169 protein-coding genes, 4 tRNA genes, 1 other RNA gene and 2 pseudogenes are annotated in these 181,679 nt (G+C 55.5%); 129 read left to right on the forward strand and 47 right to left on the reverse strand.

Translation table 11 applies throughout. The features are described from left to right. Nucleotides 1-298: 298 nt before the first annotated feature. Nucleotides 299-2,125, forward strand: a complete 1,827-nt coding sequence (locus ACWVX6_RS00005) for an N-acetylmuramoyl-L-alanine amidase (RefSeq protein WP_455152001.1) — start codon at nucleotides 299-301, stop codon at nucleotides 2,123-2,125. Nucleotides 2,126-2,223: 98 nt separating this feature from the next. Beyond that, nucleotides 2,224-2,628 carry a C-GCAxxG-C-C family protein gene (locus ACWVX6_RS00010; RefSeq protein WP_455152002.1) on the forward strand — a complete coding sequence of 135 codons (405 nt, stop codon included), beginning with the start codon at nucleotides 2,224-2,226 and terminating at the stop codon, nucleotides 2,626-2,628. Between the two features lie 162 nt (nucleotides 2,629-2,790). On the opposite strand, the gene ACWVX6_RS00015 is transcribed toward ACWVX6_RS00010, so the two are convergent. The 3 genes from ACWVX6_RS00015 to ACWVX6_RS00025 all read right to left on the reverse strand — a co-directional run bounded on the left by ACWVX6_RS00015 (nucleotide 2,791) and on the right by ACWVX6_RS00025 (nucleotide 4,390). Next, entirely contained in the window at nucleotides 2,791-3,357 is a 567-nt protein-coding gene (locus ACWVX6_RS00015; protein ID WP_455152003.1) for a chromate transporter, read from the reverse strand. Beyond that, complete coding sequence (locus ACWVX6_RS00020; RefSeq protein WP_455152004.1) at nucleotides 3,354-3,896, reverse strand: chromate transporter; 543 nt, start codon at nucleotides 3,894-3,896, stop codon at nucleotides 3,354-3,356. The genes ACWVX6_RS00015 and ACWVX6_RS00020 overlap by 4 nt, the downstream gene beginning before the upstream one ends. Before the next feature lie 125 nt (nucleotides 3,897-4,021). Next, nucleotides 4,022-4,390, reverse strand: coding sequence for a VOC family protein (locus tag ACWVX6_RS00025; protein ID WP_118478868.1), 369 nt, complete (start codon nucleotides 4,388-4,390; stop codon nucleotides 4,022-4,024). A gap of 168 nt (nucleotides 4,391-4,558) precedes the next feature. On the opposite strand from ACWVX6_RS00025, the gene ACWVX6_RS00030 reads away from it, so the two are divergent. The 10 genes from ACWVX6_RS00030 to ACWVX6_RS00075 all read left to right on the forward strand — a co-directional run bounded on the left by ACWVX6_RS00030 (nucleotide 4,559) and on the right by ACWVX6_RS00075 (nucleotide 14,480). Continuing rightward, nucleotides 4,559-6,559, forward strand: coding sequence for a DHH family phosphoesterase (locus tag ACWVX6_RS00030; RefSeq protein WP_455152005.1), 2,001 nt, complete (start codon nucleotides 4,559-4,561; stop codon nucleotides 6,557-6,559). Between the two features lie 64 nt (nucleotides 6,560-6,623). Next, nucleotides 6,624-7,070 carry a 50S ribosomal protein L9 gene (rplI, locus tag ACWVX6_RS00035; protein ID WP_110436125.1) on the forward strand — a complete coding sequence of 149 codons (447 nt, stop codon included), beginning with the start codon at nucleotides 6,624-6,626 and terminating at the stop codon, nucleotides 7,068-7,070. Between the two features lie 392 nt (nucleotides 7,071-7,462). Further along, the gene (dnaB, locus tag ACWVX6_RS00040; protein WP_188886039.1) at nucleotides 7,463-8,830 is read left to right on the forward strand and encodes a replicative DNA helicase; all 1,368 of its coding nucleotides are present in this window, start codon (nucleotides 7,463-7,465) and stop codon (nucleotides 8,828-8,830) included. Nucleotides 8,831-8,833: 3 nt separating this feature from the next. After that, entirely contained in the window at nucleotides 8,834-10,186 is a 1,353-nt protein-coding gene (gene tilS / locus ACWVX6_RS00045; RefSeq protein WP_455152006.1) for a tRNA lysidine(34) synthetase TilS, read from the forward strand. Further along, complete coding sequence (gene hpt / locus ACWVX6_RS00050; protein WP_243022094.1) at nucleotides 10,176-10,730, forward strand: hypoxanthine phosphoribosyltransferase; 555 nt, start codon at nucleotides 10,176-10,178, stop codon at nucleotides 10,728-10,730. Before tilS ends, hpt begins: the two co-directional genes overlap by 11 nt. A gap of 37 nt (nucleotides 10,731-10,767) precedes the next feature. Next, nucleotides 10,768-12,726 carry an ATP-dependent zinc metalloprotease FtsH gene (gene ftsH / locus ACWVX6_RS00055; RefSeq protein WP_118285015.1) on the forward strand — a complete coding sequence of 653 codons (1,959 nt, stop codon included), beginning with the start codon at nucleotides 10,768-10,770 and terminating at the stop codon, nucleotides 12,724-12,726. 151 nt (nucleotides 12,727-12,877) lie between these two features. Continuing rightward, entirely contained in the window at nucleotides 12,878-13,345 is a 468-nt protein-coding gene (locus tag ACWVX6_RS00060) for a hypothetical protein (RefSeq protein ID WP_455152007.1), read from the forward strand. Between the two features lie 11 nt (nucleotides 13,346-13,356). Next, nucleotides 13,357-13,812 (forward strand): hypothetical protein, encoded by a 456-nt coding sequence (locus ACWVX6_RS00065; RefSeq protein WP_455152008.1) that lies wholly within the window; start codon nucleotides 13,357-13,359, stop codon nucleotides 13,810-13,812. Between the two features lie 12 nt (nucleotides 13,813-13,824). Then, complete coding sequence (locus ACWVX6_RS00070) at nucleotides 13,825-14,277, forward strand: hypothetical protein (protein ID WP_455152009.1); 453 nt, start codon at nucleotides 13,825-13,827, stop codon at nucleotides 14,275-14,277. A 2-nt stretch (nucleotides 14,278-14,279) separates the two neighbouring features. Then, nucleotides 14,280-14,480 (forward strand): helix-turn-helix transcriptional regulator, encoded by a 201-nt coding sequence (locus tag ACWVX6_RS00075; RefSeq protein ID WP_117490013.1) that lies wholly within the window; start codon nucleotides 14,280-14,282, stop codon nucleotides 14,478-14,480. Nucleotides 14,481-14,664: 184 nt separating this feature from the next. On the opposite strand, the gene ACWVX6_RS00080 is transcribed toward ACWVX6_RS00075, so the two are convergent. Next, nucleotides 14,665-15,990: a sodium-dependent transporter gene (locus ACWVX6_RS00080; RefSeq protein ID WP_455152010.1), complete on the reverse strand. Its 1,326-nt coding sequence runs from the start codon at nucleotides 15,988-15,990 to the stop codon at nucleotides 14,665-14,667. 229 nt (nucleotides 15,991-16,219) lie between these two features. On the opposite strand from ACWVX6_RS00080, the gene ACWVX6_RS00085 reads away from it, so the two are divergent. The 5 genes from ACWVX6_RS00085 to ACWVX6_RS00105 all read left to right on the forward strand — a co-directional run bounded on the left by ACWVX6_RS00085 (nucleotide 16,220) and on the right by ACWVX6_RS00105 (nucleotide 21,491). After that, nucleotides 16,220-16,660, forward strand: a complete 441-nt coding sequence (locus ACWVX6_RS00085; RefSeq protein WP_117489913.1) for an ACT domain-containing protein — start codon at nucleotides 16,220-16,222, stop codon at nucleotides 16,658-16,660. Nucleotides 16,661-16,712: 52 nt separating this feature from the next. After that, nucleotides 16,713-17,924, forward strand: coding sequence for a homoserine dehydrogenase (locus ACWVX6_RS00090; protein ID WP_455152011.1), 1,212 nt, complete (start codon nucleotides 16,713-16,715; stop codon nucleotides 17,922-17,924). 14 nt (nucleotides 17,925-17,938) lie between these two features. Continuing rightward, nucleotides 17,939-18,829, forward strand: coding sequence for a homoserine kinase (gene thrB, locus ACWVX6_RS00095; protein WP_117751782.1), 891 nt, complete (start codon nucleotides 17,939-17,941; stop codon nucleotides 18,827-18,829). Nucleotides 18,830-18,883: 54 nt separating this feature from the next. Then, nucleotides 18,884-20,092, forward strand: a complete 1,209-nt coding sequence (locus ACWVX6_RS00100; protein WP_118478884.1) for an aspartate kinase — start codon at nucleotides 18,884-18,886, stop codon at nucleotides 20,090-20,092. A 337-nt stretch (nucleotides 20,093-20,429) separates the two neighbouring features. After that, on the forward strand, nucleotides 20,430-21,491 hold the full coding sequence (locus tag ACWVX6_RS00105; protein ID WP_455152012.1) for a helix-turn-helix domain-containing protein: 1,062 nt from the start codon (nucleotides 20,430-20,432) through the stop codon (nucleotides 21,489-21,491). 30 nt (nucleotides 21,492-21,521) lie between these two features. Here ACWVX6_RS00105 and ACWVX6_RS00110 read toward each other — a convergent pair whose 3' ends face one another. From ACWVX6_RS00110 to ACWVX6_RS00150, 9 genes are all read right to left on the reverse strand, one after another. After that, entirely contained in the window at nucleotides 21,522-22,172 is a 651-nt protein-coding gene (locus ACWVX6_RS00110) for a ComF family protein (RefSeq protein WP_455152013.1), read from the reverse strand. A 266-nt stretch (nucleotides 22,173-22,438) separates the two neighbouring features. Continuing rightward, nucleotides 22,439-23,614 (reverse strand): LL-diaminopimelate aminotransferase, encoded by a 1,176-nt coding sequence (locus tag ACWVX6_RS00115; RefSeq protein WP_417191192.1) that lies wholly within the window; start codon nucleotides 23,612-23,614, stop codon nucleotides 22,439-22,441. After that, entirely contained in the window at nucleotides 23,604-25,220 is a 1,617-nt protein-coding gene (locus tag ACWVX6_RS00120; RefSeq protein WP_455152014.1) for a CTP synthase, read from the reverse strand. The genes ACWVX6_RS00115 and ACWVX6_RS00120 overlap by 11 nt, the downstream gene beginning before the upstream one ends. Continuing rightward, nucleotides 25,217-26,062: a diaminopimelate epimerase gene (dapF, locus tag ACWVX6_RS00125; RefSeq protein WP_243105724.1), complete on the reverse strand. Its 846-nt coding sequence runs from the start codon at nucleotides 26,060-26,062 to the stop codon at nucleotides 25,217-25,219. The genes ACWVX6_RS00120 and dapF overlap by 4 nt, the downstream gene beginning before the upstream one ends. Before the next feature lie 175 nt (nucleotides 26,063-26,237). After that, complete coding sequence (locus tag ACWVX6_RS00130; RefSeq protein WP_118761291.1) at nucleotides 26,238-26,810, reverse strand: ANTAR domain-containing response regulator; 573 nt, start codon at nucleotides 26,808-26,810, stop codon at nucleotides 26,238-26,240. Nucleotides 26,811-26,847: 37 nt separating this feature from the next. Then, nucleotides 26,848-28,167 carry a glutamine synthetase family protein gene (locus tag ACWVX6_RS00135; protein ID WP_455152015.1) on the reverse strand — a complete coding sequence of 440 codons (1,320 nt, stop codon included), beginning with the start codon at nucleotides 28,165-28,167 and terminating at the stop codon, nucleotides 26,848-26,850. Between the two features lie 433 nt (nucleotides 28,168-28,600). Next, entirely contained in the window at nucleotides 28,601-29,329 is a 729-nt protein-coding gene (locus ACWVX6_RS00140; RefSeq protein ID WP_455152016.1) for a GltB/FmdC/FwdC-like GXGXG domain-containing protein, read from the reverse strand. Nucleotides 29,330-29,348: 19 nt separating this feature from the next. Then, nucleotides 29,349-30,854, reverse strand: coding sequence for a glutamate synthase-related protein (locus ACWVX6_RS00145; protein ID WP_110436144.1), 1,506 nt, complete (start codon nucleotides 30,852-30,854; stop codon nucleotides 29,349-29,351). Further along, complete coding sequence (locus ACWVX6_RS00150) at nucleotides 30,854-31,951, reverse strand: class II glutamine amidotransferase (protein WP_110436145.1); 1,098 nt, start codon at nucleotides 31,949-31,951, stop codon at nucleotides 30,854-30,856. Before ACWVX6_RS00150 ends, ACWVX6_RS00145 begins: the two co-directional genes overlap by 1 nt. 475 nt (nucleotides 31,952-32,426) lie before the next feature. Between ACWVX6_RS00150 and ACWVX6_RS00155 the strand changes: the two genes are divergently transcribed. Further along, nucleotides 32,427-34,505, forward strand: coding sequence for a glutamine synthetase III family protein (locus ACWVX6_RS00155; RefSeq protein ID WP_455152090.1), 2,079 nt, complete (start codon nucleotides 32,427-32,429; stop codon nucleotides 34,503-34,505). A gap of 124 nt (nucleotides 34,506-34,629) precedes the next feature. Beyond that, nucleotides 34,630-36,360, forward strand: coding sequence for an ammonium transporter (locus ACWVX6_RS00160; RefSeq protein ID WP_455152017.1), 1,731 nt, complete (start codon nucleotides 34,630-34,632; stop codon nucleotides 36,358-36,360). Between the two features lie 87 nt (nucleotides 36,361-36,447). Here the strand turns inward: ACWVX6_RS00160 and ACWVX6_RS00165 are convergent, their stop codons facing one another. Continuing rightward, nucleotides 36,448-37,416, reverse strand: a complete 969-nt coding sequence (locus tag ACWVX6_RS00165) for an RluA family pseudouridine synthase (protein WP_455152018.1) — start codon at nucleotides 37,414-37,416, stop codon at nucleotides 36,448-36,450. 175 nt (nucleotides 37,417-37,591) lie between these two features. Between ACWVX6_RS00165 and ACWVX6_RS00170 the strand changes: the two genes are divergently transcribed. From ACWVX6_RS00170 to ACWVX6_RS00200, 7 genes are all read left to right on the forward strand, one after another. Next, entirely contained in the window at nucleotides 37,592-38,101 is a 510-nt protein-coding gene (locus tag ACWVX6_RS00170; RefSeq protein WP_117751772.1) for a YceD family protein, read from the forward strand. Nucleotides 38,102-38,146: 45 nt separating this feature from the next. After that, nucleotides 38,147-38,332, forward strand: coding sequence for a 50S ribosomal protein L32 (gene rpmF / locus ACWVX6_RS00175; protein WP_110436149.1), 186 nt, complete (start codon nucleotides 38,147-38,149; stop codon nucleotides 38,330-38,332). Between the two features lie 318 nt (nucleotides 38,333-38,650). After that, nucleotides 38,651-39,979 (forward strand): ribosome biogenesis GTPase Der, encoded by a 1,329-nt coding sequence (gene der, locus ACWVX6_RS00180; protein WP_118284961.1) that lies wholly within the window; start codon nucleotides 38,651-38,653, stop codon nucleotides 39,977-39,979. 12 nt (nucleotides 39,980-39,991) lie between these two features. Continuing rightward, nucleotides 39,992-40,627, forward strand: coding sequence for a glycerol-3-phosphate 1-O-acyltransferase PlsY (gene plsY, locus ACWVX6_RS00185; protein WP_455152019.1), 636 nt, complete (start codon nucleotides 39,992-39,994; stop codon nucleotides 40,625-40,627). A gap of 1 nt (nucleotide 40,628) precedes the next feature. Then, nucleotides 40,629-41,642 carry an NAD(P)H-dependent glycerol-3-phosphate dehydrogenase gene (locus tag ACWVX6_RS00190; RefSeq protein ID WP_455152020.1) on the forward strand — a complete coding sequence of 338 codons (1,014 nt, stop codon included), beginning with the start codon at nucleotides 40,629-40,631 and terminating at the stop codon, nucleotides 41,640-41,642. A 170-nt stretch (nucleotides 41,643-41,812) separates the two neighbouring features. Then, a tRNA-Gly gene (locus ACWVX6_RS00195) sits at nucleotides 41,813-41,888 on the forward strand. Between the two features lie 24 nt (nucleotides 41,889-41,912). After that, nucleotides 41,913-41,988, forward strand: a tRNA-Gly gene (locus ACWVX6_RS00200). Nucleotides 41,989-42,347: 359 nt separating this feature from the next. Here the strand turns inward: ACWVX6_RS00200 and ACWVX6_RS00205 are convergent. From ACWVX6_RS00205 to infC, 4 genes are all read right to left on the reverse strand, one after another. After that, on the reverse strand, nucleotides 42,348-43,607 hold the full coding sequence (locus tag ACWVX6_RS00205; protein ID WP_455152021.1) for a hypothetical protein: 1,260 nt from the start codon (nucleotides 43,605-43,607) through the stop codon (nucleotides 42,348-42,350). 124 nt (nucleotides 43,608-43,731) lie between these two features. Beyond that, nucleotides 43,732-44,085, reverse strand: a complete 354-nt coding sequence (rplT, locus tag ACWVX6_RS00210; protein WP_110436155.1) for a 50S ribosomal protein L20 — start codon at nucleotides 44,083-44,085, stop codon at nucleotides 43,732-43,734. Nucleotides 44,086-44,123: 38 nt separating this feature from the next. Beyond that, a complete protein-coding gene (rpmI, locus tag ACWVX6_RS00215) occupies nucleotides 44,124-44,327 on the reverse strand; it encodes a 50S ribosomal protein L35 (RefSeq protein ID WP_054327617.1) in 204 nt (67 codons plus the stop codon). 46 nt (nucleotides 44,328-44,373) lie between these two features. Beyond that, nucleotides 44,374-44,883 (reverse strand): translation initiation factor IF-3, encoded by a 510-nt coding sequence (gene infC, locus ACWVX6_RS00220; protein WP_118360706.1) that lies wholly within the window; start codon nucleotides 44,881-44,883, stop codon nucleotides 44,374-44,376. Between the two features lie 395 nt (nucleotides 44,884-45,278). Between infC and ACWVX6_RS00225 the strand changes: the two genes are divergently transcribed. Continuing rightward, complete coding sequence (locus ACWVX6_RS00225; RefSeq protein WP_117492244.1) at nucleotides 45,279-45,551, forward strand: DUF1292 domain-containing protein; 273 nt, start codon at nucleotides 45,279-45,281, stop codon at nucleotides 45,549-45,551. Between the two features lie 74 nt (nucleotides 45,552-45,625). Next, a non-coding RNA gene (gene ssrS, locus ACWVX6_RS00230) (6S RNA) lies at nucleotides 45,626-45,820 on the forward strand. A gap of 162 nt (nucleotides 45,821-45,982) precedes the next feature. Here the strand turns inward: ssrS and ACWVX6_RS00235 are convergent. Together ACWVX6_RS00235 and ACWVX6_RS00240 are read right to left on the reverse strand one after the other, a co-directional pair. Next, entirely contained in the window at nucleotides 45,983-46,150 is a 168-nt protein-coding gene (locus ACWVX6_RS00235) for a hypothetical protein (RefSeq protein WP_188886020.1), read from the reverse strand. Between the two features lie 2 nt (nucleotides 46,151-46,152). Next, nucleotides 46,153-46,533 (reverse strand): YkvA family protein, encoded by a 381-nt coding sequence (locus tag ACWVX6_RS00240; RefSeq protein WP_118646454.1) that lies wholly within the window; start codon nucleotides 46,531-46,533, stop codon nucleotides 46,153-46,155. Between the two features lie 113 nt (nucleotides 46,534-46,646). Here ACWVX6_RS00240 and ACWVX6_RS00245 point away from each other — a divergent pair, with 113 nt between their 5' ends. Then, nucleotides 46,647-46,880 carry a helix-turn-helix domain-containing protein gene (locus tag ACWVX6_RS00245; protein ID WP_118284956.1) on the forward strand — a complete coding sequence of 78 codons (234 nt, stop codon included), beginning with the start codon at nucleotides 46,647-46,649 and terminating at the stop codon, nucleotides 46,878-46,880. Nucleotides 46,881-47,292: 412 nt separating this feature from the next. On the opposite strand, the gene ACWVX6_RS00250 is transcribed toward ACWVX6_RS00245, so the two are convergent. Continuing rightward, the gene (locus tag ACWVX6_RS00250; RefSeq protein ID WP_455152022.1) at nucleotides 47,293-48,525 is read right to left on the reverse strand and encodes an S-layer homology domain-containing protein; all 1,233 of its coding nucleotides are present in this window, start codon (nucleotides 48,523-48,525) and stop codon (nucleotides 47,293-47,295) included. A gap of 143 nt (nucleotides 48,526-48,668) precedes the next feature. Further along, nucleotides 48,669-50,192, reverse strand: coding sequence for a YifB family Mg chelatase-like AAA ATPase (locus ACWVX6_RS00255; RefSeq protein WP_455152023.1), 1,524 nt, complete (start codon nucleotides 50,190-50,192; stop codon nucleotides 48,669-48,671). A gap of 318 nt (nucleotides 50,193-50,510) precedes the next feature. On the opposite strand from ACWVX6_RS00255, the gene nifJ reads away from it, so the two are divergent. The 16 genes from nifJ to yfcE all read left to right on the forward strand — a co-directional run bounded on the left by nifJ (nucleotide 50,511) and on the right by yfcE (nucleotide 68,107). After that, nucleotides 50,511-54,071 (forward strand): pyruvate:ferredoxin (flavodoxin) oxidoreductase, encoded by a 3,561-nt coding sequence (nifJ, locus tag ACWVX6_RS00260; RefSeq protein ID WP_455152024.1) that lies wholly within the window; start codon nucleotides 50,511-50,513, stop codon nucleotides 54,069-54,071. Between the two features lie 388 nt (nucleotides 54,072-54,459). Then, nucleotides 54,460-55,290 carry a hypothetical protein gene (locus ACWVX6_RS00265; RefSeq protein ID WP_455152025.1) on the forward strand — a complete coding sequence of 277 codons (831 nt, stop codon included), beginning with the start codon at nucleotides 54,460-54,462 and terminating at the stop codon, nucleotides 55,288-55,290. A 12-nt stretch (nucleotides 55,291-55,302) separates the two neighbouring features. Continuing rightward, on the forward strand, nucleotides 55,303-56,139 hold the full coding sequence (locus ACWVX6_RS00270; protein WP_455152026.1) for a hypothetical protein: 837 nt from the start codon (nucleotides 55,303-55,305) through the stop codon (nucleotides 56,137-56,139). A 120-nt stretch (nucleotides 56,140-56,259) separates the two neighbouring features. Next, nucleotides 56,260-57,909 carry an S-layer homology domain-containing protein gene (locus ACWVX6_RS00275; RefSeq protein WP_455152027.1) on the forward strand — a complete coding sequence of 550 codons (1,650 nt, stop codon included), beginning with the start codon at nucleotides 56,260-56,262 and terminating at the stop codon, nucleotides 57,907-57,909. A gap of 116 nt (nucleotides 57,910-58,025) precedes the next feature. Continuing rightward, complete coding sequence (locus tag ACWVX6_RS00280; RefSeq protein WP_455152028.1) at nucleotides 58,026-59,063, forward strand: M42 family metallopeptidase; 1,038 nt, start codon at nucleotides 58,026-58,028, stop codon at nucleotides 59,061-59,063. Further along, nucleotides 59,060-60,082, forward strand: coding sequence for a M42 family metallopeptidase (locus ACWVX6_RS00285; protein WP_119189876.1), 1,023 nt, complete (start codon nucleotides 59,060-59,062; stop codon nucleotides 60,080-60,082). Before ACWVX6_RS00280 ends, ACWVX6_RS00285 begins: the two co-directional genes overlap by 4 nt. Next, nucleotides 60,079-61,083: a M42 family metallopeptidase gene (locus ACWVX6_RS00290; RefSeq protein ID WP_455152029.1), complete on the forward strand. Its 1,005-nt coding sequence runs from the start codon at nucleotides 60,079-60,081 to the stop codon at nucleotides 61,081-61,083. The genes ACWVX6_RS00285 and ACWVX6_RS00290 overlap by 4 nt, the downstream gene beginning before the upstream one ends. A 280-nt stretch (nucleotides 61,084-61,363) precedes the next feature. Continuing rightward, nucleotides 61,364-62,188 (forward strand): sigma-E processing peptidase SpoIIGA, encoded by an 825-nt coding sequence (locus ACWVX6_RS00295; RefSeq protein ID WP_455152030.1) that lies wholly within the window; start codon nucleotides 61,364-61,366, stop codon nucleotides 62,186-62,188. A 13-nt stretch (nucleotides 62,189-62,201) separates the two neighbouring features. Next, nucleotides 62,202-62,906: an RNA polymerase sporulation sigma factor SigE gene (gene sigE, locus ACWVX6_RS00300; protein ID WP_118360717.1), complete on the forward strand. Its 705-nt coding sequence runs from the start codon at nucleotides 62,202-62,204 to the stop codon at nucleotides 62,904-62,906. Between the two features lie 379 nt (nucleotides 62,907-63,285). Then, nucleotides 63,286-63,777 (forward strand): N-acetyltransferase family protein, encoded by a 492-nt coding sequence (locus tag ACWVX6_RS00305; protein ID WP_455152031.1) that lies wholly within the window; start codon nucleotides 63,286-63,288, stop codon nucleotides 63,775-63,777. Between the two features lie 18 nt (nucleotides 63,778-63,795). Then, nucleotides 63,796-65,082 carry an amidohydrolase gene (locus tag ACWVX6_RS00310; protein ID WP_455152032.1) on the forward strand — a complete coding sequence of 429 codons (1,287 nt, stop codon included), beginning with the start codon at nucleotides 63,796-63,798 and terminating at the stop codon, nucleotides 65,080-65,082. A gap of 12 nt (nucleotides 65,083-65,094) precedes the next feature. Continuing rightward, nucleotides 65,095-65,922: a purine-nucleoside phosphorylase gene (locus ACWVX6_RS00315; RefSeq protein ID WP_455152033.1), complete on the forward strand. Its 828-nt coding sequence runs from the start codon at nucleotides 65,095-65,097 to the stop codon at nucleotides 65,920-65,922. 240 nt (nucleotides 65,923-66,162) lie between these two features. Then, nucleotides 66,163-66,239: transfer RNA gene (locus tag ACWVX6_RS00320), tRNA-Pro, on the forward strand. Nucleotides 66,240-66,265: 26 nt separating this feature from the next. Continuing rightward, nucleotides 66,266-66,342, forward strand: a tRNA-Pro gene (locus ACWVX6_RS00325). A 95-nt stretch (nucleotides 66,343-66,437) separates the two neighbouring features. Then, complete coding sequence (mnmA, locus tag ACWVX6_RS00330) at nucleotides 66,438-67,547, forward strand: tRNA 2-thiouridine(34) synthase MnmA (protein ID WP_110436200.1); 1,110 nt, start codon at nucleotides 66,438-66,440, stop codon at nucleotides 67,545-67,547. Between the two features lie 8 nt (nucleotides 67,548-67,555). Then, a complete protein-coding gene (gene yfcE, locus ACWVX6_RS00335; protein WP_455152034.1) occupies nucleotides 67,556-68,107 on the forward strand; it encodes a phosphodiesterase in 552 nt (183 codons plus the stop codon). Between the two features lie 129 nt (nucleotides 68,108-68,236). On the opposite strand, the gene ACWVX6_RS00340 is transcribed toward yfcE, so the two are convergent. Then, complete coding sequence (locus ACWVX6_RS00340; RefSeq protein WP_455152035.1) at nucleotides 68,237-69,304, reverse strand: branched-chain amino acid aminotransferase; 1,068 nt, start codon at nucleotides 69,302-69,304, stop codon at nucleotides 68,237-68,239. 146 nt (nucleotides 69,305-69,450) lie between these two features. Here ACWVX6_RS00340 and ACWVX6_RS00345 point away from each other — a divergent pair, with 146 nt between their 5' ends. From ACWVX6_RS00345 to ptsP, 17 genes and pseudogenes are all read left to right on the forward strand, one after another. Beyond that, nucleotides 69,451-70,647 carry a hypothetical protein gene (locus tag ACWVX6_RS00345; protein ID WP_455152036.1) on the forward strand — a complete coding sequence of 399 codons (1,197 nt, stop codon included), beginning with the start codon at nucleotides 69,451-69,453 and terminating at the stop codon, nucleotides 70,645-70,647. 12 nt (nucleotides 70,648-70,659) lie between these two features. Continuing rightward, complete coding sequence (locus ACWVX6_RS00350; protein ID WP_118761314.1) at nucleotides 70,660-71,076, forward strand: hypothetical protein; 417 nt, start codon at nucleotides 70,660-70,662, stop codon at nucleotides 71,074-71,076. After that, nucleotides 71,064-71,741, forward strand: a pseudogene (locus ACWVX6_RS00355) (DNA/RNA non-specific endonuclease); the annotation flags it as partial. The gene ACWVX6_RS00350 and the pseudogene ACWVX6_RS00355, both read left to right, overlap by 13 nt. 437 nt (nucleotides 71,742-72,178) lie before the next feature. Continuing rightward, the gene (locus ACWVX6_RS00360) at nucleotides 72,179-73,123 is read left to right on the forward strand and encodes a substrate-binding domain-containing protein (protein WP_455152037.1); all 945 of its coding nucleotides are present in this window, start codon (nucleotides 72,179-72,181) and stop codon (nucleotides 73,121-73,123) included. 10 nt (nucleotides 73,124-73,133) lie between these two features. Beyond that, the gene (locus tag ACWVX6_RS00365; RefSeq protein WP_455152038.1) at nucleotides 73,134-74,426 is read left to right on the forward strand and encodes a sensor histidine kinase; all 1,293 of its coding nucleotides are present in this window, start codon (nucleotides 73,134-73,136) and stop codon (nucleotides 74,424-74,426) included. Beyond that, nucleotides 74,419-75,096 (forward strand): response regulator transcription factor, encoded by a 678-nt coding sequence (locus ACWVX6_RS00370; protein WP_118478944.1) that lies wholly within the window; start codon nucleotides 74,419-74,421, stop codon nucleotides 75,094-75,096. Before ACWVX6_RS00365 ends, ACWVX6_RS00370 begins: the two co-directional genes overlap by 8 nt. Continuing rightward, nucleotides 75,093-76,400 carry an extracellular solute-binding protein gene (locus tag ACWVX6_RS00375; RefSeq protein ID WP_455152039.1) on the forward strand — a complete coding sequence of 436 codons (1,308 nt, stop codon included), beginning with the start codon at nucleotides 75,093-75,095 and terminating at the stop codon, nucleotides 76,398-76,400. Before ACWVX6_RS00370 ends, ACWVX6_RS00375 begins: the two co-directional genes overlap by 4 nt. Before the next feature lie 201 nt (nucleotides 76,401-76,601). Next, complete coding sequence (locus tag ACWVX6_RS00380) at nucleotides 76,602-77,027, forward strand: PTS sugar transporter subunit IIA (protein WP_118284934.1); 426 nt, start codon at nucleotides 76,602-76,604, stop codon at nucleotides 77,025-77,027. Between the two features lie 38 nt (nucleotides 77,028-77,065). Then, on the forward strand, nucleotides 77,066-77,560 hold the full coding sequence (locus tag ACWVX6_RS00385; RefSeq protein ID WP_117489526.1) for a PTS system mannose/fructose/N-acetylgalactosamine-transporter subunit IIB: 495 nt from the start codon (nucleotides 77,066-77,068) through the stop codon (nucleotides 77,558-77,560). A 43-nt stretch (nucleotides 77,561-77,603) separates the two neighbouring features. Next, nucleotides 77,604-78,461 (forward strand): PTS mannose/fructose/sorbose/N-acetylgalactosamine transporter subunit IIC, encoded by an 858-nt coding sequence (locus ACWVX6_RS00390; RefSeq protein WP_118360730.1) that lies wholly within the window; start codon nucleotides 77,604-77,606, stop codon nucleotides 78,459-78,461. Nucleotides 78,462-78,463: 2 nt separating this feature from the next. After that, nucleotides 78,464-79,285 carry a PTS system mannose/fructose/sorbose family transporter subunit IID gene (locus ACWVX6_RS00395; RefSeq protein WP_117489529.1) on the forward strand — a complete coding sequence of 274 codons (822 nt, stop codon included), beginning with the start codon at nucleotides 78,464-78,466 and terminating at the stop codon, nucleotides 79,283-79,285. Nucleotides 79,286-79,377: 92 nt separating this feature from the next. Continuing rightward, nucleotides 79,378-79,650 (forward strand): hypothetical protein, encoded by a 273-nt coding sequence (locus tag ACWVX6_RS00400; RefSeq protein ID WP_117489531.1) that lies wholly within the window; start codon nucleotides 79,378-79,380, stop codon nucleotides 79,648-79,650. 13 nt (nucleotides 79,651-79,663) lie between these two features. Further along, a complete protein-coding gene (locus ACWVX6_RS00405; RefSeq protein WP_455152040.1) occupies nucleotides 79,664-81,283 on the forward strand; it encodes a Cof-type HAD-IIB family hydrolase in 1,620 nt (539 codons plus the stop codon). 19 nt (nucleotides 81,284-81,302) lie between these two features. Further along, nucleotides 81,303-81,470, forward strand: a complete 168-nt coding sequence (locus tag ACWVX6_RS00410) for a DNA-binding protein (RefSeq protein WP_118761322.1) — start codon at nucleotides 81,303-81,305, stop codon at nucleotides 81,468-81,470. Between the two features lie 20 nt (nucleotides 81,471-81,490). Further along, on the forward strand, nucleotides 81,491-82,138 hold the full coding sequence (locus ACWVX6_RS00415) for a PHP domain-containing protein (protein ID WP_118761323.1): 648 nt from the start codon (nucleotides 81,491-81,493) through the stop codon (nucleotides 82,136-82,138). After that, the gene (locus ACWVX6_RS00420; RefSeq protein WP_117489539.1) at nucleotides 82,125-82,382 is read left to right on the forward strand and encodes an HPr family phosphocarrier protein; all 258 of its coding nucleotides are present in this window, start codon (nucleotides 82,125-82,127) and stop codon (nucleotides 82,380-82,382) included. The genes ACWVX6_RS00415 and ACWVX6_RS00420 overlap by 14 nt, the downstream gene beginning before the upstream one ends. A gap of 12 nt (nucleotides 82,383-82,394) precedes the next feature. Next, nucleotides 82,395-84,044 carry a phosphoenolpyruvate--protein phosphotransferase gene (gene ptsP, locus ACWVX6_RS00425; RefSeq protein ID WP_455152041.1) on the forward strand — a complete coding sequence of 550 codons (1,650 nt, stop codon included), beginning with the start codon at nucleotides 82,395-82,397 and terminating at the stop codon, nucleotides 84,042-84,044. 52 nt (nucleotides 84,045-84,096) lie between these two features. Here ptsP and ACWVX6_RS00430 read toward each other — a convergent pair whose 3' ends face one another. Both ACWVX6_RS00430 and ACWVX6_RS00435 read right to left on the reverse strand, forming a co-directional pair. Next, complete coding sequence (locus ACWVX6_RS00430; RefSeq protein WP_455152042.1) at nucleotides 84,097-85,794, reverse strand: recombinase family protein; 1,698 nt, start codon at nucleotides 85,792-85,794, stop codon at nucleotides 84,097-84,099. A 12-nt stretch (nucleotides 85,795-85,806) separates the two neighbouring features. Beyond that, complete coding sequence (locus tag ACWVX6_RS00435) at nucleotides 85,807-85,956, reverse strand: hypothetical protein (RefSeq protein ID WP_158575075.1); 150 nt, start codon at nucleotides 85,954-85,956, stop codon at nucleotides 85,807-85,809. 282 nt (nucleotides 85,957-86,238) lie between these two features. On the opposite strand from ACWVX6_RS00435, the gene ACWVX6_RS00440 reads away from it, so the two are divergent. The 18 genes and pseudogenes from ACWVX6_RS00440 (at nucleotide 86,239) to ACWVX6_RS00525 (ending at nucleotide 98,362) form a co-directional block, all read left to right on the forward strand. Further along, on the forward strand, nucleotides 86,239-86,499 hold the full coding sequence (locus tag ACWVX6_RS00440; protein ID WP_147358651.1) for a hypothetical protein: 261 nt from the start codon (nucleotides 86,239-86,241) through the stop codon (nucleotides 86,497-86,499). Nucleotides 86,500-86,566: 67 nt separating this feature from the next. Then, nucleotides 86,567-87,112, forward strand: coding sequence for a sensor histidine kinase (locus ACWVX6_RS00445; protein WP_118761327.1), 546 nt, complete (start codon nucleotides 86,567-86,569; stop codon nucleotides 87,110-87,112). Then, nucleotides 86,998-87,702 carry an ATP-binding protein gene (locus ACWVX6_RS00450; protein WP_455152043.1) on the forward strand — a complete coding sequence of 235 codons (705 nt, stop codon included), beginning with the start codon at nucleotides 86,998-87,000 and terminating at the stop codon, nucleotides 87,700-87,702. The genes ACWVX6_RS00445 and ACWVX6_RS00450 overlap by 115 nt, the downstream gene beginning before the upstream one ends. Further along, nucleotides 87,647-88,075: a hypothetical protein gene (locus tag ACWVX6_RS00455; RefSeq protein WP_147358653.1), complete on the forward strand. Its 429-nt coding sequence runs from the start codon at nucleotides 87,647-87,649 to the stop codon at nucleotides 88,073-88,075. The genes ACWVX6_RS00450 and ACWVX6_RS00455 overlap by 56 nt, the downstream gene beginning before the upstream one ends. A gap of 4 nt (nucleotides 88,076-88,079) precedes the next feature. After that, the gene (locus tag ACWVX6_RS00460; RefSeq protein ID WP_455152044.1) at nucleotides 88,080-89,165 is read left to right on the forward strand and encodes a cytidylate kinase family protein; all 1,086 of its coding nucleotides are present in this window, start codon (nucleotides 88,080-88,082) and stop codon (nucleotides 89,163-89,165) included. A gap of 306 nt (nucleotides 89,166-89,471) precedes the next feature. Continuing rightward, on the forward strand, nucleotides 89,472-90,419 hold the full coding sequence (locus ACWVX6_RS00465) for a transporter substrate-binding protein (protein WP_455152045.1): 948 nt from the start codon (nucleotides 89,472-89,474) through the stop codon (nucleotides 90,417-90,419). Next, complete coding sequence (locus ACWVX6_RS00470; protein WP_243105729.1) at nucleotides 90,391-90,714, forward strand: ABC transporter permease subunit; 324 nt, start codon at nucleotides 90,391-90,393, stop codon at nucleotides 90,712-90,714. Before ACWVX6_RS00465 ends, ACWVX6_RS00470 begins: the two co-directional genes overlap by 29 nt. 14 nt (nucleotides 90,715-90,728) lie before the next feature. Further along, the gene (locus ACWVX6_RS00475; RefSeq protein WP_455152046.1) at nucleotides 90,729-91,568 is read left to right on the forward strand and encodes an ABC transporter permease subunit; all 840 of its coding nucleotides are present in this window, start codon (nucleotides 90,729-90,731) and stop codon (nucleotides 91,566-91,568) included. Beyond that, nucleotides 91,562-91,687 (forward strand): hypothetical protein, encoded by a 126-nt coding sequence (locus ACWVX6_RS00480; RefSeq protein WP_455152047.1) that lies wholly within the window; start codon nucleotides 91,562-91,564, stop codon nucleotides 91,685-91,687. The genes ACWVX6_RS00475 and ACWVX6_RS00480 overlap by 7 nt, the downstream gene beginning before the upstream one ends. A 3-nt stretch (nucleotides 91,688-91,690) precedes the next feature. Beyond that, nucleotides 91,691-92,392 carry an ATP-binding cassette domain-containing protein gene (locus ACWVX6_RS00485; protein WP_455152048.1) on the forward strand — a complete coding sequence of 234 codons (702 nt, stop codon included), beginning with the start codon at nucleotides 91,691-91,693 and terminating at the stop codon, nucleotides 92,390-92,392. A 19-nt stretch (nucleotides 92,393-92,411) separates the two neighbouring features. Then, nucleotides 92,412-93,104 carry an urea ABC transporter ATP-binding subunit UrtE gene (gene urtE / locus ACWVX6_RS00490; protein ID WP_455152049.1) on the forward strand — a complete coding sequence of 231 codons (693 nt, stop codon included), beginning with the start codon at nucleotides 92,412-92,414 and terminating at the stop codon, nucleotides 93,102-93,104. After that, complete coding sequence (locus ACWVX6_RS00495; RefSeq protein ID WP_455152050.1) at nucleotides 93,101-93,931, forward strand: response regulator; 831 nt, start codon at nucleotides 93,101-93,103, stop codon at nucleotides 93,929-93,931. Before urtE ends, ACWVX6_RS00495 begins: the two co-directional genes overlap by 4 nt. 15 nt (nucleotides 93,932-93,946) lie before the next feature. After that, nucleotides 93,947-94,114 (forward strand): PDGLE domain-containing protein, encoded by a 168-nt coding sequence (locus tag ACWVX6_RS00500; RefSeq protein WP_455152091.1) that lies wholly within the window; start codon nucleotides 93,947-93,949, stop codon nucleotides 94,112-94,114. Nucleotides 94,115-94,132: 18 nt separating this feature from the next. Continuing rightward, the gene (ureA, locus tag ACWVX6_RS00505) at nucleotides 94,133-94,828 is read left to right on the forward strand and encodes an urease subunit gamma (protein ID WP_455152051.1); all 696 of its coding nucleotides are present in this window, start codon (nucleotides 94,133-94,135) and stop codon (nucleotides 94,826-94,828) included. Then, a pseudogene (locus ACWVX6_RS00510) lies at nucleotides 94,825-96,409 on the forward strand (urease subunit alpha). Before ureA ends, ACWVX6_RS00510 begins: the two are co-directional and overlap by 4 nt. A gap of 15 nt (nucleotides 96,410-96,424) precedes the next feature. Next, the gene (locus tag ACWVX6_RS00515; protein ID WP_455152052.1) at nucleotides 96,425-96,919 is read left to right on the forward strand and encodes an urease accessory protein UreE; all 495 of its coding nucleotides are present in this window, start codon (nucleotides 96,425-96,427) and stop codon (nucleotides 96,917-96,919) included. Between the two features lie 80 nt (nucleotides 96,920-96,999). Next, the gene (gene ureG / locus ACWVX6_RS00520) at nucleotides 97,000-97,608 is read left to right on the forward strand and encodes an urease accessory protein UreG (RefSeq protein WP_455152053.1); all 609 of its coding nucleotides are present in this window, start codon (nucleotides 97,000-97,002) and stop codon (nucleotides 97,606-97,608) included. A gap of 139 nt (nucleotides 97,609-97,747) precedes the next feature. After that, nucleotides 97,748-98,362 (forward strand): urease accessory protein UreD, encoded by a 615-nt coding sequence (locus ACWVX6_RS00525; protein WP_455152054.1) that lies wholly within the window; start codon nucleotides 97,748-97,750, stop codon nucleotides 98,360-98,362. 106 nt (nucleotides 98,363-98,468) lie between these two features. Here ACWVX6_RS00525 and ACWVX6_RS00530 read toward each other — a convergent pair whose 3' ends face one another. The 4 genes from ACWVX6_RS00530 to ACWVX6_RS00545 form a co-directional block, all read right to left on the reverse strand. Continuing rightward, nucleotides 98,469-100,100 (reverse strand): solute:sodium symporter family transporter, encoded by a 1,632-nt coding sequence (locus ACWVX6_RS00530; protein WP_270579909.1) that lies wholly within the window; start codon nucleotides 100,098-100,100, stop codon nucleotides 98,469-98,471. A gap of 115 nt (nucleotides 100,101-100,215) precedes the next feature. Next, entirely contained in the window at nucleotides 100,216-101,229 is a 1,014-nt protein-coding gene (locus tag ACWVX6_RS00535; protein ID WP_118564438.1) for a sugar ABC transporter substrate-binding protein, read from the reverse strand. 96 nt (nucleotides 101,230-101,325) lie between these two features. Then, complete coding sequence (locus ACWVX6_RS00540) at nucleotides 101,326-102,504, reverse strand: Gfo/Idh/MocA family protein (RefSeq protein ID WP_455152055.1); 1,179 nt, start codon at nucleotides 102,502-102,504, stop codon at nucleotides 101,326-101,328. Between the two features lie 108 nt (nucleotides 102,505-102,612). After that, a complete protein-coding gene (locus ACWVX6_RS00545; RefSeq protein ID WP_455152056.1) occupies nucleotides 102,613-103,545 on the reverse strand; it encodes a sugar phosphate isomerase/epimerase family protein in 933 nt (310 codons plus the stop codon). A 223-nt stretch (nucleotides 103,546-103,768) separates the two neighbouring features. Between ACWVX6_RS00545 and ACWVX6_RS00550 the strand changes: the two genes are divergently transcribed. Continuing rightward, nucleotides 103,769-104,623 (forward strand): helix-turn-helix domain-containing protein, encoded by an 855-nt coding sequence (locus tag ACWVX6_RS00550; protein ID WP_455152057.1) that lies wholly within the window; start codon nucleotides 103,769-103,771, stop codon nucleotides 104,621-104,623. A gap of 203 nt (nucleotides 104,624-104,826) precedes the next feature. Here the strand turns inward: ACWVX6_RS00550 and ACWVX6_RS00555 are convergent, their stop codons facing one another. Genes ACWVX6_RS00555 through ACWVX6_RS00570 form a run of 4 tightly spaced genes read right to left on the reverse strand, consistent with a single transcriptional unit; the run spans nucleotide 104,827 to nucleotide 108,098 of the window. Continuing rightward, a complete protein-coding gene (locus ACWVX6_RS00555; protein ID WP_110436230.1) occupies nucleotides 104,827-105,519 on the reverse strand; it encodes a class II aldolase/adducin family protein in 693 nt (230 codons plus the stop codon). Between the two features lie 12 nt (nucleotides 105,520-105,531). After that, the gene (locus ACWVX6_RS00560; RefSeq protein WP_455152058.1) at nucleotides 105,532-106,191 is read right to left on the reverse strand and encodes an HAD family hydrolase; all 660 of its coding nucleotides are present in this window, start codon (nucleotides 106,189-106,191) and stop codon (nucleotides 105,532-105,534) included. Next, nucleotides 106,192-107,178 carry a transketolase family protein gene (locus tag ACWVX6_RS00565; protein ID WP_118479004.1) on the reverse strand — a complete coding sequence of 329 codons (987 nt, stop codon included), beginning with the start codon at nucleotides 107,176-107,178 and terminating at the stop codon, nucleotides 106,192-106,194. Nucleotides 107,179-107,195: 17 nt separating this feature from the next. After that, a complete protein-coding gene (locus tag ACWVX6_RS00570) occupies nucleotides 107,196-108,098 on the reverse strand; it encodes a 1-deoxy-D-xylulose-5-phosphate synthase N-terminal domain-containing protein (RefSeq protein ID WP_118284910.1) in 903 nt (300 codons plus the stop codon). Between the two features lie 308 nt (nucleotides 108,099-108,406). Here ACWVX6_RS00570 and ACWVX6_RS00575 point away from each other — a divergent pair, with 308 nt between their 5' ends. Continuing rightward, nucleotides 108,407-109,453, forward strand: coding sequence for a zinc-binding dehydrogenase (locus ACWVX6_RS00575; protein WP_455152059.1), 1,047 nt, complete (start codon nucleotides 108,407-108,409; stop codon nucleotides 109,451-109,453). 106 nt (nucleotides 109,454-109,559) lie between these two features. Here ACWVX6_RS00575 and ACWVX6_RS00580 read toward each other — a convergent pair whose 3' ends face one another. Further along, nucleotides 109,560-110,525 (reverse strand): sugar-binding transcriptional regulator, encoded by a 966-nt coding sequence (locus tag ACWVX6_RS00580; RefSeq protein ID WP_118479010.1) that lies wholly within the window; start codon nucleotides 110,523-110,525, stop codon nucleotides 109,560-109,562. A gap of 179 nt (nucleotides 110,526-110,704) precedes the next feature. On the opposite strand from ACWVX6_RS00580, the gene ACWVX6_RS00585 reads away from it, so the two are divergent. The 7 genes from ACWVX6_RS00585 (at nucleotide 110,705) to ACWVX6_RS00615 (ending at nucleotide 115,566) form a co-directional block, all read left to right on the forward strand. Then, complete coding sequence (locus ACWVX6_RS00585; protein ID WP_118479012.1) at nucleotides 110,705-110,965, forward strand: HPr family phosphocarrier protein; 261 nt, start codon at nucleotides 110,705-110,707, stop codon at nucleotides 110,963-110,965. 31 nt (nucleotides 110,966-110,996) lie between these two features. Beyond that, nucleotides 110,997-111,455, forward strand: coding sequence for a PTS sugar transporter subunit IIA (locus ACWVX6_RS00590; protein ID WP_118479014.1), 459 nt, complete (start codon nucleotides 110,997-110,999; stop codon nucleotides 111,453-111,455). Between the two features lie 57 nt (nucleotides 111,456-111,512). Continuing rightward, a complete protein-coding gene (locus ACWVX6_RS00595; RefSeq protein WP_199667385.1) occupies nucleotides 111,513-111,812 on the forward strand; it encodes a PTS sugar transporter subunit IIB in 300 nt (99 codons plus the stop codon). Nucleotides 111,813-111,891: 79 nt separating this feature from the next. After that, entirely contained in the window at nucleotides 111,892-113,304 is a 1,413-nt protein-coding gene (locus ACWVX6_RS00600) for a PTS galactitol transporter subunit IIC (RefSeq protein ID WP_118729053.1), read from the forward strand. 90 nt (nucleotides 113,305-113,394) lie between these two features. Beyond that, complete coding sequence (locus ACWVX6_RS00605) at nucleotides 113,395-114,480, forward strand: 2-hydroxyacid dehydrogenase (RefSeq protein ID WP_455152060.1); 1,086 nt, start codon at nucleotides 113,395-113,397, stop codon at nucleotides 114,478-114,480. Nucleotides 114,481-114,492: 12 nt separating this feature from the next. After that, nucleotides 114,493-115,137, forward strand: a complete 645-nt coding sequence (locus ACWVX6_RS00610; RefSeq protein WP_118284902.1) for an L-fuculose-phosphate aldolase — start codon at nucleotides 114,493-114,495, stop codon at nucleotides 115,135-115,137. A 21-nt stretch (nucleotides 115,138-115,158) separates the two neighbouring features. Beyond that, entirely contained in the window at nucleotides 115,159-115,566 is a 408-nt protein-coding gene (locus ACWVX6_RS00615; protein WP_455152061.1) for a hypothetical protein, read from the forward strand. A gap of 239 nt (nucleotides 115,567-115,805) precedes the next feature. Here ACWVX6_RS00615 and ACWVX6_RS00620 read toward each other — a convergent pair whose 3' ends face one another. The 3 genes from ACWVX6_RS00620 to iolG are packed head-to-tail and all read right to left on the reverse strand — an operon-like array spanning nucleotide 115,806 to nucleotide 119,109. Continuing rightward, entirely contained in the window at nucleotides 115,806-116,639 is an 834-nt protein-coding gene (locus ACWVX6_RS00620) for a sugar phosphate isomerase/epimerase family protein (RefSeq protein ID WP_455152062.1), read from the reverse strand. Nucleotides 116,640-116,652: 13 nt separating this feature from the next. Continuing rightward, nucleotides 116,653-118,035, reverse strand: a complete 1,383-nt coding sequence (locus ACWVX6_RS00625; protein ID WP_455152063.1) for an MFS transporter — start codon at nucleotides 118,033-118,035, stop codon at nucleotides 116,653-116,655. A gap of 54 nt (nucleotides 118,036-118,089) precedes the next feature. Continuing rightward, the gene (iolG, locus tag ACWVX6_RS00630) at nucleotides 118,090-119,109 is read right to left on the reverse strand and encodes an inositol 2-dehydrogenase (protein WP_118479024.1); all 1,020 of its coding nucleotides are present in this window, start codon (nucleotides 119,107-119,109) and stop codon (nucleotides 118,090-118,092) included. 317 nt (nucleotides 119,110-119,426) lie between these two features. Here iolG and ACWVX6_RS00635 point away from each other — a divergent pair, with 317 nt between their 5' ends. From ACWVX6_RS00635 to ACWVX6_RS00675, 9 genes are all read left to right on the forward strand, one after another. Continuing rightward, nucleotides 119,427-120,302 carry an AraC family transcriptional regulator gene (locus ACWVX6_RS00635; RefSeq protein ID WP_118729048.1) on the forward strand — a complete coding sequence of 292 codons (876 nt, stop codon included), beginning with the start codon at nucleotides 119,427-119,429 and terminating at the stop codon, nucleotides 120,300-120,302. 865 nt (nucleotides 120,303-121,167) lie between these two features. Further along, a complete protein-coding gene (gene iolD, locus ACWVX6_RS00640) occupies nucleotides 121,168-123,120 on the forward strand; it encodes a 3D-(3,5/4)-trihydroxycyclohexane-1,2-dione acylhydrolase (decyclizing) (protein WP_118360746.1) in 1,953 nt (650 codons plus the stop codon). Nucleotides 123,121-123,223: 103 nt separating this feature from the next. Further along, a complete protein-coding gene (locus tag ACWVX6_RS00645; protein WP_118761352.1) occupies nucleotides 123,224-124,015 on the forward strand; it encodes a 5-deoxy-glucuronate isomerase in 792 nt (263 codons plus the stop codon). Between the two features lie 14 nt (nucleotides 124,016-124,029). Then, nucleotides 124,030-125,151, forward strand: coding sequence for a 4-hydroxybutyrate dehydrogenase (locus ACWVX6_RS00650; RefSeq protein ID WP_118761353.1), 1,122 nt, complete (start codon nucleotides 124,030-124,032; stop codon nucleotides 125,149-125,151). A gap of 18 nt (nucleotides 125,152-125,169) precedes the next feature. Further along, nucleotides 125,170-126,477: an acetyl-CoA hydrolase/transferase family protein gene (locus ACWVX6_RS00655; protein WP_455152064.1), complete on the forward strand. Its 1,308-nt coding sequence runs from the start codon at nucleotides 125,170-125,172 to the stop codon at nucleotides 126,475-126,477. Between the two features lie 294 nt (nucleotides 126,478-126,771). Then, on the forward strand, nucleotides 126,772-128,217 hold the full coding sequence (locus ACWVX6_RS00660; protein ID WP_455152065.1) for a 4-hydroxyphenylacetate 3-hydroxylase family protein: 1,446 nt from the start codon (nucleotides 126,772-126,774) through the stop codon (nucleotides 128,215-128,217). 191 nt (nucleotides 128,218-128,408) lie between these two features. After that, the gene (locus ACWVX6_RS00665) at nucleotides 128,409-129,260 is read left to right on the forward strand and encodes a transketolase (protein ID WP_270418045.1); all 852 of its coding nucleotides are present in this window, start codon (nucleotides 128,409-128,411) and stop codon (nucleotides 129,258-129,260) included. Nucleotides 129,261-129,274: 14 nt separating this feature from the next. Next, a complete protein-coding gene (locus tag ACWVX6_RS00670; protein WP_455152066.1) occupies nucleotides 129,275-130,246 on the forward strand; it encodes a transketolase family protein in 972 nt (323 codons plus the stop codon). 297 nt (nucleotides 130,247-130,543) lie between these two features. Beyond that, nucleotides 130,544-133,681, forward strand: coding sequence for an S-layer homology domain-containing protein (locus ACWVX6_RS00675; RefSeq protein WP_455152067.1), 3,138 nt, complete (start codon nucleotides 130,544-130,546; stop codon nucleotides 133,679-133,681). A 501-nt stretch (nucleotides 133,682-134,182) separates the two neighbouring features. On the opposite strand, the gene ACWVX6_RS00680 is transcribed toward ACWVX6_RS00675, so the two are convergent. The 3 genes from ACWVX6_RS00680 to ACWVX6_RS00690 all read right to left on the reverse strand — a co-directional run bounded on the left by ACWVX6_RS00680 (nucleotide 134,183) and on the right by ACWVX6_RS00690 (nucleotide 137,044). Then, nucleotides 134,183-134,869 (reverse strand): PHP domain-containing protein, encoded by a 687-nt coding sequence (locus ACWVX6_RS00680; RefSeq protein WP_117751218.1) that lies wholly within the window; start codon nucleotides 134,867-134,869, stop codon nucleotides 134,183-134,185. Nucleotides 134,870-135,009: 140 nt separating this feature from the next. Further along, the gene (locus ACWVX6_RS00685) at nucleotides 135,010-136,032 is read right to left on the reverse strand and encodes a LacI family DNA-binding transcriptional regulator (RefSeq protein ID WP_455152068.1); all 1,023 of its coding nucleotides are present in this window, start codon (nucleotides 136,030-136,032) and stop codon (nucleotides 135,010-135,012) included. Between the two features lie 133 nt (nucleotides 136,033-136,165). After that, nucleotides 136,166-137,044, reverse strand: coding sequence for a PfkB family carbohydrate kinase (locus tag ACWVX6_RS00690; RefSeq protein WP_192924436.1), 879 nt, complete (start codon nucleotides 137,042-137,044; stop codon nucleotides 136,166-136,168). Between the two features lie 268 nt (nucleotides 137,045-137,312). Between ACWVX6_RS00690 and ACWVX6_RS00695 the strand changes: the two genes are divergently transcribed. The 11 genes from ACWVX6_RS00695 to ACWVX6_RS00745 all read left to right on the forward strand — a co-directional run bounded on the left by ACWVX6_RS00695 (nucleotide 137,313) and on the right by ACWVX6_RS00745 (nucleotide 149,400). Further along, on the forward strand, nucleotides 137,313-138,086 hold the full coding sequence (locus tag ACWVX6_RS00695) for an HAD family hydrolase (protein WP_117751213.1): 774 nt from the start codon (nucleotides 137,313-137,315) through the stop codon (nucleotides 138,084-138,086). 1 nt (nucleotide 138,087) lies between these two features. Continuing rightward, nucleotides 138,088-139,920 carry an ABC transporter permease gene (locus ACWVX6_RS00700; protein ID WP_118646560.1) on the forward strand — a complete coding sequence of 611 codons (1,833 nt, stop codon included), beginning with the start codon at nucleotides 138,088-138,090 and terminating at the stop codon, nucleotides 139,918-139,920. A 36-nt stretch (nucleotides 139,921-139,956) separates the two neighbouring features. Further along, nucleotides 139,957-141,084, forward strand: coding sequence for an ABC transporter ATP-binding protein (locus ACWVX6_RS00705; protein WP_270418042.1), 1,128 nt, complete (start codon nucleotides 139,957-139,959; stop codon nucleotides 141,082-141,084). A 65-nt stretch (nucleotides 141,085-141,149) separates the two neighbouring features. Further along, on the forward strand, nucleotides 141,150-142,385 hold the full coding sequence (locus ACWVX6_RS00710; protein WP_455152069.1) for an ABC transporter substrate-binding protein: 1,236 nt from the start codon (nucleotides 141,150-141,152) through the stop codon (nucleotides 142,383-142,385). Nucleotides 142,386-142,468: 83 nt separating this feature from the next. Next, nucleotides 142,469-142,906, forward strand: a complete 438-nt coding sequence (locus ACWVX6_RS00715) for a hypothetical protein (RefSeq protein WP_117489562.1) — start codon at nucleotides 142,469-142,471, stop codon at nucleotides 142,904-142,906. 11 nt (nucleotides 142,907-142,917) lie between these two features. Next, nucleotides 142,918-143,964, forward strand: a complete 1,047-nt coding sequence (locus ACWVX6_RS00720; RefSeq protein ID WP_455152070.1) for an endonuclease/exonuclease/phosphatase family protein — start codon at nucleotides 142,918-142,920, stop codon at nucleotides 143,962-143,964. A 2-nt stretch (nucleotides 143,965-143,966) separates the two neighbouring features. Continuing rightward, nucleotides 143,967-144,737: an HAD family hydrolase gene (locus ACWVX6_RS00725; RefSeq protein WP_158557264.1), complete on the forward strand. Its 771-nt coding sequence runs from the start codon at nucleotides 143,967-143,969 to the stop codon at nucleotides 144,735-144,737. Between the two features lie 98 nt (nucleotides 144,738-144,835). After that, nucleotides 144,836-145,537 (forward strand): MgtC/SapB family protein, encoded by a 702-nt coding sequence (locus ACWVX6_RS00730; protein WP_270579483.1) that lies wholly within the window; start codon nucleotides 144,836-144,838, stop codon nucleotides 145,535-145,537. 390 nt (nucleotides 145,538-145,927) lie between these two features. Further along, nucleotides 145,928-147,577, forward strand: coding sequence for a putative manganese-dependent inorganic diphosphatase (locus ACWVX6_RS00735; RefSeq protein ID WP_161274304.1), 1,650 nt, complete (start codon nucleotides 145,928-145,930; stop codon nucleotides 147,575-147,577). A 389-nt stretch (nucleotides 147,578-147,966) separates the two neighbouring features. Next, nucleotides 147,967-148,692: an MgtC/SapB family protein gene (locus ACWVX6_RS00740; RefSeq protein ID WP_455152071.1), complete on the forward strand. Its 726-nt coding sequence runs from the start codon at nucleotides 147,967-147,969 to the stop codon at nucleotides 148,690-148,692. A gap of 15 nt (nucleotides 148,693-148,707) precedes the next feature. Further along, a complete protein-coding gene (locus ACWVX6_RS00745) occupies nucleotides 148,708-149,400 on the forward strand; it encodes an MgtC/SapB family protein (protein ID WP_455152072.1) in 693 nt (230 codons plus the stop codon). A gap of 351 nt (nucleotides 149,401-149,751) precedes the next feature. On the opposite strand, the gene ACWVX6_RS00750 is transcribed toward ACWVX6_RS00745, so the two are convergent. Then, nucleotides 149,752-150,654 (reverse strand): helix-turn-helix domain-containing protein, encoded by a 903-nt coding sequence (locus ACWVX6_RS00750; protein ID WP_455152073.1) that lies wholly within the window; start codon nucleotides 150,652-150,654, stop codon nucleotides 149,752-149,754. A gap of 293 nt (nucleotides 150,655-150,947) precedes the next feature. Here ACWVX6_RS00750 and ACWVX6_RS00755 point away from each other — a divergent pair, with 293 nt between their 5' ends. The 4 genes from ACWVX6_RS00755 to ACWVX6_RS00770 all read left to right on the forward strand — a co-directional run bounded on the left by ACWVX6_RS00755 (nucleotide 150,948) and on the right by ACWVX6_RS00770 (nucleotide 156,254). Beyond that, nucleotides 150,948-152,126 carry a Gfo/Idh/MocA family protein gene (locus tag ACWVX6_RS00755; protein ID WP_117751205.1) on the forward strand — a complete coding sequence of 393 codons (1,179 nt, stop codon included), beginning with the start codon at nucleotides 150,948-150,950 and terminating at the stop codon, nucleotides 152,124-152,126. Between the two features lie 199 nt (nucleotides 152,127-152,325). Further along, nucleotides 152,326-153,264: a sugar phosphate isomerase/epimerase family protein gene (locus ACWVX6_RS00760; protein ID WP_455152074.1), complete on the forward strand. Its 939-nt coding sequence runs from the start codon at nucleotides 152,326-152,328 to the stop codon at nucleotides 153,262-153,264. A 186-nt stretch (nucleotides 153,265-153,450) separates the two neighbouring features. Beyond that, on the forward strand, nucleotides 153,451-154,446 hold the full coding sequence (locus tag ACWVX6_RS00765; protein WP_455152075.1) for a sugar ABC transporter substrate-binding protein: 996 nt from the start codon (nucleotides 153,451-153,453) through the stop codon (nucleotides 154,444-154,446). Between the two features lie 155 nt (nucleotides 154,447-154,601). Continuing rightward, the gene (locus ACWVX6_RS00770; RefSeq protein WP_118646578.1) at nucleotides 154,602-156,254 is read left to right on the forward strand and encodes a solute:sodium symporter family transporter; all 1,653 of its coding nucleotides are present in this window, start codon (nucleotides 154,602-154,604) and stop codon (nucleotides 156,252-156,254) included. Between the two features lie 285 nt (nucleotides 156,255-156,539). Here the strand turns inward: ACWVX6_RS00770 and ACWVX6_RS00775 are convergent, their stop codons facing one another. The 3 genes from ACWVX6_RS00775 to ACWVX6_RS00785 form a co-directional block, all read right to left on the reverse strand. Then, nucleotides 156,540-157,898 (reverse strand): diguanylate cyclase domain-containing protein, encoded by a 1,359-nt coding sequence (locus tag ACWVX6_RS00775; protein ID WP_455152076.1) that lies wholly within the window; start codon nucleotides 157,896-157,898, stop codon nucleotides 156,540-156,542. Nucleotides 157,899-158,129: 231 nt separating this feature from the next. Next, a complete protein-coding gene (locus ACWVX6_RS00780; protein WP_455152077.1) occupies nucleotides 158,130-159,722 on the reverse strand; it encodes a response regulator in 1,593 nt (530 codons plus the stop codon). Further along, nucleotides 159,716-161,416, reverse strand: coding sequence for a sensor histidine kinase (locus ACWVX6_RS00785; protein WP_455152078.1), 1,701 nt, complete (start codon nucleotides 161,414-161,416; stop codon nucleotides 159,716-159,718). The genes ACWVX6_RS00780 and ACWVX6_RS00785 overlap by 7 nt, the downstream gene beginning before the upstream one ends. 339 nt (nucleotides 161,417-161,755) lie before the next feature. Here ACWVX6_RS00785 and ACWVX6_RS00790 point away from each other — a divergent pair, with 339 nt between their 5' ends. The 9 genes from ACWVX6_RS00790 (at nucleotide 161,756) to ACWVX6_RS00830 (ending at nucleotide 171,222) form a co-directional block, all read left to right on the forward strand. After that, the gene (locus tag ACWVX6_RS00790) at nucleotides 161,756-163,075 is read left to right on the forward strand and encodes an ABC transporter substrate-binding protein (protein ID WP_455152079.1); all 1,320 of its coding nucleotides are present in this window, start codon (nucleotides 161,756-161,758) and stop codon (nucleotides 163,073-163,075) included. A gap of 70 nt (nucleotides 163,076-163,145) precedes the next feature. Beyond that, on the forward strand, nucleotides 163,146-164,018 hold the full coding sequence (locus ACWVX6_RS00795) for a carbohydrate ABC transporter permease (protein WP_455152080.1): 873 nt from the start codon (nucleotides 163,146-163,148) through the stop codon (nucleotides 164,016-164,018). Between the two features lie 15 nt (nucleotides 164,019-164,033). Next, nucleotides 164,034-164,885, forward strand: a complete 852-nt coding sequence (locus tag ACWVX6_RS00800; RefSeq protein WP_110436263.1) for a carbohydrate ABC transporter permease — start codon at nucleotides 164,034-164,036, stop codon at nucleotides 164,883-164,885. A 15-nt stretch (nucleotides 164,886-164,900) separates the two neighbouring features. Beyond that, entirely contained in the window at nucleotides 164,901-166,001 is a 1,101-nt protein-coding gene (locus tag ACWVX6_RS00805) for an ABC transporter ATP-binding protein (RefSeq protein ID WP_455152081.1), read from the forward strand. Between the two features lie 14 nt (nucleotides 166,002-166,015). Then, the gene (locus ACWVX6_RS00810; protein ID WP_158580264.1) at nucleotides 166,016-166,660 is read left to right on the forward strand and encodes a DUF624 domain-containing protein; all 645 of its coding nucleotides are present in this window, start codon (nucleotides 166,016-166,018) and stop codon (nucleotides 166,658-166,660) included. 16 nt (nucleotides 166,661-166,676) lie between these two features. Beyond that, complete coding sequence (locus ACWVX6_RS00815) at nucleotides 166,677-168,044, forward strand: family 4 glycosyl hydrolase (RefSeq protein ID WP_118761374.1); 1,368 nt, start codon at nucleotides 166,677-166,679, stop codon at nucleotides 168,042-168,044. 3 nt (nucleotides 168,045-168,047) lie between these two features. After that, nucleotides 168,048-168,959: a carbohydrate kinase family protein gene (locus ACWVX6_RS00820; RefSeq protein ID WP_455152082.1), complete on the forward strand. Its 912-nt coding sequence runs from the start codon at nucleotides 168,048-168,050 to the stop codon at nucleotides 168,957-168,959. A 21-nt stretch (nucleotides 168,960-168,980) separates the two neighbouring features. Then, a complete protein-coding gene (gene nagB, locus ACWVX6_RS00825; RefSeq protein ID WP_455152083.1) occupies nucleotides 168,981-169,718 on the forward strand; it encodes a glucosamine-6-phosphate deaminase in 738 nt (245 codons plus the stop codon). 151 nt (nucleotides 169,719-169,869) lie between these two features. Beyond that, the gene (locus ACWVX6_RS00830) at nucleotides 169,870-171,222 is read left to right on the forward strand and encodes an MATE family efflux transporter (RefSeq protein WP_455152084.1); all 1,353 of its coding nucleotides are present in this window, start codon (nucleotides 169,870-169,872) and stop codon (nucleotides 171,220-171,222) included. 105 nt (nucleotides 171,223-171,327) lie between these two features. Here the strand turns inward: ACWVX6_RS00830 and sigG are convergent, their stop codons facing one another. Beyond that, complete coding sequence (sigG, locus tag ACWVX6_RS00835) at nucleotides 171,328-172,194, reverse strand: RNA polymerase sporulation sigma factor SigG (RefSeq protein ID WP_118761376.1); 867 nt, start codon at nucleotides 172,192-172,194, stop codon at nucleotides 171,328-171,330. A gap of 271 nt (nucleotides 172,195-172,465) precedes the next feature. Between sigG and pta the strand changes: the two genes are divergently transcribed. The 3 genes from pta (at nucleotide 172,466) to ACWVX6_RS00850 (ending at nucleotide 174,386) form a co-directional block, all read left to right on the forward strand. Further along, entirely contained in the window at nucleotides 172,466-173,476 is a 1,011-nt protein-coding gene (gene pta, locus ACWVX6_RS00840; protein ID WP_117489604.1) for a phosphate acetyltransferase, read from the forward strand. A gap of 97 nt (nucleotides 173,477-173,573) precedes the next feature. After that, the gene (locus ACWVX6_RS00845; protein WP_455152085.1) at nucleotides 173,574-173,972 is read left to right on the forward strand and encodes a hypothetical protein; all 399 of its coding nucleotides are present in this window, start codon (nucleotides 173,574-173,576) and stop codon (nucleotides 173,970-173,972) included. Nucleotides 173,973-173,987: 15 nt separating this feature from the next. Further along, nucleotides 173,988-174,386, forward strand: coding sequence for a hypothetical protein (locus ACWVX6_RS00850; protein ID WP_455152086.1), 399 nt, complete (start codon nucleotides 173,988-173,990; stop codon nucleotides 174,384-174,386). Between the two features lie 182 nt (nucleotides 174,387-174,568). Here ACWVX6_RS00850 and ACWVX6_RS00855 read toward each other — a convergent pair whose 3' ends face one another. Beyond that, a complete protein-coding gene (locus tag ACWVX6_RS00855) occupies nucleotides 174,569-175,084 on the reverse strand; it encodes an SLOG family protein (protein ID WP_118729021.1) in 516 nt (171 codons plus the stop codon). A 136-nt stretch (nucleotides 175,085-175,220) separates the two neighbouring features. On the opposite strand from ACWVX6_RS00855, the gene ACWVX6_RS00860 reads away from it, so the two are divergent. The 3 genes from ACWVX6_RS00860 (at nucleotide 175,221) to ACWVX6_RS00870 (ending at nucleotide 178,768) form a co-directional block, all read left to right on the forward strand. Next, nucleotides 175,221-176,069: a YihY/virulence factor BrkB family protein gene (locus ACWVX6_RS00860; RefSeq protein WP_118284859.1), complete on the forward strand. Its 849-nt coding sequence runs from the start codon at nucleotides 175,221-175,223 to the stop codon at nucleotides 176,067-176,069. Nucleotides 176,070-176,287: 218 nt separating this feature from the next. Next, the gene (locus ACWVX6_RS00865) at nucleotides 176,288-176,914 is read left to right on the forward strand and encodes a flavodoxin family protein (protein WP_455152087.1); all 627 of its coding nucleotides are present in this window, start codon (nucleotides 176,288-176,290) and stop codon (nucleotides 176,912-176,914) included. 486 nt (nucleotides 176,915-177,400) lie between these two features. Then, on the forward strand, nucleotides 177,401-178,768 hold the full coding sequence (locus tag ACWVX6_RS00870) for a citrate/2-methylcitrate synthase (RefSeq protein WP_455152088.1): 1,368 nt from the start codon (nucleotides 177,401-177,403) through the stop codon (nucleotides 178,766-178,768). A 194-nt stretch (nucleotides 178,769-178,962) separates the two neighbouring features. Here the strand turns inward: ACWVX6_RS00870 and ACWVX6_RS00875 are convergent, their stop codons facing one another. Further along, a complete protein-coding gene (locus ACWVX6_RS00875) occupies nucleotides 178,963-179,892 on the reverse strand; it encodes a sugar phosphate isomerase/epimerase family protein (protein ID WP_455152089.1) in 930 nt (309 codons plus the stop codon). 416 nt (nucleotides 179,893-180,308) lie between these two features. Between ACWVX6_RS00875 and ACWVX6_RS00880 the strand changes: the two genes are divergently transcribed. Then, complete coding sequence (locus ACWVX6_RS00880; protein WP_270476960.1) at nucleotides 180,309-181,322, forward strand: sugar ABC transporter substrate-binding protein; 1,014 nt, start codon at nucleotides 180,309-180,311, stop codon at nucleotides 181,320-181,322. Nucleotides 181,323-181,679: the final 357 nt, after the last annotated feature.

Consider the following 181,679-nt stretch of genomic DNA (forward strand, 5'->3'; position numbering starts at 1 on the left):
AATTTTGTGTCCTGACTTTGTTGCAGTTTCACGGTAATACATCAAGTATTACCGCAAAACTGTGCCTCGTCAGTACGCAAAATTTACTCGCAAATCACTCTTGTTCAATTATGCGGTATTGCCTTAACGAAATATTGTACTTATATGGAATAATCGGGGCATTTGTAATATTACAATGCCCCGGTTTCGTCATATTTCGTTGAAATGTGCCCCGTTTTGTGGTAAAATACCATCAAGAATGCCCGCAGCGGGCATGCAGGAAAGCAACCCATCGGCGAAACAGCATGGAGGTTCAAGAATGCGTTTCAAACGAATGATCGCGGTATTTCTGAGTGCGGCGATATATATGACAGCGGGTGCGGCGGCCGCAGAATTGCCGCAGGATGCTGTGGAGGCAGAAACCACAGCCGTCACGACCGAGACTGCCGCTGAGCGGGATCTGACACAGGATCTGCCGCAGGCGAGAGCAGTCGTCAGCGCGGCAAAGACCACGCACGCGTTTCAGCTTAACGGCAAGGCGGTGACCAATCCGCAGGCGTACTTAATTAACAAGTATAATTATTTCAAGCTGCGCGATGTAGCGTATCTGCTGCGCAACAGCACCGCAGAGTTTGAGGTGGGCTGGGAGAAATCCACCAACGTCATCACCCTGACGACCGGCAAAAATTACACCGCGGTCGGCGGAGAGCTGAACACGAAGGCACTGTCCAGCGCGGCAGGCAAACCCACCACGGCTATCGTCAAGGTGAACGGCAAAAAGGTTTCGTTCGACGGTTACATCATCAACGGAAACAACTACTACAAGATAGCCGATATGGCGGCCGCACTCGGCTTTACGGCGGATTATGACGTACCCAGCCGTACGGTTACGCTCAAAACACCGACACCTGCACCGATTCCGGCTTCGTTCACGACCGGTGTGTACCGCGTCAATGTCAATTCGGCGCTGACCGTGCGCAGCGGTCCGGGCAAAACTTATTCCGAAGTCGGCGAGTACGCCAAGGATGCTCTGGTTATCGTGGACAAGCTGTCGAACGGCTGGGCGCACCTGCTGGACAGCGCAGGCGGCAGCGGCCGTTACTGCAGCGCGGACTATCTGGTGCGCGTAAGGGATTACAATGCGGCGGTCGATAAGCAGACCGAGCCGACTGTCTCCCAGCCGAGCACACCTTCGACGCCGAGCACACCTTCGACGCCGAGTACACCGGTGACTCCTGACGAGCCGACAACGCCGACTGAGCCGACAACGCCGGACACGCCCGCCGAGACATTTACAAGCGGCATGTACCGTGTAACCGTGGATTCCGAGCTGTCTGTTCGCTCGAGCCCGAGCACCTCCGGCACGCTGGTCGGCGTGCTGAAAAACGGCGCGGAAATCGCGGTTGACAGCATTAGCAACGGCTGGGCGCATATTATGGATAACTCTTCGGGCAGCGGCCGCTACTGCAGTGCGGCTTACCTGACGCGCGTGCGCGACTACGTCAGCGGCGACGAGGATAACGATCCGATACAGCCGCCGCGCACCTCGCATATTGACGGCGTGAAGACGGTCATTATCGACCCGGGTCACGGCGGCAGCGATGTCGGCGCGAACAACGGCGGTTCACTCGATGAGAAGCACGTCAACCTGTATGTGGCGCAGTACCTCAAGCAGTACCTTGAGGCAGCCGGTGCAAAGGTTATCATGGTGCGCGATACCCTTGAGGAAGGCAGCGAGCTGACGCTGCGCGGCGCTGTTATGAAACAGTATGCGTCCTCGGCGGACCTGTTCTTCAGTATCCACCACAATGCAGCCAACACCACTGCACGCGGCGCGGAGATCCTGGCGCAGATTGCGGACAAGAACGGCGGACCGACCAAAATTCTGGCGCAGGCGCTGCTCGACGAGTACGAAAAGCTGGGTGTTCCGATTCGCCAGATCGTGTTCCGCGAGGGCAGTCACGGCGATTATTATTACACCAACCGTGCAGCAGCGGCGCTGAATATTCCGGCGCTGACGAGTGAATTCTGTTTCATTGATAACGAGGAGGACCAGAAGTTCATCGACAGTGAGGAGGACTGGCAGAAGCAGGCGCGTGCACAGTGCAATGCGATCCTGTATTATTTCACACAGGTGCAGTATTAAGGCAATACCGCATAATTAAAGCGGCGGTGCCTTAAGTAAACTATAAGTTGACCGCGTCGTTTACGGCGCGGTTTGCTTTGAAAAAGGAGATATTTGTTATGACAGAACGGGCAAAACTGGCACAGGATTTTCACGATCAGGGCTACAACTGCGCACAGGCGGTGGTCTGCGCGTACTGCGATCTGGTTGGTCTGGATAAGGAGACCGCCTATAAAATGTCGGAAGGCTTCGGCTTCGGCATGGGCTGCATGGAGATGTGCGGCGCGCTGAGCGGTGCGTTCATGCTCGCGGGCATGAAGAACAGCGCAGGAGCGGATAAGCCGGGCACGACCAAGGGTCAGACCTATAAGGTCACGAAAATGCTCAAGGAGAAGTTCGAGCAGAAGAACGGCGCGTATCTGTGCCGCGACCTCAAGGGCGTAGCCGACGGCAATGTACGGCGCTCCTGCCCGGGCTGCATTGAGGATGCGTGTGAGCTGATCGAAGCGTATCTCGCAGAGTAAGCAGAATGGAGAATGGACGCAGCGGTTCAATCTTCCGTTTCGTTTTTCACATTTCACAATTACAAACAATAAAAAGGACGCACACTGTGCGTCCTTTTTGTATACGGTTATATCATCACGTTAATTTTCCATTCTCAATTACTGCAATCGTGAAATGTTGCCTTACAGATTAAACACAATGCCGCATACCGCGCCGATCAGGATAAACACGATCGGGTGCAGCTTTTTGAGCTTCCAGATACCGAGCGACAGCACGAGAAAAATAATTATCGCCGGAACATTGATGACCGAGCCGAGACTTGCGATGCCTGACCAGTTTTCCGTATGCAGCAGCGCTGCGACAAACACCTCGAGCATTGCACCGAAGATCAGACCCGCGGACGCCGGACGCAGGCCGTAAAAGCCGTTCTTGACCAGTGGAGAGTCGCGGAACTTATCCAGCGCGCGCGACACCAGAATGATGATGATGACCGACGGCAGCACAAGCGAGCAGGTCGCCATGAGGGCGCCGGGCACACCGGCAGCGTGGAAGCCTGCATAGGTCGCAGAGTTGACACCGAGCGGGCCGGGCGTGGACTCGGACACCGCAATCATGTCCATCAGATCATTCGGCGTGAACCACGGATACCGCAGCGCGATCTGCTTGAGGAACGGCAGGGTCGCCAGTCCGCCGCCGATGGCGAACAGACCGGTCTTGAAAAATTCGAGAAACAGCAGTAAAAAGGTCATGCGCGCTTCCTCCGGACCATACCGATGAGAATACCGGCAGCAGCAGCGATAACGACCATCACAACGGGCGAAACGCCGCAAAATGCGACTGCGATGAACGTAATGAGCAAAATCGCTGCCGTCGGTGCATCAACAACGCCCTTTTTCGCCATTTTCCATACGGATTGCAGCACGAGCGCGCAGACCGCGATGCGGATGCCCGCAAAGGCGTGCTGCACGACCGCAAGGTGCGCGAACTGCTGGATGAATGCGGCGATGATCGAAATGATAACGAGCGACGGCGCGATAACACCGGCGGTGGCCGCAATGCCGCCGAGCGTGCCCTGTGTCTTATAGCCGATGAATGTTGCGGTGTTTACTGCGATGACACCCGGGGTACACTGACCGATGGCGTAGTAGTCCATCAGCTCGTCCTCAGTCGCCCAGCGGCGGTTTTCGACGACTTCGCGCTGCAAAATGGGCAGCATGGCGTAGCCGCCGCCGAATGTGCAGCCGCCGATGCGCGCAAAGGTGAGGAACAAATCGAGGTAAGGATTCAAATAATACAGTCCTTTCGTCAGGAGATAACTTCAATAGTATACACCCGTTGTCGAAAAATGAACAGAATAATCCGGTTAAGAGAATGAAAAAAACGCTCAAAGCAGCAGCTCCAAGCGTTTTCTGTTTACTTTGCGGGAATGACCTCCAGCCAGTAGCCGTCCGGGTCGGAGATAAAATAGATGCCCATTGACGGATTTTCAAAGCAGATGCAGTCCATTTCCTTGTGTTTTGCGTGCGCGGCATCGAAATCATCCACGCGGAAGGCAAGGTGGAACTCGTTGTCACCGAGGTTGTACGGCTTGTCCCAGTCGCGCAGCCACGTCAGCTCGAGCAGATGCGGCGTTACGCCATCGGTCAGGTATACAATAATGAAGCTGCCGTCCGGTGCGTTGATGCGGCTGGATTCGGTCAGACCGAGAGCCTCCTTATAAAAAGAAAGCGAGCGGTCCAGATCGCGGACATTAAAATTGTTGTGTGCAAACGAAAATTGCATAATGATATCCTCCTGATTGCGAATCTACGGTTACTGTACCATGAAGCCGCAGAAATTGCAAGCGGACGGCGAAAAGATACAAAACCGGTTTGCATTTAGTGTTGAAATTTCTACAATGGCTTGCTATAATTAGGTTGAATATTTGCGTCCCAAAAAGGAGGCAGGGGTTTGAAAAAGAGATTACAGAATATGCTGGCTCCCAACAGCGTAATTTTTTATGTGCTGTTTTTCCTGTTTGCAGTCGTGGGACTTTATTTCTCCCGCGTGTACGGTGCGGCAGGTATTGTGGTGTGCATCATCCTGCGGATTGTTTCGCTGCGCATGAATGCGGCACGGCGGCGGCAGGTGCAGGAGCTGATGAACAACATCGAGGTAGACGGCGGAGAGATCCGTCCGGCGGTGACACGCTCGCCGCTGCCGACAGCTGTTGCGCTGGCTACCACGGGCGAGATCGTATGGGCGAATGACGCATTTGCGGAAATCAGCGGTCGGGGGACTGCGGTAAGCGGCGTTCGCATGGGCGAGATCGCACCGACGTTTGAGACCGGCTGGCTCATCAAGGGACAGACCGCGTTCCCGGGAGAGCTTGGCATTGGCAAGCGGCAGTACCATGTATTCGGCAGTATGGTGCAGAGCGGTGCGGGACAACTGATGATGCTGCATTTCATCGACTGCACCGAGTTTGTCCGTCTGCGGGATGCGGCTGAGACTACCCGTCCGGCTATCGCGGTTATCGCAATCGACAACTACGAGGAGCTGGTCAAGAACACCACCGACTCGGAAAAATCCAACATTCTGGCGGGCATTGACAAACGTCTGTTTGCCTGGGTGAAGGACTCGAGCGCCGTACTGCGCAAGTACGACCGCGACAAGTATATCTTCGTGATCGAAAACGCTGAGCTGGACAAGCTGGTTGCGCGCAAGTTCTCCGTTCTGCAGGAGGTGCGCGAAATTGAGAACCACGAGGGCGTTGTAGCTACCCTGTCCATCGGTATCGGCCGCGACGGTGAAACGCTTGCGGAAAGCTATCGGTTTGCCGGACTCGCTGTCGACATGGCGCTGTCCCGCGGCGGCGACCAGGCGGTTATCAAGAATAAATTTAACTTTGCCTTCTTCGGCGGATTGAGCGAGGAAGTCGAGAAGCGCACCAAGGTCAAGAGCCGCGTGGTTGCAAACGCACTCAGCCAGCTGATCCGCGACTCGTCTCAGGTGTTGGTCATGGGCCACAAGAACAGCGATATGGACGCCATCGGCGCTGCTGCCGGTATGGTCTGTGCCGCGCGCGTCAAGGGCAGACCGGTGCACATTGTTGTGGACCGTCAGCACACCATGGCAAATGACCTGATCGAACGGCTGGAAACCCAGTCTGAGTACAAGGGCGTGTTCATCAGCGCCGAGGATGCGATGATTGCGTGCGATTTCAACACGCTGCTCATCGTGGTGGACGTAAACCGTCCCGGCTATGTGGAGAGCGCGGCGCTGCTCGAATCCATCAACAAGATCGCAGTCATTGACCATCACCGCCGTGCGGCGGATTATATCGAGAACGCAGTCGTATCCCTGCACGAGCCGTATGCGTCGTCCGCATCCGAGCTGGTCAGCGAGCTGCTGCAGTATCTTGTGCCGACCAGCGGCATTCTCACCTGCGAGGCGGAAGCCATGCTGGCGGGTATTTATCTGGATACCAAGGGCTTTGCAACGCGTACCGGCGTCCGCACATTTGAGGCGGCAGCGTATCTGCGCCGCGCAGGTGCGGAGTCGAGCGATGTCAAGCGCCTGTTCCAGTCCAGCTTTGACCAGTATATGGAACGTCAGAAGCTGATCTCGTCCGCGCGCAACTGCGGTCAGGGCGTTATCTTCGCTATCACTGGCGAGGAGGTAGACCGTATTGCGGCCGCACAGGCAGCAGACGAGCTGCTGTCCATCATCGGCACACATGCAAGCGTTGTTGCGTTCCGCAGCGGCGATGATATGGCGGTTTCCGCTCGTGCGGCAGGCCACGTCAATGTGCAGCTGCTGATGGAACGACTCGGCGGCGGCGGCAACCATTCGGCGGCCGGTGCACAGCTGAAGAATACTACGCCGGAGGAGGCCGACAAGCTGATCACGGATGCCATTCGCGGCTACTTCGACGATCAGCGGACCGAAAAGCAGGACGACAATAAATAAAACCGAAAAGCAGGCGAAGCTGTTCGCCGCATTCGATATAGCAAACACAAAAGGAGTAATCACCATGAAAGTAATTCTTAAGGCCGACGTTAAGGGCAAGGGCAAAAAGGGCGAGCTGATCGAGGTCAGCGAGGGCTACGGCCGCAACTTCCTGATGCCGCGCGGTCTGGCAGAGCCGGCAACCGCGGATAACCTGAACGTTAAGAAGGCGCAGGATGAGGCACACGCACGCAAGATCGCACTCGAGCAGCAGGCAGCCCGCGAGGCAGCCGAGAAGCTCAAGGAGAGCCCGGTAAAGGTTCCGGCCAAGGGCGGCACGGGCGGCCGTCTGTTCGGCGCTGTTACCTCCAAGGAAATCGCTGAGGAGCTGAACAAGCAGTACGGTCTGAACGTACCGAAGCAGAAGATCGTGCTCGAGGAGCCGATCAAGACCTTCGGTGTACACCGTGTAAAGGCAAAGCTGTATCAGGATATCGCAGGCGAGATTCTGGTGCAGGTAGTCGAGGCGTAACCTGCACCTATAGGGGGTATCCAATACCCCCTATATACGCCGGTCGGTTCCGGAGAAACCGACCGGCGATACCCCCGGACGCGCTCCAAGAGCGCTGGGTCGGGGTGTAAAAAGTCACGCGCATGTCGCGACTTTTTACGGACACGGCAATGCCGTGTCCTATTTCATGCCGTGCGTGAAACGCACGGTCGCGGCCGCGGCCGCTATCCTTGCGCGACTTCTTGGTCGCGCTGCGGGCCAATGACTCGGTTTTCCGTTTGGAAAACCTGTCATGTGGTTGCGCTTTGCAAGCAAAGCGGGATTTGATTGACGCAGGCTATGCCTGCGTTGTCATTTTTCGTTCTTCATTCTCAATTCTCCATTTTAATTTTTTAGCGGAGGGAGGTAAGTAAGTGCCCGACGAACTTTTAATGCGGCAGGTGCCGCAGGATCTGACTGCGGAGCAGTCGCTTTTAGGCGCGATGCTGGTCGATCCGAACTGCATTCCCGAGGTCATCGAGCAGGTGCGCGCCGATGATTTTTACGCGGAAGAAAACAAGCGCATCTTCGAGACCATCTACTCGATGTTCAACGGTGCACAGCGCATTGACCCGGTAACCGTTCTGGATATGCTCACGCGCATGGGCTACTACGACGAGGCCGGCGGCCGCGCGTATCTCTTTCAGCTGATGGAGGTCACGCCGGGTGCGCGGAACGTCAACGAGTACGTCCGCATCGTGCGTGACAAGAGCCTGCTGCGCCAGTTGGCGGACGCGGGCAGCGAGATTCAGCAGAACGCCCTCGAAGCCCACGGTGAAGCCTCCGGCATTGCCGAGCTGGCGGAGCAGCGTATTTACAGCATCCGTCAGGGACGTGAAATTAAGGGTCTGTCACGGCTTTCTGAGGTTATCGCGGATCTGTATACCGAACTGGACGAGCGCGCCCGGTCGGACAGTGAAATTCCCGGCATGTCCACCGGATTCCATGCATTGGACACGGCGCTGACCGGTCTCAATAAATCCGACCTGATTCTCATTGCGGCACGACCCGGCATGGGCAAGACCGCGTTTGCGCTCAATGTGGCGCTCAATGCGGCTAAGGCAAGTGTCAAGAATAAGGAGCGCGGCGACAAAAAGGGCACCGGCGTGTGCGTGTTCCAGCTTGAGATGGGCAAGGAACAGCTGGCCAGCCGTTTCCTGTCGAGTGAGGCGCTCATTGAGTCGCAGAAGCTGAAAACCGGCAATCTGGACGGTGACGACTGGGTAAAGATCGCGCGTGCGTCCGGCGTACTGGCAGGACTGAATATCTATGTGGACGACAATCCGGCCATCACGGTTGCGGAGATCAAGGCGAAATGCCGCAGACTGGGTGACGAACTCGGTCTGATCGTCATCGACTATCTGCAGCTGATGCACGTCGGCGGCCGTCACATGGATAATCGTGTGCAGGAGGTCGCAGAGATTTCACGTTCGCTGAAAATTATGGCGAAGGAACTCAATGTTCCGGTCGTGTGTCTGTCGCAGCTGTCGCGTGCGTCCGAGCAGCGCTCGGATAAGCGACCGATGCTGTCCGACCTGCGAGAGTCCGGCGCGATCGAGCAGGATGCCGACATCGTTATGTTTATTTACCGCGATGATTACTACGATGACGAGAGCGAGAACAAAAATATCGCAGAGATCATCATTGCGAAGAACCGCCACGGTGCGACCGGCACCATTGAGCTGCAGTGGGTCGGTCAGTATACCACGTTCTCCAACCCGGACCGCATTCACGAGGAGTAAGCCATGCTGGATACGGTAAAACGAACGATTTCCGACTATACGATGCTCGAAACCGGCGAAAATGTGCTTGTCGCCCTGTCCGGCGGCGCAGATTCTGTAGCGCTTCTGCTGAGTCTGCGCGAGCTGGGGTATCCTGTGCGGGCGTTTCACCTCAACCACTGTCTGCGCGGTGCAGAGTCTGACCGGGACGAAGCCTTCTGCCGCAGGCTGTGTGACAGGCTCGGCGTGGAACTGGCGGTCGAGCGCGTGGACATAGCCGCTGCCGCAGGCGATTCCGCGGTGGAGGAGACTGCGCGGCGTATTCGCTATGCACGGCTGAAGCATGCCGCACACGGAGCCAAAATCGCGGTGGCGCACAATGCGGACGACAATCTGGAGACCATGCTGTTCCATTTGGTGCGCGGCACAGGTGCGAAAGGTCTCACGGGCATTCCGCCGGTGCGCGGACGCATCATTCGGCCTCTCATCGAGGTCGAACGGCGGGAAATCGAAGCCTTTCTGCGCGAGCGCGGACAGGATTTCGTCACGGACAGCACGAACGCGGATACAGTTTACACGCGCAACCGCCTCCGTCAAGAGGTCGTTCCCGTTCTGCGGGAATTGAATCCGCAGGCGGTGCAGGCGGCAGCACGGCTTTCGCGTCAGCTTCGGCAGGACGAGACTTGCCTACAGAGTTATGCACAGACCTGTGTACAGCTTTGTGCAGCCGGGAACGGCGCATGGAAGATTCAGCCTCTGCGGGAGGCCGCATCGGCGGTTCGCAGCCGAGCATTGCGTCTGCTGCTCGAAAACGCGGATATGCCGCTCAAAGACGTAACCGCAAAGCATATTTCAGCGCTCGAGCATTTGTTGGAAACCGCGTCTCCGTCTGCGGAAACCGATTTACCGAACGGCTGTTTCGCAAGACGTGAATATGACGTTCTGCGCATCATTCCCAAGGCGGAAACCGCAGTCGAGCGGCCGGAAATCCCGTTTACCGTACCATTCGCAGGGATGATCTGGAAGGACACGGTAAGGCTGACTGCAAAGAAATTAGAAAAATCCGAAGTTTTTTACAAAACATTCAATACTTTTTGTCTGGATTGTGGTACAATAGATTTTGAATCGCTGTGTGTTCGCACACGACGCACCGGAGACACTCTGCGGCTGACCGAAAACGGCGGCAGCAGATCGCTCAAAAAGCTGATGATCGACCGAAAGATTCCGCGCTATATGCGGAATGCGATGGCCGTTATCGCGGATAAAAACGGTGTGATCGCGGTGCAGGATATCGGTGCGGACTGCAGCAGAACAGCCAAAAATAACGCAAATACACTGCAGATTACAGTAAAGGGGTTATCAAAAAATGGCTTATAATATGCGAGATGACATCAAGGAAGTTTACTTTACCGAGGAGCAGCTTCACGAAAAGGTAGCAGAGCTGGGTGCGCGTATCACGGAGGATTACCGCGATAAGAACCCGCTGATCGTCAGTGTGCTCAAGGGCTCCTATGTGTTCATGGCCGACCTGACCCGTGCCATTGATACGCCGTGCAACGTGGATTTTATGGTCGTATCCAGCTACGGCAAGGGCACCAAGACCTCCGGCGAGGTGCAGATTATCAAGGATATCGCACAGCCGATCGACGGCCGCGACCTGCTGATCGTGGAGGATATTCTGGATTCCGGCGTAACGCTGCACTATCTCATGCAGATTCTGGCAGCACGCGGTGCGAACTCCATCCGCCTGTGCACGCTGCTCTCCAAGCCGGAGCGCCGCAAGATCAACGTCGATGTGGATTACCTCGGCTTTGAGATTCCGGACGAGTTCGTAGTCGGCTACGGTCTCGACTACGCGGAAAAGTATCGCAATCTGCCGTATATCGGTGTACTTAAGCCGTATGTTTACGGCGGCGAGTAATTTAGGGAAGAGGTGTTAAACCGATTTGAAAGGCAAAATGAAAGGCTTCGGCCTTTACCTGATCATACTGGTGTGCCTGTTGGCGGGCGTCAGCTATGTGGTCAGCCAGACACAGCAGACAGAAACGCTGTCCTATAATCAGATCTACAACTATTTTATGGATGGCGATGTTGACCAGTACGACGTGGACGACACCACGCTGACCATGCATCTGAAAAAGGAAAACCGGACGTACACCTACGATCTGGGTGACTACAGAAGCGTGTTCTATAACGATCTGGGCGAGACCATTCAGCAGCAGATGCGGGATGGCACGCTGACCAAGGTCGATTACCGCACGGCGACCATTCCGTGGTGGGCACAGTTCCTGCCGTATGTGATCCTGATCGTGCTGCTGATCGCGTTCTGGTACTTTATGATGAACAAGCAGTCCGGCGGCGGAGCAGGTCCGATGCAGTTTGGCAAGGCCCGTGCAAAGCTGGCGCAGGACGATAAGCGCAAGGTCACCTTCAATGATGTGGCAGGCGCGGACGAGGAAAAGGCCGAGCTGCAGGAAATCGTCGAGTTCCTCAAGAATCCGCAGAAGTTCGTGCAGATCGGCGCGCGTATTCCGAAGGGCGTGCTGCTGGTCGGTCCTCCGGGCACCGGTAAAACCCTGATCGCGCGTGCGGTTGCAGGCGAGGCGGGCGTACCGTTCCTGTCTATTTCGGGTTCGGACTTCGTTGAGCTGTACGTCGGTGTCGGCGCATCGCGTGTGCGCGACCTGTTCGAGCAGGCCAAGAAGAACGCGCCGGCTATCGTGTTCATCGACGAGATCGATGCAGTAGGCCGTCAGCGCGGCGCAGGTCTCGGCGGCGGCCATGACGAGCGCGAGCAGACCTTGAACCAACTGCTCGTTGAGATGGACGGCTTTGGTGCAAACGAGGGCGTTATCGTCATCGCAGCCACCAACCGCAAGGATATTCTGGATAACGCACTGCTGCGTCCGGGCCGTTTTGACCGTCAGGTCTATGTCGGCGCACCGGATGTCAAGGGTCGTGAGGCTGTCCTCAAGGTACATGCCCGCAACAAGCAGTTCGACCCGGATGTCAAGTTCTCTGAAATTGCCAAGACGACCGCCGGCTTCACCGGTGCAGACCTTGAAAACCTGCTCAATGAGGCAGCGCTGCTTGCGGCACGCCGCAACAAGAAGCTGATCTCGCAGGAGGAGATCGAGGAGTCGCTGCTCAAGGTCGTAATGGGCGTGGAGAAGAAGAGCCACATCATCAACGAGCACGACAAGCGCCTGACCGCGTACCACGAGGCCGGTCACGCGATCTGCTTCCACGTTCTGCCGACGCAGGATCCGGTACACCACGTTACCATTATCCCGCGTTCGTCCGGCGCAGGCGGCTTTACCATGCCGCTGCCGGAGGAGGATCAGGCATACCGCACCAAGAAGTATATGGAGGAGTATATCATCGTTTGTCTGGGCGGCCGCGTGGCCGAGCAGCTGACGATGGAGGATATCTCCACCGGTGCTTATGGCGATATCAAGCAGGCAACCCAGATGGCCCGCGCCATGGTCACCAGCTACGGCATGAGCGAGCGTATCGGCCCGATCGACTACGGCTCGGATAATGGCGAGGTGTTCCTCGGCCGCGATCTGGCAGCCGGCAAGGGCTATTCTGAGGTTAAGGCGGCGGAGATCGACGACGAGATTCACCGCATTATCGAGCACGCATATCACGCCTGTGAAAAGCTGCTGAGCGAGCACATGGACGAGATGAAGCGCGTTGCCGAGTATCTCATCCGCAACGAAACGATGGACGGCGAGACCTTTGTTAAGGTCTATAACGGCGAAATCGTTCCGGATAAGATCGTCGGTGAGGATCTGATGACCGAGCTGCAGCAGGAGCTGCACGCCAAGGTAAGCAAGCCTGCGGAATCCGCAGAGGAGCTTGCCAAGGTTGAAGAAGCCGAAAAGGATCTCGACCCGGATAAGCAGGATCAGTAAATATTCACAAAACCCCACAGGAAATTCTGTGGGGTTTTTCCTTGCCTGAAATGTCAAACATTCTTGACATTTTGCTGTCCGCCTGTTATCTTTAAGATGTAAAGAGAACTTTACATTTTAGCGAACGGCATCAAGGGTAGGAGGTGCTTTTATGCGGTGGAATTTGTACACATCAGCCGAGAAAATGCAGGTATTGTGGGTCTGCATCGGCTTGCCGGTGCTTCTGCTGGCGGCATGGCTGGTAAAAGACTGGATGGATGCCGGAAGATCGAAAAAGGCCCGCAGGACCGCCAAAGCACTCGGCAGCAAGACCGATGAGATGGAGCACGCCATCATCACACAGGCACAGGCGGTCGCATATCGGGTGACGCAGGCGGGAATCCTGGCGTGCCTGTATTATCGCCTGCTGATAAAAGGGCAGGCGGCAATGGAGTTGTGTGCGCTGCTGGTCGTGTCCGGCATGGTGGAGGCGGCTATTATGCTTGTGCAGACGTTCCGCAAAGCAAAGGACGACGAGGAGCATCCGCCGAGACTGACTTTCCTTATCGCAAAGCTGATGTTCTGTGCGGTGCTGATCGGATTGGCCATCGGAATGACGGTTCTAACGCAAAACTGGTAGGAGGTGCGCTTATGAGCTGGGATATGTACGATATGACACAGAAGGTGCAGGTTGTTATGGTTGCGATTGTGCTGCCGCTGGTCATTCTTGCAGCGAGCCTGTGGCACGACTGGGTAGAAGAAGGACAATCGCCGCGAGCGAGAAAAATCATGAAGGACTGGAAATGGAATATCGATGAGATGGCGCACGCCGTCAATGTGAAGGGTCGCTTGATTGGCTACCGTGTGCTGCAGGCCGGTGTTATCATTTATCTTGGTTACAGCCGCTTTTTCTGTGATTATCGCTCGATTGAACTCAGTGTCCTGGCAATCGTGTCCATTGTTGCTGAGGTGCTGTTTATTATCATCAAAACCATTCGCAATATGGCGGGCGATGAGGATAAAACGCAAATGTGGAAACAGATGGGACACAGTGTGTTCAATAATCTGATGTATCTGTGGATTGTGGTGAAGGTTTTCTGGATGTAGGGAGGTGCACCTATGTTTACAACCGAAACCGGTATAGGCGTGGTCGTAATGGTCGTTTTTGCGGTATTCTGGCTGGCTTTTATGCTCTGGGAGGACTGGGGACAGGCCGGAAAGACTGCTCGTGCACGCGCTTCCGCGAAGGCTAATGGCTGGGAGCAGGACGAAATGCAGAACACGATCACACGCAATGGTGCGATTATCGCCTACCGCTTGATGACGGTCGGGCTGTTTGTGGTGATGCTGGTGGATATCATTGCATTCGGTAAAAATGTGAGCGAGTTTGCGATTCTATGGTTCGTGTGCATGGTGTTCGAGGGTGTTTACAGAACAATCGCGACCTACCGTGCCGCAAAAGACGGCGAGGAAAATCCGCCGTCTAAAAGTGCGCTCGCCGGGGATATTGTAAAGCGTATTTTCATTCCGGTCGTGATATTCGCAGATTTGATATGGAAGTTCTGGCGCTGAAGATGAAGAACAACATTAAAGAACTCCGCAAGGCGCGCGGCCTGCGGCAGGAGGACATGGCAAAGCTGCTCGGGGTATCGCGGCAGACCATCGTGGCGATGGAGAACGATAAGTATGACCCGACCCTCGAGCTGGCGATTAAAACCGCGCGGCTTCTGGAACAGCCGGTGGAGAGTATATTCTTCCTCGATGAAGAATCGTAATTGAGAATTGAAAATGGAGAATGAAGTGCGATGGCATACCTCGATTCTGGGCGGCCAATGGCCGCCCCTGCGGGTACACGTTTGCAAATGGTTCGGAAAATGCAATCTTTACGTTCATTTTCCATTCTGCATTCCTGCATGAAAAAAGGACTTCCCGCAGGAAGTCCTTTTTTATAGCACGGATTTATCCAATACCGCCCGGGATAATAAAGCTGAAGAATACGACGAGTGCGGCAAGGAAGATATACACATATTTCGCAAGCGGCGCAAACGCGCGGCTGAGCGGCTTGCTGCGGCCGTTCATCAGCTCTTGCTCCATCTTGTCGATGCCGAGCACCCAGTACGCCATAACCGCACCGAGGATTGCACCGATCGGCACGACGTAAATGGTGATAACGTCCATCAGCGTACCCATGAGCGTATCGCGCTCGATAAACAGGCCAACCGCCAATGCGGCGCCGCACGACAGCAGGACAGCGGCCTTTCGGCTCAGCTTGAGGCGCGTCTGCGCGGCTTCAGAGACTGCTTCCAGCATGTTCGCCAGTGAGGTAATGCCCGCGAACAGCACGGAAATAAAGAAGAAGAACGCGAACAGACGGCCGAACGGCATCTGCTGGAATACACGCGGCAGGGTGATGAACAGCAGCTTGGGGCCGGAGGCCGGGTCCAGACCGAACGCGAACACGCTCGGCAGGATAGCGAAGCCAGCCAGCATAGCGGCGCAGGTGTCGAGCACAGCGGTCATGCACGACGAATGTACAACATCCTCATTTCTCGGCAGGTAAGAGCCGTAAATGATCATGCCCGAGCCGGTGATCGACAGCGAGAAGAACGCCTGACCCATCGCCATGATCCATGTGCGCGGGTTGAACAGGTATTCCCACTGCGGTACGAGCAGGTATTTGTAGCCTTCGATCGCATTCGGCAGGAAGGCTACGCGGACAGCAATAATGATGAACAGGATGAAGAATGCGGGCATCATCACCTTGTTGATCTTTTCAATGCCGCCGGACACGCCGAAGATCAGCACAGCCGCCGTCAGCAGGATAACCAGGGTGTGCCACGGCACACTGGAAAAATTCGTGCTGCTCATTTCCGTGAAGAACTGCTCCGGTTCGGTGCTCATCAGCGAGCCGGTCAGTGCACCGAACGCGCTCCGCAGCACCCAGCCGACGATGATGGCGTAGCCGATGGCGATACCGAGCGAGCCGAGCAGAGGAATCGTACCGAGGATGGCGCCGCCCTTTTTACCGCGGGACTTCATCGCAAATTCATACGAGCCGATCGGACCTGTGCCGGTCATACGGCCGAAGGCGAACTCGCCGGACAGGCCGACATAGCCGAACAGTGCGATAAACAGCAGGTAGGGGATTAAAAAAGCCGCGCCGCCGTATTGACCGGTGCGGTAAGGGAACATCCAGATGTTGCCCATGCCGACCGCAGAGCCGACCGCCGCCAGCACAAAGCCGATTTTTGAGGTAAAGGTTCCGTTTTCGTTTTTCTGATGCATAATAAAACTCTCCGATTGTTTACAGATGTAAACATAGTATAACACAAAATAAAGCAAAAAGCCACTTACACTTTTCACAGGAAAAGCGGGAGCTTTTGACAGAAGTAACAAAACACTCGTCGGAATTTAGGGAAATTTATCAGTTATTCTCTTGCGCTCGGTGGATGGATATGGTATGATAAATGAGCGTGAAAAAGACAAGTGTCTTTTTAGGGAGGACAGACATCGCATGATAAAACCAAAGTATTATCTCGTGGAGCGCACCCTGCTGCCGGAGGTATTTCAGCGCGTGATCGAAGCGAATGAAGCCATCGCTTCGGGCAAGGCGGCTACGGCAAGCGAAGCGGCAAAGATCGCCGGTCTGTCGCGCAGTGCGTATTACAAATATAAGGACGGCGTTCGCCCTTTCTTTGAGGCGACCACCGACCGTATCGTCACCTACCATTTCATGCTGCACGATCAGCCGGGTGTTCTGTCGAGCATCCTCGGACTGATGGCACGCTCGGGTGCAAACCTGCTGACGGTGAACCAGTCCATTCCGATGAGAGGAATGGCATCGGTCACCATTTCGGCCCGCACCGGTGAGATGAAATACTCATCCGAAGAGCTTGTGCACCGTGCAGAAGCAATGGAAGGCGTCAGCAAAGTGGAAATTCTGGCATCTGAATGACCGTCCGGCGGTATACAGAACGCTAATTTAACTGATGAAAGGAAATCAGCATATGATTAAAGTAGCAATCATGGGACACGGCACCGTCGGTTCGGGCGTATACGAGGTTTTCGACATGAACGCCGACAAGATCGCCAAGACCGTTGGCGAGCCGGTTGAGGTAAAGTATGTCCTCGACCTGCGCGACTTCTCCTCTCTGCCGTATGGCAATAAATTTGTAACCGATTTTTCTATCATCGAGAACGACCCCGAGGTAACAGTCGTTGCCGAGGTAATGGGCGGCGTGGGCGCTGCGTACCAGTTCACCAAGCGCTGCCTCGAGGCTGGCAAGAGCGTATGCACCTCCAACAAGGAACTGGTTGCTACCAAGGGTGAGGAGCTGCTCAAGATTGCCGAGGAGCACGGCGTAAACTACATGTTCGAGGCATCCGTCGGCGGCGGCATTCCGGTCATCCGTCCGATGCTGCAGTGCCTGGCTGCCAACGAGTTTAACGAAATCTGCGGCATTCTGAACGGCACGACCAACTACATTCTCACCCAGATGATCCACAACGGCGTTACCTTTGCGGATGCGCTCAAGCAGGCACAGCTCAACGGCTATGCCGAGAAGGACCCGACCGCTGATATCGAGGGTCACGACGCCTGCCGCAAGATCTGCATTCTGTCCGACCTTGCTTATGGCGATAAGTTCGATCCGGATCAGGTTTCCTGCGAGGGCATCACTAAGATCACCCTCGAGGACGTAGCAAACGCCGACAAGCTGGGCTGCGTTATCAAGCTGCTGGGCCGCTCGGTCCGCTGCGAGGACGGCACCGCTTACGCTTATGTTGCACCGCATCTCATCCACAAGGAAAGCCCGCTGGCCGCTGTTGAGGACGTATTCAACGCCATCATGATCGACGGCAATGCGACCGGTGAGGTTATGTTCTACGGCAAGGGCGCCGGCAAGCTGGCTACCGCTTCCGCTGTTGTTGCCGATATGCTGGACAGCATCGAGCACAAGGACAACCGCCGCCGTATCTTCTGGGGCGATGGCTCCAAGCACCTGCTCCGTCCGCTGGATACCCTGCAGAGTGCATGGTACGTTCGCTTCAAGGGTGCACAGAAGGATGTTGAGGAGCTGCTGCCGGTTGAGAGTCTGACCGAGCCTGCTGAGGGCGTATTCGTGGTGCAGACCCGCAAGCTGTCCACCGCAGAGATGAACGCCGCAGCCGAAAAGCTGAACGCACGCGGTGAAGTCCGCGCGGCAATGCGTATTCTGTAAAGGAGAGAAATACAATGGTTCGTGTAACCGTCCCTGCTACGAGCGCCAATATGGGCTCGGGCTATGACAGCATCGGCATTGCGCTCGAGCTGTACAACGTGATCGACCTCGCAGAGAACGATCATATTGATATTTCGGATAAAAACGGTCAGTATGTTCCGCAGGACGAGAGCAATCTGATCTATCAGTGTGCAAAGCGCGTTTACGACGAGTGCGGCAAGCCGCTTTCCGGCTTGACCATCGTTGAGGACTGCGCGATCCCGCAGACCCGCGGCCTTGGCTCGTCCTCGGCGTGCACGGTTGCGGGCATCATGGGTGCAAACATGCTGCTCGGTGAGCCGCTCGACCGCAACGCGGTCATTGATCTGGCGGCTACCATCGAGGGTCATCCGGATAACTCCACACCGGCGATCCTCGGCGGCTTCTGCGTGGCGCTGCTCGAAAACGGCCATGTGCATCACGTTCGTGTGCCGGTTCACGGCGCGATCGACTTCGTGGTATTCATTCCGGATTTCCAGCTGTCCACCGAAAAGGCGCGTGCGGCGCTGCCCAAGACCATCGACCATCACGATGCGGTTTACAATCTGGCGCGCGCAGCGCTGCTTGCGGGCAGCCTGACCACCGGCAAGCTGGAAAACCTTGACGCGGCAACCGGTGACTGTCTGCATCAGCCGTACCGTTTCGGTCTGATCGAAAACGGCGAGGACATCGTGCGTGAGGCCAAGAAGCTGGGCGCGCTCGGCGCGTTCATTTCCGGCGCAGGCCCGTCCATCGTGGCGATCGTCTACAAGGGCGACCGCGACTACATCACCCGTGCACAGGAGCTGTGCGAGAAGCTGTATCCGCACTGGAAGGCCGTACAGCTGCGCTGTGATGAGGTCGGTGCGACCGTAAAACGACTGTAATAGGGGACGGATGAGTGCTCTCGTCCGTGTATATAAGGAGGAAACATAGTTAGTATGAGTCTTATTGTGCAAAAGTTCGGCGGCACTTCGGTTGCCAACACCGAGCGACTGAAGAATGTTGCGGACATTGTTACCAAGACCGCACAGGCAGGCAATCAGGTTGTTGTAGTTGTATCCGCGCAGGGCGATACCACGGATGATCTGATCGTAAAGGCTGCCGAGCTGAACGACCGTCCTTCTAAGCGTGAGATGGACGTTCTGCTCAACACCGGCGAGATGATCTCCATGTCTCTGCTGGCGATGGCTATCCAGAAGCTGGGCTTTCCGGTTGTATCCCTGACCGGCTGGCAGATCGGTCTGGAGACCAACAGCAACTACTCGGATGCCCGCATCAAGCGCATCGCAGGCGAGCGCCTCAAGGCAGAGCTGGATAACGGCCGCATCGTTATTGTTGCAGGCTTCCAGGGCATCAACAAGATGGGCGACGTTACCACGCTCGGCCGCGGTGGCTCGGACACCACCGCAGTTGCCATTGCAGCAACGCTCGGCGCGGATCTCTGCCAGATCTACACCGACGTAGACGGCGTTTACACTGCCGATCCGCGCATCGTAAAGGATGCCAAGAAGCTGGACGCCATCACCTATGATGAGATGCTGGAGCTGGCATCTCTGGGTGCACAGGTGCTGCACAACCGTTCGGTTGAGATGGCAAAGAAGTACAATGTCGATCTTGAGGTCGTTTCGAGCTTTACCCGCAATCCGGGTACCAAAGTCAAGGAGGGTTCTAATATGGAAAAACTGCTGGTTTCGGGTGTTGCCCGTGATAATAACTGCGCGCGTGTAGCAATCATCAATCTGGACGATACGCCGGGCACTGCATTCAAGGTATTCTCGCTGATGGCGAAGCACAATGTCAACATCGACATCATCCTCCAGTCCGTCGGCCGCGATAACAAGAAGTCCATCTCGTTCACCATCCGTCAGGACGATGCAGAGCGCGTCGAGAAGATCCTGCGCGACGCGAAGGAGATGCTCGGCTACGAGGATATTTCCATCAACACCAAGGTCGCAAAGGTTTCCATTGTTGGTGCAGGCATGGCTTCCGCTACCGGCGTTGCTTCCAAGATGTTCGAGGCTCTGGCAAGCGCCGGCATCAACATCCGCATGATCTCCACCTCTGAGATCAAGATCTCCGTCCTCATCAACGAGGAGGACAGCGAGAAGGCTGTTAAGGCTATCCACGAGGAGTTCTTCAACGCCTAATTGGGGGCAATACCACACGATTGCATCGGCGGCGTTTGGCGGAAATTTTGTGCGCTGATTTTGTTGCGTTTCCTTGCAATACACAAAGTATTGCTGCGGAACCGCGCCGCATCAGCACGCAAAAGTTACTCGCCAACCGCTCATCGCTGAATTGTGTGGTAATGCCCATAAGTGTTTTCCCAGATAGCCTCAAAGTCCCGAAATGTGCATTTCGGGACTTTTTTGCAACCGGAAAGACGTCCGCAACCGTCGGTTGACAAAAAGAAACGATGGGTTGGTGGCGTTTTTGCGGCATTTCAGGCACACTGGAGACAGAAAAGAAAGGCAGGTGGCAGAAATGACAACAGGTGAGAAAATCGCGGCGCTGCGAAAAGAGCAGGGCATGAGCCAGGAGGCGCTCGGCGAAAAGCTGGGCCTGAGCCGTCAGGCGGTCAGCAAGTGGGAGGCCGATCAGGCGGTGCCCACGATGGATAATTTAATGGAACTGAGCAAGCTGTTCGGCGTTCCGGTGGATACGTTGTTGCGTCCGGATGCGGAGCTAATGCCAAAGGCAGAGGACTCGGATGAATCGTGGCCGGGTGCAGAGAACCAGCCGGTCAGGAACGAAAACCGCAAGTGGAAAATTGCGGCAATCGCAGCGGCAGGGCTGCTGTGCGTCAGCGTTGTGTGCAGCGCGGTCAGCCTGTGGCGCGTGCTCGCCATGCAGAAGCAGATCGACACGCTGCGGATGCAGAGCGGGCCGAGTACGATTTACTATCCGGATAATACGAGCGCTGAGAACAGCGATTTAGCCGACTGGTCGGAGAACGTGACCGTAGACCGGCAGAACACGGATAACCTTCTTGTGACGGTGAGCGCGGTTCCGCGCAGCATGATGGATGGCGAAACCGCAAAGTTCGTTGTCCGCAGCGGTGACCAGTCGTGGGAGTGCGACGCAGAAAACAAGAACGGTTACAGCGGCGAAATCAGCGTGCCGCTGGTGGATACGTTTTCTGTTTATTTGACGCTGACAAGTACGGACGGAGAAATCCGTAATATTATGGTTGCCTCTGAGTATGACCTGAAGCAGCGTTTTTCTCTCGAAGTGCGTGCGTGGTGGGAGAACGGTAGCTTTAGCTTTAATGGTAAGACCACATCAGCCAGCGGCAATGTGGCAACGTATATTTACTGCGGCGATGACAGTGTACCACTGGCCAGCGGTCGCATACTCCTGTATCAGAACGGAAAACAAATCAAAGAACAGAAGATAGAGAATATAGAAACAGGATTCGGTGGAGACGTTTATTATTATACACAGGTTGACTGGCGTGATCTGGAAGGCGGATTTGATCAGTACCAGCTGAAAGCCGAGATTACCGACAATTACGGCAGAGTGTACAGCAGTGAGTTTTTCCAATAACAAAAAAGACCGCGAAAGCGGTCTTTTTTGTTATTTCCTCGGTGTAAATGTCGCAGCGAGGACGTAAACACGGCTTGCGCCCATCTCCCGCAGAGCTTTGACGGCAGCCGCCGCCGTTGCGCCGGTGGTGATAATATCATCGACCAGCACAACGGATTTTCCGGTCAAATCTACGCTGCCCTTCGGCAGAACGGCATCTTTTGCGTTGCTCTGCCGCGCGGCGTAATCCTTCTGCGCGGACTGCTTGCCGACAAACCATCGCTTGCGCAAGGTGGCTTCGCATGGAAGAGAAAGCGGCTTTGCCGTCAGCTTTGCAAGCAGCTCCGCCTGATTGTACCCGCGCTTGCGGTAGTGCAGGAATCCAATCGGCATGTAGGTAATGAGTTTCGGCTGCCAGTCGTCCAACTGTGACGTGAGGGCCACGGACATTTGCGCCGCGAACCAGTCCGCACAGTAGGCGGCGCTGCTGAACTTGAACCGCTTCATGGCATTTTGCACGGTGCCGCGGTAATACAGAGGAGCGATCGTGCCGTCGGCTCCGGCAATGGAGATGACCTCATTGCAGCGGTATTCCCGCCGGACTGCAGCGGCACAGTCCGGACAAAGCTGCAGCGTGCGGCTGGTCGTCACCGGAAAATCTGCGCCGCATAAAACACACCTGTGACCATAAAGAATGCCCATCGAATCACCTCGTTATATACAAAAAAGCGACCGTTGCACGGTCGCTTTTTAATTCCTGCGCCGCAGCGCCATTTAATTAGCAAATGCTTTGCATTTGCGTAAAAAGTCGGGGCGTGTACCTGACTTTTTACACCCCGACTCAGTCGCCTTGGGCGCTATCCTTGTGCGACTTCTTGGTCGCACTGCGCGTGGCGTCATTCGGGTATCGAAAGGCGGTTTCTCCGGAACCGCCTTTCGTATATAGGGGACTTTTGAAGTCCCCTATATTACTTGAGCAGCTTTTTCAGACGCTCAGCAGCTTCCTTGGTGCGTGCCTGATCGCCGAATGCGGTCAGACGGAAGAAGCTGTCGCCGTTCTTGCCGAAGCCTGCACCCGGGGTGCCAACGACGTTGGCATTCTCAAGCAGGTAGTCGAAGAAGGTCCAGGAATCCATGCCGTTCGGGCACTTGAGCCACAGGTACGGGCTGCTCTTGCCGCCGGTGTACCAGATACCCAGCTCATCGAGGGTCGCAGCGAGAACCTTAGCGTTCTGCTTGTAGTAGCCGAGGGTCTCCTTGATCTGCTTCATGCCTTCCTCGGTGAAGCAGGCAGCAGCGCCCTTCTGTACGATATACGGAACGCCGTTGAACTTGGTGGTCTGACGGCGCAGCCACATCTTGTTCAGCTTGCCGTCCAGCAGAGCGGTCGGAACAACGGTCCAGCCGCAGCGGGTGCCGGTGAAGCCTGCCATCTTGGAGAAGGAGCAGAACTCGATTGCACAGGACTTAGCGCCTTCGATCTCGTAAATGGAGCGCGGCAGAGTCTCATCCTCGATGAAGCACTCGTAAGCTGCGTCATACAGGATAACGGCGTTCTGCTTGTTGGCGTAATCTACCCAAGCCTTCAGACCTGCACGGTCATAAGCAGCGCCGGTCGGGTTGTTCGGAGAGCAGATATAGATGATGTCGCACTGAACGGACTCATCCGGCAGCGGCAGGAAGCCGTTTGCCTCATTTGCGTCAGCGAATACGATCTTGCGGCCCGCCATAACGTTGGTATCAACGTAAACCGGGTAAACCGGGTCCGGAACCAGAACAGTGTTGTCGGTACCGAAAATGTCGAGGATGTTGCCGAGGTCGCTCTTTGCACCGTCCGAGATGAAGATCTCATTGGTGGCGAGCTCTACGCCGTGGGACTTGTAGTAGCCGACCAGTGCTTCGTGCAGGAAGCCGTAGCCCTGCTCATCGCCGTAGCCGTGGAAGGTCTCCTGCTTGGCCTGATCCTCAACAGCTGCGTGCAGCGCGTCGATAACAGCCGGTACCAGCGGACGGGTTACGTCGCCGATGCCCAGACGGATGATATCAGCCTCCGGATGTGCTTCGGAGTACTCACGCACCTTGCGTGCGATGGTGGAGAACAGATAGCTCTGCTCGAGATTGTCGTAGTTCTTGTTAGTCTGCATTGTTGTTCTGGCTCCTTTTCAGAGATGCCGCGACGAACGCCTTGAACAGGGGATGAGCGCGGTTGGGACGGGACTTGAACTCGGGGTGGAACTGTACGCCGATATAGAACGGATGGTTCGGGATTTCAACGGTCTCCACAAGCTCGCCGGTCGGCGAGGTGCCCGTGATCTGCATGCCCTTATTTTCAATCTCCTCGCGGAAATTGTTGTTGAACTCGTAACGGTGGCGGTGACGCTCGGAAATCATTTCCTCGCCGTACGCCAATGCCATGATAGTATTCGGACGGATCTTGCACGGATAAGCGCCCAGACGCATCGTGCCGCCCTTCTTGGAGATGCCCTGCTGGCTCTCCATCAGGTCGATGACCGGATGGGTGGAATCCGGGTCAAACTCGCTGGAGTTTGCATCCGCGTAGCCGAGCACGTTGCGTGCGTAGCTCATAACCGCGATCTGCATGCCGAGGCAGATGCCGAAGTAGGGGATACCCTGCGTGCGCGCATAGTTTGCTGCACAAATCATGCCTTCCACGCCGCGTGCGCCGAAGCCGCCCGGCAGGATGATGCCGTCAACCTCACCGAGCAGCTTGTCCACGGTGGAGTCGTTGATCTCCTCGGAGTCTACCCAGTCGATATCGACGAAGCAGCCGGTCTCGTAGCCGCCGTGCTGCAGCGCCTCTGCAACCGAAAGGTATGCGTCGTGCAGCTTGACGTACTTGCCGACCAGCGCGATCTTCACATGGTCCTTGCGGGCTGCGATGCGCTCGAGCATTTCCTGCCACTCGGTCATATCGCCCTTGCCTGCGCCGATGGACAGCTCACGGCAGACGATGTCGGACAGATGGCTCTCCTCGAGCATCATCGGTGCCTGATACAGAACCGGCAGGGTGCGGTTTTCGATTACGCAGTCCTCCGGTACGGTGCAGAACATGGAAATCTTGCGCTTGATATCGTCATCCATCGGCTGGTCAACGCGGGCTACGATGATGTCCGGAGAGATGCCCAGACCGCGCAGCTCCTTAACCGAGTGCTGGGTCGGCTTGGACTTCGGCTCATTGGAGCCGGAGATGAACGGAACCAGTGTTACATGGATGAACAGGCAGTTGCGGCGACCAACCTCAGCAGCAACCTGGCGGATCGCCTCGAGGAACGGCTGGGACTCAATATCGCCGGTGGTGCCGCCAATCTCGGTGATAACAACGTCAGCCGAGGTCTTTTTGCCTACCGAGTAGATGAAGGACTTGATCTCGTTGGTGATGTGCGGAATAACCTGCACGGTCTCGCCGAGGTACTCGCCGGCGCGCTCCTTGTTCAGAACATTCCAGTATACCTTGCCGGTGGTCAGGTTGGAGAACTTGTTCAGGTCCTCGTCGATGAAGCGCTCGTAGTGGCCGAGGTCGAGGTCGGTCTCTGCGCCGTCGTCGGTAACGTAAACCTCGCCGTGCTGGAACGGGCTCATCGTGCCCGGGTCTACGTTGATGTAGGGATCGAGCTTCTGCGCTGCAATTTTCAGGCCGCGGCTTTTCAGCAGACGGCCGAGAGATGCGGCAGTAATGCCCTTGCCCAGACCGGAAACTACGCCGCCGGTCACGAAGATGTACTTTGTCATATCTCAATTTCCCCCTTGAATACGGTCGTTGCCGCGCCCGTCATGAACACGGTTTCATCTGTATAGCGAATGGTGAGGTCGCCGCCGCGCAGGTGCACGACGATATCCTCGTTTTTGTTTGCAAAGCCGTTCAGACATGCTGCCACGCCGGTCGCACAGGAGCCGGTGCCGCACGCCCACGTTTCACCGGAGCCGCGCTCCCAGACGCGCATTTTCAGGCTGCCGTCCGGCAGGACGTTGACAAACTCGGTGTTGACACGCTCCGGAAACAGCGGATGATGCTCAAACTTGGGTCCGATGCGCGTAAGGTCGAGGTCGTCCACATCCTCCTTCTGGAAGATAACGCAGTGCGGGTTGCCCATGGAAACGCAGGTCATGTGGTAGACCTTTTCGTCCACAACGATGGGTGCGCTGATGACGTTCTCGCCGTCCATATTAACGGGAATCTCCCGCGGAGCAAGAATGGCTGCACCCATGTCCACGCGGGCGGACTGCATTTTGCCGTCCTTGACGGTCAGCTCAAGCGTTTTTACGCCGGAAAGCGTGTCGATGGTGATGGTGGTGCGGCCATCGGTCATGCCGTTGTCGTACAGGTACTTGCCCACGCAGCGGATGCCGTTGCCGCACATTTTTCCCTCCGAGCCGTCGGCGTTGAAGATACGCATCTGCGCATCCGCCTTGTCGGAAGGAGAAATAAGGATAATGCCGTCGCCGCCGATACCGAAGTGCGGTTCACTGAGCTTGATCGAAAGCGACTCGGGATCGGGCACAGTCTGGTCGAAGCAATTAAAATAGATATAATTGTTGCCACAGCCGTGCATCTTGGTGAAAGCCAGCTTCACACGGATTCCCTCCTTAGAAAATAACAAAATGGCATATAGGCAGGGAAAGACAGAGCTTCTCTGCTCATACACCATTTAGTATATCATAATCTGTCGGGAATTTCTCTATAAAATCGAAAAAACCGAAAAAATTTTCGCGTGAGATATGAGATGTTTTTAAGCGGTATCGCACAAATCACGGCGTTTTTCCACCGATGATGTCCTCGGCGATGTCTCGCTTGGAGCGGCGCTGGTTCATAGCCTGCTGCTCGATGTAGGAATGCGCCTCCGGCTCGGTCATGCCGCAGCACTCGATGAGCAGACACTTGGCGCGGTCCACCTGACGGATATCCTCAATGCGCTTTTGCAGACGGCGGTTTTCGCTCTGCAGGCCGGTCAGACGGCTGCGTGCGGCGCGCGTCATGCGGAGCGCCTGCATGAACAGCACGCGCGAGAGTGGCTTGGGTACGACGAACACGCCGTCGTCCTCGACCTTTTCGGCAACACTGTCCGCAATCTCGGCCTTAGCGAGCAGGATCACGCCGGAAAGCGTATCATTTGCAGCCTGCTGCGCCATATCATGCCCGAATTCATCGGGCAGCGGCGTGTTAACGAGGATTAGATCAAACGAGCCGTCTACCAGCATGCGCCGAGCCTCCGCACCGGAGGAAGCAGGTGCAAGCTGAGCCTGTACGCCGCAGGACGTTAAAAACTGAGAAAGCATGGTGCGGGATTTTTCGGTTGCAGAAACGAGAAGAATGCGTTCCATGCGGTGTGCTCCTCCTTTCAAACGATATTATGTGGGATTAGTAGCGTTCAAAATAGAGGGAGCGTTCGGCAGCCGTGCGGTCGTCGGCAAGTACGATGCGGTCGTGCTCGGCCTGCTTGGCGGCGAAAAAGGCCGTGCGTGCCTTTTCGGGCAGGTACTTGGTGATAAAGTCGCTGTCCTTGGCGATGCGGATCGCGTCGCACAGGGCGCCGGGCAGTGCTTCGTACCTGGCACGCACTTCATTGGAAGCGGTGAACAGGTTTTCGTCGCAGGCGGGCGGCAGGGGCAGTCCCTGCTCGATGCCGTCCAGACCGGCGTGGATGAGCAGCGCAAATACGATGTACGGGTTGATGCAGCCGTCGAACGCACGCAGCTTAAAGCGGTGCGCCGTGCTGTCCTCGGAGAGCGGCACGGTGATGAGCGGACGGCTGTTCTGATGCGACCAGGTGATGTACTTGGGCGCTTCAAACTCGCCCAGACGCTGGAACGAGTTGGTAAGCGGATTGCAGAAGATGGTCATCTCGGCAGCACGCTGCAGAATGCCCGCCACAAAGCTCTGGCCCTCGGCAGATTCTTCAAACGAGGGCTGGAACAGATTCTTGCCGTTTTTGTTTATCGAAACAGACAGATGCAGTCCACTGCCCGGCGCATGCGGGAGCGGCTTGGGCAGGAAGGACGCAAACAGGCCGCTTGAGGACGCCATGGACTTGACGACCCACTTGAAGGTGACGAAATTGTCGGCCGCTTCAAGGGCTTCGGCGTAGCGGAAGTCAACCTCGTTCTGGCCGGGACCCTGCTCGTGGTGCGAGGACTCCGGCTGGATGTTCATCTCCTCAAGCGTCAGACAGATCTGACGGCGCACGTTTTCCGCCTTGTCGAGCGGCGCTACGTCAAAATACTCGCCGTGATCGTGCGGAATGGTGGTTGGATGGCCGTTTTCATCCAGCTCGAACAGGTAAAACTCGCTTGCCGTGCCCATGGTCAGCGAGTAGCCTGCGCGGCGCGCACGGCGGTTGGCCTCACGCAGCAAATGACGGCCGTCGCCCTCGAACGGCGTGCCGTTCGGATAGCGAATGTCGCAGTAAAAGCGCACTACACGGCCCTGAGCCGGCCGCCACGGCAGAACGGAAAGCGTTGCCGGATCGGGAAACAGCAGCAGATCAGACGCTTCCACATTGAGAAAGCCGCGCAGCGCCGCCGCGTTGAAGTGGATGCCCTGCTCGAAGGCGCGTTCCAGCTCGGTCGGCATGATGGCGATGTTCTTCTGGTTGCCGAAAATATCGCAAAACGCAAGACGAATGAACTTTACGTCGTTCTCCTGAATAAATTGTACGACTTCGCTCATGGTGGTGTCCATAGGGCAAGCCTCCTTTTCATAATGTATCTTGAGGAATAAATTTTTTGCTAAAGAATGCGGAATGGGTGCCAAACCTTGGCTGGGGCACCAAAAGGATAGACACCAAGGTTTCTATCCTCTTGGGACTCCAGTTTCCTTTATTTCATAGTCTGGCGAAAATCAGAGAGCGGCGACCGCTCCGAAAAGGGGAACGGCAGAGGATTTTTTCTACCGCAGGGGAGCACAGTGTACTCCCCTGTCGAAACCCATACACAGTGTCAGATACCGTTCTGCTACACATACGGTTAAATCAACGCAGGTGCGACAGAACAGTGTCGCACAATTCGTTTGCGTGTTGTTACGGACGGCACCTGCGAGTTACACCTATCAGGTAACTCCCATCTCCTCATTTCCAACTCCTGCCTTGCAGGAGTTTTTCACTCTGAGAGCAAAATCAAGCCTCAAAGGTATAAAGCTGCTTATACCCTGCCTCCGGGTTCGGCGTGAGGACGAAATACTTCTGCGAAAGCAGATTCTCCGCGTCTGCGCCGAACAGCTGCGCGTATTCCTTAATATAAGGTGCAAATTCGGTCATATCGTCCTCGGAGACCTCGCTCACGAGGACCTGACGCGGCAGATCGGTCGGTGCTTTATCACATCTTAACACAATTTTGCCGCCGTGCATACCGGTTCCGCAGAAATTGTTGACCGGATACGCGCCGTTCTGACCGATGCCGAGCACAAGGATAAGTCCGCCGGCGAGATACTCGCCGAGAAACGAGCCCGCCTTGCCGCCGACTACCATAACAGGAAAGTGCTGCTGGTAGGCCTTCATGTGGATACCGGCGCGGTAGCCGCAGTCGCCCTTGATATAGATCTTGCCGCCGCGCATCGCGTAGCCGCAGGCATCGCCGACGCTGCCGTGCACAACGATCTCACCGGCGTTCATGGTGTCGCCGACGGCTTCCTGCGCATTGCCGAAGACCTCGATGGTGGAGCCGTTCAGATACTGGCCGAGACCGTTGCCTGCCGTGCCGTGCACGTTGATCTTGCGGTCGGTGGAGCCGCAGCCGATGTAGCGCTGGCCGATCACGTTCTCAACCGTGATCTCGCTGTCCTGCGCTGCGCGGATTTGCTCGTTTACTTGTTTATAATAGGTAAGTCCTGCCTGTACAGTTGTCATTTTCGCGCACCTCCTGTGCTTATTCGCCTGCGTGCTTGATGCCGAGGATGTTCAGCTCACGGTCGGTCAGACCGATGCCGCGCAGCATAAGACGGTTGCCGCGCAGTGCCTCGATGGAGTTGATGCCCATGCCGCCCATCATTTCCTTGAGCTCGTGATCCCATGCAGTGAGCAGGTTGATGAGACGTTGGGAGCCGATATCCGGATTCAGGCGCTTGACCAGCTCCGGACGCTGGGTTGCAATGCCCCAGTTGCACTTGCCGGTCTGGCAGGTGCGGCACAGGTGGCAGCCCATTGCCAGCAGAGCCGCGGTGCCGATGTAGCATGCGTCCGCGCCGAGCGCGATGGCCTTTAGCAGATCGGCGGAGTTGCGGATGGAGCCGCCGACAACGACCGAAACCTCATCACGGATGCCCTCATCGCGCAGGCGCTGATCGACAGCGGCGAGCGCCAGCTCAATCGGGATGCCAACGTTGTCGCGGATGCGGGTCGGAGCCGCGCCGGTGCCGCCGCGGTAGCCGTCGATACAGATGATGTCTGCACCCGAGCGGGCCACGCCGGAAGCGACTGCTGCTACATTATTTACGGCTGCAATCTTGACCATAACCGGCTTCTTATATTCGGTAGCCTCCTTCAGCGAGTAAACCAGCTGACGCAGATCCTCGATGGAGTAGATATCATGATGCGGCGCCGGAGAGATTGCGTCCGTGCCCTCCGGGATCATACGGGTCTTGGAGATATCCGGGCCGACCTTGAGTCCGGGCAGATGGCCGCCGATACCCGGCTTTGCGCCCTGACCCATCTTGATCTCGATGGCAGCACCGGCTTCAAGGTAATCCTTATGTACGCCGAAACGGCCGGATGCAACCTGCACGATGGTGTGCGGGCCGTACTGGTAGAAGTCCTGATGCAGACCGCCCTCACCGGTATTATAATAGGTGCCGAGCGCGCTTGCAGCGCGTGCGAGTGCGGCATGTGCGTTGTAGGAGATCGAGCCGTAGCTCATTGCGGAGAACATGATCGGCAGGTTGAGCTCCAGCTGCGGCGCCAGATTGGGAACCAGATTGCCGTTCTCGTCACGCTCAATCTTGCCCGGCTTTTTGCCGAGGAAGGTCTTGGTCTCCATCGGCTCGCGCAGCGGGTCGATGGACGGATTGGTAACCTGCGAAGCGTTGATGAGAATTTTATCCCAGTAGATGGGGTGCGGGTCCGGGTTGCCCATCGAGGACAGCAGCACGCCGCCCGAGCCTGCCTGACGGTAAACCTCGGAGATCGCCTTGCCGGTCCAGTTGGCGTTCTCACGGAACGTGTGGTCGGTCTTTACGATTTTAAGGGCACGGGTCGGGCACAGCGCTACGCAGCGGTGGCAGGCTACGCACTTGGACTCGTCCGCCTGCATGCGGTTGTTGTCGGCGTCCCAAAAGTGTACTTCGTTCGCGCACTGACGCTCGCAGGCGCGGCAGTTGATGCAGCGGTCGTTGTTGCGGACGACCTCATACTGCGGATATAAGAAATCGATAGCCATTACTGGTTCCCTCCGTTCTTCAGATTAACGATGACCGGCTCGCCGCCCTTGGGCGCCCACAGCTTATCCAGCTCAGGCTGGATGACGCGGATCGCGCATTCCTCGGAGGCGATGTATACGGTGTCGTCCTTTTCGCCGACAACCATGCTGCGCAGCTTGAGTCGGTCGTTGAGCGCCATCAGGCCGCCAGTGTAGCCGACCAGAATGGAGAACGGACCGGTAACCATCAGGGAAGCGAAGGCATTGCGCAGATAGGTGAGACGCTCGCGCTCCTTCGGCTCCTGCTTTTCAATAGTGGACCAGAACGGAGCCGCAATGACATTTGCAATCTCGCTGTACGTCAGGCCCAGCTTGCGGCCAAGGTAATCAATAATGTAGGTGATGACCTCGGTGTCGGTCAGCAGGTCGCAGGAGTAGCCGAACATCTCAATGAAGCGGCGGTTTGCATCATAAGAGGAAATCTCGCCGTTGTGAACGACCGTGGTGTCGAGCAGTGCAAACGGGTGCGCGCCGCCCCACCAGCCCGGTGTGTTGGTCGGATAACGGCCATGGCAGGTCCAGGAGTAGGCCTCGTAGTTTTCCAGCATGTAGTACTCGCCGACGTCCTCGGGGAAGCCGTTTGCCTTGAAAACGCCCATGTTCTTGCCGGAGGAGAAGATGTAAGCGCCGTTCAGCGTGTGATTGATGCGGATGACAAAGCGGGAGGTGAACTCACGCTCCTCGAGCTGGCTGGCTGCCAGCTTGGTCGGCAGGGGCGTAACGAAGTAGCGCCAGATCATCGGGGCATCCGTGATGCGCGGATGACGTCGGGTCGGGATCTTGGACAGGTTTACAATATCAAAGTGACGCTCGATCTCGCGCTCGCACTCTTCCTTAGCCGCCTGCGTATCATAGAATACATGGAACGCATAGTAATCGGCGTATTCGGGGTAGATGCCGTAGCCGGCGAAGCCGCCGCCCAGGCCGTTGGAACGATCGTGCATGGTGCGGATGGAGTCAATAATGCGGGTGCCGTTCTCACGGGTGCCGTCCTTATGGAAGATACCGGAGATCGCGCAGCCTGCGGGGATGCGGACTTGCCCTTCTTTTTGTAACATGGTGCTTCCTCCTTATATATTGCGCTGAAATTACGGATTCAGAGAAGCAGGCTTCGGCGGGTGCTTTCAGATGGAAGGCGATATGTACCGGCTGCTTAACAAAATAAAAAGGTGCTCGCCGCAGCAGAGGATCAAAAGCCTTAAATCCTCAGCTATGGCGAACACCTTTGTTCGCTTAATATTCTATAGCAGAAAACCGGGAATCGTCAAGCGCAAAGAACATAAAAAAGTGAATTTTCGCATTTTGCACAGGAAGTGACGGTGCGGACAAGTGAAAATTAAGTATGTTGTAGCAAATCTTCCGAAAATGAAAAAAACACCATAATCTCCCTTGACAAAGCAAGGCAGGACGGCTATAATGCAAAGTGTAAACAGCAAAGGCGCTGTGGGCACACGACCCGCAGCGCCTGATTTGTTTTATTCAGTTTGTTTGCTATTAAAATTAACATATGTAAGGAGCGAACCATTCATGAGCATTACGAATGTTCCCGAGCTGTTCGGCAGCATGGTGTTTAACGACACTGTGATGAAAGAACGTCTTCCCAAGGACGTTTACAAGAAGCTGAAGAAGACCATGCGCGAGGGCACCGCGATCGACGCCGATGTTGCTGCTGTTGTTGCAACGGCAATGAAGGACTGGGCGATCAGCAAGGGTGCAACCCATTACACGCACTGGTTCCAGCCGATGACCGGCATCACCGCCGAGAAGCACGACTCGTTCATCACGCCGACCGACGACGGTCATGTGATGATGGAGTTCTCCGGCAAGGAGCTGATCAAGGGCGAACCGGACGCATCGTCCTTCCCGTCCGGCGGTCTGCGCGCAACCTTCGAGGCACGCGGCTACACCGCATGGGACCCGACCAGCTACGCATTTGTAAAGGATGGTTCCCTTTACATTCCGACCGCATTCTGCTCCTACACCGGTCAGATCCTCGATAAGAAAACGCCGCTGCTGCGCTCGATGGACGCCATCAGCACACAGGCGTGCCGCATCCTCAAGCTGTTCGGCAAGGATGTAAAGCGCGTTACCACCACCGTAGGCCCGGAGCAGGAATATTTCCTGATCGACCGCGAGGACTACGCAAAGCGCAAGGACCTGATCTTTACCGGCCGCACCCTGTTCGGCGCAATGCCCCCGAAGGGTCAGGAGATGGACGATCACTACTTTGGCGCACTCCGTCCGCGTGTAGCTGCTTTCATGCAGGAGCTCGACGAGGAGCTGTGGAAGCTGGGCATCCTCTCCAAGACCAAGCACAACGAGGTTGCACCGTGCCAGCACGAGATGGCGCCGATTTTCTCCACCACCAACATCGCTACTGACCACAATCAGCTGACCATGGAGGTTATGCGTACGGTTGCACAGAAGCACGGCTTCACCTGCCTGCTGCATGAGAAGCCGTTTGAAGGCGTAAACGGCTCCGGCAAGCACAACAACTGGTCGATTTCCACCGATGCAGGCGAGAACCTGCTCGAGCCGGGCAAGAACCCGAGCGAAAACAGCCAGTTCATCCTGTTTCTGACCGCCGTTATCAAGGCGGTTGACGAATATCAGGATCTGCTCCGTATTTCGGTTGCTTCCGCAGGCAACGATCACCGTCTGGGCGCGAACGAGGCGCCTCCGGCGATCATCTCCATGTTCATCGGCGACGAGCTGCAGGCTATTCTGGATTCTATCGAGTCCGGCGAGGACTACACCGACGTTTACAAGACCAAGATGGATCTGGGCGCTGCGGTTCTGCCGGCTATCCCGAAGGACACCACCGACCGCAACCGTACCTCTCCGTTCGCCTTCACCGGCAACAAGTTCGAGTTCCGTTCGCTGGGCTCTGCGGTCAACATCGCGTGCGCAAACGTTATGCTGAACACCGCAGTCGCTGAGGAGCTCCGCCAGTTCGCTGACGAGCTGGAGGGCGCCGAGGACTTCGAGAAGGCGCTGATGGCACTCGTAAAGCGCGAGATCAAGGCGCACAAGCGCATCATCTTCAACGGCAACGGCTACGATGATTCCTGGGTAGAAGAGGCGGAGAAGCGCGGTCTGCTCAACTTCAAGAGTGCAGCGGACGCATTCCCGCATTACGTTGACCAGAAGAACCTCGACCTGTTCGCAAAGCACAACGTTTACACCGCCGAGGAGATCCATTCCCGTATGGAGACCCAGCTTGAGGAGTACAACAAGATCCTGCACATCGAGGCTATGACCATGAGCGATATGGTACGCGAGGAGATCACTCCGGCGTGCATCGCATTTGAGAACGAGCTGGCAGGCACCGTCAATGCCAAGAAGGCAGCAGGCGTTACCGGCGGCATGGAGGCCGGTCTGCTGGGCAAGGTTTCCGAGCTGACCGAGGAGCTGTACACCAAGAGCGCAGCACTCGACGAGGCTGTTGCAGCCGTTCCGACCGATGATAGCCAGAAGGCAGCACATTACTACCACGATGTTGTCATCTCCGCAATGGATGCGGTTCGCGTACCGGCTGATAAGCTGGAGGGTCTGGTAGGCAAGAAGTTCTGGCCGTTCCCGACCTACTCCGACATTCTGTTCTACGTTTAATAGAGCAGACATCAATTACATTCGTTAGAAAATATATTTCTATACACAATGGCGTGTATTTCCGCTGTTCCTTCGGGAATGGTGGAGATATACGCCATTTCTATTTCCAAGGGGGTCATTAAAAATGGATATCATGGAACTTGCTGCGTCGATGGACGTAGGCTGGACGCTTGTTGCGGCGGCGCTGGTATTCTTCATGCAGGCGGGCTTCGCAATGGTTGAGACCGGCTTCACCAGAGCAAAGAATGCCGGCAACATCATTATGAAGAACCTGATGGACTTCTCGCTCGGCACGCCGATCTTCTGGATCCTTGGCTTCGGCATCATGTTCGGTGCGGCAAGCCCGTTCTTCGGCGGCTTTGATTTCTTCGCGGACGGCGTTGTCGGTGAGGGCTACGACTGGACGACCCTGATCTTCCAGACCGTATTCTGTGCGACTGCCGCGACCATCGTTTCCGGTTCGATGGCAGAGCGCACCAAATTCTCTGCATACTGCATTTACTCGATGATTATTTCTGCGGTCATCTATCCGGTTTCCGGTCACTGGATCTGGGGCGGCGGCTGGCTCACAGAGCTTGGCTTTCACGACTTCGCAGGCTCCACGGCGGTACACATGGTCGGCGGCGTTGCAGCCCTTGTCGGTGCTGCAATCCTCGGTCCCCGTATCGGCAAGTACACCAAGGATGGCAAGGCTCGTGCAATTCCGGGTCACTCCCTGACGCTCGGCGCACTCGGCTGCTTCATCCTGTGGTTCTGCTGGTTTGGTTTCAACGGCGGCTCTACCGTTGCACTGTCGGGCGGCGGTGCTGAGGTTGCATCTCGTGTATTTGTAACCACCAACATGGCAGCTGCTGTTGCAACCGTTACCGTTATGTGCATCACCTGGATCCGCTACAAGAAGCCTGATGTTTCCATGACGCTGAACGGCTCTCTGGCAGGTCTGGTAGCTATCACCGCAGGCTGCGATGTGGTTACTCCGTTCGGTTCGGTTATCATCGGTATCTGCGCAGGCTTTGCCGTTGTATTCGGTATCGAATTTGTCGATCAGAAGCTCAAGGTCGATGATCCGGTTGGCGCTGTCGGCGTTCACTGCATCAACGGTGCACTGGGCACGATTCTTACCGGCCTGTTCGCTTACTATAATGGCACCGAAGTTGAGCCTCTCGGCGTATTCTACGGCGGCGGCTTCCACTTCTTCGGCATTCAGGTTCTCGGCGTAGTCGCAGTCATTGCATGGGTTGCGATCACCATGACCATCGTATTCAATGTTATCAAGCACACCATCGGCCTGCGCGTAAGCGAGGCTGAGGAGATCATGGGTCTGGATAAGCCTGAGCATGGCCTGTCCTCCGCATACGCAGATTTTATGCCGGTCGTTCCTACTGTTCTGGGCACCAAGGCTGGCGAAACTGCTGCAAAGATCAAGGATACCATTCCGGTAGCGGTCGAGAAGGCTGTTCCGGTGACCAAGGTGACGACCGAGGGCGCTTCGCACGAGCATAAGCTGAGCAAGATCGTTATTATCGCAAAGCAGTCCAAGTTTGAGGTGCTCAAGGAAGCACTGGCAGGCATCGGCGTATCCGGCATGACGGTAACAAATGTTGTCGGCTGCGGCGTACAGAAGGGCGCGCCGGAGTATTACCGCGGCGCTGAGGTTGACGTAACCCTGCTGCCCAAGATGAAGATGGAGGTTGTTGTATCCAAGGTTCCGGTTGAAACCGTTGTTGAAACGGTCAAGAAGGTTCTGTACACCGGTCATATCGGTGACGGCAAGATCTTCGTTTACGATGTGGAGAACGTCGTAAAGGTTCGCACCGGCGCAGAAGGCTTTGATGCCCTGCAGGACGATAACTAAATCGCATAAAGGAAAACGCTGAGCGGTGGCTCAGCGTTTTCTTTTGGCGGAATGAAACCGTTGTGTTCATTCTCCGTTTTCCATTACTCACGGCTTGAAATTCGGAAAATACTTCTTCACGAACGGAATATCTTTAATCTTAAAGGTTTTCCCGTTGAGGTACTGCAAGGCTCCCGCGTCCTGCGCGAATCGGAAGGTGAGAGAATAGGCATAGAGCGCCTGACCGGTCTCGCCGTAGGGACGGTTGAGTTCGTTCGTGCCGTATTTACCGTCACCGAGCAGCGGGCAGCCGATGGACGCCATATGGGCGCGGATCTGGTGCGTACGGCCGGTCAGCAGTTCACACTCCACGAGCGACAGTCTGCCGTGCGACGTGAGCGTGCGGTAGCGCGTGCGTGCGGTTTTGGCACCCGGCACGCGGGTCCTGTGCAGCGTGACCTGCTTGCGCTTTTCATCACGACGGAGATAGTTCTCGATCAGCCCCTCGGGCGGCTTGGGTCTGCCGTGCACGATGCACAGATACCGCTTTTCCATCTCGCGGTCTTTGATCTTATCATTTAATATGCGCAGCGCTTCAGCGGTCTTTGCCGCGATGACAATGCCGCCGGTGTTGCGGTCGATGCGGTTGCAGAGGGCTGGTACAAATGACGCGGCATCATCCGGATTCCACGCGCCGGACTGAAACAGGTACGCCTGAATGTGCGCGATGAGCGTATCTGTGTCGCCGTGCTCGTCTGCGTGAACGACCATGCCCGGCGCCTTATCCGCCAGCAGGATGTGCTCGTCCTCATACACAACGCGCACGCGCGGCTTGGCAATACGGCGGAAGGTTTCTTCCTCCTTGGGCGCGTCAAAGTATTCGTCGTTGAGGTAAAGCTGTACGGAATCGCCCTCAGTGAGCTTGTAGGCAGCTTCGGTGCGCTTGTTATTGACCTTAATGCGCTTTAACCGCAGGTATTTGTGCATCATGCCGCCGGATAAAAGCGGCACGGCTTTTTCTAAAAATTTATTCAGACGTTGTCCACTGTCGTTTTTTGTGATATAATATTCTCTCAAGGCAGGGTATCCTTTTCCGTTAATTTGCCCGTTTGGGTGAAACCAGTATACCGCATTTTCCGAAAAAAGAAAAGTGCGGGCGGACAGTTCGGAAAAATACCGTGTTTTGTAGATTTTTTGGTTGACAAAGACCGATTGTTTGTAGTATACTATCTTAGTACCATGTGAGGTTGACATGAAGATTGACTTAAAAAAGCTGAACGCGTCTGCACATGCGTCGATTCCGTTCGATGAAACGATCGACCTGACGGACGAAAAGCTCTATGGCGCGAAGCCGTTTCAAAGCCCTGTCCACATCAAAGGCGTGGTTTCCAATGAAAGCGGTGTTGTGAGACTGGCGGGTTCGATCGAAACGATCTACTCCACCGAATGCGCACGCTGCCTGAAACCGCTCGAGATTCCGCTCTCAGCCGAGGCTGACATGATGCTCTCGGATGACCCCGAGGCGGAGGAAGAGGACGATCTTTTTGTGCTGACCAGCGACAGCGTGGATCCTGCGGACGTATTGGTGCCGGCATTGATCCTGCAGGTACAGATGACCTATCTGTGCAAAGAGGACTGCAAAGGCCTCTGTCCGCACTGCGGCGCCGACCGCAATGTGACCGACTGCGATTGCGATAAAAAGCAGATCGATCCGCGATTTGCCGCGCTGCGCGCCCTGCTCGATTCCGACAAGGGCGAATGAGTTCGTATTGAAAAATAAGACGATAGAGTAGGAGGTGTATCCAACATGGCAGTACCTAAGGGTAAAATTTCTAAGGCACGCCGCGACAAGCGTCGTAACTCCCACTGGAAGCTCTCTCTGCCCGGCATGGCTAAGTGCCCGAAGTGCGGCGAGATGAAGCTGGCGCACAGAATGTGCAAGGCCTGCGGCTATTACAACGGTCGTGAGGTTAAGTCCGTTAAGGAAGCGTAAGCCTTAAAACAGAACAGGAAAAATGGAGAAGGCCGGATAGCTTTCTCCATTTTTTTTCAGGTTTCGATGAAAAGGCTCGCCTTTGCATCGAGAAGGGACGTACCGAGCACGGCTCGGATATGTCCCGGGCGCAAATCGGCGCGTCCTTGCGGCACACTGATTTGCTTTCTTGCATAAAAAGTCACATACATGCTGCGGCTTTTTATGGATTTGCGGAGCAAATTCGATTGAATGCGCGCTGACGCGCGACTTTTAACGAATTTCTTGCTTGTAATTTGTTTGCAAATGTCTTAAACTGACCTTAAAGGAGGGGAATTTATGGCAAAGCCTATTGTTGCGATCGTCGGTCGTCCGAATGTCGGCAAGTCGCAGCTGTTCAACCGCTTGGCGGGCAAGCGGCTTTCCATCGTTGAGGATACGCCGGGCGTTACCCGCGACCGTCTGTACGCTGACAGCGACTGGCGCGGTCGTGATTTCACTGTCATCGACACCGGCGGCATTGAGCCGTCGAACGATAACGAGATTCTGCAGTTCATGCGCTTTCAGGCAGAGACCGCGATCTCGCATGCGGATGTCATTATCCTGATCACCGATCTGCGCACCGGCATTACTGCCGCCGATCAGGACGTTGCGTCCATGCTGCTGCGCTCGGGCAAGCCGCTCGTGCTGGCTGTCAACAAGTGCGACAAGCCGGGTGATCCTCCGGCGGAGTTTTATGAGTTCTACAACCTCGGTTTGGGCGAGCCGTACGGTATTTCTGCGCTGCATGGCTATGGTGTCGGTGAGCTGCTGGATGCGGCTTACGAATACTTCCCGCCGGCAGACGAGGAAGAGGAGGACGCGGACCGCATTCGTGTGGCTCTCATCGGCAAGCCGAACGTCGGCAAGTCCAGTCTGCTCAACCGCGTGCTCGGCGAGGAACGTGTTATCGTTTCCAATATCGCCGGTACGACCCGCGACAGCGTAGACGCCGATGTGGACAACGCCCACGGCAAGTTTACGTTCATCGACACCGCCGGTATCCGTAAGAAGAGCAAGGTGGACGAGAAGATCGAGAAATTCTCGGTTATGCGTTCGCTGCTGGCGGTAGAGCGCGCCGATGTGTGCGTTATCATGATTGACGCGACCGAAGGCGTTACCGAGCAGGACACCAAGGTGGCCGGAGAGGCGCACAACGCCGGTAAGGCGTGCATCATCGTGGTCAACAAGTGGGATCTGGTCGAGAAGGACGGCTCCACCATGAAGGAGTACACGCTGCGTGTCCGTGAGGGTCTGGCATACATGCCGTATGCACCGGTGCTGTTCATTTCCGCGCAGACCGGTCAGCGTGTGGATAAGCTGTTCTCGCTCATCCATGAGGTATATGAGCAGAACCATATGCGCATTCCGACCGGCCGACTCAACGCCATTCTCGCAGAGGCAACCGCACGCGTGCAGCCGCCTACGGACAAGGGCCGCCGTCTGCGTATCTTCTACATGACGCAGGCATCCACCTGCCCGCCGACATTCGTCTGCTTCTGCAATGACGCGCGTCTGTTCCATTTCTCCTATCAGCGTTATCTGGAAAACCAGATCCGTGAGGTGTTCGGTCTGACCGGTACGCCGGTACGCATGGTCATCCGCGAGCGCAGCGACAAGTCGCAGTAAGGAGAGGGCAACATGACACTTACGCATTTTGCGATCATTGCCGTGTGCGCGTATCTGTTCGGCTCGCTCAGCTTTGCGATCATTGTCAGCAAGGTGACACTTGGCAAGGATATCCGCAACTACGGCAGCGGCAACGCCGGTCTGACGAACGCGTACCGCACGATGGGTGCGAAAAAGACGCTGTTCGTTCTGCTCGGTGACATTGCCAAGGGCGCTGCAGCGGTTTCGGTCGGCTGGGCGCTCGGCGGTCCGGTCGGCAAGCTGACAGCGGGTATTTTTGTTATCCTCGGCCACATGTTCCCGCTGTATTTCGGCTTTAAGGGCGGTAAAGGCGTACTGGTCGGCGCGGTTATGCTCGCGTTTTTTGACTGGCGCGTGTTCGCCATTGCATTCGCGCTGTTCGTTCTGTCGGTCGTGCTGACGAAGTGGATCTCGCTCGGTTCGATCCTCGGCGCGGTCAGCTTTCCGATCACGACATGGCTGTTCTATCGCGATCCGGTGCTGACGGCGATGGCGTTCGGCATGGCGGCGGCAGTCGTTTTTATGCATCGCTCGAATATTGGACGCATTCTGCGCGGCACGGAAAATAAATTCTCTTTTAAGAGCAAAAAGACGATCGAAGCATCGCCTGACGGAGAGGAGAAGTAACATGAAGGTTTTTGTACTGGGTACCGGTGGCTGGGGCATCGCACTGGCGATGCTGCTGCACCAGAACGGACATGAAGTAACCTCGTGGACCTATCTGCAGGAGGAGTGTGACCTGCTGCACCGCGAGCGCTGCAACGAGAAGCTGCTGCCGGGTGTTATCATTCCAGAGGGTATTGAGATTACGACCGACATGTCCGGCGCTGCCAAGGCGGATCTGGTCGTGCTGGCGGTGCCGTCCTTCGCGGTAGCGAGCACGGCGGAGCAGCTGGCGAAGATCGTGCCGCCGCATACCGTTATCGTCAACGTTGGCAAGGGTCTGGATTCCAAGCACGGCTACTGCCGGTTCTCCGAGACCATCTCGAACGCGATGAACGGCAGCAATCCGGTCGTTGCACTGACCGGTCCGACGCACGCCGAGGAGGTTGCACGCGGCATTCCGACGGCTATCGTAGCCGCTTCGGAGAGCCGTGCGGCGGCTGAACTGACGCAGGCGGCGTTCATGAACGACACCAACTTCCGCGTGTACACCTCGTCCGACATTATCGGCTGTGAGCTGGGCGGTGCGTTTAAGAATATTATCGCACTCGGCGCCGGTATTTCGGATGGTCTGGGTCTGGGCGACAACTCCAAGGCGGCGTTCATGACCCGCGGTCTGACCGAGATTGCGCGTCTGGGCGTCAAGCTGGGCGCCAAGCAGGAGACATTTGCAGGTCTGTCCGGTGTGGGCGATCTGATCGTAACCTGCTGCTCTATGCACTCGCGCAACCGCCGTGCCGGTATCCTGATCGGCAAGGGCGCAACGGCGCAGGAGGCGATGAAGGAGGTCGGCGCAACGGTCGAGGGCTATTACGCGACCGAGGCAGGCTATCACCTTGCACAGCAGCAGGGCGTGTCCATGCCGATCACCGAAGCGATGTATGCCGTGCTGTACGGCGGCATGCCTGCACAGGAGGCGATTCGGCATCTGCTCAATCGTCCGCGCCGCGGCGAGCACGAAGAGGTCTGGGTGCACTGAGAAGCTGAAAAGGAAAAGAGAAAGAGAAAACCGACGGTGTGTGCCGTCGGTTTTCTGTATTTCGGAAAAATTTGCGAAAAAAGAAAGAAAAGTGTTGACAGAGGGTACATTACCTGATATAATAAATCTTGCTTTGAGGCGGTAAGCCAAAAGCGAGATGAAAGGAATATGCGGCTGTAGCTCATCTGGTAGAGCGCCACCTTGCCAAGGTGGAGGTAGCGAGTTCGAGCCTCGTCAGCCGCTCCACCTTTTCTTCTCAAAATCACATATGCGGCTGTAGCTCATCTGGTAGAGCGCCACCTTGCCAAGGTGGAGGTAGCGAGTTCGAGCCTCGTCAGCCGCTCCAGTTAGTCCACTTGCGAAAGCAAGTGGATTTTTTTTTGCTTTTTCTGTTCGCTGAAGATTGAGGAATGGGCGCCAATCTTTGGCGGGAAGTCGCCGCACCCTGCGGCGGGGCAAGAGGGTAGACACCAAGGTTTCTACCCTCTTAACTCCCACTTCCTTTTGTTTGTTAGTCTGGCGCAGATCAGAGACCGGCGACCGCTTCGAAAAAGGGGAACAGCAGAGGATTTTTGTTACCGCAGGGGAGCACAGTGTGATCCCATTTCTTTACCTCTGCGCAGTGCCGGATTCCGTACTGCTACACATATCGGCTGCTCTGCGCAGGCGCGATATACACGTGCCGCGCAACTCGTTTCTCCATTTTCAATTCTCAATTTGCAGAATCTCCTCCGCAAACTGTCCCCGAACACCTTCTTTATCGGAGAGAAAATCATTCCACCGGAACAACCCTGTATGCGGATTCTCCGACAGCTTCCCATAAACCGAATAGGGCAGCAGCTGCGCCTGATACCTTGCACTCCAGCGCGGATACCGCTGCATAAAGCGTTCTGCAAGCCGATACGCCTGACAATCCTTATCCGCATCACGCGCGGGATTGAGCGCGCTGAGCTGTACGCCGCCGCCTCTGCAATCGGTTTTGCTAGGCGAGGGCGTAGAGTGCGCGATGACGATGCTGCCGTCTCGACAGGGACCGATGCACAGCCATACATGACCGTCCATGCTGAAGATATCGCCGGGACGGAACGAGGACGGCTCCTGCAGGCCGTTGCCGCAGTCCTGACGGGAAAGGGTACCCCAGGCTCTTTGGGCAAGCGTATGGGCAAACTCGGCGGCGGGCGTGACATAGCCGTCACAGTCGGAGACAGACGCACTCTCGGTATGCAGGGTATTGTACAGCGTCCAGCCGAGGTAGCCCGAGCAATCCAGACCGGAATAGCCGTACTGGTTCCAGCCGCCGGTCGGGTAGTAGCTGTGCGCGGGATTGCTGTCGTTGCGGTAAGTATAGCAGGCGTTCTGACAGTCGAAGAAGTCGATCCAGCTTTGCGGCAGGCCAATGTGCATGGCAGTATTGCCGGAGCCGGTATCCTGCCAGTTCCAGCCGCCGCCGTAGACGTACAGCGCGGTGCCGACGGGCATCAAGGCGGTTCGGAGCAGGTTCTGCAGCGTGCGCCGACCGGGAATGCCGTGAACCGGCGGATGGTACATCTGCGGAGCAGGCCGGATATACGCAGCACCGCCGAATACCTGTGCATAACTTCCGACGATCCGGCCGGTGAGAAAGCACGGCAGAATGACAGCGCCGCCGGCTCTTGTGCGGATTTCAAACACAGCGCGGCAGGGAAGGTGCATGCCGTCTACTGTGATGGAATTGCCGCTGACGGCATGGATTGCGCCTTGTGCGTCCGGACGGCTGAGAATGGCCTGTATTACCGTTCCCTGCCGGATGGTCAAATGATACGCCTGACCTTCTTGCAGGCGGTTCTGGATGGCGTATCGGCCTTTATCGCACACGGCATAGCAGCATACGCTGTCGTCCTGCCGAAACCGATGCGCAAACCGATCTTTATCCTCAGCACGGATGCAGCCGTAGCCCTGTACGCCTAAGTAAATGGATGGACCCATTTCATCACACTCCTTACCATCACAGTATAGGGCGGAGGAATGCGGAATATGAAAACAGCGTCCCAATCGGAACGCTGAATGCAAAAAACGAGCCTGTTTTCACAGACTCGTTTTTGTTATGCAATTAAAGTGCAGCCTTAGCCTTCTCAGCCAGTGCAGCGAATGCAGCCTGGTCGTTTACAGCCAGGTCAGCCAGCATCTTGCGGTTCAGGTCGATACCAGCCTTCTTCAGACCGTTCATGAAACGGCTGTAGTTGATATCGCAGGTCTTGCAAGCTGCAGAGATACGGGTGATCCACAGACGACGGAAGTCACGCTTCTTGTGCTTACGGCCGATGTAAGCGTACTTCAGGCTCTTCATTACGGCCTGGTTGGCTACACGGTAGTGGGTAGACTTGGAACCCCAGTAACCCTTAGCACGCTTCAGGATCTTCTTTCTTCTTTTACGGGTCATCATTGCGCCCTTAACTCTTGCCATTGTGTTTGCCTCCTATATGAAAGATGTTGTTTTCTAACTTACTTGTACGGCAGCAGACGCTTCAGCTGTGCTACGTTGGTAGAATCTGCGAAGCCTTCCTTGCGGAGGTGGCGCTTCAGCTTAGTGGTCTTGCCATGGCCGTTGAGCAGGTGGCGCTTGCCAACGTGACCGCGCTTGAACTTACCGTTCTTGGTAACGGAAAATCTCTTTTTTGCACCGCTGTGCGTTTTGATCTTAGGCATAAGGTTTTGCTCCTCTCTGAATTTGCGCTATATCTGCGCGTTGGTTTTACTTGTCCTTTGCGGGCGCCAGAAACATCAGCATCTGGCGGCCTTCGAGCTTGGGCTGCTTTTCTACCGTGCTGCACTCCGAGCACAGCTCCGCGAAGCGATGGAGCAGATCCTGACCAAGCGACGCGTGCGTGACCTCGCGGCCACGGAAGCGAACCGAAACCTTGACCTTGTTGCCGTCCTGCAGGAAGCGGCAAGCGTTCTTTACCTTGGTGTTCAGGTCGCCGATGTCGATATTAGGCGTCAGGCGAATCTCTTTGATCTCCACGACACGCTGATTCTTTCGCGCTTCCTTCTCGCGCTTTGCCTGCTCGAAGCGGAATTTACCGTAATCCATGATCTTGCAGACAGGCGGCTTAGCCTGCGGCGCGATTTTGACCAGATCCATGCCCTTTTCTACGGCGATATCCTGTGCCTGCTGAATAGGCAGAATGCCGAGCTGTTCGCCGTCGTCACCGATCAGACGAACTTCCTTGTCGCGGATCTCTTCATTGATTTGATGTTCCATGCTGCTGATTGGTAAGCACCTCCAAACGAAATCGGTTTAAGACAAAAAGAAAAAGGACTGATCGAATGACCGTCCTCCAGAATAAAATCGCAGAGCGCGCAAAGCGGCTTCTGTGCTTTATTGACCCGTTTGCTTCGCTGCGGGTGAGGACATGCCTTCTTCCTTGTTACCTCAACTACTATACCAGAATTAATTTGCAAAGTCAAGGCTTTATTTCATGTTTTTTAACTGGTATGATTATTACAGCAACAGACATACTATGATCGTGTAAAGTGTAGTGCTGAATGCACAACATAAGGCTTTACAAATACGTCATAATTTGTTATGCTTAATACAAGGGACAGGAAACACCTGATTGCTCCCCTTTACTATGAATTTAAGGAGGTGCCGGACCCATGAGCGAGGAATACGGCAATGATTTTGTAACCCTGATCGACGAGGACGGCAACGAGGTCGAGTTTGAGCATATCGACACCGTGGAATATAATGGCGTGACCTATCTGGCGTTTATCCCTGCAGAGATCTCCATCGAGGAGGATGCAGAGGTCGTTATCATGCAGATCGTTGAGGAGAACGGCGAAGAGCTGCTCGAGGCGGTCGAGGATGACGAGATCGCAGATGCAGTGTTCAACATCGTTATGGAACGCGCCGAGGCAGAGGAGGAGTAATTCTCCGGCCGATGGCATAAAATAAGAGTAAACAGCGCAGCTTCGTTATCGGAAGCAAAGCATTTTATTTCGGTAAGATCCTGCCCTGTTCGACAGCAGTCCTTTTTTAACCCACATTTTTAGTACGGGACTTCGGAAAGTTTTGATACTGAGCAGCAGGCCTCCCGGGTATACACGGAAGTTGGAAGCGCAGAGGTATCAAACAGAGGACCCACCTGCATGAGTCGTGCAGGTTACTAATTGGACTGCATCGGCAGGGTGGGGTTTTATTTTACCTATTTAATGTAATTAAAATTGATATTTTGGGTGGAGAGTTGAGAATGAAGAGATTGTGCAAGGTAGAAGTTAGGAGTGAGGAGGTAGGAGTGGGTTAAGAGGAAACGGCCGTAAATTGCATAATAAAAACCACCACGGAAACGTGGTGGTTTTTATTATTTCTTATTCTTTTTGGCATTTGCAAAATCTTTGCGCAGATTTCCTATTTTCTTATCCGCTCTTGCATCTTTGCCGTTTGGATTACGAATCGCTCCGGACGGTAAACCATGCTTCTTTTCAAACGCTCCTACTGTGCAATCACTTCTTGTTTTTCTTGTTGCCATAATTACATTCCTTTCCACTCTCTATAGGCTTGCAAATCATTATCCACTGCCTTAATCGCAATTCCAATAACTGCCGCATCGTCCAACAACCCAATCCCCGGAATACAATCTGGAATCAAATCAACCGGACTGAAAAAGTAAATCAATGCTGCAATAATGCCAATCACGCTTGCTAACGGAATTTCGGTATACTCTCCTTTAACATAATCGACAACGATCATGCACAACAGCGGAATATCTCCCAGCAACGAGCCTACAACTGGAATTGTATCCAGCTTTTTCAAGACTTTGCTGATGAATTCCAGTAGCTTATCTTCGTCGTGCAGCATTTCCTCTGCTTCAGATTTCTTACTCTCAAATGCAGCTTCAAAATCATACCACATACTTTTTCCTCCCGTCGTATATATTCCACCACTTTACATACACTATATCTCGAAACGAGATAGAAGTCAATATCCTGTTTCGAGATAAGTTAAGGTAAATGCGAGGTGGTCATATGGAGCACAACCGCATAAAAGAATTGCGCGAAGACAGGGATATCAAACAGCGTGAAATTGCCGCATATCTAAAGGTAGCGCAGAACACATACAGCAATTATGAAAACGGTGTGCGTGAATTTCCGTTGGAGATTCTGATTCTACTTTCTCGTTTCTATCAGGTCAATCTGGAATATTTGCTTGGATTGACCGATATACCGACACCGTTACCACCATCGAAACGACCAAAATAAAACACCCGAGGCATTAAAAATGCTTCGGGTGTTACGTTTTTGTCCGTGACGCGGGACTGGATGATTCCATTTTTATATGTTTCCTTTCAAAAAACAGGTATAAAAAAACCACGCGGCTGCTGTTTCTCTGCAAGCCCTGCGTGGAACCGATCAAAAAGTGCGGTTACTTTTCGCTCTGCGTCTTATGGTCATCACCAAAGATCAGATCGTCGATGTCCGGACGGTCGGGCTTCTGCGGAATAGAAAGTCTTCTCATGATGTCATGCCTCCTTACTAATGTACTCTATATATTATTATAGCATGTTATTCTAAAAATGCAAATAAAATTCCTGTAAAGTTACACAAATTTCACAAAAGATAAGGGGCGGCTAACGATAAGCCGTCCCTTCTTTTGCCATTTCGTATGTAGTGCTTAGCGGCCGAAGTAGCTGAAGTGCATGTAGTCGCGCTTGGTGCGCCAGCCGTTGCCGCCCCAGGTAAAGCCGTACTTGGTGAAGGCATTGTAAACATCGCCGCCCTCAGGGATGGAGTACGGATCAATATACGGCGTCCAGTGGGTGCCGCAGGTCGGAGACAGGGAACCGTCCGAGTTGATGGTAGCTTCCATGTTCTCGTCCGGGTTGATATCAACTGCGGTGCCCTGCGAGTGCTCGCCGGTGCGCCACGAGTAGCAGCCTACATCATAGATCGGGAACTTCTCGGAGCCGTTGAAGATCTCCTCAAAGATTGCCTGATAGATGGAAGCCAGCGAAGCGTTTACCTGCAGATAAGCCTTGGAGGCCACCTTGGTGCCGTCGGACTGCAGATGCCATACCGGAACCACGATCTCTACCATGTGAGCCTCAGCCTCAGCTGCGGACTGGTACTTGCCGTTGCCTGCGCCGTAAACGTAGGTCATCTTCTCAGCCTCGGTCTTCGGCAGACCAGTGATGGTGGTTGCGGCAGAGGTGGAAGAACCGGCGGTGGTCGGCAGGTTAGCGGAGCCATCAACCGCTGCAATCGGCGTCTTATCCGGCTTGAAGGCGGTGCAGAAGCGGTTTGCCATGATCAGCGCCTGCTCACGGGTGGTGGTGCCGGACGGAGCCAGAATGGTGGTGTCCGTGCTGGTATCGGTGATGCCGTTGATGACCGAATGATCGACCATGGTAACGACCGGCTGCATTGCGTAATCGCTGATCATGCTTACATCGGGGTAATCCTCGATGCAGGCATCACCTGCGATCTCGGTTGCTTCAATATCGGCAGCGGCGAGGATGTTGTCGAGTATGGTGCACATTTCCTCACGGCTGATCTTGGCATCCGGATCAAAGTTGCCGTTGGTGCGGCCGTTTACAATGCCGAGCAGGTAAGCTGCGGTGACATTGGGGTCCGAGCAGTCCTCGAACGGCTTTTTGCCCGAAACATAGACAGCCTTGCCGCTGACAGCCTTGTAGGCGTTCAGTGCAACGGCACAGAACTCTGCGCGGGTGATAGAGCCGGAAGCGGCACTGTTGGACAGGGACGAAGGTGCCAGACCGGCATTCTGCGCAGCGGCAACGCCTTCCTGCGCCCAGCTGGACACATCGGATAATGCTCCCGCGCTTGGCATGAGCATTGCGGCAGTCAGCGCAAGCATACCGGCACGGCGAGCGATAGGATGAGACATTGAATTTTTCCTCCTGACTGGTTGTTGGTTTGCCAATAAAACAAACCAGTATGTTAAAAAATAAAAACGAAATGGTCGAATTTAGACGAAATTACAGTAATTGTAAATTTATACACATAGTCCACAGACTTTTCCACAAGCTGTCAAGAACCCGCGGCTCTGTCGAGTGAACGGTACTGCAGAGCCTCGGCGAGATGCTCAGCTTCGATGACATTGCTGTCTGCCAGATCGGCGATCGTGCGGGCAACACGCAGTACGCGGTCATGCGCACGGGCGGTCAACCCCAGTCGCTGGAATGCGGCCGCAAACATACGAGACGCATCCGCGCTCAGCGGGCAGTGCTCGGCAAGCTGCGGCGGCGGAATCGCGGCGTTGCACACGTCGGCACCCTGTCGGGCATACTGCCGCTCGCGCGCGGCGAGCACACGGGCACGAATATCGGCGGAGTGTTCCTCGCTGGCCTGACCTCGTGCGGCAAGCGCGGCGTATTCAACCGGCTGCACAGCAACCTGCAGGTCGATTCGGTCGAGCAGCGGACCGGACAGACGGTGCAGATACTGCTGAACGGCGGCCTTGGTGCAGGTGCAGCGTTCCGTGCCGTACCAGCCGCATTTGCAGGGATTCATCGCGGCAATGAGCTGAAACCGTGCCGGATACGTCACCTGACCGGCGACGCGCGAGATGGTAACTCTGCCGTCCTCAAGCGGCTGGCGCAGGGTTTCGAGCACATCGCGGCGGAATTCCGGAAATTCATCCAGAAACAGCACACCGCGGTGCGCGAGCGTGATCTCGCCGGGGACGGGCAGCCGCCCTGCGGCACCCGAACCGCCTGCCATTGCGTTGGCCGAGGAATTATGATGCGGTGCACGGAACGGCCGTTCGGCACGTTCGACCGCCTCCTGTCCTCTGCCGATGGCGGACCAGACACGGATGACCTCCAGCCGTTCGCTGTCGGACAGCGGCGGCAGGATGGTGGAAAAGCGCTTTGCAGCCATGCTCTTGCCCGAACCGGGCGGTCCGGAAAGAAGCACGTTGTGTCCGCCTGCGGCCGCGATCTCGAGCGCGCGTTTGACCGCGTGCTGACCGAGAACATGTGCAAAATCCAGCGCATCGTCCTGCGGTTCGGGTCTGGGCGGAGGAGCACACGGCGTGAGCGGCTTTCTGCCGTTCAAATGTCCGAGCAGCTCATTTAATGTATGGATCGGAAACACCGTCACACCGGAAGCATAGGATGCTTCGGCGGCATTCATCGCGGGAACGAACACGGTTTTGAAACCGGCATCACGCGCGGCAAGCGCCATGGAAAGCGCACCGCAGACAGGCCGCAGCTCTCCGGTGAGGGAAAGCTCGCCGAAGAAGAGAGTGTTGTCGGGCGGTGCATCAATCTCGCCCGCTGCCGCCAGAATGGAAAGCAGAATGGGCAGATCGTAGGCTGTTCCTGCCTTTTTGGTGTCGGCAGGTGCGAGGTTGACGGTCAGTCGGGACACGGGCCAGTCAAAGGCACAGGCCTTTGCGGCGGCACGGACGCGCTCTCCGGCTTCGGATACCGCGCCGGTCGGCAGACCGACGACATCCAGCCGGGGAAGACCGCCGGAGAGGAAGCACTCGACGGTGACAATGTAGCCGTCAATGCCGCTCAGTCCTGCGGAGAATACGCGAGATACCATGCCGATCCCTCCGATACTTATGACATAACCATATAACTATACATCTAATACTATACTATGTGTCATCAGATTACGCAATAAAAAACACGGAAAAAACACAGAAACTCCATGATAAAAAGTTCGCATGCGTTTCGTAATACGAAACGGCTTATCAAAATTTGAAAAATAGTGCGGAAAATAGTACATTTACTGTTTACAACTTTGTGCGTGAGTGCTACAATGAAGGGGCAGGTAAGGCTTAGTTTAGGTTAAAATACACCAAAACGAGGGCTTTTAATTCCGATTGAGAATTATAATTTTTTATAGGAGGACATCAACATGGCAAGAAAGATGAAGTCCATGGACGGCAACACTGCGGCCGCGCACGTATCGTACGCGTTTACCGAAGTTGCGGGTATCTATCCGATCACCCCGTCCAGCCCCATGGCAGACAGCGTTGACCAGTGGGCTGCCGCAGGTCAGAAGAACATTTTCGGTACTACCGTTAAGGTAATCGAAATGCAGTCCGAGGCAGGTGCGGCGGGTACCGTACACGGCTCTCTGGCAGCAGGTGCGCTCACTACCACCTACACTGCTTCTCAGGGTCTTCTGCTGATGATCCCGAATATGTACAAGATCGCAGGCGAGCTGCTTCCGTGTGTATTCCACGTTTCCGCTCGTACCGTTGCATCTCATGCACTGAACATCTTCGGTGACCATTCTGACGTTATGGCTTGCCGCCAGACCGGTTTCGCTATGCTGGCTGAGACCAACCCGCAGGAGGTTATGGACCTTTCTGCAGTAGCACATCTGGCTACCATCAAGTCCCGTGTTCCGTTCATCAACTTCTTCGACGGTTTCCGTACCTCCCACGAGATCCAGAAGATCCAGGTTTGGGATTACGAGGATCTGAAGGAAATGTGCGACATGGATGCTGTTGAAGCATTCCGCAAGCGCGCACTGAACCCGGAGCACGCTATGATGCGCGGCTCTCACGAGAACGGCGACGTATTCTTCCAGCACCGCGAGGCTGCCAACAAGTTCTACGAAGCTGTTCCGGGCATCGTTGAGGAGTACATGGGCAAGGTAAATGCCAAGCTCGGCACCAACTACCAGCTGTTCAACTACTACGGCGCTGCTGACGCTGACCGCGTTATCATCGCTATGGGCTCCATCTGCGACGTTGCAGAGGAAGTTATCGATTACCTGAACGCACACGGCGAGAAGGTCGGCCTGGTTAAGGTTCGTCTGTACCGTCCGTTCCGTGCTGACAAGCTGATCGCAGCTATCCCGGAGACCGCTAAGAAGATCGCAGTCCTCGACCGCACCAAGGAGCCGGGCTCCCAGGGCGAGCCGCTTTACATGGACGTTGTTACCGCTCTGGCTGATGCAGGCATCACCGATAAGGTAGTAACCGGCGGCCGTTACGGTCTGGGTTCCAAGGATACGCCCCCGTCCTCCGTATTCGCTGTATACGAGGAGCTGGCTAAGGCAGAGCCGAAGAAGATGTTCACCCTGGGCATCAACGACGACGTTACCTACCTCTCCCTCGAGGAGAAGCCGGCACCGAACACCGCAGCAGAAGGCACGACCGAGTGCAAGTTCTGGGGTCTCGGCGGCGACGGTACCGTTGGTGCGAACAAGAACTCCATCAAGATCATCGGCGACCACACCGACAAGTTCGTACAGGCTTACTTCCAGTACGACTCCAAGAAGACCGGCGGCGTAACCGTTTCGCATCTGCGTTTTGGCGACAAGCCGATCCGTTCTCCTTACTACATCAACAAGGCTGACTTCGTAGCATGCCACAACCCGTCCTACATCACCAAGCACTTCCCGATCGTGCGTGACGTTAAGCCGGGCGGCGTATTCCTCATCAACTGCCAGTGGTCTCCGGAAGAGCTGAGCAAGCATCTGGCAGCTTCCGAGAAGCGCTACATTGCTAAGAACGACGTTCAGCTTTACACCATCAACGCGATCGACCTCGCTATCGAGATCGGCATGGGCAAGCGCACCAACACCATCCTGCAGTCTGCATTCTTCGCACTGGCTAAGGTAATGCCGAGCGAGCAGGCTATCCAGTTCATGAAGGACGCTGCTACCAAGTCCTACCTGAAGAAGGGCCAGGACATCGTTGATATGAACCACAAGGCTATCGACATCGGCGCTACCGCATACCAGAAGATCGACGTACCGGCTGACTGGGCTGACGCACAGGACGAGGCTGATACCCGCGATCTGCAGGGCCGTCCGGAAGTTGTCAAGATGGTCAAGGACGTTATGGAGCCGATCGGCCGCATGGACGGCGACTCCCTGCCGGTATCCGCATTCGCAGGCGAGCATGTTGACGGCTCCTTCGAGCACGGCGCAGCTGCTTACGAGAAGCGCGGCGTAGCAGTTACCGTTCCGCAGTGGAACGAGGCTACCTGTGTTCAGTGTAACCAGTGTGCTTACGTCTGCCCGCATGCTACCATTCGTCCGTTTGCACTGACCGAAGAAGAGGCTGCTGCTGCACCGGCTTCCACCAAGCTGGTTGACATCAAGGCAGGCAAGGGCAAGGGCGTTTACAAGTACACCATGGCTGTATCTCCGCTGGACTGCATGGGCTGCGGCGTATGTATCGGCGTCTGCCCGACCAAGTCCCTCAAGATGGTACCGCAGGCAGAGGAAGCTGCTCAGCAGGATGCATTCGATTACTGCGTAGCAAAGGTTTCCGAGAAGGCCGACATGATCTCCACGAACTCCGTAAAGGATTCGCAGTTCAAGAAGCCGCTGCTTGAGTTCTCTGGTTCCTGCGCAGGCTGTGCAGAGACCTCTTACGCCCGCCTGATCACTCAGGTTTGCGGCGATCGTATGTACATCTCCAACGCTACTGGCTGTTCGTCCATTTGGGGCGGCCCGGCTGCTACCTCCCCGTACACCGTTGATGCAAACGGCCACGGTCCGGCATGGGCTAACTCCCTGTTCGAGGATAACGCAGAGCACGGCCTTGGCATGTACTATGGTCAGGAAGCTCTCCGTGAGCGCCTGATCTCCAAGCTGGAAGTTATGGCTGGCTCTGAGAACGCTACCGACAGCTTCAAGAACGCTGTTAACAGCTTCATGGATACCAAGGACAACGGCGCTGCTAACGCTGAGCCGGCAAAGGCACTGGTTGCAGAGCTCGAAAAGGGCGCAGCAGCAGGCTGCCCGGACTGCAAGGATGTTCTGGCTCACAAGGAATACCTCGCTAAGAAGTCCGTTTGGATCTTCGGTGGCGACGGCTGGGCATATGACATCGGCTTCGGCGGTCTGGATCACGTTCTGGCATCCGGCAAGGACGTAAACGTTATGGTATTCGATACCGAGGTTTACTCCAACACCGGCGGACAGGCTTCCAAGGCTACCAACATCGGCGCTGTTGCACAGTTCGCAGCTTCCGGTAAGACCACCAAGAAGAAGAGCCTTGCTGAGATCGCTATGAGCTACGGCTACGTTTACGTTGCACAGGTAGCTATGGGCGCTAACCCGGCTCAGACCCTGAAGGCCATCGCTGAGGCTGAGGCTTATCCGGGCCCGTCTCTGGTAATCGGCTATGCTCCGTGTGAGATGCACTCCATCAAGGGCGGCATGACCAACTGCCAGGCTGAGATGAAGAAGGCTGTTGACTGCGGTTACTGGAACCTGTTCCGCTTCAACCCGCAGCTGGCTGACGAGGGCAAGAACCCGTTCATTCTGGAGTCCAAGGAGCCCAAGACCGAGGATTACCGCAAGTTCATGATGGGCGAGGCTCGTTACTCCGCACTGACCCGTTCGTTCCCGGATCGTGCAGAGGGCCTGTTCGAGCGTTCCGAGGTAGAGTCTACCAAGCGTTACGCTCACCTGAAGCGCCTGCAGGATCTGTACGCTCCCGAGGCGTAAGATCGCGCAAAACGCTTGCTGAAATAGCATAATAAATCCCGCAGAGGTTTTCTCTGCGGGATTTTTTTGCGTTTATTTCGTAACATACGCGAATTATATCCGATGTTAGACTTTACCATAGGGTGCGGCAAGGTGAATTGCCCGTCAGGGTAAGAGAAGGTGCCCTGGGTACGACCTCGGCGCACCGCCGGTAAATTCAGTTGCACACGCGCAATCGTAGGGGAGTGCTCCCGCACCACCGCCAACCGGGCGCAGACAAACGATTTTGCCGCTGCATGATACATTTCTGTTTCAAAATGTAAAGAGATATATCCTTTCGGAAAAATTTATGCTATACTGAAATCAATAAGACAGGCAGGACAATTGGATAGAGAAGGGCGGGATCATAATGAAAAAAGATCTGTTGAAACGTGTGGGAATGTTGACAGCGGCAACTGCTGCCTGTACAGCCGGTGTTTTTGGGGCGCTGGCGATGAATGGACTGCGTTACATGAGACCGACGGCGGACAACTGGTGGCTGCTGCCGTGGGTCGAACCGGCGGCAAGAATCGAACAGTCCGTCATGGATTTTCAGGATTCTTCTGCACCCAGCTATACCATTACCGGTTATGATGCACAGAATCGTGAGATTTGGTCGAGTACGACGTTCGGCAGGCTGACCTCGGTCGGCAGCAGCCGTTATGTGTACACCGGCAACACTGAAGCGCAGTATAATTGGGGAGAGGGTCGGCCAGCTGTGGTCTGGCAGTATGATGAACAGGGACGGCTCATTCGGGAGGAAATCCCGGGGGAGGCTGTAACGAACCTTTTTTATCACGGAAACGAGACAAAGCCTTATCTGGAGAAATCCTATAACGGTCAGAATGTTCAGCTTCTGCAGAAAACCACAGAAACAGACAGCAGTACCGGAAATACGATCACATTATGTATGTGGTATGAGGAGGACGGCACTTTTCAGATGAGGGTACGTTTTACCGAGGATGCGCACGGCAATACCATCAAGCGGGAGGTTACCGACGCGGACGGCGGGACAGAAACTTATGTCAACCGATGGATGTATGATGATGCCGCACGCACAGCCACCTGCGTGAATGGTGAATCGGGCATGACCGAGAAACATTGGTATGATGAGCAGGGACGCAGCATCAAGGACACATGGAGCAATGAAAACGGCAGACAATTTGAAACTACCACGACATACACAGATGTAACCCGCTGAGGAGGTGTTTGGGTGAAGCTGAACATTCTTAAACGAGCCGGAATGATAGCGGCGAGCACTGCGGTCTGCTGCGGTGCTGTTTTCGGCGGCTTATCGCTGAACGGACTGCGGTATGTCCGTCCGACAGCGGAAAACTGGACACTTCTGGCGTATATGCAGCCTGCTGCTCGGATTGAACAGCAAAAGACAACGCGCGTGATACCGGATGAGAAGGAATGGTCCTATCTCAGAATCACCGGCTACGATGCGCAGAACCGCGAGATCTGGTCGCTGAATTGCAAGCGTCCGTTCGGTGTGAGTTCCAGTGAACGAAAGGTTTACAGCGGCAGCAAAATGACATGGTATTCCACAACCTGCGGCGTAAAAACGGTTTCTTACACAGAGTATGACGAGCAGGGTCGTATCGTTCGCACGGAGGATGCGGACGGAATAGAGACTTACACTTATCGCGGAGACGAGAAAGAACCGTATCTGGAGCAGAGCTGCGACACAGCAGGCAACATGCAGTCACAGACAGTGTCGGAATACAATCCCAAAACCGGAGAAACGACCAGAACCAGCACGATTTTCGAGGGCGTGCTGACCGGCACATGGATCACGGTAAAGGATGCACGCGGTTCCATACTGCGCATGGAAAACAATGTGCATGATCCGAATTACGAAATGATGCAGGACAACGAGTGGACGTATGACGACGCCGAGCGCACCGCAGTCTGCGTCAGCGAGGATGGCGTAACCGAGAAAATATGGTATGACGAGCAGCAGCGCGTCCTGCGGGATGAATACTACACGCCGGACGGTATTCTGCAGACCTGCACCGTCAATGATTTTTTTGACATTACCCGATAAATCTGGGAACCTTTTGCAGACACCCAACGTCAAATACAATGTAGCGATCAGAAAACAGCGCGCGTAATATCCAAAACAAAGAAAAAACCACTGACCGCTGAATTAAAAGGAGGATTTTCTATGAAACGAACGATTGCAGCAATTTTGTCTGCGGCTATGCTGGTGACGGCGGCTGCGGCAGCGGAAGCGCCGAGCAGTTGGGCCAAGTCGGCGGTGGATACCGCGCGGAACGCGGGCATTGTGCCGGAGCAGGTCGATCAGGCGTACACGCAGAGCATCACCCGTGCGGATTTCTGCGCACTGGCGGCAGCGGTTTATCGCACCTGGGAAAAGAGCGGCAACGTAAAATCCGTCGAGAAAACCGCGGTCTCCTTCTCGGATACCAAGGACGAGGATGTGCTGCTCTGTGCGTCTCTGGGCGTGGTAAACGGTGTCGGCGGCGGAAAGTTTGCACCGCAGCAGAAGCTGACCCGTCAGCAGGCGGCAAGTATGCTGCACCGTCTGGGCAATCTGCGCAAGAATGCCAAGGACAGCGTGAAGGACCGTATGCCGCACGTTTTCGCGGACGGCGCGGACATTCAGGCGTGGGCACGCAGCGATGTGTACTGGGCGTACAACAGCGGCGTGATGAACGGCGTCAGCGGCAATCGTTTTGCACCGAATAACAGCTATACGCACGAGCAGTCCATCGCGACCATGCTGCGCCTGTATGATACCAAGTATGCTGTCAAGGACGACAGCACGAGCAGCACAGACAGCAAATATTATATCAATCGTGCGGTTGTCGGTCCGGGTGTTTCGCAGGTCTATCTGGAGGATGCAAAGGGCAATCGCCTGCTGACAGATTACAAGGATACCAAGGGTGAATTTTACGATATTGAGTTGTTCGGTGAGTGGGTCACGCTGCGAGAAACCGTGGCTTACAAGCATGATGTGCACAACATGAAGACCGGTGAAACACTGGAAAACTACGCTGTTAGCGGCACGGACGGCGAGCAGGCCGGCTGGCTGCGTCCGTCTCCGGAGAATGGCGGTGAGGTTTATGGAAAGGACCGCATTATCTATGCCGATGGCACAAGCAGCACGCAGACGTATGACGCGTTGACCGATTTCAAGGACGGCAAAGCAGTTGTCCGCGTGGACAGCAAGACCATTGCCGCAATTGACACCACTGGCAAGACCCTGTGGAGCATGAATTTTGCGTTTGACCACAGCAAGATGGCTGTTGAAATTCTGCTTGCTGGTGATGGCAAGGGTGACCGCTTTGTTGTTGTAAATCGGGACGGTTCCTCGTACACGATTATCGCAGGCGGCAAGCGCATCGCGTCCAGTTCTCGTGCGCTGCAGCTGAATCAGTACAGCGATACCTACATCGCCGCAGAATCGACCGGCTACTATGCGCTGTACAACTTTAAGGGCAAAAAGCTGACAAAGACCTATCAGAATGCGTTCGATGAGGTCGGTCAGAACATTTACAGCCATTGGATTAACGACAAGGAATACGAGTACATCCGCTGTGATGCGGACGGCACGAACAAGGTTCTGTTCCGCGTAAAGTGCCCGAACAGCCGTCCGGGCACACTGCCGACCGACGGTGCAGGCGTGTATGCGCTCCGCACGGATGAGCACACTATTACCTGCTTTGACCGCTTCGGCACGACGCTCGGCACCATCAAGAACGATGGTGCAATGACGCAGGAAATCACCTTTGAAAACGGCTGTGTCCGCGTAATGGATAAGCTGTACCTCCCGACCGGTGAGGAAATCTGATAAACACGAAAAAGGCACCGATTCGGTGCCTTTTTCATTTGCTGTGCCTTGTAACCGAGCAATGAAACGGTTATAATAGAACTTGTACGACAAAAGACGAAAAAGGAGGAATTTCCTTGCAGTTAGAACAAACGCTGCGGACGCTGTGCGCGCTGCCGGCGGTCAGCGGCTTTGAAATGCAGGCGGCAAAGGCCGTCGCGGAGCTGTTCCGCCCGTACTGCGACACCGTGGATACGGATAAGAACGGCAACGTGATCGGCAGCCTGTCCTGCGGTAAAGAGGGCGCGAAAACTGTCATGCTGGATGCACACCTCGACCAGATCGGCTTTCTCGTCACCGAGGTGCTGGACGGCGGCTTTCTGCGGTTCGCGCCGGTCGGCGGTGTGGACCCGCGCATGCTGCTCGGCGGCGAGGTGACCATTCTCGCGGACGAGCCGCTGTACGGCGTGGTATCCTGCATGCCGCCGCACCTGCTCAAAGCAGGTGAGCAGAACAAGGCCGTCCCCATCGACCAGATGGCAATCGACACCGGTCTGCTCGATGCCAAAAGCCGCATTCGCGTCGGCACGCCGATCGTGTTCGCGCAGCAGCCGATCAAGCTGGCGGGCGGTCAGCTTTGCAGCAAGTGCCTTGACGACCGAGCGGGCGTTGCCGCCATTCTGCTGGCGATGGAAAAGCTGCACGCGGCAAAGGACAAGCTGAAGTGCAATGTCGCAGTGCTCATCAGCACGCAGGAGGAGGTCACCGAGCTGGGTGCACAGACCGGCGCGTTTACGGTTCAGCCGGAGTACGCCATCGCGGTGGATGTGACCCACGGCAGAACGCCGGACGGTCCGTCGGACGGTGTGTTCGACCTCGGCAGCGGCGTGGCAGTCGGCATGGGACCGAACCTGCATCGCGGCTTTACCAAGGCGCTCATCAAGACCGCCAAGGCGAACGACATCGACTATACGCTTGAAATCATGGAGGGCAACACCGGCACGAATGCGTGGACGATGCAGATCGTCGGCCGCGGTATCGCAATGGGTCTGCTGTCCATTCCGGAAAAATACATGCATACGCCGGTCGAGGTTGTGAAGCTGTCTGATGTGCAGGCGGTTGCTGACCTGATGGCGGAATTTCTGCGCGGATTTGACGGGGAGGTGGGCGCATGATCGAACTGATGAAGCAGCTGTGCGCACTGCCGGGGCCGTCCGGCTGTGAGGATGCGGTGCGCGAGTTTGTGCTCGAGAAGGTAAAGCCGTTCGCAGACGAGATAAAGACCGATGCCATCGGCAACATTATGGTGTTCCGAAAGGGCAAAAAGGCGCTCGAGCGTCCGGTCGTTGTGTGCGCGCACATGGATGAGGTCGGCGTTATCATCAAGCAGATTACGGACGACGGCATGCTGAAGTTCGGCTTTGTCGGCGGCGTGGACCCGCGTGTTGTCATCGGCCGACCGGTTCGCTTCGGTGATGTGCAGGGCGTGATCGGCATCAAGGCAGTTCATTTGACAACTGCCGCAGAGCGCCGTACCATGCCCAAGACCAAGGATTTGTATATCGACATCGGTGCAGCGAGCAAAGCTGCCGCCGAGGACAAGGTTTCGCTTGGCGATTACGGCGTGTTCGACTCGGCGGTTGTCGAGTTCGGCGACGGTCTTATCAAGGCCAAGGCGATTGATGACCGCGTCGGCTGTGCTGCGCTCCTCAAGCTCATCGAGGACGAGCCGCCGATCGACACCTGGTTCTGCTTTACTGTGCAGGAGGAAGTCGGTCTGCGCGGTGCGGCAAGCATGGCGTATGCGCTCGATCCGGGATTTGCAATGGTGCTCGAGGGTACGACAGCTGCTGATCTCGCAGAGGTGGAAGGCGGCAAAGCCGTTTGCCGCGTACGCGGCGGTGTTGTTCTGCCGTTCATGGATGGCGCGACTATCTACGATGCGGAGCTGTTTGAACTTATGCGCAATGCCTGCGACAAGCGCGGCATCCGCTGGCAGACGAAAACGCGCGTAGCCGGCGGCACGGACGCAGGCCGTATCCACAAGAGCCGTGCAGGCGTGCGCGTGTGCGCGGCTGCGGCTCCGGTACGCTATATTCACTCGCCGTCCTCGGTGGCGGCAGTAGCTGACTGCGAAGCGGTGCTTTCCGCCGCACGCGCATTTCTGGAAGAACTCGGAGGGGACGACGAATGAGCAAGATTTTTGATTTATGGAACACGGTCGCGGGTGCATTCGGCCCTTCCGGCCGTGAGGATGCGGTTCGCGAAACCATCGCGGAGATTGCAGGCGCGTATATCGACGACGTGACGACGGACGCGCTCGGCAACCTTATCTGCCGCAAAAAAGGCGCAAAGAATGGCAAAAAGCTGTTGTTTGCCGCGCATATGGACTCTATCGGCGTGGTTGCCACCTATATTGAGGACAAGGGCTTTATCCGTTTTTCGCAGATCGGCGGCCTGTATGTCGGTGACCTGCTGAATATTCAGGTGAAGTTTGCCAACGGCACGCGCGGCGTGATCTCCTACGAGGAAAAGACGCCGCTTAAGGATTTGACGCTGGATAATCTGTTCATCGACATCGGCGCAAAGAACGCCGAGGAAGCGCGCAAGCTGGTGCAGATCGGTGATTTCGCTGTGTACGAAGCACCGCGGTTCGAGCAGAACGGCGTGCTGTGCGGCCCGTATCTGGACAACCGTATCGGCTGTGTGACGCTCCTGCTGATGATGGAGCAGTTGGCGGACAAGGAAATCGAGAACGACCTGTACTTCGTGTTTACGGCACAGGAGGAGGTTGGTCTGCGCGGCGCAGGCGCGGCAGCGTTCGCAGTTGAGCCGGATGCGGCTATCGCGGTGGATGTGACCGACACCGGCGACCTGCCGGAGATGAAGTCCGCGATGGCGGTCGAGCTGGGCAAGGGACCGGCAGTCAAGGTGATGGACCGTTCGGTTATCTGCACACCGGCGGTTGTAGATGCGCTCGAGCAGGCGGCGAAGGACTGCGGTGTATCCGCGCAGCGCGAAATCCTGCTGTGCGGCGGCACGGATACGTCGGCGCTGCAGAAGGCGCGCGCAGGCGTGCAGGCAGGCGCGGTCTCCATCCCGACTCGCTATATCCATTCTCCGAGCGAGCTGTGTGCGGTTTCCGATGTAGAGGACGCGGCAAAGCTGCTGACACAGTATGCACTCCAAAAATAATCGATAGAGTTACTGGGAATGTTGTAAAAACGACAGGTGACAAGCTGCCGATTTTGCAGTATGATAAAGACACAGCAAGGGGGCTGATACCGATAAAAGGTGCAGGACTCTTGCTGTTTTTTATACCCTTTCTCATTTCGACCACATCTTACTTACACACTACTCTTTGCCTGAAGCCGTTCTACCTTATGGTAGAGCGACTTCGGGCATTTTACGCTCTTTATTCGGCAAAACGCGCACGTTGTCCGTGCTATACTGAATCTTGTTCGGGAGGTGCGGTATGGTCGTCTATCTGGATGTGCTGTTTGCCGTCAACGCGCTGATGGATGGTGCAACACTGCTTGCGGCGGCTCGCTTAGGCGGCGTGCAGGTGCGGAAAATGCGGCTGTTTTTCTCAGCAGCACTCGGCGGCGGCTATGCCGTGCTGGGTGCGGTCTGGCCGGTGCTGACGCTTGCGCCGCTGCGCCTGCTTGCAGGACTGGGCCTGTGCATAGTCGCTTTCGGCAGAGAGCGGCACCTTGCGCGGCTGTGTGCACTGTACGGCGTAGTCGCGGCCTCGTTCGCCGGACTGGCGGCGGCGCTGAGTGCCGCAAGCGGCAGGAGGCTGCTGCTCTCGTGCGGGTACTACTTTGCGGTGCCGATACAGGTGCTCGTGCTGGCGGCAGCTGTCGGCTACGCGGCAAGCGGGATACTCCTGCGCGGAGACGCGAAGCACGGCGCGCTGCACCGCGAAACGGAAACGCTGACCATCTGGTTCGGCAATCGGCAGACCGCCGTGCGCGTGCTGCACGACACGGGCAACGACCTGACCGAACCGGTATCCGGAAAGCCGGTCGTGGTGCTCGAGCGCAAGGCCGCCGAGTGCCTGCTGGACACGAAACTGCCGTTCGGCAGTGCGTCCGCGCAGCTGACGGCTCTGCCGGAAAATCTGGCTGCACGCTGCGGTCTGCTGCCGTTTCACGCGGTCGGCACGGATGGCGGTCTGCTGCTGTATTTCCGGCCGGACAGCGTGCTGAGAGCGGACGGCACGGCACTCGACTGTGTGTGTGCAGTCAGCGCGGTCTCCATCGGACAGGGCGCGTACGAGGGACTTATCGGGGTGTGAAAGGGAGAGTAAAATGAAGCTTCTGCAGTGGTTAAAGACGATTTTACGGCGGTTTCGAGCGCAAGGTGTACATTATATCGGCGGCAGCGATGTTCTGCCGCCGCCGTTGTCTCCGGAGGAGGAGGCCGCTGCCGTGGAGGCGAACAGCGGGGGCGATGTTGCGGCGCGCAACTGTCTTATCGAGCACAATCTGCGGCTGGTGGTGTTCCTGGCGCGCAAGTTTGAGTCGAGCGGTGTGGGAACAGAAGATTTAATTTCTATTGGAACGATCGGACTCATCAAGGCGGTGAGCACCTACCGGAGCGACAAAAACGTCAAGCTGGCGACATATGCATCGCGGTGTATCGAAAACGAGATCCTCATGCATCTGCGCAAGATTGCCGGACGGCGGAGCGAGGTTTCCATCGACGAGCCGCTGTCCTCGGACTGGGATGGCAACGAGCTGCTGCTGAGTGATATTCTCGGCACCGAGCCGGACAGCGTCATGCGGCCGCTCGAGGACGATGTGGACAAAATGCTGCTGCATCGTGCACTGGGGCATCTGCCGCCGAGAGAGCGGCAGATCATCTCGCTGCGGTTCGGCATCGGCACGCCGAAGGCGCTGACGCAGAAGGAGGTCGCGGATTTGCTGGGTATCTCGCAAAGCTACATTTCAAGGCTGGAAAAGCGGATTATCGCGCGAATGCGAAAAGATATTTTGAAGTATTCGGCGTTTTAAGGCAATACCGCATAATTTCCGCAAAGCACCGCCGCTTTAATTGTGCGGTGTTGCCTTAAGAAAGAGTGAGGAGTGAAAAGTTGAGAGGGGAGAGAACGCAATGGGATATCGTTCGGCAAGTCGCAGATAATTCACAAATGCTGTGCAGAATATTCTCCAGTCCAACGAGTTGCGCGACACTGTCATGCATGCCGCGCTTGCGGAGAGTAACCCGCATGTGTAGCAGTAAGGTATCTGACGTTGCGTAGAGGTAGAGAAATGGGTGCACACTGTGCGCCCGCGCGGCGTCAGCGCGTTTCCTCGGTTTGCAGCCGATGCAACAGTTTTCTTTTCTCCTGCACTATGCTATAATAAGAGAAAACCCAAGGGATGAGATACCATGCAGATCGAAATTCGGCAGTACGAGCAGCGTGATGCGGCACAGGCAGCAGAAATTTGGAGCGAGGTCGTTGAGGACGGTAAAGCCTTTCCGCAGATGGAAAAGCTGGACGAGGTGACCGGTCATGCCTTTTTCACTGAGCAGACCTATACCGGCGTGGCGTACAATACGGAAACCGGTGAGTTGGTCGGTCTGTATATTCTGCACCCGAACAATGTGGGCCGCTGCGGTCATATCTGCAACGCCAGCTACGCCGTCAAAAAGACCGTGCGCGGACAGCATATCGGTGAAAAACTCGTTATACACTGCATGAAACAGGGGAAAACATGCGGATTCCGCGTGCTGCAGTTCAACGCCGTCGTCAAGAGCAACACGGGTGCGCTTGCGCTGTACAAAAGGCTGGGATTCACACAGCTTGGTGTGATTCCGGGCGGATTTTTGAACAAGGACGGCGAATATGAGGATATTATCCCGCATTACCATGTTCTGTAAAGAGAAAAGGAGAAAACAATGCTTTTTTGCAACATTGATCTGTTGGATGAGAATTTTGCGCTCAAACGCGGGCAGTACGTTGGCGTGAAGGACGGCAAGATCGCCTATATTGGTGACACCGAGCCGCAGGAGGACTACGGCGAACGCTACGATGGCAGACACCGTCTGCTGATGAGCGGCTTCTACAACGTCCACAGCCACGCGCCGATGACGCTGCTGCGCGGCTACGCGGAGAATCTGCCGCTGCAGCGCTGGCTGGGCGAGAAGGTATTTCCGTTTGAGGACAAGATCGATGACGAAGCGGCGTACTACGGCACGCAGCTTTCCATCGCGGAAATGCTGGCGAGCGGTACGGTTTCGTTCTCGGATATGTATTTCTTCTTTGACGGCATGATGCCCGCGATTCGCGAGAGCGGCATCAAGTGCAACCTCAGCCGCGGTCTGACCGTATTTGACGACAGCGACTACGAGAGCCTTGCCGCCTACAAGGACAATCTGCGCCTGCTGAACGAGTGGAACGGCGAGCTGGACGGCCGTCTGATCGGTGATCTGTGTATCCACGGCGAGTATACCTCGACACCCAAGGTGGTCGAGGCGGTAGCCGCTCACGCGAAGGACGCGGGTGCGCGTATCCACATCCACCTGTCCGAGACGCAGACCGAGCACGAGGAGTGCAAGCAGCGTCATGGCCTGACGCCGGCAGCGTACATGGAGGCGCACGGCATTTTCGATTCCCCGACCACGGCGGCGCACTGTGTCTGGCTGGAGGACAAGGATTTCGATATTCTCAAGAAGCACAATGTTTCAGTCGCCTGCTGTCCGGCGAGTAATCTCAAGCTGGCATCCGGCTACGCGAACATCCCGAAAATGCTGAAGAAGGGCATCAATATCGCGCTCGGCACAGACGGCGCAGCCTCCAACAACAACCTGAATATTCTGCAGGATATTTACCTGTTCGGCGTGGTATACAAGGGTTTCTATCACGATTCTACGCTGCTGACGCCTGCACAGGTGCTGCACACGGCAACGCGCGCCGGTGCGCTTTCGCAGGGACGCACGGACTGCGGCAAGCTGGCGGTTGGATATAAGGCTGACCTGTGCGTCATCGACACCGATACACCGCAGTTTACACCGATGACCGACGCCGCCTGCAACGTGGTCTATGCGGCTCAGGGCGCGGACGTTCGCCTGACCATGGTGGACGGCGAGGTGCTGTACCGCGATGGTGAATTCAAGACCATCGACATTGAAAAGGTAAAGGTGGAAACGCAGAAGCGCACGGATGCTATCCTGCGCCGGCTGTAAGGAGGGAGACCTATGCTGACAAAAGCAAATGTAGCGGAATCTGCAGCATATCTTAAGGAAAAGCTGCCGTTTGTGCCCGAAATCGCACTGGTGCTCGGCTCGGGCATCGGTCCGCTGGCTGATGAGGTGGAGAACCCGACGTATGTACCTTACGGCGAGATTCCGCACTTCAAGGTCTCCACCGCACCTGACCACGCAGGACGCATGGTATGCGGCACGCTGGCCGGACGCCGTGTTATCTGCATGCAGGGCCGTCTGCACGGTTACGAGGGCTACGCGCCGGACGAGGTGGCCTATCCTGTTTATGTGCTGAAAGAGTTGGGGGTGAAGGCGCTTGTCGTGACGAATGCCTCCGGCGGCATCAACACCGGCTATCATGCGGGCGATTTTATGCTGATCACCGACCACATCAACATGACCGGCAAAAGTCCGCTGACCGGCAAAAACGATCTTGAACTCGGTACTCGTTTTCCGGATATGACGTTCGCCTACAGCCATGAGCTCGGTGAAAAAGCCCTGCAGGCCGCTGCGGACTGCGGTCTTAAGCTGCATCAGGGTGTATACTGCGGCGTAAACGGCCCGCAGTTTGAGACACCGGCGGAGATCCGCATGTTCCGCACGCTCGGTGCGGATGCGGTCGGCATGTCCACCGTGTTCGAGGTCATTGCGGCCGCGCACTGCGGTCTGCCGCTCGTCGGTATTGCCATGATCACCAATATGGCGGCGGGCGTGCTTATGCAGCCGCTCTCGGGCGCTGAGGTCAATGAGACTGCCGAGCGCCGCGGCGCAGAGCTGCGCCGTCTGGTGGCAAGACTCCTTGAGATAATACCGCACAATTAAAGCTGCGGCGCTTTGCGGAAATTTTGAGTCCTGATGTCGTTGCGATTTCTTGCAATATGATAGTATTGCTGCAAAACCGCGCCTGATCAGCATGCAAAATTTACCCACAAATCGCTCTTGTTCAATTATGCGGCATTACCTCAAAAAAATTAACGAATATTTTTAGAAAAGTGTTGACAGAAAGCGATTTCTGCGATATACTAATAAAGCTGTCACGGGAAAACGTTGGCAGCTTGATTTCGAGGTGTGGCTCAGCTTGGTAGAGCGCTTCGTTCGGGACGAAGAGGCCGCAGGTTCAAATCCTGTCACCTCGACCACTTTTTCAAATCAAATAACAACATTTCGAGGTGTGGCTCAGCTTGGTAGAGCGCTTCGTTCGGGACGAAGAGGCCGCAGGTTCAAATCCTGTCACCTCGACCACAAAAACTCTGAAAACCACATGGTTTTCGGAGTTTTTTGCTATCTGATGAAAATTTTACTTACCACTTAATATATCGAAAGAGAGGACGGCATTGATGCAGAACGCAGAACAGAAGACCGCACTCATTGCGATGAGCGGCGGCGTAGACAGCTCGATCGCGGCTTACCTGATGCGGCAGGCGGACTTCCGCTGCATGGGCACGACCATGCGGCTGTACCGCAACGAGGATCTCGGCGCATGTAATTTCCGCACCTGCTGTTCGGAAAAGGATATCGAGGACGCAAGTGAGGTTGCGTTTCAACTGGATATTCCGTATGAGGTACTGGATTTTACACTGGATTTTCAGGAGAAGATCATCGGCAAGTTTGTCCGCACCTATGAGGCAGGCGGCACGCCCAATCCCTGCATTGACTGCAACCGCTTTATGAAGTTCGACAAGCTGCTGGATTTTGCCGAGCAGCACGGCCTGTATTACGTTGTCACGGGTCACTATGCCCGTATTGAGCAGGACGAACAGACCGGTCGCTGGCTGCTCAAAAAGGGCGTGGACGCGGGCAAGGACCAAAGCTATGTGCTGTACACAATGACGCAGCGGCAGCTGGCGCACACCAAATTTCCTCTGGGCGACCGCAACAAGCCGGAGATCCGCGAGCTGGCGGAGCAGCTCAGCTTCTGCAACGCACGCAAGCACGACAGCCAGGATATTTGCTTTGTGCCGGACGGCGATTATGTCAAGTTCATGGAGCAGTACACGGGCAAGCACTATCCGGCAGGCGATTTCCTCGATTTAGACGGCAAGCCGGTGGGAAAGCACAAGGGTGCTGTCCGCTATACCGTCGGTCAGAGACGCGGCCTCGGTCTTGCGATGGGTGAGCCGGTGTACGTCTGCGGCAAGGATATGGAGAAGAACACGGTTTCGGTCGGACCGGAGGCGGCGTTGTTCTCGGACACTGTGATCGTAGATGACATGAACTGGATTTCGATTCCGGAGCTGACCGAGCCAATCCACATCAAGGCGAAGATTCGCTACCGCCATGCGGAGCAGCCGGTGACGGTTTCTCCGATGGAGGACGGCCGTGTCAAGCTGGTGTTTGATGAGCCGCAAAGAGCCGCAGCGATCGGTCAGGCGGCGGTGCTGTATGACGGCGATGTAGTTGTCGGCGGCGGCACCATCGTGGACGTGCCAAAGCAGGCAGGCAAGTGAGGCGCGGCATGAAATTTCTCATTGCATCCGATATTCACGGCTCGGCGTACTACTGCGAACAGCTGCTGCAGTCGTTCGAGCGTGAGCAGGCTGCGCGTCTGCTGCTGCTCGGCGATATTCTTTACCACGGTCCGAGAAACGATCTGCCGCGCGATTACGCGCCCAAGAAGGTGATTGCCATGCTGAACGGCATGGCAGATACAATCCTCTGCGTACGCGGCAACTGCGACACCGAGGTGGACCAGATGGTGCTCGAATTTCCTATCCTCGCGGACTATGCCGTCCTGCCGATAGGAGAGCGGCTGGTGTATGTCACGCACGGACATCAATTCAACACGAAAACACCGCCTCCGTTGCGTAAGGGCGATGTGCTGCTGCACGGACATACGCATATCCCGGCATGGGAGCCGTTTGGCAGGGAAAACCTGTATCTGAACCCGGGTTCAGTGTCCATCCCGAAAAATGATACTGCACATGGCTATATGACACTCGAAAACGGCGTTTTTACATGGAAAACGCTGAGCGGCGAACCATATCATGAATGGAAAATGGAGAATTGAGAATGGAAAATGAAACGCAGGATGGTGTATCCCGCAGGGATAATTCTCCATCCTCCATTTTCAATTCTCAATTACTGCAATAAAAAAACCGAGGCTTTACGCCTCGGTTTTTTGCTTACGCGGGATAACTCAGTCTACCTTTACAGTCCAGCCCAGTTCATCCGGCAGCTTGCCCCACTGGATGCCGGTCAAGGTGTTGTACAGCTTGTGGGTAACTTCACCGATCTCACCGTTGTTGATGTGAGCAACATCGCCCTCGTAGCGCAGCTCGCCAACCGGAGAGATAACTGCAGCGGTACCGGTGCCGAATACCTCTTCCAGCTTGCCGTCGTGGGAAGCCCTCATAACGTCAGCGATCGGCAGGCGCTCCTCGGATACCGGAATGCCCCAGTGCTTGAGCAGCTCGATGCAGCTCATACGGGTAACGCCCGGCAGAACGGTGCCAACAGTCGGAGCAGTGTAAACGGTGCCGTCGATCTTGAAGAAGCAGTTCATGGAGCCGACTTCCTCAACGTACTTGTGCTCAACGCCGTCCAGCCACAGGGTCTGCTCGTAGCCCAGCTCGTGTGCCTTTACCTGAGAGATCAGGGATGCAGCGTAGTTGCCGCCGCACTTGGTGAAGCCGGTGCCGCCCGGGCAGGCACGGGTATACTCATCCTCGACGAAGATCTTAACCGGGTTGATGCCGGTGGAGTAGTACGCGCCGACCGGAGAGCATACGATGATGAACTTGTGGGTGCGGGAGGTGCGAACGCCCAGATGCGGCTCGGTAGCGATAACGAACGGGCGGATGTACAGGCTGGTGCCCTCAGCGTGCGGAACCCAGTCCTGATCGAACGAAACGATGGCCTTGACAGCCTGAACGAAATCCTCTACCGGCAGGCTCGGCAGGCACATACGATGGTTGGTGTTGATCATGCGCTGTGCATTCTTGTCCGGGCGGAACAGCTGAATGGAGCCGTCCGGGGTGCGGTAAGCCTTCAGACCCTCAAAGGACTCCATTGCATAATGGAAAACCATCGCTGCCGGATCAAGCTCAAGCGGCTGATACGGTACGATGCGGGCATCGTGCCAGCCCTGTTCCTCATCGTGATCAATGATCAGCATGTGATCGGTATAATGAACACCAAAGCCGAGGCTGCTTTCGTCCGGCTTTGCTTTAGGAGTAGTGGTGCGCTGTGTTGTGATCTGCAGCATGGTTGATTCACTCTTTCTTTATAAGAATTTGTACTCCTTTATTATAGCACTCGATTCTCACAACGCAAGGTGTTTTTCGGCAGAAAGGGTGACAAACCCGCTGCGCTTTGGTATAATATGTTCGTACGAATTGCTGAAAGGAGTGAGTGCGTATCAAAAAAATCATCAGCTGTGTGCTGTGTGCCGCGCTGCTGCTGACGTTTCTGCCTGCACCGGCGCATGCGGTGACGCTGACAGCGATAAATGACTCCATCCTGCCGCTCGACGAGAGCACCATGCCTGCACGTCTCGGCGGCGAAACCTATGTGCCGTACAGTGTGTTTACCACGCTCGGTGTGTCGGCCTCGGAGAATGACGGCGTGCTCGATCTTTCCGCAAACGGCGAAACGCTCAGCTTTTCGACTGCGGAAGGCTATGTGTACGATCAGAATCTGAACAGCTATTCCACACCCGCGTATGAGATGAACGGAACGGTTTATGTGCCGGTCAAGCTGTGCTGTGCGAAGTTCGGCTTTACCTATTCTTCACTGACCCTGCAGGGGGAAAATGTGCTGCGTGTCGCGGACGGCTCGGCACAGAGCGATTCGGCGTTTATTGCGGCGCATACCAAGGTGATTGAGAACACGATCGACAACTACAAGGACAGTACCTCCGGGTCGGACCGCAGCAATAACACGAATACCAATCCCGCACCGGCAAAGCCGGTGGACAATGATACCATCGAAATACCAAAGGTAGAGGAAAAGCCGGCGAAGAAGCCGGTCCGCGTGTATCTTGCCTATTACGGCGCGCCGAACGAAAACACGGCGGCTGTTCTGGACAATCTGCATGATGCAGGCAGGCAGGCGGCGTTTTTCCTGCCGACGGATACCTCCGAATGGGACGATGATCTGGTTCGCCGAATCGCAGCGGAAGGACATACGGCAGCCTTTCTGCTGCAGGCGGACAGCAAAACCACAGGAGCAGACATGCTGGCCGATCTTGCCGCTGCGAACGAACGCCTGACACTGCTGACCGGTGTTGCAGCCCGCATAGCCGCCAACCAGAGCGGCAGCGACGCACTAACCGAAGCACAGCGCAGCGTGCTCATCGGTGCAGGCTACCGCCTGTGGGATGCCGGTCTGGACAGCGGCGATGCCGAGAAAAATGCGGCGGAAGCGTATACGCAGACCGTACAGTATTTCGCCTCCACGTCCGGCGTGGTAGTCGTGCGGCTGCATCACAGCAAGGCAACCCCGAGACTGACCGAAGCACTGTGCTCGTATATCGGACGGCAGGGTATTTCGGCGGGACGCATTACATACAGCGTTACGCCGGTCAACAGTGCATCCGATACCCGATGAAGGGAGGACTCTATGAAGCTGATCTTATGTGTGGATGATAAAGGCGGCCTGGCCTTTAACCATCGCCGCCAGAGCCGCGATCGTGTGCTGAATGAGCACATTCTTATGCACTGCGGTATGCACAGGCTGTGGATAAGTCCGTACACCGCAAAGCTGTTCGGAGCGGATACGGCAGTACGGCTTTGCATCGCTGAGGATTGCCTCGAGCGGGCGGCAGAGGACGATTACTGCTTCGCTGAGGTGCACGATCCTGCACCCTACTTAAACAGGGTGCAGCAGGTGATATTATATCACTGGAATCGTGTCTATCCCGCCGACCGGTATTTCACCCTGCCGGAAACCGGATGGACGAAGCAAAGCGAGACCGAATTTGCCGGTTCCTCGCATGAGAAAATAACAGAGGAAGTATTTGTTAAATGCGAAAATTGACCCGCGCGTTTGCGCCGATTGTATTCGTGCTCAGCCTGCTGCTTTCCGGCTGTGCACTGCCCATGCCGTCGAGCAGTATGGTTTCGATGGACGATCTGCCCGCCTACTCGGATTCTGCTTATGTCGAGATCGACGGCAACCAGCCATTCTTCACCGACGCAGACAAACAGGAGACCGGATCGTTTGAGGAATATTCGGATTTGGATTATCTCGGACGGTGCGGCACGGCATACGCCAATGTCGGACAGGATCTGATGCCCGCAGATGGAGAAAAACGCGGTTCGATCGGTCAGGTCAAGCCAACCGGATGGCATACCGTCAAGTATGACTGTGTGGACGGCAAATACCTGTATAACCGCTGTCACCTGATCGGCTGGCAGCTTACCGCCGAGAATGCCAACAAGCAGAATCTGATCACCGGCACGCGATACCTCAATATTGAGGGTATGCTGCCGTTTGAGAATATGGTCGCTGACTATGTGAAGGAAACCGGCAACCATGTGCTCTATCGGGTCACGCCGGTGTTTGAGGGCAGCAATCTTGTTGCCTCGGGCGTGCAGATGGAGGCGTGGTCGGTCGAGGACGACGGCGAAGGCATTTGCTTCAACGTGTACTGCTATAACGTCCAGCCGGGCGTGGAAATTGATTATGCCACCGGCGAAAGTCAGGCAGCGTAAAGAAAAACAGCAAGTTCAGTCGGACTTGCTGTTTTTTCTTTCATTGAGAATGGAGAATTGAAAATTGAGAATTTCGGTAACGCGCAAAGCGCGTTTATTCAATAACCGGCCTTCGGGCGGTTTCCTTCATTCTCCATCCGCAATTTGTTAAATTTGCTTGCGGATATGCTCCAGTGCGCCCTTTTCCAATCGGGATACCTGCGCCTGTGAGATGTGTATCTCGTCAAACGAAAGGATGTGATTTTCAGGATGATTTCTGCGCTTATCGTACGGTAAAAGTACGGATTTGTCAAGATGGGCCGGGAAAATCAAGCGACTGACCAATAGAGCAGCAAAGCCGCAAGAAACCCATCACATCCGTCTTTTTCACCGGAAAAATTTATGCTATAATGGTATCAACTACTAAGGGGAAAGGCGGGATACCGTTGCGCACAAGACCAATCCTTGCGGCAGCGGCGCTGCTGCTGGCGGCCGGACTTGCCGCCGTGACGCATCAGGCCGTATCGCAGGCGGACGAGCCGCTCCGCATTGGCACAACGTACATGACGATGAACAACCCGTTTTACAGCGTCATTGACGAGGAACTGCGGTTGGTGATCGAAAGCCGCGGCGATATTCTGCTGACACGTGATCCGGCGCTCGATCAGGAGCGGCAGAACGAGGAGATACGCGATCTGCTGCACGAAAATATCGACCTGCTGGTGCTCAATCCGGTGGACTATCGTGAGATCGAGCCGGCACTGCGGGAGGCACAGAAGGCGGGCGTACCGGTCGTGGTTATCGACTCGCAGGTCAGCAACCCGGATTTGGTAGCGTGCACGATCGCGTCCGACAACTACGGTGCGGGTGTGCTCTGTGCGGAGCACCTGATGAACACGCGTGATTCCGCGAAGGTCGTGCTGCTTGAGCACGCATCTACCAAGTCCGGCCGAGACCGTATCCAGGGCTTTTGCGATACGCTGGCATCCGACGTCAACTATCAAATCATTGGTCGCGCGGACAGCGCCGGTCAGCTTGAAGTCGCCATGCCGGAGATGGACAAGCTGCTTGAACAGGGCATTGTGCCGGACGCCGTGATGTCACTTAACGACCCGAGCGCACTTGGTGCGATGGCGGCTCTGCAGGAGCATGGCATGCTGCAGGATACGGCGGTTTACGGCGTGGATGGTGCTCCCGAAGCGAAAAGCATGATCAGCGAGGGCGCTATGACGGCGACAGCGGCCCAGTCACCCATTCGGCTGGGGCAGATTACCGCGCAGACGGTCTACGCCATCTTAAACGGCGAGGACTACGAAAAGGAAATTACAGTTCCGGTAGCACTGGTGACCAGGGACAACGTAAACAGCTACGACATGGACGGCTGGCAGTAGGGGGGACGGTATGGCACAGAGTTTGCAGTTTTTCCGCCGGATTATGCTGCTGCTGAATATCACCGTGTGCGTATTCCTCGCATGGGTGTTCGGCATGACGCCGGTGCTGGCGGCGCGGCAGTCGGACGGTGTGGCGTTCACGCAGAATTTAAGCGCGCTGCCGGCCAAGCCGTGGACGCTGACCGTAGCGATTCTCAGCATGGCGGCGCTCATTGTGGTTGGTGTACTGCGCAGACGCAGCTATCATTTCGTCGGCTGGACCGAGCCGTTATTCGCGCTGTGCGTGATTTTTGCGCTGCATCTGGACTACAACGGCCTGCTGCTGTATGTGGTTGTGGATTTGATCGACGGCCTGCACGGCAGAACGCGCCGCCGGTTTCTCGGCGTCATGACGGCGCTGTTCCTGCTGACCGGTTTGGGTGCCTTGCAGGGAGCGCTGCACACGGTTCCGTTTTCGGAATATCTGCTGTATTTTGACATGCACACGCGGCAGCTTTTGCAGAGCACGGTGGATTTGCTGGGCGCACTGCACCTTATCCTGTTCGTGGTGTACATGGTGGTGCTCATCGGGCAGAGGACCGAGGAAAATTCGGCAATACGCCGTCTCAACGGCGAACTGGAACAGGCGAACGATCGGCTTTCGGTTATGAACGAGCAGCTCAAGGCTTACGCCGCCGAGAGTGAACGCATGGCCGAAACGCGCGAGCGCAACCGCCTTGCCCGCGAGATTCACGACACGCTCGGCCACGCACTGACCGGCATTACCGCCGGTGCGGACGCATGTCTGCAAATGCTGGAAATCTCGCCCGAGATGGCGAAAAAGCAGATGGAACGCATTGCGGCTACCGCTCGTGAGGGCATGAATGAGGTGCGCCGTTCGGTGCGGGCACTGCGGCCGGATGCACTTGAGCGCATGCAGTTAACAGATGCGATAGCGAAGCTGTGCACCGAAATGCAGGCGACTTCGCAGGCGGAGATTATGCTCGATCTGCAGGCTGAGGATCTGCGGCTGTCGCCGGACGAGGAGGACGCGGTGTACCGCATCGTGCAGGAGAGCATCACGAATGCTATCCGGCACGGACACGCAACCGCGGTGCGTGTGCGCATTGCAGCGGAGGAGCGTCGGCTTGGCATAACGGTAGCGGACAACGGCTGCGGCTGCACGAAAATTGAGCCGGGATTTGGTCTGCGGCACATGCGCGAGCGGCTTAAGCTGTTAAATGGCACGTTAAAGGTGAAGAGTGAAAACGGATTTGAACTGCACGCGGAAATTCCGTTAAGATGGGGTGATGTATATGATTAAAGTGCTGCTGGCAGACGATCAGGAGCTGATTCGGGAAAGTTTAGGCTTTGTTTTGAACGCACAGAGCGATATTACCATTGTCGGCATGGCGAAAAACGGCCGTGAGGCCATCGAACTGGTGCGCAGCGAAAGGCCGGATGTTGTGCTGATGGACATCCGCATGCCCGAGGTGGACGGCGTAGAGTGTACGCGGCTGATCAAGTCGGCGTACCCGAATATCAAGGTCATCGTGCTGACCACGTTCGACGATGACGAGTATGTGTTCAACGCTCTGCGGTTCGGCGCGTCCGGATATCTGCTCAAGGGTGTGTCTGTTGCGGATTTGACCAATGCGGTGCGCGAAGTCGTGCGCGGCGGCTCCATTATCGCGCCGGATGTGGCAAGCAAAGCCTTGCAGATGTTCGCGCGGATGGCCAAGGGCAACCTCACCATCGGTGTGGACGAAAAGCAGACTGAGGATTTGCAGGATAACGAATGGCGCATCATCCGTGAGGTCGGTGCCGGACTGTCTAACAAGGAAATCGCGGCTGCGCTCTGCCTGTCCGAAGGCACGGTGCGCAACTACCTGAGCAGCATTCTCAGCAAGCTGGATCTGCGCGACCGCACGCAGCTTGCCATCTGGGCGGTGCAGACCGGCGTAGCAGGCCGTCCGTTTGGAGGTCCGCAATGAAGGGGCTGGCGAAGCGTCTGACAGCGATCATCGTGCTGACAGCGGTGTGCCTGACGATGGTCGTTTACAGCCGCACACGTCCAGTCGAACTGCGACTCGGCTTTATGGCGGGCAGCTACTGGGATGCGCCAAACGGCAACTGCTACGCCGTCATCGACGCGGCGATCGAGCGGTTCGAGCGGGAGCACCCGAATGTGCACGTCACCTACACAAGCGGCATCCTCAAACGGGATTACTCGGAGTGGCTTATCGACCAGTACCTGCTCGGCAGTGAGCCGGATGTGTTCCTCGTGCTGCCGGAGGATTTCGGTGAGCTGTGCGAACTCGGTGCACTCGCGCCGCTGGACGGCTATCTTGCGCAGGATGAGGCGGTGTCCGACACGGATTTCTATCCGGCGGCGCTGCAGAGCGGCGCGGAGAACGGCGTGCAGTATGCGCTGCCGTATGAGTGCGTACCGACGCTGATGTGCGTCAACAAGACGCTGCTCGAAAGCGAAGGCATTGCTGTGCCGTCCGGTGACTGGACGTGGGAGGATTTTTACAACATCTGCACCAAGGTCACGCACGATACGGATAGTGACGGCGAAATCGATCAGTTTGGCTGCTATGGATATACCTGGCAGGATGCGCTGATCGCGAACGGCACATCACTGTTCACTGAGGGCGGCAGCAGCTGTCTGATCTCTCTGCCGAGAGCCGTGCAGGCGGTGGCGTTTGCACAGCGGCTGGACAAGCTCACGGCAGAGACCGCGCCTTCTGCGCGGGACTTTGACGAGGGCAGGGTGGCGTTCCGGCCGTTCCTGTTCTCGGATTACCGGACGTATCAGCCGTATCCGTGGCGCATCAAGCGCTACTCGGATTTCTCGTGGGACTGTATTCCGATGCCGCACGGTCCGGCGGGCAGCAACAGCTCGGAGCTGAGCACCGTGCTGGCCGGTATCAGCAGCCGCTCGGCACATACAACGCTTGCGTGGCAGTTTCTGCACGAGCTGACCGCCAATGCGGACAATCAGTCCATGCTGTTTACGGATTCGCACAGCGTGTCCGCGTTGCGGAGCGTGACTGACTCGGAAAAAACCCGTCAAATTCTCCGGCAGGACACACCAGGCGAAAGCCGGTCCGGCGTGGAAATGCTGTCGGATGTCATGGAGCAGGCGGTGGCGGCGCCGCGGTTCCGCAATTACGATCAGGCGCTGCTGTTGACCGAAGGATTGGTACAGACCGCGATGGAGGATGAGCATAATTTGTCACTCCAGCTGCAAAGAGTACAGCACGAAGTGCAGGAATATTTACAGAAAAACTGACGATATCGAACGCGATACGCGCTCTGTTTGTGCAACACGCACAGACAGAGCGCATTTTATTTGCATATTTTGATAATCAGCATGACATTTGTCATAGAAAAACAGGACGATTATCACACGAGGGTCATGACAAAATACAGATTTCACGCTCCTCCAAATCCGGTATACTATGCTCAACAAACAGGAAAGAGGGAACGGAAAATGAGATACCTGATTTTAGTCAGCCACGGAACCTTTGCACCGGGCCTGCACAACGCGCTCGGCATGATGGCGGGCAGCGACCGCGAGGACATCCGCTCGACCAGCCTGCTCGACGGCATGGACGTTGACACCTTCCGTGTCAACTTCGCAGAGCTGGTTAAGGACATTACCGCAGAGGACGAGATCATCCTCACGGCGGACATCATTGGCGGCTCGCCGCTGACAACTGCACTCGATGTGCTCACCGAAAAGGGTCTGCTGGGCAAAACGCTTGCCATCGGCGGCATGAATCTGCCGCTCGTGCTGACGGCCGCCTTCGCGGATGCGGAGACACCGCTCGATGAGCTGGAACAGGAACTGACCGGCGAGGCCAAGGACCAGATCAAGCGGTTTGATCTCGGCGGCGATGAAGACGACGATATTTAATAAAAATATGAGAGAGCAGTATTAAGGAGGAAAAAGTTATGTCAATCTCTTTTATTCGTGTTGACGACCGTATGATCCACGGCCAGACCTGCACGCGCTGGGCGCTCGAGTATCCGTGCGACGGCCTCATTGCCGTAAACGACAAGGCGGCTACCACGCCGGTGCTCAAGGCGGCGTACAAGAACGCCAGCGACAAAAAGACCTTCGTGTGGACGCTCGACGAGTGGCGCGCCAAGTGCGGCAAGGTGCTTGCCAGCAAGGATCGCTACTTCCTCATCACCAAGGACCCGATCACGATGAAGAGCATCCTCGTGGATGACGGCTTTGATCCCGGTGAGGTAAAGACGGTTATCATCGGACCGTGCAACGACCGTCCGGGCGCGACCAAGCTGGGCAACAATCAGGCGATCACCCAGCCGGAGGCGGACGCACTCGAGGCCATTATGCAGAAGGGCTACGAAGTAGAGTTCGCGCTCATCAAGGAGGCCGCCATCGGCAACTGGAAGAAGTTCCGCGGTCAGTTCGGCTACTAAATTCTATTTCACAAAATAAGTTAAAAGAAAAGAGGGAGAACTTATGCAAGTTCAAGTTTGGCAGGCTGCATTGTTCGGATTGCTCGCATGTCTGGCATCCATGCCCGGTCTGGGCGGTACGGTGCTCGGCAACTACACGTTGGGCCGTCCGCTGGTAGCGGGTCTGATCGTCGGCCTCATCATGGGTGACGTACAGACGGGCATTTATCTCGGCGCGGCCATTCAGGTCGTATACATCGCACTGGTAACGCCGGGCGGCACGGTTTCCGCTGACGTTCGCGCGATCTCTTACATCGGCATTCCGCTTTCCATGGTTGCCGTGCATTCCATGGGTCTCAATCCCGCATCCGCTGAGGGACAGGCAATGGCGGTAACGCTCGGTTCGGCTGTCGGCACCATCGGCACCGTGCTGTTTTACGGAACAGCTACCGTAAACCTCGTTTGGCAGCATATGGGCTGGCGTGCTCTGGAAAAGGGCGATCTGCGCAAGCTGTATGTGGTCGATATGGGTCTCCCATGGATTTCCCACATCCTGTGCTCGTTTATTCCGACGTTTATCATCACCAAGGTCGGCACCAGCATGGTAGATCTGATGAAGGCCTATCTGCCGATGGACGGCGTAGCGATGAAAACGCTGTTTACGGTCGGTTCGCTTCTCCCGGCAGTCGGCATCGCTATCCTGCTCAAGCAGGTCGCGACCAAGCCGGTTGATATTCTGGTATTCGTATTCGGCTTCACGCTGGCCGCGTGCATGGGCCTTAACCTGATCGCGGCATCTATCGTCGGCGGTTTCTTTGCGGTCATCAACTACCGCATCAAGATCCTTGCTTTGCAGAAAGCCGCTCCCGCAGCTGCATCTGCTGCCGCAGCGGAATTTGACGACGATGAGGAGGAGATTTGATCATGGCAGAAAAGAAACTTTCCAAGAAAGCGCTGAACAAATCGTTCCGCAACTGGTTTTACGGCCATCTGACCTGCTTTTCGCAGGAGCATATGCAGACCTTCGGCTACCTGTGCGCCATGCTGCCGCTGGTAGAGGAGCTGTACGACACTAAGGAGGAGCAGACCGAAGCTCTCAAGACTTATTCCGCATTCTTCAACACCGAGCCGCAGCTGGGCACCGTCATCGTCGGCATGACCGCCGGTCTGGAAGAAGCCAAGGCCAACGGCGAGGACATCGACGGTGAGATGATCAACGGCATTCGCGCCGGTCTGATGGGACCGGTGGCCGGTATCGGTGACAGCCTGCTGGTTGGCACGCTGATTCCGATTCTGCTGGGCGTTGCGCTCGGTTTATCCTCTGGCGGTTCTCCGCTCGGCGCGATCTTCTACATCATCGCGTACAATGTCATTCTGACGCTCGGCATGCGCCTGCTGTATTTCAAGGGCTATGAGCTTGGCGGCAAGGCGGTTGAAATGATCGTCGGTGAAAAGGCGAACGCCATCCGCGAGAGCATCATCATGCTCGGCACGGTCGTTATCGGCGCAGTCGCCGCAAGCTGGATCTCGATTACAACGCCGCTTGTCCTGCCCGGTGACATTTCTCTCCAAAAGGATGTGCTGGATACCATATTCCCCAAGATGCTGCCGCTGGCTACCGTTATGCTCTGTTACTGGCTGATGAGTAAGAAGAAAATGGCACCGACGACCGTTATGCTCGTGCTGGTCGGCATTGCGCTGGTCGGCGTGCTGGTTGGATTCTTTGATCCGCAGCTTGCATACTAAAATCGTTTCACTCAGACTATATCACACTTTCACCTCTCTGGCCGCTGAACGAAATCGTTCAGCGGCCGCCGTACAGGAAAGGAGTTTTCTCAATGAACAAGACCGCATTACTGCACGAGGCCAAACAGCAGCAGCAGGCCCTTCGGCAGCTTTCCCTCTGGAAGCGAATCGCTATGCTGCTCTCCTCCTGCGCGGCGGTGCTGGCATGGTGGGGCATCGCGGGCAGCGGATTGCGCTTTGCGGGCGGCGTATGCGGCGTGATTATCGCGCTGGTGTGCGCGGTCTGCGCGGCTGTGATCGGACTGGGCATCCGCAACGGAAACCGCAATGTCGCCAATATTTTGTCGGCGGCAGAGCAGTCATAAAGGAAGAAATGCAATGAATCAACAACAATATCGGTTGCTGTGCATAGATATTGACGGCACGCTTCTGAATTCCGCGCACAAGCTGCCGCTCGCCAACCGCGAGGCTGTGAAGTCTGCGGCGAAGAACGGCGTGACCATCTGCCTGATGAGCGCACGACCGCCGCGGGCGGTGTTCCCGATTCGGGATGCGCTCGGCGTGGATGGACCGCTAGTGTGCTGCGGCGGAGGACTTATTCTCTCGGGCGAAAACCGGCTGGCGGACAGCCGCCTGACCCGCGCATGTGCGCAGGCTGTCCTGCAGGAAACGCAGGCGCGAGGTATCCACTTGAGCGTTTACCGCGACCTCGAATGGCTCATTGCCGCCGAGGATGAGTGGAGCCGTGCCGAGGCGCAGATAACCGGCGTACAGCCGACCGTCGCGCCGTTGGAGACTTTGTTTGCAGACTGGGGCGACGCAGGCGCGCACAAACTGCTCTGCATGGGCGAGAAATCGCAGATTGACGAAATGATTCCGGTACTGGAGGCAAAGCACCTGCCGATGACGCTTGTGCGCTCCAAGGACGAATATCTGGAGGTCATACCGGTAGGCGCGGGCAAGGACACGGCCATGCATGTGCTGTGTGATTCGCTGTACATCTCGCCCGACGAGGTGATCGCGCTCGGCGATCACGACATTGACGCGCCGCTGCTCCGCGCTGCCGGACTGGGCATTGCAGTGGGCAACGCTTCTCCGATTGCACGGGCAGCCGCCGACGAAGTGACCGCTTCGTGCGACGAGGACGGCGTGGCGTGCGCCATTTATCGCCATATCGGGGGAGGTACAGGCATGAAATACCGTTTGCTCGCGCTCGATCTGGACGGCACACTGCTGAACTCCCGCAAGGAGGTAACGCCCGAGGTCAAACAGGCGCTCCGGTGGGTCAAGGAACGCGGCGTACACGTTGTGCTCTCGACCGGACGCATTGTCGGCGAAGCGGCGGAGTTCGCCCGTGAGCTGCCCTGCGAGGATTTGATGGTCACGGCGGGCGGCACGGCGATTGCCACTGCATCGGATGAGCGCATTCTGCAAAGTTGGGACATGCCGTGCGAAATCGGCGCAAAGGTGGTCGAGACGGTGCAGAGCCGGCCGGTGCGCGTGATGATCTATGTTGGCAGCAAAATCTATATCAATGAATATTCCAACCGCGATTTTGTCGCAAATTACCGCGTAGAGGGCTTTCATGCGAACAAAATCGTCGTGGAGGATATCGCCGGTGAGATTCGGAAAAACCATCTGAACGTCACCAAGGTGTACGCCCTCGGCGAACGCGAGGTGCTCGAGCAGGCGCTTGCGGAGATTCGGCCGCTGCCGGGTCTAACGATCACAAGCTCCGGCTCGGACAACTTTGAGATTCTGCCGGCCGGTGCGGACAAGGGACGCGCGCTCACCCGCTTAGGCGAGATGCTCGGCATCACGCCGGATGAAATGGTTGCCATCGGTGACAGCGACAATGACGCGGAAATGCTTCGCGCAGTCGGGATGCCGGTGGCGATGGGCAACGCGGATGCGGCGCTCAAGGATCTGGCAAAATACATCACCGCAGACTGCGACCATGACGGCGTAGCACAGGCGGTCTATCACCTATTCAAATAACACAAGAGGAGGAAGAGACATGCCGTTTATGACCATTCCGGAAGCTGCGGTTTTATGGCACATTTCCGCCGCCGAACTGCGGCAGTTTTGCGAAAACCATGCGATTCTTGGCGCGATACGCGTGCATCAGCGCTGGTTTATCCCGGAGGACGCGGCCTGTCCTTCCGAAATCCTTCCCGTATCCTGAACCTTGTCGGAGGTCTTTCCATGGCACAAACCGATCTGCAAATCCACAGCAGCCTGACTGCAGGCGGTGAGCTTTCGCCGCGTGCACTGGCCGAACGCTGCTGTGAGGAACGGCTGACGCTGGCGGCTTTGACCGACCGGCGGGCAGTCAGCGGTGTGCCGGAATGCATCTGGCGCGGCGCACAGCTCGGTGTGCGCATTGTGCCCGGCATTGAACTCGACTGCCGCTGGCGGGAACGGGATTTTCTCACGCTCGGCATCGGCATTGACATCACCTGTCCGGCGCTGCTCGAGATTGAGCGGACGCGGAACGATTCGGTGCAGTCGTTTGCAGCCGAGCAGGCGATTCACACGATTCACGAAGCAGGCGGACTGGCCGTGCTCGTGCCGCCGAATGAGATGGACGACACCTTTCCGGTGGCGGCATTCGACGGCATTGCAGCATACGGCAGTCACAGCCAAGCAGATACCGCGCGGTATCACACACTGGCACGCAGACACGGTTTGATCGTCACCGGCGGCAGCGGATTTCTCAGCGAGGACAAGCCGCCGTATCGACCGGGTACAGTGGACTTTTATGGACACGAACCGCAGGTTGCAGCGGCATTTCTCGCCGCAATCCACCATTTGAATGAAGAAAAAAGGAGTTTTCATCATGACAGCATTTGAGTACACCATTACGGATTCCATTGGCATTCATGCACGTCCGGCAGGCATGCTGGCGAAGGAGGCCGCGAAATTTAAAAGCAAGGTTTTCCTGCATTTCGGTGATAAAAAAGCGGATGCACGCCGCCTGATCGCCATCATGGGCATGGGCATCAAGCACGGCAACACCGTTCGCGTGGAAGTGGAAGGCGAGGACGAAGCGGAAGCGGCAGCGCAGATCGAGGCATTTTTCAAGGCGAACCTGTAAGGAGTGAGCGAGATGGAGCAGATTTTCGGCAAAGGCGTATCCAAAGGCGTAGCGGCAGGCCCGATCAGCTTTTACCGCAGAGCAAGCGGCGTCATTCCGCGCCATGAGGCGAGCGACACTGCGGCAGAGCTGGAGCGATTCCGCGCAGCGCGGGAAACGGCGAAGGAGCAGCTCGCAAAGCTGTATGACAAGGCACTTGCTGAGGCCGGTGAGGACGCGGCAATGCTGTTCGAGGCGCACCAGATGATGCTGGACGATCTGGATTTCGTGGAGAGCATCGAGGGTATGATTGAGAACGACCGTGTAAACGCCGAGGCCGCCGTCAGCGACACCGGTGTACAGTTCGCGGAAATGTTTGCTGCGATGGACGACAGCTACATGCAGGCGCGTGCAGCGGATATCCGCGATATTTCCGCGCGGGTGATCGGTATTCTGACCGGCAAAGGCGAAAGCGGCATCGTGTCCGATGTGCCGTGTATCGTGGCGGCAGATGATCTTGCGCCGAGCGAGACCGTGCAGCTGGATAAGGCTCTTATTCTGGGCTTCATCACGGCAGGCGGCTCGGCGAACTCACACACGGCGATTCTGGCCCGCACGATGGGCATTCCGGCCATTATCGGTGCAGGAGATGCGCTGCAGCCGGAAATGGAGGGCAAGTACGCCATCATTGACGGCCAGACCGGCGAGGCGGTTATCGAGCCGGATGACGCCGAGCGCGAGCGTCTGCTCAAAAAACAGGCCAAGGAGAAGGCGCTGAAAGAACTGCTCGATCGACTCAAGGGCAAGCCGAATGTGACCAAGGACGGCCGGAATGTGATGGTCTACTGCAATATCGGCTCTCCGGCAGATATTGATGCGGTTCTGCAGAATGACGGCGGCGGCATCGGCCTGTTCCGCTCGGAATTTCTGTACCTGCAGGGCAGCGACTATCCGACCGAGGACGAGCAGTTTGAGGCTTATAAGACGGTCGCGGAGCGCATGGGCGGCAGGCGCGTTATCATTCGAACGCTGGACATCGGCGCGGACAAGCAGGCGGACTATTTCCACCTCGATAAAGAAGAAAACCCTGCAATGGGCCTGCGTGCCATCCGCATCTGCCTGACCCGTCCGGAGGTGTTCCGCACACAGCTGCGGGCGCTGTACCGCGCATCGGCATACGGCAAAATCGCTATCATGTTCCCGATGATCACCTCGGTCTGGGAGGTACAGGAGATCAAGCGCATCTGCCGCAACATTCGTGCGGAACTCGCGGAGGAAGGTGTGCCGATGGCGGACAAGGTGGAACTCGGCATTATGATCGAGACGCCGGCCGCCGTCATGATGAGCGCAGAGCTGGCGCGTGAGGTGGACTTTTTCTCGGTCGGTACGAACGATCTGACGCAGTACACGTTGGCGGTTGACCGACAGGGTGTGGGTCTCGACCGGTTTTTTGATGCCCATCATCCGGCGGTGCTCCGCATGATCCGCATGGCAGCTGAGAACGCGCACAAGGCCGGAATCTGGATCGGCATTTGCGGCGAACTCGGCGCAGACGCGGAACTGACCGAAACCTTCCTGTCGATGGGTATCGACGAGCTTTCGGTTTCGCCGTCGGCGGTGCTGCCGCTGCGGTCGGCGATTCGCTCGATTGATACGACAACACTGGCTCCGCTGGAATTGTAAAAAAGGATAAAAGCAGTGATATGCTTCCAAATTGGAAAGGTATCACTGCTTTTTATTCCAAATGCCAGCGCACGAGATACGTCACCGTGTACTCACCCTGATAACCGGAACGTGCTCGCTGAAAGCGCATTTGCAGCTGCGCGTTAGAGGTTTGCGTCTCAGATACGATCGGCTCTGCACCGGTGGTGAGGAAAATATCGAGTGAGATACGGGTTTTGCTCTCGTCCGAGTCCACGACGATATGGTCAACGAGCGCCTTGGACATCTCACGCGAGAACCCGCAGCTCATCTGCCACCGTTCCTCGATGGTGCGGCGCAGGTTTTCCACCCGCCGGATACGTTCTTCCAGTGTCTTATCTGCGTTCTGTAGTTCTGTTCGCTGCTGCTCGAGGGCGGCAAGCTGTTCGTTGCAGGTCTCGTTGCGCTGCTTGAACTCGTCGTTGGAGAGCGCACCCGCAAGCACCAGATCGAGCAGCTTGTCCTTGCGGCGGGTGACCGTTTCGATTTCCCGCTCGACTTGAGCAAGCGCAGGTGCGTTGTCCTGCCGGGCGGCAAAGGCGCGGAGATTGTCGATGTACTCCTGCACGGCGGCTGAGCGCTCGTCCGTCACCTGCTCGAACACGCGCTCCAAAATGCGGTCCAGCTCGTGGCTGTAAACCGTCGGGGAATTGCAGCCGCCGGTTTTGCCCTTTTCGCGGTACAGCCTGCAGTTCCAGCACTCCATTTCGCCGCGGATTTTGCTTTTATACACATGCCTGTGGAAAGTTGTGCCGTGCCTGGCACAGATCAGCTTGCCGCTGTAGGCGTAGCGATTCTGAGATGCCTGCGCGTGCGCCTTCATGGTCTTGCCGCGTGAGGCAAGCAGACGGTTAGCCTGCTCCCACAGTGCTTCGGGCACGATGGCAGGCACACGGTCGTCCTCATGCACGAGCCATTTGTCTGCACTCAGGCGGTAGCTGCGCTTGTCGCGGTAGTCGCGTGAGGCGTACCGCCGACCGGCATAGCAGCCCTTGTATTTCGGGTTGCGTATCATGCCGTACAGCGTGGAGTAGGTAAGCGGCTTGCCCTGCCGTCCGCGTACACCGCGGCTGTCCAGGTCGTTGGCAATGGCGCGCAGACCGAGGTCTCCGGCAGCGTAGCGCTCGAACACCTCACGGACGACGGCGGCTTCCGGCTCGACAATCTCCAATTGCCCGTCAACCTTGTTGTACCCGAACAGATTGTTCTGACCGAGCAGCACGCTGTTCTCCTGTGCACGCTTAAAGCCGAAGCGCGTGCGCTCGGACAGCTTGCGCACCTCGTCTTGCGCGATGGAGGACATGATGGTGAGCCGCAGTTCGGCATCCTTGTCAAAGGTGTTGATGTTGTCGTTCTGAAAGTACACGCCCACGCCGCAGCGCAGCAGCTCACGCGTGTAGCGCAGGCTGTCGAGTGTATTTCTAGCGAAACGGCTGATTTCCTTGGTGACGATGAGGTCAAAGCGGCCGCGTTTCGCGTCCTCGATCATCCTGAGAAACTGCTCACGTCCCTCGACAGACGTGCCGCTGATGCCCTCATCCACATAGCCTCCGGCGAATGTCCAGCGCGGATTTGCGGCGATATAGTCCTCAAAATAGCGTTTCTGGTTGCCGAGACTGTTGATCTGCTCGTCTTTGTCGGTCGAAACGCGGGCGTAGTACGCCACAGCAAGCTCGGTATCGAAAATGCTGCGGCCCTGTGCCTGCATTTCGTCCAGTCTGCGGACGTCCATTGGGCGGCCTCCTTACGGCGTGCTGTGCAGTCGGGTCAGCTTGTCCGTCTGCACATGGCGGACAAAGTCGTGCTCGTCGCGGGTGATGCAGCCGCTCCTCAGCATTTCGTCGTTGAGTGCGAGAATCTGGTAGATCTGCGCACACAGGAAATTGTTGGTCATGGAAATTCCTCCTTCTGGTAGTTAGGATTGCCGTGATGCGGGCGGTTTAATCATAAATATGTATAAATAATATATCAATACAAGGCGCGATGGATAAACGTCTCGAAAGTATTTCATGACACTGTTTTTCACCTTGTTCGGCTTATGCAGAACCGTTTTCGGCGCGGACTGTGTGACTGTGCACGCACTTGACTTTTTCACATAGATATGGTTATGATATGCAGCAATCGAGCAAAGGTGCTTCACAGTGCCTTTGCTCTTTTTATTTGTGCGTTTGCGGCGGTGCTCTGCATTCTGCTGGGCAGCAATCGCTACATGGTGGACTGCGTGCAGCAGGAGGCGCAGGCGAAGGATGAACTGGTGTCTCTCATTGCGCTGGGGCAGCAGCTTGCCGATGCATCCGACCTGCTGACAAATGAGGTCCGCGCGTATGCCGAAACCGAGGATATCACCCATTTGAACAACTATTGGACCGAGGTTCTTGCCACCAGACAGCGAGACGCGGTAATTCAGACACTGGAAAAACGATCAGCTGCCGGATGAAGAAGCCGCGCTTCTGGCGCAGGCCAAGCGCTGCTCGGATCTGCTCATCGACACCGAGACCCGTTCCATGCACCTGATTCTCGCTGCGGCAGAGCAAAATGCAGATGATTTTCCGGACGAGCCGCTGCACAGCTACGTCACCCGTGTGACGGAAACACCGCTTTCCGGTGCAGATACTGTGCTTTCCGCTGTGCAAAAGCGCGAAACCGCCCGTCAAATCCTGTACGATGCGGCGTATGAGCGGGCCAAGTATGAAATTATGTCGCCCATCGAGCAGTTCCGGCAGCAGACCTCAGATCGTTTAAAAAACGAAGTCGCACGCGCGACCGCCGGACGCCGCACCGCCTCCGAGGTGCAGATTTTCTGTCTGCTGTGCTCACTGGTGCTGATTGCAGCGGTGCTGTGGCTGCTGATGCGGCTGTATATCGTGCCGCTGCGCCGGTACACGGATGCGCTCTCCGGTGCGGCAGCAGATCGGATGCGGGTGTGCGTTATGCCGTGTGGCGCGAGCGAACCGTACCGGTTCGGACAGATGTTCAACCGTCTGCGGGCGACACTGGAACGCGAACTGGAAAACCGCCGGACAGCTCCAAGATCGAAGCAGGCGCGCTGACGTTTGAGGCGGTCGTGTTCGACCCGACGGCGCTGCTGCACGCCGCGCGCGATATGCTCGAGCACAGCGCGCGTCAAAAGGGGTTGACGCTGAAATTGGATATTCAGGGAAAGCTGCCGCAGGCTGTCAGCGGCGACCCGACCCGTCTGCGGCAGGTGCTGGTCAATTTGGCAGGCAACGCGGTCAAGTTCACCGAGCACGGCAGCGTCACCATCGCCGCCAAGACCGTGCAGCAGGATGAAAATGGTGTCACCATTGCGTTTGCGGTCGCAGATACCGGCATCGGCATCCGTGACGAGGATCAGGCGCGTATCTTCGAGCCATTCGAGCAGGCAGACAGCAGCGTGACACGCAAGTACGGCGGTGCCGGTCTGGGACTGGTTATCGTGCGGCGCATTGTGGAAACAGCGAGCAGGGGCACGCACAAGCTGACACTTGAGAGCAGGGAAGGCATCGGTTCGACATTCCGGTTTGCAATGGATTTTGCATTGGCGGAGCCGGTTTCTGCGGGCGCACAGCTGCTCGGCGGAGTATGTGCGGCTGCATCTGGAGCATGGCCGTCCCGCGAACGCGCGTGCGCTGCTGCATGATCTCATCGGACTTGCGGGCAACCTTGGGTGCGACGCGCTGTCGGGTGCCAGCCGTGTGCTGCTCGACGAGGTGCACCACGGCAGAATGAACACGCTGCCGCAGTTTACCGAGGTGTTCGACCGCACGATAGAGGAGCTGCGGTCGTTTGCGGAAACCCAGACCGAACCGCTCGGAAAACCGATGGAACAGGCCGCCAGAAAGCTGAAAAAGCTGGTGGAAAACTACGATTTCTCCGCCGTGCAGTGGTTCGAGCAGCATGGCAGCAGCCTGCGGCATACCATGCCGCCCGAGCGGTTTGCGCGGCTGTCGGAAGCGCTCGAGCGCTATGATTTTGAACGAGCGGCGAAGCTGCTGGACGAAAAAGAGGAGTGAGGACATGTATCGCATTTTACTGGTCGAGGACGATGAGGCGCTGCGCTATGTGTATGCGCACATGCACGCATGGCAGGAGAATGGGGTTTGTCTGGCGGCGCAGGCCGTCAACGGCAAGCAGGCGCTCGAGCAGATGGACAAGGAGCGTTTCGACCTCATTGTGACCGACATCCGTATGCCGTTCATCGACGGTCTGGAGTTATTGCGCGAGCTGCGCCGACGCGGGATACAGACGCCGGTCATTCTGGTCAGCTCCTACGGCGAGTTTGAGTACGCAAGGGAAGGACTGGTGCTTGGTGCGTTCGACTACATCGTAAAACCCTTCCGCGAGAAACAACTGAACGCCGTACTGAGCCGCGCGGCGCAGTCGCTCTCGGCGCACACGGACGAGGACAGCCAGTACGCGCTCGTGCGCGAAACCTTCGAGACTCTCGGCATTCCGGTGCAGGAGGACGGCTTTGTGCACACGCTGGCAGCGTTTCTGGCGGCACACCTGAATGGCGTGATCACGATGGAGCAGGCCGCCGAGCATCTCGGGCTGAGCAAGGACTATTTCGGCAAGCAGTGCCGCAGTCACACCGGAATGGCGTTCGGTGCGCTGTACAATCAGGTGCGGGTGGCGTATGCAAGGCAGCTGCTGCGGCTCATCTGCAAAGCGCCGGATATCGACCGCGCGTATGCGCCGAGCGACCGCAAGTTTGTTTCTGACGACAATCTGTTTCGCATTCAGGCATGGATCATCAGAGAACTGGCAAAATCAAAGCCGTGCATCATCATCGGCAAGTGCGCCAACCATATCCTGCGGGATCGGGCAAACGTGCTCAGCGTGTATGTGGAAGCGCCGCGCAAGACCTGCGTGGAGTCTATCATGCAGAAATCCGGCGTAACCACGGAACAGGCAAACGAATTGATCGTCAAAACCGATCAGTACCGCGCAGAGTATTACAAATACTACACCGGCGGCGACGACTGGACCAATCCCACGCTGTATGACCTGACGGTGAACACCGGCAGGCTGTCGCGCGAGGACGCGGCGCGGCTGATCATTCAGGCGGCGCGCATCAAGTTCGGTGAGGACGCTTTATACTAAGGCAACACCGCACAATTAAAGCTGCGGCGCTTTGCGGAAATTTTGTGCCCTGACTTTGGCTTCGGTTCCTTGCGCGAGTTCCGTCCGCGCTGCCGAGATTTCACGGTAATACGTCAAGTATTACCGCAAAACCGTGCCTCGTCAGTACGCAAAATTTACTCGCAAATCGCTCTTGTCCAATTATGCGGTATTGCCCTAAGTAAACAAGATTCGACAATGGGGTCGATCCGGGACGGCAGGTGCCGTGCGGGTCGGCTTTTTTCATTTCTAAATCCGTTATTAAATCCCGTAAAGGAGAGATTTTATATGAATTATTCCCTGCTTCGCAGACTTTCGGCAGGCGCGGTTTGCGCCGCACTGCTGGCAACCATGACCGCCTGCGGCGGCGGTTCCTCTGCACCGGCGGCAGACAGCGCGGATTCCTCCGCGGACGGCGGCACCGTAAAGGTCGGCCTGCTGCACTCGCTGACCGGCTCGATGGCGATTTCCAAAACGTCCGTGCGTGGCGCGGAGGTGCTTGCCATCGACGAGATCAACAAGGCCGGCGGCATCAACGGCTGCCAGATTGCGTACGTCGAGGAGGACGGCGCATCCCAGCCTTCCACCTTTGCTGCCAAGGCCGAAAAGCTGATCGACAGCGATGGCGTAGCGACCATCTTCGGCTGCTGGACCTCCTCCTCGCGTAAGGCGGTAAAGCCGATCGTTGAGGACTACGACGCACTGCTGTGGTATCCGGTGCAGTATGAGGGCATGGAGTCCTCGCCGAACATTGTGTACACGGGCGCAGCACCCAATCAGCAGATCGTTCCGGCCATCGAGTATCTGCTCGATAAGGGCTACAAGAATTTCTTCCTGCTCGGCTCGGACTATGTGTTCCCGCGCACCGCGAATATGATCATCGAGGCGCAGGTCAAGGCCGCAGGCGCGAATGTAGTCGGTGAGGAATACGCCGACATGGATCAGACCGATTTTGCCGCTATCATCGCCAAGATCGAGGCCGCAAAGCCGGATATTATCATTAACACTCTGAACGGCACCGGCAACGTTTCCTTCTTCAAGCAGATGAGTGAGAAGAACTACACCGCAGAAACCTATCCGACCATGTCTTTCTCCATTGCAGAGGAGGAGGTAGCTACCATCGGCGCAGACATCCTCAAGGGGCACATGGTTTCCTGGAACTACTATCCTGCTGACCTCGCTCGGACTTGCCATCACGTTCGGACTGATGCGCGTCATCAACATGGCGCATGGTGAGTTCGTCATGATCGGCGCATACATGACCTACGTCACCCAGCAGCTGTTCGCGGCATTTCTGCCAAGCTCCATGCGCGACTGGTACTACATCGCAGCGCTGCCGCTCGCCTTTGCGGCGACGTTCCTGCTCGGTACGGTCGTAGGCTCGACAGCTATTGGCGGCGCAAGCATTTTCGCAGAAAACTACACCTCGGCAACCATTGCCAAGGCAATCGTGCTGCTGCTCGTGATCGTATTCCTGCAGAAGCGTCCGCAGGGTCTGTTCACCATTCGCAGCCGCAGTCTGGATGATTAAGGAGGGAGAAACCGATGAAACTGCTCAAAAAGCAGGGCATGAATCTATGCCTTGCCGTAATTGTTGCCGTGCTGGCGGCCATGCCGCTGCTGCTGCAAAGCGGCGTGCTGACGGCAAGCTCGACCATCCTGTACCTCGGCAAGTGCATTGCGTTTGCCATTGTTGCCATGGGACTTGACCTGATCTGGGGCTACACCGGCATTCTGTCGCTTGGCCACGGCCTGTATTTCGCACTCGGCGGCTACGCGATGGCGATGTACCTGAAATTGCAGGCGACCGGCGGCAGCATCACGGATTTCATGCATGTCGGCGGGCTGACCGAGCTGCCAATGATCTGGAAGCCGTTTCAGACCCTTCTGGGTGCGATCATCATGCTGTTTGTTGTGCCGACTGTCGTTTCCGGTCTGATCGGCTACTTTATTTTCAAAAAACGCGGCAATATATTTCTGTTGTTCTACGGTGCGCTGCTGCTGATGGTGCTCACCTACGTTCTCTGCCGTTTCCTCACCACGCACAAGTTCGGCAAGCTGCTTGTCGCTATCCGCGACGGTGAGAATCGCACCTATTTCTCCGGCTATCAGGTCAGCCGTTACAAAACCTTCGCGTATGTGTTCTCTGCCATCACGGCGGCTGTGGCAGGCGCGGTGTTCGTCAACTTCAACGGCTCGATCACGCCGTCGCAGATGACGATTTCGTACTCCATCACCATGGTGATATGGGTCGCTGTCGGAGGACGAGGACCATCATCGGTACGGTCATCGGCGCGTTTCTCATCAATCTGTGTGAGTACAACCTGTCCTCCGGCGGACTGGTTGACATATGGCAGTACATCATCGGTGCAGTGTTCGTGCTGACCATCCTGTTTATGAAGGGCGGTCTGGTCGGTCTGTTCTGCGAGCAGATTCCGGCGCTGCTGCACAAGGAACGCAAGCCCAAGGTCGATTTGACGCAGAAGGCGCAGAAAGGAGCATAAATCATGGCAGGAAACAGCACAGTGCTGGATATCAAGGATATTTCGGTCTGCTTTGACGGCTTTTACGCGCTGACCGAGGTCAATGCCGCCGTCAAGCGGCACTCCATCCACTTTTTCATCGGACCGAACGGCGCAGGCAAGACCACGCTGCTCGATATCATCTGCGGCAAGACCAAGCCGACCGCAGGCAGCGTTATCTTCCATCCGGAGAGCCGCGCGGATGTGCGCCTGACCGGTATGCCGGAGTATAAAATCGTCCGCGAGGGTGTCGGCCGCAAGTTTCAAGTGCCGAGCGTGTTCGGCAGACCGACAGCAGACGAGTTGGCGCAGATCGACCGCGTGCTCGATAAGGTCGGTCTGCTCGACAAGGCGCAGACGCGGGCGGGTTCTCTGGCGCACGGTCAGAAGCAGTGGCTCGAGATTGGCATGCAGCTTGTGCAGCAGCCGGAGATCATCATGCTCGATGAACCGGCGGCAGGCATGGGCAAGCCGGAAACGTTCAAAACCGGCGAAATCCTGCGTGAGATTCAAAAGGGGTGCACCATCATCGTCATTGAGCACGACATGGACTTTGTGCGGCAGGCGGCGGACATCGTAACCGTGCTGCACGAGGGCAAGGTGCTCACCGAGGACACGGTGGACGAGGTGCTGGCCGATGCGACCGTGCAGGCGGTCTATCTGGGACGCGGCAAGGCCGCAAGCTGAGCGAAAGGGCGTGAAAACAATGCTGAAAATTCGAGGACTGGAAAGCTGCTACGGCGAAAGCTGTATCGTGAGCGGGCTGACGCTCGACGTACCCAAGGGCGAGATCGTCGGTCTGATCGGGCGAAACGGCGTGGGCAAGTCCACCACGCTCAAGAGCATCATGGGTCTGGTGAAAACGCCGCATGGCGCGATCGAACAGGACGGCGAGGATATTATCCGCCGTCCGACCTACGAGCGGGCCGCCGCCGGACTGGGTTATGTGCCGCAGGGCCGCGATATTTTCCCGCAGATGACCGTGCAGGAAAATCTGGAGCTGGCGCTCTATGCGCAGAAAAAGCACGGCAAGGTGCCGGATTACATTTACGATCTGTTTCCCATTCTGCCGAAGTTTGCCGCACGGCGAGGCGGCGATCTTTCGGGCGGTCAGCAGCAGCAGCTCGCCATTGCGCGTGCGCTGGTCGCGGACCCGAAGGTGCGCATTCTCGATGAGCCGACCGAGGGCATCCAGCCGTCCGTTATCGCGGACATCGGCACGGCGATTCAGCGCATCAACAAGGAACTGGGGCTGACCGTGCTGCTGGTTGAGCCGTATCTCGACTTTGTGCTCGAAAACACCACACAGCTGTATGTGATGGAAAAAGGAGCGCTGATTTACAGCAGTGCGACCGTTGAGGCAGACGGCGCTTACATTCAGCGCCTGATGACCGCATGAGCGGGGGGCAGCTGCCGGAAAGCACGGCGCATATCCTCATCGTGGACGACCTGCCCGACCATCTGGCGTTTGCGGGCACGATCCTGCGGCAGCAGGGCTACCGCGTGCACGCCGCCACAAGCGGATGGGCGGCACTCGCATTCCTCGAAAAGCGTCGGCCGGATTTGATCGTGCTCGATATCCACATGGAGGGCATAGATGGACTGGAGCTGTGCCGCCGCATCAAGGAAAACAGGCAGACAAGCGAAATTCTGGTAATCTTCGTTACTGCAGAGACCGCACCCGAGGTTATTACCGCCGGATTTGACGCAGGCTGCTGTGATTATGTTCCCAAGCCGTTTGTACGCGCAGAGTATCTCGCGCGTATTTCGGCGCATCTGCGCATTGCGCGGCAGAACAAGGCGCTTCGCACGGCGTATGAGGAGCTTGATCGCTTCTGTTCGGCTGTGTCACACGATTTGAAAAGTCCGCTCAGCGTTATGTGCATGCTGCTGAAAAACATCATCAGCAATGCGTTTAAGTTCACACGCGGGCGTGAAAACGCAAAGATCACCGTCACGGCAGGCGAGGAGGACGATTTCACGGTTATCGCCGTCCGCGACAACGGAGCAGGCTTTGATATGCGGTATGCCGACCGGCTGTTCCGGATTTTTCAGCGTCTGCACGACGACAGCGAATTCGAGGGCACGGGCGTCGGTCTGGCAATGGCGCAGCGTATTATGGAGCGGCACGGCGGCAGAATCTGCATGACCGGCGAAGTGAACAACGGTGCGACTGTGTTTTTTGTATTTTCCGCAGGAATAAATCATAGAATCAACAAAAATTAGGAGGGCTATTTATGCATATCGCAAGCACATTCCGCAACGACACTGCTGCCGGACTACGCATTCCGTGCCGTAGAAAATGCGCTGACCTCCGGTGCGGCCGGTCTCATTGGCTGTGCGTTTGTGTTTGTATTTGCGGTGCTGACCGGTGCAATCCTAACGCGCACGGCGAAAGTCGCAGCCTGACCGAAAGGAGCGAAAATCATGCGATTAACTCCGCGCGAGACCGATAAATTATTGCTGCATCTGGCCGGAAATCTGGCAAAGGAACGCCGTTCCCGCGGTGTAAAGCTGAATTACCCGGAGACCATTGCGTACATCTCGAGTGAGATTGCCGAGATGGCACGCGGCGGCAAAACGGTGGCAGAACTTATGCAGGAAGGCCGAAAGCTGCTCTCCGCCGACGACGTGATGGACGGCGTGGCTGAAATGATTCACGAAATCCAGGTCGAAGCCACCTTCCCGGACGGCACCAAGCTGGTGACTGTGCACGATCCGATTCCGGCAAAACAGGCGCTCATTCCGGGTGAGGTGCTGACCGAGGGCGGCACCATCTGCCTGAACGAAGGCCGTCCAACGGTTGAAATCAGCGTTACAAGTACGGCAGAACGTCCGATACAGGTTGGCTCACACATTCACTTTTTCGAGGTCAACAAGCGTCTGCGGTTCGACCACAAAGTTGCCTGGGGTATGCGGCTGGACATTCCGTCCGGCACGGCCGTGCGCTTTGAGCCGGGCGAGACCAAGACTGTGCGGCTGGTTAAAATCGGCGGCACGCGTGAGGGCTATGGCCTGAACGGACTGGTGAACGGCTCGTTTGACGACTTTACCGTGCGCGACACCGCATTCGCGCAGGCCAAATGGCAGGGCTTTCTGGGATTGGAGGACGAGGACAAATGATCGAGCTTTCCCGCAGAGATTGCACACAGATGTACGGCCCGACGATGGGGGACCGTGTGCGTCTGGGCGATACCTCACTGCTCATCGAGGTGGAAAAGGACCTGACTGTGTATGGCGACGAGGCCAAGTTCGGCGGCGGCGAAAGCCTGCGCGACGGCATGGGACAGTCATGCACGCACACGGACGAGGAATGTCTGGATACGGTCATCACGAATGCGCTCATCGTGGACTGTACGGGCATTTACAAGGCGGATGTCGGCATTAAGGACGGCAAAATCTCCGGCATCGGCAAGTCCGGCAATCCGCATATTATGGATGGGATCACACCGGGCATGATCGTAGGCGCATCTACCGAGGCCATTGCAGGCGAGGGGCTGATTCTGACCGCAGGCGGCATTGACAGCCATATCATTTCATTTCCCCGACGCAGGTGCGCACGGCACTGTATTCCGGTATCACGACCATGATCGGCGGCGGCACCGGTCCGGCAGACGGCACGAACGCCACCACCTGTACGCTGGATGCGTTTCATATTACACGCATGCTGCAGAGCGCGGAAGATTTACCGATTAACGTGGTGTTTCTCGGCAAGGGCAACTGCTCGACAGCAAGTCCGCTCGCCAAGCAGATCGAGGCCGGTGCCGCCGGACTCAAGCTGCACGAGGACTGGGGCAGCACGCCTGCCGCTATTGACTGCTGTCTGTCGGTTGCGGAGCGGTACGATGTGCAGGTATCCATTCACACAGACACGCTCAACGAGACCGGCTGTGTTGAGGACACGATAAACGCCTTTCACGGACGCACGATTCACACCTATCACACGGAAGGCGCAGGCGGCGGACATGCGCCGGACATTATCCGTGCGTCGGCGTACGATTACGTTCTGCCGTCCTCGACCAACCCGACTATGCCGTATACGCGCAACACCATCGATGAGCATTTGGATATGCTGATGGTCTGCCACCACCTCGACAAGTCCAATCCCGAGGATATTGCCTTTGCGGATAGCCGTATTCGGCCGGAAACCATCGCGGCACGCTGGACACGGACTGTGCCCGCAACGACAACAACCGCGTCAAGCGGTATATCTCCAAGTACACGATCAATCCGGCGGTGACGCACGGCATTTCGGAATATGTCGGTTCGGTCGAGGTCGGCAAGCTGGCTGATCTGGTGCTGTGGCAGCCTGCGCTGTTCGGCGCGAAGCCGGAAATGGTGCTCAAATGCGGTACGATTACGGCTTCCCGCATGGGAGATGCAAATGCGTCCATTCCGACGCCCGAGCCGGTGGTCTACACCGATATGTTCGGCGGACACGGCAAGGCACTGTCGCAAAGCTGTGTGACGTTCGTCTCCAAGTGGGCGTATGACCACGACATTGCCGAACATCTGGGACTGGAGCGAGTGGTACTTCCGGTTTCGCACTGCCGCGACATCAGCAAGCGTGATATGCGCCATAACGACACGCTGGCAGACATTCGGGTCGATCCGGAGACCTATACGGTGACGGTGGACGGCAAAAAGATTACATGTAAGCCGTTCTCTGAACTGGCACTCGCACAGCGGTATTTTCTGTTCTGAGGAGGAAAAAGCGACATGATCGCAGAGCATATTTTAGGCAATGTACGGGACGGCGTGACCGAAACCGTCGTCAATATTCCGTTTGAGTGGTTCGAGACCGAAAAGAAGCGCATCGCCAAGACTGCCGAGGACGGCACGGAATTCGGTGTGTGCGTCGGTGAGCCGCTGCACGATGGCGATATTCTTGCACGGGAGAACGGCAAGGTGTATGCGGTGCGGATTGCACCGTCGCGGCTGATCGAAACGCGCGTTTTCACCATGCAGGAGATGGGGAGGCTGTGCTTTGAACTGGGAAACCGGCATTTGTCGCTCAAAATCGAGCCGGACCGCGTGACCGTGCTGTATGATGAGCCGACGCTGCTGTATCTGCAGCACCTCGGCTTTGACGCGTATGAGACGCACGCGGCCAAGTGTGTGCCGCTGCGTCAGCTGGAAGCACAGCGCGTTTTCCGCAGCTGCTGGACGCTGTGCGAACCGCGCTTTCCGTCATCGAGGATGAGATCGGCATAGGCGGTCCGGCGTTTGACATTTTCGCCATGCAGCACGAAACACTCTGTTCGAGACTGTACATGAGTTGAGGAGAATCAGTTATGAGCTTTGTAAAAATCGGCATCGGAGGTCCGGTCGGATCGGGCAAAACCGCACTCATCGAGCGTTTGACCCGCCGTATGAGCAAGGAATACAGCATTTGCGTCATCACGAACGACATTTACACCCGTGAGGACGCGGAATTTCTAATTAAGAACTCCTGTCTGCCGCCCGAGCGCATTATTGGTGTGGAGACCGGCGGCTGCCCGCACACCGCCATCCGTGAGGACTGCTCGATGAATCTGGAAGCAGTGGATGAGATGGCGGGGCGGTTCCCGGATGTGCAGATCATCTTCATCGAGTCCGGCGGCGACAACCTGTCTGCAACGTTCAGTCCGGACTTGGCGGATGCGTCTATTTACGTCATTGATGTGGCGCAGGGCGAGAAAATTCTACGCAAGGGCGGTCCGGGCGTGACGCGCAGCGACCTGCTCGTCATCAATAAGACCGACCTTGCACCGCTTGTCGGGGCGAGTCTGGAAGTGATGGCGTCCGACAGCGCACGCATGCGGGAGGGACGCAAATTCCTGTTTACCAATTTGGTAAGCGGAGAAGGACTGAATAAAGTCATTGCGTGGATCAAATCCGACGTGCTGTTCGAGGGCAAGTGATGGAAAGCCGCATTTTTGTACAGACAGCGCGGCAAAACGGCCGCACACAGGTCGAGGATATGTATTTCACCGCGCCGTACAAGATCATGCGGCCGCTGTACAATGGCGGGCATACCGACCTGATTTTGATGCGGCCTCGGTGGGTCTGCTCGCGGGCGACAGCATCAACGCGCAGTACACGTTCGGGGATGGCTCGGATGTGTCCGCTCGAACACAAGGCTTCGAGAAGGTATTCAACACCGGAGACAGACAGGCACGCAGACACATTTCCATCGAGGTTGGAGAGAATGGGCGCGTGTGCTTTCTGCCGCAGCCGGTCATTCCGTTTGCGGGCAGTGATTATCGCGGCAGCATGACGGTCAATCTGCAGAAAAACAGCCGTTTTTTGTGCGCGGATGTGTTCACCTGCGGACGCACCGGCTGCGGTGAGCGGTTTGCCATGCGGCGGTTCGAGAACCGGCTGCGCGTCACGTTGGATAATCGACCGGTGTTTGCAGAGCATACACTCGTGCAGCCTGAGAGACGCGGCTATACCGGACTGGGGCAGTGGCAGGGATTTATCCATCAGGGCGTGCTTTATACCTATGCGCCCGGAAAAGAGGACGAAATCTTTGGCTTTGCGCGGCAGAAGGATATCCTGCCGGACGGTATCGTCGGTGCAAGCCGCGCGGTGCAGGGCATATGTGTCCGTGCGCTGGCTATGAGCGGCGATACGCTGTTCCGGTTCTTTGAGCGGTTTGAACAGCTGGTGTGAGCAATAACCAAAGGCTCCTGTGTCACAAGACACAGGAGCCTTTTGCACCACTGCGGAGGGACACAGCGGCGCTGTCTAACGGCAGCAGTGCACGGGGAGTCGGACGTTATGCACCAATGCCGAGAGGCGAAAAGATAAGGTACATGATCGCAACAACTGCCGCACCGGCAATCGCCCAGACCTTGCCGCTCTTCCAGGGGGTCATATCCATGACCTTGGCATCCGGCATCTCCCACGCCAGCTGACGCGGACTTACCTTGATGCAGATTGCATAGATGATGCACTCGAGGACGAACAGCGCGAATACAACGTACAGATAGTGGAACCGGCTGAAGAACGGGATGACCTTGGTCAGACCGTACAGCACGATGTGGACCGGAATAACAATCTTTGGGGCGATGGCAGGCGCCTTTTTGCTCAGCAGACCGAACAGAACAGCGGTCAGCAGCGGCATGGAGAAGAAGCCCCAGCACTCATTGATGAAGTTCATAATGCCGGTGCCGAAGAACATAACGAACGGTGCAATGGCGATGGAAACCACGCCGACAACCGTACCGAAGATCTGGCCGACCTTAACGACCTTGTTGTTGGAGGCCTGCTTGCCCCAGATGGGCTGCCAAACGTTCAGCGTGAAGATAGTGGATGCGGAGTTCAGCACCGAGTTGAACGAGGACAGGATCGCGCCGAACATAACGGCTGCAAAGAAGCCCATCAGCGGCTTGGGCAGCACTTTCATAACGAGAAGCGGGTACGCCTGGTCAGCCGCCATGCCGACCGAGGTGTCCATCTGGCCGTTTGCAGCCAGCAGCTGGAACGCGATGATGCCCGGCAGAACGATGACAAATACGTCAAGGCACTTGAAGAAGCCGGCCCAGATCGCGCCCTTCTGGCTCTCAGCGAGGTTTTTGCCGCCGAGCGAACGCTGGATGATGGACTGGTTGGTCGCCCAGTAGAACAGGTTGTTGACGAACATACCGGTCAGCAGCAGCGGCCACGGTACTTCCGGCGGAAGTGCATTCGGCGCGGACCATGCGTTCATCTTTTCCGGCGTTGCGGAGATGAGGTGATCCAGACCGGCCATGAAGCCGCCGCCGTCCAGCTTGCCGAGGGCAAGAATGCCGAGGATCGGGATAGCGAAGCCGCCGATGATCAAACCGACGCCATTGATGGTATCCGAGTAGGCAACGGCTTTCAGGCCGCCGAATACCGCATAACACATACCGATGATGCCGGTGCCGATGCAGATGAGGGTGATGGCGCTGAAATAGCTGATGCCGAACATACTCTCGAGGTCGAAAATCTTAACCAGTGCGACCGCACCCGAATACAGGATGGTCGGCAGCATAGTAACGACATACGCGATCAGGAACAGCAGCGAGAACAGGCGCATGGTGAAGGTATCGTAGCGCATCTCGAAGAACTCCGGGATGGTTGCGATGCCGCCGCGCAGCAGCTTGGGCAGGAACACGAACGCCAGCACGATCAGCGCGAACGCCGAGGTGGCCTCCCATGCCATCGTACTCATGTTGCCCGCAAACGCCTGTCCGTTCGTGCCGACAAGCTGTTCTGCGGAAAGGTTGGTCATCATCAGAGAACCGGCGATAACGATGCCGGGCAGTCCGCGTCCTGCGAGGAAGTAGCCTTCCTTGGTGGACAGGTCGTCATCGCGTGTTTTCCACCACGAGAGCACCGCGACAAGCACGGTGAACGCGATAAAGGTTGCGACAGTAAATGCCATTTTGTTGTTTTCCCCCTTGTTTTTTTTACTGTGTGGGCTGATTTTTGGGCGCGGAAAACCGCCTCCCCCTTTTGAAGAGGCGGTTTTCCGCGGTATTTCGTTGGTGCGAGTTTGATTAAGAGGTTCCCAGGCGCTTTTCTACCTCAGCGCGGCGTTCTGCGGCGTTGTCAGCCGTTACAACGGTAGCATCAGTTGCAATGAACTCATCCAGCTTTTTGCCGTTGAGCGCATCGACTGCGGCCTGCACGCCGAGATAACCAACATCGTAGCCGTCAACGGCGACGGTCATGGTCTCCTGACCGGCAAGAATAGCATCAATGCCCGCCAGATTGCCGCCGACGCCGACAAAGATGGTGTTCTTGTACGCCGGAAATGCGGCTGCTGCACGAGCGGCACCGGCTGCCATATCATCGTTGTTCGCTACGATGATGGATACGCCCTCCGGATGTGCCTGAATGATGGCCTCCATGCAGGTAACGGCCTTGTCCGCTACGCTGTCTGCGTACTGCGTTTCCGCAGAGAGATACTCGCCGCCAGCTTCTGCAATGCCCTGCTTAAAGCCTGCAATGCGTGCCTCCGAGGTGGAGTCGCCCTGCACACCCATGATGCCGATGGCGGTAATCTTATCCCAGCCCTTATCCTTTGCTGCCTCAACAGCGGCCTTGCCGCCCATTGCGGCCAGCTCCTCATTGTTGAAGCCGACAAAGCTGAGCACCTTGTCCGAGTCGATGGCGGTATCAATCGCCACGATTGGCAGGTCGGTATTTGCAATTTGTGTTGCAACGGTTTCCGCCTGAAGCGGCGCAACCACCATTGCATCACAGTCATTCGCGCTGAGCGTGGTTTCGATCATGGAAAGCTGCTCGTCATATGCGGTCTCCGAGCTTGCACCCAGAACATCAACAGTTACGCCCAAATCCTTGCCGGCCTGCTTGCAGCCGTTGCCGACATACTGCCAGTACTCGGATGCGAGCGTTTTCAGAATGACCTTGATATGGTAATCCTGCTGTGTGGTCTGGTCGGCCGTGTCACCGCCGTTATTTGTCTTTGCGGTGCTGCCGCCGCAGCCTGCGAGTGCGCTCATCAGCATTGCACTGGACATCAATACAGCAAGTAATCTCTTTTTCATAATCTTTTCCTCCAAAATCAGTTCTTTATCTTTTTTCTTTACTTTTGAGAGAGTTGCCGGAGAGAAGAGAGAGGTGCTGAGAAAACAGCGTTGGTTTTATTCGTAATCGACCCAAGCAGAGCCGTTATTTGCGGATTCTACGCACTTTTCAATCCACTTGATACCCTGTGCGCCGGCCTTGACATCCGGATACCAGAAGTCGCCGTAAGCGCCCTTGTCCGCGTCAGCCATAGCGACTGCGAAACGTGCATACAGGTTGCTCCACGCCTCGAACAGACCCTCGGCATGGCCGCCGCCGATACGATCCTCGACACGCGCCTCGTCGGTCAGGTAGCCTGCGCCGCGCTCGAGCACGCGGGACGGCTCGCCTTCTACCTCGTACAGCATCTGGTTCGGGCGCTCGTCATCCCACTCGAGGGATGCCTTGGAGCCGACCACGCGGATCTTGTGGTAGTGGCGTGCGCCGCTGTTGATCGAGCTTGCCCAGCAGTATACCTGCGCGCCAGCCTGCACATTTTCGCTGCCCTTGAGGTTCATGATAACGAAGGCGTTGTCCTCCAGCTCGCGGCCCTCAACGAAGGAACGCTTGGTGCACATCAGGTTGTCGATTTTCATATCCGGGATCATCGCCTCGATGATGAACAGCGGGTGCGTGCCGACATCACCGAGTGCGAACGACGGACCTGCCTTGGACGGGTCAAAGCGCCACTTTGCGGACGGCACCTTGTCCTCGATCTTGAAGTTGTAGCCGCCGAACGCGAAACTCATATTGATAACGCGGATTTCACCGAGATCGCCGTTTTTGATCATCTGGCGCGCCTGCTGGATCAGCTGATGGCCGGAATAGCCGTAGGTCACGCCGACAACGCGGTGCTTTTCTTCTGCCAGCTTGACCAGCTCGTCTGCCTGTTCAGAGGTGAAGCACAGCGGCTTCTCGCAGACAACGTGCAGACCGGCTTCGAGAGCAGCCTTGCAGACCTCGTAGTGCATGCCGTTCGGCGTTGCGATGGAAACGGCCTGCACGCCGTCCGGGCGCTTTGCCTCCTCAGCGAACATGGTCTTGTAGTCCGGGTAGCAGCGATCCGGATCAACATGCAGCTGCTTGCCGAAGTCCTTGCCGCGCTCGGGATCGATGTCGAACGCACCGGCAACCAGTTCAAAGTTGAAGTCGCGCAGTGCCGCCGAGCGATGGATGTAGCCGATCTGGCTGCCGCGGCCGCCGCCGACCATGCCCCAGCGAATGGGATTTTCTACTCGTTTTTCACCGTAATACATAAAGAATCCTCCTTAAAAACTACATGAATATTAAATATTGTGTTTGAACTATTGAGAGAGTGGAGCGGGAGCACGGGAGAGAAGGGCCGTGCTCTCGCTCCTGCGTGATTAGATTTCGTAGCCGACCGACTTCAGATAGTCTACACTGGCCTTGACATCGCGCAGGCTGGTGTCCGAGTTGCGCGGGTCGCGCTCCTGCTCGATGGTGATGTAACCGGAATAACCGATATCTGCAAGCGCCTGCTTGATGGCCGGATAGTCGAGCGAACCTGAGCCGATGGGGCACATGGCGCCCTTGCCGCAGCCGTCGAAGAAGCGGATGCGCTCACCGAGCACTTGACGGTAAACGGTTTCGTTTACGTCCTTGAAGTGGACGTAATCCAGCTTGTCAGCGTACTTTTTGAGGTATTCTACCGGGTCCATGTGCGAATAGTACAGGTGACCGGTATCCAGACACAGACCGGCAACCTCGTACGGAATATCGCGGACAACCTTTGCAATCTCGTCTGCAAACTCGATGTAGCCGCCTGCATGAGGATGGATGACCGGGCGCACACCCCATTTGTTCGCGCGTTCACATACGGCGCGGACGTTGCCCATGAATCGCGCCCATTCCTCATCGGAAAGACGCGGCGCGGTGTCCGGATGGCCTGCGGCGTAGTCGCGCTCATCGTGTCCCCAGTCCATAACGGTCATGTACGGCGTGGGGAACTTCTGGCCGTCGTGGGTCTTGAGCACCGGCAGCTTCGGGTCGGTGATCAGGCGGCAGATGTCGTCAACCGCGTGCAGCACGCTCTCCTGATTGTCCGCGTCGAGCAGATCATGGAAAATGGTGCCTGCCACGATGGCAAGACCGTTCTTGCGAAGCTCGTTGGCTACCAGTTCTGCGTCAATCGGCAGGTAGCCGTAGGGGCCAAGCTCGATGGCGCTGTAACCGGCTTTACCGGCTTCCTCCAGTACGCGCGTCCAGGGCGGTAAATACGGATTCTTGGGGTCATCCACACCCCAGCAGCAGGGTGCACCGCAGATTTGAATGCTCATAATTGAAAACTCCTTTCGCTGTTTCCGTGAAGTTTTTGTTCTTTTTGATGATTTTATTATACTATTCCGGCGAATATGGTGTTTCTTTGTTCTTGCGTTTTGTTTTGTGAAAACTCTCGAAATATTGCACAAAAAGCAGGGGTATCAATTTGGTTTATACGGATTCTTGTGGTCTGCACCAAAATACGATATACTATACCTATATTCACACAGGGGGGAGAGTATGGAAGAAGGAGTACGTTTTGTATCCGGTCAGATGCCGAGTCTGCTGTACGCCACCAAGCAGATCGTAGCGGCATCGACTATCACACGCGCCATCCATCGGCATGAGCGGTTCACGGAAATGCTGTATGTCTATCAGGGGGCGGGTCAGTACATCGCGGGCGGCTACAGCTATCCGATCCGCACGGGGGATATCTTACTATATAATCAAGGCGATCTGCATGAAGTCACCTCGTCCCTGCAACACGAGATCGGCACGTTCTGCTTTGGCATTTCCAGTCTGCAGCTGTGCGGACTGCCGGAAGGGCATTTCACCAAGGCAGAAAACGGATTTGTGCGTCCGGCGATGGACGAGATTGACCACATGCAGTCGCTCAGCGAACTGATTTACGAGCACGCGGAACGGAGAACGTCCTACTCGGATGAAATCGTCGCACAGCTGCTGCCTGCGCTGGTGCTGCTGTCGGCCAATCTGCCGCCGGATGCGCGCGCCGCCGATCAGCCGCATAATCTGGTGCTGGCGAACCGCATTCGGCAGTACATCGGCACGCATTTCACCGAGCAGCTGACACTCGAGGATATTGGGGAGGCGCTGTCCATGTCGCCGTATCATCTGGCGCATATTTTCAAGGAGATCACGGGTATGTCGCCCATCCATTATATGATTCGCTGCCGTGTCGGTGAGGCGCAGAACCTGCTCATTTCCACCGATTACAGCGCAACGCAGATTGCCGCCATCGTCGGCTACACCAACGTAAACCACTTCAACGCCATTTTTGCGAAGCTGGTCGGTCTGCCGCCGATTCGGTATCGCAGGAAGTATCTGGAGAATATGCAGGGCAGCAGACTGCAGTAAAAGAACCTTGTCAAAGAATGCAGCGGATTCTTTGACGAGGTTTTAGATATTCTACAGGAATTTTATAATGGTGCGGACGATGCTCGTTAAAAAATCAGGACGGAAGGCTCGAGAGACCTTCCGTCCTGATTTTATTAGAGGGGTGTTGTCTTAAGGTTTGGTTTGGAAATTTCTATCTGAGTGAATAGGTAGACTGTGTGAGTTTAGTCGATTCGCTTTACCAGATCCTCCGGAATCTTGGCAGTGCCCTGACCGTAATACTGGAATACGTCAACCATCTGCTGAATCTGCGCGTCGCTCATCTGCTTGATCTCTCCGTTGACGCAGGCTGCGCGGGCAGCCAGATAGCATTTTGCGGCTTCTTCGAGGTAGACCGCAGCGTACAGCGCCTGATTGAGGTCCTTGCCGACCGTCATAACGCCGTGCTGAGACAGGATAACGGCATGACCGTTGCCGACGTACTTAACCGTATCAATGCCCATATCGATCGAGCCTGCAGCCGAATACGGCGTGATCGGCACATTGCCGCCGGCGGCATTGGCCAGTGCGGTAATGCATACGCGGAACTCGGTCAGGCCCGGAATGAGCGAAACCGCAGTCGCATACGGCTGGTGGGTGTGGATAACGGCGTTGATGTCCGGACGCTCGCGGAAGATATGCAGGATAGCCGGTGTGTCGGACGAGGGCTTGCGGGTGCCTTCGATGACATTGCCGTCGATATCCATGACGATCATATCATCCTCGACCATCTTCTCGTACATCATGCCGGACGGCGTAACGAGAATTTCGCCGGTCGGCATGCGCACGCTCAGGTTGCCGCAGGTCAGCGATACCAGCTCATAGCGGTCGAGCAGGATACCGGCTTCGATGATTTCTTTTTTCATTTCCGAAAACATGGTGAATTCCTCCTAAAAAATCGTGAGCAGCTGTTCCGGTCTGCGGACGATGAATTCCGGATGGTAGGGCAGCAGCATTTCGAGCGGCTGATAGCCCCATGCGGCAGCAGCGGCTGCCGTTTGCGTGTTGCGTGCGGTCTGCATGTCCACATCGGTGTCACCGACATAGAGTATCTGCTCACGCGGTATGCCCAGCTGCTCAAGCACAGGGTCCATCGAGTGCGGATCGGGTTTGGAGATGGTCTCCGGCGTCTGTCCGACGCACAGCTCCATCGCATCTCCGAAAAATCGGTAGATGAGCGCACAGGCAACGGCGTTGGGTTTATTCGTCAGAACGGCGTTCTTGATGCCGCGGCGGTTTAGCTCCGCAAGCGTTTCACACACCCCTGCATACGGCTGGGTGAGATAGGTGAAATCGCTGAGGTACGCGGCGCAGTCGTAATCGCGTATCGCGGGCTGAAGTGCGGCAACCCGATCAGGCGGGCAGCCGCCGAGCTTCAGCAGCTTATGGTAAAACTCCGCGATAGAAAGGCGGCACAGGTCACGGCACTCGTCGAGTGTAATGCCGTGAAAGCCGAAATGACGAAGGGACTGGTTACAGTAATGGTGAATTGTCGGCAGGGTATAGAGCAGCGTGCCGTCCAAATCCCAGACGCAGGCGCGAAAGCCCATTTATACCTCCAGGAAGTCTACAAAGCGAACGGCTTCCAGATCGGACTCTGCAACGCCGAGCTTCTTGCCGGTCAGGTCCTCGACAGCGGATACGAGGTGCATGGCATCAATGCCGTACTTCTTCATCAGATACATTTTGGACGCACCGTGCGGATAGCCCGGCAGGCCGATCTTGACCAGACGCTTGCCCAGTCCGTTCTCTGCGATAACATCGGCAACAGCGGAGCCGAGACCGCCGATATCCAGATGGTTTTCGATGGTAACAACGCCGTACTTGCTCTTATTGATGGCCTCGACGATAGTCGGGTCGGTGAACGGCTTGAGGGTGGAAACGTGCATATGCTGTACGGAAACGCCCTTTTCCTTCAGAACTGCGGTAGCGCGCATTGCTTCCTCAGTGCAGATGGAGGAGGACAGCAGAACGATGTCATCGCCTTCACTCAGCACGCGGGCACGGTTGAACTGCATCGGCTCGTTTGCCGGGAACAGGCGCGGAACTTCCTTGCGAAGCATGCGGATGTAAACCGGACCGTTGTAGTTGTATGCCAGATCGAGCACGCCTTCGATTTCGGTTGCATCACCGATGTCGAAGATGGCCATGTTCGGCACCGTGCGCAGTACGCCGATGTCGTTGATGGACTGGTGGGTAACACCGCCCGGCGTGGTAATGCCCGGCACAAAGCCGACGAATACAACCGGCAGATTCGGATAAGCAACACTCATTTCCAGCTGATCGAGGATGCGGCGATACAGGAATACCGCAAAGGTGTGCAGGAACGGACGGTAGCCTTCACGGCACATGCCGGCTGCCCAGGAGCACATGTTCTGCTCAGCGATACCCATGGTCAGATAGCGGTCCGGGTAGGTCTGGCGGAACTTTTTTACTTCGCAGGAGGAGCCGAGGTCGGCCGACATAACCAGAACCTCCGGATGCTCGGCTGCGAAGCGAATCATATTTTTTTCATGTGTATTAACTTCGATCTTCATTTTGAACTCCTTCCTTCTCACATCTCGTCATAGATCTTCTGGAATTCATCACGCTCGTCAGCGCCGATGCGGATAAAATGCATCGAACGCGGCTTTTCGAGCGGCTTAACGCCGGTCCAGCCGTGCGTGCGTGCGATAACAACGAGCGGCTTGCCCTCATGCGGGGTCTCACATGCTTTGCAGAAGTCCTCAATGTCATGGCCGTTTGCCTCAACGCAGACCGCGCCGAACGAGGTGAAGCGGTCGATCAGCGGCTCCTCGGTCATCTGATCCTCAATCCTGCCCTCAACCTGCTGGTCGTTTGCATCGATTACAACGATGAAATTATCCAGCTTGTAGTAACCGGCTGCCTGAATGCACTCCCAGGTCTGACCTTCCTGCAGTTCACCGTCACCGAGCAGAACATAGCACTTGCCGGTGTCGCCGCGGCGCTTGCGGGCATGAGCCGTGCCGCCTGCGATCGAGATGGTCTGGCCGAGCGAGCCTGCGGTATTCTCAAATCCGGGGGAGTGCTCCGCACCGATCATTTCCATGTTCCAGCCGTCTACATTGAATTTGTCCATGCAGTCCGGGCTGATGCGGCCGGTCTCTGCCAGTGCGGCGTAGATAACCGAAGCATAGTGGCAGCAGGATACGAAGAAACGGTCCTTATCCGGTGCGGGAGCGCCGTTGTAAGAGGAGCCTCGCTGATAATCCATATTATCCGGCCCCGGAACGCCGGGGAACGGAATCGGCTCCCAGCTGCCGACGGACGGACCGAGGTTCATCACACGGGTGTACAGGGAGGCAATGATTTCTGCCGACGAGCACGCCTGTGCCAGATAGCAGCCGCCGGTTTTCAGTGCAACGCCGAGAATCTGCTTGCGGATTCCGTTAGCGACCGCCTGAATATCGGCGGTGGAATAATTTTTTTCACTCATAAGAGCATGACTCCTTTCTGAATCCAATACCTATACGAACAGCCGGTGCTGTGGGTTGTGGTGTCGATCTCTTAAAAACATTATTTCATATACAAGCACAAATGTCAACGATAGAAAACTTGTCATTTGTGCCAAAAACGAGTTGATGAAATTAGTCAAATAGTGAAAAACGACGATTGAAGCGCGGAAATGGCTTGACGAGACTGTTTATGTTGCCTATAATGAGATAAAAGGAATTCGGAAAACAGTTCACAACAATGAACAAAATTTCAAACATTCCCGCGAGTTCCATGAAAGGAAGATGAATTATGAAAGCTGTTGTGAAAACGGAGACCGGTTTTGATCGTATGCAGTATACAGATATTCCGGAACCCAAAGCGACCGGAGATCTGGTAAAGATCAAGATCGCGTACTCCGGTATCTGCGGCACTGATCTTCATGCGTTCAAGGGCACCTACGCGAGCACTAAGCCGCCGGTTGTACTCGGCCATGAGTTCTCTGGTGTAGTCACCGAGATCGGTCCGGACGTAAAGAATGTTAAGGTGGGAGATCGCGTTACCAGCGAGACCACCTTCAAGACCTGCGGCGTATGCCCGATGTGCAAATCCAAGGATTACAATCTGTGCGGCAACCGGCAGGGTATTGGCACCCAGATTAACGGCTCGATGGCTGAGTATCTGGTCAGCAGAGAGGAAAGCGTTCACGTCCTGCCGGATAACGTATCGCTGCTGAGTGCCGCGCTCACTGAACCGCTTGCGTGCGGCGTACATGCTGCTATCGAGAAGGGCAATGTACAGCCTGGCGATATCTGCGTGGTATTCGGTGTCGGCGCAATCGGCCAGATGGTTATGCAGGTGGCAAAGAGTCAGGGCGCGACCGTTATCGTTGCCGGACTGAGCCACGATGCGGAACGCTTTGAGATTGCAAAGAGTGCAGGCGCGGACCGCTGTGTTGATCAGCAGACCGAGAACATCAAGGATATCGTGATGGAGATGACGAACGGTGTCGGTGCGGACAAGTGCTTTGAGTGCTCGGGTGCGGTTCCGGCAGCCAACAAGGCGCTTGAACTGGTACGCCGCAAGGGCACAGTTGTACAGATGGGCGTGTTCCCGCAATCGCATGAGAGTATCTGGACCGACCTGATCCTGCATCACGAGATCAACTATGTTGGCTCCCGCAGCCAGAAGCCGTCCTCGTGGGTCAAGGCTCTGGAGCTTTTGGCGGCAGGCACAGTTGTACCGGAAAAGATCGTCACCTCAATCGATCCGCTGGAGAAATGGCGCGACGGCTTTGACAAGATGATCCGAGGCGAAGGTGCCAAGGGTGTTATCGTGCTGGATGACAGTCTGCAATAAGCAATTCCACGACGGATAAAGAATGAACTGATTATGATAAAGAAATGAGAGAAAAGAAAAAACCAATACCGCTTGTACGGTATTGGTTGATTCTTAAAAGGGATGCTTATTCGGGTACGGCAACGCCTTCCATTTCCAGCATGCGGCGGGCGAGTGCCTCGTCCGCGACCAGTACGTTGATGTACTTTCCGCGCACGGCGGCAAGCGTGCACTCTGCCTTTTCGGCACTGGCGTTGATGCCGATCGACCACGCCGGAGTGCGCATTGCCTCCAACGGAGCGGAGATGACGTAGCGGCTGTCCAGCTGAACCTCGTTGCCGTTGATGTCAAACATGCGGCCGAGCAGACTGGAAACCGCACCGCGACGCATCAGCTCCTTGCGCTCCTCGGCGTTGTAGCAGCCGGATTTATAAAGTGAGCCGTTGGCGTCATTCAGCGAACCGATGCCGGTGAGGATGATATCTACCGAACCTGCCTTCTTGAGTGTTGCTTCAATCTGCGGCTCGGCGGTGAGATAGGAGTAAACCAGCTCGCTGTCCACATAGACCGGTGCATAGATGTTGGAATAGGTGCCGTGCACCTTTTTGGAAAGCCGGAGCGCAAGCTCGAGGCCGTCCACACGCGGATTGCCGGTGCCGAGGCAGCCGACCATCTGCACAACAGTTACATTATAGTAGTCGGAATAATCGGTCGGTTCGAGGACATCGCACAGTGCTTCCAGTGCACGGCCCCACGAAATGCCGATAGACATGTTGTTTTCCAGTACGGTCGAAAGAAAATCTACTGCACAGTGTGCACAGCGTGTCAGGGACTGGTCGAATTCATAATCTCCGGCAACGATGACCGCATCGCGTAAACCGAAGGTCGTACGAACAAGGTGCGAAAGCTGCGGATTTTTGTTGATCGGACTATGAACGATGATTTCAACCACACCGGTCTCCTTCGCTTCATCGAGAAGGCGGGAGATGGTGGGACGGGAAATGCCGGTGATTTTGCTGATATCCTGCTGGCTGAGATTCTGCTGATAATAAAGCTCGGAGATTCGTACGAGCAAATCGGTACGGCTGCTCATAATAGGCCTCCTTAAAAATTTGAAAAGTTAGATGAACATTTGTTCACAACACAAAGTATAGCGTTTTTCGTATAGAATGTCAATAAACGTATTGACAAAAAGCGAAAAATCCAATATGATATTGCCCATAGGAATTGCGATAATATTCCATAGGAATAGTAGGAATAGGAGGAACATCCATGTTCACCAGTGAATTTGTTGTAAAAAATCCAACCGGTCTGCACGCACGTCCGGCCAGCCAGCTGGCCAAGCTGTGCAAGGATATTCCGGATGATATTCGTCTGATCTGCGAAAAAGGCACGATTAACCCCAAAAATGTAATTGGAATTTTGACCGCAGGTCTGAAAAAAGGTTCAGCGATCAAGATCGAGGTAGAAGGTGCCAGCGAGCAGGAATCCGGTGCAAAGATTATGGAGTTTCTGGAAGGCTTGACCGACTAAGAACAGCAGCTAAGAGAAAAGGAGAGCAAAGATGGAACAGGCAACCTTTCGCAATCTGATCCTGCGGGATGTGGAAGCGGCAAACGCCGAGGAGGCAATCCGCAAGGTCGGTCAGCGTTTTTACGATGAAGGCTTCGTAAAGGACACCTATATTGATGCAGTTGTTGCGCGTGAGAAGAATTACGCGACCGGTCTGCAGCTGGCGGATATCGCGGTAGCTATGCCGCACACCGATCCGCAGCATGTTAACCGCCCGGGCGTGTGCATCGCACAGCTTAAGCACCCGGTCGAGTTTGAACATATGGGCGATCCGGATACCAAGGTGCAGGCGGAAATGCTGTTCATGATGGCCATCAAGAATCCGGATGAGCAGGTCGAGCTGCTGCAGAAGGTGCTCGGCGTATTCCAGCAGCCGGAGGTCGTTGCTGCATTCCGCGCAGCAAAAAATGAAGACGAGCTGTTCGAGGCGGCTCAGAAGTACATTGGTTGATTACAGGACTGCGGTTCTGTTCAAAACACGGTTAAATCTAATTTATTGGAGGGTCAAATGATGAAAACTTGTAACATTCTGTGTGTATGCGGTTCGGGTACCGTAAGTTCCGCAATGGTAGCAGGCAAGCTCAAAGAGCGCCTGAAGGAAAAGGGTTGGGACGCTGCCATGGTGGAAGCAAGTCCGAACAGCATTTCGACCGAGATCACCGGCAAGAAGTTTGATCTGATTGCATGTGTAAGCCCGGTTTACGAGGACTTCGGCATCCCGAAGGTAAAGGCAGTCGGCATGCTGACCGGTCTGTCCGAGGACAAGGTAGTCGATGACTGCCTGAAGATCCTGGAGGCAAATGCGTAAAGGGTAAGGCGCATTTTCTCATAGTCATCCATAGCAAAGAGTAAAGGCAAAAGGGTAAAAAAGAAAGGTGGTTCCAAGCATGGCAAGTTTCTTTCAAACATTAAGTGATGTGTTCAGTGCATTCGGTGCTGCAGTATTCGTACCGGTTATTCTGTTTATCATTGCAAAGTGTATGGGTGTTACCGGTAAGAAGGCATTTAACACGGCACTGCTGTGTGCAGTCGGCTTGACGGGCTTCAACCTTGTTATCAACAGCTATTCCGCGATTATCGCACCGGTTGTTAACCAGATGGTTACGAACGCAGGCGTAAACCTGCCGACGCTCGATACCGGCTGGCAGTCCACGTCGGTTATCGCATATTCGACCAAGGTCGGCCTGATCTTCATCGGCGTTGCAATCATTCTGCAGCTTGTGCTGTTCTTCACCAAGTGGACGAACGTATTTATGGCATCCGATCTGTGGAACAACTACTCCTTCATGGTTTGGGGTTCCATGCTGTATGCTCTGACCGACAACATGATGCTTTCCATGGCTCTGATGGTCGTTCAGCTGCTTTACATCCTGCTGTTCTCTGAGGCTTGCGCAAAGCGCTGGTCTACCTATTATGATTACGATAACTGCTGCATGACCGCTCCTCATCATCTGGAGAGCCTGCCGTTTGCGGTATTCATGAACTGGTTCCTCGGCAAGATCGGCTTTGACAAGATCAAGCTGAATGCACAGACCCTGCAGAAGAAGCTCGGCATCCTCGGTGAGCCTATGTTCATCGGCCTGGTTGTCGGCGCTCTGATCGGCATCATCGGCAACTTTAACGCTCTGGTCGGCGAGGGTGCGCTGACGGCCTGGGGTACGGTATCCTCTGCAGCCGTTTCCACCGCAGCGATCATGGCAGTATTCCCGAAGGTAGCCGGTATCTTCGCAAGCGCATTTACCACTCTGACTGATGCGTACAAGTCCAAGGCTGCCAAGTCCGGCGAAGGTCGTGAGTGGTATCTTTCTGTTAACGATGCATGCGGTTACGGCGAGCCGAATACACTGGTTACCGGCATCCTGCTGATCCCGATCATGCTGGTTGTAGCATTTGTTCTTCCGGGCAACACCATCCTGCCGATGGCTGACCTGTGCGCTCTGCCGTACATGGTTGAGGTATTTGTTTGCGTATCCAACGGCAACATCGCAAAGAGCGTTGTTTCCGGTGCGATCTGGTTCTCTCTGGGCCTGGTTGTTGCGTCCGTTCTCGCGCCGACCTTTACGCAGGTCGCTGTTGACGCAGGCTTCCAGCTGGCACAGGAAGGCGTATTCATCATCAGCTTCGGTATTATGTGCCACCCGCTGATCGCCGGTCTGTTCTACGCATTCTGGTCTCAGAATCCGATCATCATCGGTGCGGTTGTCATTGCATACTTCGTGCTGTACTTCCTGTTCAAGAAGAACAAGGAACGTTTCGTTGGCTATCTGGAGAACGCTGCTGCTGCTTACTCGGCATACTAAGCGATTGCTTCTAAACTGAAAACAGCCGGCTGCTGCTGCAAACAAATGCAGCGCAGCCGGCTGTTGTTTTATTCCGAAGAGGAGGAAAAGATGAAGGAACTGACACAAAAGCCGCAGAATATCGTACTGGTCGGTGATGCTTTTGTTTCGCCGGACACGATGGAGCAGGCGGTGCAGCAAAGCACACTCTGCTGCGGCAGGATCACCAAGCTGATGTGGGGCGGCTCCGACAAGCAGGAATTCACCTCGCGGCAGCTCAAACTCGAGCGGAACGGTCCGGAAGCCGTACCGTATGCGGACGGTCTGGACGAGATGATCGGCGAGGCAGAGGTTCTGCTCGTGCATTTCAATCCGGTGCCGCGTGCGCTGATAGAGAAAGCGCCTAACCTCAAGGTCATCCTGACCTGCCGCGGCGGCATGGAGCACATTGACCTTGCAGCTGCAAGTGAGCGCAATATTCCGGTGCTCAACGTTATCCGCAATGCAGAGCCGGTCGCGGACTTTGCCCTCGGCATGATGCTTGATCTGACGCGCGATATCGCGCTATCGCACCGCAAAATGCGCGAAGGTGTATGGATGAAGAGCTTTTACAACTCGGACCATTTGATGACGCTTTCCAGCCATACGGTGGCGCTGGCCGGTATCGGCAACGTCGGCAGCGCGCTGGCGCGCCGTCTGCTGGCACTCGGCGTGCCGGTGATCGCGTATGACGCATACACCAGTCCGGAAAAGCTGGAAAAGGCCGGTCTCGGTGCAATCAAGCTGGTCGATTCACTTGAAACTCTGTTTGAACAGGGCGATATTGTATCGCTGCACCTGCGGCTGACATCGGATACCGAGCATATGATCGACATGCAGTATTTTTCCCGCATGAAAAAAACGGCGTACTTTATCAACACCGCGCGCGGCGGTCTGGTCGATCAGCCAGCACTGGTCGAGGCGCTGCAGCAGGGCTGCATGGCAGGCGCGGCGCTGGATGTGTACGACAGCGAGCCGCTCGCCGTGGACGATCCGCTGCTGCAGATGGACAACGTGCTGCTCACGCCGCACATTGCGGGCACCACGGTAGACGCGATCCCGCGGGCGCCGTTTTTGCTCATGCGTGAGGTCGATCGGTTCCTGGCTGACGGCGTGACCGATCGGGTGGTAAATCATGTGTCCATCACACTGGAGTAAGGAGGAAACGCAATGCTTTTGCAGGAAGAAAGAGAGAAAATCGTTGTATACGGACAGGAAATGCTCAAGCGCGGTCTGACCGCAGGCACCTTCGGCAACCTGAGCATTTACAACGAGAAGGAGAACCTGTTTGCCATCAGTCCGAGCGGTATGGACTATTTTAAGACCGACGCAAGCGATGTGGTCGTTATGACGCTCGACGGCGAAAAGGCGGACGGCGACCGCAAGCCATCTTCCGAGGTGGACATGCACCGTATTTTCTACCAGAAGCGCCCGGGCATCAAGTCGGTCGTGCACACGCATCCGCGCTACGCTACTACGCTGGCGTGTCTCGGCTGGAGCATTCCGCCGCTGCACTATCTGGTGGCGTATTCGGGCAAAGAGGTGCCGTGCATTCCGTATGTGCCGTTCGGCACTTATGAACTGGCACAGGCGGCGCTGGACGGCATGGGCGATAATTACGCCTGCATTCTCGGAAATCACGGTCTGCTGTGCGTCGGCGGCAATATCAGCTACACGCTGGATGTGTCCGAGCAGATCGAATTCTGCGCACAGCTCTATTATAATTGTAAGGCAGCCGGTCAGGAGCCGAAGCTGTTGAATGACGAGCAGATCAGCTCGGTGCTGGAGGCATTCCAGACCTACCGACAGAAATAAATTTTGCAGGAGGGGACCGTTATGGAGGAAAAATGCGTATACTGCGGCGGTGATCTGCCGGAAAAGCCGACTAAGGTAAAGGTGCGCACGCGCTCGTTCGATGTGTGCTGCGCGGATTGTGCGGCAAAGACCGAACAGTATATCAAGCTGGATAAGCGATTCAAGACCGCACTGTATCTTCTGGTCTTTCTGGGCGGCATCGGATTTGTTATCAGTGCATTTTTCGGTGGTGACAGTCCGCTGCGCATGATCGGTGCGTATGCCGGTCAGCTTGTTGCGGGACTGGCGTTTATCGCGTTTCCGTATCCGGTCACCTCGTTTGAGAGCTTTCACGCGATGAGCATCCGCGGCGTAACGCGGCTGACGCGCATTATCGGCCTTGTGCTGAGCGTGTCGGCGGTCGTGCTGATAGTGCTCACGCTGCGGTAAAGACAAGTGCGATCGGTCTGGCGAAAGTCAGGTCTTTCCATAACCCCAAAGGGTGCTCGAAGGAGCGCCCTTTGGGGTTTTGCAGGATTGTCTGATGTGATGGAAAGCAAAAGGACGGAAGGGTCCAAGTACCTTCCGTCCTTTTGAGGAGAAAATTATATTTGTATTCTGTTTGGAGACTTGAATATAAATAAGAGAGAATAAATTGAATGTGGAATTTGATCTGCGATTCGGGAAAATTAGCCGAGGAACGGACGGGTGGTTTCCGCACCCATGCGGATCACATCCTCAGCAGGCATTCTCCAGTATTCCGGACGGAACAGTTCGAGGCACGCAGGGCCGTCGTAGCCGACTGCCTGTACCGCATCAGCAACCTCCTGCACCGGAATTGCACCCAGACCGGGCATCAGACGGTGGCAGTGGTCGAGGATGCCGAGCGGCAGATCCTCGCAGTCGTTGATGTGGAACACGAACAGCTTCTCCTTGGGAATTTTGCGGATGAAATCAACGTCCGCGCACTTGTCGTGCAGGTAAACATTGATGCAGTCCACGGTCAGACCAACACTGTCGCGGTTGACGGCGTTTACGATCTCGAGCGCCTGACGAACGCTGTTGACGCACCATTTCTTGTCACCGATCGGCTCGAAGGACAGCTTGACGCCGTACGGCTCAGCAATGTCAGCGAGTTCGTTCAGCACCTTCACCGAGTCGTCGAAGATCTCCTTCTCGTTCTTGGTGCAGATCTCGTTGGTAACAGTCGGCACAACAATAATGTACGGATTGTCGATCTGCTGAGCCACCTTGCAGCCGAAGGTGAACAGCTCTACAAGCTTTTCCCACTCCTCCGGCGTGCAGAAGTTGATGTTTTCAATGGAGTTGAATGCAAACGGCTTGATATGGCTCTTTGCAAAAAACGCCTTGAGATCGTCTGTGGTGTGGGTCTTGAGGTAGTCCTGCAGCATATCGAGACGCAGCTCGATATAGTCATAGCCGTACTTTTCACACAGCAGCAGGTCGTTTTCAACTGTGGAATTTTCCTTGCAGGTTGCTTCGTTATATCCGAGTTTCAGCATAAGACAGTCTCCTTTACATTTCACCGCGTGCTTCACGCTCGGTGAGTTCCTTCATAATAGTGGGGTAAATCTTATCCAGCTTGTAGAACAGCAGGACGATAATGGCAACGATCCAGACCAGAATCGGACCGAACTTAAAGATAGAGGAAATCATTTGCTGGGCGGAAGCCGGCTGCATGGCACCGCCGGTAACCGAGCTGAGGAAGCCTGCGCCCTCGAGCATGGCAGTCATAACCGCACTGGTGATACCGGTGCCGATCTTAAAGCCGAGCGAACCGCCGCCGAAGATCAGGCTTTCCTGACGCAGATGGCTCTTCCACTGACCGTACTCTACAACGTCGCCCATCATGCCGAATACTAGAGAGGTCAGCGGAGCCTGACCGAGCGAGCGGATGATGGTCATTACCAGAATCCACCGGAAGCTCATCGGGTTTACCATAATGAGTGCATGGGCGATAACAACTACGATACAGCCGGCGAGCGACAGGTTGCGCTTGTTGAATTTCTGCAGCAGTATTGGACACATCAGCGCGCCAACGATCAGTGCGACGATCTCGGAGGTGTAAATGACGCTGTAATACCATTCATCGTTGCCGAGAACATATTTGCAGTAGTACGGCAGGTCGGTGCCGATGATGGTGGTATGAACGCAGGTGACAGTCCACAGAATGAGCGTTGCCCAGAAATACGGGTTGCCAAGCAGCGCTTTAATCGCGCGGGAAGCGGGAACCTTGGGCTGCTCCTGCTGCGCGGCCTCGAAATTGACGGTTTCCTTGCAGCGAACAAAGCAGATGACAAGCAGAGCAAGTGCGATGGCGCACCAGATGCTCATGGTCTTGATCCAGGCGGCCTGATCGTTGCCGAACAGCTTGACGACCGGCATGGTGAAGGTTACGGCAATGATCTTGCCAATCGGAGACAGTGACATACGCACAACGGACAGCAGGTCGCGCTCGTGCGAGGAGCGGGTCATCATGGTGGACAGGGTGCCGTAGGGCACGTTGATTGCGGTGTAGCATACGGTGGTGCACAGGTTATAAGTAACAAAAATGTACCAGAATTGAACGGTCGTGCTGCTGTGCGGCACACAGAACATCGCAACCGCGCACAGAACATACGGTACGCTCATCCACAAGATCCACGGACGGGCCTTGCCCCATTTGGATTTGGTCTTGCTTACGATGATGCCCATGATAACGTCGGACGAGCCGTCAAAAATACGCGAGATCAGCATGACCAGACCGACGGTAACGACCGGAATACCACAGTAATCCGTATAGAATAGGGTGAGCAGCGCAGTGATCATGCCGAACACGACGTTGCAGGCAGTATCGCCTAAACCGTAGGCGACTCGGGTTCCCCAGCCAAGGGAGGCTGTGTTGTTCTTTTCACTCATAAGGAGCAACCCCTCTTTCTCTTCTCTTTGCTTGTGGTAATGCGGGGGGATAAATTACTCGATTTCGCTCAGCTTGACCGGACGGCCTTCCTTCATGGACAGGTTTGCTGCCATTGCGATCTTGACCGGCTGCAGACCGTCAAAGCCGGTAACCAGCGTGTCGGTGTCGTTCAGAACGGCATCGGTGAACGCCTTTGCCTCTGCGATGAATGCGTTGTTGTAGCGCTCGAGGAAGAACCAGGTCGGCTTTGCAACCTCGACGCCTGCGGCGGAGGAGATCATGGCGGTGTTGTTCAGGTCGTTTGCAACCTGCACGCAGCCCTGGTCGCAGTGCACCTCGGTGCGCTGGTCGTAGCCATAGTGAGCGGCACGGGAGTTGTCGATCACGCCGAGTGCGCCGTTCTCAAACTTCAGCATTACAATGGCGGTGTCCACATCGCCGTATTCCTCGTAGCCTGCACCGGAGAGCGCTGCACCGTAAGCGGTAACCTCGGTAACCTCGCTGCCTGCCAGATAACGGACCATGTCGAAATCGTGAATGGTCATGTCCATGAAGATACCGCCGGAAACCTTGATATAGCTCATCGGCTGGTGATCGGGATCACGGGAGGTGACCTTGATGAGATTGGGCTTGCCCAGCTTGCCGGAAGCGACCGTATCGCGGACGGCCTTGTGGTTGTGGTCAAAGCGGCGCACGAAGCCGACCTGCAGCTTAACGCCTGCCTTCTTTACCGCAGCGAGTGCTTCCTCGATCTTTGCCAGCTTGGTGTCGATCGGCTTCTCGCAGAAGATGTGCTTGCCGGTCTGCGCAGCGCGCATGATGAAGTCTGCATGCGTTGCGGTGGAGGAGCAGATGAACACAGCCTCGATGGTCGGATCGCCAAAGATCATCTCGGGATCATCGTAGCACTTCTCGATACCCATGTCCGCTGCCCATGCACGGGTCGCATCGTTCATGAACGGATCAGCCACTGCGTAGAGGTCTGCGTTCGGCACTGCATGTGCCAGATTTTCGCCGTGCAGCTTGCCGATTCTGCCTGCACCCAGCAGACCGATTCTTACCTTGTTTGCCATTTTTTCTTGCACTCCTTTTTTACTCTGAAACCTGAATTGACGCGTTTGCTCAAAAAGCAGTATGTTAGAAGTTTTTTTCTGAGCTTTTATGATATAATAATTGCACACAGAGAAGAACAATGTTGAAATATCGAATATAACAACGATATAAACTGCTGTTTTTGAATCATTTGCGCTTTTCTTGTGATTATTATACAAACAAAGTCCGTGAGAGCGTTATCGTGTTCTTGTGGAAAAAACAGCAGGATTTTCCGAGGGGAAGAAAGAAAATCGAGGGAAGGCTTTCGTAATCTTGCGATTCTTGGGAGGGAGCATACATGGGAAACAAGCCTTGTAAACTGAGCGGAACATTCTTCAACTGCATTTCGATCGATCGCAATTACAACAACCAGCAGTCTATACTTCCGCATATGCACGACAACCGTCTGGAGCTGTTCTATGTGTGCAGCGGACAAGGACAGTACATGGTGGATAACCGGTATTATCCGATTGGAGAGGGCGACATTGTTATCTGTAATCAGGGTGTGCTGCACGGCGAGGAACCCGATCAGGTGCGGCAGATCCGGTCGTACAGCGTCGCAATTACCGATGTCAATGTAGAAGGTCTGCCGCCCAACTGCCTGATCGCAGAAGGAGAGTGTCCGGTCGTCTCGTGCGGACAGCTTGCCAGGCAGGTAGGCGAGACCATGCACCTGCTGTATCTGCTCAGCGCCGATGCGGGAAACCTGCATGCCGTGTGCTGCAGTCTGGCAGAAGCAATGCTGAATCTGACCGATTCCCTGCTCCGCAGTCGTATCCACCAGCAGGAGCAGCAGCGTGAAATGCCGTCTGTGCTGGCGCACCGCGTGCGGCGCTATCTGGATGCACACCACTGTGAGCCGATCACGCTGCGTATGGTGGCGGAGCGACTGCGCGTGAGCGAGTATTATCTGGCGCATGTGTTTAAGCAGGAGTTCGGCGTGCCGCCTATGCAGTATGTGATGAAGCGCCGGATTGGTGAGGCGCAGGGCTTTCTGATGAATACCGGCATCCCGATCGCCGAGATTGCGGACACACTCGGCTTCAGCAGTATCTGTCACTTCAACACCATGTTTAAGAAGTACACCGGCACACCGCCCGGTAAGTTCCGTCAGTCGTTCAAGCAGAGCATCACGCACAGCGAAAAAGGAAAAAGTGAAGAAGAGGAATCGTAAAACGGAAAACACCGTGCAGAGCAGTAACGCTTGGCACGGTGTTTTTCTATCTTACTTACAAATAGAAGAATGGCGCAGCCGAGAGAGAGGGTGGCTGCGCCGGTGAAATGGAGATATGTGTGAAATTAGAGAGTGTGTGTGATGATCGTTTGCCGGAGCGTAATTATCTTATTGATACAGCACGGTCTGCGTAAGGATCATGTTTGCAAGGATAACTACTACAGAAAAATGGTGAATAACATATTTATTCCTCCGTTATCCGTTCTTTCGCCGTTTGCGTTCGGCTTTCCTTTGATGATTCTATTGTAGTCCCTTGGACGCGGTTTTTCTTCTAACTTCTTGTATTTCATAGAGTTGAGCAAGAATCTATAATTTGACCGGCACAGACGGTCAGCATACGCGGAAAACGGCAGCAACAACCTATAAAAAGTGGTGAAAATGCAGCCTGTGAGTGAAAAATAAAGGCGGGAGAAAGATTGCGTATTTTTATAAAATATTGAGATATATGCTTTTTTGCTTGTTGTTTAGGACGGAAAATGCGAAATTCTGTAATGACAGTATGCCGCGTTTTCCGCACGATAGCGAGATATTAAAAAAACAGGTGCAAAGCGCAGGCCGCAGGCGGGAGCGGCAGACACGGAAAACAATGCGGTAGGGGAGAGAAAAGTTCTGGATTCTATAATAAAATGTGAAAATATTCGTATGTAACGTAAAAATATAAGAAAAAAGGCGATTTCTCAAGATGTTAGAAGAAAAGCAAACGCTCAAATGCTAAACTTAAATCATCAAAAGAGAACACCGCCGGGAGCGAAAAGAAAGAGCCTCGGCAGGGAAAAAGAGTAAAGCATTTGAGGAGGAAAACACAATGAGCAAAACCAGAATGACAGTCGGTCAGGCAATCGTAAAGTTCCTGAATCAGCAGTACATCGAGATGGACGGCAAAGAGGAACCCTTCGTAGACGGCATGTTCACGATCTTCGGTCACGGTATGGTAGTCGGTCTCGGTCAGGCACTGGAGGAGGATCCGGGCCACCTGAGAGTTTACCAGGGCCGCAACGAGCAGGGCATGGCACACGCCGCCATCAGCTACGCAAAGCAGCACAACCGCCGCAAGATCATCGCGTGCACCTCGTCCATCGGCGTCGGCGCAGCAAACATGGTAACCGCAGCACTGACCGCTACCATCAATAACATCCCGCTGCTGCTGTTCCCGTCCGATTACTTCGCAACCCGTCAGCCGGATCCGGTTCTCCAGCAGCTCGAGGTTCCGAACGACCTGTCCATGTCCGCTTCGGACTGCTTCAAGCCGGTTGCCAAGTACTGGGACCGCATTTCTCGTCCGGAGCAGCTGATGAGTGCAATGGTCAACGCAATGCGCGTCCTGACCGACACCGCAAACTGCGGCACCGCTGTTATCTCGCTTCCGCAGGATGTACAGGGTGAGAGCTTCGACTTCCCGGATTACTTCTTCCAGAAGCGCGTACATCACGTTGCACGCCGCGTAGCGGATGACTACGATATCGAGAAGGCAGTTGAGATGATCAAGGCTTCCAAGAAGCCGATGTTCATTGCAGGCGGCGGCGTTCGTTACTCCGAGGCCGGTCAGACCGCAATGGACTTCTGCAAGGCGTTCAACATTCCGGTTTCTCAGACACAGGCCGGCCACTCCTGCCTGCCGGATTCGTTTGAACTGGCTGTCGGCGGCATCGGCGTAACCGGCGGTCTGGCGGCGAACGCACTCTGCAAGGACTGCGACCTCGTTATCGGTGTCGGCACTCGCTTCAACGACTTCGTAACCGGCTCCAAGTGGGTGCTGTTCCGCAATCCGGATATTAAGGTTCTGGCAATCAACACCTCCGAGTTCCACGCGGAAAAGCTGGATGCAACCCGCTGCATCGGTGATGCAAAGGTAACGCTCGAGGCTATCATGGAAAAGCTCAAGGCAGACGGCTATAAGTCCGGCTACACCACCGAAATTCAGGATATCCGCAAGGTTTGGGAAGAGGAGCGTCTGCGTGTTCTGGGCGTTCAGTACAAGGGCGAAGGCTTTGGCGAGGGCAAGTTCGTGCCGTGCGTTCCCAGCTGGACCGAGAAGATCATGAACGATTTCGTTTCCCAGATCGGCGGCACCATCACTGAGTCCAACGCGGTCGGCATTCTCCGCGAGGAGGCAGACGACGACGCAATCGTGGTTGCAGCAGCAGGCTCGTTGCCGGCAGACCTCGAGCGTCTGTGGGTCACCGACGCTCCGAACTCCTACAATATGGAATACGGCGCATCCTGCATGGGCTACGAGATTGCAGGTGCATTCGGCGCCAAGCTGGCTGAGCCGGACAAGGAAGTTTACGCACTCGTTGGTGATGGCTCGTTCATGATGCTCAACTCCGAGATCCCGACCGCAATGCAGGAGAACGCAAAGATCACCGTTGTTGTATTCGACAACTGCGCGTTCGGCTGCATCAACAATCTGCAGATGGGCAACGGCGTTGGCTCTCTGGCGACCGAAATGCGTCACCGCAACGAGACCACCGGCAAGCTGGACGGCGATTACTGCTACACCGACTTCGGCAAGATCGGCGAAGGCTTCGGCATGAAGGCGTTCTACGCCAAGACTCCGGACGAGTTCCGCAAGGCCGTTCAGGACGCCAAGAAGGAAAGTGTTTCCTGCATCATCGACGCAAAGGTTCTGCCCAAGACCATGGCGGAGGGCTACGAGTCCTGGTGGCACATCGGCGTAGCGTCCACCTCCAAGTCTGACGAGGTAAAGGCTGCACGCAAGCGCATCGACGATCATCTGGCAGAAGCACGCATGTACTAATTAAACGCAGATTCAATATGAGCCGCCCGTTTTCGGACGGGCGGCTTCGCTTATATAATCTTATATAATAAGATATCGAGCAAAGAAAAGAGGAGCAAGAATTATGAAATATACGCACAAGGCCCCCTTCGATAAGGGCTACAACGGCATGGTCTCCGCAGTCGAGAACCCGGAAATGATGGGCATGGAGTTCGGTGTTGTCAAGATGGCAGCGGGCGACGTGATGCACTTTGACTACGCGCAGGAGGTCGTTTACGACCTGATGAGCGGCAGCGTGACCTTCGAGTGGAACGGCAAGTCCGAGACCGTTACCCGCCGTGACGTGTTCCACGAGGGTGCAATCCTGCTGCACGTTCCGCAGAACACCAAGGTGACAATTTCTGCCGAAAGCGATGTGGAAATCGCCGTTTCCCGCACGGAAAACAAGCGTGATTTCGCAGCTCGTCTGCTGCGTCCGGAGGACTGCCTGTGCGCGAATGAGGAGCGCGGCGCCGGTCAGATGAACGAGTGTTCGACCCGTCTGGTACGCACCTTCTTTGACCGCTCCAACTGCCCGGAAACTAACTTTTTTATCGGTGAAGTGGTGCATTTTCCCGGAAAATGGTCATCTTATCCGCCGCATCAGCACGTTGAGCCGGAGCTGTACTACTACAAGTTCCTGCCGGAAAATGGCTACGGTCTGGCAGAATATGGCGACGATGCCTTCAAGGTAAAGAACAACGACCTGACCGGCATGCCGGAAAACGTGACCCATTCTCAGGCTGCGGCTCCCGGCTACGCGGAGTATTACCTGTGGTGCATCCGCCTGCAGGACGACAAGAACATCGTGACGACCGTTGTGCCCGAGTATGAGTGGGTAACTAAGGCCGACGCGAAGTATTTCCCGGATATTTAAGGCGGTGAAATAACATGAAAGCCTTCAAAATCGTACCTTCTATTGCGGAATACGTCGATTTTCGCACGCTGGCGAAGGAATTAAGCCTCGGCGCGAAAGACCTGATTCTGACAAATGAATATATTTACAATCCGACAATCGCGGCGCTGAATCTCGGCTGCCACACCTGTTTTCAGGAAAAGTTCGGCGGCGGTGAGCCGACCGACGTCATGGTTGACGCCATCCTCGACGACCTGCGCGGCAAGGAGTTTGACCGCATTATCGCGGTCGGCGGTGGCACAGTAATCGACATTGCAAAGGTGCTGACCGTTGCCAAGTCCACCGACCGTGTGGACGATCTGTACGACCGCATGGCAAACCTCGAGAAGGAGCATGAGCTGATCATCGTGCCGACTACCTGTGGCACCGGCTCTGAGGTTACCAACATTTCCATCATCAACCGTACGACTAAGGGCGTCAAGGTCGGTTTGGTGTCTCCGGCGATGTTTGCGGACGAGGCGGCGCTCGTGCCGGGCATGCTGCTCAGCCTGCCGTATCCGGTTTTTGCAACTTCTTCCATTGACGCCATGGTCCACGCGGTCGAAAGCTACCTTTCTCCGAACGCCTGCGCACTGAGCGAGCTGTTCTCCGAAAAGGCACTGCACCTGATCCTGTCCTGCTGGAAGGACGCGGTAGCAAGCGGCGGCAAGGATGCGTGGAAGAAGCATGCACTTGAGTTCCTGCGCGCCTCCAACTATGCAGGCATCGCGTTTGGTCACGCGGGCTGTGCGGCTGTTCACGCGATGGCGTATCCGCTCGGCGGCGTGCACCACATTCCGCACGGTCAGGCAAATCAGCTGATGTTCGCGGACGTAATGCGCAAGTATCAGGAAAAGAAGCCCATCGGCAAGTTGAATCAGCTGGAAGAACTTCTGAGCGCAGAACTGGATGTTGAACCGGTATTTGCACTCGAAAATCTGTACGAATTGATGGACGAGGTACTGAAAAAGGATCCCCTGCACGAACACGGGGTAACCGCTGATGAACTGCCGGTCTTTGCAAAGAATGTCATCGAAACCCAGCAGCGCCTGCTCGGCAACAACTATGTGGAGCTGTCAGAAGACGATCTGCTCGACATCTACCGCAAGGCATTTTGAGCGCGGGAGGGACGAGAAATGGATTGGAGAGCATACTATAAAGAGCACACGATGATGCCTGAGCAGGCGGTTGGTGTGATCCATGACGGCGACCGCGTTGTGTTCGGTCACGCAGTTGGCGAACCCATTGTATTCCAGCGCACAATGGCGCGAATGGCAGAGCAGTTCCATAACGTGGAAGTTGCACACATGGTATACCTTGGCTCGGGCGAGTATCTGCAGCCGGGCATGGAAAGTCATTTCCGCCACAACGCGTTGTTTGTCGGCGGTCCGGCCCGCAAGCCGATCGCGGAAAACCGTGCAGACTACACCCCGGCGTTTTTCTCGGACGTGCCGCGCATGTTCCGCGACAACACGCTGCCGGTTGATGTTTTTGCGTTTACCTGCTCGCCTCCGGACGAGCGCGGCTATGTGTCGCTCGGTCTGTCCTGCGACTACGGCGCACAGGCGGTCAAATCCGCGAAAACGGTCATTGCCGAGGTCAACCCGAACATGCCGCGCACCTATGGCGAGAGCTTCGTTCATGTATCCGAGATTGACGGCTTCCTGTGCTCGTGGGAGCCGCTGCCGGAGTCCGCGCCGCCGAAAATCGGCGAGGAAGACCGTGCAATCGGCAAATATATCGCTGAACTCGTGCGCGACGGTGACTGCCTGCAGCTGGGCATCGGTGCGGTGCCGGATGCGGTCTGCTCGTTCCTCGGCGACAAGCACGACCTTGGTCTGCATACCGAGATGATTTCGGACGGCGTGCTGCCGCTGCTTGAAAATGGAAACATCAACGGCAAGCGCAAGCAGCGCGACGTCGGCAAGGTGAGCGTAACCTTCCTGATGGGCACGCGCAAGCTGTATGATTTTGTGGATAACAACCCAATTATCAACATGCTTCCGGTGGATGTTTGCAACAATCCGGCGGTTATCGCGGAGAACGACAACGTGGTTTCCATTAACTCGTGCGTTGAGGTTGATCTGCAGGGTCAGGTCTGCGCCGAGGCAATCGGTCTGCGCCAGATTTCCGGTATTGGCGGCCAGATGGACTTTGTGCGCGGCGCAAACTTGTCCAAGGGCGGTCGCTCCATCATTGCGCTGCACTCGACCACCAAGGACGAGTCTGCGTCTAAGATTGTTACAACCATCACCACCGGCGGCCCGGTTACCACTAGCCGCTGCGATGTCAATTACATTGTCACCGAGTACGGCGTGGCGCAGCTTCGCGGTCAAACGCTCCGCGAGCGCGCAAAGCGTCTGATTGCTATCGCACACCCGAAATTCCGAGAAGAACTTGCCGAGGAATTCGCGAAGCGCTTCGGTGAAAAACTCAAGGTGTAACCAATTAAAATGCAACATACAGCAGGAGGTCATAACGATGAAAAAGACATTCTCGCGTTTTCAAATCATCTATATTCATGTGATTTTGCTGCTGCTGATCGTGCTCTCCGGCTGCTGTGTTTACCTCACACATCTGCTCATGGGCGTATAAATTCTGTGGATATGCGCCGAGAAACCGAACTTTTCCATTACAAAGACTATTCCCTTCATGTCTCCTCAAATATGTTATAAAAATCGGTGAATCGGCGCTTTTTCCTATTGAAAAGAAAGAAAAAGGACAAGGAAGATGATATTATGATGACAAAAGACCAGTACATCGACTCTCTGCGGGGGCTGCACCTGAACCTGTACAGCTTCGGCAAGAAGGTTGAAAACGTAGTGGACAACCCGATCGTTCGTCCGTCGCTCAACTCCTTTGCCGCGACCTATGAGCTTGCAGAGGACCCGCAGTATGAGGATCTGATGACGGCAACGTCCAACCTGACCGGCAAAAAGGTAAACCGTTTTACCCATCTGCACCAGTCCACCGATGACCTGATCAAAAAGGTAAAAATGCAGCGTCTGCTCGGTCAGAAGACCGCAGCCTGCTTCCAGCGCTGTGTCGGCATGGACGCGGCAAACGCCGTTTATTCGACTACGTTCGAGACCGACGAGGCTTGCGGCACCAAGTACCACGAGAATTTCGTCAAGTTCTGGACCGATGTACAGAACAACGACTGGGGCGTTGACGGCGCGATGACCGACGTTAAGGGCGACCGCGCTCTGTCTCCGTCCAAGCAGGCGGATCCCGACCTGTTCCTGCACGTTGTAGAGCGCACCGCAGACGGCGTTTACGTCACCGGCGCGAAGGCGCACCAAACCGGCTATCTGAACAGCCACTACGTTCTCGTCATGCCGACCATTTCCATGCGTGAAGGCGACGAAGATTACGCGATTTCCTTCGCATGCCCGACCGATGCGGAAGGCGTCACCCTGATTCTGGGCCGTCAGTCCTGCGACACTCGCAAGACCGAGGAATACAACGACATTGATGTCGGCAACAAGGTTTACGGCGGTCACGAGGTTCTGGTTATTTTCGACCGTGTATTTATCCCGAATGACATGATTTTCCTCAACGGCGAGACCCAGTTCGCAGGCATGATGGTAGAGCGCTTTGCAGGCTATCACCGTCAGTCCTACGGCGGCTGCAAGGTTGGTGTAGGCGATGTGCTCATCGGCGCTACCGCACTGGCAGGTGAGATGGCTGGCTCTGCAAAGGCTTCTCATGTTAAGGATAAGCTGATCGAGATGACCCACCTGAACGAAACCCTGTACTGCTGCGGCATTGCATGCTCGTCTCAGGGCACCAAGACCAAGTCCGGCAACTACCTGATCGACCTGCTGCTGGCAAACGTCTGCAAGCAGAACGTCACCCGCTTCCCGTATGAGATCGCTCGTCTGGCACAGGATCTGGCCGGCGGCATCATGGTTACTCAGCCGTCCGAGGCAGATTACCGCAACCCGGCAACCCACGATTACATCGAGAAGTACCTCAAGGGTGTGGCTTCCGTTCCGACCGAGGACCGCATGCGTCTGCTGCGCCTGATCGAGAACATGACCATGGGCACCGCTGCTGTCGGCTACCTGCCCGAGTCCATGCACGGCGCAGGCTCGCCGCAGGCACAGCGCATTATGATCGCCCGTCAGTCCAACATGGAAATGAAGAAGGAACTGGCGAAGAAGATCGCGCGCATTGGCTAAAACATAAAGTAAATTCTGTGAGAACTGCTGCATAAGGAAGGTCTGACGGTTCCATGTCAAAATGGAGTATGTCTAACCGGCAGACCGATACGAAAGCGGCAATATCACCGATAAAAACTAACAAGACCCGTCCTTTTTATTGCGGAAGGGCGGGTTTTGTTCTGCAAACCGTAATTTCAAGGAGGAAAGCAATGGATAAGCAAAAACTGCACGAGCTGCGTGTGTTTGCGGCGGAAATCCGTCTGGAAACGCTCAAGGTGATCGCGTCGCGCGGCTTCGGCCATGTGGGCGGCTCGATGTCGATGGCGGATGCTATGGCGGTGCTGTATGGCGAGGTTATGCATATCGACCCGAAGAATCCCCGCTGGGAGGACCGCGACTGGTTCGTTCTGTCCAAGGGACACGGCGGCCCGGTCATGTATGCGACGCTCGGTCTCAAGGGATACTACCCGATGGAGAGCGCGTACACGCTCAACCAGCCGAACACGAATTTCCCGTCGCATACCGACCGCAGCAAGACCATCGGCGTTGACCTGACAACCGGCTCGCTCGGTCAGGGCATGAGCGAAGCCATCGGCGCGGCGCTCGGCAATCGTGCGCAGAATCGTCCGAGCCGCGTTTACGTTGCCGTAGGCGACGGCGAGTGTGACGAGGGTCAGATCTGGGAAGGCGCACAGTTTGCAGCGCACTACAAGCTGGATAACCTCGTTTGTCTCGTGGACAACAACGGCCGTCAGCTGGACGGCGCGGTTGCCGACGTTATGAGCCACGGCAAGGGCATCGGCGCCAAGTTTGACGCATTCGGCTGGAATGTTATTGACGTAGCCGACGGCAACGATGTTGAGCAGATCTATAACGCACTCGAGCAGGCGAAGGCGTGCAAGGGCAAGCCGACCTGCCTGATTTTGAACACCGTAAAGGGCAAGGGCGCAACCTTTGCCGAGCCGTCCGGCGCACATTCTTCTCAGCCGACCAAGGAGCAGTGGGATGAAGCGATCGCCGCATCCGAAGCCGCTCTGGCTGCAGTGAAAAACGAAAAGTAAGGGAGGGGAACACAATGAGTTTTACCTTGATCGGCAAGCATGAAAAGGACAGCCGCGCCAATCGCGACGGCTATGTAGAAGCCATGCTCGAAATGATGGCGGAAAATCCCAAGCTGATGCACGTTGACTGCGACCTGATGGGCTGCATCAACACCGGAAAGCTGCTGAAGGCGTTCCCGGCCCAGACCTTTAACGCAGGCATCGCGGAGCAGAACGCCATGGGCGTTGCCTCCGGCATGGCCGCCACCGGCCTGACCGTATTCGCGCACTCGTTCGGCTGCTTTGCTGCCCGCCGCATGTTCGATCAGGCATTTCTGGCAGCAGGCTACTCTGAGCTGCCGGTGCATGTGATCGGTTCCGACCCGGGTGTCTGCGCAGCGTTCAACGGCGCAACCCACATGCCGTTTGAGGACTGTGCGCTGTACATGAACATCCCGAACGCGGTCGTTATCGACTCGTGCGACTTTGCACAGACCAAGGCACTGACCAGGAAGCTGGCTGCCTGCGGCAGTCCGTCCTACATGCGCCTGATCCGCAAGGGCTTCACCACCGTGTATGCGGACGGCTCTGATTTTGAGATCGGCAAGGGTGTTACGCTGCGCGACGGCAAGGACGTAACCATTATTGCCTCCGGCATTCTGGTAGACGAGGCACTCAAGGCAGAGGAGCAGCTGGCAGCAAAGGGCATTTCCGCCCGCGTGATCGACATGCACACCTGGAAGCCGCTTGACGAGGAGCTGGTGCTCAGCGCGGCTGCAGAGACCGGCTGCATCGTCACCGCAGAGAACCATCAGGTTGGCACCGGCCTCGGCTCTGCCATCACCAACCTGACGAGCGCAAAGAATCCGGTTCCGGTGGAGCGTATCGGCATCCAGAACCGCTTCGGTCAGGTAGGCCCGCAGGATTTCCTTATGCAGCAGTATAACCTCACTGCAGAGGATATTGCGGCAGCAGCTCTGCGTGCCATTGCCCGCAAGCAGGGATAATTACAGAAAAGCTCCCGTTGGAACGGTTGATCGGTTCCGGCGGGAGCTTTTCTGCGCGCAGCAGCGGACACGGCGCTGAGGAAGAAATGCATAATTTTTGCTTGAAAAGATTGGTGAGAAGTGAGATTGCTTTTCTGACGGAACAGGGATAGAATTATAAGTACAAGTTACGCAAACGTTTGCGAGAAAGAAAACGGAATGCATAACCACACGAATCTGTTGCACGGGGAGGAGGAATGAGATTTCGCTGCAGAATCGGGAAAGAAACAGAATTTTAAGAAAGAGGGTCCGAGATACATGAAAAAACGCATACTCAGTTTGGCACTGTCTGCTGCAATGGCTTTGACGATGCTCCCGACGGGAGCCTTTGCTGCCAGCGACAAGGGAAAGCCGCCGGTATATAATAAGGCAACAGGCTGCTATGAAATCTCTACCCCGGACCAGCTGCTCTATCTGTCCGGCAGCTGGAGGGACGGCGCTCCCCGCGATGGACATTATGTTTTGACTGCCGATATTGATATGACCGGCGTCAAAGGATTTAAGCCGATTGCTTCCAAAAAGGATCAGGGCTTTACCGGCACATTTGACGGTCAGTTCCATGCGATCAAGGGACTGCGCGTAGAATATGAAAAGAAATATGCCGGTCTGTTCGGCTATGTTGGCAATCAGGACGATCAGGCATATATCAAGGATGTTGCCCTGCTCGACTGCTATGTGACCGGTCAGCAGAATGTCGGCGCGCTGGCAGGCGTAAACTACGGTACGATTACCGGCTGTGTTGTCACCGGTGAGGTAAAGTGCCTGGATCTGTCCAACTCGCACACCGCAGGCGGTATCTGCGGCAAGCTGAAGGAGGGCGAAGGCCCGATCGTCGGTCATGTTGAGGACTGCTATGTCAACGCAGACGTTTCCGCTCCGTATGATGCGGGCGGCGTTGCCGGCATTCAGGACGGCGGCGGCTATCTGGCACGCTGCTTTGCAGCCGGTACGGTCGATACCACCGCAAAGAGTGGCACGGTAGGTCATGCGGGCGGTATTGCAGGCTCGTTCAACGCCGGTGAAACGCTCAAGGACAGCGTTTCCGCGCAGAGTGTTATCAACGGCGTGGCAGACGTTGACAAGATCGTCGGTCAGCTGGACGACGAGGCAGCTACCAACATCACCGGCAATATTGCATGGGAGGGCACGCTGCTGTCCGGCAACGAGCCGACCGAGCAGCCCATCAAGTGGGAGGACGTTTCCACCGCAAAAATGCAGGATAAGGCCACCTACGAAGCACTTGGCTGGGACATGAGCAAGGTCTGGGACTGGAGTTCCTCCGGCAAGCAGCCTGTTCTGCGCGGCTATGATGCCTCTATCTTCCCGACAGTGGATTACACCGTCAGCGGCACGCGCATCATCTCCCGCGCACTGAACACCGCACCGCATAACGGCAAGGCCGAGGTCTCTGCCCGCATCGTCACGAGTGACAAGGTACAGAGCGCGACCCTGTACTACGGCTATGATTCTTCCAAGGTCGATACCGCTGTTGCCATGAAGGAATCCGGTGGCACCTACACCGCTTCTCTGCCGACCGACAAGACCGGCGATGTGTTCTACTACATCGAGGTCAAGACCGACAAGGAAACCGTAACCAAGCCGTACACCAAGTCCGAGCCGATCGTGCTGAATATTGATGACGGCAAGGTAAAGGGCGAACCCGATCAGATCACCATTACGCCGGATACCAAGCAGGGCGGCCTGCGCTTCAGCTGGCTGACTGACCCCGCTGTCACCAAGAGCGTTATTCAGTACAAGGTCAAGGGCACTTCCAAGTGGGAGAGCAAGTCCGGCACCTCTTATGTAGAATCCGTAACCGCAGGCTATAAGGAAAAAGCCGCACATCGTGTGGAAATCACCGGTCTGAAACCGTCTGCCGAGTATGTATACCGCGTAGGCGACGGCAGCAGCTTCATGAGCGAGGAAAAGTCGTTCACCGCACCGAAGTCCGCTTCGGATAAGAATTTCAGCGTTATCTTCTACTCGGACCCGCAGTCTGAGTCCGTAGAGAACTACATGAGCTTCAAGTACTCCATCGACCAGGCACTCAAGATCTGCCCGAACCCGGATCTGATGATCTCCGCAGGCGACACCACCCAGAACGGCTATAAGTCCACCGAATGGGAGGCATGCTTTGACGTTATGGGCGATTACTATGCCAAGTATCCGACCGTTACCGTTGCGGGCAACCACGAGATGAAGGGCGACTGGAATTTCGTATCGTTCGCACAGCGCTTCAATATGTCGGGCGCGAACACCGGCTATCCGCAGTTTGACCGCACCATGGGCTACTTTGAGTACGGCGACGCGATCTTCGTAATCCTGAACGGCGAGGTTACGCCGGCCGACAAGAAGGCAGAGATCATGAAGAAAGAGCTGCAGTGGTGCAAGAGCGTGCTGGATGCTTCCGACAAGAAATGGCGCATCGTTATGACGCACGCAGGCCCGTATACCTCCAACCATGATCCGATGGATGTACGCGACTATTATATCAACGACAGCGAGTATTCGCTCGACGCAATGGGCGTTGACCTGTTCCTCAACGGCCATGACCACATCTATATCCGTTCCACCGTGAAGAACGACATTAAGGTCAATACCGGCGACGGCACGACCTATCTGACCGGCGGTACGGTAGGCAACAAGTTCTACGAGTACATTCCGGCTCGTTCGGACTACTCCACCGATTTCTACACCGATGAAGAGGATAAGCAGGTATTCTCCATCATCGAGTTCAGCGAGAATTCCATCAAGGGCACCGCTTACCAGAAGCAGGATGAGGACAACTGGAACAGCTTCAAGGCAGTGGACAGCTACGAGATCCGCAACACCCTGCGCGAAGGCAAGGACGCAGAGGACTTTACCGATATTCCGGCAGGCGCATGGTACTATGATGCGGCGCAGTATGTCACCAAAAACGGTCTGCTCTCCGGTGATAAGGCTTACGAGTTCGGCGCGAACAAGGCGCTGACCCGTGCACAGGTCGCACAGGCACTGTACAATCTGGCAGGCCAGCCCAAGACCAAGCTGACTGACAGCTTCAGCGATGTTCCGGTAACGCATCAGGCTCGCACCGCGATTGCATGGGCAGAAAAGACCGGTATCATGCAGGGTGTCGGCGGCGGCAAATTCTCGCCCGACCGCAGTGTGACCCGTCAGGAGGCAGCAACGCTTCTGACCCGTCAGCGCAAGCTGAGCGGTGAGGATACCGCGGCAGACAGCAGCATCGTCAAGCAGTTTACCGACGGCAGCACGATTGCCGACTGGGCAGCAGCAGGCGTAGCCTACTGTGCAAAGACCGGTCTGGTGCAGGGCAAGCCGGGCAAGGTATTTGCGCCGAAGTCTACCATCACCCGTGCGGAGATGGCGACCATCATGCAGCGCATTGCAGCATGATCCTTTGAAAGATAAACCATAAACGGGGGCGCAGCCGGCGGCTGTCGCTGCCCGGAACAGAAAAAACTCCGCAAGCGTTTTCGCTTGCGGAGTTTGTGTTTTCTGAGGAGCAGCTTACTTGCGGCTGGTGCGGTGTGCAGTGAACAGCTTAGTGGTGCCGGGATCGCAGGACAGCTCAAACATAGCGGTGTTCATCAGAAACTTGGAAAAATTCTTACGCATTACAATTACCTCAATTCAGTCTTGTTTTTTTTACTGATGATATTCTACCAGATTATTTTGTGCAAAACAAGCGCAAACGTATACGGAATATACAATGAAATAAAAAAACTTTTATGCAGAATGAACAATAGAAAAGGCAAACTGCATGAAACAAGAAGAATAAAAGGTGAAATACAAACAGAAAACGTTTGCGGTGAACCGGGAATAAAGCGTGATGTACGACAAAAAAGCTGCTGTTGCGTTGGGGCAACAGCAGCTTTTACATGGTATCGTTTTGTCTCAATCCTCGGTGCATTCGGGACGGATGATAGTATAGTTGCCCGAACGCAGCAGATCTGCAAGACCGAAGCTGTCTTCGGGGAGGGTGTCGGACAGAATACCGGTCGTACCCTGATCGCCGGGACGGTGGCAGTCCGAGCCGGCCGTCATGATGAGATGATGCTCCTTGGCATAGGCCAGCGCAAGATCGTTATGGCTGTCGTGGCGGGGGTTGAGGTTGAGCACCTCGACGCCGTCCAGATATTCAGCCGGAGCGGGGGTGCATTTTTTGCGGAACGGGTGTGCCTGCACGAGCAGTGCGCCGTCTGCGCGGTATTGCGGGGCAAAGGCCGCCAGACCCTCGCGCATGACGCGATCCGGATCTGCCAACAGGGCATCGTGAAAGCCGTACAGCAGATAATCATTGTCCGATTCGTCAAAACGAAGTTCAGCACCCGCATACACGCGGATATTGTATTTTTCGGACACTTTTTTCAGCCGGTGATAGCCCTGCAGGAAGGCCTGCGTTTTACTGCCGGGGGTGGTCAGATCAATTTCGGCATAGTCGAAGCATTCGCGGTTGTAGTGATCGGTGACGCAGATCGCGTCATAGCCGCAAGCGGTATAATACTTCATAATGGCCTCTGCGCCAAGCCAGCCGCAGCGGGAGATGTAGGTGGTATGCAGATGGGTTTCAATGCGGTACATAAGATCCTCCTTTTGGTGTATGAGAATGCCGCAGAATCCTGCGGCATTCTCAATCAGCAGCGCTGCGGTTGACCTGTTGGTGTATTGTGTGTGATAAAAGGGTTAAGAGAGAAAGGCGGTCGGTGCGCAGTGCTGTGGATTTATTTTTTTGATGCGCGGCATGAGCTGCGCGAAACCAGTGTCGGACGGATCATGCGGTGCGTGAACTCGTCCTGCGCATCCGAATCAATGATGCGCGTGAGCAGATCAACGGTGGCTTCTGCAAGAAGCTGCTTGCGCTGATCGACGGTGGAAAGCTCGATCTTTGGCAGTGCGGAATAAATGATGTTGTCAAAGCCGAGCAGGGAAATATCATCGGGGACAGAGATGCCGTATTCGTCTGCTGCCTGCAATACGCCGAGCGCCATGGAATCGGTCGAGGCGAAGATCGCAGTAGCGGAACAGCCGTTTGCGAACAGCTCCCGGCTGAGTGCACAGCCGATGTCGATCGAGGAGCAACCATGCGGATTGTCGATGACCTGCGGGGTGATACCTGCTTTTTCCAGTGTTTCGGTAAAGCCGCGCAGACGAAGCTGGTGCGTCAGGCTGTTGGGGCGGTTGCCCAGATAGACAATGTCACGGTGGCCGAGCTCCAGCAGATGCTCTGCTGCCAGACGGCCGCCTGCCAGATTATCAATGCAGACCGAGTTGACCTCATCGCCGCTGACGAGTGCCGGCGTTCCGAGCAGAACGGCAGGCAGTCGGGGAGCGAAATTCTGGATCATGGTTCCTGCATCCTGCTGTGAGCTGGCGAGGATGATGCCGTCAACCTGATGACTGATCAGGAAACCGAACAGCTCTTCGGTCACTTTGGTGTCATTCTGACCATTGCACAGGATCACGTTGTAGCCGAGGCTGCGTGCGTGCGTTTCGATGCCGAGAGAGAGTTCGGCATAGAACGGATTGGTCACCTCGGGAACGATCAGGCCGATGACGTTGGTTTTATTGCAGATCAGACTGCGTGCGAGTGCATTGACACGGTAGCCCTCCCGTCGGCAGATTTCCAGGATCCGCTGGCGGGTTTGCTCGCTCAGTTCAGGCGAATTGCTGAGTGCGCGGGAGACGGTAGAAGTCGAAACACCGGCAATGCGGGCGATATCTTTGATGGTAATGTGCTGTCGCATAGATGCCGCTTCCTTCCCATAGTAGTTTTAATAAGAATATAATACCGTATTTGCCGGGGAAAGACAAGGATAACGGCAGAAGGCGGGAAAAATATCAGATATGTTCCGGGTGCCGAAGCGGTTCCGGATGGACTCAGGCGTAAAATTCCTTGATATAGTCGAGGACAGCCTGTTCGGGACCCTGCAGCGGACCGGGGGTTTCCATTTTGAGCGAAACGGCTGCGGTAGCGAACAGCAGCGCATCCGGGATGGAAACGCCCATCATGCGCTTGGCAAGATAAGCACCGAAGGTAGTATCACCGCGTCCGGTACGGCCGGACAGATTGCGTGCCTTGACCGGGCAGGTATAATAGTCCTTGCCGTCATAGACCAGCATTTCGCTGTTGTGCGAGATCAGGATCTCCTTTGCGCCCCATTCATAAAGCTGCTTGGCAGCAGCGCGGCGGTCGGTCAGACCGGTGAGGATCTCGGCTTCTGCCGCATCGGTTTTGAGAAAATCAAAATAGGGGAGATAGGTCAGCTTGTCTTTCCAGTCGTGGAAGTTCATCAGGCCGTTTTCGTTGTGCCGGAGAAATCCCTGAATATCTGCGGATACCTTGCCTTTTTTGGAAAGCGCGGGGATCAGCTCGTTGGGGAAATCGCCGTACAGCAGACCGGCCAGATGATACAGGCCGCAGTCCACATCGGGGATCTGATCGGGAGTGATGGCATCCGACTGTGCCAGGCATTCGGCCTTGCGGCGTTCGCGGTCGGCGGTGAAGTAGGTGTTCTGCATCAGGGTGGTGCATTGGGCGGGCAGCACGGCGATATGGTCGCTGTCCAGATGAAATGCATCCAGTACATCGGTATCGTCCGGATGGATCTTGACTGAAGCGAAAAGGTTTGCGGAAGCGGCTGCGGCAGCGTATGCACAGAAGAATACAGCGCCGCCGATTTCGCGGACTTCCTGACCGGTATAGTCGATATTGATGTCCCGCGTGGCGGGTCCGATCAGCATAAGATCATATTTCATAAGAATCCTTCTTTCTCATTTCTACGGAAACGTTTGCGTTGATTACAGTATACGGGAATATGGAGAGAAAAGCAACTGTGCATAATTAACGAAAACACCTGGATGTAAATTGTGAATATCATAAAACTTTGATAGGAGAATGTGATTTTTTATTGACATAGCCGGGAGATAGTGGTACGGTTGAATCAGGAAATGAAAACGTTTGCGTAAAACGTGATGCAAATGAAAATGCAGGAGTAAAGAAAAAAGGGAAGAGAGAGGAGTTGTTATGATACAAGCTGTTTTCTTCGATATTGGAGGAACCGTACATACACAGGACGCTACCCCGGAGAGTGACCGCGATTATATCCGCCGACTGTGGTGCTTCCTTCATATGAATCATATTTACACAGCAGAAACGCCGGAGCAGCTTCTGGAGCACATCAATGCAGGCGCCAAAGCATACAAGTCCTATACCGAACAGGAACTGATCGAGCTGCCGCCGGATGTGATCTGGCAGAAGTTCTTCCTGAAGGACTTTGACATTCCGGCAGAAAAACTTGCGGGACTGGGCGAGGAGCTCTGCTACATGTTCGACCGATACCGCAAGCACATCGTCAAACGCGAGGGGCTGAAGGAAACGCTGGAGGCTCTCAGGCAGCGCGGGTATCGGCTGGGTGTAATCTCCAACATTATGAGCACGACCTTCGTACCGCGCATTCTGGAGGAACACGGCATAGCGCAGTATTTTGAAACGATTACGATGAGCAGCGTCTGCGGTATCCGCAAGCCGCGGCCGGAGATTTTCGAGATCGCGCTGAACGAAATGAGAATCGGGAAAGAACAGGCGGCCTACGTCGGAGATACCATCTCCCGCGATGTGCGCGGCGTGCGGAACGCCGGATGGCCGCTGATGATTCAGATCGATAACCCTCGCATTTATCACAAAGACGAAAAGTACCGCGGCATGGGGTATGAGCCGGATGTCAAGATCGGCTCGCTGCCCGAAGTGGTGACCGCGGTGGAACAATACAATCGGAATTTGAAGGAGGGGCAAAACTGAAATGAAACCAAAAGATCAGAACTACTCCAAATCCAGAAGGTTAAAGAACCAGATCAAGGCGGTTGTCACCAACCCATATAACCTGATCGTGCTGATCGCGATCGTGCTGCTGACCTACTTGATCGTTCTTCCTCTGCTGGATATGATTTCGACCTCGTTTACGCTGGCACAGAAGGATGCACGACTGGCGGGCGGCACAGCGGGATCGTTCACATTGTATTACTGGCAGCGCCTGCTCGGCAGCGCACTGACCAAGCAGATGCTGCTCCAGCCGCTGTTCAATTCGCTGCTGATCGGTGTCTGCGTATCGTTCTTCGCCATCCTGATCGGATCGGTTCTTGCATGGCTGATGGTCCGCACGGATCTTCCCTTCAAGCCGTTCTTCTCGCTGGCAGTTATCATTCCTTATATGATCCCGAGCTGGTGTAAGTCGCAGGCTTGGCTGACCATGTTCAAGACCGAACGCATCGGCGGTTCGCCAGGATTCCTGATGAGTCTCGGCATCAATGTTCCCGACTGGCTGGCATACGGCCCGGTCGCGATCATCACCGTGCTTTCGCTTCATTATTACGCATATGCGTATCTGCTGGTTTCCGCAGCACTGAACTCCATCAACTCCGAGCTGGAGGAGATGGGCGAGATCCAGGGCGCAGGCAAGGCGACCATTCTCCGCAAGATCACCTTCCCGCTGGTACTGCCGGCTATGCTTTCCGCCGTTATCCTGACCTTCTCCAAGGCGATCGGCACCTTCGGCGTTATCAACTACTTGGGCTCTAAGGTCAATTTCGTGACCCTGTCCAGCCAGCTGTACATGAACAGCAAGTCCCAGAATACCCAGACCGCGTTTGCCATGGCACTCATCATGATCTGCATCGCTTCGATCTCGGTATTCGTCAACCAGAAGCTGATCGGCTCGCGCAAGTCCTACGCCACCATCGGCGGCAAGGGCGGCCGTTCCACCCCGATCCGTCTGGGCAAGCATAAGCTGCTGATCACGGCCGTGCTGTTCCTGTTCTTTGTTTTCGGCATCATCATGCCGATCGCACTGCTGATCCTCGAGTCCTTTATGCTCCGGCAGGGCGACTACTCGCTGTCCAACCTGACGCTGCACTACTGGATCGGCGATCCGATCGCAACGGTAATGGAAGGCCAGCCGGGTATCTTCAAGAATGCTAACTTTATCAATTCGTTGATCAATTCCCTCAAGCTGACGTTTGTAAACGGTGTATTCGGCACCATCTTCGGTCAGATCATCGGTTATATCTGCGCCAAGGGCCGCGGCAAGCTGCACGGCAAGGTCGTAGAGCAGCTGGTATTTATTCCGTATCTGATCCCGTCCATCGCATTCGGCGGTATCTTCCTGTCGATGTTCTCCACTCCGCAGCAGCTGTTCGGCGTAACACTGGTTCCGTCCCTGTACGGCACGTTCGCCCTGCTGACCATCACCTCTGTTGTAAAGCATCTGCCGTTCGCTTCCCGCGCCGGCACCTCCAATATGCTGCAGATCGGCGGCGAGCTGGAGGAAGCAGCCGAGATTGCAGGCGCAGGCTTCTTCAAGCGCTTTATTCGCATTGTATTCCCGCTTTCCAAGGGCGGCTTCATTTCGGGCTTCATGCTGATCTTCGTTTCCATTATGAAGGAACTCGATCTGATCATCCTGCTGATGACCCCGAAAACCTCCACGCTGCCGTATTTGGCATTCCAGTATCAGAACAGTAACTCTCCGCAGGCTTCTGACTGCGTGGCAATCGTCATGTTCTCCATCGTATTCCTGGTATACGCACTGGCGAATATCTTTGGCGACGCAGATCTGGCGAAGAGCATGGGCGGCTGATCCGCATGGTATAACCGGAAAAAAGGAGTTTGGAAAATGAGCAAAATTGAACTGAAGCATATTGATAAATTCTATGGTAAGAACCACATTCTGAAGGATGTAAACCTCACGATTGAAGACGGTGACTTTATGACGCTGCTCGGCCCGTCCGGCTGCGGCAAAACCACCACGCTGCGTGTAGTATCCGGCTTGGAGAAGCCGCAGAACGGCACCATTCACATGGACGGCAAGGAAATCGTCAACGCTGCGGAGGCTCATTTCGCGCCTCCGAGCGAACGTGACCTTAACCTGGTATTCCAGTCCTACGCATTGTGGCCGCATATGACGGTGCGCGAGAACATCGCGTTCGGTCTGAATATCCAGAAGCTGCCCAAGGATGAGGTAGATCGCCGCATCAAGGATGCCCTTGGACGAATGCAGATCGGCCAGTATGTAGACCGTTACCCGTCCGAGCTGTCCGGCGGCCAGCAGCAGCGTGTTGCAATCGCCCGCGCTATCGCTTCCGAGCCGCATCTGCTGCTGATGGATGAGCCGCTGTCCAACCTGGATGCAAAGCTCCGCGTGGATATGCGCAGCGAGCTTAAGCGTCTGCACACCGAAACCGGCACGACGATGATCTACGTTACCCACGATCAGGTCGAGGCGCTGACCATGTCCACCAAGATCGCGATTTTCCGCGAAGGTATCATCATTCAGGTGGCACCTCCGCTGGAGCTGTACAACAACCCCGCAAACCTGTACGTTGCGGACTTCATCGGCAACCCGCGCATCAACTTTGTTGACGGCAAGGCAGAGGTTTCCGCTTCCGGTCTGACAGTAAACAGCGTGCTGGGCCGGATGACATTCCCGACCGATCATCTCAAGGACGAGAATATGCCGCGGGAAGCATCGTTCGATGCAGTGCTCGGCATTCGTCCGGAGCAGGTTACCATCAACACCTCGCGTCAGTCCCCGTCCGACATCGAAGCGCATATCTACACCTCGATGCCTGCCGGCTCCGAGACTCTGGTCACCGTCAAGGTCGGCGGCGTGAGCATGGTCATCAAGGCGCTCGGCATTACGCATTACAACCCGGATCAGGTGGTCTATCTGTCGATCGACACCACCAAGATCAACGTATTTGATAAGAAAACCGAAAACCTCATCAAGTATTCGGTTGAATAAGCACCATACCAGCAATGCACACTTTCACAAGAAACGAAGAGAGGAAACTGAAGGAGGAAAAACAAATGTTACAGCACAAGCGCACTTTAGCAGGTATTCTGGCAGCAACGATGATGTTTTCGCTGACCGCGTGCGGCGGAGGCGGAGCGACGACGGATCCGGGCAGCGATGCCGCGCAGGATCCGAATGAGGCAGCGGCAGCAGGCACGCTCCAGCTGAGCGAGTGGGAAGAGTCCTCCGGTATCTTCAACACGGATGAGACCGATGAGGAACTGTACGAGAAGGCGAAGGAAGAGGGCAAGGTAACCATCTATTCGATTTCCTCCCGTATCACCAAGGTCGCCAATGCCTTTATGGAGAAGTATCCCGGCGTTGAAGTAGAGCCGTTCGATATTTCCACCAACGAGCTGCTGGAAAAGGTTACCCGTGAGTATGATGCCGGTCAGCACGTTGCCGATGTGGTGCATATCAAGGATCAGGACGGTACGCTGTACAACGAGTATATTCTGCCGCGCAAGTTCTATAACTACAAGCCGGCAGATATCCTGTCGCACATTGATGAAAAGTACACCAAGACGCAGACCCCGATGTATGTCGAGCTGACGCAGCTGTTCTACAACAGTGAAGCTTATCCGGACGGTTCTCCGGTGACGAATATCTGGCAGCTGACCGAGCCGGACTGGAAGGGCCGTGTCATGATGCAGAACCCGCTGGATAATCTGGCATGGGGCTCCTGGATCACCGGTTTCTGCGTAGGCGATGTTCCGGATCAGCTGGCTGCTTCCTACAAGGAGCTGTACGGTAAAGAGCTGACGCTGTCCGACGGCTGCGAGAACGCAGGCTATGAGTTCCTCAAGCGTCTGCATGACAACGAACCCATCTTCACATCTTCTTCTGACGAGATCGCGGAAGCTGTAGGTACCAAGGGTCAGACCAATCCGCCGATCGGCTTCTGCTCTTCCTCCAAGCTGCGTAAGAATGAGGATAACAACTGGTGCCTCGCTCCGGTAAACCTCGAGCCGACCACTGGTATCCCGCAGATCAACACCCTGTATGTTGTCGGCGAGTGCGAGCATCCGAATGCTGCCAAGCTGCTGATCCGCTTCATGATGGGCGGCGCAGACGGCGATGTATCCGGCTACAAGTACTTCAATACGCTGGGCGGCTGGCCGGTACGCGATGATATCGAACCGGCTGAGGGTTCCACCCCGTACAGCGAGCTGAACGTTTCTGATTTCAACGTTACCGATATCTATGAGAACATCAACCCGGTTCGTGATTTCTGGACGCTGCTCGGCTAAGACGTAATCAAAAGAGAAAACTATACGGACGCGGCAGGCTGAAAAGCCTGCCGCGGATAGTAAAAGCGGAAGGAGCATACAGAATGGCTTTATTCGTAACCAAGGAAGGCAAGCGCAAGAGTCCGATGGCAGTTACCTGCTTTTTCGTGGATCTGCTGTTCTGTCTGGTATTCGGCGGTATGTATGCACTGCTGACCGGCGTACTGCATGACCATCTGCCTCTCGGCGGAGGCATGGCAGAGAACTGGATCCACTGCGGTCTGATCTCTGTGGTGGGTACTGCGGTCTGCTGCATCCTGTTTCTGCTGCCGGATAAGCGAATCGTGCCGTACAGCTTTGCGAGCCTGCCGGTTATCACGATCATGTGCGTGGTCGCAGCATTCCAGCTGGAGCCTGCTGCCCGGAATATGATGCTGTATGTGACCTTCCTGTATACCTTGATGCCGATCCTTGTCGGCAACGCGGTATCGTGGACGCTATATTTCAAGCTGTACAAAAAACCGATGCCGCGCCGCCTGTAAAGGGGAGCAGTATGGAAAAACTGACAAAAGAGTGCGTGCTGCAATCTGCGGCACGGTTGGAGCAGGAATCGCAGGATGCGGTGATGCGGGATATTCCTCAGTTTTTTGAGGCGGAGATCGTGACCCGGTTTGCGGGTGCGGCGCCGCAAAAGAAAGAACTGAATCCGCTGGTGTTCAACATGGAGCGGGGCATATGTCTTGCTGAAACAGTAGATTTTCTCCGGGAATGCCCGGCGCTGCGGCCGTATGACCTGATCCTGGCCAATGAGTTGGATAGCGGCTGTGCCCGGTCGGGCGAGCGGGATACTGCCGCAGAGATCGCCCGTGCGCTGGGAATGCAGTATGTGTTCGGGCTGGAGTTTGTCGAGCTGAAGGACGCTGCACACGGGTTTCACGGCAATGCAATCTTTTCGCGCTGGCCGATCCTGTGGGCAGAGGTGCTCCGTCTGCCGGAGCAGTATAACTGGTATTATGACCGACAGAAGCGCATCGGCGGCCGCAATGCGGTTTTTGCAAAGCTTGATGTGCAGGGACAGGAGGTCGGCGCGGTATCCATCCATCTGGAAAACCGGACGAGCGGCGCGGGACGCTTGCAGCAGATGAAAGCTGTACTGCAGGAGGTTGAGCGTGTATTTCCGGGGATTCCCGTTGTGCTGGGCGGCGATCTCAATACCAATACCTTTGACGGACGCGATAAGGCGGTGATTCGTCATCTGTGTGACGAGCCGGAGGAACTGGCTGCGGCGATCGAAATGATCGACCTGTATGAACCGCTTCTGCAGGACTGCACCGCAGCAGGCTATGCATGGCGGGCGGCTTCGGGCGGTGCGGACTGCACACGGCGCAAACCGCTGCCGGAGGGCGGCTGCCTGCATATGAAGCTGGATTGGTTGCTGCCGCGCGGCTTTACCGTGCACTGCAGCAGTGTGATTTCTACACTGACGGCAGACTGCGGCTTTGCTGCGCAGGACAGTGCGCTGGCCCGGTATACACAGCCGGAGCTGAGCGATCACAATGTGGTTCGTGCCTCCCTTGCACTGCCGCAGAAGGAGGAGTAAACGTGATTAACACTATATTATTTGATATGGGAGGAACGCTCGAGGATATCTGGTATAATGATCAGACGATTCACTCGGTTACCGGAGAGTTGCGGACGTTCCTCAATGAACATGATCTGGGTACAGGCTGCAATGACATTACCTTCTGGAACAAGCTGAACAGCGGTATCCGTACCTACAAACAATGGAGCGAATCCAACGAACTGGAGAAAAAACCGGAGGAAATCTGGCCGGAGTATTATATGGCGGACTTCAATCTGGACCGTGAAAAACTGCAGGAGGTAGCGGAACGGCTGGCCGGCATGTGGGAAGTGACCTATTATCACCGTGAGCTTCGTCCGAAGGTCAAGGAGACTTTGGAGGAACTGAAAAAACGCGGATATCATCTGGGCGTCATCTCCAATACGGCATCGCTTTATTCGGTGTTCGATGTGCTGGAGCAGTACGGAATCCGCGATTATTTTGAAGATGTTACCTTGTCCAGCGTGACCGGATACCGGAAACCGCATCCGTCTATTTTCCAGATCTCGCTGCGCCAGATGCAGGCGAAGCCGGAGGAATGTGCCTATGTGGGCGATACGATCTCGCGTGATATCATCGGTGCAAAGCGAATGCATTTTGGTGCCGCGATCCAGATCCAGTCGTTCCTGTCGGCGCAGAAGGATGCCGGTGTAGATGCTGCTTACCAGCCGGATCATATCATTCGGGAATTGCCGGAGCTGGTGGATTATCTGGAGGAGCGAAATCGAGCAGAGCGCTTGACGATGCAATAAGAAAAAGAACGTAACCGTAACAATCTCTCTCTCTTTTTCTGACCGTACCCTGCCATTGCAGGGTGCGGTCAAATATTTTAGACAGGAGGGAAACGAAAATGGGGAAAATTACAGTGGTGGATATCGTGCTGCGGCTGCTGGGTGCAGTGATCGTCGGGTTTGCCGTCGGCGCGCAGCGCGCACGAACCTCGCATCCGGCGGGAATCCGCACACATATTCTGGTAGCACTCGGCTCGTGTGTGGTCATGGTGACAAGCTGCATCCTGTATGAGCAGACGATCGCAGTATTTGGGACAACGCCCTCTGACCCGGCGCGACTGGGCGCACAGGTCATCAACGGCATCGGTTTTCTGGGTGCCGGTGCGATCCTGCGTGAGGGATTTACCGTTCGCGGACTGACAACAGCGGCCAGTGTCTGGGTCGTTGCCTGTCTCGGTCTGTCGGTCGGCATGGGATACTATGTGCTCACGGCGGTCGGTACGGTGATTGCCTTTGTAACACTGGTGGCGTTTGACGGGATTCAGGAGAAAATCCGCACCAGAAGCCGCTCGGAACTGGATCTGCAGATCGAATGTGACCATATGGGCGACATCATGGTGGAACTGTCGCATCTGGCAGAACGGCATTTCGCGAAGCTGCTTGATCTGTCCTTCAGCAGAACTCCGCATAACACCTATATCATCAGCTTCCGTGCAAGCTTTCCACCGAACGGATATGAGTCCGCGCAGAATGCATTCCGTCAGGAGCTGGCAGGTGTTTCTGGCATGATCCGCATGGAAAATCATAATGACCATATCTAAGGCAACACCGCATAATTAGAGCAGCGGCTTCTTGCGCAGGCTCCGGTCGCGCTGCCGCGGCTTCTTGCGTAGGCTCCGGTCGCGCTGCCGCGGTTTCTTGCGCAGGCTCCGGTCGCGCTGCCGCGGCGCTTGGCGGAAATTTTATGCCCTGACCTTGCTGTGCTTTTATGTTAATACATCAGGTATTGCTGTAAGATCACGCCTCGTCCGTGCAGAAAAATTTGCTTGCAGTATTATGCGGTATTGTCCTATTTCTTCCCGAGGGGAACAGCAGCACCCGAATCAGTGGCATGGTCGGTGCTGCTGTTTCCTTTTACCCGCAATCATACACCGTTGGGAAAACCACAGCAGTTCCCGCGGTCATTTCTCAGACAAAGGAGTCGGTACAGTATGAACCCGGTTTTTGTTATCGGACATCGTAATCCGGATACAGATTCGATCTGCTCTGCGATCTGTTATGCAGAGCTTAAGCACAGGCTGACCGGAGAACCATATATCCCCTGCCGGGCAGGCCATGTCAATACAGAAACCAAATTTGTCCTGGAGCGCTTCGGTGTAAAAGCGCCGCGTTATATCAAGTCATTTGAGCCGTGTCTGTGCGATGTGCAGTACCGCAGGATCCCCGGTATTGATGAGGAGATGTCGCTGCACCGCGCATGGAATTACATGAACGAAAACGATATCCAGACGCTGGCCGTTGTCGATGAGGACCGTCATCTTAAGGGACTGCTGACGCTGAGCGATATCGCGCGCTTCTATATGGAGGACAAGGACGCGAACGCACTGGCGGAGGCCGGCACAAGCTATCGCAATCTGGTGGATGTACTGGATGGTACGCTGATTGTCGGTGATATCGAAAAGCGGTTCGAGCAGGGCAGCGTGGTGGTTGCAGCGGCCAATCCGGATGTTCTGGAGGATTATATCGGGCCGCGTGACATGGTCATTCTCGGCAATCGCTATGAGAGTCAGCTCTGCGCCATTGAGATGAACGCGGGCTGCATTGTTATCGGGCTCGGCGCGAAAGTCTCGCGTACCATCCGCAAGCTGGCAAGTGAAAATCAGGTATCCATCATCGCAACGCCGCTGACAACATACAGCTGCGCCAAGGTGGTCAGTCAGGCTGTGCCGGTGCGCCATGTCATGCGCCGTAGGGGACTGATCACCTTTGAACCCGATGACGTGGTAGAGGATGTAAAGCGCGCAGTATCCAAAAAGCGTATGCGCTACTATCCGCTGCTGGATGAGCAGGGACGGTATATCGGAATGTTTTCTCAGCGCAATCTGCTGGATCTGGAGCGTCCGTCGGTCATTCTGGTCGATCATAACGAGCGGGATCAGGCAGCAGACGGCATTCGTTCGACCAATATCATTGAGATCATCGACCATCACCGCATTGATTCGGTTGAAACGAGCGGGCCGATCTATTTCCGCAATCAGCCGCTCGGCTGTACTGCGACCATTATCACAGGAATGTATCATGAGCATAATGTGCCGATCGAGCCGAAAATCGCGGGTCTGCTGTGCTCTGCGATCCTGTCGGATACACTGATGTTCCGTTCTCCGACCTGTACGCCGCTCGACCGCGCTGCCGCAGAGGAGCTGGCGCAGATCGCAGGTCTGGACATCAAAGAGTACGCAACGGAGATGTTCCGCTCCAGCTCGCGCCTGCGCGACCGTTCGATGGACGAGCTGTTCCATATGGATTTCAAGTACTTTCAGGTACAGAATAAAAAAATCGCCATTTCGCAGATCACGAGTGTCAGCGAGAATGAGCTGAATGGCATCCGGGATAAAATGCTGGACTATATGGAGGACTATCTCAAGACGAGCGGACTGTCCATGCAGTTTGTCATGCTGACCGATATCATCGAGGAAAAGACCGAACTGCTTTATGTCGGCCGGGGTGCAAAGAATCTGGTGCATACCGCGTTCCGCAAGGAATGCGGGGAGCATTCGGTCGTGCTGCCGGGTGTAGTCAGCCGCAAAAAGCAGATGGTAACGCCGCTGCTCAGCGCAATGGAGGAGGAAGGGACCATGTAAGGCGGAAGTGCCTTGTGCTGCGTGCAGGCGCAGTTCGTGTGATACGGAACGAATACCCCCGCCCTGCACAATCTGTGCAGAATGGGGGTATTTACGCTCTGCGGAAGGGAAAAAAACAGTTCGGAGAGGATGTATCGAAATTAAAATTTTCACAAATGCGGATATTTAGAACTTAATATATAATAATATGGAGACAATTAAATACACAAACGTTTGCGAATGTACAAATTACACAAAAATAAACAAAATACTTCTTACAATGTGAGGGATGAAACTTTGCCTGATTCGGTGTTATACTGTATATATACCAAGGAGCGCAGGGTGTAAAACGACCATCAGCGCAAACGTGTGCGTAAACGGTTTCCGCAGGAAATGAGGAGGAGCAGAACATGACAGAAACGATTGCATATCTTCGCGAATTTCACTTTGCATCGGTCGTGCTGCGGCTCGCTCTGGCTATGCTGCTCGGCGGCTGCATCGGTCTGGAGCGGGAACGAAAACGCCGTCCGGCGGGGTTCCGCACTTATATGCTGGTGTGTCTGGGCGCGGCACTGACCGTGCTGCTCAGTCTGTATGAGTATACGCTGATAACCGGCCCGTGGTCGGCGCTTGCAGCCGAGCTCGGCATGAAAACCGACGTTTCCCGTTTCGGCGCACAGGTCATCAACGGCATCGGCTTTCTCGGCGCAGGCACGATTCTGGTCACCGGCCGTCAGCAGGTCAAGGGACTGACTACCGCCGCCGGATTGTGGGCTTCGGCGTGTACCGGCCTTGCGGTTGGCGCGGGATTTTACGAGTGCGTACTGATCGCGTTTGCTATGATCTTTCTGAGCATCCGCCTGTTTCCAATCGTGGACGCATACATTCAGGAAAATGCGCGCGACATCAATCTGTATCTGGAGTTTAACTCGATGGATGATGTCAGCACGATCATCAATCAGCTGAAGGCGCAGAATGTGCAGATCTATGACATCGACATCGAGCGCAACCGGAGCGGTGAGCAGCTGCATCCAAGCTCGATCTTTTCAATCCGTCTGAATGAAAAAATACCGCATACGCAGCTGCTGTCCGAACTGGCCGGGCTGGATTGCCTGTGCGTGATCGAAGAGCTGTAACGGGAGGAAGACAATATGTTATCTGTTTTTGACGGTCTGCGCAGCGTTACCACACTCTCTGTGTTTGTGCGTCTCGCCTGTGCATTTATCTGCGGCGGCATTATCGGCATCGAGCGCTCGTACAAGCGTCGTCCGGCAGGCTTCCGCACCCATATCCTCATCTGCATCGGTGCAGCGATCACCACGCTGACCAGTCAGTATCTGTATCTGAGTATGCATTATTTCACTGATATGGCGCGTCTGGGCGCGCAGGTTGTTGCGGGCATCGGCTTTATCGGCGCCGGTACGATCATCGTCACCAAGCGGCAGAATGTGAAGGGCCTGACAACAGCGGCCGGACTGTGGACCTCGGCTATCATCGGTCTGGCGTTCGGCGGCGGCTTTTATGAGGGCGGCATTCTGGCCACCTGCTTTATCATGCTGGCAGAGCAGGTGTTCTCGCGGCTGGAGTACCGTGTGCTGGAGCACGTTCCCGAGATCAATGTGTATATGGAATACGAGGATAAAACGTGTCTGGACGATGTGCTCCAACTCTACCGCGGCTGCAATGTCAAGGTGTTGAATATCCAGATTACCCGTGCGGCGGAAAACGGGGAGCACAACGCCTGCGCCATCTTCACACTGCGCCTGCCGCGCAGCTGTACGGTAAACCGTTTGATGACACTGGTCGGCAAGCGTAAAGGCATCGTGTCGGTCGAGGAATTGTAAAACAGAACAAATCTATTGCATTTCATCCTTTCAGGCAACACCGCATAATGAGACAAAAGGCGACTTGCGAGCAGGTTTTGCGTGCTGACGAGGCTTGGTTCTGCGGTAATACTTGAGGTATTACCATGGAAGCGCAGCAAAGTCAGGGCGCAGAATTTCAGCAAAGCGTCGCAGCAGCGCGACCGGAGCCTGCGCAAGAAGCTGTGGTTCTCATTATGCGGTGTTGTCTTAACAGGCCGTGAGCCGCTTAACGCGCACTGGCGCGCGAATTGTATAAATTGCAGGAATATGACATTTTGACAGACTGAGACGCACATCTTGCGATGTGCGTTTTTTTGCGTATTTGCACGGTTACAGCTCCGGCACATCTGTATCTATGAACGGTACATCGGTTTTGCATACCGCATCAATCGCTTTGGACATATGCTGGATACGGTACTGCCGCGGTGACGTACCGACCTTCTTAACGAACAGGTTGATCAGACTGCCGCTGGTCGAGTAGCCGACCTCCTCGGCGATTTCCGCAATCGGCTTCTGCGTGCGCACAAGCAGGACTTTTGCACGCTCAATACGCGAGTTGATTACATAATCGGCAGGGGAGAAGCCGGTGCGGCGCTTGAACATATGCGCGAAATAGGATGCGCTCAGGCACACGGTAGACGCCAGCTCCTCCACAGAAATCAGCTGACCGATATGTGAGCGAATGTACTGGATGGCCTGCTCGACCGGCGTATCTGCTGACTGCTCGGCGGCACTCGGCGAGAGCAGCAGGTCAAACATGCGGTAGATGCGTGCCGAGCGCTGCATGTCGGTCTCTACACCGTTTTCATCGTAAAAGCGCACCATGTCGTACAGCAGATTGCCGATCAGCGTGTTGTTATCGCGGCGGATGAGCCAGCCGTGCCGGTCGGTGATGCGGCGGCACAGCTCACGCGCGTTCGAGCCTTCAAAGTGCATGTAAACGAACTCCAGCCCGTCCTCGGCGTGGTAGTAGTGCGGCTCAATGCAGTCGAGCAGCAGTATGTCACCGGCCTCGGCGACATTGAACTCACCGCGGTACTCCACACGGAAGCGTCCCTTGCGGATGTAGGCGATGAGCAGCGGCGGATAACTGTCGCGCTTCATAAAATAGTTGGCGGTGCAGTAGTAGTGACCGCACCATGTCGGGTAGAACAGCAGCTCTCTCGCGGTCTGCGACGGCGTAAACGGAAAACAAACCGACTCACTTCGGATGCCGGGATCAACACTTTGCATAGACTCTTCTCCTTCCTTATTTTGCATTCATAGAATCTATGAACGAAATAGCAGGATTGATGAACTGGTTTTCTGTGTTTTTTCACAGAAAGCAGGATTGATGAACTTTGCAGCAGAAACGCTTATTGAATATATCCATAAAATATTTTATACTTAGGCCAGAAGTTAGGAAATGGATACAATAAACGAAGATAAATCGAATTTGTTGTATGTATTTCACAAAACATCAAAATTAGCAGTACAAAAACAGAATCAAACACTTTTTTGCAAATCAAAGAAAGAAGGAAAACATTATGTTTATCGGTGAAAAGAAAATTGCTCGTCCGTTCCGTTGGGGTATCGTAGGCGGCGGCCGCACTTCCGGCGTTGGCTACAAGCATCGTCTGGGTGCTATGCGAGACAACACCTCGTTCGTACTCAAGGCTGCAGCGTTCGACCTGGACTTCGCCCGCTGCGTAGACTTCGGCAAGAACCTGAACATGGATGAGGAACGCCTCTATCCGGATTACAAGACCATGTTCGCTGAGGAAGCAAAGCGCGAGGACGGCATCGAGGCTGTTGACATCGCAACCCCGAACTTCCAGCACTTTGAGGTCTGCAAGGCAGCTCTGGAAGCCGGCCTGCATGTAATCTGCGAGAAGCCGCTGTTCTTCAAGGTTGAGGAAGGCGAGGAGATCAAGAAGCTGGCTGAGGAAAAGGGCAAGATTGTTTGCGTAACCTACGGCTTCTCCGGTTTCGACCTGCTGAGCCAGATGCGTTCCATGGTCCTGAACGGTGACATCGGTGAGGTTACCATGGTAGACCTCCGCTACGCACACGGCTTCGCTTGCGACCCGACCGGCGACAAGCAGGCTGAGGGTCAGAAGTGGCGTGTTGATCCGGCAAAGTCCGGCCCGTCCTTCGTACTTGGCGACCTGTCCACCCATACCTTCTACATGTCCGAGCTGATCTGCCCGCAGCTGAAGCTGAAGCAGCTGCTGTGCGATCGCCAGAGCTTCATTAAGTCCCGCGCACCGCTGGAGGACAATGCTTACGTCCTGATGCGTTATGAGAACGGCGCAGTTGGCCGTATGTGGGCATCCGCAGTTAACGCAGGTGACATGAGCAGCCAGCACATCCGCATTGTCGGCACCAAGGCTTCCCTCGAGTGGAACGACATGCATCCGGATGAGCTGTACTACGAAGTACAGGGTCAGCCGCGTCAGACTCTGGTTCGTGCAATGGATTACCTGAATCCGGAAGCTCTCGAGTACGAGCGCCTGGGTGCTCTGCACTACACCGGTCTGATCGAGTCCTGGAGCAACCTGTATACCCGTTTTGCTATCGCAATGGATGCAAAGAACCGCGGCGACGAGGAGACCCTCAAGAATCTGGTTTACCCGGATCTGGAGCACGGCATCGACGGCATCCGCTGGGTAACCAAGTGCGTAGAGTCCGCTGACAAGGGCGGCGTATGGGTAGATTTCAAGTAATTCTCCCAATTTCCATCTAAACTAAGACACTCTCTCATTTCTTTTCTCTGTACCGCTGCCTTCCGTAAGGCAGGCAGCGGCAACCTTTTAAGGTGCTTAAAAATTCCCTCCTATATAACATACTCTTGAAATTCTCTCTCTAAAAATCGCTCCAACGATTTCTACTACAACAAAAAAGAAGAAAAGTGAGGTTTTTTATATGAAACTCGCAATTTGCACTGACGTATTCGCTGATCTGTCCTACACGGACATGCTTGACAAGGTAAAGTCCCTCGGTATCGACGCGGTCGAGATGACCGCCGGCGGCTGGGGCGCCCGCAAGCACTGCAACACTGCAGAGCTGCTCGCAGACGCCGGCAAGCGCAAGGAATTCATGGGTGAACTCGAGAAGCGCGGCATGCGCATCTCCGCTCTGAACACATCCTGCAACCCGCTTTGGCCGAGCAAGACCGGTGAGGAATACAAGAAGTCCATGTACGACTGCGCTACGCTCGCAGGTCTGCTGGGCGTTAAGAAGATCGTTGCCATGGCAGGTCTGCCGGCCGGCAGCGAAACCGACACCACCCCGAACTGGATCACCTCTACCGTTTCTTGGCCGGACTTCATGGCTCCGGCTTACGAGTACCAGTGGAAAGTAACCATCGAGTTCTGGAACGAGTTCATCGCGCACTGCAAGAAGTGCGGCATCGAGCACATCGCAATCGAGGAATTCCCGGGCACGATGGTCTGGTCTGCTTCGACCCTGCTCAAGCTGCGCGAAGCGACCGACCCGATGCTCGGCATTAACCTCGACCCGTCGCACATGATGGTTCTGGGCGCCGACCCGATCGCGGCTGCTCGCGCTCTCAAGGGCTGCATCTTCCACGTTCACGGCAAGGATGCCCGCATCGAGCGCGGTCTGGCTGACACCGACGGTCTGCTCGAGCCTCACCCTGTTACCGAGTCCGCTGACCGCGTTTGGAACTATGTTGCAGTCGGCTGCGGCAAGGACCTGCAGTGGTGGAAGGAATTTTTCTCGGTTTGCCACATGATGGGCTACGACGGTGACGTTTCCCTCGAGATGGAGGACCTGACTATGACCGTTGATGCAGGCGTCAACACCTCTATCGACGCACTGCGCCAGACCATCAGCCAGTAATTGGTGCGGTATCACCGAACAATTGCTCTTGTCGAATTGTCCGGTGATACCGTAAAAGAAAAAGATTTTTCATTAAGTCCACAGCATTTTCGCAATTCCAGCACCACCCCCATAGAGAAGAAAGAAAATCAATATGAGAAGAAGAGAAAGGGCAGTGTTTGAACTATGAAAAAGAAGCTTTTAGCAATGACGTTAGTAAGTGCTCTGTGTGCCGGCATGCTGGCAGGCTGCGGCGGCGGTTCGTCCGCATCGACTGACAGTACGGGCGACAGCGGCTCTACTGCTTCCGGTGATGCCTACAACGTAACCGTTATCGTAAAGCATACGGACGGTCACTTCAACAAGGTTATTGCCGGTGCGCGCGCTTACGGCAGCGAGCACGACAATGTAAACGTCGAAATCCAGTCTCCGACCTCGGCTACCTCGTATGATGAGCAGGTAAACATGATCGAGACCGCACTCGGTAACCCAGGCATTGACGCCGTTGTTATCGCTCCGCAGCAGTCCACCTCTACCGCAACGCTGGTAGATACCGCGACCAAGCCGGTCGTGGCACTCGATACCGACTTCACCTCGGACAAGAAGGCATGCTTCGTTGGCACCGGCAACGAGGACGCAGCGCTGAACGGCGGCAAGGCGGTTGCTGAGGCCTGCAAGGCACTCGGCAAGGACAAGCCGACGGCGGTTATCATCGCAGGCGTACAGGGCGACGAGACCCATGAAGCACGTCTGCGCGGCTACCGCGATGCGATTGAAGCCGCAGGCGGTCAGGTGCTCGAAGTGCAGTACACCGACACCATGCCGGACAAGGCAGCAGCTGCGATGGAGGCGGTTATCCAGAAGTACCCGGACGGCGTAGACGCAGTTCTGTCCATCGCGGATGACATGGCGCTTGCAGCTGCAAAGGTTATCAAGGATTCCGGCAACACCAATTACGCAGATACCGTTCTGTGCGGTTTTGACGGCAACCAGTCTGCCATTGAGGCTGTTATGGATGGCTCTCTGACCATCGACATCGCTCAGATGGGCTACGACATGGGCTACAAGGCTGTTGAAGCAGCAGTTACCGTACTTGAGGGCGGCTCGGTTGAATCCTTCATCGACTCCGGCTCCAAGGTTATCGACTCCTCCAATATCGACGAGTACGTCTCCGACATGAAGTCCAAGGGCCTGTGGGAGTAATTCAAACACACATTTGACAGCATAAACAGTTTATAGACAGGGCGGACGCAGAGTTCGACACATGCGTCCGCCCTAACTATACACATTTTTGAGAATTAAATTACAAATATGGGAAATTGAAGCGGTTGAGGGACCGCGTGAAAGAGGGGATTCCAATGGTTTGGACTATGGCGACGTTTATCGGTTTCACGATACTTGTTGCAGTTATTTCGTATGTAAAAACAAAGGGCGATGACCAGAGCACCGCAGACGGCTATTTTCTGGCCGGACGCGGACTGCCGGGCTTTGTTATCGCAGGTTCGCTGCTGCTGACCAACCTGTCGGCAGAGCAGCTGGTCGGCACAAACGGCCAGACTTGGAGCGTTGGCATGAGCCCGATGGCGTTCGAGATCGTAGCGGCTCCGTGCTGTATCGTGCTGGCGCTGTTTGCGGCGCCGCGTTATCTGAAAAGCGGCATTACCACCATTCCGGAGCTGATCGGTCTGCGCTATGACCGCAGCACGAAGCTGTGGTTCTCCATCGCGTATATTCTGCTGTACATTGTCGTACAGATTCCGGTTATCCTGTACTCCGGTTCGCTGGTATTTGAAAATATCTTCAACGTATCCGGTATTCTGGGCGTAACCAAGTTCCAGGCCGTTATCATTCTGTGTATCATCATCAGTGTCATCGGCTCGATTTACGCCATCTTCGGCGGACTGAAAGCTGTTGCCGTATCGGATACCGTAAACGGCATCGGCCTGCTGATCGGCGGCTTCATGATCCCGTTCTTCGCACTGAGCGTGCTCGGCAAAACGGCAGGTGGTGACGGTCTGTCGGTTATCGACGGTATGCGTTTCCTGATCGAAAACCATTCGGATATGCTCAACTCTATCGCTCCGGCGGATTCTCTGCCGCCTGCGGTTCCGTGGCCGACCGTATTTACCGGTCTGTTCTTCCTCGGCCTGCAGTCCTGGTGTACGCACCAGTCGTTTATTCAGCGTGTACTTGCTGCAAAGAACCTCAAGGAAGCACAGAAGGGCGCACTCTACTGCGCGTTTCTGAAAATTATTGGTTTTATGTACCTTGCGCTGCCGGGCGTTATCGCGTATGCGCTGTTTGAGCTGCAGGGCGATCAGGTATCCATGATGGACGAAGCGTACCCGCAGCTGGTTTCGCAGGTTGTTCCGGCTCCGCTGATGGGCTTCTTCGCAGCCGTCATGCTCGGCGCGATCCTGTCCTCGTTCAACTCGGTGCTGAACTCGGTAGATACCATGTTCACCATGGACATTTACAAGGAATTCATCGACAAGGACGCTTCCGAGGAAAAACTGGTTAAGATCGGCAAGAATGTCGGCATCATCTTCGCGGTGCTGACCACCATCGTTGGTCCGCTGATCTACTTCTTCCCGGCAGGCTTGAAAACCTTCCTGGATTCTCTCGTAATGCTGATTGCACTGCCGGTGCTGACGGCCGTATTCGGCGGCTTCTTCTTCAAGCACCTGCCGAAATACAGCGCAAAGGTCATTTTGGCGCTGCATGTGGTCTGCTACGGCTCGTTCCTGCTGTTCCTCAACAGCAAGTTCCATTATCTGTATGCTGTATTCGTTCTGCTGCCGGTTGAGCTGCTGATTATGTTCATTTTCAATCAGCGAAACAAGACAAAGCATCCGGAGGCATGGGTACAGAAGGACATCGGCGCTGTCGATCTTACTCCGTGGAAATATCGCTGGGTCGCTACCGCACTGATTCTCATTTGTGTTGCAGCGGTTTACCTTGCGTTCTCTCCGCTCGGCATCGGTACCTGGAGTTATACACAGCCTTTCTAAAATCGAAAGTAAAACGGAGTGCGTTTGCACTCCGTTTTAGTCTGTCAAAAAGCAGTATTTCGACTCTTGTACTTCGTGCGGCAGCACGCATAAAATAGAATTTGCGGAGCAAATTCATAAATTCCGAGATACAAAAGGGAAGAAAAATGTGCCTGCAAGGCGCGGCTTTTCTTCGAAATTCGATCGAAAGGGTTGTTTCAATCGAGAGGCTGCTCGGAAAACGTTAGTGTTTCGACAGACACAAAAGCCCGCACAGTTGCTTTACGCTGTGCGGGCTTTTGCAATTTACTTTTCAGTCGAATCCTCCATCACGAAGCACGCTCGGCCGTTCGCCTTGGCCTGATAGAGCACGCGGTCGGTTTCGGTGAGCAGGTGCTTGATCTCCTGCGGGAAAACAAAGCGGTACGCGCCGATGCTGCAACTGACCGTGACCTGTTCGAGAATACCGGAAATATCGCGCAGGAACTGCGTCAACAGATGTTCCAGTTGGTCCTGCGACAGATCTATATCGAGCATTACGGCAAACTCGTCACCGCCGATACGGCCGACAGAGCCGCAGAAACGAAAGGTGTTCTGCAGATGCTCGGCGAACTGCTTGAGGACCTCATCACCGACAGAATGGCCGTATTTGTCGTTGATGTGCTTGAAATAATCCAGATCACAGACCAGAAACCAGCCAGCTGTTCCGGCGTGGGACTTCTGGCTGCGGAGACAGGTGTGCAGGAACAGCTTGCGGCCCATAATGCCGGTCAGGAAGTCCAGCTCGCCGGTGTACTCACGAAATTTCATGTAGCGGTAGACCATCAGGATGAGGATGAGCAGAATGAAGTTGAGCGCCAGCATGGAAGTCAAAAACTGCACCTGCAGGTGGAGAATATCCCGATGGATGTCCTGTGTGACATCTATGCCGTGCTGCCCGAGCATGTAGTACATACGGCTGGAGAAGTAGACGGTCGAGAGGACCGCCATACAGAAGATAAACGTACTTACGGCCCCCAGCACGAAACCAATCTTCGGAGACCAGTACGGGGTGTTTTCGTATTCATTGACCGCTTTTTTATAGGTCTGGATAAAGGAACTGTGATACAGCTTGTCAATCGCCAGAACGACCGCAACACAGAACAGCAGGATGATGAGGTCGCTTTTTTCAAACATAAAGATTGATGAAAAATTGAAACCGAGAGAGGGGAAGAACAACCCCATCGCAGTATAAACCAAAAGCGCGTGCAGCTTAGGTGCCGCGATCGTGATGAGCAGCTTGCACAGATTCTTTCGTTTGCTTTTGCGTGCCAGCTGAAACAGACAGCCGAGCAGAAAACCGAACAGCACACGCGTGCCGACACTCAGCAGTATGCTTCCAATGGGAAAATCACTCCGAAACGGAGAAAAGACCGCATCTGCAGGCATGACATAGGTCGCGGAAGCCTTATACAGACTGCCAAGACCGAACAGCAGTCCCGCGAGGGAAGCCTCGGCCGGGCCAAACAGGCAGGCGGTAATGATGATAGGGATATACGCCGTGGTAATGGAAATCGGCGGAATGTGCACATATCCTAAAAATGTAAAGGACATAATGACTTCCGCTGCCAGCAAAAGGCTGAATATGTAGTGCTCAAATTTGTGTGTTTCCCAGGTTGTATTCATTTTCCGGATTACCTTTATATAGGCAGTACCGCGACGGATCCGGCTGTGGAATTTGCTCGCAGATCACGCTTGTTCGATCATGCGGTATTGCCATGAATTTTGCTGATAATTAAATATATTATACAGTAAAGGTGCGGAAAATGCAACCGATTGCTTGCGCAGACAATTTTGAGAATTGCGGAAAAGGTTCTGATGGGATGCGTGCCGGAGCGGTTTTCGCTTCTTTACCGTTTATACGGATGATTCGTTCTGCACGCTGTGACGGTAATCCTTCGGCTTGAGACCGGTGATCTTCTTAAATATGCGTGAGAAATACACGGGATCGTTAATGCCGACCCGCTCGGCAACTTCATAGCTTTTGAGCGCCGTAGTGCGCAGCAGATTTTTTGCAGCTTCGATGCGCACGTTCTGCAGATAAGTTGTCAGCGTTGTGCCGGTCTCGCGCTTAAACAGGCGCGAGAGGTAGCTTGAGCTGAGATAGAACTGCTGGGCAAGCTGGTCGAGCGAAAGCTGCTCACCGTAGTGTGCGCTGATATAAGCCTGTACCGAGGAAACGATATGGTCTGCGCTGGCGGCGCTGCTCTGCGCCATGTCCTGCGTTTGCTGCACGAGTGCGCGGGTGCAGGATTCCATCTCGGCGATGGAGTTGGTCTCCATAATGCGCTTGAGCGAGGAAATGCTGCCGCCCTCGAGCGAATGTCTGGCCATTCCGGGAAACTGCAGCTCCATGCCGAACTGGTGAATATATACGCAGATATTGCGCACGGTATCCGGCGGCAGCTTGCTGCTGTCCGCATAGGCGAAAATGCAGTCGAGCAGCTGCTCTGTGTCGGCGGGATTACGCAGCTCCATCGCAGATTTAAGGGCAGAGAGCATTTCAAAGATTTCGTCGGTCAGCTGCTGCGGGAACGAGCTGAGCTCAGCGAAGTGCGTCACCGGATGGTCGGGCGTGAAGACGGTGAAGCGCACCGCCTGTGCGGCTTCATCGGCGGCGTCGGCAAGACAGATGGGATTGTCATTGCAGTTGGAAATACCGATAAACAGCAGAAAATGTGCCAGACTGCCGACAATATTCACCGCTTCCCTGCATAATGCGGTAATGGGCGCTTCCCCGGCGGCACAGATGACCACAAAGCAGTCCTGCGTGCCGCGGGCAATGTAGTAATGCGGGTAGGAGGATAGACAGTCGGACAGAATCTCCTGCGACTGGTTGAGATACTCGCTGTATTCTTCATCGGTCAACGTTTCCTCGGACAGCGAGGTAATATGCAGCTTGAGTACAAAATAGCTGCGCAGGTCCATTTTCAGCTGAGCCAGGCGGTTGAGCACATACAGCTGCGAGCATGCAACACGGTGGATGAGGTCATGCAGCAGCATGCTCTGCTGCAGCTCCATGTTGCGCGCCGAGGTCGTGGAGAGCTTCTCCTGCAGGTCCTGACTGCTGCGGTCTTCCGCTATGGCGGCCTTGGCTTTTTCGATGGCGTTGGTCAGGTTTTCTACCGTCATCGGCTTGAGTACAAAATCCACCACATGATACTGGATGGCACGCTGCGCGTAGGCAAAATCCGGATAGCCGGTCAAAATGATGACTTTGATGCCGGGATAGTCGCGGGCGATGATCTCGGCAAGCTCAAGACCGTCCATTCCGGGCATGCGGATATCGCTGATAACGATATTCGGCTGAATGACCGGAATCTGCTCGAGCGCCATCATGCCGTCGTCTGCCTGTGCGGCAATCTCACAGCCGAGGTCGCCCCAGTGGATGCAGTGTACCAGACCCTTGCGGATGGCGGATTCATTGTCAACGATCATAACTTTCAGCATAGGTCTTTCTCCTTTTCGGGCGGTGCGGTGATGATGGGGAGCGTCAGCACGATGCTCGTGCCGTGTCCGGGTTCGGATTTGATCGACATGCCGTAGGGCTCGCCGTACAGCAGCTGAAAACGGCGCTCGATGTTGTGCAGCGCAACATGTGTGTGGTGCTTGTCGTCGCTGCCGGGCTGGGGGATGGCGGACGGGTCAAAGCCTACGCCGTCATCGTACACGCGGATGTACACGGCGTCCTCCTCCTCCCAGATGCTGACGCGCACCCAGCCGCCGTGACGCTTGGGTTCGAGTCCGTGTACGATGCTGTTTTCTACCAGCGGCTGAATGGTCAGCTTAGGCAGGTAGCAGCCGAGCAGCTTGTCGTCCTCCACATCGACGGTATACTGCAGCTTTTCCTCAAAGCGTTCCTTTTGCAGGGCAAGATAGTATTTTACCGAATCCAGCTCCTCCTGCAGGGTGATAATCTGCTTGCCATGGTTGACAACGCTTGCCCGCAGCAGCTGCGCCAGATTCTGCACCGTGGTGCAGATGGCCGGCTGACCGGCTACCATGCAGCGGACATTGATCAGCTCGAGAATATTAAAGATGAAGTGCGGCTGAATCTGGCTCTCCAGCTGATGAATCTCTGCGTCGCGCAGCAGCAGACCGCGCTGATAGACCTCCTGAAACAGGGTGTCCAGCCGGTCGGCCATGTCGTTGAAGGCATGCGAGATAGCGGTCGTTTCGGTGTATGGCGTTTCATCCATGCGCACGGAAAAATCACCGCTGCCGATACTGCCGATGGTGTGTAGCATCTGCCGCAGAGGACGCAGCAGCAGGATGAGACAGGTGGCGGCCAGCAGCAGGGCCAGGATCAGGATGGCAGCACAGACGAGAAAATACACACGCGTACTCTGGCGCACACCGGCGAGAATTTCGGCGTTTGGAATATAGATATCCACGCGCTCACGGCTTTTTCGGAGTGAGCTGGCCGCATGATACCACTTGTTCATATCCTCGTTCTCGCGGAACAGGTCGGTCTGCAGAGAGCCGATGCGTTCGCCCTGAGCGCCGCTGAAAATGACGACAGTGGAAGGGTAAAGCTGGTTCAGCGACAGTGTGGAGAGCAGCTTGTCGATGTTCAGCTCGACAATGATTTTGCCAAGCGGCTGCATGGTGTTGAGGTCAACAAAATCGACGATCATATATGCGTATCCAATGATGGTGTAGTGCGTGTACAGCGTGCGTGCGGAGTTGCAGTCCTCGTGCGTCTGGTACATCTGCTGGACGCGCCACGAGGTATTCAAATAGTAGTTGCCGCCGTAGACCGGCACATATTGGTCGTTTTTGATCAGGTAGATGGCGCTGACCATATCGGGGTTGAGCGAATCGCCGAGCGAGAATGCGCGGCTGAAATTCTGCTCCAGCTGGAGAATCTGGATCTGGGTGAGCGGTTTGCTGCTGCTCATCATCTGCTGGGCGGCACTGTCTGAGGTCAGGTAGTACACACCATCCCGCAGGGTCTCCATCATGCGGTCGGTGCGGTCGGTGAATTCGTTCAGATACATGGAAACCGTCTCACTGGCGGTATGCTGCAGCTGACCGGATACGGTATGGATAAAATAGATGCCGGCGGTGACAACAGGTGCGAATACCAGAACACATATCATCACAACGACCAGCCCGATAAGAGAGATCTTGCGTTTTGCCATACAATACACCTCACGGGAGATTCTGCGAATCATACAAGGGCAGCACCATACAATGGAGCTGCGGAGTTACCCTAAATATACCACAATTCGACCGCTTTGTGTACCATCCGGAGGGGGAGAAGCGACATTAGAAAAAAATATCCTGTTTTGGCGCAAAATAATCCTATGTTTTCAAAGAGGAGTGCAGAGCGTGTGAACGAAAAGCAAAATCGTCATATGTTTTGACCGGTTTACTGCATTGAGGGCAGACTGTTCCTCGGGTATAATAAATACAACAAAACACAGAGCGGTATTTGAATGAGACAAATGCCGTAAGGAGAGAAAGAGGAGGAACCCCACATGAAAACAAAGCGTATCCTCTCCCTGCTGATGGCAGGTGCGCTGCTGACCGGTGCACTGACCGGCTGCGGCGGCAAGAAGGATGATTCTGCACAGAGCGGTGACAGCTCCGGTGTGATCACCATCAACTATCCGACGTTCCAGTGCGGCACGAATACGTCCGCTCCGGTATGCGATGAACTGATCAAGGAATTCAATGAGAAGTACGCAGGCAAGTACGAGATCAAGAAGGAAGACGTTCCGGGCGACCAGAACTACATCGACAAGATCAAGGTACAGCTTGGCACGGGCGATCTCCCGCCGGTTATTTACGGCGGCGGCTACAATCTGCTTGATATGGTCGTTGCCAAGGATCTGGCAGTTGACCTGACCGATGCGGTAAATTCTGATGCAGACTGGAAGGCACTGTATTCCGATACCGCACTGGCTACCAACAGCCGCGACGGCAAGATCTACGCTTCCTCGATGGAAGGTCAGGTTATCGGTTACTTCTACAACAAGGATCTGTTCAAGCAGGCAGGCATCACCGAGCCGGCTAAGACCTGGGACGAGTTCTTCCAGCAGTGCGACAAGCTGAAGGCAGCCGGCGTCACCCCGCTGTCCATGGATACCGCAGATTCTGCGTGGGTAACCCAGCTGTGGATGGGCGCTATGGTAGGCACCGAGTCGGACGCAGGCCTGGAGTTCATGAATACCATGAACCCGACCGACTACAACACGCCGGAAATGATCGCAGCAGCCGAGAAGATTCAGAAGATGTACCAGAACTACACCACGCAGGATGCAATCGGCGGCAAGTATGAGAATGCTGCAAACAACTTCCTGTCCGGTCAGACCGCAATGCTGGCGAACGGCCCGTGGATGATCGGTGATTTCTCCGATACCTCCATGGCAGAGGAAGGCTTCGCTGATAAGGTCGGCGTAGCGCTGTTCCCGGGCAACTTCGTATACGATGCACCGATTCAGGGCTACATCGTTACCAAGCAGGACGACCCGAAGGTAGAAGAGGCTGCCATTGAGATGGTCAAGTTCTTTACCTCGGCTGAGGCACAGCAGACTGCAATGGAGATGCAGGGCATGGTTCCGGCCTCCAACACAGTAGAGCTGACCGACACCGCAAAGGACAAGTACCCGCTGCTTGCTGAGTTCCTTGACCTTGCAACCACTGAGGGTGAAAAGCGCTCGGATACTCTGCAGGCTACGATGTACGCCAACCTGCTCGACGTTATGAGCCAGCAGCTCCCGCTGCTCGCTTCGGGTGAGCTGGACGCAAAGGGCTTCTGCCAGACGCTGACGGATGCTGCAGCGAAGAACCAGTAAACTGTTTACCGCAGGGACCCGTCAAAAACGGGTCCCTGTTTTTCTCCTCAACAAGAAAGGAAACCGCTTTATGAAACGTAAAAAGGGCTGGCTGCCGGTGTTCCTGCTTCCGGCTGTCGCATTGTTCCTGCTGATCTATGCTGTTCCGTTGGTGATCGTGTTTGTTTCCTCACTGTTTGATTACCGACTGACGGGCGACTCGATGACATTCATCGGTCTGCAGAACTATACACAGCTGTTCAGCGATGCGACCTTCCGGCAGGCGTGCGGACACACGGTCGTCTGGATTCTGATCCACTGTATTATTCATGTCTCCATCGGCGTTATCCTGGCGCTTGTGCTGTACAAAAAGCCGCGCGGCTGGAAATTTGTCCGTACGGCATACATGATCCCGAATATCATCTCCAACGCCGCAATGGGCATGATCTTCCTCAATATTTTCAACCCGCAGTACGGCGTGGTCAATTCCATCCTCAAGGCTATTGGTCTGGAAAACCTGACGCATAACTGGCTGATGGAAACCACAACGGCGTTCCCGTCCGTCACCATGACGTGGCTGCTGTTTGCGGGCTACACCACGACGCTCGTGCTCGCCGAGGCGCTGACCATTGACGATTCGGTGCTCGAAGCGGCTCGTGTGGACGGTGCGACCTCGTTCCAGACCGATATGTTCGTTGTGCTGCCGCTGCTGCGCAAGATCATCGGCACGACCATGGTCATGGCGGCAACCTATATGCTGCAGATGTTCGACCTGATCTACATCACCACCAAGGGCGGCCCCGGCTCGGCTACCATGAACCTGCCGCTCATGCTGTACAGCGTGTACAAGAATGAAAACAACTACGGCTACTCGAATGCGATCGGCGTTTGCATCGTCATCGCGGGTGTCGTTTGCATGACGCTCATCAACAAGGCGATGCGCGTCAACGAAGAAGACTGCTAAGGAGGCGTTCGACAAATGAAAACCAGCTTCGGTGCAATGACCGGCAGAGAACGCCTGTGCTTTGTGCTCAAATATCTGTTTATGGCGCTGTGTGTGGTCGTTGCGCTGTTCCCGATCATCTGGGTCATCCTGTCCTCGTTCAAGACGAATGCGGAGATCCTGTCGAACGGCATTTCGCTGCCGACGCACTTCGGGTTTGACGGCTATAAATCCGCACTGGATATGGCGCCGATCTTCAAGTTCTTCGGCAACAGCGTGATCGTCACCTGCTGCGCGACTGTACTCAATGTGCTCGTCTTCGCTATGGCAGGCTACGCGTTTGCGCGGTTCCGCTTTCCGTGCGATAAGCTGCTGTACATGCTGCTCAGCCTGTCGCTCGTCATTCCGATGACGGCACTGCTGCAGCCGGTGTACAGCGTGGTCAACAATCTGGGCCTGTACGATACCAAGGCGGGTCTGATTCTGGTCAACACCGCACTGAATATGCCGATGAGCCTGCTCATCCTGCGCGGAGCCTTCCAGTCTATCCCTAAGGCGATCGAAGAAGCCGCCTACATCGACGGTGCGGGCTTCCTGCGCACGTTCTTCCAGATCATGATGCCGTGCGCCAAGGGCGGTCTTACGAGCGCAGCTGTGCTGTGCTTCCTCAATACATGGAACGAATTTACGTTCTCCCTGATCCTGACCAGCAGCGAGAGTGCCCGCACGCTGCCGCTGTCGCTCAGCTATTTTACCAGCCAGTTCAGCTTTAACTACACGGCGCTGTTTGCCGCAGTTACCATTGCGGTCATTCCTTCGATCATCGTGTTTGCGATCTTCCAGGAGCAGGTCGTTTCCAGCCTGACCGCGGGTTCGGTCAAAGAATAAACGAGGTGAAATTACATGGCAAGCATTAGTTTGAATCACATCAAGAAGGTGTACCCCGGTGATATCGAGGTTATCTCCGACCTGAACCTGCAGATCAAGGATAAGGAGTTCGTCGTACTGGTCGGACCGTCCGGCTGCGGCAAATCGACCACACTGCGCATGATCGCGGGTCTGGAGGAGATTTCGGACGGCGAAATGTACATCGGCGACCGCAAGGTGAACGATGTAGCGCCGAAGGACCGTGATATCGCGATGGTTTTCCAGAACTACGCGCTCTATCCGCATATGACGGTTTACAAGAACATGGCATTCGCACTCAAGCTGCGCAAAACGCCCAAGGACGAAATCGACCGCAAGGTGCACGAGGCGGCTAAGGTGCTGGACATCGAGCATCTGCTCAACCGCAAGCCCAAGCAGCTTTCCGGCGGCCAGCGGCAGCGTGTCGCGCTCGGACGTGCGATGGTGCGCGACCCGGCGGTATTCCTGCTCGATGAGCCGCTGTCCAATCTGGATGCCAAGCTGCGCACCCAGATGCGCACCGAGATCATCAAGCTGCATCAGAAGCTGGATACGACCTTTGTTTACGTCACGCATGACCAGACCGAGGCCATGACCATGGGCGACCGTATTGTTGTTATGAAGGGCGGCGAGATTCAGCAGGCGGACACACCGCAGACGCTGTATGACCATCCGTGCAATCTGTTCGTTGCGGGCTTTATCGGTTCGCCGCAGATGAACTTCATGGACGCCGAACTGGGACGCGATGCGGACGGCTACAAGCTGACCTTTGCGGACCAGAGCCTGCACTTTGCGGGCAGCGATGCGCTGAGTGAGTACGTCGGAAAGACGGTCGTGTTCGGCATCCGTCCGGAGAATCTGCACACCTCGGGTGAAAAGTTCACCGCGAACATGGACTATACCCTCACCATGCATGTGGACATCGCTGAGCTGATGGGCGCGGAGATTTACGCGCACTGCACCTGTGACGGTACGTCCGTGACCGTGCGTACGCCGTCCGGCGAGCCGATTCATGCGGGTGACACCATCACCGCGGCTGTGGATATGAGCCGCATCCATTTGTTCGATAAGCAGACCGAACGCGCGATCGCGTTCTGACAGGAGGAAAATCTGTGTTTCGTCCATCCTATTTGAAGGAAGGTCCGGGCATTGCCAAGGATGCACCGGAAAAGACCGGCGCCGCATGGGTCGGGGAGACCCTTGTACGGGAGTTCTGGCAGCTCGTCAAGCTGAACGTGCTGTTTCTGCTGTGCTGTCTGCCGGTTGTGACCTTTGGCGCGGCTCGAGCCGCTATGGCGCGCTGCACGGTCAATATGGCGCGTGATGTGCCCAATGATGTGTGGACCGACTTTCTTGCGGCACTGCGGCAGGATACGGTGCGTAATCTTCTGTGCGGACTGGTCGAGCTTGCGCTGCTGTGGATGGGCGTGATGCTGGTAACGGCGGACGGATTTTTCCCGGCCTTGATAGGTATGCTGCTGCTCTGCGTCACAGCTGCGTTTTTTCAGAATTTCTGGGCGGTGCAGGCAGCGGTGGACATCCCGTTTGCGGCAGCGGCAAAAAATGCGTGGCTGCTGTGTCTGCTCCGTCCCGGCATGACTGTGCTGGGGCTGGGCGTAAATGCGCTGCTGCTGATTCCGGCAGTGCTGTTTTTCCCGCTTTCTCTGACGTATGTGCTGCTGTTCCCGTGCGGTCTGTCCGGATTTGCCTCGGGCATGATCGGCTGGTCCAGCTGCAAACGGTATCTGATTCGATAACAGGAGGTATCTTTTTATGAAATTAACGGTAATCGGCGGCGGCGGTGTACGCTCCATGTTCCTCGCAAAGAGCATTGCGCAGCGTGCGGAGGAGCTGCACATCGACGAGCTGGTATTTATGGATAACGATCCGGAAAAGCTCCGCATCTACGGCGGTCTGGCGGCGCATGTTGCGCGTATGCTGTGCCCGACCATGAAGTTCACGCTGACCTCCAGTGCGGAGGAGGCGGTGACCGATGCGGATTACGTCATCACGACCATCCGTGTCGGCGGTGACGCGACTCGCGTGCGCGATGAGCGGCTGGCACTTGATCTGGGTATTCTCGGTCAGGAAACGACCGGCGCTGCCGGTGTTTCGTTCGCCATGCGCTCTATTCCGGCGCTGGCTGAGTACTGCGAGCTGATCAAAAAGCTGGCAAAGCCGGGCGTCAAGGTATTCAACTTCACCAATCCGGCAGGCGTGGTTTCGCAGGCGCTGCGCGATATGGGCTACGACTTCACCTACGGTATCTGCGACGCACCGAGCGGCATGCTGCACCAGTTTGCCGACCTGTACGGCGTGGATGCGTCCCGCATTTACGGCGAATGCTACGGTTTGAACCATCTGTCCTACTTCCAGAGCATCAAGGTGGACGGAAAGGAGATTATGCCCGAGCTGATCGCCAATGACGAGGCTTACGCCAAGACCGATATGCGCTTTTTCGAGAAGCGTCTGCTCGAGGACCGCGGCTGCGTGCTCAATGAGTACCTCTACTACTTCTACTACCGCGAAAAGGCAGTGGCAAACATTCTGAACGCTAAGCAGACGCGCGGCGAGATGATTTGCGATATCAACCGTCACATGACCGAGGAGCTGTCCAAGATCGACATCGAGAACGACTTTGAGGCAGGTCTCAAGTGCTTTGAAAAGTGGTACGGCATCCGCGAGAACAACTATATGGCCAACGAGACCGGTGTTCACCGCGACAAGCCGTGGACGTTTGATGTGTATTCCAAGGACGCGGGCGGCTACGCAGGCGTTGCGCTCAAGTTCATCGAGATTGCAGCCTCCGGCGGCATGGGCACGATGATTCTGTGCGCGCCGAACGGCAATGCCATCGAGGGCCTCGAGCCGACCGATATTATCGAGGTCACCTGCGATATCTCCCGTGAGGGCTGCAAGCCGCACCATATCACCAATATTCCGGAGAGCAATCTGGAAATGATCCGCCGCGTAAAATATTACGAGCGTCTGGCGGCACGCGGTATCGTCAACCGCTCCAGGAAGGATATTACCGAGTGCCTGACCATGCACCCGCTGGTCGGCTCGTACTCGCTGGCAAGCAAGCTGACCGACGAGTATATCAAACTCAACGCGCCGTACATCGGGGACTGGAGGGACTGACACATGTCGTTTCTCGCTTCGGTCGGTGTGACCAATGTGGATTTGATGTATGTCGGCATGCCGCGCGTGCCGCAGGAGGGCGAGGAGATCTTTTCGCAGGATTTCCGCGTGCTGCTCGGCGGCGGTGCACCGGGTACGGCAGTAAACGCCGCCCGGCTGGGCATTCCGACCCGTCTGGCGACCTATCTCGGCAGCGATCTGTTTTCCGGCTTTGCCCGCGCGCAGTTTGAGCAGAACGGCGTTTCTCCGTACAATCTGGCGGCAGAGGGCGAGACCGGTATTCCGGTGAATGTCACCAGTGCCATGCTCACGCCCGGCGACCGTACGTTTGCGACCTACTGCAAGCCGACGGCCATCACGGACGAGCTGCTCGAGCGGGTATATACCATGTCCAAGGGCGCGAAGCTGGTGCAGATGCAGGAGGGCTTTTTGCCGGTATATCGCAAGCTGCACGAGGAAGGCGCCATTCTGATTTTCGACATGGGCTGGGATGATGAGCTGAGCTTTGAGAAGTACGGTGATTATCTGCGTCTGGCGGATTACTATACGCCGAATACCAAGGAAGCGCTCAAGATTACCGGCAGGGACACGCCGGAGGAGGCGCTCCGCGTGCTGGCGGAGTATTTTGAGCATCCGCTGGTCAAGCTGGATAAGGACGGCTGTCTCATTCTCGAGGACGGCAGGCCGCGTCTGCTGCGCAATATTCCGGAATTCACCTGTAAGGATTCTACCGGTGCAGGCGATGCGTTCCTTGCAGGACTGATGTACGGTCTGTACCATGGCTATCCGTTCGCGGATTGTGTGCGGTTCGGCAACATCACAGGCGGCAAGAGTGTCACCGGTGTGGGCTGCCTGACCGAGTATGTGCAGGAGAGCGAGCTGCTCGCACTGCGTGAAAAGTATAAGGATTTATAAGCGTTTGGAGGCTTTTTTGTTATGAGAATCATTCGTGCAAAGGATTACAAGGATATGAGCCGCAAGGCGGCAAATATCATTTCCGCGCAGGTCATCCTCAAGCCGGATTCCGTGCTCGGCCTTGCCACCGGCTCGTCGCCGATCGGCACATATGAGCAGCTGGTCAAGTGGTACGAAAAGGACGATCTGGATTTTGCGGATGTGACTACAGTCAATCTGGATGAATACTATGGCATGAAGCCGGAAAACGATCAGAGCTATCATTATTTCATGCACGACCACTTTTTTGACCATGTGAACATTGACCCGTCGCGTATCAATCTGCCGAACGGCATGGAGCTGGACGAGAAAAAGGAGTGCGCCCGCTATGACGCGGTGCTCCGCAGTGCGGGCGATGTGGATATCCAGCTGCTCGGCATCGGCCGCAATGGCCATATCGGATTCAACGAGCCGGACGACTGCTTTGCCAAGGGCACGCACTGCGTGGAGCTGACCGAGTCCACCATCGAGGCGAACAAGCGCTTTTTCGCCAGCGAGGATGAGGTGCCGCGCCGTGCCTACTCGATGGGCATTCACACCATCATGACCGCCAAAAAGGTGCTGGTCGTTGCCAGCGGCGAGGACAAGGCGTGGGCTATCCGTGAATCCTGCTTCGGTCCGGTAACGCCCAAGGTGCCCGGTTCGATTCTGCAGCTGCACAACGACGCGATCGTTATCGCGGATGAGGCGGCCCTCAGCCTGTGCGGCGATTTCCTCTGATTGATGACCATAGCAGCGGCGGTACTGCGTTTTATCTCACCGTGCGGTAAATCAACAGCATTCTGCGGTACCGTCGTTTTGAAACCCAAAGTGCAGTTTCGTCTCCTTCTGCGCTTTGGGTTTTATGATTTTTTCGCAAGGGAGGTGCGATATGGTGCGCGTTACCGATATGACACACGGCCGTCCGATACGGCTGATTCTGCTGTTTTCGCTGCCGCTGATGCTGGGCAGCGTGATTCAGCAGCTGTATACCATCGTGGATACGATCATCATCGGACGCGGTGTCGGCATGCAGGCGCTGGCGTCTATCGGTGCGGCGGATTGGATCAACTGGCTGGTTTTATGGGGACTGCAGGGCTTTACGCAGGGCTTTGCGATTCTCGCGGCACAGGAGTTCGGTGCGGGCGCATACGACCGGCTGCGTCGTGTACTGGCTATGATCGTTAAGCTGTCGTGCTGGTTCGGCATTGCGGTGACGATCATCAGCCTGCTGCTGGTAAGGCCGCTGCTTACGTTGCTGCACACCAATCCTGCGGTGTTCGGTGGAGCGCAGACGTACTTATATGTGCAGTTCGGCGGCTCGCTCATCATCATTGCGTACAACATGGCGGCGGCCGTGCTGCGCTGTCTGGGCGACAGCAGAACACCGCTGTTTGCGATTATCGCGGCGAGCGTTGCTAATATTGCGCTCGACCTGCTGTTCGTGATGGGCTTTGGCTGGGGCATTTTCGGAGCCTCGTTCGCAACCGTACTGGCGCAGCTGATTGCGTTTCTGCTGTGTCTGCGTTCTCTGCGGCGGCTGCCGTTCGTGCAGCTGACAAAGGCCGACTGGAAGACCGACCCTGCCATTCTGCTGCACCTGTGCCGCCTCGGCATTCCGACCGGTCTGCAGATGAGCATGATCACACTGGGCGGCATGGTGCTGCAGTCCGTATTGAACGGCTTCGGCGTGGTGTTTGTGGCGGGCTACACGGCGGCAAACAAGCTGTACGGCATACTCGAGAGTGCATCGGTGGCGTTTGGCTATGCCATGACAGCTTATATGGGTCAGAACCGTGGGGCACGCAATGCCGCACGCATTGATGCGGGCATTCGGGCGGTGCTGGCCCTATCCGCCGGATTTACAGCCGCCATCGTGACGGCTATGCTTCTTGCGGGAAAACCGCTGCTGGGACTGTTTCTTTCGACCGAGGAGGCGGGCGCGGCAGATGCGCTGGCGGTGGCCTATCAGTATCTCATGGTACTGATGGCATTTTTGTTTGCACTGTTCGTGCTGCAGGCATACCGCTCCTCACTGCAGGGGTTGGGCGAGATGACTGTGCCGACACTCTCTGGCTTTGCAGAAATGCTCATGCGCATGGGCGCGGCACTCGTGCTGCCAACCTTCATCGGGCAGAGCGGCGTATTTTTTGCGGAGGGCGCAGCATGGGTGTGCGCGGCGGCGCTCAATCTGGTCTGGTATTATATCCGGATTGGGAAAATCAAGCGGGAGATGCTGCAATAACAAAGGTTCTGGACAGACTGAGACGCTCAACCGCTGTCATAAGTGGTTGAGCGCTTTGCAAATTAACTTGATGCCATTGCATTCGGAAGAGAGCAGATCAATCTATCAATAGCCATGAGATATCCTGTTTGAAGCGTCAAATATTGTGTGGATATTCAGATGGGATAGGCGCAAACCGTTTGCACCTATCCTCGCGTTTTCTACCGCTCGTACATTATATATAGTAAGAAAAGGACCGGAATCTTCCTTCCTTTTGTTTGGCGAAAGGTGTATTTCGCGTGCCACCTCCATCTGGGTGCGTCCCTCGAAGAACCGCAGCCGGATGATACGGCGCTCGCGGTCGTTCAGGCTGCGCATAGCGTCCCGCAGAGCAATACCGGCCAGCCAGTTGTCGTCCGTGTTTTTGGTGTCACCGACCTGGTCCATCACGCAGACCGTGTCCGTGCCGTCGTGGAACACCGGCTCGAACAGCGACACCGGGTCGAGTATCGCGTCGAGCGCGAACACGACCTCCTCTTTCGGCACGTCCATCAGCTTGGCCAGCTCCACGATATCCGGCTCGCGCTGGTGCTCGCGGATGAACGCCTCCTTGGCCTGCAGAGCGCGGTACGCCGTGTCGCGCAGGCTGCGCGAGACTCGCATGGCACTGTTGTCGCGCAGGTAGCGGCGGATTTCGCCGATGATCATCGGTACGGCGTAGGTGGAGAAGCGCACGCCGAGTTCGGTATTAAAATTGTCGATGGCTTTCATCAGGCCGATGCACCCGACCTGAAACAGGTCGTCCGGCGATTCGCCGCGCCCCTGAAACCGCTGAACAACGCTGAGCACCAGCCGCAGATTGCCGCGGATCAGCTCATCGCGTGCCTGCTTGTCTCCGGCAGCGGATTTTTTCAAAAGCTCGTCCGTCTTTTTGGCGGAGAGTACCGGCAGTCCCGATGTATTCACACCGCAGATCTCCACTTTTGTCTGCATAAAATTCCCTCCTGTTGGTCGTCACTATGAGGATACTATCTGGATTTTCCCCGCGGTCCCGGTCAAATATACCGACGAAATATTTTGCATGGGCCGGAGATTCGATAAATTTCACGTTCGTCTTGTGATATGGAAACGAGAAAGCGTTTTGCGTCCATCAGAAATTCCCTCTTGTGGGAATAGGGGGAAAGGGTGTATAATAAATTCAAGAGAATGCCTGTTTGCGGTGTCATACTGCACACAGACGATTGAAAACGAAGGAGAATGCAATATGTTTGAAAATCTGATTGCAGCACTCAAGGCTGACAAGCGCAAGATCGTATTCACCGAAGGCCCGGACGCTCGTATCCTCGAAGCGGCTGCACGCCTGAAGAAGGACGGCCTGATGGATTCCATCCTGGTCGGCAATGTTGACGAAGTAAAGGCTGCTGCTGCAAAGGGCGGCTTCGATATCGAGGGCATGGAGATCATCGATCCGGCTACCTACCCGGAGATGGACGCTATGGTAGCTAAGATGGTAGAGCTCCGCAAGGGCAAGATGAGCGAGGAAGACTGCCGCGCTGCACTGTCCAAGGGCAACTACTTCGGCACCATGCTCGTTAAGATGGGCAAGGCTGACGCTCTGCTCGGCGGCGCTACCTACTCCACCGCTGACACCGTTCGTCCGGCTCTGCAGCTGATCAAGACCAAGCCGGGTGCACACCTCGTAAGCTCCTGCTTTATTCTGGTCCGCGAGAAGGACGGCGTAGAGGAGAAGCTGGCTATGGGCGACTGCGCGATCAACATCGACTATCCGGATTCTGTTGACAAGGAAGGCAACGTAACCCTGAAGGGCAGCCAGAAGCTGGCTGAGGTTGCAATCGAGACCGCTAACACCGCTAAGGCTTTCGGCATCGACCCGAAGGTTGCTGTTCTGTCCTTCTCTACCAAGGGCTCCGGCAAGGGCGGTACGGTTGCGCTGTCCCGCGAGGCTACCGAGTTCGCTAAGGAGATGAACCCGGAGCTGGCGATCGACGGCGAGCTGCAGTTTGACGCTGCCGTATCCCCGGTTGTTGCTGCTACCAAGTGCAAGGGCTCTCCGGTTGCAGGCCAGGCTAACACCTTCATTTTCCCGTCTATCGAGGCTGGCAATATCGGCTACAAGATCGCTCAGCGTCTGGGCGGCTACGCTGCTTACGGCCCGATTCTGCAGGGTCTGAATGCGCCGATCAACGATCTGTCCCGCGGCTGCAACGCTGACGAGGTTTACCAGATGGCGATCATCACCGCTGGCCTGAAGTAATTTCAGCACACACATAATTGCATAAGTAAGGAATCCGCCGACGTGAAAAGTGAATCGCGTCGGCGGGTTTTGTTTTTTCGGTGGGGAGGGAAAACGAGTGAAACGACGAATCCTGTTTGTTCTGATAGCCGTTGTGGTTTGCGTTGGAGCGGCCATGTGCTTTACATCATATGTGCCGGTGACGGATACAGCAGGAATTGCAGACGTGCAGGTACTCCGTGTTCATGCGGGAGATACGTCTGAGGACATCACAGAACAGGCTGATACGGACGCAATACGCGAACTGTTGCCGCAAATCAGAGCACGCCGCCTGCCGAGTTATCATCGCGCCATCAGCGCAGACTGCTATCAGATTCAGGTGGTATACGGCAGTAAAACAGTATGTTTTAGCCTCGGTGAACCGAGCTATGCGTATGAGGTCACAGAAAGTATGTCACCGTGGGTACATAAGCTGGCCGGCGGCGAGAAACTCCTCGCGCTGCTTGATGAACAATAAAAGGGAGGGATCGGCATGAAAAAACGAATCGCATTTGCATTGGCGGGCGTGCTGATTTGCGTCGGAGCGGTGATTTGGCTTATTCCGTATGCACCTATGCCGGACATGAACGGCTTTTGGAACGTGCGTATCTGGCGCGTTAATGGCGCGGATATGACCGAACTGACCGAGCAGGTCGATCAAACCACTCTGCGTGAGGTGATGACACAGGTGCAGGCCAAACGTGTGCCGCGCTCGCAGAGCAGCTTTTCGATGGATAAGGTCAGTTACGAAATCATTGCGGTGTATAACGATACGCCGACCTTCCTTGACATTGGTGAACTGAATTTTGTGTACAACGGCAACGGCTGGGTACATGATTTGAAAAACGGCAGTGAGATTCTCACTCAGCTGGATGAAATCTGTAATAATTGAGAATTGAAAATGGAGAATTGAGAATTAACGTAACGGTATAACGTTTTGCGCGTCTGCAAATGGTTTAACGTGCATGGCATTACGGCATACCGTCACGCCTATTTTCCGTCCTCAATTCGCTATTTTTAATTATGTAATCGCTGACAGAAAACAAAAAGGACTGACCCACCGGTCAGTCCTTTTCACAGCAGCGACATCTGTCCATCCGCGAGATTTACAATTTTCAGCCCGCTCTGCTCGGCCATATGCACGGTCTGTGCCGTACCGCCCGACCGTCCATCATAGTAACAGATGAGCCTTGACGACGCATCCACCATAAACCGGTTGCGCGCGGCAAAGCACCCGGCGTGATAGCTCCGCGAGAGCGCGTACACCTTATCTGCGGCGAGCAGACAGCGGTTGAACCGGCGTTTCCACTCGAGCGGAAACCGATCAGCCTGTCCGTCGAACGGTACGGCGCACAGCAGCTGCACCGGGAGTGCGGCGCGCGCGCGCAGAACAGCTTCGGCGGCCCACAGATCAAAGCCGGTGGACATGCCGGAGAGAAACCGCGTACAGCCGTCAGCGGCGGCCTCTGCGACCGCAGCATCGAGTGCGGCGAACAGCTCGCGCGCAGCGGGACAGTCCTCGTTCCGAAACGGCATTTTTTCAATTCGGTAGCCGGAAAAACAGCAGGTCACCGGACGCAGATCCGCCATGACACACCCTCCAATAAGAACAAATGTTCTATTTTTATCAGTATACAATAGATGAAGCCAAAACGCAAGTTGTAAATTTGATAAAAAGCTGATATGATAAATACAGCAAAATCTACCGACACAGGGGAGGGACGCAATGAACGGTCAAAACCGATGGCTATATCTGATCAAGCGCATGGTTTACCGCTTTTTTGATGACGGCATTCCGCAGTCTGCGGCAGAGCTTTCGTATTTTCTGCTGTTTTCCATGTTCCCGCTGCTGATGTTCGTCAACTCCATGCTCGCACAGCTTGACCTGTCAATCGAGGGGATGCAGCCGGTGTTGGAAATGCTGCCGAAAAGCCTGCAGCAGCTCATAGGCGGCTATATTCAGCAGCTGACCGGCACGCCGTCGTTCAGTCCGATGATCGTCGGTCTGGGTCTGACGCTGTATTTCCTGTCCCGTGCGGTGCGCTCAATGATGCGCACGGTCAACGATATTTACCACGTTGAAATCTCGCGCGGCATGGTCAAGGACGTGCTCATTTCGTTCGGTATTACGGCGGGTTTTCTCGTTTCGGTGGTGTGCAGCTTTGTGCTCGTCGTCGCCGGACGAACCATCATCCGCGTTGTACCGAAATATCTGTCGGTGCCGCCGGCTGTGATGGACGGACTGCACGATGCCAGCTTCTGGGTGATGATCGCGTTTATTTTCGTGTTCCTCATGCTGTTCAACAAGGTCGTGCCCAATCTGCACCTTAGGTTCCGTGAGGTGTGGCCGGGGGCGCTGTTCTCGTTGGTAGCATGGATTCTGGTCTCGCTTGGATTTTCGTTCTATGTGGACAATATGGCGCGGTATTCCGTGCTGTACGGCTCTCTGGCGGCGATTATCGTACTGATGCTGTGGCTGTATATCGTCAGCATGATCCTGCTGATGGGTCCGCAGCTGAATCATACGCTGGTAGTCATGCGCCTGTATCGATTGGAAAATCAGAAGCATTTGTAAATGCGGCAACACCACACAATTAAAGCTGCGGCGCTTTACGGAAATTTTGCCCTCTGACGTCGTTGTGACTTCACGGTAATGCACAAAGCATTACCGCAAAACCACGCCTATTCAGAACACAAAATTTACTCGTAAATCGCTCTTGTTCAATTATGTGGTATTGCCTTAAAACGGTGCGGACGCGCACTGAAAATAGAGAAAACACGGAGGAAAAGGATATGAAAGTTATAGCAATCAACGGCTCGCCGCGCAAGGGCGGCAACTGTACGCAGATGCTCGAGGTGCTCGGCAAGGTGCTCGAGCAGGAAGGCATCGAGTTTGAGGTATGTCAGCCGGGGGCGAAGGTGCATCCGTGCATGGCGTGCTATCACTGCCTGGACAACGGCACGCTGCGCTGCGTGCAGGACGACGACGGTGTAAATGAAATCATCGCCAAGTGCATTGAGGCGGACGGCATCGTGCTCGCGTCCCCGGTGTACCACGGCGGCATTGCGGGCGGCATGAAGTGTGTGCTCGACCGCCTGATTCTGGCGGCCGGCTGCGGCGATAATCAGCTGAAGCACAAGGTCGGTGCGGCACTGTGTACGCTGCGCCGTTCGGGCGGCATGGAGACCTACCAGCAGCTACTCGGTACGATCAACACCATGGAAATGGTTCTCGTCACCTCGGACTACTGGAACGCCGTACACGGCGCAGACAAGGGCGAGGCTGTGCAGGATATCGAGGGCGTTGAGGTCATCGAAAAGCTGGGCCGCAATATCGCATGGATGCTCAAGGTGATCGACAAGGCCGGAATCGAGCCGCCGGAAAGCCGTCCGCGCACGATGATGAACTTTATCCGCTGATCCGTATGGTTATCCGTTAAACAAAAATTGCAGAGTTCCAAAAGGCACAATGAGAAACTCATTGTGCCTGAGGCTGTCGAAAAACTTCGTTTTCCGAACAGCCTCTCGCTCGAAACCACGCTTTCGAGCGAATCTCGAAGAAAAACCGCGTCCTACGGACACATTTTTTCTTCCCTTGTATAAATTCCGAGATACATGCTCCCGGAATTTATGAATTTGCAAAGCAAATTCGATTGAATGCGTGCTGCCGCACGAAGCATAAAAATCGAATATTGCTTTTTCGACAAGCTGAGGCACAATGAGAAACTCATTGTGCCTTTTTGTGCATAAATTTATCAAATTGGTGGGCATATCCTGTGTAACTGCTGAAATGTGCGAAAAAATTCACGAATTGTTAACGAAACTGTGCAAAAAATGTCATGTAAACGCGAGTGGATTCTGATACAATAAATATATCACACAATGCAGTAAAAGGGAGGAATCATCATGACACCGGAACACGATATTTTACAGGTCACGCCGCGCGTGGAAGCGCTGGCGGCGCTCTGCCGCTCGAACAGCCGCATTGATCCGGCACTGTACCGCAAGTACGATGTCAAGCGCGGTCTGCGCGACATCAATGGACAGGGCGTACTGGCCGGTCTGACCAACATTTCGGACATTATCTCCCGCAAGGAGACAGGCGGTGAAATCGTGCCCTGTGAGGGTGAGCTGTACTACCGCGGCATTCGCATTCAGGATCTGGTGCAGGGCTTTATCCGCGACGGCCGCAAGGGGTATGAGGAGGTTGCCTATCTGCTGCTGTTCGGTGAGCTGCCGGATGCCAAGAGTCTGGGCGATTTCAAGGCTCTGCTGGCACAGGGACGCACGCTGCCGACCAATTTCACGCGCGATGTTATCATGAAGGCGCCGACGCATGACATGATGAACAGCCTGTCGCGCAGTGTGCTCACGCTGGCATCCTACGACAGTAACGCGGATGATATCAGTCTGCCGAACGTGCTGCGGCAGTGCCTGATGCTGATTTCGGTCTTTCCGATGCTGGCTGTGTATTCCTATCACGCATACAATCACTACGAGTGCGGCGGCAGCATGTACATTCACTACCCGTCGGACAGTCTGTCTACTGCGTCCAACTTCCTGCGCATGCTGCGCCCGGATATGCAGTACACGCCGCTCGAGGCCAGCGTGCTCGATCTGGCGCTTGTGCTGCACATGGAGCACGGCGGCGGCAACAACTCGTCGTTCACAACACACGTCGTCACGTCCTCCGGCACGGATACCTATTCGGCTATTTCGGCGGCGCTCGGTTCACTGAAAGGTCCGAAGCACGGCGGAGCGAACTACAAGGTCGTGCAGATGTTCGAGGATATGAAGAAAAACGTGTCGGATATCACGGATGAGCAGGCGGTTGCGGATTACCTTGTCAAGCTGCTGCGTCGTGAGGCATTTGATCAGAAGGGACTCATTTACGGCATGGGCCACGCCGTGTACTCGATCTCGGATCCGCGTGCGCAGGTATTTAAATCCTTCGTCGGTCAGCTGGCGCACGAGAAGGGCAGAGACGCGGATTTCGCGCTGTACACCATGGTCGAGGAGGTGGCGCCTCGGGTTATCGCGCAGGAACGCCACATCTATAAGGGTGTGTCCGCAAATGTTGATTTTTACTCAGGTTTTGTGTATTCCATGCTGGGTTTGCCGCCGGAATTGTACACGCCGGTGTTCGCGATGGCGCGTATCGTCGGCTGGAGCGCGCATCGCCTGGAGGAACTGATCAACACGGATAAGATCATCCGTCCAGCGTACCGCTGCGTGCAGCCTGCGGAGCCTTACGTTGCTTTGAAGGAACGCTGAAAATTAAGGCAATACCGCATAATTTTCGCAAAGCGCTGCGGCAGCGCGACCGGAGCCTGCGCGAGGAACCGCGGCAGCGCGACCGGAGCCTGCGCAAGGAACCGCGGCTTTAATTGTGCGGTGTTGCCTTAATATATAAAGAAAACAGGTGCTGTAAGCGAAAGCTGCAGCACCTGTTATTATAGATATAAGATTTAATCAATGTTGAGTGCTTCGCGCAGCACCTGCAGACTTGCGAGATGGCCGTCGAGCATGGAGAGTGTCAAATCTTCCATTTCAAGGGAAATCTCCTCGTTGTAGCCCGACATGCGGACAACCGAGAAAAACTCCTTCCACCACTTGGCATCGTGTCCCGCGCCGACGGCAACATAGTTCCACGAGCGGCGGGCAAATGCGTCGATCGGCTTGGTATCCAGCATGCCGTTCGGCTGCCAGTAGCGGCGCTCCGGCCGCGAATCCTTGCCGTGAATATGGTAAATCGCGCCGTGCTCACCGAGCACGCGGGCCGCTTCAATCGGATCGCCGCCCATCCAGAACAGGTGGGACGGATCGAGGTTCATGCCGATCATCGGGCCGACAGCCTCACGCAGACGGAGCAGCGTTTCCGGGTTGTAAACCAGCTGCATACCGTGGTTTTCGAGCGCAATTCGCTCGATTCCGCAATCCTCCGCCAGCTTAACAAGTTTTTTCCATGCGGGAATCGCAACCTGATTCCACTGGTAATCCAGAATGTCCTGCGTCTCGGGCGGCCACGAGGTCGTGATCCACACCGGCGTTTTATCGCCCTCGCAGCCGACCGGCAGACCGCTCATCATAACGATCTTCTTTACTCCGAGCTGATGCGCCAGCTCAAAGGTTTTCTTTGTTACATCCATGTCCTTTTCATACGCAAGCGGGTTGCCTGAGCAGTTGAGCGCGCACAGCTCCAGACCCTTTTTACGCATGGCGTCATACCATTTTTCACGGGCGGTCTTGTCGCTTACCAGAAGGTCGAGGTCACAGTGCGGCGCACCCGACCAGTTGCCTGTGCCGATTTCAATAGCGGCAATTTTCTGCTCCACGCAGAAGTCGAGCATCTGCTCATAGGGCATATCCAGCGTGCAGGTTTTGATAGCCAGCTTCATTTTCACATTCCTTCTCTCTTGTATGGTGCGGTGACTTTTTATTCGGTGTACTGTAATTTTACCACATTGTAACCTTTTCGTGCAAGACATCTATCCAAAATATGCCCAAATCCGCCTGCATTTTACCGTGAATTTATGGGAAAATTGCCGTAAAAACTGCAAAAATGCACAATGCACATAACGGGTTTTTCGAACGGCAAAGCGGAAAGCTGTCAATCTGCACAAGGAAGATAGTGTCGAACTAACCACTTCCAACAAAAATGACAAGAAAGGCTTGTCAAACCAGTAAGATTGCATTAAAATATTACCAGAACGTTGGAGCGTTCCTAAGTCCCGCACAAGGCGGGGACCGACAGGCGGAACGGCAGGGCAGAGAAACCCGCCCGCTCCGCACGAAAAAGGAGAGAGGTTTTATCATGAAGAAGAGATTACTTGCTATGCTGATGACTGGCGCTATGGTTGCAAGCCTTGCAGCTTGCGGCGGCGGTTCTTCCACCCCGTCTACGGACGACAAGACCGGCGGCGATAAGGCTGGCACCACTTCCGGCTGCTCTGTTGACGTTATCCTGAAGACGACTGCTTCCGAGTACTGGAGCTACGTTAAGGCTGGCGCTGAGGCTTACTCCAAGGACAACCCGGACGTAAAGGTTGAGGTTAAGGGCGCTACCTCCGAGACCGCTTACGACGAGCAGCAGAATATGATCGAGACCGACCTGAACTCCGGTGCATACGATGCATTCGTTATCGCTCCGCTGCAGGCTGACCTCGTTAAGACCCTGATCGCTGGCCAGACCGCACCGATCGTTGCTGTTGATACCAACATCGACGCACCTGAGGTTCTGTCCTTCGTAGGCACCGGCAACGAGGATGCTGCTGCAATGGGCGGCAAGGCTGCTGTTGAGGCTGCTAAGGCTGCTGGCTGGGATAAGGTTCAGGCAATCGCAATTTCCGGTGTACAGGGCGACGGCACTGCTACCGCTCGTCTGACCGGTTATGAGAAGGGCGTTACCGAGGCTGGCGGCGAGTTCCTGAAGGACGAGATCCAGTACGCTGACGCTGTTGCTGATAAGGCTGCTACCTCGATGGAAGCAATCATGCAGAACCATCCGGAAGGCGTCGCTATCATCGTCTGCAACAACGACGATATGGCTATGGCTGCTGCTCGTGCTGCAAAGGGCAACGCTGCTTACGAGAAGACCATCTTCGTTGGCTTCGACGGCATCCAGTCCGCTTGCAACGCTATCCTGTCTGGCGAGGAGACCATGTCCGTTGCTCAGGAAGCATACGACATGGGCTACAAGGCAGTTGAGGCTGCTGTAAAGGCTGTTAACGGTGAGAAGCTGGAGAAGTTCATCGACTCCGGTTGCTCCGTTGTCAACAAGGATAACGCTCAGGAGCGTCTGGATACCCTGAAGGGCTACATCGGCTAAGCAATCCCATCCCACACGCTTGTGGTTTTCCATTAGTTCCAGCATTTAAGTGAACGAGAAGAAACCCCTGCTCGATTTTAATCTCTGCAGGGGTTCTCTTTTCAAACATGCTCCCGCGGACAAGAAATGGTAAAGAGCTTGCACTGGGCAGGCTTTTCCTTAGGGAACTGAACCGAGAACAGTTTACTTTGTCCCGCACTTCATCTCGGAGAAGAAAAGGTGATATGCAAATGAGTGAATACGTAGTAGAACTGAAAAACGCGACCAAGCGTTTTCCGGGCGTAGTGGCTCTGAAAAACATGCAGCTTTCCGTCAAGCCGGGCGAGATCCTCGGCCTGATCGGTGAGAACGGCGCAG

This window comes from Butyricicoccus sp., assembly GCF_977037065.1.

What these genes read in the sequence shown, in the direction of transcription:
- ACWVX6_RS00005 (WP_455152001.1), top strand. Translation starts at nt 299, where the DNA reads ATGCGTTTCAAACGAATGATCGCGGTATTTCTGAGTGCGGCGATATAT.
- ACWVX6_RS00010 (WP_455152002.1), top strand. Translation starts at nt 2,224, where the DNA reads ATGACAGAACGGGCAAAACTGGCACAGGATTTTCACGATCAGGGCTAC.
- ACWVX6_RS00015 (WP_455152003.1), bottom strand. Translation starts at nt 3,357, where the DNA reads ATGACCTTTTTACTGCTGTTTCTCGAATTTTTCAAGACCGGTCTGTTC.
- ACWVX6_RS00025 (WP_118478868.1), bottom strand. Translation starts at nt 4,390, where the DNA reads ATGCAATTTTCGTTTGCACACAACAATTTTAATGTCCGCGATCTGGAC.
- rplI (WP_110436125.1), top strand. Translation starts at nt 6,624, where the DNA reads ATGAAAGTAATTCTTAAGGCCGACGTTAAGGGCAAGGGCAAAAAGGGC.
- tilS (WP_455152006.1), top strand. Translation starts at nt 8,834, where the DNA reads ATGCTGGATACGGTAAAACGAACGATTTCCGACTATACGATGCTCGAA.
- hpt (WP_243022094.1), top strand. Translation starts at nt 10,176, where the DNA reads ATGGCTTATAATATGCGAGATGACATCAAGGAAGTTTACTTTACCGAG.
- ftsH (WP_118285015.1), top strand. Translation starts at nt 10,768, where the DNA reads ATGAAAGGCTTCGGCCTTTACCTGATCATACTGGTGTGCCTGTTGGCG.
- ACWVX6_RS00060 (WP_455152007.1), top strand. Translation starts at nt 12,878, where the DNA reads ATGCGGTGGAATTTGTACACATCAGCCGAGAAAATGCAGGTATTGTGG.
- ACWVX6_RS00065 (WP_455152008.1), top strand. Translation starts at nt 13,357, where the DNA reads ATGAGCTGGGATATGTACGATATGACACAGAAGGTGCAGGTTGTTATG.
- ACWVX6_RS00070 (WP_455152009.1), top strand. Translation starts at nt 13,825, where the DNA reads ATGTTTACAACCGAAACCGGTATAGGCGTGGTCGTAATGGTCGTTTTT.
- ACWVX6_RS00075 (WP_117490013.1), top strand. Translation starts at nt 14,280, where the DNA reads ATGAAGAACAACATTAAAGAACTCCGCAAGGCGCGCGGCCTGCGGCAG.
- ACWVX6_RS00080 (WP_455152010.1), bottom strand. Translation starts at nt 15,990, where the DNA reads ATGCATCAGAAAAACGAAAACGGAACCTTTACCTCAAAAATCGGCTTT.
- ACWVX6_RS00085 (WP_117489913.1), top strand. Translation starts at nt 16,220, where the DNA reads ATGATAAAACCAAAGTATTATCTCGTGGAGCGCACCCTGCTGCCGGAG.
- ACWVX6_RS00090 (WP_455152011.1), top strand. Translation starts at nt 16,713, where the DNA reads ATGATTAAAGTAGCAATCATGGGACACGGCACCGTCGGTTCGGGCGTA.
- thrB (WP_117751782.1), top strand. Translation starts at nt 17,939, where the DNA reads ATGGTTCGTGTAACCGTCCCTGCTACGAGCGCCAATATGGGCTCGGGC.
- ACWVX6_RS00100 (WP_118478884.1), top strand. Translation starts at nt 18,884, where the DNA reads ATGAGTCTTATTGTGCAAAAGTTCGGCGGCACTTCGGTTGCCAACACC.
- ACWVX6_RS00105 (WP_455152012.1), top strand. Translation starts at nt 20,430, where the DNA reads ATGACAACAGGTGAGAAAATCGCGGCGCTGCGAAAAGAGCAGGGCATG.
- ACWVX6_RS00110 (WP_455152013.1), bottom strand. Translation starts at nt 22,172, where the DNA reads ATGGGCATTCTTTATGGTCACAGGTGTGTTTTATGCGGCGCAGATTTT.
- ACWVX6_RS00115 (WP_417191192.1), bottom strand. Translation starts at nt 23,614, where the DNA reads ATGCAGACTAACAAGAACTACGACAATCTCGAGCAGAGCTATCTGTTC.
- ACWVX6_RS00120 (WP_455152014.1), bottom strand. Translation starts at nt 25,220, where the DNA reads ATGACAAAGTACATCTTCGTGACCGGCGGCGTAGTTTCCGGTCTGGGC.
- ACWVX6_RS00130 (WP_118761291.1), bottom strand. Translation starts at nt 26,810, where the DNA reads ATGGAACGCATTCTTCTCGTTTCTGCAACCGAAAAATCCCGCACCATG.
- ACWVX6_RS00135 (WP_455152015.1), bottom strand. Translation starts at nt 28,167, where the DNA reads ATGGACACCACCATGAGCGAAGTCGTACAATTTATTCAGGAGAACGAC.
- ACWVX6_RS00140 (WP_455152016.1), bottom strand. Translation starts at nt 29,329, where the DNA reads ATGACAACTGTACAGGCAGGACTTACCTATTATAAACAAGTAAACGAG.
- ACWVX6_RS00145 (WP_110436144.1), bottom strand. Translation starts at nt 30,854, where the DNA reads ATGGCTATCGATTTCTTATATCCGCAGTATGAGGTCGTCCGCAACAAC.
- ACWVX6_RS00150 (WP_110436145.1), bottom strand. Translation starts at nt 31,951, where the DNA reads ATGTTACAAAAAGAAGGGCAAGTCCGCATCCCCGCAGGCTGCGCGATC.
- ACWVX6_RS00160 (WP_455152017.1), top strand. Translation starts at nt 34,630, where the DNA reads ATGGATATCATGGAACTTGCTGCGTCGATGGACGTAGGCTGGACGCTT.
- ACWVX6_RS00170 (WP_117751772.1), top strand. Translation starts at nt 37,592, where the DNA reads ATGAAGATTGACTTAAAAAAGCTGAACGCGTCTGCACATGCGTCGATT.
- rpmF (WP_110436149.1), top strand. Translation starts at nt 38,147, where the DNA reads ATGGCAGTACCTAAGGGTAAAATTTCTAAGGCACGCCGCGACAAGCGT.
- der (WP_118284961.1), top strand. Translation starts at nt 38,651, where the DNA reads ATGGCAAAGCCTATTGTTGCGATCGTCGGTCGTCCGAATGTCGGCAAG.
- plsY (WP_455152019.1), top strand. Translation starts at nt 39,992, where the DNA reads ATGACACTTACGCATTTTGCGATCATTGCCGTGTGCGCGTATCTGTTC.
- ACWVX6_RS00190 (WP_455152020.1), top strand. Translation starts at nt 40,629, where the DNA reads ATGAAGGTTTTTGTACTGGGTACCGGTGGCTGGGGCATCGCACTGGCG.
- ACWVX6_RS00205 (WP_455152021.1), bottom strand. Translation starts at nt 43,607, where the DNA reads ATGGGTCCATCCATTTACTTAGGCGTACAGGGCTACGGCTGCATCCGT.
- rplT (WP_110436155.1), bottom strand. Translation starts at nt 44,085, where the DNA reads ATGGCAAGAGTTAAGGGCGCAATGATGACCCGTAAAAGAAGAAAGAAG.
- rpmI (WP_054327617.1), bottom strand. Translation starts at nt 44,327, where the DNA reads ATGCCTAAGATCAAAACGCACAGCGGTGCAAAAAAGAGATTTTCCGTT.
- infC (WP_118360706.1), bottom strand. Translation starts at nt 44,883, where the DNA reads ATGGAACATCAAATCAATGAAGAGATCCGCGACAAGGAAGTTCGTCTG.
- ACWVX6_RS00225 (WP_117492244.1), top strand. Translation starts at nt 45,279, where the DNA reads ATGAGCGAGGAATACGGCAATGATTTTGTAACCCTGATCGACGAGGAC.
- ACWVX6_RS00235 (WP_188886020.1), bottom strand. Translation starts at nt 46,150, where the DNA reads ATGGCAACAAGAAAAACAAGAAGTGATTGCACAGTAGGAGCGTTTGAA.
- ACWVX6_RS00240 (WP_118646454.1), bottom strand. Translation starts at nt 46,533, where the DNA reads ATGTGGTATGATTTTGAAGCTGCATTTGAGAGTAAGAAATCTGAAGCA.
- ACWVX6_RS00245 (WP_118284956.1), top strand. Translation starts at nt 46,647, where the DNA reads ATGGAGCACAACCGCATAAAAGAATTGCGCGAAGACAGGGATATCAAA.
- ACWVX6_RS00250 (WP_455152022.1), bottom strand. Translation starts at nt 48,525, where the DNA reads ATGTCTCATCCTATCGCTCGCCGTGCCGGTATGCTTGCGCTGACTGCC.
- ACWVX6_RS00255 (WP_455152023.1), bottom strand. Translation starts at nt 50,192, where the DNA reads ATGGTATCTCGCGTATTCTCCGCAGGACTGAGCGGCATTGACGGCTAC.
- nifJ (WP_455152024.1), top strand. Translation starts at nt 50,511, where the DNA reads ATGGCAAGAAAGATGAAGTCCATGGACGGCAACACTGCGGCCGCGCAC.
- ACWVX6_RS00265 (WP_455152025.1), top strand. Translation starts at nt 54,460, where the DNA reads ATGAAAAAAGATCTGTTGAAACGTGTGGGAATGTTGACAGCGGCAACT.
- ACWVX6_RS00275 (WP_455152027.1), top strand. Translation starts at nt 56,260, where the DNA reads ATGAAACGAACGATTGCAGCAATTTTGTCTGCGGCTATGCTGGTGACG.
- ACWVX6_RS00285 (WP_119189876.1), top strand. Translation starts at nt 59,060, where the DNA reads ATGATCGAACTGATGAAGCAGCTGTGCGCACTGCCGGGGCCGTCCGGC.
- ACWVX6_RS00290 (WP_455152029.1), top strand. Translation starts at nt 60,079, where the DNA reads ATGAGCAAGATTTTTGATTTATGGAACACGGTCGCGGGTGCATTCGGC.
- ACWVX6_RS00295 (WP_455152030.1), top strand. Translation starts at nt 61,364, where the DNA reads ATGGTCGTCTATCTGGATGTGCTGTTTGCCGTCAACGCGCTGATGGAT.
- sigE (WP_118360717.1), top strand. Translation starts at nt 62,202, where the DNA reads ATGAAGCTTCTGCAGTGGTTAAAGACGATTTTACGGCGGTTTCGAGCG.
- ACWVX6_RS00305 (WP_455152031.1), top strand. Translation starts at nt 63,286, where the DNA reads ATGCAGATCGAAATTCGGCAGTACGAGCAGCGTGATGCGGCACAGGCA.
- ACWVX6_RS00310 (WP_455152032.1), top strand. Translation starts at nt 63,796, where the DNA reads ATGCTTTTTTGCAACATTGATCTGTTGGATGAGAATTTTGCGCTCAAA.
- ACWVX6_RS00315 (WP_455152033.1), top strand. Translation starts at nt 65,095, where the DNA reads ATGCTGACAAAAGCAAATGTAGCGGAATCTGCAGCATATCTTAAGGAA.
- mnmA (WP_110436200.1), top strand. Translation starts at nt 66,438, where the DNA reads ATGCAGAACGCAGAACAGAAGACCGCACTCATTGCGATGAGCGGCGGC.
- yfcE (WP_455152034.1), top strand. Translation starts at nt 67,556, where the DNA reads ATGAAATTTCTCATTGCATCCGATATTCACGGCTCGGCGTACTACTGC.
- ACWVX6_RS00340 (WP_455152035.1), bottom strand. Translation starts at nt 69,304, where the DNA reads ATGCTGCAGATCACAACACAGCGCACCACTACTCCTAAAGCAAAGCCG.
- ACWVX6_RS00350 (WP_118761314.1), top strand. Translation starts at nt 70,660, where the DNA reads ATGAAGCTGATCTTATGTGTGGATGATAAAGGCGGCCTGGCCTTTAAC.
- ACWVX6_RS00365 (WP_455152038.1), top strand. Translation starts at nt 73,134, where the DNA reads ATGGCACAGAGTTTGCAGTTTTTCCGCCGGATTATGCTGCTGCTGAAT.
- ACWVX6_RS00370 (WP_118478944.1), top strand. Translation starts at nt 74,419, where the DNA reads ATGATTAAAGTGCTGCTGGCAGACGATCAGGAGCTGATTCGGGAAAGT.
- ACWVX6_RS00375 (WP_455152039.1), top strand. Translation starts at nt 75,093, where the DNA reads ATGAAGGGGCTGGCGAAGCGTCTGACAGCGATCATCGTGCTGACAGCG.
- ACWVX6_RS00380 (WP_118284934.1), top strand. Translation starts at nt 76,602, where the DNA reads ATGAGATACCTGATTTTAGTCAGCCACGGAACCTTTGCACCGGGCCTG.
- ACWVX6_RS00385 (WP_117489526.1), top strand. Translation starts at nt 77,066, where the DNA reads ATGTCAATCTCTTTTATTCGTGTTGACGACCGTATGATCCACGGCCAG.
- ACWVX6_RS00390 (WP_118360730.1), top strand. Translation starts at nt 77,604, where the DNA reads ATGCAAGTTCAAGTTTGGCAGGCTGCATTGTTCGGATTGCTCGCATGT.
- ACWVX6_RS00395 (WP_117489529.1), top strand. Translation starts at nt 78,464, where the DNA reads ATGGCAGAAAAGAAACTTTCCAAGAAAGCGCTGAACAAATCGTTCCGC.
- ACWVX6_RS00400 (WP_117489531.1), top strand. Translation starts at nt 79,378, where the DNA reads ATGAACAAGACCGCATTACTGCACGAGGCCAAACAGCAGCAGCAGGCC.
- ACWVX6_RS00405 (WP_455152040.1), top strand. Translation starts at nt 79,664, where the DNA reads ATGAATCAACAACAATATCGGTTGCTGTGCATAGATATTGACGGCACG.
- ACWVX6_RS00410 (WP_118761322.1), top strand. Translation starts at nt 81,303, where the DNA reads ATGCCGTTTATGACCATTCCGGAAGCTGCGGTTTTATGGCACATTTCC.
- ACWVX6_RS00415 (WP_118761323.1), top strand. Translation starts at nt 81,491, where the DNA reads ATGGCACAAACCGATCTGCAAATCCACAGCAGCCTGACTGCAGGCGGT.
- ACWVX6_RS00420 (WP_117489539.1), top strand. Translation starts at nt 82,125, where the DNA reads ATGACAGCATTTGAGTACACCATTACGGATTCCATTGGCATTCATGCA.
- ptsP (WP_455152041.1), top strand. Translation starts at nt 82,395, where the DNA reads ATGGAGCAGATTTTCGGCAAAGGCGTATCCAAAGGCGTAGCGGCAGGC.
- ACWVX6_RS00430 (WP_455152042.1), bottom strand. Translation starts at nt 85,794, where the DNA reads ATGGACGTCCGCAGACTGGACGAAATGCAGGCACAGGGCCGCAGCATT.
- ACWVX6_RS00435 (WP_158575075.1), bottom strand. Translation starts at nt 85,956, where the DNA reads ATGACCAACAATTTCCTGTGTGCGCAGATCTACCAGATTCTCGCACTC.
- ACWVX6_RS00445 (WP_118761327.1), top strand. Translation starts at nt 86,567, where the DNA reads ATGCACCTGATTCTCGCTGCGGCAGAGCAAAATGCAGATGATTTTCCG.
- ACWVX6_RS00460 (WP_455152044.1), top strand. Translation starts at nt 88,080, where the DNA reads ATGTATCGCATTTTACTGGTCGAGGACGATGAGGCGCTGCGCTATGTG.
- ACWVX6_RS00465 (WP_455152045.1), top strand. Translation starts at nt 89,472, where the DNA reads ATGAATTATTCCCTGCTTCGCAGACTTTCGGCAGGCGCGGTTTGCGCC.
- ACWVX6_RS00470 (WP_243105729.1), top strand. Translation starts at nt 90,391, where the DNA reads ATGCGCGTCATCAACATGGCGCATGGTGAGTTCGTCATGATCGGCGCA.
- ACWVX6_RS00475 (WP_455152046.1), top strand. Translation starts at nt 90,729, where the DNA reads ATGAAACTGCTCAAAAAGCAGGGCATGAATCTATGCCTTGCCGTAATT.
- ACWVX6_RS00485 (WP_455152048.1), top strand. Translation starts at nt 91,691, where the DNA reads ATGGCAGGAAACAGCACAGTGCTGGATATCAAGGATATTTCGGTCTGC.
- urtE (WP_455152049.1), top strand. Translation starts at nt 92,412, where the DNA reads ATGCTGAAAATTCGAGGACTGGAAAGCTGCTACGGCGAAAGCTGTATC.
- ACWVX6_RS00495 (WP_455152050.1), top strand. Translation starts at nt 93,101, where the DNA reads ATGAGCGGGGGGCAGCTGCCGGAAAGCACGGCGCATATCCTCATCGTG.
- ureA (WP_455152051.1), top strand. Translation starts at nt 94,133, where the DNA reads ATGCGATTAACTCCGCGCGAGACCGATAAATTATTGCTGCATCTGGCC.
- ACWVX6_RS00515 (WP_455152052.1), top strand. Translation starts at nt 96,425, where the DNA reads ATGATCGCAGAGCATATTTTAGGCAATGTACGGGACGGCGTGACCGAA.
- ureG (WP_455152053.1), top strand. Translation starts at nt 97,000, where the DNA reads ATGAGCTTTGTAAAAATCGGCATCGGAGGTCCGGTCGGATCGGGCAAA.
- ACWVX6_RS00530 (WP_270579909.1), bottom strand. Translation starts at nt 100,100, where the DNA reads ATGGCATTTACTGTCGCAACCTTTATCGCGTTCACCGTGCTTGTCGCG.
- ACWVX6_RS00535 (WP_118564438.1), bottom strand. Translation starts at nt 101,229, where the DNA reads ATGAAAAAGAGATTACTTGCTGTATTGATGTCCAGTGCAATGCTGATG.
- ACWVX6_RS00540 (WP_455152055.1), bottom strand. Translation starts at nt 102,504, where the DNA reads ATGTATTACGGTGAAAAACGAGTAGAAAATCCCATTCGCTGGGGCATG.
- ACWVX6_RS00545 (WP_455152056.1), bottom strand. Translation starts at nt 103,545, where the DNA reads ATGAGCATTCAAATCTGCGGTGCACCCTGCTGCTGGGGTGTGGATGAC.
- ACWVX6_RS00550 (WP_455152057.1), top strand. Translation starts at nt 103,769, where the DNA reads ATGGAAGAAGGAGTACGTTTTGTATCCGGTCAGATGCCGAGTCTGCTG.
- ACWVX6_RS00555 (WP_110436230.1), bottom strand. Translation starts at nt 105,519, where the DNA reads ATGTTTTCGGAAATGAAAAAAGAAATCATCGAAGCCGGTATCCTGCTC.
- ACWVX6_RS00560 (WP_455152058.1), bottom strand. Translation starts at nt 106,191, where the DNA reads ATGGGCTTTCGCGCCTGCGTCTGGGATTTGGACGGCACGCTGCTCTAT.
- ACWVX6_RS00565 (WP_118479004.1), bottom strand. Translation starts at nt 107,178, where the DNA reads ATGAAGATCGAAGTTAATACACATGAAAAAAATATGATTCGCTTCGCA.
- ACWVX6_RS00570 (WP_118284910.1), bottom strand. Translation starts at nt 108,098, where the DNA reads ATGAGTGAAAAAAATTATTCCACCGCCGATATTCAGGCGGTCGCTAAC.
- ACWVX6_RS00575 (WP_455152059.1), top strand. Translation starts at nt 108,407, where the DNA reads ATGAAAGCTGTTGTGAAAACGGAGACCGGTTTTGATCGTATGCAGTAT.
- ACWVX6_RS00580 (WP_118479010.1), bottom strand. Translation starts at nt 110,525, where the DNA reads ATGAGCAGCCGTACCGATTTGCTCGTACGAATCTCCGAGCTTTATTAT.
- ACWVX6_RS00585 (WP_118479012.1), top strand. Translation starts at nt 110,705, where the DNA reads ATGTTCACCAGTGAATTTGTTGTAAAAAATCCAACCGGTCTGCACGCA.
- ACWVX6_RS00590 (WP_118479014.1), top strand. Translation starts at nt 110,997, where the DNA reads ATGGAACAGGCAACCTTTCGCAATCTGATCCTGCGGGATGTGGAAGCG.
- ACWVX6_RS00595 (WP_199667385.1), top strand. Translation starts at nt 111,513, where the DNA reads ATGATGAAAACTTGTAACATTCTGTGTGTATGCGGTTCGGGTACCGTA.
- ACWVX6_RS00600 (WP_118729053.1), top strand. Translation starts at nt 111,892, where the DNA reads ATGGCAAGTTTCTTTCAAACATTAAGTGATGTGTTCAGTGCATTCGGT.
- ACWVX6_RS00605 (WP_455152060.1), top strand. Translation starts at nt 113,395, where the DNA reads ATGAAGGAACTGACACAAAAGCCGCAGAATATCGTACTGGTCGGTGAT.
- ACWVX6_RS00610 (WP_118284902.1), top strand. Translation starts at nt 114,493, where the DNA reads ATGCTTTTGCAGGAAGAAAGAGAGAAAATCGTTGTATACGGACAGGAA.
- ACWVX6_RS00615 (WP_455152061.1), top strand. Translation starts at nt 115,159, where the DNA reads ATGGAGGAAAAATGCGTATACTGCGGCGGTGATCTGCCGGAAAAGCCG.
- ACWVX6_RS00620 (WP_455152062.1), bottom strand. Translation starts at nt 116,639, where the DNA reads ATGCTGAAACTCGGATATAACGAAGCAACCTGCAAGGAAAATTCCACA.
- ACWVX6_RS00625 (WP_455152063.1), bottom strand. Translation starts at nt 118,035, where the DNA reads ATGAGTGAAAAGAACAACACAGCCTCCCTTGGCTGGGGAACCCGAGTC.
- iolG (WP_118479024.1), bottom strand. Translation starts at nt 119,109, where the DNA reads ATGGCAAACAAGGTAAGAATCGGTCTGCTGGGTGCAGGCAGAATCGGC.
- ACWVX6_RS00635 (WP_118729048.1), top strand. Translation starts at nt 119,427, where the DNA reads ATGGGAAACAAGCCTTGTAAACTGAGCGGAACATTCTTCAACTGCATT.
- iolD (WP_118360746.1), top strand. Translation starts at nt 121,168, where the DNA reads ATGAGCAAAACCAGAATGACAGTCGGTCAGGCAATCGTAAAGTTCCTG.
- ACWVX6_RS00645 (WP_118761352.1), top strand. Translation starts at nt 123,224, where the DNA reads ATGAAATATACGCACAAGGCCCCCTTCGATAAGGGCTACAACGGCATG.
- ACWVX6_RS00650 (WP_118761353.1), top strand. Translation starts at nt 124,030, where the DNA reads ATGAAAGCCTTCAAAATCGTACCTTCTATTGCGGAATACGTCGATTTT.
- ACWVX6_RS00655 (WP_455152064.1), top strand. Translation starts at nt 125,170, where the DNA reads ATGGATTGGAGAGCATACTATAAAGAGCACACGATGATGCCTGAGCAG.
- ACWVX6_RS00660 (WP_455152065.1), top strand. Translation starts at nt 126,772, where the DNA reads ATGATGACAAAAGACCAGTACATCGACTCTCTGCGGGGGCTGCACCTG.
- ACWVX6_RS00665 (WP_270418045.1), top strand. Translation starts at nt 128,409, where the DNA reads ATGGATAAGCAAAAACTGCACGAGCTGCGTGTGTTTGCGGCGGAAATC.
- ACWVX6_RS00670 (WP_455152066.1), top strand. Translation starts at nt 129,275, where the DNA reads ATGAGTTTTACCTTGATCGGCAAGCATGAAAAGGACAGCCGCGCCAAT.
- ACWVX6_RS00675 (WP_455152067.1), top strand. Translation starts at nt 130,544, where the DNA reads ATGAAAAAACGCATACTCAGTTTGGCACTGTCTGCTGCAATGGCTTTG.
- ACWVX6_RS00680 (WP_117751218.1), bottom strand. Translation starts at nt 134,869, where the DNA reads ATGTACCGCATTGAAACCCATCTGCATACCACCTACATCTCCCGCTGC.
- ACWVX6_RS00685 (WP_455152068.1), bottom strand. Translation starts at nt 136,032, where the DNA reads ATGCGACAGCACATTACCATCAAAGATATCGCCCGCATTGCCGGTGTT.
- ACWVX6_RS00690 (WP_192924436.1), bottom strand. Translation starts at nt 137,044, where the DNA reads ATGAAATATGATCTTATGCTGATCGGACCCGCCACGCGGGACATCAAT.
- ACWVX6_RS00695 (WP_117751213.1), top strand. Translation starts at nt 137,313, where the DNA reads ATGATACAAGCTGTTTTCTTCGATATTGGAGGAACCGTACATACACAG.
- ACWVX6_RS00700 (WP_118646560.1), top strand. Translation starts at nt 138,088, where the DNA reads ATGAAACCAAAAGATCAGAACTACTCCAAATCCAGAAGGTTAAAGAAC.
- ACWVX6_RS00705 (WP_270418042.1), top strand. Translation starts at nt 139,957, where the DNA reads ATGAGCAAAATTGAACTGAAGCATATTGATAAATTCTATGGTAAGAAC.
- ACWVX6_RS00710 (WP_455152069.1), top strand. Translation starts at nt 141,150, where the DNA reads ATGTTACAGCACAAGCGCACTTTAGCAGGTATTCTGGCAGCAACGATG.
- ACWVX6_RS00715 (WP_117489562.1), top strand. Translation starts at nt 142,469, where the DNA reads ATGGCTTTATTCGTAACCAAGGAAGGCAAGCGCAAGAGTCCGATGGCA.
- ACWVX6_RS00720 (WP_455152070.1), top strand. Translation starts at nt 142,918, where the DNA reads ATGGAAAAACTGACAAAAGAGTGCGTGCTGCAATCTGCGGCACGGTTG.
- ACWVX6_RS00730 (WP_270579483.1), top strand. Translation starts at nt 144,836, where the DNA reads ATGGGGAAAATTACAGTGGTGGATATCGTGCTGCGGCTGCTGGGTGCA.
- ACWVX6_RS00735 (WP_161274304.1), top strand. Translation starts at nt 145,928, where the DNA reads ATGAACCCGGTTTTTGTTATCGGACATCGTAATCCGGATACAGATTCG.
- ACWVX6_RS00740 (WP_455152071.1), top strand. Translation starts at nt 147,967, where the DNA reads ATGACAGAAACGATTGCATATCTTCGCGAATTTCACTTTGCATCGGTC.
- ACWVX6_RS00745 (WP_455152072.1), top strand. Translation starts at nt 148,708, where the DNA reads ATGTTATCTGTTTTTGACGGTCTGCGCAGCGTTACCACACTCTCTGTG.
- ACWVX6_RS00750 (WP_455152073.1), bottom strand. Translation starts at nt 150,654, where the DNA reads ATGCAAAGTGTTGATCCCGGCATCCGAAGTGAGTCGGTTTGTTTTCCG.
- ACWVX6_RS00755 (WP_117751205.1), top strand. Translation starts at nt 150,948, where the DNA reads ATGTTTATCGGTGAAAAGAAAATTGCTCGTCCGTTCCGTTGGGGTATC.
- ACWVX6_RS00760 (WP_455152074.1), top strand. Translation starts at nt 152,326, where the DNA reads ATGAAACTCGCAATTTGCACTGACGTATTCGCTGATCTGTCCTACACG.
- ACWVX6_RS00765 (WP_455152075.1), top strand. Translation starts at nt 153,451, where the DNA reads ATGACGTTAGTAAGTGCTCTGTGTGCCGGCATGCTGGCAGGCTGCGGC.
- ACWVX6_RS00770 (WP_118646578.1), top strand. Translation starts at nt 154,602, where the DNA reads ATGGTTTGGACTATGGCGACGTTTATCGGTTTCACGATACTTGTTGCA.
- ACWVX6_RS00775 (WP_455152076.1), bottom strand. Translation starts at nt 157,898, where the DNA reads ATGAATACAACCTGGGAAACACACAAATTTGAGCACTACATATTCAGC.
- ACWVX6_RS00780 (WP_455152077.1), bottom strand. Translation starts at nt 159,722, where the DNA reads ATGCTGAAAGTTATGATCGTTGACAATGAATCCGCCATCCGCAAGGGT.
- ACWVX6_RS00785 (WP_455152078.1), bottom strand. Translation starts at nt 161,416, where the DNA reads ATGGCAAAACGCAAGATCTCTCTTATCGGGCTGGTCGTTGTGATGATA.
- ACWVX6_RS00790 (WP_455152079.1), top strand. Translation starts at nt 161,756, where the DNA reads ATGAAAACAAAGCGTATCCTCTCCCTGCTGATGGCAGGTGCGCTGCTG.
- ACWVX6_RS00795 (WP_455152080.1), top strand. Translation starts at nt 163,146, where the DNA reads ATGAAACGTAAAAAGGGCTGGCTGCCGGTGTTCCTGCTTCCGGCTGTC.
- ACWVX6_RS00800 (WP_110436263.1), top strand. Translation starts at nt 164,034, where the DNA reads ATGAAAACCAGCTTCGGTGCAATGACCGGCAGAGAACGCCTGTGCTTT.
- ACWVX6_RS00805 (WP_455152081.1), top strand. Translation starts at nt 164,901, where the DNA reads ATGGCAAGCATTAGTTTGAATCACATCAAGAAGGTGTACCCCGGTGAT.
- ACWVX6_RS00815 (WP_118761374.1), top strand. Translation starts at nt 166,677, where the DNA reads ATGAAATTAACGGTAATCGGCGGCGGCGGTGTACGCTCCATGTTCCTC.
- ACWVX6_RS00820 (WP_455152082.1), top strand. Translation starts at nt 168,048, where the DNA reads ATGTCGTTTCTCGCTTCGGTCGGTGTGACCAATGTGGATTTGATGTAT.
- nagB (WP_455152083.1), top strand. Translation starts at nt 168,981, where the DNA reads ATGAGAATCATTCGTGCAAAGGATTACAAGGATATGAGCCGCAAGGCG.
- ACWVX6_RS00830 (WP_455152084.1), top strand. Translation starts at nt 169,870, where the DNA reads ATGGTGCGCGTTACCGATATGACACACGGCCGTCCGATACGGCTGATT.
- sigG (WP_118761376.1), bottom strand. Translation starts at nt 172,194, where the DNA reads ATGCAGACAAAAGTGGAGATCTGCGGTGTGAATACATCGGGACTGCCG.
- pta (WP_117489604.1), top strand. Translation starts at nt 172,466, where the DNA reads ATGTTTGAAAATCTGATTGCAGCACTCAAGGCTGACAAGCGCAAGATC.
- ACWVX6_RS00850 (WP_455152086.1), top strand. Translation starts at nt 173,988, where the DNA reads ATGAAAAAACGAATCGCATTTGCATTGGCGGGCGTGCTGATTTGCGTC.
- ACWVX6_RS00855 (WP_118729021.1), bottom strand. Translation starts at nt 175,084, where the DNA reads ATGGCGGATCTGCGTCCGGTGACCTGCTGTTTTTCCGGCTACCGAATT.
- ACWVX6_RS00860 (WP_118284859.1), top strand. Translation starts at nt 175,221, where the DNA reads ATGAACGGTCAAAACCGATGGCTATATCTGATCAAGCGCATGGTTTAC.
- ACWVX6_RS00865 (WP_455152087.1), top strand. Translation starts at nt 176,288, where the DNA reads ATGAAAGTTATAGCAATCAACGGCTCGCCGCGCAAGGGCGGCAACTGT.
- ACWVX6_RS00870 (WP_455152088.1), top strand. Translation starts at nt 177,401, where the DNA reads ATGACACCGGAACACGATATTTTACAGGTCACGCCGCGCGTGGAAGCG.
- ACWVX6_RS00875 (WP_455152089.1), bottom strand. Translation starts at nt 179,892, where the DNA reads ATGAAGCTGGCTATCAAAACCTGCACGCTGGATATGCCCTATGAGCAG.
- ACWVX6_RS00880 (WP_270476960.1), top strand. Translation starts at nt 180,309, where the DNA reads ATGAAGAAGAGATTACTTGCTATGCTGATGACTGGCGCTATGGTTGCA.